The 230,686-nt window shown below is 53.8% G+C and carries 214 protein-coding genes, 4 tRNA genes, 2 pseudogenes and 1 riboswitch (2 of these 221 running past the window's edge); of the genes and pseudogenes, 145 read left to right on the forward strand and 75 right to left on the reverse strand.

Annotated features, from left to right (window positions below):
- A protein-coding gene (locus GSQ62_RS13320; RefSeq protein WP_161889960.1) for a DNA-3-methyladenine glycosylase crosses the window boundary here: on the forward strand, window positions 1-328 show its 3' portion. Its footprint begins 272 nt before the window's first position; the window shows 328 of its 600 coding nt (coding positions 273-600); its start codon lies off the left edge, out of view; the stop codon is at window positions 326-328.
- A gap of 54 nt (window positions 329-382) precedes the next feature.
- Here the strand turns inward: GSQ62_RS13320 and GSQ62_RS13325 are convergent, their stop codons facing one another.
- The 4 genes from GSQ62_RS13325 to GSQ62_RS13340 form a co-directional block, all read right to left on the reverse strand.
- Entirely contained in the window at window positions 383-1,204 is an 822-nt protein-coding gene (locus GSQ62_RS13325) for an alpha/beta fold hydrolase (RefSeq protein WP_237586623.1), read from the reverse strand.
- A 322-nt stretch (window positions 1,205-1,526) separates the two neighbouring features.
- Window positions 1,527-1,940 carry a hypothetical protein gene (locus GSQ62_RS13330; protein WP_202621785.1) on the reverse strand — a complete coding sequence of 138 codons (414 nt, stop codon included), beginning with the start codon at window positions 1,938-1,940 and terminating at the stop codon, window positions 1,527-1,529.
- A 217-nt stretch (window positions 1,941-2,157) separates the two neighbouring features.
- On the reverse strand, window positions 2,158-2,340 hold the full coding sequence (locus tag GSQ62_RS13335; protein WP_161889961.1) for a hypothetical protein: 183 nt from the start codon (window positions 2,338-2,340) through the stop codon (window positions 2,158-2,160).
- A 128-nt stretch (window positions 2,341-2,468) separates the two neighbouring features.
- On the reverse strand, window positions 2,469-3,656 hold the full coding sequence (locus GSQ62_RS13340; protein ID WP_161889962.1) for a THUMP-like domain-containing protein: 1,188 nt from the start codon (window positions 3,654-3,656) through the stop codon (window positions 2,469-2,471).
- Window positions 3,657-3,824: 168 nt separating this feature from the next.
- Between GSQ62_RS13340 and GSQ62_RS13345 the strand changes: the two genes are divergently transcribed.
- Window positions 3,825-4,511, forward strand: coding sequence for a DUF4397 domain-containing protein (locus GSQ62_RS13345; RefSeq protein ID WP_161889963.1), 687 nt, complete (start codon window positions 3,825-3,827; stop codon window positions 4,509-4,511).
- Window positions 4,512-4,636: 125 nt separating this feature from the next.
- Window positions 4,637-5,944: an adenosylhomocysteinase gene (gene ahcY, locus GSQ62_RS13350; protein WP_161889964.1), complete on the forward strand. Its 1,308-nt coding sequence runs from the start codon at window positions 4,637-4,639 to the stop codon at window positions 5,942-5,944.
- A gap of 283 nt (window positions 5,945-6,227) precedes the next feature.
- On the opposite strand, the gene GSQ62_RS13355 is transcribed toward ahcY, so the two are convergent.
- The 5 genes from GSQ62_RS13355 to GSQ62_RS13375 form a co-directional block, all read right to left on the reverse strand.
- The gene (locus GSQ62_RS13355) at window positions 6,228-6,974 is read right to left on the reverse strand and encodes a LytR/AlgR family response regulator transcription factor (RefSeq protein WP_161889965.1); all 747 of its coding nucleotides are present in this window, start codon (window positions 6,972-6,974) and stop codon (window positions 6,228-6,230) included.
- 29 nt (window positions 6,975-7,003) lie between these two features.
- The gene (locus tag GSQ62_RS13360) at window positions 7,004-9,979 is read right to left on the reverse strand and encodes a ligand-binding sensor domain-containing protein (RefSeq protein WP_161889966.1); all 2,976 of its coding nucleotides are present in this window, start codon (window positions 9,977-9,979) and stop codon (window positions 7,004-7,006) included.
- Window positions 9,980-10,107: 128 nt separating this feature from the next.
- Window positions 10,108-11,211 carry a glycosyltransferase family 4 protein gene (locus GSQ62_RS13365; protein WP_161889967.1) on the reverse strand — a complete coding sequence of 368 codons (1,104 nt, stop codon included), beginning with the start codon at window positions 11,209-11,211 and terminating at the stop codon, window positions 10,108-10,110.
- Window positions 11,208-11,975, reverse strand: coding sequence for a glycosyltransferase family 2 protein (locus GSQ62_RS13370; RefSeq protein ID WP_161889968.1), 768 nt, complete (start codon window positions 11,973-11,975; stop codon window positions 11,208-11,210). The genes GSQ62_RS13365 and GSQ62_RS13370 overlap by 4 nt, the downstream gene beginning before the upstream one ends.
- A 219-nt stretch (window positions 11,976-12,194) precedes the next feature.
- Window positions 12,195-13,481, reverse strand: coding sequence for a citrate synthase (locus GSQ62_RS13375; RefSeq protein ID WP_161889969.1), 1,287 nt, complete (start codon window positions 13,479-13,481; stop codon window positions 12,195-12,197).
- A 474-nt stretch (window positions 13,482-13,955) separates the two neighbouring features.
- On the opposite strand from GSQ62_RS13375, the gene GSQ62_RS13380 reads away from it, so the two are divergent.
- The 5 genes from GSQ62_RS13380 (at window position 13,956) to GSQ62_RS13400 (ending at window position 16,961) form a co-directional block, all read left to right on the forward strand.
- On the forward strand, window positions 13,956-14,549 hold the full coding sequence (locus GSQ62_RS13380) for a sigma-70 family RNA polymerase sigma factor (protein ID WP_161889970.1): 594 nt from the start codon (window positions 13,956-13,958) through the stop codon (window positions 14,547-14,549).
- A gap of 24 nt (window positions 14,550-14,573) precedes the next feature.
- Complete coding sequence (locus GSQ62_RS13385; RefSeq protein WP_161889971.1) at window positions 14,574-14,855, forward strand: anti-sigma factor family protein; 282 nt, start codon at window positions 14,574-14,576, stop codon at window positions 14,853-14,855.
- Between the two features lie 7 nt (window positions 14,856-14,862).
- A complete protein-coding gene (gene gmk, locus GSQ62_RS13390; protein ID WP_161889972.1) occupies window positions 14,863-15,447 on the forward strand; it encodes a guanylate kinase in 585 nt (194 codons plus the stop codon).
- A complete protein-coding gene (gene nadD / locus GSQ62_RS13395; protein ID WP_161889973.1) occupies window positions 15,444-16,016 on the forward strand; it encodes a nicotinate (nicotinamide) nucleotide adenylyltransferase in 573 nt (190 codons plus the stop codon). The genes gmk and nadD overlap by 4 nt, the downstream gene beginning before the upstream one ends.
- A gap of 165 nt (window positions 16,017-16,181) precedes the next feature.
- Window positions 16,182-16,961 (forward strand): hypothetical protein, encoded by a 780-nt coding sequence (locus tag GSQ62_RS13400; protein WP_202621786.1) that lies wholly within the window; start codon window positions 16,182-16,184, stop codon window positions 16,959-16,961.
- A gap of 113 nt (window positions 16,962-17,074) precedes the next feature.
- Here GSQ62_RS13400 and frr read toward each other — a convergent pair whose 3' ends face one another.
- From frr to GSQ62_RS13415, 3 genes are all read right to left on the reverse strand, one after another.
- On the reverse strand, window positions 17,075-17,638 hold the full coding sequence (gene frr, locus GSQ62_RS13405; protein WP_161889974.1) for a ribosome recycling factor: 564 nt from the start codon (window positions 17,636-17,638) through the stop codon (window positions 17,075-17,077).
- Window positions 17,639-17,691: 53 nt separating this feature from the next.
- On the reverse strand, window positions 17,692-18,477 hold the full coding sequence (pyrH, locus tag GSQ62_RS13410) for a UMP kinase (protein WP_161889975.1): 786 nt from the start codon (window positions 18,475-18,477) through the stop codon (window positions 17,692-17,694).
- Window positions 18,478-18,565: 88 nt separating this feature from the next.
- Window positions 18,566-19,063 carry an acetyl-CoA carboxylase biotin carboxyl carrier protein subunit gene (locus GSQ62_RS13415; RefSeq protein ID WP_161889976.1) on the reverse strand — a complete coding sequence of 166 codons (498 nt, stop codon included), beginning with the start codon at window positions 19,061-19,063 and terminating at the stop codon, window positions 18,566-18,568.
- 85 nt (window positions 19,064-19,148) lie between these two features.
- Here GSQ62_RS13415 and GSQ62_RS13420 point away from each other — a divergent pair, with 85 nt between their 5' ends.
- The 52 genes from GSQ62_RS13420 (at window position 19,149) to dnaK (ending at window position 58,717) form a co-directional block, all read left to right on the forward strand.
- Entirely contained in the window at window positions 19,149-21,695 is a 2,547-nt protein-coding gene (locus GSQ62_RS13420; RefSeq protein ID WP_161889977.1) for a M1 family aminopeptidase, read from the forward strand.
- Between the two features lie 148 nt (window positions 21,696-21,843).
- Window positions 21,844-21,926, forward strand: a tRNA-Tyr gene (locus tag GSQ62_RS13425).
- A gap of 99 nt (window positions 21,927-22,025) precedes the next feature.
- Window positions 22,026-22,098: transfer RNA gene (locus GSQ62_RS13430), tRNA-Gly, on the forward strand.
- 114 nt (window positions 22,099-22,212) lie between these two features.
- Window positions 22,213-22,284 (forward strand) — tRNA-Thr (locus GSQ62_RS13435).
- Window positions 22,285-22,356: 72 nt separating this feature from the next.
- Entirely contained in the window at window positions 22,357-23,544 is a 1,188-nt protein-coding gene (gene tuf / locus GSQ62_RS13440) for an elongation factor Tu (protein ID WP_161889978.1), read from the forward strand.
- Between the two features lie 111 nt (window positions 23,545-23,655).
- A tRNA-Trp gene (locus GSQ62_RS13445) sits at window positions 23,656-23,728 on the forward strand.
- A 30-nt stretch (window positions 23,729-23,758) separates the two neighbouring features.
- Window positions 23,759-23,950 (forward strand): preprotein translocase subunit SecE, encoded by a 192-nt coding sequence (gene secE, locus GSQ62_RS13450; RefSeq protein WP_161889979.1) that lies wholly within the window; start codon window positions 23,759-23,761, stop codon window positions 23,948-23,950.
- Window positions 23,951-23,959: 9 nt separating this feature from the next.
- Complete coding sequence (nusG, locus tag GSQ62_RS13455) at window positions 23,960-24,517, forward strand: transcription termination/antitermination protein NusG (protein WP_161889980.1); 558 nt, start codon at window positions 23,960-23,962, stop codon at window positions 24,515-24,517.
- Between the two features lie 12 nt (window positions 24,518-24,529).
- Window positions 24,530-24,973 (forward strand): 50S ribosomal protein L11, encoded by a 444-nt coding sequence (gene rplK / locus GSQ62_RS13460; RefSeq protein WP_161889981.1) that lies wholly within the window; start codon window positions 24,530-24,532, stop codon window positions 24,971-24,973.
- Window positions 24,974-24,988: 15 nt separating this feature from the next.
- Complete coding sequence (gene rplA, locus GSQ62_RS13465) at window positions 24,989-25,681, forward strand: 50S ribosomal protein L1 (protein WP_161889982.1); 693 nt, start codon at window positions 24,989-24,991, stop codon at window positions 25,679-25,681.
- Window positions 25,682-25,685: 4 nt separating this feature from the next.
- Window positions 25,686-26,210 carry a 50S ribosomal protein L10 gene (gene rplJ, locus GSQ62_RS13470; RefSeq protein ID WP_161889983.1) on the forward strand — a complete coding sequence of 175 codons (525 nt, stop codon included), beginning with the start codon at window positions 25,686-25,688 and terminating at the stop codon, window positions 26,208-26,210.
- A 43-nt stretch (window positions 26,211-26,253) separates the two neighbouring features.
- Window positions 26,254-26,631 carry a 50S ribosomal protein L7/L12 gene (gene rplL / locus GSQ62_RS13475; protein ID WP_161889984.1) on the forward strand — a complete coding sequence of 126 codons (378 nt, stop codon included), beginning with the start codon at window positions 26,254-26,256 and terminating at the stop codon, window positions 26,629-26,631.
- A 159-nt stretch (window positions 26,632-26,790) separates the two neighbouring features.
- Window positions 26,791-30,663 carry a DNA-directed RNA polymerase subunit beta gene (rpoB, locus tag GSQ62_RS13480; RefSeq protein ID WP_161889985.1) on the forward strand — a complete coding sequence of 1,291 codons (3,873 nt, stop codon included), beginning with the start codon at window positions 26,791-26,793 and terminating at the stop codon, window positions 30,661-30,663.
- A 109-nt stretch (window positions 30,664-30,772) separates the two neighbouring features.
- Window positions 30,773-35,086 carry a DNA-directed RNA polymerase subunit beta' gene (gene rpoC / locus GSQ62_RS13485; protein ID WP_161889986.1) on the forward strand — a complete coding sequence of 1,438 codons (4,314 nt, stop codon included), beginning with the start codon at window positions 30,773-30,775 and terminating at the stop codon, window positions 35,084-35,086.
- Between the two features lie 8 nt (window positions 35,087-35,094).
- Complete coding sequence (locus GSQ62_RS13490; RefSeq protein ID WP_161889987.1) at window positions 35,095-35,412, forward strand: DUF3467 domain-containing protein; 318 nt, start codon at window positions 35,095-35,097, stop codon at window positions 35,410-35,412.
- A 104-nt stretch (window positions 35,413-35,516) separates the two neighbouring features.
- Window positions 35,517-35,933, forward strand: a complete 417-nt coding sequence (rpsL, locus tag GSQ62_RS13495) for a 30S ribosomal protein S12 (protein ID WP_161889988.1) — start codon at window positions 35,517-35,519, stop codon at window positions 35,931-35,933.
- A gap of 19 nt (window positions 35,934-35,952) precedes the next feature.
- Window positions 35,953-36,420 (forward strand): 30S ribosomal protein S7, encoded by a 468-nt coding sequence (gene rpsG / locus GSQ62_RS13500; RefSeq protein WP_161889989.1) that lies wholly within the window; start codon window positions 35,953-35,955, stop codon window positions 36,418-36,420.
- Window positions 36,421-36,422: 2 nt separating this feature from the next.
- Window positions 36,423-38,525: an elongation factor G gene (gene fusA / locus GSQ62_RS13505; RefSeq protein ID WP_161889990.1), complete on the forward strand. Its 2,103-nt coding sequence runs from the start codon at window positions 36,423-36,425 to the stop codon at window positions 38,523-38,525.
- Between the two features lie 10 nt (window positions 38,526-38,535).
- Window positions 38,536-38,841, forward strand: coding sequence for a 30S ribosomal protein S10 (gene rpsJ / locus GSQ62_RS13510; RefSeq protein WP_007654312.1), 306 nt, complete (start codon window positions 38,536-38,538; stop codon window positions 38,839-38,841).
- Between the two features lie 183 nt (window positions 38,842-39,024).
- Window positions 39,025-39,642 carry a 50S ribosomal protein L3 gene (gene rplC, locus GSQ62_RS13515; RefSeq protein ID WP_161889991.1) on the forward strand — a complete coding sequence of 206 codons (618 nt, stop codon included), beginning with the start codon at window positions 39,025-39,027 and terminating at the stop codon, window positions 39,640-39,642.
- 2 nt (window positions 39,643-39,644) lie between these two features.
- A complete protein-coding gene (gene rplD, locus GSQ62_RS13520) occupies window positions 39,645-40,274 on the forward strand; it encodes a 50S ribosomal protein L4 (protein ID WP_161889992.1) in 630 nt (209 codons plus the stop codon).
- Window positions 40,274-40,561, forward strand: coding sequence for a 50S ribosomal protein L23 (gene rplW, locus GSQ62_RS13525; RefSeq protein WP_161889993.1), 288 nt, complete (start codon window positions 40,274-40,276; stop codon window positions 40,559-40,561). Before rplD ends, rplW begins: the two co-directional genes overlap by 1 nt.
- 10 nt (window positions 40,562-40,571) lie before the next feature.
- A complete protein-coding gene (rplB, locus tag GSQ62_RS13530) occupies window positions 40,572-41,399 on the forward strand; it encodes a 50S ribosomal protein L2 (protein WP_161889994.1) in 828 nt (275 codons plus the stop codon).
- On the forward strand, window positions 41,400-41,678 hold the full coding sequence (gene rpsS / locus GSQ62_RS13535; RefSeq protein WP_161889995.1) for a 30S ribosomal protein S19: 279 nt from the start codon (window positions 41,400-41,402) through the stop codon (window positions 41,676-41,678).
- 2 nt (window positions 41,679-41,680) lie between these two features.
- Window positions 41,681-42,073, forward strand: coding sequence for a 50S ribosomal protein L22 (rplV, locus tag GSQ62_RS13540; RefSeq protein ID WP_161889996.1), 393 nt, complete (start codon window positions 41,681-41,683; stop codon window positions 42,071-42,073).
- Window positions 42,074-42,076: 3 nt separating this feature from the next.
- Window positions 42,077-42,877 carry a 30S ribosomal protein S3 gene (gene rpsC, locus GSQ62_RS13545; RefSeq protein WP_161889997.1) on the forward strand — a complete coding sequence of 267 codons (801 nt, stop codon included), beginning with the start codon at window positions 42,077-42,079 and terminating at the stop codon, window positions 42,875-42,877.
- Between the two features lie 31 nt (window positions 42,878-42,908).
- Window positions 42,909-43,331 carry a 50S ribosomal protein L16 gene (gene rplP / locus GSQ62_RS13550; RefSeq protein ID WP_161889998.1) on the forward strand — a complete coding sequence of 141 codons (423 nt, stop codon included), beginning with the start codon at window positions 42,909-42,911 and terminating at the stop codon, window positions 43,329-43,331.
- 3 nt (window positions 43,332-43,334) lie between these two features.
- Window positions 43,335-43,535, forward strand: a complete 201-nt coding sequence (gene rpmC / locus GSQ62_RS13555) for a 50S ribosomal protein L29 (protein ID WP_161889999.1) — start codon at window positions 43,335-43,337, stop codon at window positions 43,533-43,535.
- 14 nt (window positions 43,536-43,549) lie between these two features.
- A complete protein-coding gene (rpsQ, locus tag GSQ62_RS13560; RefSeq protein ID WP_161890000.1) occupies window positions 43,550-43,807 on the forward strand; it encodes a 30S ribosomal protein S17 in 258 nt (85 codons plus the stop codon).
- 1 nt (window position 43,808) lies between these two features.
- Window positions 43,809-44,177, forward strand: a complete 369-nt coding sequence (gene rplN, locus GSQ62_RS13565; protein ID WP_161890001.1) for a 50S ribosomal protein L14 — start codon at window positions 43,809-43,811, stop codon at window positions 44,175-44,177.
- Between the two features lie 18 nt (window positions 44,178-44,195).
- Entirely contained in the window at window positions 44,196-44,516 is a 321-nt protein-coding gene (rplX, locus tag GSQ62_RS13570) for a 50S ribosomal protein L24 (protein WP_161890002.1), read from the forward strand.
- Between the two features lies 1 nt (window position 44,517).
- Window positions 44,518-45,072: a 50S ribosomal protein L5 gene (gene rplE / locus GSQ62_RS13575; protein WP_161890003.1), complete on the forward strand. Its 555-nt coding sequence runs from the start codon at window positions 44,518-44,520 to the stop codon at window positions 45,070-45,072.
- A gap of 4 nt (window positions 45,073-45,076) precedes the next feature.
- Entirely contained in the window at window positions 45,077-45,346 is a 270-nt protein-coding gene (rpsN, locus tag GSQ62_RS13580; RefSeq protein ID WP_161890004.1) for a 30S ribosomal protein S14, read from the forward strand.
- Window positions 45,347-45,437: 91 nt separating this feature from the next.
- Window positions 45,438-45,836 carry a 30S ribosomal protein S8 gene (gene rpsH, locus GSQ62_RS13585; protein ID WP_161890005.1) on the forward strand — a complete coding sequence of 133 codons (399 nt, stop codon included), beginning with the start codon at window positions 45,438-45,440 and terminating at the stop codon, window positions 45,834-45,836.
- 15 nt (window positions 45,837-45,851) lie between these two features.
- Window positions 45,852-46,406, forward strand: coding sequence for a 50S ribosomal protein L6 (gene rplF / locus GSQ62_RS13590; protein ID WP_161890006.1), 555 nt, complete (start codon window positions 45,852-45,854; stop codon window positions 46,404-46,406).
- Window positions 46,407-46,414: 8 nt separating this feature from the next.
- On the forward strand, window positions 46,415-46,762 hold the full coding sequence (gene rplR, locus GSQ62_RS13595; RefSeq protein ID WP_161890007.1) for a 50S ribosomal protein L18: 348 nt from the start codon (window positions 46,415-46,417) through the stop codon (window positions 46,760-46,762).
- Between the two features lie 6 nt (window positions 46,763-46,768).
- Window positions 46,769-47,287 carry a 30S ribosomal protein S5 gene (rpsE, locus tag GSQ62_RS13600; protein WP_161890008.1) on the forward strand — a complete coding sequence of 173 codons (519 nt, stop codon included), beginning with the start codon at window positions 46,769-46,771 and terminating at the stop codon, window positions 47,285-47,287.
- Between the two features lie 5 nt (window positions 47,288-47,292).
- Complete coding sequence (gene rpmD, locus GSQ62_RS13605) at window positions 47,293-47,475, forward strand: 50S ribosomal protein L30 (RefSeq protein ID WP_161890009.1); 183 nt, start codon at window positions 47,293-47,295, stop codon at window positions 47,473-47,475.
- Window positions 47,475-47,921 carry a 50S ribosomal protein L15 gene (gene rplO / locus GSQ62_RS13610; protein ID WP_161890010.1) on the forward strand — a complete coding sequence of 149 codons (447 nt, stop codon included), beginning with the start codon at window positions 47,475-47,477 and terminating at the stop codon, window positions 47,919-47,921. Before rpmD ends, rplO begins: the two co-directional genes overlap by 1 nt.
- A gap of 9 nt (window positions 47,922-47,930) precedes the next feature.
- Window positions 47,931-49,250 (forward strand): preprotein translocase subunit SecY, encoded by a 1,320-nt coding sequence (secY, locus tag GSQ62_RS13615; protein WP_161890011.1) that lies wholly within the window; start codon window positions 47,931-47,933, stop codon window positions 49,248-49,250.
- A 3-nt stretch (window positions 49,251-49,253) separates the two neighbouring features.
- On the forward strand, window positions 49,254-50,027 hold the full coding sequence (gene map / locus GSQ62_RS13620; RefSeq protein WP_161890012.1) for a type I methionyl aminopeptidase: 774 nt from the start codon (window positions 49,254-49,256) through the stop codon (window positions 50,025-50,027).
- A complete protein-coding gene (infA, locus tag GSQ62_RS13625) occupies window positions 50,028-50,246 on the forward strand; it encodes a translation initiation factor IF-1 (protein WP_018476861.1) in 219 nt (72 codons plus the stop codon).
- A 5-nt stretch (window positions 50,247-50,251) separates the two neighbouring features.
- Window positions 50,252-50,368 (forward strand): 50S ribosomal protein L36, encoded by a 117-nt coding sequence (rpmJ, locus tag GSQ62_RS13630; protein ID WP_045688470.1) that lies wholly within the window; start codon window positions 50,252-50,254, stop codon window positions 50,366-50,368.
- Window positions 50,369-50,379: 11 nt separating this feature from the next.
- Complete coding sequence (rpsM, locus tag GSQ62_RS13635) at window positions 50,380-50,757, forward strand: 30S ribosomal protein S13 (RefSeq protein WP_161890013.1); 378 nt, start codon at window positions 50,380-50,382, stop codon at window positions 50,755-50,757.
- A gap of 9 nt (window positions 50,758-50,766) precedes the next feature.
- Entirely contained in the window at window positions 50,767-51,159 is a 393-nt protein-coding gene (rpsK, locus tag GSQ62_RS13640) for a 30S ribosomal protein S11 (protein ID WP_161890014.1), read from the forward strand.
- Window positions 51,160-51,179: 20 nt separating this feature from the next.
- Complete coding sequence (gene rpsD / locus GSQ62_RS13645; RefSeq protein WP_161890015.1) at window positions 51,180-51,785, forward strand: 30S ribosomal protein S4; 606 nt, start codon at window positions 51,180-51,182, stop codon at window positions 51,783-51,785.
- 37 nt (window positions 51,786-51,822) lie between these two features.
- Window positions 51,823-52,812, forward strand: coding sequence for a DNA-directed RNA polymerase subunit alpha (locus tag GSQ62_RS13650; protein WP_161890016.1), 990 nt, complete (start codon window positions 51,823-51,825; stop codon window positions 52,810-52,812).
- A 71-nt stretch (window positions 52,813-52,883) separates the two neighbouring features.
- Window positions 52,884-53,504 (forward strand): 50S ribosomal protein L17, encoded by a 621-nt coding sequence (gene rplQ / locus GSQ62_RS13655; RefSeq protein ID WP_161890017.1) that lies wholly within the window; start codon window positions 52,884-52,886, stop codon window positions 53,502-53,504.
- A 75-nt stretch (window positions 53,505-53,579) separates the two neighbouring features.
- Window positions 53,580-54,692, forward strand: a complete 1,113-nt coding sequence (carA, locus tag GSQ62_RS13660) for a glutamine-hydrolyzing carbamoyl-phosphate synthase small subunit (RefSeq protein ID WP_161890018.1) — start codon at window positions 53,580-53,582, stop codon at window positions 54,690-54,692.
- A gap of 20 nt (window positions 54,693-54,712) precedes the next feature.
- Window positions 54,713-55,990, forward strand: a complete 1,278-nt coding sequence (gene eno / locus GSQ62_RS13665) for a phosphopyruvate hydratase (RefSeq protein ID WP_161890019.1) — start codon at window positions 54,713-54,715, stop codon at window positions 55,988-55,990.
- Between the two features lie 91 nt (window positions 55,991-56,081).
- Complete coding sequence (locus GSQ62_RS13670; RefSeq protein ID WP_161890020.1) at window positions 56,082-56,381, forward strand: FtsB family cell division protein; 300 nt, start codon at window positions 56,082-56,084, stop codon at window positions 56,379-56,381.
- A 470-nt stretch (window positions 56,382-56,851) separates the two neighbouring features.
- Window positions 56,852-58,717, forward strand: a complete 1,866-nt coding sequence (gene dnaK, locus GSQ62_RS13675; RefSeq protein WP_161890021.1) for a molecular chaperone DnaK — start codon at window positions 56,852-56,854, stop codon at window positions 58,715-58,717.
- A gap of 739 nt (window positions 58,718-59,456) precedes the next feature.
- Here the strand turns inward: dnaK and GSQ62_RS13680 are convergent.
- The 5 genes from GSQ62_RS13680 to GSQ62_RS13700 all read right to left on the reverse strand — a co-directional run bounded on the left by GSQ62_RS13680 (window position 59,457) and on the right by GSQ62_RS13700 (window position 63,540).
- Window positions 59,457-60,524, reverse strand: a complete 1,068-nt coding sequence (locus GSQ62_RS13680) for an Ldh family oxidoreductase (RefSeq protein WP_161890022.1) — start codon at window positions 60,522-60,524, stop codon at window positions 59,457-59,459.
- Window positions 60,525-60,909: 385 nt separating this feature from the next.
- Window positions 60,910-61,857, reverse strand: a complete 948-nt coding sequence (locus GSQ62_RS13685) for a Ppx/GppA phosphatase family protein (protein WP_161890023.1) — start codon at window positions 61,855-61,857, stop codon at window positions 60,910-60,912.
- 62 nt (window positions 61,858-61,919) lie between these two features.
- On the reverse strand, window positions 61,920-62,252 hold the full coding sequence (locus GSQ62_RS13690; protein ID WP_161890024.1) for a HepT-like ribonuclease domain-containing protein: 333 nt from the start codon (window positions 62,250-62,252) through the stop codon (window positions 61,920-61,922).
- On the reverse strand, window positions 62,242-62,544 hold the full coding sequence (locus GSQ62_RS13695; protein ID WP_161890025.1) for a nucleotidyltransferase family protein: 303 nt from the start codon (window positions 62,542-62,544) through the stop codon (window positions 62,242-62,244). Before GSQ62_RS13695 ends, GSQ62_RS13690 begins: the two co-directional genes overlap by 11 nt.
- Window positions 62,545-62,649: 105 nt before the next feature.
- Window positions 62,650-63,540, reverse strand: coding sequence for a class I SAM-dependent methyltransferase (locus GSQ62_RS13700; protein ID WP_161890026.1), 891 nt, complete (start codon window positions 63,538-63,540; stop codon window positions 62,650-62,652).
- Window positions 63,541-63,646: 106 nt separating this feature from the next.
- Between GSQ62_RS13700 and dapF the strand changes: the two genes are divergently transcribed.
- From dapF to GSQ62_RS13790, 18 genes are all read left to right on the forward strand, one after another.
- Entirely contained in the window at window positions 63,647-64,438 is a 792-nt protein-coding gene (gene dapF / locus GSQ62_RS13705; RefSeq protein ID WP_161890027.1) for a diaminopimelate epimerase, read from the forward strand.
- A gap of 59 nt (window positions 64,439-64,497) precedes the next feature.
- A complete protein-coding gene (locus GSQ62_RS13710) occupies window positions 64,498-64,977 on the forward strand; it encodes a GNAT family N-acetyltransferase (RefSeq protein WP_237586624.1) in 480 nt (159 codons plus the stop codon).
- A gap of 60 nt (window positions 64,978-65,037) precedes the next feature.
- Entirely contained in the window at window positions 65,038-65,754 is a 717-nt protein-coding gene (locus GSQ62_RS13715) for a VIT1/CCC1 transporter family protein (RefSeq protein ID WP_161890029.1), read from the forward strand.
- A 367-nt stretch (window positions 65,755-66,121) separates the two neighbouring features.
- The gene (gene secA, locus GSQ62_RS13720; RefSeq protein ID WP_161890030.1) at window positions 66,122-69,502 is read left to right on the forward strand and encodes a preprotein translocase subunit SecA; all 3,381 of its coding nucleotides are present in this window, start codon (window positions 66,122-66,124) and stop codon (window positions 69,500-69,502) included.
- Window positions 69,503-69,616: 114 nt separating this feature from the next.
- Window positions 69,617-70,288 (forward strand): deoxyribose-phosphate aldolase, encoded by a 672-nt coding sequence (gene deoC, locus GSQ62_RS13725; protein WP_161890031.1) that lies wholly within the window; start codon window positions 69,617-69,619, stop codon window positions 70,286-70,288.
- Window positions 70,272-70,787: a sporulation protein gene (locus GSQ62_RS13730; protein ID WP_161890032.1), complete on the forward strand. Its 516-nt coding sequence runs from the start codon at window positions 70,272-70,274 to the stop codon at window positions 70,785-70,787. The genes deoC and GSQ62_RS13730 overlap by 17 nt, the downstream gene beginning before the upstream one ends.
- 273 nt (window positions 70,788-71,060) lie before the next feature.
- Window positions 71,061-72,254, forward strand: coding sequence for a M20 metallopeptidase family protein (locus GSQ62_RS13735; RefSeq protein WP_161890033.1), 1,194 nt, complete (start codon window positions 71,061-71,063; stop codon window positions 72,252-72,254).
- A 10-nt stretch (window positions 72,255-72,264) separates the two neighbouring features.
- The gene (locus tag GSQ62_RS13740; protein WP_161890034.1) at window positions 72,265-72,882 is read left to right on the forward strand and encodes a hypothetical protein; all 618 of its coding nucleotides are present in this window, start codon (window positions 72,265-72,267) and stop codon (window positions 72,880-72,882) included.
- The gene (locus GSQ62_RS13745; protein WP_161890035.1) at window positions 72,879-73,673 is read left to right on the forward strand and encodes a DUF2490 domain-containing protein; all 795 of its coding nucleotides are present in this window, start codon (window positions 72,879-72,881) and stop codon (window positions 73,671-73,673) included. The genes GSQ62_RS13740 and GSQ62_RS13745 overlap by 4 nt, the downstream gene beginning before the upstream one ends.
- Window positions 73,674-73,909: 236 nt before the next feature.
- A complete protein-coding gene (locus GSQ62_RS13750; RefSeq protein ID WP_237586625.1) occupies window positions 73,910-74,344 on the forward strand; it encodes an Hsp20/alpha crystallin family protein in 435 nt (144 codons plus the stop codon).
- 162 nt (window positions 74,345-74,506) lie between these two features.
- On the forward strand, window positions 74,507-76,003 hold the full coding sequence (locus GSQ62_RS13755; RefSeq protein ID WP_161890037.1) for a Do family serine endopeptidase: 1,497 nt from the start codon (window positions 74,507-74,509) through the stop codon (window positions 76,001-76,003).
- A 412-nt stretch (window positions 76,004-76,415) separates the two neighbouring features.
- Window positions 76,416-77,993: an L-piperidine-6-carboxylate dehydrogenase gene (amaB, locus tag GSQ62_RS13760; RefSeq protein ID WP_237586626.1), complete on the forward strand. Its 1,578-nt coding sequence runs from the start codon at window positions 76,416-76,418 to the stop codon at window positions 77,991-77,993.
- A 692-nt stretch (window positions 77,994-78,685) separates the two neighbouring features.
- Complete coding sequence (locus GSQ62_RS13765) at window positions 78,686-79,243, forward strand: RNA polymerase sigma factor (RefSeq protein ID WP_161890038.1); 558 nt, start codon at window positions 78,686-78,688, stop codon at window positions 79,241-79,243.
- A gap of 31 nt (window positions 79,244-79,274) precedes the next feature.
- The gene (locus GSQ62_RS13770; RefSeq protein ID WP_161890039.1) at window positions 79,275-79,901 is read left to right on the forward strand and encodes a hypothetical protein; all 627 of its coding nucleotides are present in this window, start codon (window positions 79,275-79,277) and stop codon (window positions 79,899-79,901) included.
- The gene (locus tag GSQ62_RS13775; RefSeq protein ID WP_161890040.1) at window positions 79,894-80,982 is read left to right on the forward strand and encodes a hypothetical protein; all 1,089 of its coding nucleotides are present in this window, start codon (window positions 79,894-79,896) and stop codon (window positions 80,980-80,982) included. Before GSQ62_RS13770 ends, GSQ62_RS13775 begins: the two co-directional genes overlap by 8 nt.
- Window positions 80,983-81,090: 108 nt before the next feature.
- Complete coding sequence (locus tag GSQ62_RS13780; protein ID WP_161890041.1) at window positions 81,091-81,531, forward strand: RidA family protein; 441 nt, start codon at window positions 81,091-81,093, stop codon at window positions 81,529-81,531.
- 23 nt (window positions 81,532-81,554) lie between these two features.
- Window positions 81,555-83,372, forward strand: a complete 1,818-nt coding sequence (locus GSQ62_RS13785; protein ID WP_161890042.1) for a MutS-related protein — start codon at window positions 81,555-81,557, stop codon at window positions 83,370-83,372.
- A 60-nt stretch (window positions 83,373-83,432) separates the two neighbouring features.
- Complete coding sequence (locus GSQ62_RS13790) at window positions 83,433-83,675, forward strand: hypothetical protein (protein WP_161890043.1); 243 nt, start codon at window positions 83,433-83,435, stop codon at window positions 83,673-83,675.
- A 65-nt stretch (window positions 83,676-83,740) separates the two neighbouring features.
- Here GSQ62_RS13790 and tsf read toward each other — a convergent pair whose 3' ends face one another.
- The 6 genes from tsf to GSQ62_RS13820 all read right to left on the reverse strand — a co-directional run bounded on the left by tsf (window position 83,741) and on the right by GSQ62_RS13820 (window position 88,822).
- Window positions 83,741-84,574 (reverse strand): translation elongation factor Ts, encoded by an 834-nt coding sequence (tsf, locus tag GSQ62_RS13795; protein WP_161890044.1) that lies wholly within the window; start codon window positions 84,572-84,574, stop codon window positions 83,741-83,743.
- A gap of 215 nt (window positions 84,575-84,789) precedes the next feature.
- On the reverse strand, window positions 84,790-85,557 hold the full coding sequence (rpsB, locus tag GSQ62_RS13800; protein ID WP_161890045.1) for a 30S ribosomal protein S2: 768 nt from the start codon (window positions 85,555-85,557) through the stop codon (window positions 84,790-84,792).
- Between the two features lie 21 nt (window positions 85,558-85,578).
- On the reverse strand, window positions 85,579-85,965 hold the full coding sequence (rpsI, locus tag GSQ62_RS13805) for a 30S ribosomal protein S9 (RefSeq protein ID WP_161890046.1): 387 nt from the start codon (window positions 85,963-85,965) through the stop codon (window positions 85,579-85,581).
- Between the two features lie 4 nt (window positions 85,966-85,969).
- Complete coding sequence (gene rplM, locus GSQ62_RS13810) at window positions 85,970-86,419, reverse strand: 50S ribosomal protein L13 (protein WP_161890047.1); 450 nt, start codon at window positions 86,417-86,419, stop codon at window positions 85,970-85,972.
- Between the two features lie 224 nt (window positions 86,420-86,643).
- Complete coding sequence (locus tag GSQ62_RS13815; protein WP_161890048.1) at window positions 86,644-88,455, reverse strand: M56 family metallopeptidase; 1,812 nt, start codon at window positions 88,453-88,455, stop codon at window positions 86,644-86,646.
- A 1-nt stretch (window position 88,456) separates the two neighbouring features.
- The gene (locus tag GSQ62_RS13820; RefSeq protein ID WP_161890049.1) at window positions 88,457-88,822 is read right to left on the reverse strand and encodes a BlaI/MecI/CopY family transcriptional regulator; all 366 of its coding nucleotides are present in this window, start codon (window positions 88,820-88,822) and stop codon (window positions 88,457-88,459) included.
- Window positions 88,823-88,976: 154 nt separating this feature from the next.
- Here GSQ62_RS13820 and GSQ62_RS13825 point away from each other — a divergent pair, with 154 nt between their 5' ends.
- Window positions 88,977-89,960, forward strand: a complete 984-nt coding sequence (locus GSQ62_RS13825; protein ID WP_161890050.1) for an NAD(P)H-quinone oxidoreductase — start codon at window positions 88,977-88,979, stop codon at window positions 89,958-89,960.
- A 68-nt stretch (window positions 89,961-90,028) separates the two neighbouring features.
- On the opposite strand, the gene GSQ62_RS13830 is transcribed toward GSQ62_RS13825, so the two are convergent.
- The 5 genes from GSQ62_RS13830 to recA all read right to left on the reverse strand — a co-directional run bounded on the left by GSQ62_RS13830 (window position 90,029) and on the right by recA (window position 95,210).
- The gene (locus GSQ62_RS13830; protein ID WP_161890051.1) at window positions 90,029-90,745 is read right to left on the reverse strand and encodes an RluA family pseudouridine synthase; all 717 of its coding nucleotides are present in this window, start codon (window positions 90,743-90,745) and stop codon (window positions 90,029-90,031) included.
- Window positions 90,746-91,130: 385 nt separating this feature from the next.
- Window positions 91,131-92,168, reverse strand: a complete 1,038-nt coding sequence (locus GSQ62_RS13835; protein ID WP_161890052.1) for a sensor histidine kinase — start codon at window positions 92,166-92,168, stop codon at window positions 91,131-91,133.
- 3 nt (window positions 92,169-92,171) lie between these two features.
- A complete protein-coding gene (locus GSQ62_RS13840) occupies window positions 92,172-92,861 on the reverse strand; it encodes a response regulator transcription factor (RefSeq protein ID WP_161890053.1) in 690 nt (229 codons plus the stop codon).
- A 298-nt stretch (window positions 92,862-93,159) separates the two neighbouring features.
- Entirely contained in the window at window positions 93,160-93,972 is an 813-nt protein-coding gene (locus tag GSQ62_RS13845; protein WP_161890054.1) for a DUF3108 domain-containing protein, read from the reverse strand.
- 185 nt (window positions 93,973-94,157) lie between these two features.
- On the reverse strand, window positions 94,158-95,210 hold the full coding sequence (recA, locus tag GSQ62_RS13850; protein ID WP_161890055.1) for a recombinase RecA: 1,053 nt from the start codon (window positions 95,208-95,210) through the stop codon (window positions 94,158-94,160).
- A gap of 253 nt (window positions 95,211-95,463) precedes the next feature.
- Here recA and GSQ62_RS13855 point away from each other — a divergent pair, with 253 nt between their 5' ends.
- Entirely contained in the window at window positions 95,464-96,522 is a 1,059-nt protein-coding gene (locus GSQ62_RS13855; RefSeq protein WP_237586627.1) for a hypothetical protein, read from the forward strand.
- Window positions 96,523-96,575: 53 nt separating this feature from the next.
- On the opposite strand, the gene GSQ62_RS13860 is transcribed toward GSQ62_RS13855, so the two are convergent.
- Window positions 96,576-97,205 carry a GNAT family N-acetyltransferase gene (locus tag GSQ62_RS13860; protein ID WP_161890057.1) on the reverse strand — a complete coding sequence of 210 codons (630 nt, stop codon included), beginning with the start codon at window positions 97,203-97,205 and terminating at the stop codon, window positions 96,576-96,578.
- A 199-nt stretch (window positions 97,206-97,404) separates the two neighbouring features.
- Here GSQ62_RS13860 and GSQ62_RS13865 point away from each other — a divergent pair.
- Window positions 97,405-98,267 (forward strand): annotated as a pseudogene (locus tag GSQ62_RS13865) (SDR family NAD(P)-dependent oxidoreductase).
- A gap of 82 nt (window positions 98,268-98,349) precedes the next feature.
- On the opposite strand, the gene GSQ62_RS13870 reads toward GSQ62_RS13865, so the two are convergent.
- The 9 genes from GSQ62_RS13870 to GSQ62_RS13910 all read right to left on the reverse strand — a co-directional run bounded on the left by GSQ62_RS13870 (window position 98,350) and on the right by GSQ62_RS13910 (window position 109,286).
- A complete protein-coding gene (locus GSQ62_RS13870; protein WP_161890058.1) occupies window positions 98,350-98,778 on the reverse strand; it encodes a hypothetical protein in 429 nt (142 codons plus the stop codon).
- A gap of 243 nt (window positions 98,779-99,021) precedes the next feature.
- A complete protein-coding gene (locus GSQ62_RS13875; protein WP_161890059.1) occupies window positions 99,022-99,987 on the reverse strand; it encodes an AAA family ATPase in 966 nt (321 codons plus the stop codon).
- 9 nt (window positions 99,988-99,996) lie between these two features.
- Window positions 99,997-101,364, reverse strand: coding sequence for a peptidylprolyl isomerase (locus GSQ62_RS13880; protein ID WP_237586628.1), 1,368 nt, complete (start codon window positions 101,362-101,364; stop codon window positions 99,997-99,999).
- 110 nt (window positions 101,365-101,474) lie between these two features.
- Window positions 101,475-103,790: a peptidylprolyl isomerase gene (locus tag GSQ62_RS13885; protein ID WP_161890060.1), complete on the reverse strand. Its 2,316-nt coding sequence runs from the start codon at window positions 103,788-103,790 to the stop codon at window positions 101,475-101,477.
- A 162-nt stretch (window positions 103,791-103,952) separates the two neighbouring features.
- Window positions 103,953-104,366, reverse strand: coding sequence for an ATP-binding protein (locus GSQ62_RS13890; protein ID WP_161890061.1), 414 nt, complete (start codon window positions 104,364-104,366; stop codon window positions 103,953-103,955).
- Entirely contained in the window at window positions 104,359-104,697 is a 339-nt protein-coding gene (locus GSQ62_RS13895) for an STAS domain-containing protein (protein WP_161890062.1), read from the reverse strand. Before GSQ62_RS13895 ends, GSQ62_RS13890 begins: the two co-directional genes overlap by 8 nt.
- Before the next feature lie 20 nt (window positions 104,698-104,717).
- A complete protein-coding gene (locus GSQ62_RS13900) occupies window positions 104,718-106,781 on the reverse strand; it encodes a GAF domain-containing SpoIIE family protein phosphatase (RefSeq protein WP_237586629.1) in 2,064 nt (687 codons plus the stop codon).
- A 393-nt stretch (window positions 106,782-107,174) separates the two neighbouring features.
- A complete protein-coding gene (gene guaB, locus GSQ62_RS13905) occupies window positions 107,175-108,644 on the reverse strand; it encodes an IMP dehydrogenase (RefSeq protein ID WP_161890064.1) in 1,470 nt (489 codons plus the stop codon).
- Between the two features lie 324 nt (window positions 108,645-108,968).
- Complete coding sequence (locus GSQ62_RS13910; protein WP_161890065.1) at window positions 108,969-109,286, reverse strand: rhodanese-like domain-containing protein; 318 nt, start codon at window positions 109,284-109,286, stop codon at window positions 108,969-108,971.
- A 123-nt stretch (window positions 109,287-109,409) separates the two neighbouring features.
- On the opposite strand from GSQ62_RS13910, the gene pnuC reads away from it, so the two are divergent.
- The 4 genes from pnuC to GSQ62_RS13930 all read left to right on the forward strand — a co-directional run bounded on the left by pnuC (window position 109,410) and on the right by GSQ62_RS13930 (window position 111,940).
- Window positions 109,410-110,036, forward strand: coding sequence for a nicotinamide riboside transporter PnuC (pnuC, locus tag GSQ62_RS13915; RefSeq protein ID WP_161890066.1), 627 nt, complete (start codon window positions 109,410-109,412; stop codon window positions 110,034-110,036).
- Window positions 110,037-110,157: 121 nt separating this feature from the next.
- Window positions 110,158-110,334 (forward strand): hypothetical protein, encoded by a 177-nt coding sequence (locus GSQ62_RS13920; RefSeq protein ID WP_161890067.1) that lies wholly within the window; start codon window positions 110,158-110,160, stop codon window positions 110,332-110,334.
- A gap of 163 nt (window positions 110,335-110,497) precedes the next feature.
- Window positions 110,498-111,061, forward strand: a complete 564-nt coding sequence (locus tag GSQ62_RS13925; RefSeq protein ID WP_317164379.1) for an ATP-binding protein — start codon at window positions 110,498-110,500, stop codon at window positions 111,059-111,061.
- 3 nt (window positions 111,062-111,064) lie between these two features.
- Complete coding sequence (locus GSQ62_RS13930) at window positions 111,065-111,940, forward strand: aldose 1-epimerase family protein (protein WP_161890068.1); 876 nt, start codon at window positions 111,065-111,067, stop codon at window positions 111,938-111,940.
- A 79-nt stretch (window positions 111,941-112,019) separates the two neighbouring features.
- On the opposite strand, the gene GSQ62_RS13935 is transcribed toward GSQ62_RS13930, so the two are convergent.
- A complete protein-coding gene (locus tag GSQ62_RS13935) occupies window positions 112,020-112,268 on the reverse strand; it encodes a hypothetical protein (protein ID WP_161890069.1) in 249 nt (82 codons plus the stop codon).
- Window positions 112,269-112,497: 229 nt separating this feature from the next.
- Window positions 112,498-112,594: riboswitch (TPP riboswitch) on the forward strand.
- A 59-nt stretch (window positions 112,595-112,653) separates the two neighbouring features.
- Between GSQ62_RS13935 and GSQ62_RS13940 the strand changes: the two genes are divergently transcribed.
- Window positions 112,654-115,125, forward strand: coding sequence for a TonB-dependent receptor (locus tag GSQ62_RS13940; protein WP_161890070.1), 2,472 nt, complete (start codon window positions 112,654-112,656; stop codon window positions 115,123-115,125).
- A gap of 143 nt (window positions 115,126-115,268) precedes the next feature.
- Complete coding sequence (locus tag GSQ62_RS13945; RefSeq protein WP_161890071.1) at window positions 115,269-116,447, forward strand: acyl-CoA dehydrogenase family protein; 1,179 nt, start codon at window positions 115,269-115,271, stop codon at window positions 116,445-116,447.
- A gap of 145 nt (window positions 116,448-116,592) precedes the next feature.
- On the opposite strand, the gene GSQ62_RS13950 is transcribed toward GSQ62_RS13945, so the two are convergent.
- Window positions 116,593-117,096, reverse strand: a complete 504-nt coding sequence (locus GSQ62_RS13950; protein ID WP_161890072.1) for a phospholipase D-like domain-containing protein — start codon at window positions 117,094-117,096, stop codon at window positions 116,593-116,595.
- A 208-nt stretch (window positions 117,097-117,304) separates the two neighbouring features.
- Here GSQ62_RS13950 and ruvB point away from each other — a divergent pair, with 208 nt between their 5' ends.
- Together ruvB and queG are read left to right on the forward strand one after the other, a co-directional pair.
- The gene (gene ruvB, locus GSQ62_RS13955; RefSeq protein ID WP_161890073.1) at window positions 117,305-118,351 is read left to right on the forward strand and encodes a Holliday junction branch migration DNA helicase RuvB; all 1,047 of its coding nucleotides are present in this window, start codon (window positions 117,305-117,307) and stop codon (window positions 118,349-118,351) included.
- Window positions 118,352-118,578: 227 nt separating this feature from the next.
- Window positions 118,579-119,465: pseudogene (queG, locus tag GSQ62_RS13960) on the forward strand (tRNA epoxyqueuosine(34) reductase QueG).
- Here queG and GSQ62_RS13965 read toward each other — a convergent pair.
- Together GSQ62_RS13965 and GSQ62_RS13970 are read right to left on the reverse strand one after the other, a co-directional pair.
- Window positions 119,466-119,660 carry a hypothetical protein gene (locus tag GSQ62_RS13965; RefSeq protein ID WP_161890074.1) on the reverse strand — a complete coding sequence of 65 codons (195 nt, stop codon included), beginning with the start codon at window positions 119,658-119,660 and terminating at the stop codon, window positions 119,466-119,468. It lies immediately after the preceding pseudogene.
- A gap of 223 nt (window positions 119,661-119,883) precedes the next feature.
- Window positions 119,884-121,062, reverse strand: a complete 1,179-nt coding sequence (locus GSQ62_RS13970) for a hypothetical protein (protein WP_161890075.1) — start codon at window positions 121,060-121,062, stop codon at window positions 119,884-119,886.
- Window positions 121,063-121,128: 66 nt separating this feature from the next.
- Between GSQ62_RS13970 and GSQ62_RS13975 the strand changes: the two genes are divergently transcribed.
- Window positions 121,129-121,764 (forward strand): DUF4230 domain-containing protein, encoded by a 636-nt coding sequence (locus GSQ62_RS13975; protein WP_161890076.1) that lies wholly within the window; start codon window positions 121,129-121,131, stop codon window positions 121,762-121,764.
- A gap of 113 nt (window positions 121,765-121,877) precedes the next feature.
- Here GSQ62_RS13975 and GSQ62_RS13980 read toward each other — a convergent pair whose 3' ends face one another.
- Window positions 121,878-122,363, reverse strand: a complete 486-nt coding sequence (locus GSQ62_RS13980; RefSeq protein ID WP_161890077.1) for a regulatory protein RecX — start codon at window positions 122,361-122,363, stop codon at window positions 121,878-121,880.
- 246 nt (window positions 122,364-122,609) lie between these two features.
- Here GSQ62_RS13980 and GSQ62_RS13985 point away from each other — a divergent pair, with 246 nt between their 5' ends.
- From GSQ62_RS13985 to GSQ62_RS14020, 8 genes are all read left to right on the forward strand, one after another.
- Window positions 122,610-123,482, forward strand: a complete 873-nt coding sequence (locus GSQ62_RS13985; protein WP_237586630.1) for a DMT family transporter — start codon at window positions 122,610-122,612, stop codon at window positions 123,480-123,482.
- 207 nt (window positions 123,483-123,689) lie between these two features.
- On the forward strand, window positions 123,690-124,766 hold the full coding sequence (locus GSQ62_RS13990; protein WP_161890078.1) for a calcium:proton antiporter: 1,077 nt from the start codon (window positions 123,690-123,692) through the stop codon (window positions 124,764-124,766).
- A 305-nt stretch (window positions 124,767-125,071) separates the two neighbouring features.
- The gene (locus GSQ62_RS13995; protein WP_161890079.1) at window positions 125,072-125,455 is read left to right on the forward strand and encodes a hypothetical protein; all 384 of its coding nucleotides are present in this window, start codon (window positions 125,072-125,074) and stop codon (window positions 125,453-125,455) included.
- A 2-nt stretch (window positions 125,456-125,457) separates the two neighbouring features.
- Window positions 125,458-125,934, forward strand: coding sequence for a hypothetical protein (locus GSQ62_RS14000; protein ID WP_161890080.1), 477 nt, complete (start codon window positions 125,458-125,460; stop codon window positions 125,932-125,934).
- Window positions 125,900-126,316 (forward strand): type II toxin-antitoxin system ParD family antitoxin, encoded by a 417-nt coding sequence (locus GSQ62_RS20875; RefSeq protein ID WP_237586631.1) that lies wholly within the window; start codon window positions 125,900-125,902, stop codon window positions 126,314-126,316. Before GSQ62_RS14000 ends, GSQ62_RS20875 begins: the two co-directional genes overlap by 35 nt.
- Window positions 126,309-126,608 carry a type II toxin-antitoxin system RelE/ParE family toxin gene (locus tag GSQ62_RS14010; protein ID WP_161890081.1) on the forward strand — a complete coding sequence of 100 codons (300 nt, stop codon included), beginning with the start codon at window positions 126,309-126,311 and terminating at the stop codon, window positions 126,606-126,608. The genes GSQ62_RS20875 and GSQ62_RS14010 overlap by 8 nt, the downstream gene beginning before the upstream one ends.
- Before the next feature lie 171 nt (window positions 126,609-126,779).
- Window positions 126,780-129,365, forward strand: coding sequence for a DUF5686 and carboxypeptidase regulatory-like domain-containing protein (locus GSQ62_RS14015; protein ID WP_161890082.1), 2,586 nt, complete (start codon window positions 126,780-126,782; stop codon window positions 129,363-129,365).
- Window positions 129,366-129,586: 221 nt separating this feature from the next.
- A complete protein-coding gene (locus tag GSQ62_RS14020; protein ID WP_161890083.1) occupies window positions 129,587-129,901 on the forward strand; it encodes a hypothetical protein in 315 nt (104 codons plus the stop codon).
- A gap of 54 nt (window positions 129,902-129,955) precedes the next feature.
- Here the strand turns inward: GSQ62_RS14020 and GSQ62_RS14025 are convergent, their stop codons facing one another.
- On the reverse strand, window positions 129,956-130,906 hold the full coding sequence (locus tag GSQ62_RS14025; protein ID WP_161890084.1) for an EamA family transporter: 951 nt from the start codon (window positions 130,904-130,906) through the stop codon (window positions 129,956-129,958).
- A gap of 233 nt (window positions 130,907-131,139) precedes the next feature.
- On the opposite strand from GSQ62_RS14025, the gene GSQ62_RS14030 reads away from it, so the two are divergent.
- The 8 genes from GSQ62_RS14030 to GSQ62_RS14065 all read left to right on the forward strand — a co-directional run bounded on the left by GSQ62_RS14030 (window position 131,140) and on the right by GSQ62_RS14065 (window position 143,918).
- Window positions 131,140-133,596 (forward strand): bifunctional UDP-N-acetylmuramoyl-tripeptide:D-alanyl-D-alanine ligase/alanine racemase, encoded by a 2,457-nt coding sequence (locus GSQ62_RS14030; RefSeq protein ID WP_161890085.1) that lies wholly within the window; start codon window positions 131,140-131,142, stop codon window positions 133,594-133,596.
- A 263-nt stretch (window positions 133,597-133,859) separates the two neighbouring features.
- Window positions 133,860-134,111 (forward strand): FeoA family protein, encoded by a 252-nt coding sequence (locus GSQ62_RS14035; protein WP_161890086.1) that lies wholly within the window; start codon window positions 133,860-133,862, stop codon window positions 134,109-134,111.
- A gap of 7 nt (window positions 134,112-134,118) precedes the next feature.
- On the forward strand, window positions 134,119-136,278 hold the full coding sequence (feoB, locus tag GSQ62_RS14040; RefSeq protein WP_161890087.1) for a ferrous iron transport protein B: 2,160 nt from the start codon (window positions 134,119-134,121) through the stop codon (window positions 136,276-136,278).
- An 898-nt stretch (window positions 136,279-137,176) separates the two neighbouring features.
- Entirely contained in the window at window positions 137,177-140,389 is a 3,213-nt protein-coding gene (locus tag GSQ62_RS14045; RefSeq protein WP_161890088.1) for a SusC/RagA family TonB-linked outer membrane protein, read from the forward strand.
- A 28-nt stretch (window positions 140,390-140,417) separates the two neighbouring features.
- The gene (locus GSQ62_RS14050; protein WP_161890089.1) at window positions 140,418-141,872 is read left to right on the forward strand and encodes a SusD/RagB family nutrient-binding outer membrane lipoprotein; all 1,455 of its coding nucleotides are present in this window, start codon (window positions 140,418-140,420) and stop codon (window positions 141,870-141,872) included.
- A 25-nt stretch (window positions 141,873-141,897) separates the two neighbouring features.
- Window positions 141,898-142,539 (forward strand): immunoglobulin-like domain-containing protein, encoded by a 642-nt coding sequence (locus GSQ62_RS14055; RefSeq protein WP_161890090.1) that lies wholly within the window; start codon window positions 141,898-141,900, stop codon window positions 142,537-142,539.
- A 25-nt stretch (window positions 142,540-142,564) separates the two neighbouring features.
- On the forward strand, window positions 142,565-143,092 hold the full coding sequence (locus tag GSQ62_RS14060) for a lipid-binding protein (protein WP_161890091.1): 528 nt from the start codon (window positions 142,565-142,567) through the stop codon (window positions 143,090-143,092).
- Window positions 143,093-143,180: 88 nt separating this feature from the next.
- Window positions 143,181-143,918: a hypothetical protein gene (locus tag GSQ62_RS14065; RefSeq protein ID WP_161890092.1), complete on the forward strand. Its 738-nt coding sequence runs from the start codon at window positions 143,181-143,183 to the stop codon at window positions 143,916-143,918.
- 83 nt (window positions 143,919-144,001) lie between these two features.
- Here the strand turns inward: GSQ62_RS14065 and GSQ62_RS14070 are convergent, their stop codons facing one another.
- The 5 genes from GSQ62_RS14070 to GSQ62_RS14090 form a co-directional block, all read right to left on the reverse strand.
- Window positions 144,002-144,718 (reverse strand): SAM-dependent methyltransferase, encoded by a 717-nt coding sequence (locus GSQ62_RS14070; RefSeq protein ID WP_161890093.1) that lies wholly within the window; start codon window positions 144,716-144,718, stop codon window positions 144,002-144,004.
- 287 nt (window positions 144,719-145,005) lie between these two features.
- Window positions 145,006-145,776 carry an alpha/beta fold hydrolase gene (locus tag GSQ62_RS14075; RefSeq protein WP_161890094.1) on the reverse strand — a complete coding sequence of 257 codons (771 nt, stop codon included), beginning with the start codon at window positions 145,774-145,776 and terminating at the stop codon, window positions 145,006-145,008.
- A gap of 107 nt (window positions 145,777-145,883) precedes the next feature.
- A complete protein-coding gene (selD, locus tag GSQ62_RS14080; RefSeq protein ID WP_161890095.1) occupies window positions 145,884-146,936 on the reverse strand; it encodes a selenide, water dikinase SelD in 1,053 nt (350 codons plus the stop codon).
- Window positions 146,937-146,939: 3 nt separating this feature from the next.
- The gene (gene mnmH / locus GSQ62_RS14085; protein WP_161890096.1) at window positions 146,940-147,968 is read right to left on the reverse strand and encodes a tRNA 2-selenouridine(34) synthase MnmH; all 1,029 of its coding nucleotides are present in this window, start codon (window positions 147,966-147,968) and stop codon (window positions 146,940-146,942) included.
- Between the two features lie 3 nt (window positions 147,969-147,971).
- The gene (locus tag GSQ62_RS14090; protein ID WP_161890097.1) at window positions 147,972-148,685 is read right to left on the reverse strand and encodes a pyridoxine 5'-phosphate synthase; all 714 of its coding nucleotides are present in this window, start codon (window positions 148,683-148,685) and stop codon (window positions 147,972-147,974) included.
- A 176-nt stretch (window positions 148,686-148,861) separates the two neighbouring features.
- On the opposite strand from GSQ62_RS14090, the gene GSQ62_RS14095 reads away from it, so the two are divergent.
- The 14 genes from GSQ62_RS14095 to GSQ62_RS14160 all read left to right on the forward strand — a co-directional run bounded on the left by GSQ62_RS14095 (window position 148,862) and on the right by GSQ62_RS14160 (window position 162,217).
- Complete coding sequence (locus GSQ62_RS14095) at window positions 148,862-149,323, forward strand: GatB/YqeY domain-containing protein (RefSeq protein WP_161890098.1); 462 nt, start codon at window positions 148,862-148,864, stop codon at window positions 149,321-149,323.
- A 174-nt stretch (window positions 149,324-149,497) separates the two neighbouring features.
- Window positions 149,498-150,016, forward strand: coding sequence for a CvpA family protein (locus tag GSQ62_RS14100; protein WP_161890099.1), 519 nt, complete (start codon window positions 149,498-149,500; stop codon window positions 150,014-150,016).
- 168 nt (window positions 150,017-150,184) lie between these two features.
- Window positions 150,185-150,754 (forward strand): anthranilate synthase component II, encoded by a 570-nt coding sequence (locus GSQ62_RS14105; RefSeq protein ID WP_161890100.1) that lies wholly within the window; start codon window positions 150,185-150,187, stop codon window positions 150,752-150,754.
- A 50-nt stretch (window positions 150,755-150,804) separates the two neighbouring features.
- Entirely contained in the window at window positions 150,805-151,581 is a 777-nt protein-coding gene (locus GSQ62_RS14110) for an alpha/beta fold hydrolase (RefSeq protein WP_161890101.1), read from the forward strand.
- Window positions 151,578-152,243 (forward strand): CBS domain-containing protein, encoded by a 666-nt coding sequence (locus GSQ62_RS14115; RefSeq protein WP_161890102.1) that lies wholly within the window; start codon window positions 151,578-151,580, stop codon window positions 152,241-152,243. The genes GSQ62_RS14110 and GSQ62_RS14115 overlap by 4 nt, the downstream gene beginning before the upstream one ends.
- A gap of 42 nt (window positions 152,244-152,285) precedes the next feature.
- Window positions 152,286-153,644 (forward strand): POTRA domain-containing protein, encoded by a 1,359-nt coding sequence (locus GSQ62_RS14120; RefSeq protein ID WP_237586632.1) that lies wholly within the window; start codon window positions 152,286-152,288, stop codon window positions 153,642-153,644.
- A gap of 10 nt (window positions 153,645-153,654) precedes the next feature.
- Complete coding sequence (locus tag GSQ62_RS14125; RefSeq protein ID WP_161890104.1) at window positions 153,655-154,542, forward strand: NAD kinase; 888 nt, start codon at window positions 153,655-153,657, stop codon at window positions 154,540-154,542.
- A 115-nt stretch (window positions 154,543-154,657) separates the two neighbouring features.
- The gene (locus tag GSQ62_RS14130; RefSeq protein ID WP_161890105.1) at window positions 154,658-155,644 is read left to right on the forward strand and encodes a DUF6089 family protein; all 987 of its coding nucleotides are present in this window, start codon (window positions 154,658-154,660) and stop codon (window positions 155,642-155,644) included.
- 49 nt (window positions 155,645-155,693) lie between these two features.
- Complete coding sequence (porG, locus tag GSQ62_RS14135; RefSeq protein WP_161890106.1) at window positions 155,694-156,485, forward strand: type IX secretion system protein PorG; 792 nt, start codon at window positions 155,694-155,696, stop codon at window positions 156,483-156,485.
- 59 nt (window positions 156,486-156,544) lie between these two features.
- The gene (locus GSQ62_RS14140; protein WP_161890107.1) at window positions 156,545-157,288 is read left to right on the forward strand and encodes an isoprenyl transferase; all 744 of its coding nucleotides are present in this window, start codon (window positions 156,545-156,547) and stop codon (window positions 157,286-157,288) included.
- Window positions 157,289-157,299: 11 nt separating this feature from the next.
- On the forward strand, window positions 157,300-159,789 hold the full coding sequence (bamA, locus tag GSQ62_RS14145; RefSeq protein WP_161890108.1) for an outer membrane protein assembly factor BamA: 2,490 nt from the start codon (window positions 157,300-157,302) through the stop codon (window positions 159,787-159,789).
- 15 nt (window positions 159,790-159,804) lie between these two features.
- Window positions 159,805-160,464, forward strand: coding sequence for an OmpH family outer membrane protein (locus GSQ62_RS14150; protein WP_161890109.1), 660 nt, complete (start codon window positions 159,805-159,807; stop codon window positions 160,462-160,464).
- Between the two features lie 28 nt (window positions 160,465-160,492).
- Window positions 160,493-161,098, forward strand: coding sequence for an OmpH family outer membrane protein (locus GSQ62_RS14155; protein WP_237586633.1), 606 nt, complete (start codon window positions 160,493-160,495; stop codon window positions 161,096-161,098).
- Between the two features lie 84 nt (window positions 161,099-161,182).
- Complete coding sequence (locus GSQ62_RS14160; RefSeq protein ID WP_237586634.1) at window positions 161,183-162,217, forward strand: RluA family pseudouridine synthase; 1,035 nt, start codon at window positions 161,183-161,185, stop codon at window positions 162,215-162,217.
- Window positions 162,218-162,569: 352 nt separating this feature from the next.
- Here GSQ62_RS14160 and GSQ62_RS14165 read toward each other — a convergent pair whose 3' ends face one another.
- The 10 genes from GSQ62_RS14165 to mazG all read right to left on the reverse strand — a co-directional run bounded on the left by GSQ62_RS14165 (window position 162,570) and on the right by mazG (window position 170,819).
- Window positions 162,570-164,213 carry a tetratricopeptide repeat protein gene (locus GSQ62_RS14165; RefSeq protein WP_161890110.1) on the reverse strand — a complete coding sequence of 548 codons (1,644 nt, stop codon included), beginning with the start codon at window positions 164,211-164,213 and terminating at the stop codon, window positions 162,570-162,572.
- A 54-nt stretch (window positions 164,214-164,267) separates the two neighbouring features.
- A complete protein-coding gene (locus tag GSQ62_RS14170) occupies window positions 164,268-165,206 on the reverse strand; it encodes a PstS family phosphate ABC transporter substrate-binding protein (protein ID WP_161890111.1) in 939 nt (312 codons plus the stop codon).
- Window positions 165,196-165,459, reverse strand: a complete 264-nt coding sequence (locus GSQ62_RS14175) for a hypothetical protein (RefSeq protein ID WP_161890112.1) — start codon at window positions 165,457-165,459, stop codon at window positions 165,196-165,198. The genes GSQ62_RS14170 and GSQ62_RS14175 overlap by 11 nt, the downstream gene beginning before the upstream one ends.
- Window positions 165,460-165,582: 123 nt before the next feature.
- Entirely contained in the window at window positions 165,583-166,209 is a 627-nt protein-coding gene (locus GSQ62_RS14180) for an energy transducer TonB (RefSeq protein WP_161890113.1), read from the reverse strand.
- A 3-nt stretch (window positions 166,210-166,212) separates the two neighbouring features.
- Complete coding sequence (locus GSQ62_RS14185) at window positions 166,213-166,419, reverse strand: hypothetical protein (RefSeq protein WP_161890114.1); 207 nt, start codon at window positions 166,417-166,419, stop codon at window positions 166,213-166,215.
- A 193-nt stretch (window positions 166,420-166,612) separates the two neighbouring features.
- Window positions 166,613-167,266: an energy transducer TonB gene (locus GSQ62_RS14190; protein ID WP_317164380.1), complete on the reverse strand. Its 654-nt coding sequence runs from the start codon at window positions 167,264-167,266 to the stop codon at window positions 166,613-166,615.
- 177 nt (window positions 167,267-167,443) lie between these two features.
- Window positions 167,444-167,968, reverse strand: a complete 525-nt coding sequence (locus GSQ62_RS14195; protein WP_161890116.1) for an ExbD/TolR family protein — start codon at window positions 167,966-167,968, stop codon at window positions 167,444-167,446.
- Between the two features lie 22 nt (window positions 167,969-167,990).
- Complete coding sequence (locus tag GSQ62_RS14200; protein ID WP_161890117.1) at window positions 167,991-168,593, reverse strand: ExbD/TolR family protein; 603 nt, start codon at window positions 168,591-168,593, stop codon at window positions 167,991-167,993.
- A gap of 21 nt (window positions 168,594-168,614) precedes the next feature.
- A complete protein-coding gene (locus GSQ62_RS14205; protein ID WP_161890118.1) occupies window positions 168,615-169,481 on the reverse strand; it encodes a MotA/TolQ/ExbB proton channel family protein in 867 nt (288 codons plus the stop codon).
- Window positions 169,482-170,009: 528 nt separating this feature from the next.
- Window positions 170,010-170,819: a nucleoside triphosphate pyrophosphohydrolase gene (gene mazG / locus GSQ62_RS14210; protein WP_161890119.1), complete on the reverse strand. Its 810-nt coding sequence runs from the start codon at window positions 170,817-170,819 to the stop codon at window positions 170,010-170,012.
- A gap of 182 nt (window positions 170,820-171,001) precedes the next feature.
- Here mazG and GSQ62_RS14215 point away from each other — a divergent pair, with 182 nt between their 5' ends.
- The 7 genes from GSQ62_RS14215 (at window position 171,002) to GSQ62_RS14245 (ending at window position 181,154) form a co-directional block, all read left to right on the forward strand.
- Window positions 171,002-171,259, forward strand: a complete 258-nt coding sequence (locus GSQ62_RS14215; protein ID WP_161890120.1) for a hypothetical protein — start codon at window positions 171,002-171,004, stop codon at window positions 171,257-171,259.
- 204 nt (window positions 171,260-171,463) lie between these two features.
- Window positions 171,464-172,864 (forward strand): phosphoglucosamine mutase, encoded by a 1,401-nt coding sequence (gene glmM, locus GSQ62_RS14220; RefSeq protein WP_161890121.1) that lies wholly within the window; start codon window positions 171,464-171,466, stop codon window positions 172,862-172,864.
- A 156-nt stretch (window positions 172,865-173,020) separates the two neighbouring features.
- The gene (locus GSQ62_RS14225) at window positions 173,021-174,160 is read left to right on the forward strand and encodes a cysteine desulfurase family protein (protein WP_161890122.1); all 1,140 of its coding nucleotides are present in this window, start codon (window positions 173,021-173,023) and stop codon (window positions 174,158-174,160) included.
- Between the two features lie 508 nt (window positions 174,161-174,668).
- Window positions 174,669-175,868, forward strand: a complete 1,200-nt coding sequence (locus GSQ62_RS14230) for an FG-GAP-like repeat-containing protein (RefSeq protein WP_161890123.1) — start codon at window positions 174,669-174,671, stop codon at window positions 175,866-175,868.
- An 89-nt stretch (window positions 175,869-175,957) separates the two neighbouring features.
- A complete protein-coding gene (locus tag GSQ62_RS14235) occupies window positions 175,958-176,614 on the forward strand; it encodes a 3-keto-disaccharide hydrolase (protein ID WP_161890124.1) in 657 nt (218 codons plus the stop codon).
- Between the two features lie 248 nt (window positions 176,615-176,862).
- Window positions 176,863-179,745 carry a PVC-type heme-binding CxxCH protein gene (locus GSQ62_RS14240; protein ID WP_161890125.1) on the forward strand — a complete coding sequence of 961 codons (2,883 nt, stop codon included), beginning with the start codon at window positions 176,863-176,865 and terminating at the stop codon, window positions 179,743-179,745.
- Window positions 179,746-180,086: 341 nt separating this feature from the next.
- Complete coding sequence (locus GSQ62_RS14245; RefSeq protein ID WP_161890126.1) at window positions 180,087-181,154, forward strand: LacI family DNA-binding transcriptional regulator; 1,068 nt, start codon at window positions 180,087-180,089, stop codon at window positions 181,152-181,154.
- 93 nt (window positions 181,155-181,247) lie between these two features.
- Here the strand turns inward: GSQ62_RS14245 and GSQ62_RS14250 are convergent, their stop codons facing one another.
- The 3 genes from GSQ62_RS14250 to GSQ62_RS14260 form a co-directional block, all read right to left on the reverse strand.
- On the reverse strand, window positions 181,248-182,687 hold the full coding sequence (locus tag GSQ62_RS14250; RefSeq protein WP_161890127.1) for a Gfo/Idh/MocA family protein: 1,440 nt from the start codon (window positions 182,685-182,687) through the stop codon (window positions 181,248-181,250).
- 105 nt (window positions 182,688-182,792) lie between these two features.
- Window positions 182,793-183,437, reverse strand: a complete 645-nt coding sequence (locus GSQ62_RS14255) for a carbohydrate-binding family 9-like protein (protein ID WP_161890128.1) — start codon at window positions 183,435-183,437, stop codon at window positions 182,793-182,795.
- 19 nt (window positions 183,438-183,456) lie between these two features.
- On the reverse strand, window positions 183,457-184,380 hold the full coding sequence (locus GSQ62_RS14260; protein WP_161890129.1) for a nucleotidyltransferase family protein: 924 nt from the start codon (window positions 184,378-184,380) through the stop codon (window positions 183,457-183,459).
- A gap of 843 nt (window positions 184,381-185,223) precedes the next feature.
- Here GSQ62_RS14260 and GSQ62_RS14265 point away from each other — a divergent pair.
- The 7 genes from GSQ62_RS14265 (at window position 185,224) to GSQ62_RS14300 (ending at window position 197,581) form a co-directional block, all read left to right on the forward strand.
- Window positions 185,224-186,390 (forward strand): sialidase family protein, encoded by a 1,167-nt coding sequence (locus GSQ62_RS14265; protein ID WP_237586635.1) that lies wholly within the window; start codon window positions 185,224-185,226, stop codon window positions 186,388-186,390.
- A 464-nt stretch (window positions 186,391-186,854) separates the two neighbouring features.
- Entirely contained in the window at window positions 186,855-189,422 is a 2,568-nt protein-coding gene (locus GSQ62_RS14275; protein WP_202621787.1) for a family 20 glycosylhydrolase, read from the forward strand.
- 506 nt (window positions 189,423-189,928) lie between these two features.
- Entirely contained in the window at window positions 189,929-191,458 is a 1,530-nt protein-coding gene (locus GSQ62_RS14280) for a sulfatase family protein (protein ID WP_161890130.1), read from the forward strand.
- Between the two features lie 17 nt (window positions 191,459-191,475).
- Entirely contained in the window at window positions 191,476-193,008 is a 1,533-nt protein-coding gene (locus GSQ62_RS14285) for a sulfatase family protein (protein WP_161890131.1), read from the forward strand.
- 21 nt (window positions 193,009-193,029) lie between these two features.
- Window positions 193,030-194,433: an arylsulfatase gene (locus tag GSQ62_RS14290; RefSeq protein ID WP_161890132.1), complete on the forward strand. Its 1,404-nt coding sequence runs from the start codon at window positions 193,030-193,032 to the stop codon at window positions 194,431-194,433.
- A 234-nt stretch (window positions 194,434-194,667) separates the two neighbouring features.
- Window positions 194,668-196,272, forward strand: coding sequence for a vitamin K epoxide reductase family protein (locus GSQ62_RS14295; protein WP_237586636.1), 1,605 nt, complete (start codon window positions 194,668-194,670; stop codon window positions 196,270-196,272).
- On the forward strand, window positions 196,256-197,581 hold the full coding sequence (locus GSQ62_RS14300) for an amylo-alpha-1,6-glucosidase (protein WP_161890133.1): 1,326 nt from the start codon (window positions 196,256-196,258) through the stop codon (window positions 197,579-197,581). Before GSQ62_RS14295 ends, GSQ62_RS14300 begins: the two co-directional genes overlap by 17 nt.
- 308 nt (window positions 197,582-197,889) lie before the next feature.
- Here the strand turns inward: GSQ62_RS14300 and GSQ62_RS14305 are convergent, their stop codons facing one another.
- Window positions 197,890-198,939 carry a hypothetical protein gene (locus tag GSQ62_RS14305; RefSeq protein ID WP_237586637.1) on the reverse strand — a complete coding sequence of 350 codons (1,050 nt, stop codon included), beginning with the start codon at window positions 198,937-198,939 and terminating at the stop codon, window positions 197,890-197,892.
- A gap of 577 nt (window positions 198,940-199,516) precedes the next feature.
- Here GSQ62_RS14305 and GSQ62_RS14310 point away from each other — a divergent pair.
- The 3 genes from GSQ62_RS14310 to GSQ62_RS14320 all read left to right on the forward strand — a co-directional run bounded on the left by GSQ62_RS14310 (window position 199,517) and on the right by GSQ62_RS14320 (window position 201,904).
- Window positions 199,517-200,461 (forward strand): manganese catalase family protein, encoded by a 945-nt coding sequence (locus GSQ62_RS14310; protein ID WP_161890134.1) that lies wholly within the window; start codon window positions 199,517-199,519, stop codon window positions 200,459-200,461.
- A gap of 19 nt (window positions 200,462-200,480) precedes the next feature.
- The gene (locus GSQ62_RS14315; protein WP_161890135.1) at window positions 200,481-201,314 is read left to right on the forward strand and encodes a DsbA family oxidoreductase; all 834 of its coding nucleotides are present in this window, start codon (window positions 200,481-200,483) and stop codon (window positions 201,312-201,314) included.
- A 275-nt stretch (window positions 201,315-201,589) separates the two neighbouring features.
- Window positions 201,590-201,904: a hypothetical protein gene (locus GSQ62_RS14320; RefSeq protein WP_161890136.1), complete on the forward strand. Its 315-nt coding sequence runs from the start codon at window positions 201,590-201,592 to the stop codon at window positions 201,902-201,904.
- A gap of 123 nt (window positions 201,905-202,027) precedes the next feature.
- Here the strand turns inward: GSQ62_RS14320 and GSQ62_RS14325 are convergent, their stop codons facing one another.
- From GSQ62_RS14325 to GSQ62_RS14370, 10 genes are all read right to left on the reverse strand, one after another.
- Complete coding sequence (locus GSQ62_RS14325) at window positions 202,028-204,130, reverse strand: copper-translocating P-type ATPase (protein WP_161890137.1); 2,103 nt, start codon at window positions 204,128-204,130, stop codon at window positions 202,028-202,030.
- A gap of 530 nt (window positions 204,131-204,660) precedes the next feature.
- Window positions 204,661-205,812 carry a Gfo/Idh/MocA family protein gene (locus tag GSQ62_RS14330; protein WP_161890138.1) on the reverse strand — a complete coding sequence of 384 codons (1,152 nt, stop codon included), beginning with the start codon at window positions 205,810-205,812 and terminating at the stop codon, window positions 204,661-204,663.
- Between the two features lie 508 nt (window positions 205,813-206,320).
- Window positions 206,321-206,953: a TlpA family protein disulfide reductase gene (locus GSQ62_RS14335; RefSeq protein WP_161890139.1), complete on the reverse strand. Its 633-nt coding sequence runs from the start codon at window positions 206,951-206,953 to the stop codon at window positions 206,321-206,323.
- A 55-nt stretch (window positions 206,954-207,008) separates the two neighbouring features.
- Complete coding sequence (locus tag GSQ62_RS14340) at window positions 207,009-207,893, reverse strand: DoxX family membrane protein (RefSeq protein ID WP_161890140.1); 885 nt, start codon at window positions 207,891-207,893, stop codon at window positions 207,009-207,011.
- Window positions 207,894-208,043: 150 nt separating this feature from the next.
- Complete coding sequence (locus tag GSQ62_RS14345; protein WP_161890141.1) at window positions 208,044-208,412, reverse strand: hypothetical protein; 369 nt, start codon at window positions 208,410-208,412, stop codon at window positions 208,044-208,046.
- Between the two features lie 339 nt (window positions 208,413-208,751).
- Window positions 208,752-209,588: a sulfite exporter TauE/SafE family protein gene (locus GSQ62_RS14350; RefSeq protein ID WP_161890142.1), complete on the reverse strand. Its 837-nt coding sequence runs from the start codon at window positions 209,586-209,588 to the stop codon at window positions 208,752-208,754.
- 268 nt (window positions 209,589-209,856) lie between these two features.
- Window positions 209,857-210,504 carry a Crp/Fnr family transcriptional regulator gene (locus GSQ62_RS14355; RefSeq protein WP_161890143.1) on the reverse strand — a complete coding sequence of 216 codons (648 nt, stop codon included), beginning with the start codon at window positions 210,502-210,504 and terminating at the stop codon, window positions 209,857-209,859.
- 154 nt (window positions 210,505-210,658) lie between these two features.
- A complete protein-coding gene (locus GSQ62_RS14360; protein WP_161890144.1) occupies window positions 210,659-211,996 on the reverse strand; it encodes an MBL fold metallo-hydrolase in 1,338 nt (445 codons plus the stop codon).
- A gap of 379 nt (window positions 211,997-212,375) precedes the next feature.
- Window positions 212,376-213,173 (reverse strand): hypothetical protein, encoded by a 798-nt coding sequence (locus GSQ62_RS14365; protein ID WP_161890145.1) that lies wholly within the window; start codon window positions 213,171-213,173, stop codon window positions 212,376-212,378.
- A gap of 334 nt (window positions 213,174-213,507) precedes the next feature.
- The gene (locus tag GSQ62_RS14370; protein ID WP_161890146.1) at window positions 213,508-215,016 is read right to left on the reverse strand and encodes a Do family serine endopeptidase; all 1,509 of its coding nucleotides are present in this window, start codon (window positions 215,014-215,016) and stop codon (window positions 213,508-213,510) included.
- A gap of 997 nt (window positions 215,017-216,013) precedes the next feature.
- Here GSQ62_RS14370 and GSQ62_RS14375 point away from each other — a divergent pair.
- From GSQ62_RS14375 to GSQ62_RS14395, 5 genes are all read left to right on the forward strand, one after another.
- Window positions 216,014-219,175, forward strand: coding sequence for a SusC/RagA family TonB-linked outer membrane protein (locus GSQ62_RS14375; protein WP_161890147.1), 3,162 nt, complete (start codon window positions 216,014-216,016; stop codon window positions 219,173-219,175).
- Between the two features lie 8 nt (window positions 219,176-219,183).
- Window positions 219,184-220,854: a RagB/SusD family nutrient uptake outer membrane protein gene (locus tag GSQ62_RS14380; protein WP_161890148.1), complete on the forward strand. Its 1,671-nt coding sequence runs from the start codon at window positions 219,184-219,186 to the stop codon at window positions 220,852-220,854.
- A 117-nt stretch (window positions 220,855-220,971) separates the two neighbouring features.
- Complete coding sequence (locus GSQ62_RS14385) at window positions 220,972-222,453, forward strand: outer membrane protein assembly factor BamB family protein (RefSeq protein WP_161890149.1); 1,482 nt, start codon at window positions 220,972-220,974, stop codon at window positions 222,451-222,453.
- Between the two features lie 97 nt (window positions 222,454-222,550).
- The gene (locus tag GSQ62_RS14390) at window positions 222,551-223,393 is read left to right on the forward strand and encodes an endonuclease/exonuclease/phosphatase family protein (protein WP_237586638.1); all 843 of its coding nucleotides are present in this window, start codon (window positions 222,551-222,553) and stop codon (window positions 223,391-223,393) included.
- 389 nt (window positions 223,394-223,782) lie between these two features.
- The gene (locus GSQ62_RS14395; protein WP_161890150.1) at window positions 223,783-224,487 is read left to right on the forward strand and encodes an endonuclease/exonuclease/phosphatase family protein; all 705 of its coding nucleotides are present in this window, start codon (window positions 223,783-223,785) and stop codon (window positions 224,485-224,487) included.
- Between the two features lie 158 nt (window positions 224,488-224,645).
- Here the strand turns inward: GSQ62_RS14395 and GSQ62_RS14400 are convergent, their stop codons facing one another.
- A complete protein-coding gene (locus tag GSQ62_RS14400) occupies window positions 224,646-226,946 on the reverse strand; it encodes a nitric-oxide reductase large subunit (protein ID WP_161890151.1) in 2,301 nt (766 codons plus the stop codon).
- A 31-nt stretch (window positions 226,947-226,977) separates the two neighbouring features.
- The gene (locus GSQ62_RS14405; protein ID WP_161890152.1) at window positions 226,978-227,223 is read right to left on the reverse strand and encodes a hypothetical protein; all 246 of its coding nucleotides are present in this window, start codon (window positions 227,221-227,223) and stop codon (window positions 226,978-226,980) included.
- A 374-nt stretch (window positions 227,224-227,597) separates the two neighbouring features.
- On the opposite strand from GSQ62_RS14405, the gene GSQ62_RS14410 reads away from it, so the two are divergent.
- From GSQ62_RS14410 to GSQ62_RS14420, 3 genes are all read left to right on the forward strand, one after another.
- Window positions 227,598-228,122, forward strand: a complete 525-nt coding sequence (locus tag GSQ62_RS14410) for a c-type cytochrome (RefSeq protein ID WP_237586639.1) — start codon at window positions 227,598-227,600, stop codon at window positions 228,120-228,122.
- Between the two features lie 26 nt (window positions 228,123-228,148).
- Entirely contained in the window at window positions 228,149-230,188 is a 2,040-nt protein-coding gene (nosZ, locus tag GSQ62_RS14415) for a Sec-dependent nitrous-oxide reductase (RefSeq protein WP_161890153.1), read from the forward strand.
- A gap of 82 nt (window positions 230,189-230,270) precedes the next feature.
- Window positions 230,271-230,686, forward strand: partial view of a hypothetical protein gene (locus GSQ62_RS14420; protein WP_161890154.1) — the 5' portion only. The gene runs 199 nt beyond the window's last position; the window shows 416 of its 615 coding nt (coding positions 1-416); its start codon is at window positions 230,271-230,273; its stop codon lies off the right edge, out of view.

Raw genomic sequence — 230,686 nt, forward strand, 5'->3', positions numbered from 1 at the left:
GCAGGACAAAGCCGACGCGGTGCTGGTGCGGGCCATTGCTCCTGAGGAGGGCCTGCAGGAAATGCTGCTGCGCCGCAACATGCCCGCCGTAAAGCCGAACCTGACCGCCGGACCAGGCGTGCTGAGCATCGCCCTGGGCATCAACAAAAAGCTATATGGCGCCGACCTCACCGGCGACACCATCTGGCTGGAAGACAAGGGCACTTCTATTGCACCGGAGCATATCGCCGCCGGCCCGCGCATCGGCATCGACTATGCCGGGGAGGATGCCCGCCTGCCCTGGCGCTTTTGGCTGAAGGGGAATAAATGGGTGAGCAAAAAGCGGTGAAGTTGGCGTAATGTCAGCTTCCCGCCATTACGCCAAACCGAAGTAGGGCAATGCTTATTTGTCTTTCACTGTTTCGTAAATTCTAACAATTTCTTTGTTAAACCTTTCTGGTTCTTCAAATACAGGGCTATGTCCTGATTTCTCAAATTTTATAAATTCTTTTTTAGGTGCTTGCAGCATATTATAATACCTTTCTACAAGTTGCCAGGGTGTATTGTAGTCATAAGCGCCAGAGATAAAAAATACAGGCACTTTTACTTCTGGAATCTGGTTAAAGAAATCGATATTGTTGAAATCAGGGTCGTATATAATGTTTCCAGCAGAAAACCCGGAGGATTTTCCATATTTAATCAAGTCCAGAAATGAATATTCTCTTGAAAACCAAATAGAAAGAATCCAGTCTGTGTAATTAGTTTTTCCATATCGTTCGCCTCCCAATTTCAAAAGCCATTCTTTTTGTTTAACCAACCCCCAGAATCCGTTTTTATACATTTTAGTGTAATCTCCTGATTGAGGCGCTCCAATTTCTTCTAATTCTTTTACAGCTTTTAAGTTATTCACTTCCCTGGCTCTCTTTAAAGTATATTGGTAAGAAATAAGTTCTCCTTCGAATGAGGCCAGTTCTTGTCCTATGCCTACGTATGCAATAAAGTTTTCAGGATTTCTTTGTATAGCATATAAACCAAGCCGTGAACCCCAGGAGTGTCCCACCAAAAATATTTTGTCCGCTTGAAACCTCTTTTTAAGATAATCCACAAGCGTATCTACGTCCTGAATGTATTTCGCAACTTTAATTTCCTCTTTCGGTGTCTTACTGCTATATGACTTCCCAGCATTCCGCTGATCCCAGTACACAACGGTGAAATGGTCTTCCAATTCACTGTTAAATTTCCGCAGCAATGCCGTAGCTGATGCTCCCGGCCCTCCGTGCAAAAAAGCAAGACAGGATTGCTTTTGTCTTTGCCTCTGATAAGCACATACTGCTTTGTGTTATTGATGTCTAAATATTGAATTTCTGAAATCCCATTGCTTGTCCTGATCTTCTTGGTCGAGGTACAAGAAGCAAAACTTAAAGCAACGAGAACTATAACTATATATCTCATATTGCTGACTTTTATTAAAGCATCGCAAACGGCTCGGCTAAAAAGCGTTGCTGTCCCCTCGGACAGTTATGATTTTTAGCTCTTGTTATACGCTTTCATTTTATTCTACTGTCTAAGAAGTCGTACTTCCCATTAATGAATGCATTCAAAACATCAATCACATCTTCTTTTGTCTGACCAGTCACATCAGTGAGATATTCAGGGTTATCACTCTCTATCAATCCAAAGAATTTCTTTACCCTTTTAGGCCTTTTATAAAACACATAGAATTCTTCAAGACTTGAAGTTCCGACAGCACTAATAGTTATGCCATGCTTTGTAGTCTTATCTTCAAACTCCAATGAAGGAGAATAATGAATATCTGATTCCTTGGCTTTCCCCATTCTGGATATGATTTCGTCCCAAGGCATTTGCTCAAATCTGTTGATTATTTCTTTACTTTCTACATCGCCTAATTCTATAACATCAGGTTTGAAAGGGTCACAAAAACTGTGTCTAAAGATTTTCATTTCTATAATTTTGATTGCGTATAACTTGTGGATATATGGGGTTATTCCGTTTAGCCGTCCGATATAGCAGGATAAACGTAACTGAACTACCGAATATACTATATATAAGTGACAATATAGCAGCTGGCAGCACCTGCCTTGCGGAGGCTGGAAAATAGGGCAAAAAAAAAGCCACAACGTTGGCTGCTGTGGCTGTTCTTAAATATAGTGGCAAATGCTACTTCTTTTTCTGCTGGGTCTGCGCATCCTCCTCGTTGTCGGTGCGGGCCTGCGGTGTCTTGTCTTTGGGCATCGGGGTGTTGGTCACATCGCGCGCCAGGCTGTTGCCTGTGTCAGATTTGCTGCCCTTGCTCTTGTCTGTCAGTTCCGACTTCTTCTGGTTCTCTTTATCTGTGCTCATAGCTTCGTATATAGGTTAAACGTAATTTTGATGTAAGGCCTGTATCGTGGCAGCTTCAAAGCAGACACGGATACCTGCGTTCTATACTACGGATGCCTGCCGCGCTTGTTCAGGAACACGGTGCGGGCTTAGGCTTTCCGGCAGATGAGTACGATGGGCTTCTGGTGCCTGTCGGTGGTGAAGAAGAGATACATATGGCCGCCCTCCCGGACACCGGTCTTCCGCCGTATCTCAGCCACCGACTCCGGAAAATTGCGCACCGTGATGTTGGCCTGCCTGTCCGGCAGCAGGCGCAGCAGTTCCTTTTTATTGTAGCGGCTCACGGCAAGGCACTCGAAACTTCGCCCCGGAAAGTCGGGAACCAGCGTGGCAGAGGTATATAAATGGCTGTTTGGGTGCAGCTTTTGCAGGTGCAGGTGCTGCCCCAGGAAGCGGTAAGCGCCCGCCTTCAGGATGGCCGCGTTCGGCTCATATATATATAGCTGCGGGTCGGCGTACGAAACAGCAGCAGCCTCTTCTGCCGCCTTCGTAAAAGTCAGTTCCTGCGTTTTGCCGTGGGGCAGGAGGTTGACGGCGGTGCGCGGGGCTTGTACCGGCTGGGGGGCATTCGGCTGCAGCAGGTAAAGCACCTCCTTCACCTCGTGCTGCACGGCCACCACCCACACCTTTGCCACGCACTGCAGTTGCTCCAGGGCCAGGTCGATGTCCAGCATGGGCGAGGTTTTCAGCAGCACCGCGTCGGCTTTTGCGAACAGCAGCGGGAGCAGTTGCAGCACATCCGGTTCGCAGTCCTGCAGCAGGTGCAGTTTCTGGTTGCCGCCGCCGCGCCGCGCCGGGTCTATATAAATCACGTCCGCTTTTCCTGTAAAGCTTTCCAGAAACGCCTCGGCCGTGGTAGCGATGCTCCGGATGTTGTGCGCCTGCAGCAGCCCGAAATTGTATTGGGCTATCTCCTGCAAAGTTGGGTGCTGCTCTATATGGATAACGGCTGCAAAACTGCGGGCAAAGTAAAAGCTGTCCACCCCAAAGCCGCCCGTCAGGTCAATCAGAAGTTTTCCCGAAACAAGCGTGGCCTTGTAGGCCGCGGCCGCTTCCGAAGAGCTCTGCTCCACCGACACGGCCGCCGGGAACACTGCCTCGGGGTGCTGCGCCCACGTGGGCAGTTTCTGGGCGGCTTTCTGGCGGGCCTGTATCTGCTGCACCAGCTCCGGCAAGGGCAGGTGCGGGTAGCGCTTGGCCTGCAGCATCAGGGTGGCTGCCTCCTCGTGCCGATGCTCCAGTATAAATGCTCTCTCCTGTGTGGTAAAGGTGCGCATGCGTGTTCCGGCTGCCGGTTATATAGAGCCTTAAAGGTAGGGGTTTTGGAGGGTGATGCATATATGAAAAAAATTGTTTAATATTTTATTATAAACCTTAAACAAATAATTATCCGCTGGGTTGATACTGTATTCTAAACCAATTTTAAAAATTAAAAATTTACTGCTATGAGAAAATGGATGAAACTGATGTTGCTGGTGGCGCTGCCCGCCACGGTGCTGGTAAGCTGCGACGAGGATGAGGAAGAGATGGTGCTGGAGAATGCCGACGTGATGGTGGTACATGCCTCGCCCGACGCCCCCGGCGTGGACCTGCTCGTAAACAACACCAAAGTAAACAACGCCCCGCTCGTGTACCCCACCAACACCGGCTACCTGGATGTGCCCTCCGGCACGCAGAACATCAAAGTGAATGCGGCGGGCACAAGCACCACCGTGATTGAAGCCAACCTGGACCTGGAGCCGGACGGGGACTATACTGTTTTCGCCATCAACACCCTCTCCGATATAGAGGCCTTGGTGCTGGAAGACGATCTTTCTGACCCGGCCGACGGCATGGCGCACGTGCGTTTTGTACACCTTTCGCCGGATGCGCCGGCAGTGGATGTAGCCGTGCAGGGCGGGCCCGTGCTGTTCAGCAACAGCAGCTTTAAGGACGCCTCAGACTTTATGCCCGTGGCCGCCGGTACTTACACCCTGGAAGTGCGCCCGGCGGGTTCTACCGATGTCGTGCTTACCATACCGGATGTGAGCCTGGCAGACGATGCCATCTATACGGTGTTTGCAAAAGGCTTCCTCATGCCGCCGGCAGGCAACATGAACACACTCGGAGCCGAAATTATCCGCAACGACTGATTTATATATATAAATCAACTGTAAGCTGCAGTGTGTGCAATCTTGTGACACACTGCAGCTTACTTATTTGAAGTGAGCAACATATTGTTTAATTTTGTGTTTTCAATTGGAGAAAACAATAACATATGATTGATACAGAACTGAAGTACAAGGTAAAAGACATTTCGCTGGCTGCCTGGGGCCGCAAGGAAATAAGACTGGCCGAGGCCGAAATGCCGGGTTTGATGGCTATCCGCGAGGAGTTCGGCCCAAGCAAGCCGCTGGCGGGCGCACGCATCGCCGGCTGTCTGCACATGACCATCCAAACCGCCGTGCTGATCGAGACGCTGGTGGAACTGGGCGCCGAGGTGACCTGGTCGTCGTGCAACATCTTCTCTACCCAGGACCATGCCGCCGCTGCCATCGCCGCCGCCGGTATATCGGTATATGCCTGGAAGGGGATGAACGCCGAGGAGTTTGACTGGTGTATTGAGCAGACGCTGTTCTTCGGGGACGAGCGCAAGCCGCTGAACATGATCCTGGACGACGGGGGTGACCTGACCAACATGGTGCTGGACAACTACCCGGAGCTGGCTGCGGGCATCAAAGGCCTTTCTGAGGAAACCACCACAGGGGTACACAGGCTATATGAGCGCATGAAGAACGGTACGCTGCCCATGCCTGCCATCAACGTAAACGACTCTGTCACCAAATCCAAGTTCGACAACAAGTACGGCTGTAAAGAGTCACTGGTGGATGCGATCCGTCGTGCCACGGACGTGATGATGGCCGGTAAGGTAGCTGTTGTGGCGGGTTATGGCGACGTTGGCAAGGGTTCTGCCGCTTCGCTGCGCGGTGCCGGTGCCCGTGTGATCGTAACGGAGATCGACCCGATTTGCGCGCTGCAGGCCGCCATGGACGGCTTTGCGGTGAAACGCATGGCGGATGCCGTGAAAGAGGCCGACATTGTGGTGACAGCCACCGGCAACAAAGACATTATCCGGGAGCAGGAATTCCGCTCGCTGAAGGACAAGGCCATTGTGTGCAACATCGGCCACTTCGACAATGAGATTGATATGGCCTGGCTGAACAAAAACTACGGCCATACCAAAGATGAGATCAAGCCGCAGGTAGACCTGTACAACATCGAAGGCAAAGACGTGATTGTGCTGGCGGAAGGCCGCCTGGTGAACCTGGGTTGCGCGACTGGCCACCCGTCTTTTGTGATGTCTAACTCCTTCTCGAACCAAACCCTGGCCCAACTGGAGCTTTGGACAAATGCCGATGCCTACGAAAACAAGGTATATACGCTGCCCAAGCACCTCGACGAGAAAGTGGCCCGCCTGCACCTGTCTAAAATCGGTGTGGAGCTGGACGAGCTTCGTCCGGACCAGGCAAGCTATATAGGCGTGGAAGTAGAAGGCCCTTACAAGCCGGAATACTACCGCTACTAAGCTTTTCGGCATATATAGCACATATAAATTTGCCATATATAAAGAAGAAGGCCGCTGCAGTTACTGCAGCGGCCTTCTTTATATATGGCTTTTGTATATGAGTGAGTCAGTTATATATGATTTCCTTTTCCGGGATATATAAAAACTGTGTAGGATTCTGCGCGGAAACACAGCCTCCTGGCGTGGCAGTAACACAGGCAGGCCTCGGCGCAAAGGCCGGGTGCCTTCAATAGCTCAGATGGCTTGCTGCTGTGTGGCAGCGAAGTTTACAGCAGGTGAATTGTCATATTATGTTGAAGCGCGACATGAGTGTTTTCTTGTAGGACTTGCCGATGGGGATATCGCCTTTGGCGAACACTACGGAGTTTTCCTCCAGCGCCTCAATCTTATCGAGGTTGGCGATGTAGGAGCGGTGTACCCGCACAAAGTTCTGGGGCGGCAGCTTCTGCTCCATATCCTTCAGGGTAGACGAGACAAGGTATTTCTGCTCGGCCGTCACGATAAAGGAATAGTTGTCGTACGCCTCCACCCACAGAATGTCGCTGTAGTGTACCTTGATGATCCGGTGCTTCACCTTCACAAAGATATAGTCGGTGGCCACCTCCTGTTCTTTCGGGTACTGCGTCCCGTTGCCGTTGCCGGTTTGCTCCCTGTGGTTGTTGTCGTGCTTATACAGCGCAATCTCAATGGCGGAGCGCAGGCTCTTTTCGTCAAAAGGCTTCACCAGAAAGGCGTCGGGCTCCGTTTTCTTGGCCCTGTCTATCGTGGCGCGGTCGGCGTAGGCGGTCAGGTATATAAAGGGGATCTGGAATTCCTCTTTGATACGCGATCCGATGTCCACGCCATCCGTGTCGCCCTGCAGGTTAATGTCCAGGAGCACCAGGTCCGGCCGCATTTCCCGGATCATGTCGATGGTGTCCTCACCGGTGTCGATTGCGCACGTCTCGTAACCTAACTCTTCGAGGGTCGCAGCAATATCCTCCGCAATGATGACCTCATCTTCCGAGATAAGAATTTTAGGTTTTGTCATAGCATTAGGTACTTACGTGAAATTTAGGATTATGGTGCCAAAACAAAATGTAATATTGATTTAGTGCCATTGTCGGTTATGAATTTTATGTCTCCCTGTAACTTTCTGCTCAACGATTTCACAAGCTTAAGGCCGAACGACCGGCTGTTGCCCGGATCAAAGTCCGGGGGCATTCCGCGTCCATTGTCGCTTACCGTCAGGGTGTACTGCACCTCATCATGCTTCCGGAGCTCGATGCGCAGCACCCCCGGCTTTCCATCCGGGAAGCCGTACTTCAGCGCGTTAGAGACGAGTTCGTTTACAATTAACCCCAACGTAATGGCCGGGTCAATGTTTACCTTTAGCTGCGGCATGTCTATTTCCAGGGCGATGCGCCTGTTGCTTACCCCATAGGCGGCGTAGAGGCTCTCACAGATTTCCTCGAAATACTCCTCCAGGTTGATGGAATCCTGCTCGGCGAGCTGGTAGAGGCGCTCGTGCAGAATGGACATAGACCGCACCCGGCTGCGGAGAGCCTGCATCACGTCTGCCGCCTGCGGGTCCTGCACATGGCGGGCCTGCAGGTTCAGCATGCTGATCACGATCTGCAGGTTGTTCTTCACGCGGTGGTGTATCTCCTGCAGCAGCATCTCCTTCTCGCGGTTCTTGCGCTCCAGCAGGCGCGTGCGGTGGCTCACCCGCATCTCCAGCAGCGAGTTCATCTTCACGAGGCTCCGCTCGCGCAGGCGGACTACACTCAGCACCGAGCCGGCTGCCACCAGCAGCAGCACCCCCACAAACCACTCGCGCCGCCAGATGGGGGGCACGATGGAAAAAGTGTAGGTAACCGGCTCGGTTGCCCAGAAGCCGTCGTTGTTGCGGGCCAGCAGCTCGAAGGTGTAGGTGCCGGGCGAGAGGTTGGCGTAGGTGGTGAAAGACTGCTCCACCGGCGGCGACCACTGACCGTCAAACCCCATCAGCCGGTACCTGTACCGCACCTGCTCCGGCCCCGAGAGGCAGATGGCATGGAAGTCGAATGAAAGGTAGTTCTGGGTGTAGGGCAGCCGCAGGTTTTGGGGAAGCCCCGTAACGCTGTCGGTGGCGTAGCCGAGGGCCTGCCAGTCGGTGGGCTTGGAGTACAGCATCACATCCGTGAGCATGACTTTCGGGTAGATGGCGTTGCGGCGGTCCAGCGAGGGGATATACTGGGTGAGGCCTTTGGTGGTACCAAACCACATGGTGCCGTCCGGCGACTGGGTCATCGCGTTGTCGCACACTTCCAGGCCCCTGAACCCGTTCTGGCTGGCATAGGTCCTGTAGTTCAGCCTTCCGTTCCGTCGCAGTTGCGGCAGCCGGAGCTTCAGCACGTTGCGGCTGGTGGCCACCCACAGGTTGTCTTGCCCGTCCACGAACAGCGTGTTGATGGCCACGGTCGGCAGGCCGTCCTCCGCCGTGAAAAGCCGCGCGCCATTGCTTGCCAGCATCAGAATGCCCTGGTTGAAGCCTGAGAAGTAGAGGTTCCCCATCTTGTCTTCCGTGATAGAGCGCACCTCCGAAAAGTCCAACTGACCCAGCTCAGGCGGCGATACAAGTTTCCGGTCCTCCACGCGGTATATAGCATCCTCGGTGCCCGCCCATATATTGCCCCGGCTGTCGCGGAAAACGCAGTTTACTTTGGCGGCGGCTCCGGTGGGGGAGGCGACAGGCACAAAAACGCTGTTCTGGAAATAAGCAAGCCCGGCTGCCGTGGCCACCCACAGGGTGCTTGCCGTGTCGGCGGCGGCCTGGAACACCTCAGGCGACGGAAGCCCGTGTGCGGTGGAGTAATGCAGCGTGGTGTCCTGCCGCATCAGCCATATGCCGTTGCTGCTGCAGATCCATCTTTCCCTCCTGTTCCTGGGGTATATGCCGTAGAGCGTGGTGCCATCGGGCCACGGGGTGCCGGTGCGCCAGACGGGGCGGTTCCGGCGCATGCTCGCGAACTTGCCTTCGTCGGTGCCCATCCACATGGTGCCGCTGCTGTCGCAGGCAAGGGCAGTGATGCGTGGCTCGCTCATGCTCCCGAAATCGAAGTAATGCACAAACCAGGGCGACTTGTACTGCTGCAGCCCGTAGCCGTTCGTGCCGATCCATATATTGCCTTCAGTATCGGCGGTGAGTGAGCTGATGCGGGGGGTGCGGAGGCCGTTGAGGCGGGTGAGGTGTGTGTACTTCTCGCCGTCGTATTTGAGCAGCCCGTTGCGGAGCAGGCCAATCCAGACGTTGCCGTGGCGGTCGTGTGCAAAGCTGCTGACGGTGGGGGCCGAGACAACCCGGGGCAGGGGAGGTGCCGTGATGCTGCCGTCCTGCATTTTTGCGGGGCCCTTGTCTGTCCCGATCCAGAGGGTGCCGCCCGGCGCGACGGAAAGGGCGGTGATGCCATTGCCCGGCAGCGCGCTGTTATACACCGTGTAGCGGCTTACCTGGCCCCCGTCCACTTTATATAGGCCTTTCTCCCGGGTGCCTGCCCACAGTGTGCCGCCGGGGGCGTGGCAGATGGCGGTGTAGGCACCTTTCGGGAGGGCTTCATATAACCGGAATTTTCCCTTTGACTGGTAGTAGGCGCCCTGGCTGGTAGCCAGCCAGATGCGGCCGAGCGAATCTTCTGAGATGGCATGTATCTGGCTGGCCGGCAGCCCTTCCGCCGTGCCCATCTGCCGGAACCCTGATCCGTCATATACGGCCACTCCGGCGCTTGCCGTGCCTATCCACAGGCGTTGCTGGCTGTCCTGGAAGAGGGTGGAGATGTTATGGCTGGGCAGGCCGTCCCGCTCGGTATAGTTGTGGAAATCGATGCCGTCGAAGCGGCTGAGGCCCCCGCGGGTGCCCAGCCACAGAAACCCCTGGCCATCCTGCAGGATAGCGGTAATCTGCGACTGCGGCAGGCCCTGCTCCAGCGTCCAGCTACGGAAATTATACTGCTGCGCCTGCGCAGGACAGGAAGCAGCGAGCAGACAAAGCAGCAAAAGAAGGCGTACGCAGTACATCAGGGACTCATTTGTTTTACCCCCGTTGCGGCCGCAGCAGATAAATGCGCCATATCACGAGGTGTCAGGGTATTTAATGCTTACGAAAGCCAAAGCGAAAAGTGAACGCCAGAAATAGTTATAAAGTTTTAGCGAATGCCTAAAACTTCTTTGTAAACAGCAAACGTTCTTATGGCAGTCTGCTCCTGCGTGAACGTTAGCGCCAGTTGGTAAGCCTGCTCCACCAGGCGCTCGCGCAGCGGTGCATCGCGCAGCACCTGCTGCACATGGGTTGCCAGTGCCTTTGCATCTCTGAGCGGGGCCAGCATGCCGGTCTGCCCGTGCCGCACTATCTCCGGGACCCCCCCGGCGCTGGTGGCCACCACCGGCACCTTGTTGGCGAAGGCGTCCAGGACAGTGCTGCCGATGCCTTCTTTTACCGTCGTGAACAAGAAAACATCCAGCTCGGCCAGCACCTCTTTCGCGTTGGTGAGAAAGCCCGTGAACACTACATCATCCTGAAGCCCTAAATGTACAGCATGTTTTTTTATCTCTGCCTCCAGAGGGCCGCTGCCGATGGCGAAATACTTTGCATTCACCCCACTTTCCTTCAGAATCCTCGCTGTCTCCAGAAAGGTAAAGTAATCTTTGTGTTTGTCGAGCGCCGATACGTTGCCGATGAGTTTCAGGTACTGGGGCACCTGGTAGGCGCTGCGGAGGAAATTCCGGTTCTGGCTGACGTTCGCAGTGGCGCCCTTCAGGTCGATGCCGCTATATACGGTTACGCACTTGCTGCCGTCCTGTATGCTAGCCGCCATTTGCCTGCGCACGCTGTCCGATACGCAAATAATGCGTTTGATACCGCTGTAGTTGTATTTGAAGGTGGAGAAGGGGTTGCGGCCGATGCTGAACTCCACGCGGCGGCTCAGCACCAGGCTGGCCCGCGCGCCCAGCATATGGGCCAGCACGCCCAGCGTGTGGGCCAGGCTGGAGTGCATGTGTACCAACTGAATTTGGTGCCGGTTTATATATGCTTTCAACCTGCGAGCATCGCTAAGGAGCCGCAGCTTTGAAAAGGAGAGCGCCAGGTACGGGAGGCGGTGCTGCTGGCAGTGGGCCTCGAAGGCGGAGCCGCGCGGGCAGGCCACGTAGCTCTCTGCCTGGTGCCGCTGCAACTCCGCCACCAGGTAAGCCACCTGCTGCTCGCCGCCGCGCCACGTTTTCTCCGATACCAGGTGCAGTACGCGCATCATTGTTCCGCTTGTTGATTTTCCTCCTGCAGCCGCCACATCTTCAGGTAGCGCATAAACACGCTGCTGGCTGCCAGGTAAGCGATGATAAACCCGACGCGCCCGTCCAAAACCCCCAGCTTCAGGAAGTACTGCTTCAGAAAGCGGACCATTGGCTTCACGGCCAGGTGAAAAAACGTCACTTTGCCTGTCCGCTTCGCCTTGTCCTGCGCCGAAAGCCAGCTGTACTGGTTCCACTTGTCGAGGAAGTGCGGCAGGCTGCGGTAGGTGTAGTGCAGCATCTGGTGGCGGAGCTTGCCGATGTTGCCACCGGGCACCACCAGTTCTTCGTGTACCTGCTTATCGGAGTAGCGGCACTGGCTTTTGTCGAAGAGGCGCACCACCGCGTCGTTTTGCCAGCCGCTGTACCGCACCTCCCGACCCATGAAAAAGTTTTTGCGCCGGATTTTGTAGGCGGGGCTCACCGGCGAGGCTTTCAACAGCTGTGTCAGTTCCTGCTGCAGGCCGGCGGGAATGCGCTCGTCTGCGTCCAACATCAGCACCCAAGGCTGCGTGGCCTGCTCCATGGCCCAGTTGCGCTGCCGCGAGTAGTTGTCGAAAGGGCGCTGCAGAATCCTGACAGGGTACCGGCGCGCTATAGGCAGGGTGTTGTCGGTGCTGTAGGAGTCTACCAGCAGCACCTCATCCGCCCACAGCAGCGACTCAATGGCGCCTGCAATAAACTGCTCTTCGTCCTTGCATATAATAATGGCGCTTACACCCGGCATTGGAGAGGAGGTATATAGAAAGGAGTTTTAGATTAATTTGAAAACATGCCTGCCGTATAAATCATATATAAAGAGGGGCGGCAACGGAATATAAAACGGAAGTATATATGGGTAGGCTGTAGATGGCTGCTGAAAGGCAGAGCCCTATATAAAAGAAGGTGCTTCCACATCTTCCTGAAAGCACCTTCTTTTATATAGGTTCATATATGGCCGCTGAATTTATCGCTTCTCCATCGGAACGTAATCGCGCTCCGTCTCTCCTATATATACCTGGCGCGGGCGGCCAATCGGTTCCTTGTTCTCGCGCATCTCTTTCCATTGGGCTATCCAGCCCGGCAGGCGGCCCAGGGCAAACATCACCGTGAACATATTGGTCGGGATGCCGATGGCGCGGTAGATGATGCCGGAGTAGAAGTCCACGTTCGGGTACAGTTTGCGCTCCACGAAGTATGGGTCGTTCAGGGCGGCTGCCTCCAACTCCTTGGCGATGTCGAGGATCTGATCCTGTACGCCGAGGGCGTTCAGCACCTCATCCGCTGATTTCTTGATGATTTTGGCGCGCGGGTCGAAGTTCTTGTAAACCCGGTGCCCGAAGCCCATCAGACGGAACGGGTCGTTTTTGTCTTTTGCCTTCTCGATAAACTTCTTCGAGTCGCCGCCGTCTGCTTTGATGGCTTCCAGCATCTCGATCACGGCCTGGTTGGCACCGCCGTGCAGCGGGCCCCAGAGCGCGCTGATACCGGCAGAAACCGAGGAATAGAGGCTGGCATGGGCAGAGCCCACCAGGCGCACGGTGGAGGTAGAGCAGTTCTGCTCGTGGTCGGCGTGCAGGATAAGCAGCTTGTTCAGGGCGTCTACCACCACCGGGTCAACCTCATAGTCCTCCGTTGGGTAGGCAAACATCATGTGCAGGAAGTTAGAGCAGTAGTCCAGCTTGTTTTTGGGGTATATCACCGGGTGCCCGATAGAGTTTTTGTAAGACCAGGCGGCGATGGTTGATATCTTCGCCATCAGGCGGATGATGGAGAGGTCCATCTCCTCGGGCGATTGGTTCGACTTAAGCGACTCGGGGTAAAAGGCAGTAAGAGAGCTGACCAACGCAGAGAGGATGCCCATCGGGTGCGCCGTGTAGGGGAAGCCGTCCAGGATCTTGCGCATGTCCTCGTTCACCAGGGTATGGCGCTTGATCCTGTCGCTGAAATCGTTGAGTTCCGTTGCCGTGGGCAGCGCACCGTAGATGAGCAGGTAAGCCACCTCAATAAAGCTCGACTTCTCGGCCAGTTGCTCTATGGGGTATCCTCTGTAGCGCAGCACGCCTTGCTCACCGTCCAGAAATGTGATGGCGCTGGTGGTGGCTCCGGTGTTTTTATAGCCTGCGTCCAGGGTGATATAACCAGACTGCGCGCGCAAAGATGAAATGTCAATGGATTTCTCATCCTCGGCACCCACTACTACTGGCATTTTATAGGAGTTGCCCTCTAAAATAATTTCAGCATTTTCTGACATGTTTATTTTTTTTAATGTCCTGTGTTGTGTCTCTTACCAGAAGCGAAATTATGGAAAAATGTTCTAAAATGAAATCAGGCATATCCATTATATCTGGCGGGGGCAACGACAGTGGGAACCTGTCGGGCTGCATATTACGTAAACGGCGGCAGGCGAAAAAGTTTGTTCCGACAAATATTTTTGCCTGCGGGTCATGTTTCCCTGCCCGCCGCGGCCGCCCAGCGGGCGCTGTGCGGGGGTAAAGAGGCAACTAAGGGCAGGGCAAGGCGTTATAAAAGTAAGCACTGTCCGAACCGGATATATAAGGTGCCCCACGCAGCGCCTTTGGCCGGATCAGCAGGTCCCAGGGGCCACCGGGCAGCTAAGCGCCCGCACTGCAACCCTGCGGCGGTAAGCGGGGTATGTAATTAAAATTTATATATTTGCGTATACTACGCGACAGCGGATTTATATTTAAGTACAAATTCCACGCAGATGAGCGAGCAAACGGGTAAACAACTGAGTAAGGAGGAGAAGGACGCGCGGTTTGAGGCCGAACTGCTGCCTGTGCTCGACCCCCTGTACAACTTTGCCTACCGGCTCACCTTAGACGAAGACGACGCCAACGATCTGGTGCAGGAGACCTATCTGAAGGCCTACCGGTTTTTCGACTATTTCGAGCAAGGAACTAATGCAAAAGCATGGCTGTTCCGAATCCTGAAGAACTCCTTCATTAACGAGTTCCGGAAGAAGAGCAAGCAGCCCGCCAAAGTTGACTACAGCGAGGTGGAGGGCTACTACAACTCGGAAGACGTGGAGGGCGAGAGCGGTGTGGCCACCACCACCGACATGCGCACCGAAAGCGTGCAAGACCTGATCGGCGACGAGGTGGCGAGCGCGCTGAACGCCCTGCCCGTGGATTTCAGAACAGTGATCATCCTTTGCGACCTGGAGGGCTTCACCTACGAGGAAATGGCCAAGATACTGGACATCCCCATCGGGACTGTCCGCTCACGATTGCACCGCGCCCGGAACTCTTTGAAGGAAAAATTGGAGAAATACGCCAAGACCATGGGTTATAATAGTTAGAGCATTTAAAGAGTTTGAGTGAAGATGGAATCGAAATTTACAGAAGTTTACCAGAACGCACCGGCCGAGGGCAAAGAGACGGAGTGTGAGAAAGTGTCTTTGCTGCTGGACCTCATGATTGACGGGGAGGCCTCCCCCGAAGATCAGCAGTATTTTAACCGCCACATCGAAGAGTGCGTCCCCTGCTTCGAAACCCATCAGAAGCAAAAACTCCTCAAAGGCCTCGTGAGCGGCCACCTCAAGCGCGTGATCGTGCCGAACAGCCTGGCGCACCTCATCAAAGCGAAAATCCAAGAAACACTATAGCCCCCGAATGCAAGGCAAGATCATCATCTTCTCGGCGCCGTCCGGTGCCGGCAAAACCACTATTGTAAGGCACCTGCTCCGCACCAACCCGCAACTGAGCTTCTCCATATCGGCCTGCACCCGCGACAAGCGCGGGCGCACAGAGGAAAACGGCAAGGACTACTACTTCATCACGCCCGAGGAATTTAAGAAGCGCATTGCCAACGATGAGTTTGTGGAGTGGGAGGAGGTGTACGAAGGCGCCTTTTACGGCACGCTGAAGTCGGAGATAGAGCGCATCTGGGAAAGCGGCAAGCACGTGATCCTGGATGTGGACGTGAAGGGCGGGCTGAGCATCAAGCATTTCTACAAAGAGCGCGCGCTGGCCGTTTTCGTGAAGCCGCCCTCTATTGACGAGCTGGCCAAGCGCCTGACCGCCCGCAACACCGACTCGGCCTCCAGCATCAGCAGCCGGGTTTTCAAGGCCAAGTTCGAGCTGGGCTTCGAGGACCAGTTCGACAAGGTGATTGTGAACGACGACCTGGACAGGGCCTGCGCCGAGGCCGAGAAACTGGTGCAGGAGTTCCTGAAGTCAGAGCCTGCGATTGTATGAAGGTAGGGCTGCTGTTCGGCTCCTTCAACCCCATCCACATCGGGCACCTGATCGTGGCGAACTTCATGGCCACCAACACCGATCTGGACGCGGTGTGGCTGGTGGTGTCGCCGCAGAATCCGTTTAAGCCCAGCAACACGCTGCTGCATGAGTTCGACCGGCTGCACATGGTGTCGCTGGCGATAGGCGATAACCCCAGGCTCAGGGTATCGAACATTGAGTTCAGCATGCCCCGCCCCAGCTATACCATCGACACGCTCACCTACCTGCAGGAGAGGTACCCAAGCTACGAGTTCGTGCTGATTATGGGCGAGGACAACCTGCCGCTGTTCCCGAAGTGGAAGAACGCAGACCGCATCCTGGAGTACCACCGGGTATATGTGTACCCCCGGTCCGGCTCCATCACCACCGAGCTGCCCGTAATGCCGAACATGCGCTTTGTGAAAGCCCCTGTGCTGGATATCTCCGCCACCTTCATCCGCAAGTGCATCAAAGAGGAGAAGAGTATCCAGTATATAGTGCCGGACGCGGTTGCGGAGTATATAAAGGTTCACAAGCTGTACCAGTAGCGGGAAGCTCCGGAGAAAAGCCTACACAAAACATATATAAAAGAGGCAGTTGCAAGGGCAGCTGCCTCTTTTATATATGGGGGAGCTATATAGGCTGGCGCTATGAAAAAATAATTAGGTTGGTTGCTGTTTTATATAGAAATTGAGGTATCTAATCCTGATTTTATGAGACACTTATACGCTTTTCTGAAGTCTGCCGTTATAGCCGCCTCGCTGCTGCTGCTCTTCCAGATGTGCCAGCCTGGCGGGGAGGAGAACCCGCCCATGGAGGGCTTTAACCTGGCTGGCTCTGATCCGAAGGCCATCCAACTAGCCGACTCGGTGATGGCGGCGCAGGGCGGGCGCGAAAACTGGAATGACACCCGCTATATCACCTGGAACTTCTTCGGTAACCGGAAACTGCTCTGGGACAAGGCCACCGGCAACGTGCGGGTAGATTATCTGAAGGATGACAGAAAAGTGCTGGTAAATATAAACACCGGCGAAGGCAAAGTTTTCATGGACGGCGCTGAACTGACGCAGCCCGACTCGGTGGCGAAATACCTGCAGCAGGGCAAGGAAGCCTGGATAAACGACTCCTACTGGCTGGTGATGCCTTTCAAGCTGAAGGACTCCGGTGTTACCCTCAAATACCTCGGCGAGGACACCACACAGGCGGGCCAGCCGGCCGACGTGCTGCAGCTTACCTTTGAGGGAGTGGGCGTGACGCCCCAAAACAAGTATAAGGTGTGGGTAGACAAGGAGACGAAGCTGGTGTCGCAGTGGGCGCACTTCAGAAACGCCAGCGACCCGGAGCCCGCTTTCGTGATGCCGTGGCAGGATTACCAGACCTATGGCAGCATCAAGCTCTCCGGCGACCGCGGGCAGTCCAAAATAACAGATATAAAAGTGCTGGAGGAAGTGCCGGAAGCCGCTTTCACCTCTTTTGAGCCCGTTGCTTTATAGGAAGGAAGATTACAAACAATACTGTAACACATACCATGTAGCCATATATAAAGAGGAGGCCCTGCGGATTGAGTTCCGCAGGGCCTCCTCTTTATATATATATAAGCCTGGCCTTAGATGGTCATAATCTCCGCTTCCTTCTTCGACAGCAGCTCGTCTACTTTTACAATATAAGAGTCGGTCAGTTTCTGCACCTTTGCCTCGGCGTCGCGCACGTCGTCTTCCGCAGCGCCTTCTTTCTGCAGCTTGCGCAGGGCGTCGTTCACGTCCTTCCGGATGTTGCGGATGCTGATTTTGCCGTTCTCGGTTTCGGTCTTTACCTGCTTCACCAGGTCGCGGCGGCGCTCTTCTGTCAGGGCCGGGATGTTCAGCCGGATGGCGTCCGCCTCCTGCTGCGGGTTCAGGCCCAGGTCGCTGTTCTTGATGGCTTTGTTAATCTCGCCGAGCATGTTCTTCTCCCAGGGTTTTATCAGCAGGGTGCGCGCATCGGGTGTGGCCACGTTGGCCACCTGCGAGAGCGGCGTCGGGGCGCCATAGTAATCAACGCGCAGATGCTCGACCATGGCAGGAGAGGCCTTGCCTGCGCGAATCTTCGTTAACTCAGCGCCGGTGTGCTGCACAGCCTTTTCCATCGACTCCTGCGCCTCGCTGAGGTAAAACTGGATTTCTTCCGTCATATCTAATTAACTTTAGGTAGTTCTGAAATATCTTGGGGCAAAAATACAAAAAATTACTTTTTGTCGGGATGCTGCTTCGCCTCCGTTTCCTGCAGCTTGCTTATGCTGGCCTCCATCACCTCGGCAATGTCATTCATGGTTACCAGCGTGCCTACTTCCTCCCCATCCACCAGGCGTTTCAGGTTGCCGCCCGTGTTCATGTCGAACACGATAATCGGCAGGTTGTTTTCCTTGCAGAGCGTAAAAGCCGTCATGTCCATCACGTTCAGGCCCTTCTCGAAAACGTCCTTAAACGAGATGTTCTTGTATAAGACCGCATCCGGGTCTTTTTCGGGGTCGGCCGAGTATATGCCGTCCACGCGCGTGCCTTTCAGCACCACGTCCGCCTCAATCTCGATGGCCCGCAGGGCGGCCGCAGAGTCTGTCGTGAAGTAGGGGTTGCCGGTGCCCGCCCCGAAAATAACCACGCGGCCCTTCTCGAGGTGGCGCACCGCGCGGCGGCGTATATAGGGCTCGCACACCTGCTGTATGTTAATGCCGGACAGCAGGCGGGTGTACACGCCCAGCTTCTCAAGCGCGCTTTGCAGCGCCATGCTGTTGATTACCGTGGCCAGCATGCCCATATAGTCGCCCTGCACCCTGTCCAGGCCCACCTGCTCGGCCTGCACCCCTCTGAAGATGTTGCCGCCGCCGATGACCACAGCCACTTCCACTCCAAGCCTGGAAACTTCCTTTATCTCCTGCGCATACTGCAGCAGCCTGTTCGAGTCAATCCCGTACTGTTGGTCGCCCATGAGCGCCTCGCCACTGAGCTTTAGCAAAATTCGTTTGTACTTCACGGTATATATCTGTAATGGTTATAATTTTTCGCTGACACAACAAAGCGACCGCCGTGGCAGCCGCTCGCTCGCTTTGGCCCAGGGCCCTTTAAAACAGGAGAAGCACCTGGTTCTTCTCCACGTTCTGTTTTTCCTGCACCTTTACCTCCCGCACCACGCCGCCGCCCGGCGACTTGAGGATGTTCTCCATCTTCATCGCCTCCAGTATCATGATCGGGTCGCCTTTTTTCACTTCCTGCCCCGGCCTCACCTTTATCTCCAGTATCAGCCCCGGCATGGGTGCCTTTACGTCGTTCACTTTGTGGGCGTTGGCGTTGCTCATCCCCAGTTTGTCGAGCAGCAGGTCGAAGCGATCCTTCACGCGCACGGTCTGCTGCCTGCCGTTTATCTTGAAGGTAAATGTCTTCTCTTCGTAGTTCGCCTGCACCACTTCCGCCGTATAGGAGCGGGCGTCTTTTATGATGTGATAGGTGCGGGGGCCGACAGGGGAGATGTCCCAGTGGAAAGGATTTTCGTTAACGAGTATTTCACCTTTCTGAATATCAACCTGCCATGTTTTGTCGTTAGCGGTTTTTACCTGGAGCATCTTTATCTGCGTGGTTTTGACCTTAAAGTTAGTTGATTTCTCAGAGTAATTTTAGAACTTCACCTCAAAATTAAAACATTCTACCATGAATCATAGGTTTTTGAGCATTGCAGGCCTGGCTGCCGCCATGGCTTTTACAGGCGGCTGCAGTGCCAGCAAAGTTGCCCCGGAAACAAGCACAGAACCGGCTGCCGCTATGGTGCCCGCTGCCGCGCCCGCCGACTCCGTGCCCGTGTGGGCTCCTGAGAAATACGCCTTTAACCCTTCCCGCACCAAAAAACACGACCTGCTGCACACTACGCTGCGCGTCAGCTTCGACTGGCAGAAGCAGTACCTGAACGGCACCGCCGAACTCCGCCTGAAGCCTTACTTTTACCCACAGGACACGCTGGTGCTGGATGCCAAGGGCATGGACATACACAGCGTGAGCCTGCTGAAAGGCTCCGACGGCACACCCCTCAAGTACAGCTACGACGGCCAGAAACTCAGCATCAACCTGAACAAGGAATATACCCGCTCCGAGGAGTACGTGGTGGAGATAAATTATACCGCCAAACCCAACGAACTGCCCGCTGGCGGCAGCGAGGCCATCACCTCTGACAAGGGCCTGTATTTCATAAACCCACTGGGGGAGGAGCCCCGGAAGCCGACGCAGATATGGACGCAGGGCGAAACAGAGGCCAGTTCCGCCTGGTTCCCGACCATTGACGCGCCAAACGAGCGCATGACGCAGGATATATATATAACCGTAGATCCGGAGTACGTCACACTCTCTAACGGCGAGTTTATGTACTCCCGCCAGAACGCCGACGGCACCAAAACCGACTATTGGAAGCAGGCGCTGCCGCACGCCCCTTACCTGGCCATGATGGCGATTGGGGATTTTGCCATAGTGGAGGATGAATGGCGCGGCAAGCCGGTGGATTATTATGTGGAGCCCGCTTTCAAGGGCACGGCACAGAAAATATTCGGCAACACGCCCGAGATGATGGAGTTCTTCTCCACCAAACTCGGGGTGGCATATCCCTGGGTGAAGTACGCGCAGGTGGTGGTGCGCGACTTTGTGTCCGGGGCGATGGAGAACACGACGGCCTCGGTGTTTATGGAAGACCTGCAACTGAACGAGCGCGAACTGCTGGACAAGAACTGGGACGGCATTATCGCCCACGAGCTGTTTCACCAGTGGTTTGGCGATTACGTGACCCTGGAGTCGTGGGCGAACCTGCCATTGAATGAAGCCTTTGCAAATTACTCGGAATACCTGTGGGCCGAGCACAAGTACGGGGCCGACGAGGCCGCCTACCTGCAGATGGACGAGATGGGGCAGTACCTGGACGAGGCGGAGACCAAGCGCGTGCCGCTCATCCGCTACCATTACAACAACCGTGAGGATATGTTCGACAGCCACTCCTACGCCAAGGGAGGCCGCATCCTGCACATGCTGCGCAACCTGGTGGGCGACGAAGCGTGGTGGGCTTCCCTGAATTTATATCTCACCCGCAACAAGTTCTCAGACGTGGAAGTGGCGGAACTGCGCATGGCCTTCGAGGACGTGACGGGCATGGACCTGATGTGGTTCTTCGACCAGTGGTTTATGAACGCCGGTCACCCGGAGCTTAAGGTAGAGGACAGTTATCAGAACGGCCAGTTGACGCTGCGCGTGGCGCAGACGCAGGACACAGCCTACGCGCCGGTATACAGGCTGCCGCTGGAGATTGCGGTATGGGCCGGAGGAAAGAAAACCATATATCCCATCACCATAGACGAGGCGGAAGAGACGTTCACATTTAAGGTGCCTACGGAGCCGCAACTGGTGCTGTTCGACGCGGAGCAGCAACTGCTGGGTGTGGTAGACCATCAGAGAACGGAACAGGAGCTGGTTTTCCAGTTTCAGAATGTGGACCAACTGGCGCCGAAACTGGAGGCCCTGGCCACCCTGGACGATAAATTGCAGGACCCGGCTGTGCTGCAGATGTACCAGGCGGCGCTGAAGGATGATTACTGGCGTGTCAGGAGCGCCGCCGTCAACAGCCTGAGCAAACTGAAGGAAGGACAGATAGCTGCCGTGGAGCCCGTAATCCGCCAGATGGGGCAGCAGGATGAAAGAGGCGCCGTGCGGGCAGACGCCATTCTGGCACTCGCAAACTGGGGCGGGGAGAAGTACAGGCCTCTGTTTGAACAGGCCATGCGCGACAGTTCTTACCAAACCGCCGCTGCTGGCATACTGGCCTACGCCGGTACCGGGGCCGCCGACACCAAGCAAAAGCTCGCGCAGTTTGAGAAGGAGACAAACGAGGAGGTGGTGCTGGCGCTGGCCACCTACTATGCCGTGCAGGGCGGCCCGGAGAAATACGACTGGTTTATGCGCCAGATTGAGGAGGCCAGCGGCGGCCAGTTATATTACCTGCTGCAGAGTTTCGGGGCTTACCTGGCCAGCAACAGCCAGACGAACACACCCGAGGCCATTGCGCTGCTCGGAGACCTTGCCCGCAACAACAGCCAGTATTATATACGGGCCGCAGCGTATCAGGCACTTATGGTGATGTCGGAGAAGCCGGAGGTGAAAACCCTGTTGCAGGAAATCCGACAGAATGAGAAGGACGAGCGCCTGCTGCAGCTATATGGCGGGTAAAGTCCCGAAAATATTTCGCATTTTTCTTCAGGAATATTTGACTGTAAAGAAAAAGGACTTAATTTTGCATCTCTTTAGAACAAGCGGGGCTCCAGGGCCAGGCTGATATAAGGAAGGTTTTACTGATTTATTTTAGATTGGTAAAAATGGGGAGATTCCAGAGCGGCCAAATGGAACGGACTGTAACTCCGTTAGCGTAAGCTTTCGCAGGTTCGAATCCTGCTCTCCCCACGGATTAATTTTGAATGATTGAACAACAGAATGACTGAATAATATTCTTGTTTTTCTATTCACTCATTCACACATTCAGTTATTCAGAATTATTAATAAGCGGGAGTAGCTCAGTTGGTAGAGCGATAGCCTTCCAAGCTATAGGCCGCGAGTTCGACCCTCGTCTCCCGCTCAGTTAAGTGAAAGATTGCGACTTGTTATTTTACGGATTAACTGGAGAAGGAAATTCATGCAGATGAGCTTCCTTTTTACTGTAAATGGGGTTGTAACCTATATGAACTTAGAAGCCGACGTAGCTCAGGGGTAGAGTGCTTCCTTGGTAAGGAAGAGGTCGTGGGTTCAATTCCCATCGTTGGCTCAAAGTCCGTTACGTGTAATTAAAAAGCGCGACATAAACTTAAACGTTTTAACCTTAATTTAATATCATACAATGGCTAAAGAAACATTTGACCGTTCCAAACCGCACGTAAATATCGGTACTATTGGTCACGTTGACCACGGCAAAACTACTCTGACTGCTGCTATCACGACTGTGCTGGCTAAAAAAGGTCTTGCTAAGCTTCGTGACTTCTCTTCAATTGACAACGCTCCTGAAGAAAAGGAAAGAGGTATTACTATCAATACATCACACGTAGAATACGCCACAGAAAACCGTCACTACGCACACGTTGACTGCCCGGGTCACGCTGACTATGTGAAGAACATGGTGACGGGTGCTGCCCAGATGGACGGCGCTATCCTGGTGGTTGCCGCTACGGATGGCCCGATGCCACAAACACGCGAGCACATCCTGCTTGCCCGTCAGGTAGGTGTTCCGCAGCTGGTGGTGTTCATGAACAAAGTGGACATGGTGGATGACCCTGAGCTTCTTGAGCTTGTGGAGATGGAAATCCGCGAACTGCTTTCTTTCTATGAGTTCGATGGCGACAACATTCCGGTAATCCAGGGTTCTGCCCTCGGTGGCCTGAACGGCGACGAGAAGTGGGTGAAGACAATCGAGGAGCTGATGGCTGCCGTTGACTCCTGGATTCCGCTTCCTGAGCGTCTGGTTGACCTTCCGTTCCTGATGCCCGTAGAGGACGTGTTCTCTATCACGGGTCGTGGTACTGTGGCTACAGGCCGTATCGAGCGTGGTGTAATCAACTCTGGTGAGCCGGTTGACATCCTGGGTATGGGCGCTGAGAACCTGAAGTCTACTGTGACGGGTGTGGAAATGTTCCGCAAAATCCTGGACAGAGGCGAGGCTGGTGACAACGTAGGTCTGCTGCTGCGTGGTATTGAGAAAACTGATATCCGCCGTGGTATGGTTATCTGCAAGCCAGGTTCAGTGAAACCGCACCAGGAGTTCAAGGCTGAGGTTTACGTGCTTTCGAAAGAAGAAGGTGGCCGTCACACGCCATTCTTCAACAAGTACCGTCCGCAGTTCTACCTGCGAACAACAGACGTTACCGGTGAGATTCACCTGCCAGAAGGCGTAGAGATGGTGATGCCAGGTGATAACATCACCATCACCGTGAAGCTGATCAACAAAGTGGCCATGGAGAAAGGTCTGCGCTTCGCTATCCGTGAGGGTGGTAGAACGGTAGGTGCCGGCCAGGTAACTGAAATCCTTGACTAATAATCTATGAATCAAACCCATCCTCGGAAACTTTTTCGGGAATGGGTTTGATATCATCATTAATTTGAATAAATTTGCACTCCATTTGAAAAAAGTGGCGTGCATTTTTTTACGGGTGTAGCTCAATTGGTAGAGTAGTGGTCTCCAAAACCATTGGCTGGGAGTTCGAGTCTCTCCACCCGTGCAATTTTTTCACCCTCAGTAAAGCGAAGCGATGAGCAAAGTAACAACCTATATAAACGAGACAGTTGTGGAGATGCGAGACAAAGTCTCCTGGCCCACCTATTCGGAACTGCAGCGCAGCTCTGTGCTGGTTCTTATAGGGTCTTTGATATTCGCGCTCGTGGTTGGTGCCATGGACTTTGTTTTTGACACGGGCCTGACGTGGTTTTACAACCAGTTTTAGATTAGATATATGGCTGATTTAAAATGGTATGTAGTGCGCGCAGTGAGTGGCCAGGAGAAAAAAGCCAAGGCTTACCTGGAGAATGAGATTATGCGGCAGGGCCTTGAGGAGTACGTGCCGCAGGTGCTGATCCCTGCTGAGAAGGTATATGAGATGCGCGGCGGCAAGAAACGAATCAGGGAGCGCAGCTTCTTTCCGGGCTATGTGCTGATTCATGCTGATTTGTCGCATGGCGAGGCTGAGCACATCATCATTAGCACGCCGGGCGTCATCGGTTTCCTGGGGGCGAATGATGGTTCGGCAACAAAGAAAGCCGTTCCGTTGCGTCAGTCGGAGGTGAACAGGATACTGGGCACCGTAGACGAGGCAGAGGAGCAGGCAGAGGTGCTGGATACGCCGTTTGTAGTCGGCGAGACAATCAAAGTGATGGACGGGCCGTTCAGCGGCTTTTCCGGAACAGTGGAAGAAGTGTTTGAAGAGCGCAAGAAGCTCAACGTGATGGTGAAGATCTTTGGCAGAAACACGCCGGTAGAACTGAACTACATGCAGGTAGAGAAAGAATCGTAGTAAAATTATATAATGGCAAAGGAAATAAAAGGTTACCTGAAACTTCAGGTAAAGGGAGGTGCCGCGAACCCATCGCCACCGATTGGACCTGCACTTGGTTCTAAAGGACTTAACATCATGGAGTTTTGCAAGCAGTTTAACGCAAGAACCCAGGATAAGCCCGGACAGGTGTTACCAGTGTTAATCACAATCTATGCAGACAAGTCTTTTGACTTCGTTATCAAGACGCCACCTGCTCCGGTATTGTTGTTAGATGCTGCTAAACTGAAGGGCGGTTCAAAAGAGCCGAACAGAAACAAAGTAGGATCTGTAACATGGGACCAGATCAGGGAAATTGCAGAGACAAAAATGCCCGACCTGAACGCTTTCAGAGTGGAGGCCGCTATGAAACAGGTAGCCGGCACCGCGAGAAGCATGGGCATCACAGTTTCCGGCAACGCTCCATGGAACGAATAATAAGTTAAAGGACAAATGGCGAAGATTTCAAAAAAGAGGAAAGCTGCTTTAGAAAAAGCTGACCTGACGAAAGAGTATTCTTTAACGGATGCCGCTTCAGTAGTAAAAGACATCACCTACACCAAATTTGACGCATCGGTTGACATAGACGTGCGCCTGGGCGTTGACCCGCGCAAAGCTGACCAGATGGTGCGTGGCATCGTGACGCTGCCACACGGTACCGGCAAGGATGTAAAGGTGCTTGCCCTCGTTACGCCTGACAAAGAGCAGGAAGCCAAGGACGCTGGCGCAGACTTCGTAGGCCTGGACGATTATATACAGAAAATCGAGAAGGGCTGGACAGACGTGGACGTGATCATCACCATGCCTGCCGTAATGGCCAAAGTAGGCCGTTTGGGTAGAATCCTGGGGCCACGCAACCTGATGCCGAACCCGAAGTCAGGGACGGTGACACAGGATATAGCCAAAGCTGTAAAAGAAGTAAAGGCCGGTAAAATCGACTTCAAAGTTGACAAATTCGGCATCATCCATACCAGCGTAGGCAAGTCTTCTTTCTCTGCCGACCAGCTGGCCGCGAACGCAGCCGAGGTAATCCAGACGCTGAACCGCCTGAAGCCCGCTTCCGCAAAGGGTACCTACATCAGGAGCATTACCATGTCAAGCACGATGAGCCCGGGCGTAATCGTTGACAAGAACGCAACAATCTAATAACATGACCAGGGAAGAAAAAGATATAATCGTAAATGAGCTGAGCGAGAAGTTCGCCAATACGAACTACTTCTATATAACAGATGCCTCTACCATGAGCGTAGCCAGCATCAACCAGTTCAGGAGAATGTGCTTTGACCGCGGTCTTGAGTACAAAGTATATAAAAACACGCTCATCCAGAAAGCGCTTGAGACGCTTGAGGCTGACACCACTGCACTTGAAGGTGTTTTGAAAGGCGCTTCTGGTATCCTGTTCTCTGCGGAGTCAGGCAATGCCCCTGCAAAACTCATCAAAGATTTCAGAAAGAAAGGCAATACGCTGCCACTTCTGAAAGGTGCATACATCGATGCAGGTCTTTTCATTGGCGAGAGCCAATTGGACGCACTGTCTAACATCAAGTCTAAGAATGAACTCATCGGTGATATTATCAGTTTACTCCAGTCTCCTGCGAAGAACGTGGTTTCTGCGCTTCAGAGCAGCGGTGGCAAACTGGCCGGTATCCTGAAGACATTATCGGAAAAAGAATAATTTAAAAACGTAATCAATAAGTAACTTTTAATTTCAATAAAAAATGGCAGATTTGAAAGCATTCGCTGAGCAGTTAGTAAACTTAACTGTTAAGGAAGTTAGTGAACTAGCTACTATTCTGAAGGACGAGTACGGTATCGAGCCAGCTGCTGCAGCCCCAATGATGGTAGCAGGTGGTGGCGCCGAAGCAGGAGCCGCTGTAGAAGAAAAAACTTCTTTTGATGTAGTCCTGAAGGCAGCAGGTGCCTCTAAGTTAGCAGTTGTGAAACTGGTAAAAGAGTTAACCGGTCTTGGTCTGAAAGAGGCGAAAGAATTGGTTGATGGCGCTCCTAAGCCCCTGAAAGAAGGTGTGACGAAGGACGAGGCAGACTCACTGAAGAAATCTTTGGAAGAAGCTGGTGCTGAAGTGGAGGTTAAATAATCCCACCATATCAACATACCGATAACAGGTAGACCTGGCTTTTCGTCAGGTCTTTTCCTGTTTGTACACGGATTCAAGCCTGCTTGAATCCTTTTTTGCCCACAGTTGTTTTGGACTCTGTGTGTATAATAATTGATTACTAACTAAAATTCCAAGGCTTTGGCTAACAATAGAACGACAGAGCGAATCAACTTCGCCTCTATTAATCCGGTCATTGACTATCCTGACTTCTTAGATGTTCAGCTTCAGTCATTTCAGGACTTCTTTCAGTTGGAGACACCAGCGGAGAATAGGGCACAGGAAGGTTTGTTTAAAGTATTTGCCGAGAACTTCCCTATATCGGATTCACGCGAGAACTTCGTGCTGGAGTTTATCGACTACCATATAGACCCTCCAAAGTACTCTGTGGATGAGAGCATCGACAGGGGCTTGACATACTCCGTACCGCTGAAAGCAAAGCTCCGCCTGATCTGTAACGACGAGGACAACGAAGACTTTGAGACAATTGAGCAGGAAGTGTTTCTGGGCAACATCCCGTACATGACTGAGAAAGGTTCTTTTGTGATCAATGGGGCTGAGCGTGTTATCGTATCGCAACTGCACAGGTCGCCGGGGGTGTTCTTTGCGCAAAGCAAGCATACCAATGGCACCAAGCTGTATTCTGCCCGCATTATTCCGTTCAAAGGCTCCTGGGTAGAGTTTGCGACAGACGTGAACAACGTCATGTACGCGTACATCGACCGCAAGAAGAAGTTCCCGGTTACGACGCTGCTGCGCGCCATCGGCTACGGTACAGACAAGGACATCCTTGATTTGTTCGGTTTGTCGGAGGAAGTGTCCGCGGACAAGAAAACGCTGAAAAACACGATCGGAAGAAAGCTGGCCGCGCGCGTGCTGCGCACCTGGACAGAAGACTTCGTGGATGAGGACACTGGCGAGGTGGTTTCTATCGACCGTAACGAAGTGATCCTGGAGCGCGACTCTGATATTACGGCGGAAGACATCGACGTGATTGTTGACTCAGGTGTGAAATCCATCATTCTGCACCGCGAGAACGTGAACATCGCGGACTACGCCATCATATATAACACGCTCCAGAAGGACAACTCCAACTCTGAGCAGGAGGCAGTAGAGCAGATTTACCGTCAACTGCGAAACACGGAGGCACCGGACGTAGAAACCGCCCGCGACATTATCCAGAAGCTGTTCTTCTCTGACAAGCGCTACGACCTGGGCGAAGTTGGCCGTTACAGAATCAACAAGAAGCTGGGCCTCGACACGAATTGGGAAGCGAAAGTGCTCACAAACGAGGACATTGTCCTGATTGTGAAGTACCTGATCGGCCTGATCAACTCTAAAGCCGTGGTGGATGATATTGACCACCTGAGCAACCGCCGTGTGAGAACAGTGGGCGAACAGTTATATGCCCAGTTTGGAGTGGGACTGGCCCGTATGGCCCGTACCATTAAAGAGCGTATGAACGTGCGCGACAACGAAGACTTCAAACCGGTTGACCTGATCAACGCGCGGACGCTGTCTTCCGTGATCAACTCGTTCTTCGGGACTAACCAGCTGTCGCAGTTCATGGACCAGACCAACCCGCTGGCCGAAGTGACGCACAAGCGCCGTGTGTCGGCCCTGGGGCCAGGCGGTCTGTCACGGGAGCGGGCCGGTTTCGAGGTGCGTGACGTGCATTATACCCACTACGGCCGTCTATGTACCATCGAAACACCGGAAGGACCAAACATCGGTCTGATCTCCTCGCTGTGCGTACACGCCCGCGTGAACCATATGGGCTTTATCGAAACGCCTTACCGCAAGGTGATAGAAGGTAAAGTGGTTGTGGACGGATCGGTAGAGTACCTGACAGCCGAAGAAGAGGATACCCACCACATCGCGCAGGCAAACGCCCTGATCGATGAGAAAGGAAACTTCGTGAACGAGCGTGTGAAAGGCCGTTTCGAGGGAGACTTCCCGGTGGAGGAGCCGGGCGCTTATACCTATATGGACGTTGCCCCGAACCAGATTGTATCAGTGGCGGCTTCTATGATTCCGTTCCTGGAGCATGATGACGCCAACCGTGCCCTGATGGGCTCGAACATGCAGCGCCAGGCCGTGCCGCTTCTGAAGCCGCAGGCTCCGATAGTAGGAACAGGTTTGGAAAGAAGGGCAGCGATTGACTCCAGAGCACTGGTGATAGCCGAAGGCGAAGGTGTGATTGATTTTGTGGACGCCACTAAAATCGTGGTGAAATACGATCTGAGCGAAGATGAGAAACTGGTTTCCTTCGACGCTGAGTATGTGGACTACAAGCTGATAAAGTTCAGGAGAACGAACCAGGATACCTGCATCAACCTGACCCCAATCGTGAAGAAAGGGCAGCGGGTAACCAAAGGGCAGCCGCTGTGCGAGGGATATGCCACCAACGACGGGGAACTGGCGCTTGGCCGCAACCTGCAGGTGGCGTTCATGCCGTGGCAGGGATATAACTTTGAGGATGCCATCGTCATCTCCGAAAAAGTGGTGCGCGACGATGTGTTCACCTCCATCCACATCGAGGAGTTTGAACTGGAAGTGCGCGAGACGAAGCGGGGCGAGGAAGAACTGACTTCAGAGATACCGAACGTGAGCGAGGAGGCGGTGCGCAACCTGGACGAGAACGGTATCATCCGCATTGGAGCCGAGGTGAAGGAAGGGGACATTCTGATTGGAAAAATCACGCCGAAGGGCGAGACGGATCCGACGCCGGAGGAGAAACTGCTCCGCGCCATCTTCGGAGACAAAGCCGGTGATGTGAAGGACGCCTCGCTTAAGGCGCCGCCCTCACTCAATGGTGTGGTGATTGAGACAAAACTGTTCTCACGCCCTAAGAAGGACAAGAACCTGCGGGCCAAGTCTAAGAAAGAGGTAGAGGAACTGAAGGTAAAATACAGCAGGGAACTGATCAGCATCAAGAACGTGATGGCTGACAAGCTTGTCGCTTTACTGGAAGGCAAAACCTCTCAAGGGGTGAAGCACAAGTTCGGGGATGAAATCCTGACAAAAGGCTCGAAATTCACGAGAAAGAACATCGTGGAAGCGCTGTTCCCGGAGAAGAACCCCTACAAGGACGAAAGCAACTACGCCGTTCCGGAAGAGGTGAACATGTTCAAGGACCTGATCCTGGAGAACTGGACCGCTGACGAGAAAACGAACAGCATGCTGGTAGAGCTTGTGAAGAACTACAACAAGCGCCGCAACATCGTGTCGGCACACTTCAAGCGAGAGCGCTTCACGCTGGAGGTTGGAGACGAGCTGCCGGCAGGCATCGTGCAGCTTGCCAAGGTATATATAGCCAAGAAGCGCAAGCTGAAAGTGGGTGACAAGATGGCGGGTCGCCACGGTAACAAAGGGGTGGTAGCCAGAATCGTTCGCGAGGAGGACATGCCGTTCCTGGAAGACGGAACACCAATGGACATCGTGCTGAACCCGCTGGGCGTCCCTTCGAGGATGAACATCGGCCAGATATATGAGACAGTGCTCGGGTGGGCCGGTCTGAAGCTGGGCAGAACCTATGCCACGCCAATCTTCGACGGTGCCACGGAGGAGCAGGTTTCTGCCGAGCTGGCTGAGGCAGGGCTTCCGCATTTCGGACGCTCTTACCTGTTCGACGGTTTATCCGGCGACCGCTTCGACCAGCCGGTGACAGTAGGCGTCATCTATATGCTGAAACTGGGTCACCTGGTGGATGATAAGATGCACGCACGCTCCATCGGCCCATACTCGCTCATCACGCAGCAGCCACTGGGCGGTAAAGCACAGTTCGGTGGTCAGCGTTTCGGTGAGATGGAGGTGTGGGCGCTGGAGGCCTTCGGAGCCTCGAACGTACTGCAGGAAATATTGACAGTGAAATCAGATGACGTGATCGGCCGCGCGAAAGCCTACGAGGCAATCGTGAAAGGGGACGTGTTGCCGAAGCCAAATATCCCGGAGTCATTCAACGTACTGATTCACGAGCTGAGAGGTCTGGCGCTGGAAATCACGCTGGAGTAATAAAGTGAAAGTTAGGCGCTTCGGTATATATACTGGAGCGCTTAACACACTTTATATACAGGTGTAGCTGTAGAGCAAATTCATTGTACTGACATTATTATAATATAATATGGCATTTGCGAAAAATAAAAAGCTTTCTCAGGACTTCTCAAAAGTAACGATCAGCCTGGCTTCCCCGGAATCCATCCTGGAGCGTTCCAACGGAGAGGTGACAAAGCCTGAGACCATTAACTATAGAACTTACAAGCCTGAGATGGGTGGTTTATTCTGCGAAAGGATATTCGGGCCTGTGAAGGATTGGGAATGCCACTGCGGGAAATACAAGAGAATCAGATACAAAGGTATCATCTGCGACCGTTGCGGCGTGGAGGTGACCGAGAAGAAAGTGCGCCGCGAGCGCATGGGCCATATCGAACTGGTGGTTCCGGTGGCGCATATCTGGTACTTCAAGTCACTCCCTAACAAAATTGGATATCTGCTGGGCCTGCCGACCAAAAAGCTCGACCAGATTATATACTACGAACGGTATGCGGTTATTCAGCCGGGTATTCTGGCAGAAGACGGTGTGAACACGCTTGACTTTCTGACCGAGGATGAGTACTTGGATATGATTGACAAGCTCCCGCGCGAAAACCAAATGTTGGACAACAACGATCCAAACAAGTTCATCGCGAAGATGGGTGCTGAAGCATTGCAAATGCTATTGGAGCGTACGAACCTGGATGACCTGTCATACGAGCTTCGTCATGCCGCCGCTCACGAGACGTCTCAGCAGCGTAAAGCTGAGGCGTTAAAGCGTCTTCGTGTAGTAGAAGCATTCCGTGATGCTGCAACCAGAATCGAAAACAGACCAGAGTGGATGATCATCCGCATGGTGCCTGTTATTCCACCAGAGCTTCGTCCGCTTGTTCCGTTAGATGGTGGCCGTTTCGCTACATCTGACTTGAACGACCTTTACAGACGTGTTATCATCCGTAACAACCGTCTGAAGCGTCTGATAGAGATCAAAGCGCCTGAAGTAATCCTTCGTAACGAGAAGCGTATGCTACAGGAAGCGGTGGACTCTCTGTTCGACAACTCACGTAAAGTGAACGCTGTTCGTGCAGAAGGTAACCGTGCGCTGAAGTCGCTTTCTGATATGCTGAAAGGTAAGCAGGGACGTTTCCGTCAGAACTTGCTTGGTAAGCGTGTTGACTACTCTGGCCGTTCGGTAATTGTGGTTGGTCCTGAACTGAAGCTGCACGAGTGCGGTCTGCCTAAAAACATGGCAGCGGAGCTCTTCAAGCCGTTCATCATCCGCAAGCTGATCGAAAGAGGTATCGTGAAGACTGTAAAGTCAGCTAAGAAAATAGTAGACCGTAAGGACCCTGTTGTTTGGGATATCCTGGAAAACGTGCTGAAAGGCCACCCGGTACTCCTTAACCGTGCTCCTACGCTACACAGATTAGGTATACAGGCATTCCAGCCGAAACTGATCGAAGGTAAGGCGATCCAGCTGCACCCACTGGTGTGTACGGCCTTTAACGCCGACTTTGACGGTGACCAGATGGCGGTACACGTCCCGCTCGGGCCTGCCGCTGTACTGGAAGCCTCCATGCTGATGCTGGCATCGCACAACATCCTGAACCCTGCCAACGGAGCGCCTATTGCGGTGCCGTCGCAGGACATGGTTCTCGGATTATATTATGTGTCGAAAGGCAAGCGCAGCACAGAAACTGAAACCATCGTGGGTGAAGGAATGAGCTTCTACTCTCCGGAGGAAGTCATCATCGCCATCAACGAAGGCCGCCTCTCGAAGCAGGCATATATAAAAGTAAGGACAAAGATCCGAAACGAGCAGGGCGAACTGGTTACGAAGTTGATTGAAACCGTAGCCGGCCGCGTGATATTCAACCAGTTCGTGCCGGAGGAAGTAGGCTATATAGATGAACTGCTGACGAAGAAGAAACTGCAGCAGATCATCTCCCGCGTGTTCAAGGAGACAGGTATGGCGCGTGCCGCGCAGTTCCTGGACGACATCAAAACGCTCGGGTTCCAGTCGGCCTACAAAGGTGGTCTTTCCATGGGTCTGGGTGATATCCAGATACCAAAAGAGAAGGATATTCTGGTAGCGCAGGCCAAGAAGGATGTGGATGCGGTATGGCAGAACTACTCGATGGGTCTGATCACAGACAACGAGCGTTACAACCAGGTAATTGATATATGGACACGTATCAACAACCAGATAACGGAAACGCTGATGCGCCGCCTGGAGAACGATGACCAAGGCTTTAACTCTATCTTCATGATGATGCACTCCGGCGCCCGTGGCTCCAGAGAGCAGATCCGTCAGTTGGGTGGTATGCGCGGTCTGATGGCGAAGCCTCAGAAATCCCTGCAAGGCTCTGTGGGTGAGATTATCGAGAACCCAATCCTTTCCAACTTCAAGGAAGGTCTAGATGTAATCGAGTACTTCATCTCGACGCACGGTGCGCGAAAAGGCCTTGCGGACACAGCACTTAAAACGGCTGACGCCGGTTACCTGACACGTCGCCTGGTGGATGTGTCGCAGGACGTGATTGTGAACGAGGAAGACTGCGGCACGCTGCGAGGTCTGGAGGTAAGTGCGCTGAAAGACAACGAGGATATCGTGGAGTCGCTGTCTGAGCGAATTCTGGGTCGCGTGACCGTACACGATGTATATGACCCGATTTCGAATGAGTTGATTGCTGAGTCCGGCTCTGAAATCACAGAAGAGGTGGCGCGAGCCATCGAGGAGACGGCTATCGAATTTGTAGAGATCCGCTCCGTGCTGACCTGCGAATCGAAGCGTGGTATCTGCGCCAAGTGCTACGGCCGTAACCTGGCAACAGGCTTTATGGTGCAGAAGGGCGAGGCAGTGGGTGTAATTGCCGCACAGTCTATCGGCGAGCCGGGAACACAGCTGACACTCCGTACATTCCACGTGGGTGGTACAGCGTCTAACATTGCGGTGGATGCCACCATTCTGGCGAAGTTCGGCGGTAAAATCGAATTCGAGGACGTACGCTCGCTGGACACAGTGAACAACGAAGGCGAACCGGTGAAGGTAGTGATGGGTCGTTCAGGCGAGGTAAAAGTTGTGGACCCAAACACGGGCAAGCTGCTTATCAGCAACCACGTCCCTTATGGCTCCTTCCTGCACGTGAACGACGGGCAGACGGTAGAGAAAGGCGATCAGATATGTAACTGGGATCCATATAATGCCGTGATTCTCTCTGAATTTGACGGGGAGATTGCCTATGAAGCCATCATCGAGGGTATCACATACCGCGAGGAGTCGGATGAGCAGACAGGTTACCGCGAGAAGGTGATCATCGATACAAAAGACAAGACACAGAACCCCGCCATCTTGGTAAACCCGAAGAATGGCGAGCCGAAAGGCTATAACATTCCGGTGGGAGCACACTTGACCGTAGAGAACGGCGAGAAAATCAAAGCCGGACAGATTCTGGTGAAGATTCCTCGAGCGATAGGCAAGACGCGTGACATCACAGGTGGTCTGCCGCGTGTGACGGAACTGTTCGAAGCCCGTAACCCTTCTAACCCGGCCGTGGTATCGGAGATTGATGGCGTGGTGACCTACGGAAGCGTGAAGCGCGGTAACCGTGAAATCTACATCGAGTCGAAAGACGGCGTGAAGAAGAAGTACATGGTGCCGCTTTCCAAGCACATCCTCGTGCAGGACAACGACTTCGTGCGCGCTGGTATGCCGTTATCGGATGGTGCCATCACACCGTCAGACATCCTAAATATCCAGGGTCCGGGAGCCGTGCAGGAATACCTGGTGAATGAGATTCAGGAAGTATACCGTCTGCAGGGCGTGAAGATCAACGACAAGCACATTGAGGTGGTTGTACGCCAGATGATGCAGAAGGTGATTGTCGTGGATGCCGGTGACACAAGCTTCCTGGAGAACCAGGTGGTAGACAAAATCACCTTCATGGAGGAAAACGACCGCATCATTGACATGAAAGTGGTGGAGGAAGCCGGAGACTCGGCAAGCCTGAAGCCAGGTCAGATCGTTACCGCCAGAAGGCTGCGTGACGAGAACTCAAGCCTGAAGCGCCGCGACCTGAAACTGGTAACCGTGCGCGATGCACAGCCATCCGTGTCAAGGCCTACGCTGCAGGGTATCACACAGGCATCCCTGGGTACGCAAAGCTTCATCTCTGCGGCATCCTTCCAGGAAACGACGAAGGTGCTGAGCGAGGCGGCTATCAAAGGAAAAGCCGATGAGCTGCTTGGCCTGAAAGAGAACGTGATCGTGGGGCACCTGATTCCGGCTGGTACAGGACTGAGAGAATATCAGAAACTGATAGTGGGAAGCCAGGAAGAGTATGATGCATTGGTAAGCTCCAAGAAAGCGACAACCAAAAGGCAGCAGGAGTTACAAAACAAATAAATTCGAATATGGCGGATGATCAGCAAAAGCAAAATCAGATAAGCATAGAGTTGTCGGAAGAAGTGGCAGAAGGCGAGTATGCCAACCTGGCTATGATTGCGCACTCCAGCAGCGAATTTGTGATTGATTTTATAAGACTGATGCCAGGTTTGCCAAAAGCGAAAGTCAAATCAAGAGTCGTTATCACGCCGGAGCACGCCAAGAGATTATTGGCTGCTCTGGCCGATAACGTCAAAAAGTTTGAAGACAGCTTCGGTGAGATCAAGCACGCACAGGAGGCGCCGTCATTTCCGATGAACTTCGGAGGAACGGTGGGGGAAGCCTAATGCACTAAGAATTAATGAATTAATATTTTGAAATTGCAAGTGTATTTATATACCTTTGCAGTCCGAATTTTTGAGTAGAAAAATCTATAATTAACAGATTGTAAATGCCTACTATACAGCAATTAGTAAGAAAGGGAAGAGAGAAACTGACATATAACTCTAAGTCTCCTGCCCTAGATTCATGCCCACAGCGTCGTGGCGTATGTACAAGAGTATATACCACAACGCCTAAGAAGCCAAACTCTGCCATGCGTAAGGTTGCCAGGGTACGATTAACAAACGGCAAGGAAGTCAACGCCTATATACCAGGTGAAGGCCACAACCTGCAGGAGCACTCTATTGTGCTGATCAGAGGAGGCAGGGTGAAGGACCTTCCGGGGGTGCGTTACCACATCGTGCGCGGCGCCCTCGACACCGCAGGTGTTAGCGGCCGTCTTCAGTCACGCTCCAAGTACGGTGCCAAGCGACCCAAGCCAGGGCAGGCTGCAGCCGCCGCAGGTAAAGGTGGTAAGAAAAAGTAATATATAGCCTTTTAATACAATGAGAAAAGCAAAGCCGAAAAGTAGAATACTCCTTCCTGATCCTAAATATAAAGAGACATTGGTGACGCGTTTCGTTAACTACATGATGGAAGACGGAAAGAAAAGCGTAGCCTATGGAATCTTCTATGATGCTGTAGAAATAGTAGAATCAAGAACAAAAGAAAACGGCCTGGAGATGTGGAAGAAAGCGTTGAACAACGTGATGCCAAGCGTCGAGGTAAAAAGCCGTAGGGTAGGGGGTGCTACATTCCAAGTGCCGACTGAGGTCCGTCCGGACCGCAGAGTATCTCTGGGTATCAAGTGGATGATATCCTACGCTCGCAAAAGAGGCGAGAAAACAATGAAAGACAGGTTAGCAGGAGAGATTGTAGCTGCTGCTAAAGGTGAAGGTGCTGCTGTGAAGAAGAAAGACGATACACACAGAATGGCAGAGGCGAACAAAGCATTCTCACACTTTAGATTCTAAGGATGGCAAGAGACCTAAAATACACAAGAAATATTGGGATTGCCGCGCATATTGATGCAGGTAAGACAACAACAACAGAGCGCATACTTTACTACACAGGAAAATCTCACAAATTAGGGGAAGTACACGAAGGTGCCGCTACAACCGACTGGATGGAGCAGGAGCAGGAGCGCGGTATCACCATTACTTCTGCCGCTGTTACAGTAAACTGGAATTACAGAGGACAGCCGTATCACATCAACATCATCGACACCCCGGGCCATGTTGACTTCACGGTGGAAGTGAACCGTTCGCTGCGGGTACTGGATGGCCTGGTGTTCCTGTTCAGTGCAGTAGACGGGGTGGAGCCACAGTCAGAAACCAACTGGCGCCTTGCCGACAACTATAAAGTGGCACGCATCGGTTTTGTGAACAAGATGGACCGTTCTGGCGCTGACTTCCTGGCGGTGTGCAGGCAGGTAAAAGAAATGCTGGGCAGCAACGCCGTAGCGCTTCAGTTACCGATTGGCTCTGAGGATAACTTTAGAGGAGTGGTGGATCTGGTGAACAACCGGGGCATCATCTGGAATGAGGATGACAAAGGGATGACCTTTACAGAAGTTCCTATTCCGGACGACATGGTGGAAGAAGCCGCTGAGTACAGGGAGAAGCTGCTGGAAGCAGTTGCCGAGTACGATGAAACCCTGATGGAGAAATACTTCGAAGATCCAAATTCGATCTCTGAAGATGAAATACTGACTGCCCTTCGTGCTGCAACGATAGATATGGCCATTGTTCCGATGCTGTGCGGTTCTTCCTTCAAGAACAAGGGTGTTCAGACGATGCTGGATTATGTGATGGCGCTGATACCTTCTCCTCTTGACAGAGAGTATATCAAAGGAATAAACCCTGATACGGAGCAGGAAGTTTTACGCAAGCCAAGCGTAACAGAACCTTTTGCGGGTCTTGCATTCAAAATTGCGACTGACCCTTACGTTGGCCGCTTATGCTTTGTAAGGGCATACTCAGGCGTCCTGGAGTCCGGGTCATATGTATACAATACAAGGTCAAACAACAAAGAGCGTATATCCCGCATTTTCCAGATGCACGCCAATAAGCAGAACCAGATTGACAAATTGGAGGCTGGAGACATTGGTGCGGTAGTAGGCTTCAAGGACATCAAGACGGGAGACACACTTTGCGATCAGAACAACAAGATCGTGTTTGAATCTATGGATTTCCCTGAGCCGGTAATTGGTTATGCCATTGAGCCAAAAACGCAGGCAGACTCTGACAAGATGGGTATGGCGATTGCCAAGCTGATCGAGGAAGATCCTACGCTGAAAGTGCATACTGATGAGGAAACAGGGCAAACTATTCTGAGAGGAATGGGCGAATTGCACCTTGAGATCATCATCGACCGAATGAAGCGCGAGTTCAAAGTAGAGCTGAACCAGGGTGCGCCTCAGGTAGCTTACAAGGAGACGATCACAAAGACAGTGGAGCACCGGGAAGTGTTCAAGAAGCAGTCTGGTGGCCGTGGTAAGTTTGCCGACATTGTATTTAATATGGGGCCCCGCGAGGACGGCAAGCCAGGACTTGAGTTTGAGAATGCCATTGTAGGGGGTGTGATACCGAAAGAATTCATCCCAGCGGTTCAGAAAGGCTTCGAAGAAGCGATGAAGAACGGTATTCTTGCAGGATTCCCTATTGATTCCATGAAAGTGCGCCTGTTCCATGGTTCCTTCCATGATGTAGACTCTGATGCCCTTTCTTTTGAATTGGCAGCCCGTCAGGGATTCAAGGAGGCCGGCAAGCAATGCGCGCCGAAGCTGCTTGAGCCTATTATGTCAGTAGACGTGGTAACGCCGGATGAGTATACGGGCCCGGTAACTGGTGACCTGAACAGAAGAAGAGGCCTGATGAAGGGAATGGACACAAAAGGCACTGCTAGTGTGGTAAGGGCCGATGTGCCGCTCTCTGAGCTGTTCGGATATGTGACCGACCTTCGTACGATTACTTCTGGTAGAGCTACAGCTTCACTTACTTTCTCTCATTACGAGCAGGTACCTCAGAACTTAGCAGATGCCATCATTGCCAAATTAAAAGGAACTGCAGCTAAATAGTAGTAAAATAATGAATCAGAAAATAAGAATTAAGCTTAAGTCATACGACCACAACCTGGTCGATAAGTCTTCTGAGAAGATTGTGAAAGCTGTGAAAGCTACTGGTGCTATCGTAAGCGGACCAATTCCTCTTCCAACAGAAAAAGATAAATTCACTGTACTGCGCTCACCACACGTGAACAAGAAATCGCGCGAGCAGTTTCAGCTTTGCACCTATAAGCGGCTGGTAGATATTTACTCTACCAGCTCCAAGACGGTGGATGCGCTGATGAAACTTGAGTTGCCAAGCGGGGTAGATGTAGAAATAAAGGTTTGATAAACCTGAGCGCCATAAAAAAAGAGAACCGGGGAACTGGTTCTCTTTTTTTATAAGTGCATGATACAGAAATAATTTAGAGTAATGCTATTGAAACAAAAATATATTTTATAACTTTGCACTCCCTTAGAAAACTGAGGGCATACCATATATATTATTTCCATCTTTAAAAAAACAAGTTGAATGCCTGGAATTATCGGTAAAAAAATCGGAATGACAAGCCTCTTCACAGCAGATGGTAAATACACACCCGTAACGGTTATTCAAGCCGGCCCATGTGTAGTTACTCAGGTGAAGACAGTCGAGACTGATGGCTATGAAGCTGTACAGCTTGGCTTTGGCGAAAAGAAGCTGAAGAGAGTAACAATGGCAGAAGCCGGACATTACAAGAAAGCCAATACAGCTCCTAAGAAAAAAGTGGCAGAGTTTAACACGGAGGGTATTTCTGTAAATCTGGGAGACACCATAGATGTGAACCTGTTTATAGAAGGTGAGTTCGTGGATGTGGTCGGAACTTCCAAAGGCAAGGGATTCCAGGGCGTTGTGAAGCGCCACAACTTTGCCGGAGTTGGCGGTCAGACCCACGGTCAGCATAACAGGGCAAGGCACCCGGGTTCTATCGGTGCCTGTTCATGGCCATCCAGAGTGTTCAAGGGGATGCGCATGGCTGGCAGAATGGGCGGTAACCGCGTGAAGATTGAAAACTTGACGGTGTTGCGCGTTGTAGCGGACAAAAACCTTTTGGTAGTTAGTGGCTCTGTACCAGGTGCCAAGAATTCTTACGTGTTAATTGAGAAATAAAAATGGAGCTTTCTGTATTAAATATAAAAGGTGAGGATACAGGCAGAAAGGTAACGCTTTCTGATGCTGTGTTTGGTTTAGAGCCAAATGAGCATGCCATGTATCTTGACGTGAAACAGTACCTGGCGAACCAGCGGCAGGGAACGCATAAGTCAAAAGAGCGCAACGAGGTAGCAGGTTCTACAAAAAAGATTAAAAAGCAAAAAGGTACGGGCGGTGCACGTGCCGGATCGCTGAAGTCGCCGCTGTTTGTGGGCGGTGGGCGCGTTTTTGGACCCAAGCCAAGAAACTACAGCTTCAAGCTTAACAAGAAACTGAAGCGGGTGGCCCGTCTTTCTGCCCTGTCGCTGTTAGCACGCGACAACAAAGTGGCGCTGGTGGAGTCCTTCTCTCTGGACGCACCGAAAACAAGCGAGTTTAAAGGCATCCTGAGCAACCTGCAGGTGGCTGGCAAAACACTGATACTGCTGCCTGCAGCCGATAAGAACATTGTGCTGTCTGGGCGCAACCTGCCGAAGGTGAAAATCTCTACCGCAAGCGATGTGAACACATATGACCTGCTGAACACAGAGAAACTGTTGCTGGTGGAAGAGTCAGTTAATGTATTAGAAACCCTCTTTAGCGCGAAATAATGAACGTTCTGAAAAGACCAATAATCACTGAAAAATTTGCCGCTCTGAACGAGGTGGGCAAATATGCTTTTGAGGTAAACAAGAACGCCAATAAAGTAGAGATCAAGAAGCAGATTGAGAAACAGTATGGCGTAACAGTGGAGAAAGTAGCCACCATGCGCTCTATCGGCAAATTGAAGACGAAATATACGAAATCAGGCGCTGTCTCAGGCCGTACTTCTCTCATCAAGAAAGCAATTGTTACCCTGAAAGAGGGTGATGTCATAGACTTTTACAGCGGTATATAATTAAGTTAAGATGGCTTTAAAAAAGTTAAGACCAACAACACCAGGTCAAAGATTCAGAGTAGCCCCCGCCTTTGACGAGGTAACGGCCTCTACTCCGGAGAAATCTTTGTTGGCACCTATCAAAAAATCTGGTGGACGCAACGACTCAGGTAAAATGACCATGCGCTATACAGGCGGTGGCCATAAGAAGAAATACCGGGTCATCGATTTTAAGCGTACTAAGTTCGGCATACCGGCTACCGTAAAGACGATCGAATACGATCCGAACAGGACAGCCCGCATCGCCCTGCTGCACTACGTGGACGGTGAGAAGGCATATATCATTGCACCAGCCGGATTGCAAGTAGGCACTGTGGTTACTTCAGGCCCGGGCATTGCCCCCGAAGTAGGGAATTGCCTTCCTTTATCGGATATTCCTCTTGGTACTATCATTCACAACATCGAGTTGCAGCCAGGCGCAGGTGCTATACTTGCCCGCAGCGCCGGTTCTTATGCCCAGCTAGTGGCCCGCGAAGGCCGCTATGCAACGATCAAGCTTCCTTCAGGGGAGTTGAGAATGGTGTTAGTGAACTGTTCAGCAACAGTTGGTACTGTTTCTAATGCCGACCATATGAATGTGCAACTCGGAAAAGCCGGGCGCAACAGATGGTTGGGCAAGCGTCCACGCGTACGTGGTGTAGCCATGAACCCTGTCGATCACCCAATGGGTGGTGGTGAAGGTAAATCCTCCGGCGGTCACCCACGCTCACGCAAAGGCCTGTATGCAAAAGGCATGAAGACCAGAAACAAGAATAAGTATTCTGAACAGCTTATAGTTAACAGAGGAAAGAAAAAATAAATGGCTAGATCATTAAAAAAAGGGCCTTACATTGACTTTAGGCTCGAGAAGAAAGTGAATGTAATGAATGACGCTGGCAAAAAGTCTGTTATCAAGACTTGGTCGCGCCGATCTATGATATCTCCTGATTTCGTGGGCCACACATTCGCAGTACATAATGGTAATAAATTTATTCCGGTATATGTGACGGAGAACATGGTAGGGCACAAGCTCGGCGAGTTTGCGCCAACCAGAAACTTCAGAGGTCACGTTGCTAAAAAAGATAAAGGCAAGCGATAACCATGGAAGCAGTAGCAAAACTAAATAACGTGCCTACTTCTCCTCGTAAAATGAGGTTAGTAGCTGGCTTGATCCGTGGCAAGAGCGTATCAAGGGCCCTGAACTTACTGAAGTTCGAAGCAAATTCCGGATCTGAGAGACTTGAGAAGCTTCTTTTGTCAGCTTTGTCTAACTGGCAGCTGAAAAACGAGGATACCCGCATCGAAGAGGCGAATCTATATATCAAAGAGATCTTTGTAAACGAGGGCAAGATGCTGAAGCGCCTGCGCCCGGCTCCTCAAGGCCGCGGACACCGCATCAGGAAGCGATCAAACCATGTAACGGTTATCATCGACAGCCTGACAGAAGAGCAAATTGAACAGCAATCAAAGAAATCTAAAAAAGCCAGCAAGTAAGATATGGGACAGAAAGTAAATCCAATCGGTTTTCGACTCGGCATTATCAAAGGTTGGGATTCTAACTGGTATGGCGGCAAGGATTTCGCTGAGAAGCTGATCGAGGACGAGAAAATCAGAAAATATATATTAGCGCGAATTCCTAAAGGCGGCATCTCTAAAATCATTATTGAAAGAACGCTGAAGCGCATCACCATCACCGTGAACACTGCCCGTCCGGGTGTTGTAATCGGGAAAGGCGGCCAGGAGGTAGACAAGATTAAGGAGGAGCTTAAGAAGCTGACGAACAAAGATATTCAGATCAACATCTTTGAGATCAAGCGCCCTGAGCTGGATGCAAAACTGGTAGGCGAGTCAATCGCCCAGCAGTTGCAGGCCCGTATTTCTTTCCGCCGTGCCATGAAGCAGGCCATTGCGTCTGCCCTGCGGGTTGGTGCCGAAGGCATCAAAGTACAGGTGTCAGGCCGCTTGGGCGGTGCTGAAATGGCCAGAACCGAGCATTACAAGGAGGGTAGGACTCCGCTGCACACGCTACGAGCCGACATCGATTATGCCCTGTCTGAAGCGCAGACGGTATATGGCAAGCTCGGCATCAAGGTGTGGATCTTCAGAGGAGAGGTATATGGCAAGCGCGACTTGACGCCGAACGCAGGCTTAGAGAGCGGCAAAGGCGGAGGACCAGGCGCACCGCAAGGTGGTGGAGGTGACAGAGGCGACCGACGTGGCAACCCCCGCAACAAGAAAGCGGATGGTGCGCCAGGTGGCGACAAGCGTGGTGGCAATCGCAACAAGCGGCGTCAGTAATTGATTGTTAACATTATTACGATTTTAGAAAATGTTACAGCCTAAAAGGACTAAATATAGAAAAATGCAAAAAGGCCGCGTGAAGGGTCTGGCTCACCGAGGCAGCACCATTTCATTTGGTTCATTTGCAATAAAATCGCTGGAAGCCACATGGATTACCAGCCGCCAGATTGAGGCAGCGCGTATCGCCATGACAAGGGCTATGAAGCGTGAAGGACAAGTGTGGATCCGCATCTTCCCTGACAAGCCCATCACCAAGAAGCCTGCTGAGGTGCGTATGGGTAAGGGTAAGGGTTCTCCGGAGTATTGGGTGGCCGTAGTGAAGCCCGGTACCATCATGTTTGAATCGGATGGCATCACGTTAGAAGTCGCGAAGGAATCGCTAAGGCTGGCCGCCCAGAAGCTGCCGGTGAAATCAAAATTTGTAGTACGTAGGGATTACGTTGAGAAATAGAAAATGAAAAATTCAGACATTAAGGCTTTGTCTTCAGAAGAACTGAAAGAGAGGCTAAACACTGAGCGCTCCAACATGCAAAACCTACGTTTTGCACATGCCATATCTCCGTTGGAGAACCCCATGAAAATCCGTGAGACCAAGCGTACCATCGCCCGTCTGAACACGGAAATCCGCAGTCGTGAAATCCAAGCTAACTCTTAATACCTATTTAGATCATGGAAGAGAGAAATCTAAGAAAAGAAAGAAGTGGGAGAGTTGTTAGCAATAAGATGAACAAGTCGATCACGGTATTGGTGGAAAGTAAAATGAAGCACCCTATCTACGGGAAGTTTCTGAACAAGTCCAACAAGTTTATGGCTCACGACGAGAACAACGACTGCAACATCGGGGACTTGGTGCGCATTCAGGAAACGCGTCCGCTTAGCAAGAATAAGAACTGGCGTTTAGTAGAAATAATAGAAAGAGCGAAATAAGATGATACAGCAGGAATCAAGACTAAGTGTAGCTGATAACAGCGGTGCCAAAGAAGTGCTTTGCATCCGTGTGTTGGGTGGTACTGGTAAGAAATACGCTTCTATCGGAGACAAGATAGTAGTGACTGTGAAATCAGCCCTTTCTTCCGGTAACATAAAAAAAGGAACTGTTTCTAAAGCAGTTATTGTAAGAACAAAGAAAGAGGTAAGAAGAAAAGACGGGTCCTATATCCGTTTCGACGACAATGCCGCCGTTCTTCTGAATGCAAACAATGAGCCTCGCGGCACCCGTATCTTCGGGCCGGTAGCCCGTGAGCTTCGTGAAAAGCAATTCATGAAAATTGTTTCGCTGGCACCTGAAGTTCTATAACATATAATTCAGATTAAAATGAATAAGAAAAAACTTCATGTAAAGACTGGCGATACGGTTAAAGTAATTGCCGGAGATGATCGCGGCAAAACAGGCCGCATCATCGCTGTAGACATCAGCAAGCAGAGAGTAACTATAGAAGGGTTAAACTTAGTAACCAAGCATGCCAAGCCCAGCGCCAAAAACCCGCAAGGCGGCATCAGCCAGATAGAAGCTCCGGTACACGCCAGCAATGTAGCTTTGGTAGACGCTAAAGGCGAAACATTCAAAGCTGGAAGAAGAAAGAACAGCGAAGGTAAATCAGAGCGTTACTCTAAAAAGACAGGAGAGGTTATCTAAGATGGCAACTACAAGATTTAAAGAAAAATACGATAAAGAGGTAGTGCCTGCCTTGAAAGAGAAGTTCCAGTACAAGAACATCATGCAGGTGCCCAAGCTTACAAAGATTTCCATCAACAAAGGCATCGGCGCCGCCGTTTCCGACAAAAAGCTGGTGGATATAGGGGTAGAGGAACTTACAACCATCACCGGGCAGAAGGCGGTTTCAACCATCGCTAAGAAATCCGTTTCTAACTTCAAACTGCGAGAGGGCATGCCTATCGGTGCGCGCGTAACGCTGCGGGGAGAGAAGATGTACGAGTTCCTGGACCGCCTGGTGACTGTAGCGCTGCCACGCGTGCGTGACTTCAGGGGAATCAACGCGAAAGGCTTTGACGGCCGCGGCAACTATACCCTCGGTATAAAGGAGCAGATCATCTTCCCTGAAATTAGCATCGACAAGATAAAGGCTATCTCTGGAATGGACATCACTTTCGTGACAACTGCACAGACAGACGAGGAAAGCTACGAACTGCTGAAAGCTTTTGGAATGCCTTTCGTAACCGATAAGAAATAAGAAAATGGCAAAAGAATCAGTAAAAGCGAGAGAGCTTAAAAGACAGAAGATGGTAGCAAGATACGCTACCAAAAGAGCCGCATTGAAAGCAAGCGGAGACTATGAGGCCTTAGATAAATTGCCACGTAATGCTTCCCCGGTACGTCTGCACAACCGTTGCAAACTGTCCGGGCGCCCAAGGGGATATATGAGGAAATTCGGGATATCCCGCGTTGTTTTCAGAGACCTTGCATCTGCTGGTAAAATTCCTGGTGTTACAAAATCGAGCTGGTAATTTTTTTCTTACGCTGTAAGAAAAGAGAAAAGATATTCGTATCTTTGCCCCTCGCTTAGCTAAAAGCATTCATTATTATATAGTTTCCATAATGAACACAGATCCAATAGCAGATTATTTAACTAGAGTGCGTAACGCTATCAAGGCGAACCATAGAATAGTTGAGATACCATCTAGCAATATAAAGAAAGAGATCACCAAAGTATTGTACGACAAAGGGTACATCCAGAGTTATAAATTCGATGACGCTGCGGTGCAAGGTACAATCAAGATAGCGCTGAAATATAACCCCAACACAAAGCAGTCTGCTATTGTGAAACTGGACAGGATTAGTAAGCCAGGGCTACGCAAATACGTTGGAAGTGATAACCTGCCCCGCGTCCTGAACGGCCTGGGTGTTGCCATTTTATCTACTTCTAAAGGCGTAATGACCGAGAAAGAAGCCAAGTCGCTGAACATCGGCGGTGAGGTATTATGTTATGTTTATTAATTAGGAGGATAGACAATGTCACGTATAGGAAAATTGCCAATCAGCCTGCCTAACGCTATTGAAGTAACTGTGGCTGCAAACAATGTGGTTACCGTGAAAGGGCCGAAAGGATCGCTTTCTACTCCTGTAGATAAGGATATGATTGTGAAGCAGCATGATAACCAGCTTGTTGTGGAGCGCCCTACCGAACAGAAGCGCCACAAAGCCATGCATGGCTTGTACCGTTCCCTCATCAACAACATGGTGATAGGTGTGAGCCAGGGTTTCAAAGAGCAGCTTGAGTTGGTGGGTGTGGGTTATAAAGCAACCATGCAGGGGAACATTCTGGAGCTTTCGCTCGGTTACTCGCACAATATCTATTTAGCTATCCCAGCTGAAGTATCGGCCACGGCTGTAACTGAAAAAGGTAAGTCTCCGGTTATCACGCTTGAGTCTAACGACAAGCAGCTGTTGGGCCAGGTGGCTGCTAAAATCAGGTCACTGCGCAAGGTAGAGCCATATAAAGGCAAGGGTATCCGCTTCGTAGGTGAAGTAATCAGAAGAAAAGCTGGTAAGACAGCGTCTAAATAATCATCATCATGTCTACTAACAAGATCTCAAGAAGACTAAGAATAAAGAGAAGTATCAGGAACAAAATTTCTGGTACTGCCGAAAGGCCAAGATTGTCTGTGTTCCGCAGTAACAAAGCGATATATGCACAGCTGATTGACGATACTACTGGTGTGACACTAGCGGCAGCTTCTTCGGTAAAGCTTGATGATGCAAAGGCAAATGTAGAGACTGCCGGCAGAGTTGGGAAAGAGATTGCTGAAAAAGCGCTTTCTAAAGGTATCTCGCAGGTGATTTTCGACCGCTCTGGTTACCTGTACCACGGTAAAGTTAAATCATTGGCAGAAGGCGCTCGTGAAGGTGGCCTTAAATTCTAAAGAATTATGTTGAAGAATAATATACGAAGCGTAAAGGCGAGCGAAATAGAGCTGAAAGAGCGAGTTGTTGCCATAAACCGTGTTGCCAAAGTAGTGAAAGGCGGTAGAAGATTTTCTTTTGCGGCCATTGTAGTGGTGGGCGATGGAAACGGCGTGGTAGGTTACGGCCTTGGAAAAGCCAACGAGGTTACGGACGCCATCGCCAAAGGCATTGATGACGCTAAGAAGAACCTTGTGAAGGTGCCTACATACCATACCACAGTGCCACACGCTATGGAAGGCAAATATTCCGGCGGTTATGTGCTGATAAAGCCAGCTGCTGCCGGTACAGGCGTAATTGCAGGTGGCGCCATGCGTGCCGTGCTGGAGAGTGCCGGTGTAAAAGACGTGCTTTGCAAGTCAAAAGGCTCTTCGAACCCGCACAACGTGGTAAAGGCTACTTTTGATGCACTTTCTAAGATGCGTGATCCTTTGGCCGTTGCGCAGCAACGCGGAGTTAATTTACAGAAGGTATTCAACGGATAATTGAGATGGCTAAAGTAACAATCACACAGGTCAAAAGTATCATCGACCGTCCTAAAGACCAGAAAGCTACCATGAAGGCGCTTGGATTAGGTAAAATAAGCAGGTCAGTATCAGTAGAGCTTACTCCGCAGATTGCTGGCATGGTGAAAAAAGTTCATAGTTTAGTAGAAGTTAAAGACTTTCAATAATGTACTTAAATTCTTTAAAACCTGCAGAGGGTGCTGTTAAAAACAGTAAAAGAATAGGTCGGGGCACTGGGTCAGGTAGAGGTGGAACTTCTACACGCGGCCATAAAGGAGCCAAGTCACGTTCAGGTTATTCACAGAAATCAGGCTTCGAAGGCGGGCAGATGCCGCTTCAGAGACGCGTACCTAAGTATGGCTTCAAAAACATCAACCGTGTTGAGTATAAAGCCATCAACTTGGATGTATTGCAATCTTTAGTTGAGGCAGGCAGCGAAACGGTGCTAAACTTTGAATTCTTCAAAGCGCACGGTTTGGTTCAGAAGAACGACAAAGTTAAAATATTAGGCAGAGGGGAGTTGAACAAAGCTGTGGAAGTACATGCCCATGCATTCTCTGGAACTGCAACATCATCCATAGAAAAAGCTGGCGGTAAAACAGTAGCGCTCTAATCGATCGGTATGAAGAAGTTTATAACAACTATTAAGAACATTTTTGCTATTGAAGATCTGCGGGTGAGAATCCTGAACACGCTTTTCTTCATAGCAATATTCCGACTTGGTTCTTTTGTTGTTTTACCTGGTGTTGACCCGAACCAACTACAGGCTAACACGAGTGGCTTGTTTGGTTTGTTAGACACTTTCCTAGGTGGGGCATTCAGCAATGCCTCCATCTTTGCATTAGGTATCATGCCTTACATATCGGCTTCGATTGTATTGCAGCTTCTTACAATCGCCGTTCCCTACTTCCAGAAAATGCAGAAGGAGGGTGAGTCCGGGAGAAAGAAAATCAACCAAATCACCCGAGTGCTTACTATTGTTATTACGCTGGCACAAGCAGTGGGCTTTGTGGCTACCATCAACGCCGAAGCCATTGTCATCAGCCAAACGCTCTTCACCATCACCTCTATGATTGTGCTCACCTCGGGCACCATCTTCTGTATGTGGCTGGGTGAGCGAATCACCGACAAAGGTATTGGAAACGGTATATCGATGCTGATTATGATCGGTATTATCTCCCGGCTCCCAAGCGCCCTCATTTTTGAGGCTACCTCCAAGCAGCTAAACGGTGCCCTGTTGTTCTTGTTCGAGCTTTTTGTGCTGTTCTTTGTGGTAATGTCAGTTGTCATGCTGACGCAGGCCATCAGAAGAATTCCTGTACAATATGCCAAGCAGGTGGGCGGCAGCTCGCTATACAGTGGCCAGCGCCAGTTTATACCGCTCAAGGTGAACGCTGCCGGTGTGATGCCGATTATCTTTGCACAGTCGCTGATGTTCCTGCCTTCTATGATTGCCTCTATATGGGCAGACTCCAGTGACACCGCAAACTATATAGGCTCCACCTTCTCAGACTTCACATCGTGGCAGTATAATCTCGTGTTCTTTATTCTGATTCTGGTGTTCACTTATTTCTACACAGCCATCAGCGTGAACCCGAACCAGATTGCCGATGATTTGAAGCGAAGCGGCGGTTTCGTGCCGGGAGTTAAACCGGGGCTTGCCACTTCCGAATATATCGATACCATCCTGACAAAAATCACCCTTCCAGGTGCTATATACCTTGCCCTCGTTGCCATTTTCCCCTCCATCGCGGTGGTGCTGGGAGTAACAACTGAGTTTTCACAGTTCTTTGGTGGGACCTCGCTTATAATCATGGTTGGCGTCGTACTTGATACGCTTCAGCAAGTGGAGAGTTATCTGCTGATGCGGCATTACGATGGCATGATGAAGTCAGGAAAGCTGCGAGGCAGAACTGAGAACATTGCAATGGCATCTTCTTAATCGATGATTATATATAAAACGGAAGAAGAAATTGAGCTTATTCGCCAGAGTGCTTTGATATTAAGCAAAGCACATGGCGAAATTGCTCGTCTAATAAAGGAAGGTGTTTCTACGATTACATTAGACAAGCGTGCCGAAGAATTCATCCGCGACAGCGGCGGCCAGCCTTCCTTCAAAAACTACAACGGTTTCCCCTTTAGCCTATGTATATCAGTAAACGCTACTGTTGTACATGGCTTTCCGAGTGCCTACATACTGAACGATGGAGACATTATTTCTGTTGATGCAGGTGTTTACTACAAGGGATTTCACAGCGACTGTGCCTATACACATGGCGTTGGGAATGTTTCGGAAGAGGTAAAAGACCTCTTGAAAGTGACAAAAGAGTCACTTTACAAAGGCATAGAGAAAGCAACGGTTGGTTCCCGTATGGGCGACGTGAGCTATACCATTCAGGAGCATGCCGAGAAGCATGGATATGGTGTTGTGAGAGAGCTTGTGGGGCATGGTATTGGCCGCAACCTGCACGAGTCTCCGGAAGTTCCGAACTATGGGCGGCGCGGGCAAGGCGTGAAACTCCAGAACGGGCTGGTGATCGCGATCGAGCCCATGATTAATTTGGGCACGCGGCACATTGTGCAGGAAGAAGACGGCTGGACGATCAGGACGAAAGACAACAAACCATCCGCCCATTTCGAGCACTCTGTAGTGGTGCGAAAAGACAGGGCGGAGATTTTAACAACATTTGATTATATAGAACAAGCAAACAAATCATAAATGGCAAAACAGTCGTCCATAGAACAAGACGGGACTATCATTGAGGCTTTGTCTAACGCCATGTTTAGAGTTGAGCTTGAAAACGGTCATCAGGTGGTTGCTCATATATCCGGTAAGATGAGGATGAATTACATCAAAATCCTTCCGGGGGACAGAGTAAAGTTAGAGATGTCGCCTTATGACCTGACGAAAGGCAGAATTGTTTACAGATATAAATAAATAAAATGAAAGTTAAAGCATCAGTTAAAAAGAGAAGCGTTGACTGTAAGATAATCCGCCGCAAGGGGAAGCTTTACGTCATCAACAAGAAGAATCCAAGATATAAACAAAGACAAGGGTAATCAAAATTAGTATGGCAAGAATAGCAGGAGTAGATATTCCGGATAACAAAAGAGGCGAAATCGCATTGACCTATATCTTCGGTATCGGTCGCAACCTTTCGCAAAAAATCCTTAACAAAGCCGGGGTGGATCTTGACAAGAAGGTAAAAGACTGGACAGAAGACGAAGCCGGTGAGATCAGAAATATTATTGCAGCTGACATCAAGACGGAAGGTGTACTGAGGTCGGAGGTGCAGTTGCACATCAAGCGTCTTATGGACATTGGAAGCTACCGCGGGTTGAGACACCGTAAGGGTTTGCCTGTGCGCGGACAGCGCACCAAAAACAACTCACGCACCAGGAAAGGGAAGCGTAAGACTGTTGCAAATAAGAAGAAAGCTTCTAAATAATAATTGATCATGGCTCAGAAAAGAAAAGATAAGGCTAAGAAGCGTGTTGTAGTTGTAGAATCAACTGGCCAGGTACACATCAAAGCTTCTTTCAATAATATCATTATATCAGTAACCAACAACGTAGGTCAGGTTATATCTTGGGCTTCTGCTGGTAAAATGGGCTTCAAAGGCTCTAAAAAGAACACTCCGTACGCAGCTCAGATGGCTGCCGGCGACTGCGCCAAGGTTGCCTATGATTTGGGCATGCGCAAAGCTGAGGTTTTTGTCAAGGGCCCGGGTGCAGGTAGAGAGTCTGCCATCCGCACGGTACAGAACACCGGAATCGAAGTAACCTCTATCAAGGATGTTACGCCGCTGCCGCACAACGGATGTCGTCCTCCAAAACGCAGAAGAGTTTAAATTTAAATTTAGTTTAAGAAATGGCAAGATATACTGGTCCTAAAAGCAAAATCTCACGACGTTTCAACGAAGAGATTTTTGGCCCAAGCAAAGCACTCAAAAAGAAAGCTTACCCTCCGGGGATGCACGGCCGCGGCCGTCGCAAGAAGCAGTCAGAATATTCTCTGCAGCTTACGGAGAAGCAAAAGGCGAAGTTTATATATGGTGTTTTAGAGAAACAATTCGCTAACCTTTTCGCGAAAGCGCACAGAAAAGGCGGCATCACAGGTGAAGTGCTTCTGGCTTTACTTGAGTCAAGGTTAGATAATACTGTTTACCGTTTGGGTATCGCCCCAACCAGGAGAGCAGCGCGCCAGCTTGTCTTGCACAAGCACGTTTTAGTGAACGGCGACATCGTTAACATCCCCTCTTTCAGCCTGAAGGTGGGAGACGTGGTAGCAGTAAGAGAGAAATCAAAGTCTCTTGAGGCCATCACTTCTTCGCTTACCGTGCGCAATGCGCGCCAGTTCAGCTGGTTAGAGTGGAATGCTTCTGAGATGTCGGGCAAGTTTATCGCTACTCCTGAGAGAGACCAGATCCCTGAAAAAATCCAGGAGCAGCTGATCGTCGAGCTTTACTCTAAGTAAGCAGCATAATCAATTTCTAACCTTTAACACTGCAAGTATGTCAATATTAGCATTTCAAATGCCGGAGAAAGTTGTGATGGAAAAAGCCGACGACTTTCATGGGCTATTTGAATTCAAGCCGCTTGAAAAAGGTTACGGGGTAACCATCGGGAATGCGCTGCGCAGGATTCTCCTTTCTTCTTTGGAGGGATATGCTATCACGAGCATTCGCATAGGTGGAGTATTGCATGAGTTCTCGTCTGTTGAAGGAGTGGTTGAGGATGTGTCTGATGTGATTCTTAACCTGAAGATGGTCCGCTTCAAAAAAATAAGCGAAGTACTGGACGAGAAAATCACTATTAACCTTAGCGGCCAGGATACATTCAAGGCTGGCGATATAAACAAGTTCACGTCAAGCTATGAGGTGCTGAACCCTGAGCTGGTTATCTGCCACCTCGACAGCAGCATCAACTTCGAAGTAGAGCTGACAATTCAGAAAGGCCGCGGTTACGTGCCCGCTGAAGAGAACAAGCCAGCCGAGCAGGTGTTCGGGCAGATTTCAATCGACGCCATCTATACCCCCATCAAAAACGTGAAGTTTAGTGTGGAGAACACTCGTGTGGAGCAGAAAACTGACTACGAGAAACTTGTTCTTGACATCCAGACGGACGGCTCCATTCATCCAGAGGACGCCCTGAAAGGCGCTGCCAACATCCTGATACAGCACTTCATGCTGTTCTCCGACAGCACCATGACCTTCGAGACGGCCAAGCCGGAAGAAGAGGAGGCGGTGGACGAGGAACTGCTGCACATGCGCAAGGTTCTGAAGACTTCGCTGCAGGATATGGATTTGTCTGTTCGTGCGTACAACTGCCTCAAGGCTGCCGACATCAAAACGTTGGGCGACCTGGTGCAGTTGGACATCTCGGATATGATGAAGTTCAGGAACTTCGGTAAGAAGTCGCTGACAGAGCTGGAGAACCTGGTTCAGGAGAAAGGTTTGGTTTTCGGTATGGACCTTTCTAAGTATAAATTAGAAGAAGATTAATTTCATCTACGGCATAATTCCCGATCCCTGCTGAGGTTGATCGACGGTATGCACGTGCACAATTCAATATAATGAGACACGGTAAAAAAGTAAATCACTTAGGAAGAACCGCTTCGCACCGCAAGGCAATGCTGTCTAACATGGCATCGTCCTTAATCCTGCACAAGCGCCTTTCTACTACAGTAGCCAAGGCCAAGGCACTACGCAAGTATGTGGAGCCTCTGCTGACAAAATCAAAGAACGACACTACGCACTCCAGAAGAACCTGTTTTGCCTACCTGCAAAACAAAGAGTCGGTGAAGGAACTGTTCGACGAAGTATCAACCAAAGTAGCAAACAGGCCAGGCGGATATACCCGCATCCTGAAGACCGGCTACAGACTGGGTGATAATGCCGAGATGTGTGTGATCGAGTTGGTTGACTACAACGAGGACATGCTGAAAACAGAGGGTTCTGCTTCTACAGGCGCCAAGCGCACACGCCGCCGCGGTGGCAAGAAGAGCACTGCTGAGGCTGCACCCGTAACCGATGCGAAAGCGAAAGCAACCGCTGCTCCGGCTAAAACCGATGCTCCTGCTGCAACTGCCGCCGCTGAAGAAACTGCTCCGGCACAAGAGGAAGCTGCACCTGAGGCAAACGACACTCCGGCTGAGTCTACTGATTCTGATGATGAGAAAAATGATGCGAAATAAGCATTTTTCGTAAATATTTCTGAGGGACACGGCGTAAGTCGTGTCCCTTTTTTATTTTTGCAACAAAACAGTTATATGAAAAAGCAAACTTCAACAGAAGCGATACTTCTTTTAGAAGATGGCACCGTTTACAAAGGCAAGAGCCTGGGGCGCATCGGCACATCGGGTGGCGAGTTGTGCTTCAATACCGGTATGACCGGCTATCAGGAAATTTTTACCGACCCGTCCTACTACGGGCAGATGGTGGTGACCACGGTTTCGCATGTGGGCAACTATGGCGTGCAGCACCAGGAGGTAGAGTCGGACAGGATACAGATCAGCGGCCTGGTGTGCAAGGACTTCTCGCATCACTTTTCACGGAAAACAGCGGAGGGGTCGCTGCAGGATTACTTCGAGAAAGCAGGCGTGGTGGGCATCTGCGAGATAGACACGCGGGCGCTGGTGCGCCATATACGCGACAAGGGCGCCATGAACGCCATAGTCTCCTCCGAAACAACAGACATAGCAGAGTTGCGTAAAAAGTTAGCGGAGGTGCCGCATATGGCCGGGCTCGAACTGGCCTCGAAGGTGAGCACGCCGCTCATATATGAGCACAAGCCTGATGAAGTGAAGTTCAGAGTGGCGGTGCTGGACCTGGGCGTGAAGCAAAACAGCCTGAAGAACCTGGTGGCGCGCGGCTGCGAGGTGAAAGTGTTCCCGTACAATACACCCTTTGAGGAGATGGAGCAGTGGAACCCGGACGGCTATTTTGTATCGAACGGACCCGGCGACCCGGCCGCGACCACGGTGGCGGTGAACAGCGTGAGGCAGATGCTTCAGAAGGAGCGCCCGCTTTTCGGGATATGCATGGGCCACCAGATGCTGGCGCAGGCCAACGGCATCGGCACCTATAAAATGCACAACGGGCACCGCGGGCTGAACCACCCTGTCAAGAACCTGCGTACCGGACGTTCCGAAATCACGAGCCAGAACCACGGCTTTGTGGTGGACGCCGAACAGCTCCGCAATCACCCGGAAGTGGAGATAACCCATATCAACCTGAACGATAACACCATCGAGGGCATCCGCATGAAATCGAAGCCTGCCTTTTCGGTGCAGTATCACCCGGAGTCATCGCCGGGGCCGCACGACTCGGAGTACCTGTTCGATGACTTCATCGCGCTCTTAGAACAAAGTAAAACCAAGTAAAACTATTTTAAAAACGAACCATGAGCTTAATCACAGACATTAAAGCCAGACAAATCTTCGACTCAAGAGGAAATCCTACTGTAGAGGTAGATGTAATGACGGAATATGGTGCGCTTGGCCGCGCCGCCGTGCCTTCCGGGGCATCCACGGGCGTGCATGAGGCGGTAGAGCTGCGCGACAACGATAAGAGCAAATACATGGGCAAGGGCGTGCTGCAGGCCGTGCAGAACGTGAACGAGAAAATCGCCGAGGAGCTTGTGGGCTTCCAGGTATATGACCAGAACCTGCTCGACAAGATCATGATCGAGCTGGACGGCTCAGACAACAAAGGCAACCTGGGCGCCAATGCTATCCTGGGTGTGTCGCTGGCCATTGCCCGCGCCGCTGCGCAGGAGCTGAACATGCCGCTTTACCGCTACGTGGGTGGGGTAAATGCCAACACGCTGCCCGTGCCGATGATGAACATTCTGAACGGCGGCAGCCACGCCGACAACGCCATCGACTTTCAGGAGTTCATGATTATGCCTGTAGGGGCGGAGTCTTTCTCTGAGGCGCTGCGCATGGGCTCTGAGGTGTTCCATCACCTGAAGAACGTGCTCAAGAAAAAAGGCCTTTCCACCAACGTGGGCGATGAAGGCGGCTTCGCCCCGAACATTGCGTCTAACGTGGAGGCCATCGAGGTGGTGCTGCAGGCGATAGAGACAGCCGGCTACAAGCCAGGCGACGACATGATGATCGCCATGGATGCCGCCAGCTCTGAGTTCTATGACGCTGCCTCCGGGAAATACCACTTCAAGAAGTCTACCGGCGACAAGCTGACTTCTTCTGAGATGGTGAGCTACTGGAGCGAGTGGGTGAACAAGTATCCGATTCTCTCCATTGAGGACGGTATGGCTGAGGATGACTGGAAAGGCTGGAAAGAGCTGACAGAAAGAATCGGCAGCAAAACGCAGCTGGTAGGAGACGACTTGTTCGTGACCAACGTTGAACGCCTGCAGCAGGGCATCGATCAGGGCGTGGCGAACTCCATCCTGATTAAGGTGAACCAGATTGGCACGCTGACAGAGACGATTGACGCCATTAACCTGGGCCGCCGCCACGGCTATAAGAGCGTGATGAGCCACCGTTCCGGCGAGACAGAGGACAACACCATCGCTGACCTTGCCGTTGCGCTTAACACAGGCCAGATCAAGACGGGTTCTGCTTCCCGCTCTGACCGTATGGCCAAATACAACCAGCTGCTCCGCATAGAGGAGGAACTGGGTGAGGTGGCTTACTTCCCGGGCAGGAAGTTCTAAGAATCGCAAAACATAAAATAATTATGCATAAGGCTGTGGGTTATATGACTCACAGCCTTATTTTTGTATAGAGACCTTTAGCCTGACTCCTATGTACAAACGCATCCCCAAAATTTTCCGCAATTTCTATTTCATCACCTCTTTTCTGTTCCTGATCTGGATGCTGTTTTTCGACTCCAACGACTTCATCACGCAGTACCAGATGAACAAGACCCTGCGTGACCTGGAGGAGGAGAAGGAGCATTACCTGGTGAAGATGGAGGAAGTGCAGAAAGACCGGAAAGAGCTGATGAGCGACCCGGAGCTGCTGGAGAAGTTCGCCCGCGAGAAGTACCTGATGAAGCGCCCCACCGAGGACGTGTTCATTATTGTGGAGAAAGAGGAGGACTGAGGAATTACGAATTATGAGTTCCGAATTACGAGTGAGAGGTATATAGGGGCAACGCGATTGGACCGGTGTGACTTCTCTTGTCATTTCAAACACTCCTGAGGCATGGGCCGAAGAGAGCCAGGGTAGCTGAGAGAAAGCTGGACAAAATGTCAAATAGGCTCCTCCACGATAGATCTCTTTAAATCACGCCTGAAGCAGATCGAATCGGCTATATCCTTCAGCTGACGGCATGGCTATATATGGGCAGCCTAGTCTGAGGCTTTTTACCGCGGCTATATATATAGCTTGCCTGGGAGTCTTCCTCTCGCTGATTTTATATATGGTATGGCTTAAGGCCCCGGCTATATAGCCAGCCAAGGCTACTGCCAGCTTCCCCATATTCCCCCTAAACAAATCCCTCCCCAAATTATTTGTAAATTGCGCCATGCGCCACCGCTATATAGCAGTGGACTCACGTAATAAAAGATACTATGGCAAAAGTTGCAATAAACCTTTCTACCGGCGCACTTCAGCAAGCCGAGGTAATAGTAGGCATAGACTTAGGAACGACCAACAGCCTGGTGGCCTATATCCATCCTGAAGACAGGAAACCCATCGCCATCAACGACCAGGGCCGTGGCACCATCGTGCCGTCAGTGGTACATTTTACGGAGAATGGCGAGACGATTGTAGGCACAGAGGCAAAAGAGTACCTCATCACCGATCCGGCCAACACCATCTATTCCATCAAGCGCCTGCTGGGCAAATCATATAAAGACTTGGGCGGGCACAAAGACTATTTCGGATATAAGATTATAGACGACGACAGCGAGGGGCTGGTGAAAATACGGGTGCAGGACAGGTTTTACTCTCCCATTGAGCTCTCGGCGGATATATTGAAAGAGCTGCGCGATCGGGCCGAGCACTCCCTGAAAACGCCCGTGAACCGGGCCGTGATTACCGTGCCCGCTTACTTCAACGACTCCCAGCGCCAGGCCACGCGCGATGCCGGGAAACTGGCGGGGCTGGAGGTGCTGCGCATCGTGAATGAGCCCACCGCCGCGGCGCTGGCCTACGGCATCGGCATTGACCCGAACGAAGAGAAAACGGTGGCGGTATATGATTTGGGCGGCGGCACCTTCGATATCTCCATCCTCAGCATCCACCAGGGCATATTCGAGGTGCTGTCGACCAACGGCGACACCTACCTGGGCGGCGACGACTTCGACCGCGCCATTATCAACTACTGGATAAGCGAGAACCAACTACTGGCCGACACGGTGAACCAGGACAAGAACCTGTCGCAGGAACTGCGCCTGAGGGCGGAGGAGGCAAAAGTTGCGCTGAGTTCGCAGGAAGTATTTACCGGCACGGTGAACGGCACCATCGACTGCCATATAGAGCGCCACACGTTTGAGACACTCATCGCCCCGATTGTGGCCCGGACCATCGAGAGTTGCCGCCAGGCGATGACTGATGCCAAACTGACACCGGAGCAGATTGACGCCGTGATTATGGTGGGAGGCTCCACGCGGGTGCCGATGGTATATGAAGCCGTCTCAGAGTTTTTCGGGAAGCCGGCCAACAACTCGCTGAACCCGGACGAGGTGGTCGCGCTGGGCGCCGCCATCCAGGCTGATATCCTGGCCGGTAACCGCAAGGATATCCTGCTGCTGGACGTGACGCCGCTCACGCTGGGCATCGAAACGATGGGTGGCCTCATGGACCCGATCATTCCGCGCAACTCCAAGATACCCACCAAAGCAGGCCGCCAGTACACCACCTCGGTGGACGGGCAGGTGAACATAAAGATTTCCGTGTTCCAGGGCGAGCGCGACCTGGTGAAGGAGAACCGCAAACTGGCCGAGTTTGATTTGAAGGGCATACCCGCCATGCCAGCCGGTTTCCCGAAGGTAGACGTGAACTTCGTCCTGAATGCGGACGGGATATTGAAAGTGGAGGCGATAGAGTTGCGCTCCGGCACACGCCAGGAAGTGGAGGTGAAGCCGCAGTATGGTCTGACGGACGAGCAGGTGGAGCAGATGCTCATGGACTCTATCACACACGCCAAAGACGATGTGACGGCGCGGATGCAGATTGAGGCCCGCAGCACCGCCGAGCAGATGCTGTACCAGGTAGAGCGCTTCGTGGAGAAGAACGGGGAGCACCTGACAGAGGAGGAGATAGCCCTGACCCGCAAAAACCTGCAACACCTGAAAGACGTGCTTGCATCGGGCGGCGACAAAGACGCCATCTATGGCGCCGTGGATGTGCTGGAGGCACAGACAAGCCCCTTTGCGGAGCGCGTGATGCAGATTTCCATCAAGCAGGCTATGTCTGGTAAGAGGATAGAGTAGGAGCGTCTGCTTTTATATATGGCTTATATATGAAAAGCGCTGGCAGGTAAACTGCCAGCGCTTTTGCTTTTAGTGCGGGTGCTAAGTTTACAGAGTTCAAACATGCCTGCCCCTCCTTGTCCTTTCGAGAGCCCCTACCCCAGGCTCAACTTGCAGGGGAAAGTATTTAACGTGAACTCGGGAATTAATTGAATGTAATATTCTGCTATTGAAATGATCATAATAAAACACTCACTGACTCAGAGTGAAACCGTTTCCAGTTTTCACCTGAGGCACCTTGTAGATGTTGCGGTGCCGCACGCAGTAAGGCAGCCTGAGCAGAGCGAATAGAGGGCCCCTACCCCCGGCAGCTTCAGCTACACAGTGCTGAAGGAGATTAGTTTACCCCGAAGCATTTCGGGGAGGCCTCTCGGCCTGAGAGCACCAAAACCAGCTATAGAACTTAAAGTAAGTTAAGCCCAGAGGGATGAACAGCGGCTACAAGCTTAGGCAGAATAATTCCCGAGTTCACATTATTTAGCTCATGCCGCCAGTTTTAGCGAAGCGCAAATGTGGTTGTCCATGTTCACCTATATCTACTTTCGCAAGTTATAAACTTGCTGCCATATACAACCGCCAGTTCCGCTTCGCTAAAACTGGCGGTATATAGGCTTCATGTATAGCCGCTGCTTCAATTGGAATGGCTGCATGTATCTCCATACAAGATGAGACCCCAGGAGGGGAGTGTACCATATATAGGCTACAGCTTTATGCCGAACCGCTTGCCCAGTTGCTCCAGGTCGCGCTCAACCGGTGGCAGCAGCGGGATGCCTTTCTTCAGGCGCTTCTCTGTCGTTTCCCGCTCCGGGTCGCCCGGAATCAGCACGGCCTTTTCGCCTTTCTTCACCTTCGCCTTCCGGAAAGCCTGGATCCAGTTGTCCATATGCGCCTTGAACTCGTCGGCTGGCCGGAAAGCATCGATACGCATCGCCCCTAGGAAATGGCCGATGCCTTCGCCTGGCAGGTTGTCTGCCACCGGCAGGAAGCTGACAAACGGAGGTACCCACGGGCCATAGTTCGCGCCGGAGAGCACCGCCGAGAAGATATCGACAATGGCGGCCAGGGCATAGCCTTTGTGGCTACCGTGGGTTCTGTCGCTGCCCAGCGGCAGCAACGCGCCACCGTCCTTTAGTTCGTTGGCATTGGTCGAGCGCTCCCCGTCTTTTGTCTGTATCCAGCCCACAGGCGCTTTTTTCTCCTTGCGCTGCAGAATCTCCAGCTTGCCGTTGGCCGCTGAGGCCGTGGCAAAATCGGCTACAAATGCCGGCTGGTCTTTGGTGGGGATGGCCACTGCGATGGGGTTGGTGCCCAGCATGCGGTCGGTGGAGAAGGTGGGCGCCACCAGCGGCGAGGCGTTGGTCATGGCAATGCCAATCATATCAGAAGACAGGGCCTCCATGGCGTGGTAGCCCGCTATGCCGAAGTGGTTCGAGTTTTTGACCGATACCCAGCCGGTGCCCACCTTGGCTGCCTTCTCAATGGCGATGTCCATCGCCTTGGGGGCAATCACCAGGCCCAGGCCGCTGTCGCCGTCCACGGTGGCGGTGCTGGGGGTTTCGTGCACAATGCGCATGTTCGGCTTCGGGTTGATGCGCCCGGCCTCCCACAGCCGTACATAGCCGGTCAGCCGGGCCACGCCGTGCGAGTCCACGCCGCGCAGGTCGGCCTCTAAAAGTACTTCGGCGGCCAGTTTGGCGTCTTCGGGCGGGCAGCCCATATGCAGAAAAACCGCTTGTGTAAAATCGAACAGTTGTCTGTAGGTATGCATAAAGAATCAGATACTGATAAGGGCGGCAAATTAACAAAATATCAAGCCAAAGCCTGAACTTATATAGCGCCTTGTGGGAGAGAGGCGCAGCATATATAAAACTGGAGGATAGGAGTGGTTTGATCCGGTAGTGGTATATAACAAATGAAATTTCTACATGACGTTTATGCTTCAAGTCTGCGACTTAGAGCTTGAGTTTACAACTGGGTAGTTCGTTCTGGATAGTTTTGCCAGTTAAAAACTGGCCTCATTTGTACTCCAAGTTGTAAACTTGAAGTATGGATAAACTTTTTTAAATTTTATGCAGAACGCCCCTCCTTGGACAAGGAGGGGCAGGGGTGATTGGACCCGGCAAGGCTTTATATAGCTGAAGGAAACCAGTCCTTTATAACAATCCCTCCTCCTGCAGCATCTTTTGCAGCACGCCTTCCTTCAGCGCGTAAGCCGACACCCGGATTTCCTGCAGGTGGTACTGCTCCAGCACAAAGTCTACGGCAATGCTGGCCAGCACAATCATATCGACGCGCATCTCCAGCATACCCGGTATGGCCAGGCGCTCTTTGTGGTTCTTGTGCAGCAGGTCGTGGTGTATCTGGTAGAAATCATACAGGGAAACAACCGAAGCGGGAGGCAGGTTTTGCTGGCGGCTGGTGTCGCCTTTGCGGAGGGCGTCGATGTCGCAGAGCGTGTCGAAGGTGCCGGAGGAGCCTATTAGAACGGTCGGTTTATATATAGCCACCGCTTCGGTGAGCGGCTGCAGTTTGTCCTGCAGGAAAGCCTTCTCGGCTGCCACGCTTTCCGGGGCAATCGGGTCCTGCCCGAAGAACTTGTCCATCAGGCGCTGCGCCCCCACTTCAAAACTGCGCTTCCAGAAAATTTCCTGTTTGTTGCAGAGGATGAACTCCACACTGCCGCCGCCAATGTCCATCACCAGCGCTGTTTTCTCGTCCAGCACGCCCGCGGCCCGCACGCCGTAATATATAAACTCAGCTTCCCTGTCGCCGTCAATCACCTCCACCCGGATGTCGGTTTGCTTATATATGTCTTTGATGAAGTCTTCGCCGTTGACAGCGTTGCGCACCATGCTGGTGGCCATGGCCCGCACCACCTGCACGTCATGCGCATCTATCTGCTTCCTGAAGTCCTTTAGCGTGTTGAGCGCCCGTTCATAGGCCTCGGGGGCAATGGCACCCCGGCTGATGCCGCCCTGGCCCAGCCGCACGGGTGCAGTAACTCTGACAAGTTCCTGTAGCTTTCCGCTTTCATCCACCTCCGTAATGAGCAGGTGAAACGTGTTGGTGCCCATGTCGATGAGCGCGAAGCGTTTGGTCATGGTTTAGTTTTTTGATTGTTGGGTATACAGAGCAGAGCGAATTTCAAGGCAGGAAGAACTTACTACAGTAGCAAGTCGTCTACTTCCTCTTCAAGTTTGGGTAACTCTATTGTGACTATCGTCCAGATGATAGCTTCTGAAATGGTATCGTAACCATGAATGATTCTGTTTCGGGTATCTACAATCCGGCGGGAGTTGATGATATGGATATCAGAACGGGCTTTTAATATTCTGCTGAGTGCTTCTCCTATTATTTCCAGATTCCGCTCCACGGCTTTTCTCGTCTTCAGATCCTTCTGAAACGCAGAGAAGCTCTTTTCTTCTGGCAGGAAGCCATAGATTTCCACAATAGACCTTTTGATATCGGCCAACCATAATCTGATATCAGCCTCCATATACAAGCACTTTTGTTCGGTCTATTTCTTGTTTGAGGAATGGGTTGCGGATGGCATTTTGTTCTAACAGGTCAATTTCCCTTTGCAGGATTTGCTCCAGTTGGAATTTCAACTCAAAATAATGGTCTGTATATTCAAGCGGGTCCGGTGCGTCAATATCTACAACCAAATCAATGTCGCTGTCCGCCTTGAACCTATTGCCCGTAACAGAGCCAAAGGCAAAAAGGCTTTTGACGCTGTGTTGGCCGCAGAGTTTTTTTATTTGTTCGATATGGTCGCTGATTACTTTCATGGTAATCCCAATCTACGAATTTTCAAGGTTTATATATGCGCCGCGCTTCCTATTGCTGTTGTATGTGAATTTAAAAAGCTTCCATTGGTAAAATGTTGTTATAATTTACTTAGCCGAACTAAACCGAAAAAACGTCCCCAATGGCAGCCTCCTGTTGCCGCTGTCGTGGAGATACAACTCGCCCAGTTCCTCATTTTGCACCTGTTTTCCGAAGGTGTCGCGCATCAGGTTGTCCAGTATCATGGCGGAGAAGCCGATGGAGTAGAGGTTGATGAGCAGGAAGTAATCGGTTTTGTCCAGCAGTTCGCGACACAGCTTCACCATCTCGTTCAGCTCGTTTTCCAGTTGCCACTTTTCGCCGTTCGGGCCGCGGCCGTAGGAGGGCGGGTCCAGGATTATGCCGTTGTAGGTGTTGCCGCGCTTCACCTCGCGGCGCGCAAACTTCATGGCGTCCTCCACCACCCAGCGCACATTGTCGAGGTTGCTGGCCTCCATGTTGTCGCGGGCCCAGAAGTTTACCTGCTTCACCGAGTCGAGGTGCGTGGTGTCGGCCCCGGCGGCTTTGGCGGCCAGCGAGGCGGCACCCGTGTAGGCAAACAGGTTCAGCACCTTCGGTTGCGGCGTCTTCAGTTTGCGGGTGGTGTCATATATGAACCGCCAGTTGCTGTCCTGCTCCGGGAACAGCCCCACGTGCTTGAACGACGACAGGCCGAGCCGGAAACGCAGCCTCAGGTCGTTGTAAATATAGTCAATGTACCACTGCTCGGGCATTCCTTTCTTCAGCTGCCACTGGCCCTTTTCGGTGCTGTTTTTGTCGCGCGTAAACACGGCCTGCGCCATGCGCTGCCACTCCCGCTCCGGCAGGTGCTTGTCCCAAATGGCCTGAGGCTCAGGGCGCGCCACATAATAGGGTCCGAAACGCTCCAGTTTCTCGAAATTCCCGGAATCTACCAATTCATAGTCGGCCCAGTTTTCTGTTGTAAGAAAGGAATACATATCTTTGTGGTTTATTTCTGATTGTGTGTCGGTTGGCGGCAAAAGTACGACTATCCGACGAGCCTAAAAAACGGCACCTAACCGCTGATTTATTTGTTACACCGATATGGCATTAACCTTTTATAAGTACCAGGGCACGGGCAATGACTTCGTGATGGTCGATAATCGCAAACATACTTTCCCCACAGACGACGAGGCGCTGGTGAAGCAGCTCTGCGACAGGCGCACCGGCGTGGGCGCAGACGGTCTTATCCTGTTGCAGGACCACCCCGACTATGACTTCGAGATGGTCTATTACAACGCCGACGGCCGGGTAGGCTCGATGTGCGGCAACGGCGCGCGCTGCACCGTTCGCTTTGCGCGGCAGTTGGGGGTGATAGAGGACGTAGCCTGCTTCCTGGCCGCCGACGGCGAACACCAGGCCAGTGTGGAGCGTGACCTCATCCAGCTGAAGATGCACGACGTGAAGGCTGTGGAGCAGATAGGGGAGGACTACTTCCTGAACACTGGCTCGCCGCATTATGTGCGCTTCGTGGAGAATGTGCAGGACCTGGATGTGTATAAAGAAGGCCGCGCCATCCGCTACAACGAACGCTTTGCCGCCGTGGGCACGAACGTGAATTTTGTGGAGCGCATCTCGGACGATGAGATTTTTGTGCGCACCTACGAGCGCGGCGTGGAGGCCGAAACACTTTCCTGCGGCACAGGCGTGACCGCCGCCGCGCTGGTGGCGGGTTTGCAGGGCCTCCAAAGCCCGGTGAAGGTGAAGACCCTGGGCGGGGAGTTGGAAGTGGCCTTTCAGCAAACCGAAAGAGGTTTTATCTATATCTTCCTCATCGGGCCAGCCAAGCAGGTTTTCTCAGGCTCCGTGGCCTTGCCGCAAGCGCAACAGATATAATCAACCCTAAACTCCAGGCCTGCGTGTTTCTGAGTTCCGAAAATACCTATCTGAGAGCTTTGGAGCCAACGGACCTGGAGTTTCTGTATGCCCTCGAAAACGACACCTCCGTCTGGCACATCGGCAACACGCTCACGCCCTACTCCCGGGCCACGCTGGAGACTTACCTCGAAAACGCCACCCTCGATATATACACCGTCAAGCAGCTGCGCCTGGTTATATGCAACCGGGCGGATGAGGCCGTCGGCGCCATCGACCTTTTCGACCTCGACCCGCTGCACCAGCGGGCTGGCGTGGGGGTGGTGGTAACGGCTGCGCACCGGGGCCACGGACACGCCGGAGATGCGCTCCAACTGCTGCTCGGCTACTGCCAGGACACCCTGCAACTACACCAGGTGTACTGCACCGTCACGGCCACCAACCTCGCCAGCATCAACCTCTTCCAGAAAGCGGAGTTCGAGAAGGTGGGCATCCGGAGAGAGTGGCTGAAGACGCCCGATGGGTGGCAGGATGTGGTGGAGTTTCAGCGGGTGTTTTGATTGCTGGTCGTTGAATGGTTAAACTCTTGAGTAAGCCTCACATGCCAAAATAAACCCACCATGCAAGAATCCGATTTGCACGCGCAGAATAAAATCCTGTTTTTCAACAAGGACTATATCGCCGAATTTGTATATGGCGCAATAGACGGCACCATCACTACATTTGCGGTGGTGGCGGGGGCAGAGGGCGCCAGCCTGAGCACCTCGGTCGTCGTCATACTGGGGCTGGCAAACCTGATAGCCGACGGATTCTCCATGTCGGTAGGCAATTTCTTTTCCACCAAAGCCGAGCGGGACTCTTTTGAGAACCACAAGGCGGTGGAGTACTGGGAAGTGGAAAACATGCGCGAGCGTGAGGTGGAGGAAATCAGGGAGATATACGCCGCAAAAGGATTTAAGGGGGAGCTGCTGGAAAAAGTGGTGGAGGTCATCACCGCCGACAAGGATGTGTGGGTGGACACTATGATGAAGGAAGAACTGGAAATGACCAAAGACGACAAGACCCCCTTCAAAACTGCAGGCGTTACGTTTCTGAGTTTTCTCATTATCGGTTCCATCCCCTTGCTGACTTACCTTTTTGGGGAAGTGGAGGAGGGCTCGCTGTTTCTGTACTCAAGCATTCTGACCGGTATCGCCCTCGCCATCATAGGCGTGCTGAAGAGCAGGGTAACAGAGCAGAACATGGTCAGGGGGGTTGCAGAGACTGTTTTCCTGGGAGGGGTTGCCGCGCTGCTGGCCTATTTTGTCGGAGACATCCTCGAAAAAATCTTGCTGTAACGGACACTGCGCCGTTCATATATAGCGGCAGGGTATATATCCGAAATGTGTGTAGATGTATATATAAAAGATGCGTTCCGCGTTTTCGGCAGGCTGAATTTATCCCCGTGTGCTACGCCAGAAAACTATCCTGCCTCCTGATCGAACTTCTGCCACTCTGCCACTTGTTAAAGATTATGGCACGGCCGTCTGCGCGGCAGGCAAAGAAACAGGAAGGTTTATATACCCTGTCGGTAAATTTGGCAGATGCCCTATATGGCTGTTATTCTGGTACTGTTTTAGTGCAGTTCATCAGAAATGTCGGAAAAACAGCTTACTTTTGACGATATTGTGAACCAGGGATTTTTTCTAAAACAGATACATACAGATGTTTGATTTTTTCGGTAAAACCGTTGCGAAACTATTCGGAACCAAATCCGACAGAGATATAAAAGAGGTAATACCCTACGTATCCAAGATAAATGAAGAATACAGGAAGCTCCGCGACCTCTCAGACGATGCCCTTCGGCAGAAAACGGCGGAGATAAAGCGTACCCTGGATGAGCGCCTGAAGCCCACCGACGACAAGATTGCCGCCCTGCACCAGCGCATCGCCGACGAGCCGGAGCTGAACATCGTGCAGAAGGAAAGCATCTTCTCTGAGATTGATGAGTTGGAGAAGGAGCGCAACAAGGAACTCGAAGCCGTGCTGATGGAGGTGCTGCCCGCCGGTTTTGCCGTTGTGAAGGAAACCGCCCGCCGCTGGAAAGAGAACGGCCAGATGGTGGTGACGGCCACAGAACACGACCGCGCGCTGGCCGCCCGCAAGCCGAACGTGCAGTTAGACGGCGACAAGGCCATCTGGGCAAACAAATGGATGGCTGCCGGCAACGAGATTACCTGGGACATGCTGCACTACGACGTGCAGCTGATAGGTGGCGTGGTACTGCACCAGGGCAAAATTGCCGAAATGGCGACAGGGGAGGGTAAAACGCTGGTGGCCACGCTGCCAGCCTACCTCAATGCCCTGGCCAAGCGCGGCGTGCATGTGGTAACCGTAAACGATTACCTGGCCAAGCGTGACTCGGAGTGGATGGCCCCCCTGTTTGAGTTCCACGGCCTGACGATTGACTGCATCGACAAGCACCAGCCCAACTCCGAGGCGCGCCGCAACGCCTATCGCGCCGATATCACCTACGGCACCAACAACGAGTTCGGCTTCGACTACCTCCGCGACAACATGAGCCGGGAGCCGCAGGATTTGGTGCAGCGCAAGCACCATTACGCCATGGTCGATGAGGTGGACTCTGTTTTGATTGACGATGCCCGTACGCCGCTGATTATATCCGGCCCGGTGCCGCGCGGCGACGAGCACGAGTTCTACCAGCTGAAGCCGCGCATCGCGATGCTGGTGGAGGCGCAGCGCAAGGTAGTGTCCGGTTTCCTGACAGAGGCCAAGCGCCTGATAAAAGAGGGCAACACGCAGGAGGGCGGTCTGTCGCTGTTCCGTGCCTACCGGGGCCTGCCCAAGAGCAAACCGCTGATCAAGTTCCTGAGCGAGACCGGTAACCGCGCCATCATGCAGAAAACGGAGAACCACTTCCTGCAGGACAACTCCCGCCAGATGCCGGAGGCAGATGAGCCGCTTTACTTCACCATCGACGAGAAGCACAACCAGATTGAACTGACAGAAAAAGGAATTGACCTGATCACGGGTCAGGGCGAGGACCCCAATTTCTACATCATGCCAGACATCGGGATGGAGATCGCCAACATCGAGAACGACAAGTCGCTATCGCATGAGGAGCAACTGCACGCCAAGGAGAAACTGATTACCGATTTCCAGGAGAAGTCAAAGCGTATCCACACCATCAACCAATTGCTGAAGGCCTATACTCTGTTCGAGAAAGACACGGAGTATATCGTGACGCCGGACAACAAGGTGAAGATTGTGGATGAGCAGACGGGCCGTGTCATGGAGGGCCGCCGCTATTCTGATGGCCTGCACCAGGCCATTGAGGCGAAGGAGAACGTGAAGGTGGAGGATGCCACGCAGACCTATGCCACCGTTACGCTGCAGAACTACTTCCGCATGTACCACAAGCTGTCTGGTATGACGGGTACGGCCGAAACGGAGGCTGGCGAGTTCTGGGACATATATAAGCTGGACGTGGTGGTTATCCCGACAAACAAGCCCATCCAACGGAAAGACGAGCACGACAAGGTATATAAAACCGTGCGTGAGAAGTACAACGCCGTGGCCGACGAGATTGTGGAGCTGACCGAGAAAGGCCGTCCGGTGCTGGTGGGTACCACGTCGGTGGAAATCTCGGAGCTCCTGAGCCGCATGCTCACGCTGCGCAAGATCAGGCACCAGGTGCTGAACGCCAAGATGCACCAGAAAGAGGCGGAGATTGTGGCTGAGGCCGGGAAGCCAAGCACTGTAACCATCGCCACCAACATGGCCGGCCGCGGTACTGACATCAAGCTGGCCCCGGAGTCGAAAGCCGCCGGAGGTCTGGCCATTGTGGGCACAGAGCGCCACGAGTCACGCCGCGTAGACCGCCAGTTACGGGGCCGTGCCGGCCGCCAGGGAGACCCGGGTTCTTCGCAATTCTTCGTGTCGCTGGAGGATAACCTGATGCGCCTGTTCGGCTCTGACCGCATTGCCCGCCTCATGGACCGCATGGGCCTGGAGGAAGGCGAGGTGATTCAGCACTCCATGATCACCAACTCCATTGAGCGTGCGCAGAAGAAAGTGGAGGAAAACAACTTCGGGCAGCGCAAGCGCCTGCTGGAGTACGACGACGTGATGAACGCCCAGCGCGAGGTGGTGTACAAGCGCCGCCGCAACGCCCTGTACGGCGAGCGTCTGGAGCTGGATATCTGGAACATGATCTACGATATCAGCGAGGACGTGGTGGTGAGCTACAAGAACATCAACGACTACGAGAACTTCCAGCTGCATGTGCTGCGCGTGTTTGGCATCGAGGCAGCCATTACAGAAGAGGAGTTCAGGAGCACACAAACCAGCCAACTCGCCGAGCGCCTGTACAACCAGGCCCTGCAGCACTATATAGACAAGAACAAGAAAACCGGGGAACAGGCGTACCCTATCATCTCGGATATACACCAGAACCGCGGGCCGATGATCGAGAACGTGGCCGTGCCGTTTACCGACGGCAAGCGCCAACTGGCGGCTGTGGCGAACCTCACGAAGGCGTATGAGTCGCATGGGGCAGAGCTGATACGCGCCATGGAGAAAATCATCACGCTGGGCACCATCGACCAGGCCTGGACCGAGCACCTGCGCGAGATGGACAACCTGAAGCAGAGCGTGCAGAATGCGGTGTATGAGCAGAAAGACCCGCTGTTGATCTATAAGTTCGAGTCGTTCGAGCTGTTTAAGCGTATGATTGGCAAGGTGAACGAGCAGACCATCCAGTTCCTGTTCCATGCCTATATACCGGTGCAGGCGCCGCGGCCGCAGATGCAGCAGCCCGCAAGGCCGCCGCTGGCGCCGAAGCCGCCCGTGCTGAAAGAGCAGAAGCAGGAGGTGCATTCCTCGCTGGAGGATCAGTCAGGCCGCACCTCGGCACCAGCGCCGGAGCCGGAGAAAATCATGCCGGCCCACTCGCACAAGGTGGCCGGCCGCAACGACCGCGTGAACGTGCAGTATATGGACGGGCGCGTGCTGAAGGACGTCAAATACAAGACAGTGGAGGACGACCTGATGCACAACCGCTGCGTGCTGCTGGAAGAAAAGTAGAATGTATATATGGCAGGCACTGCGCCCGCTATATATCAGAAGATTCAAATAACCTGTAGAGGATGTAACCTGGGGGAGACCTCATCTTACGTCCTTTACTTTTACCAGAATAACATGCTTGCAGAAGAGCTTGCTGCCTATATAGACCACACGCAACTTCGGCCCGAGGCCACGGCGGCGCAGGTGGCGCAGCTTTGCGACGAGGCCCGGCATTATGGCTTCGCGGCGGTGTGCGTGCCCCCCTGCTATGTGCAGTTGGCCAAGGAGCGCCTGGGACCTGGGGCCGTGGTGAAAGTGGCCACGGTGGTCGGCTTTCCGCTGGGCTACCAGCATGCCAAAGTGAAGCTCCTGGAAACGCACCAGGCCATTGCCGACGGCGCGGATGAGGTGGACGTGGTGATGAACATCTCCGCCTTCAAGTCCGGGAAATACGAGGAGGTGGGGAACGAACTGGGTGACCTGGCCAAGTTCTGCCATATGCACGGGGCAGCCTTGAAGGTAATCATCGAAACGGCCCTGCTGACGCCGGAGGAAATCGCGAAAGCGTGTGAGCTATGTGTGGCTGCAGAGTCAGACTACGTGAAAACCTCCACCGGCTTTGCCGCACGCGGTGCCTCGCTGGAGGATATAAAACTGATGCGCCGCGCACTCCCCGCCCATATGAAGATCAAGGCATCCGGCGGCATCAAAACCACCGCCGATGCCGAAGCGTTAATCAAGGCTGGCGCCGACAGGTTAGGCTGCTCTGCCAGTGTAAAAATCATATCCCATGAACAGACTCCTTAGCATCTGCCTCTCCCTGGCCCTGGTATTCGGGTCGGCCTGCGCCTCCATATCGGCCAGGTCCGGCGGAGGTGCAGCTAAAAAAGCAACCGCCGGAAAGGAACTAACGGAAGACCTGAGCGCGTACCGCCCGAAGTACCCGGCGGCGGATGCCCCGGATCCCGCCGCCAGCGTAACGCCAACGCACCATGTAAACGAGAAGGTGGCCGTGCTGATGGACACGGTGGCCAGCGTGAACAAGAACATCAAGTACGCCAAGGGGTACCGGATACTGGCCTACAACGGCTCCGAGCGCCAGACAGTCATGGACCTGCGTAAATCCATCATCGCGCGCCTGCCCGATGAGAAAGACTACCTGACCTACCAGCAGCCCAACTTCCGGCTGAAGGTGGGAGACTTTTTCAGCCGCATAGAGGCGCAGCAGGTGCTCAACCAGATTTCAGACCTCATCCCGAATGCGCAGATTGTGCAGGATCAGATAAACATCAACAAGACCTACTAAGAGCCGGGCCATATATAAGCGGGGAATGTATATATAGCCGCCGTCAGAGCATAGGACATCCTAAGCTATATATAATCAGGGCGTGTTTTACTGCCCGGCTCAGAAGCATAAACAGCAAAAGGTTTTAAAAGACGCTGCAGGCTTAATTTGGCCGCAGCGTCTTTTATTTTTTAGTACCTTTCCTTATGTTTCATACATCTACCCTGTAGCAGTTTCAAATCAGTTTGTTAAACTGCGGGAGGAAAGCATATTGCAACATTAAAAAACCTGAAATTGCGAACTGCAGATAAAGTAAAAGAACTTGCCAGCCTGTATGCACCCGACGCCGTGCAGGTGCGCCGCCATATACACGCCAACCCCGAGCTTTCGTTTGAGGAGCACAACACAGCTGCCTACGTAAGGCAGGTGCTGGAGGGATATGGCCTGAGGCCTGTGCCCATGGCTGAAACGGGCCTGGTGGCGCTGATAGAGGGCAAAGACCCCGGAAAGAAAACCATCGCCCTGCGCGCTGATCTGGATGCCTTACCTATCAGGGAGGCGAATGAGGTGGCATATAAGTCAAGAAACGAGGGGGTGATGCACGCCTGCGGGCATGACGTACACACGGCCTCGCTGCTGGGCGCGGCCCGCATCCTGCAGGAACTGCGGGAAGAGTTTGCGGGAACCGTCAAGCTGATTTTCCAGCCGGGGGAGGAGAAGTTTCCCGGCGGCGCCTCTATTATGATCAGAGAGGGCGTGCTGCAAAACCCGGCCCCGGAGCAAATCATAGGGCAGCACGTGTTTCCGATGCTGCCGGCGGGCAAGGTGGGTTTCCGCCCGGGGATGTATATGGCCAGCGCCGATGAGATCTATATCACCGTGAAAGGCAAGGGAGGCCACGCGGCCATGCCCGAGCAGAACGTAGACACCGTTTTGATTGCCTCCCACCTGATTGTGGCGCTGCAGCAGATCGTGAGCCGCCACGCCAGCCCCAAAGTGCCGTCGGTGCTGTCGTTCGGCAAGGTGGAGGCCAGGGGAGCCACAAACGTAATCCCTGACGAGGTAAAAATAGAGGGTACCTTCCGGACCATGAACGAGGCGTGGAGGGCAGAAGCACACAAACGCATCCGGAAACTGGCAGAGGGCCTTTGCGAAAGCATGGGCGGCAGCTGCGAAATCGACATCAAGAACGGCTACCCCTTCCTCCTGAACGACCCCGACCTGACGGAGCGCGCACGCGCCGCCGCCGAAGCCTATCTGGGCGCAGAAAACGTGGTGGACCTGGACCTGTGGATGGGAGCCGAGGACTTTGCCTACTACTCGCAGCAGGTGCCCGCCTGTTTTTACCGCCTGGGCACCCGCAACGAGGCGCGTGGCATTACATCCTCTGTCCACACGCCCACATTCGATATAGACGAGGCCGCGCTGGAGACAGGGATGGGGCTGATGGCCTACGTGGCCTTGCAGGAGTTAGGGGCTGCTATATAGTTTCGGATAAATGGAGGCCGCCGGAAACCTGACATACCAGCTGCCCACGGGGTTGCTGGGCCGGAAACGGGCCTTGCGCCTCAGCCCTGCTTACCTGGAGTACGAGAACAAAGACAAGGATACCGGGCGTTATACCAGGGTCAGCAAAGAGGACATACTGGATATAAAGCACAGCATGAGCTGGATTATATGGTACCGGTTCTACGTCGGCTGCGACTTCCGGATAGACATACGGACTAGGGAAAGCGGCATCCTGAAAATCAGGTTCGTGAGCTACTTCAGGCAGAACGGTGCCTACCAGAAGGCATATGAGCGCATCACCGACTATATGTGGGAGCACTACTTCAGCGACATAGAGGAGGCCTATATGCAGGAATTCGCCGCGAAGCAGGACCTGAGGCTCTGCGGCGTGTGGCTGACGGACGAGGGCGCATACTTCGCGCACGACGGGCAACTGACGGAATGGCCGGATGTGGCGGTGAAGGAGTACGAAGAATACTTTGCGCTCTACAACCGGCAGGACCCCGGTCAGAACAAAAGAATAGAGTTTGATGAGTGGGAGAGCCATATCCTCTTCAGCGTGATAAGCCTGCTTACGCAGGAGAACAAACCAACCGGAACCGAATGAAAAAATGCTGCCTCCTGCTGTTGCTGGCGCTGCCCTTTCTCACACAGGCCCAGAGCAAAGTATACAGCCCAACCGCTATATGGCCTGAACTGCAGTTAAGCTACGGCCTGGGCGAAGACGGGCTGCTGTTTTTCCGGAACCAGTACCGCCTCAACACCGACGGGCGCTACAACGACCTGCAGGAAAGCGGGCTGCTCAGCGGCTTCGAGCGCGTGGAACTGACGCTTGGCTACGAACACACCCTGTCGGAGCACTGGCGGGGCGGGGCCATGTTCCGGTACGCCGCAGAGGACTATCCTACCGCCTCCTTCTACAGCCTTTTCCTGCGCCATAACGGCAACATCCGCAGCCTGTTCTTTAACAAGCAGGTGCTGGCCGAGTACGTGAGCCAGCAGGACCAGGAGGGGCAGGCGCGTTTCCGCCTGGCCGCCGAACTGGGCAGGCGCCTCCCGCTCCGGAACAGGTTCATCACGCCCAGTTTGGAATACGAAGCCCTGCTGCTGGCAGACTTCAGCGAAGCGGAAGATGCGGGCAGCGCGCAACGCACAGTGGACCGCACCCGCCTCCGCCTGAACCTGACCTGTGAGGTGACGGAAAAACTGCGCCTCACCCCGTACTTTATGCGCCAGTCAGACTACTATTACGTGCTGGTGCCGCCGGTATACAATGAGCAGGAGCAACTGGTGGAGGAAGGGTATACCACCAAACGCAACCGCGTGTCGCCGGTGGTGGGGCTGGAGGTAAAATACACCTTCAACAGAAGCCCGGGCACTGCCAGTATTACTTATTAGGAGCAGGTAACTGCAAAACAGTCAGCTATATAGTTGTTGTTGTTATATATAAAGTGACAATTTTTCATAGAATACCTTCATGTTGCGGCTGGTACAGTTTTTACTATACTGAAGATGTACATCAGTTAACAAAAATTAAAAGGAGGTATAAAATGGCACTAACAAGGTATAATGGCATGCAGGACAGTATGCCGAGTTCGTTTAGTTCTATGTTAGACCGGTTTTTTAACGAGTCTTTGAACACAAGGAGTCTCTCAGACTTTACCCCGCACGTGGATGCGAGCGAAACAGACCAAGGCTTTGAGTTGCAGTTGGCCCTGCCGGGCGTGAAGGCTGAGGATATACACATTGACTTTCAGGAAGGTAAACTGACGATCTCTGGCGAACGCAAACTGGAGCGCAAGGAGGACGGCCGTCGCTACCATATGATGGAGACGCAGTACGGTACTTTCAGCAGATCGTTCTACCTGCCCGACAAAGTGGAGCCGGACAAAATTTCGGCGCACTTCGAGGATGGTGTGCTGCGCGTAAACGTGCCGAAGGACGCACGCAAAACCATGAAGCGCCAGATCAATGTCACATCCACCTCCGGGGGCGGCAAAGGAAAAGAGAAGGAGAAAGCAGTAGAGCAGAAAGCCACCGCAAACACAGAAAACAGCAAAGCCAAGTAAGCAGCAGCAAAGAGGAGGCCCACAAATTTGGCCTCCTCTTTGCTATTAAATGATATAGGTTGGATGCTTATCTCCTTTACGCATACTAACGTATACTGAAGTAGCGTTACCCTATTGTATATAAGATAATAGATATATACCCAAAAGCCTAATCAATAGTACATGAAGACGAAGCAGTTTATTCTTGGTGTTGCGCTCTCGGCCGTTGTGGGCGGCGGAGTGGCGGTGGGCAGTTACAAGCTGTTGGAGGATGAAAATGTGGTTTCTACCGAACAGCAGCAGTACCCCAGCGTGCGCTACACCAGCGAGATGCGCAGCAGCAACACCATCGTGCCGGAAGGCCTTAACTTTATAAAGGCAGCCAAAGTGTCGACCCCGGCTGTGGTACACGTCATGACGGAGTACAGCGGCGCCGGCGGCAACGACCGTTACAGCGGCCCGATGGACCCCTTCCTGCGCGAGTTCTTCGGCGACGGCGGCTTTGGGGAGCGCGTGCCGCGCGGCCCGCAGCAGGGCTCCGGCTCCGGCGTGATCATCGCCTCCAACGGCTACATCGTTACCAACAACCACGTCATCGACAAGGCTGATAAGATAGAGGTAGTGCTGGAAGACAAGCGCCGCCTGACGGCCACGCTCGTGGGCACGGACCCCAGCACAGACATCGCCCTGCTAAAAGTGGACGCCGATAAACTTCCCACCGTTCGCTACGGCAACTCCGACGACCTGCAGGTAGGCGAGTGGGTACTGGCGGTGGGCAACCCCATGAACCTTACCTCCACGGTGACAGCCGGTATCGTGAGCGCCAAAGGCCGGAACATCAACATCCTGCGCACCAGCGCCAACGACATGAGCATCGAGTCTTTCATACAGACGGATGCCGCCGTGAACCCCGGCAACTCAGGCGGCGCTTTGGTGAACCTGAACGGTGACCTGGTAGGCATCAACACGGCCATCGCCTCCCAGACGGGCTCTTTCGCGGGCTACTCTTTTGCCGTGCCCTCCTCTATCGTGAGCAAGGTGGTGGACGACCTGCTGAAGTACGGGGAAGTGCAGCGGGCATTGCTTGGGGCAAGAATCAGCGAGATAAGCGCCGAACTGGCCAAAGAAAAGGACATCAAGACCCTTAGCGGCGTGTACATTATCGATGTAACGGAAAACAGCGGCGCCAAAGAAGCCGGACTGCAGGGTGGGGATGTGATTACGGCGATCAACGATGTAAGCGTAGAAAAATCATCCCGATTGCTGGAGCAGATAGCCCGCTACCGACCCGGCGATAAGGTAAAAGTGACCTATATGCGTGACGGTAAGCAGAAGACGGCAAACGTGACGCTGAAGAACCTGAACAACAGCACAGAGCTTGTGAAAAGCAGCAAGGCAGAGCCCGTGACATTCGACGGTGCAACTTTTGAGCCGGTGAGCAGACAGGAAATGGCCAAGCTCGGTATAAGCGGCGGTGCCAAAATCACAGGCGTGCGCGACAGCGAGTTCCGTGAAACTGGCATGAAAGACGGCTTCATCATCACCAAGATTGACAAGTACCCGGTGGAGAAACCGGCCGATGTAGAGAAGCTTCTGAAGAACTTCGACAGCGGCGTGGTATACATCGCGGGGGTTTACCCGGACGGCCTGAAGGCGTACTACCCCATCGGAAAAGAATAAACAGCCATATATGGCTGGCGCCTACAGAAAGCTTCTGCAACCTTGCAGAAGCTTTTTTGTTTTTAGATTTATATAATACCAAATTGCCTAAAGCTCCTTCTATAAATAAGCTATGCATATATGTTGGCACGGAGTGAATGAGTTTCCAGTCTTTGGGTTGAGCGCCTTGGAGATGTTCCGGTGCTGAGCTTGCTCAGCAGCCCAAGCAGCGCGAGGGCAGGCTCAGCTACACGGCGCGATGCCCGAAGACGAGGCCTCTGGCCTGGAGAGCAAATACAGAAGAGACACAACAGTAGGTTTGAGGCCACTGGATGAACTAACAACTACGGCAGCTTAGACAGTACCTCTATAAAACACTGCATGCGAGTTGGTATAAGACCCCACTTTTAAGCTACTAAAAAGACATAAGCATATGAAACAGACCATAGATACGCTTCCGATGAACAAGGAGATAAGCGATGTGCTGCAGCAGCTCGGCATAAAAGAGCACAACCCCGCCTACAGCACCGGCCAAAGCTGGGGCGGGGAGGAGGGCCGCACTGCCCGCAGCATTCATTCACCGGCCGATGGCATGCTGATCGCCACGGTGCATATGGCCACGCCCGAGGACTACCACCAGGTGGTGCAGGCGGCGCAGGAGGCCTTCAAGGCATGGCGCAGCGTGCCAGCCCCCAGGCGCGGCGACATTGTGCGGCAGATAGGCGACAAGCTCCGGCAGCACAAGGAGGCGCTGGGTAAACTGGTGAGTTATGAGATGGGCAAGATTCTGCAGGAGGGCCTGGGCGAGGTGCAGGAGATGATAGACATCTGCGACTTTGCCGTAGGGCTGTCGCGGCAACTGCACGGCTTCACGATGCACTCAGAGCGCCCGCAGCACCGCATGTACGAGCAGTACCACCCGCTCGGCATTGTAGGCGTTATCTCCGCGTTCAACTTTCCGGTGGCCGTCTGGAGCTGGAACGCGATGCTGGCGGCCGTGTGCGGCGACGTGGTCATCTGGAAACCTTCCGAGAAAACGCCGCTCGCAGCCATCGCCTGCCAGCACCTTCTCCGCGATGTGCTGGCGGAGAATGGTTTGCCGGAAGGCGTTTTTAACCTCGTCGTAGGAGATGCGGAGATCGGAGCGCTCATGAGCCACGACGACCGCGTGCCGCTCATATCTGCCACCGGCTCCACGCGCATGGGCAGGAAAGTGGGGGAGGCCGTGGGCGCCCGCCTCGGCAAGTCGCTGCTGGAGCTTGGCGGCAACAATGCGATCATCATGACCGAAAACGCCGACATTGACATGGCCATTGCCGCCATTGTGTTCGGTGCCGTGGGCACCTGCGGCCAGCGCTGCACCTCCACCCGCCGCCTGATTGTACATGAAGCCATATATGAGCAGGTAAAGGAACGCCTCCTGAAGATATACCCCAACCTCCCCATCGGTCACCCGCTCGACAGCACCACGCTGGTAGGGCCGCTGATTGACACGGACGCGGTAACGGCCTTTAAAGAGGCGCTGGCAAAGGTGCAGCAGGAAGGCGGCCATCTGCTGACAGGTGGAGACGTGCTGAGCGGCGCAACCTACGAAACCGGCACCTACGTAACGCCTGCCATCGTGGAAGCGGAGAATCATTATGAAATGGTGCAGGAAGAAACCTTTGCCCCGATTTTGTACCTGATGAAGTACAGTGGCGAGGTAGAAAGCGCGATTGAGATTCAGAACGGGGTGCGGCAAGGCTTGTCGTCGGCTATTTTCTCCACCAGCCTGCTGGAGACGGAGGCGTTTTTGGGGCACTGGGGCTCCGATTGCGGCATCGCCAACGTGAACATCGGCACGTCAGGGGCTGAGATCGGCGGGGCCTTCGGAGGCGAGAAAGACACAGGCGGCGGGCGCGAGTCCGGCTCCGATGCCTGGAAAGTATATATGCGCCGCCAGACCAACACCATCAACTACGGCCGCGACCTGCCCCTGGCGCAGGGCATTCAGTTCAAGGTCATGGATTAACAAAAAGACCTCACAGCGCCTAACAGACCTGTGACTGTCTGATTGGTTATAGACACTGTGAGGCCTGTGGGCGCTGCTTTAATTTATGGGAGCCTGTTCTATATATAGAGCAGGCTCTTTTAGTTTGGCTTGTACCGGCGCAGCTGGTTATCCACAAATGTGCATAGCCTGTATGTGGATATGTGGAAAGCGCCAGTCCTTTTTTGAATCCCAGGGGCTGGCGGAGCAGCGATAAGCAGTCGTATTTATATATAAATACAAGGACAGAATAAGTTTACGCTATGTTGTCATCCTGAAAGGATCTTGTGGGCAAGCCGCATACGCTCAACCTCCGGGGTAGGGGCCTCTTCTTCTGCCAAATTTCCCCGAATCAGGTTCGGAATTCAGAACTTTCAGAATGACAGCCCGCTGTTATATTTCAATCTAATATTGTGCTCATGCTTAAAATGGATATATGAAGTCATAAAGGCATGCTGCCGAAGCAAATGCGTGTGTTTTGTGTTATACACATCATGCTGTGGAAACAGAAGCTACTGCCGCCAACGAAAAATAGCTTAAAAATATTTTGCGAACGCATGCAACCTTGCCTTTTCCCGGATGTCTTTATAGTGTAAGTAAGGGAAGAGGATGAAAGCAGGATAAAAAGCCGTGTAAGCGCAGCGGATAATTTGCAGCCGCTAAAATAGAACACTTTGGAGACACTCGGTTATCAGGACGTAAATCACCACGTGATTGACCGCTGCAAAAGCGGCGACAACAGAGCCCAGTATGAGCTGTACAAGCTTTACTCCAAGGCCATGTTCAACGTGTGCATGCGCATCACCAACGATTATGCCGAGGCGCAGGACGTGCTGCAGGACGCATTTGTGAGCGCCTTCAAGAACCTGCATGCCTACAAAGCCGAGGCTTCGTTCGGGAGCTGGCTCAAAAAGATTGTCGTCAACGCCTCCATCAACGCCATCCGCAAGCGGCGCTCCGAACTGGTGCCCCTGGACGAGCGTGTAGTAAGCGAAATAGCTGACGAGGCGCACGAAGACGAGACGGAGTGGCAGGTGGAGAAGGTGCGCCGCGCGATACAGCAGCTGCCGGACGGTTACCGGGTGGTGCTGAGCCTGTACCTGCTGGAGGGCTATGACCATGCCGAGATTGGGGAGGTGCTGGGCATTACGGAGTCTACCTCCAAATCGCAGTACAGCCGGGCCCGCAAAAAGCTATTGGAGATTATGAGAGAGCCGCAGTTCGCGGTCTGATATATAAAAGGATATAGGAATAAGATTTACCATGGAGGATAAACTGAAAAAGTTTGCGGAGGAGCATCGGGACGAGTTCGATGTGTTTGAGCCCCGGCCGGAGCTGTGGCAGCACATCTGCGCGGATCTGACGGAGAAGCGGAAGGAGGCGAAAGTCATCAGCATCAGGTTTGGCGAGAGTGCCAGCTTCAGCGCCAACCTGCTGTTCATGCGGGTGGCGGCGGCCATTGTGCTGCTGGGCTGTGGCCTCACGTTGTTCCTGATGAAACAGAATGCCCCACAAAGCGGCAACATGCTGGCCATGACGCAGCCTGCGGCTACCAGCATCGCGCCGGAACTGGCAGAGGTGGAAGCTTATTACGTGAGCCAGATCAGGGAAAAGAAGAGCCAACTGAGCGAATACGACCTGAAGGTGCTGGGCCTGGACGGGCAGCAGGAAATTGATGCAGAACTCGCCCGCCTCGACAGCAGCTACATCCAACTGAAAAAGCAACTTTATACCAACCCGAACACCGATGAGATAATGAGTGCCATGATCCAGAACCTGCAGCTACGGATCCGGGTGCTGAACCGCCAACTGGAAGTACTTCAGAAGTTAAACCAATCTAACACAGAACCTGACTTAGAACCTACAAAATATGATACCACGAATGTATAACTCTCTACGCCGCCTGCTTCTGCTCACCATAGCATCCACTACGGTACTGGCCCCTGCCATGGCGCAGGCGCCGCGCCCCGCGGCCTCACCCGCCCCCGTTGCAGCACCCCGGCCTGCCATGCTGGCGATGCTGCCACCCCAAACAGGCGCGCCTAACCAGGAACAGGAGGCAGCACATGAAGACGATGCCACTGCCTATGATGCGGAAAAGCGCAGGACCATCGATAAGACCTTCAAGGTGAGCCGGGCAGATATGCTCAACATCGAGAACAAGTTCGGCAAGGTGCACATCAATACCTGGGACAAAAATGAGATACAGGTGAAGGTGAACATCATTGCCCGCGCAAGTACGGATGGAAAGGCCCAGGAGATTCTCGACAAGATAAAAGTGGCCCAGGTCCGCGAGGGGAACACGATATCCTTCCGGACCAGCATCGAGCCGATGCGCGTCTCGGGGCACAACAACAAAGGCTTCGAGGTGAACTATACCATCAGCATGCCCGAGGAAAACCCGCTGACGGTGAAGAACACTTTCGGGGATGTATATATAGCCGCATTAAGTGGCAAGGCGAACATCAACGTAAAACACGGCTCGTTCAGATGCGACAGGCTTAGTAACACCAGAAACGTCGTGAAGCTGGCTTATGCCTCGGGCTCCTGCAATTTTATAAACGGCGGGAGCATGGACATCGCCTATGCTGATATGAATGTGGGGGAAGCGAACAACCTGCACGGGACTTCCAGCTACAGTGAGTTTAAATTAGGCAGCCTCGGCGAGATAATGGAGATGGAAGTGAAGTACGGCTCCTTCAAGGTGGACAACATCAGCCGGAATATTCAGAAGATAGCCCTTGACAGTGGTTTCACGCCCATTAGCCTGGGCTTTGCTCCAACCACCGCCTTTAACTTTGATGTGAGCGTGCAGTTCGCTGATTTCAATTACGACAAGTCGCTGGTCAACATTACCTCGCTGGAGAGAGACCACACCTCCGCCGAGTACAAAGGTGAGTTTGGGGGCGCCTCCCCCAAAGGGCTGGTGAGCATCAACTCCAAATATGGGGAAGTAAAGTTCACGAAATAGGCTTACAAATAGTTTGTTTGAAGAGAACAAAGGAGCTGGCAGTTTGCCGGCTCCTTTGCTTTTCGCATATAGCGGGGGGATAATCCGTATTATCGTTTATCTTTGGATATGGCGAAAGCATCCCAGCCCCTCCATTCTTCCAAAGCCCCGGAACCAGTCGGGCCGTACCCGCATGCGCGGCGCGTGGGCAGCTTGCTGTTCCTGTCGGGCGTGGGGCCGCGGGAGCGGGGCCGGAAAGAGATACCGGGGGTGGAACTGGACGAGGCAGGCAACATCCTGGCTTACGACATCGCGGCGCAGTGCCATGCCGTGTTCCGGAATGTGCGCTATATACTGGAGGAGGCTGGCTCCAACTGGGAAAACTTAGTGGATGTTACCGTGTTCCTGACGAACATGAAGGACGACTTCGGTATATATAACCAGATTTACGCCGCGTATTTCAAAGACAACCAGCCCTGCCGCACCACGGTGGAGGTAAACAGCCTGCCTACGCCCATTGCCATCGAGCTCAAGTGCATTGCCACTATAGGTGTGCCGGAGCAGGGGTAGCGGCATTCAAAACAAAAGATTCTGTGAGCGAAAAAAGAGAAGATTTATATGTAAGCCGCGCCAGGGCCTTTGCCGAAAAGGAAAAGCGCGCCGCCTCCAAATCAGGGTTGGTGTCGTGGCTGCGGGTAGGTGTGTTCCTGGGCGGCGTGGCAACGGCCTGGTACTTTTTCAGCCAGGGCAACCAGCTGGCTGGCGGGGTGGCTGTGCTGCTGTGCTATACGCTGTTCGTGGTGGTGCTGCGCTGGCACAGCCGCCTCGATTTCAAGTACCGGCAACTGCTGTTGCTCCGGCGCGTGAACGAGCAGGAGGTGGAGCGACTGCAAGGCAGGCTAAGCAAGTTTGACGGCGGCGATGCCTATATAGATAGCCACCATCCCTACACCTCAGACCTCGACATCTTCGGACATAACTCCCTCTTTCAGCTGATGAACCGCTCCGTCACCAGCATCGGCAAGGCGCGGCTGGCGGGGTGGCTCCAGGTGGCCGCTGCCCCGGCAGAGGTGCTGCAACGGCAGGAGGCGGTGGCAGAACTGGCCCAACCGCAGCAACTGGACTGGCTGCAGGCCTCGCTGGCCCTCCCGATGCACTACAAGCACGACCAGGAACCGGCCAGTGGCTTCCTTGCCTGGCTCTCCGGTGCCTCCTTTTACAGGCAGCACCCATGGGTGAAGGTGCTGCTGCTGGTGCTTCCCGTTTTGACGGTGGCGGCTATTGTGGCCTGGCTATATGGCTACAGCGGCTGGATAGCGGTGGCTTTCCTGCTGGTGCAGTACGGCGTGGCGCATCGCTTCCGGCTGGAGCGGGACGAGTACTATGAAAATAGCATCGGCATCTATGAAGCCATGCGCAGCTACACCCGCCAGTTGCGGCATATAGAAAAGCACACGTTTACAGCGCCCAGGCTACAGCAACTGCGGCAGGGGCTGCAGCAGGCAGGCACCACGGCCTCGGCCAGCCTGCACCAGCTGGCCAACATCATCGACTTTTTCTCCTACCGCCTCAGCACTTTGATGGCCTTTTTCCTGAATGCCATTCTAATGTGGGATTTCATCTGGATGTACCGGCTGGAGCAGTGGAAGCACAGGTACCTGAAGCAGCTCGAAACGTCGCTGGAGGGGCTGGCGGAAATCGAGGCGCTGGCCAGCATCGCTGCTTTTCAGCACGCGCATCCCGGCTACGCCGTTCCGCAGTTGAGCCAGCAGCCATTCGAACTAAGGGCCACTGCGCTGGCGCACCCGCTCATCTTTTCCGTGAGGCCCGTCGCCAACGATTTTGAGACGGCAGGCGCGGGCCGCACCATGGTGATAACGGGTTCCAACATGTCGGGAAAAACCACCTTTCTGCGCACCGTAGGCATCAATATGGTGATGGCTTTGATGGGCGCGCCGGTTTGCGCCCAGCGTTTCCGGGTGGCCCCGGCGCAGGTATATACCGCCATGCGCACCGCCGACAACCTCGCCGAGAACACGTCCTCTTTCTATGCCGAACTGAAGCGCCTGCGCATGCTCCTGGAGCTGACCGAGCAGGGGGAGCCCGTCTTTTACCTGCTCGACGAAATCCTGAAAGGCACCAACTCCCGCGACCGCCATATTGGGGCCATGTCGCTTATCCGGCAGTTGCACCATCGCAACGCCTCCGGCCTCATCTCCACACACGATCTGGAGTTGGGTGCCATGGAGGAGGAGTTACCACAGAGCGTGCAGAACTACAGCTTCAACAGCGACATTATCGGGGATGAAATCATATTTGATTATAAACTGACCAAGGGCATTTGCCGCAGCTTTAACGCCAGCAAACTGATGCAACTCATGGGCATCGACATTAAGGAGGAGGCGCTGTAAATTGCACCATTACCCAGGGTGGGGCGACACACGAAACACTAAAAACGAAACACGACATATATGAGAACAGTAGCAGACATACCAAACCCGGATATGAAGGTCACGCTGATGGCCTGGAATGGGAAATACCTGATTAAACTGGAAAAGGCCGACTTTGAGCAGACCTACAAAATCAGCGAGATGGATGTGATGGGCGACCAGGGGGCCAAGGATCTGCTGGACGAGAAGTTCCTGGAGGCCGCTCTGAACCGTTTCTCGGATATGCGCGATGCGTTTGTATCGACGGTGAGGCGGAATGGGTGAGAATGCGTAAGCAAAAAAGCCCGCTTTTCAGCGGGCTTTTTATATATGAGCAAAGTTATATATGATTAACCAATAGCTACGCGCTTAAACTCGCTTACGGTCATGCCTTTGCTTGTCTTGTCAAGCAGTTGGGCGATGGAAAGCGAAGAATCTTTTACGAACTCCTGGTTCAGCAGGGTGTTCTCTTTGTAGAACTTGTTCAGCTTGCCTTGTGCGATTTTCTCCAGCATGGCCTCTGGCTTGCCTTCGGCACGGGCCTGCTCTTTGCCAATCTCGATCTCACGCTCAATGGTGGCGGCATCCACGCCGTCTTTGTCCAGGGCAATTGGCTTCATGGCGGCAATCTGCATGGCCACATCCTTACCAACTTCTTCTACATCATTGCCGCCTGTGTTTTTCAGGCCTACCAGCACACCCAACTTGCCATTGGAGTGGTTGTAAGCAACTACTTTCTCGGCAGAAACAGTCTCGTAAGCTACCACATCAATCTTCTCACCGATTTTTCCCATCAGGTCGGTGATGTGGTCCTGCAGCGGACGGCCATCGGCCTGAGGGGTAGCCAGCAGGTCTTCTTTAGAAGCAGCTTTGGAGGAAACAGCAGCCTGCAGAACAGCCTGGGCGAGGTTACGGAAATCTTCCACTTTCGAAACGGGCTCTGTTTCGCAGGCTACCGCTACCACGGTGCCGTTAGAGCCGTCAGCGCTCACCTGCGTCAGCACGATGCCTTCAGAAGTTACGTTGTCGGCGCGCTTGCTTGCTATTTTCTGCCCCTGCTTGCGCAGGATGTCTTTCGCTGCCTCAAAGTCGCCGTTTGCTTCCGTCAGCGCCTTCTTGCAATCCATCATACCTGCACCAGTTTCCTGGCGTAGTCTGTTAACGTCTTGTGCTGTAATAGCCATTTTTTTATAATTAAGAATTACGAATTAAAAATTAGAAATTTTATATGGGGGATAGGAGAAGCAAACAAAATGTGAACGGCTCAGAACGAGTATCAATCGAGTCTTATGTCCAACGTCTAAAGTCTAACGTCTCTCAAAAAGCCCTAAAACAAACTGAACATTGAAGCAGTTGTAGCCCAATGTTCAGTTTGGTATAATCTATATAAACCTCAGGCTTATTGCTCGTCGGCTTCCTGCTTCGCTTTGATGCCTTCTTCCTCAGAACGCTTGCGCTCCGTTTCCTCTTTGTCCACCTTGCGCTCAGACAAGCCCTCTTCGATTGCCTTGCCTACCAGCGATACAATCAGGGCTACTGACTTAGACGCATCGTCGTTTGCAGGAATCGGGAAGTCTACCAGATCCGGGTTTGAGTTTGTGTCGCAGATGGCGAATACCGGCAGGTTCAGTTTCTGAGCCTCTTTCACGGCAATGTGCTCGCGCTTCACGTCCACCACAAACAGGGCAGCGGGCAGTCTCGAAAGGTCAGCGATACCACCCAGCACGCGGTCAAGTTTCTCACGCTCGCGCGACAGCATCAGCTTCTCGCGCTTTGCAAGGGCCTTCGACTGCTCCGGGTCTTTCATCATCTTGTCGATGGTCGACATCTTCTTCAGCGACTTGCGCACGGTGGCGAAGTTGGTGAGCATGCCACCCAGCCAACGGTCGGTCACGTAGGGCATCTTCAGGCGCTTGGCCTCTTCTGCCACAATTTCCTGCGCCTGCTTTTTGGTAGCCACGAACAAAATCTTACGGCCAGACTTCGCGATGTTGCGGATAGCGGCGGTAGCCTCTTCAAGCGCAACCAGCGTCTTGTTCAGGTCGATGATATGGATTCCGTTTTTCTCCATGAAGATGTACGGAGCCATCTTCGGGTCCCACTTGCGGGTAAGGTGGCCAAAATGAACACCAGCCTCAAGTAATTCTTTATAATTAGTACTTGCCATGTTGTTGATACACCTTTAATATTAACGTTTACTGAACTGGAACGAACGACGCGCTTTGCGCTTACCGAACTTCTTGCGCTCCACCATGCGAGGGTCGCGTGTGATGAAACCTTCCTTGCGGAGAGCTGATTTAGTCTCGGCGTTCTCAACTACCAGTGCTTTAGAGATAGCAAGTCTAAGTGCTTCAGCCTGGCCGCTTACACCACCACCTTTTAAGTTGGCTTTTACGTCGTATTTGCCAACAGAGTCCAAGGTTTTGAACGGCTGATTCACAATAGTTTGAAGTACTTCGCTCGGGAAGTAATTCTTGATATCTCTACCGTTAATAGTGATATTCCCTTGCCCGGCCGTCATGTGGATACGAGCCACCGAGGTTTTTCTTCTACCAGATGTATTGATAACTTCCATTAAATTAAATATTGAGGGTTAGTTCTTTTGGTTGCTGCGCGGCATAAGGGTGCTCGCTTCCAGCAAATACGTGCAGATTGCGGAACAGCTCGCTGCCCAATCTGTTTTTTGGCAACATGCCGCGCACGGCGCGCTCTACTAACAGCGTAGACGATTTCGCCTTCAGCTCGCGTGGAGAAGTCCGCTTCTGACCGCCCGGGTAGCCGGTGTGTGTCAGGTAGTACTTCTGGTCCCACTTGCGACCCGTGAAGCGCGTGTCATCGGCGTTGATGATGATCACGTTGTCTCCGCAGTCTACATGAGGCGTGTACGAGGGCTTGTGCTTGCCCTTCAGGATCTTGGCAACTTCCGATGCCACGCGACCCAGGCTTCCTTGCCCGGCATCCACAATCACCCAGCCCTTGTTGGCCGACTGCTTGTTGAGGTACTGGGTTTTGTAACTTAAATGGTCCATTCTTGGTGGTTGTAAGCGATTTATTTATTTAATTTATCTGTTCTTCAGTCTCTGAAAAATGGACACAAAGATAGAAGTTAATATTTGTATATGCAACAGCCTGCAAGAAATATGCTGTGTAACAAGTAAATAGTAAGCATTGCAGGGGATATATAGGTTTAGGGGTAAAAAGCATTGGGGCGAATGGACCAACTGGTCCATTCGCCCCAATGCTTTTATATAGGTTAGTTGTCCTCCGGCTTTACGGGCGGCGGGGGAGGTGGCAGCGTGGGCAGTTTGCCGTATTTGCTTTCGGCTGTCGCCACATTATTCCTGTCGTACAGGTTATACACTTCTGCTGCCCCGGATTCTAGGTATATATGGATGAAACGCATCTTATTCTCACTTTTATCTCTAAGTGTCCAGCCTATTTGTTTCACATCAGGGTTCCGTTTCAGGAAGGCTTTGTAGTCTGCTGTCTGATTGGCTTCGTCTGGAATATATGGCGTCTCCTCCTTTTGGAATTGCTTTATTATTGGCGGCGAGTATTTTTTGGCTTGTTTCATGGGTGGAGGAGGAGGTGGTAGAACAGGCAGTTTTCCGTATTTGGCTTCTACGGATGGTAAATGGAGTTTCCCATTATAATTGTATTCCTCCATAATGCCCGACTTTAAGTAAATGATGAATGTTTGAAGGTTAAACTCATTATTACCGGAAAGCTTCCAGCCTACTTGTTTAATAGTAGGATTACGTTTTAAGAAAGCCTTGTAGCCCTCTGGTAAATTGTTTTTGTAATAACTGTCTTCTTCTTGTATAAAAATAAATGTCCCCTCCCCGTCTTGTAGTGCTGAGGGTATAGATTTGGAGGAACTTATAGTGTTGACTATTGATGATGTTATAGGTGCTTTGGGCAGTTGACCATATTTTTTTTCTGCAACATTTACCTCATCTCTGTTATTCAAGTGGTAATTTTCAACAACTCCGCTACGTTCAATAACTATTCGCGCAATAGATTTATCATCTCCGTCTAAAGTCTTAGGCACCCAGTATAGCGCAATAATATCAGGATTACGTTTTAGAAAAGCTTTATAGTCATTTGGCAGGTTTTGAGCGTCATTCTTCTGCACCGAAATTACACCCTGCTCTTCTACTTCCATATATATGGAATCGTTCTGAGCTAACTCTTCTGCACTTTGTGCATTTCCTCTGAAAGCGAGGAGTAGAACGGCAACCAGTGGCAACGCTATCAGCAGCCTGAACTGGTTTGCCTTATTTGTTGGGATTTTGTTCATCATAGTGATTCTTCGTTTTAGTGGCGGGAAATTGAATTGATTGGCAAGCTGCGGCTCTGGGGCACCCACTACTTTCAGGAGCAGGTATTGGTAGGCTTTTCTGTCCACGCCAGCGCAAATCACCTTTTGGTCGGCAATAAACTCCAGGTTCTCCTTTACCGCTTTTTTCATGAGCCACGCACCAGGGTTGAACCAGTATAACACCGTGTTCAACTCTGCCAGCAGCACATCCAGCGTGTGCCAGCCTTTTACGTGCACCTGCTCATGCCGCAGTATCGACTCCAACTCCGCCGCTGTGAACTGCGCCGGGTTCAGGTAGATGGCCTGCCAGAAAGAGAAAGCCTGTGTGATGTGAGTGACCTGCCTGAAATGGATGCCCATATAGCTTGCACGCTCGGAGGCAGCACGGATTTTATAAAGGGATATAAACTGAAGCAGCAACCGGATTGCCATCGCCCCTGTGCCAAGCCAGAACAGGAACACAGGAATCTGCCAATAATCAAATGCCAGAGTTGTTTCTTGTGTGGCGGGCGCCGTCACCCAAACCGGCACTGTGTTTATATAGGCGCTTGCCAGGTCCTGGTGCCGGCTCATTAGCCCGGACACATCCATGAAAGGATAGGCCGTTGAGAACGCAACGCCGAATAACAGAAAGTGCCGGTTGAGGGTGTAGAAGGTGAGCCGCCGCAGCACGAAGTGGTAGGCCAGGTAAAAAAGCACCAGCGCCACATTTACTTTCAGGAGATATAGAATCAGCGCTGGCATGTCATTCCGGGTTTTTGTTTTCGATCATATCTATAATCTCTTTCAACTCTTCGGCGCTAATCTGCTTTTCCCTGGCAAAAAAGGCTACCAACTCTTTGTAGGAGTTTTTGAAATAATCATCCACAAAGCCTTTCATAAACCTCTTCTTGTAGTCCTCTGCCTTCAGGAGCGGTGTGTAGCGGTAGGTGTTTCCCTGCTTTTCGCTTGCCACATATTCTTTCTTCTCCAGGTTCTTCACGGTGGAGGCGAGTGTGGTATAAGGCGGTTTAGGCTCCGGCAGTTGCTCCAGAAAATATTTGATATAGCCGCCATCCAATGCCCATATCGCCTGCATGGCCTCTTCTTCTTGCTGCGTCAGCTTTTCCATATATCTACGAATATTTCGTATAATTACGAAATATTCGTAATAAAGTCTGCTGTGGCTGGATTTTTATTTTGTGGAAGCGGAGTGCAGCCTTATTGCTTTGACATCCTTATGGTACCGCGCTGCGTCTTAAGCATATATAAACTTGGGCAGAGATATGAAAGCCATACTTGTAAAACAACCCGGCGGGCCGGAACAACTATATATAGGAACACACGATAAGCCGCTTCCAAACCCGGACGAGTTGCTGGTGCGGGTGCAGGCCACCGCGCTCAACCGTGCCGATACTTTGCAGCGGCAGGGGAAGTATCCGCCACCGAAAGGGGCAAGTCCGTTGCTGGGGCTGGAGGTCGCCGGCGAGGTGGTGGAGGCGGGTATCAACTGCTCAAGGTTTAAGAAAGGGGATAAAGTGTTTGGCCTGCTGCCCGGCGGCGGATATGCCGAATATGCCATCCTCCACGAAGCCATGGCGCTGCCGGTGCCGGACAACCTGACCATGGAAGAAGCCGCCGCCATACCCGAGGTGTTCCTGACGGCCTACCAGGCGCTGGTGTGGCTGGGGAGGCTGCAGGCTGGGGAGCGGGTGCTGGTGCATGCGGGCGCAAGCGGCGTGGGCACGGCGGCCATCCAACTGGCGCGGGCCTTACAGGCCGAGGTGCTGGTAACGGCCTCGGAAAAGAAACTGCAGGCATGCCTGGACCTGGGCGCTCACAAAGCCATCAACTACAAGGAAGCGCCTTTTGAGGAGGCCGTGCTGGCCCATACCAACAGCGAGGGCGTGGACCTAATCGTGGATTTCATAGCCGGGCCGTATTTTCAGTCAAACATCGAGTGCCTGCGCCTGGACGGGCGGCTGGTGCTGCTGGCCTCTCTGGGCGGCGGCAAAGTAGATTCTTTTGATTTGCGCAAGCTGCTGGCGAAACGTCTGCACGTCATGGGCTCCACGCTGCGCTCCCGCCCCCACGGCTACCAGGCAAAGCTCACAGAGGAGATGTGGACTTTCGCCGGGCCGTTATTCAAGAGCGGCCAAATCAAGCCTGTTATCGATTCTGTTTTTGACTGGCAGGACGTGGCGGCCGCGCACCGCTATATGGAGCAGAACCAGAACATCGGCAAAATTGTGCTGCGGATAAATTCGTAGGGACGCAACATTTTGCGTCTCTTGCTCTTGCAGTAATTAAGACGCAATATCTTGCGTCTCTACCATATTCAGTGTGCCCGTAGTTGTTTTACCAGTACGGCAAAGTCTTTCGGATATGGGGCCTCCACTTTCACGGGCTCGCCGTTCAGCAGCAAAAAGCCGAGGTTAAACGAGTGCAGCGCGAAGCGTTTGATGAGCGGGAGCTCCTCTGTGTCCTGCTTCAGGTGGTAAGCTTTCTTGCGCTTCAGGCTGCTGAGGTACAGTTTCTCGCCCCCATATAGCTCATCATTCACAATGGGAGCCTTCAGGTAAGCGAGGTGTATCCGTATCTGGTGCAGGCGACCCGTCACGGGCAGGCATTCCACCAAAGTGTGGCGGCTATAGTTCTCCAGGGTATTAAAGTAAGTTTCGGCGGACTTGCCCTGCGGCGACAGCTTGGCCACGCCTTTTGCGCTCGTGGCGATAGCCCGGTTCACCAGTTGCTCCTCGAATTTGTGGTTGCCCCACACCACGGCATGGTACACTTTATATACCTCCCGCGCCTCGAACTGCATGGCCAGGTGCCGGTACGCGTCCGCATTCTTCGCGAAAGCCAGGCAGCCGGAGGTGTCTTTGTCCAGGCGGTGGCAGGCCTGCAGTTCCGGGTTGTGCTGGCGGGCGAGTTTGAGCAGGTTGGTGGTGTTGGGGGTGCGGTCCTCCAGCGTCGACAGGAAGGGCGGCTTGTTCACAACGATGTAATCCTCGTTCTCAAATATAATCAGGTCCTCAAAAACCGGGTACTTCATGTGCTGCTATGCTTCGTTCGGGCACAGGCAACCGGGCTGCTGTGCATCCTGCAAAGGTACGTAATTTTGGTTGCTGATTGTCAGTTGGGGGATGTTGGTTGTTGATTGCTGGTTGTCAGTTGTAATTGCTAAATGGCTGCATTGTTAAATTGTTATATGGTTGAAGCCTCAGCTATATATGATATGGTAGTGACCAAGAAGTAATGCTATGCCCTCGTCCCGACAGTTGCCGAGACGAGGGCAGCCTCCGCTGTAACTTTAAATCAATATTACTTCTTTAACACTACCTATGATATATCCCGGTTAAACTGGGTATATAGTTTCTGAAGCGAAAGGAGCTGTATATAGCTCTGCTTACCAACAACCATCAACCAACAATCAGCAATCAATCCTTCGCCTTTTGCAGCTTGAAGCGGATGGTGGTGCCTTTGCCTATCTCGCTTTTCACGGAGATTAAGGAGCGGTGGGCCTCCACAATGTGCTTGCAGATGGAGAGCCCGAGGCCGGTGCTGGTGGTGTCGCGGGCGCGGCTTTTGTCCACGCGGTAGAAGCGCTCGAAGATGCGGTTGATGTGCTCCGGGGCAATGCCCCTGCCGTCGTCCTTCACAGTGATGGTGTACTTCTTACGGCCTTCGTTAAAACCCACCCAGATGTTGCCGCCTTTGCGGCCGTACTTGATGGCGTTGTCGAGGAGGTTGGTGAATACCTGGCGGATGCGGTTGGGGTCGGCGAAGAGCAGGATTTGCCCGTTAGGCGTGCAATCCAGGTGAAACGTGATTTCGTGCTGCGCGGCTTTCTGCTCCAGTTGTTCAAACACTTCCCGCACCAGCGGCACCGCATCAAAGTTGCGCTTCTGCATTTTCACCACGCCCTTCTCAAACTGCGAGATGCTGATCAGGTCCTGCACGAGCATGTCCAGGCTGTCCAGGCTCTTAGCTGCTTTCTGCAGGAACTTGTCGCGCACACCGGGGTCGTCCATGGCCCCGTCCAGCAGGGTGTGGATGAAGCCCTGGGCCGCGAAAATCGGCGTCTTCAGCTCGTGCGAGACATCGGCCAGGAACTCGCTGCGCATGGCCTGCATCTGCTTCAGCTCGTCAATCTCCTGCTGTTTCCGCTCGGCAATCAGGTATATGTCCTCCTTTATCTTCCGGAGCGGGTCTGCGGTAAACGTGGATTTGCTCTCTACTTTCTTAAAATCCTGCCGCCTGAGCTTGTCCAGGCTCGAGTACACGTTCTTCACCTCCCGGAAAACCAGCGCCTCGTACGAGAAGTGCATCAGTATGAAGCAGCAGACGAACACCAGCACCAGCGCCACCAGCAGGCCCTGCGACGAAAAGTAACTGGCTAAAGCAAGAAAGGCGGTGAGCACAAAAGCTACCGCCAGGGAGGTGAAAATTGCAAGCGTACGCGAGTTGAAATTCATGCACTAGTCATTGTTGAACTTGTAGCCGACGCCCTTGATGGTTTTGATGTTTTCCTCCCCGATTTTCTCCCGCACTTTCCGCACATGCACATCCACGGTCCGGGCAATCACATACACATCAGTGCCCCACACGTTGTTGAGGAGCTCTTCGCGGCTGAACACCTTATTGGGCGTGGCCGCCAGAAACGACAGCAGCTCGAACTCTTTTTTAGGGAGCGTGATTTTGGTGTCGCCCTTGTACACCGTGAAGCTGGTGCGGTCTATGCGCAGGTCGCCTACTTCTATTACTTTGTTTTCCTCCTCCTGTTGCGCGTCGCGGCGGGCAAAGGCGGCCAGCCGGCTCAGCAGCGCCCGGGGTTTGATGGGTTTGGTGATGAAGTCGTCGGCGCCGGCCTCGAAGGCGGCCACTTCGGAGAACTCTTCGGAGCGGGCGGTCAGGAAGATGATGTGCGTGTTGCGGAACTCCTCCAGCTCGCGCAACTGGCGGCAGGCGGCGATGCCGTCCAGCACGGGCATCATCACGTCCATCAGGATAATGTCAGGCTTCACGGCCTTCGCGACTTCGAGGGCTATGCTGCCGTTTCCGGCCTCCGATACCTCGTACCCTTCGCGTGTCAGGTTGTACTGTAGCATCTCCACGATGTCCGGGTCATCGTCCACTACCAATATCTTGTAATTTGTTGCGGTTTGCACGATACAATAACATTAGCGTTTATTAACCTGGAGCCAGGCAGCCTGCAGAAAAAATGCTTTTCCAAAATGCCGGGCAGCTTTGTGGCTTTTCCTGGTTCCTGATGTAAAGGTATCACTCCTCCCCGCAATAAAACATCTGTTAATTAAATCATAATATTTTGTTAACACGGACACCCGGGGCTTCTCACGCAGCTTATATATAATTTCCGGTTTGGCCATATAGCTATATATAACCCCCGCGTTCTGACGCTGCCATATGGCGCGCAACTAAAAAGAGCCGACTGCATGCCGGCTCTTTTTAGTTGCGCGCTATCAGCGCCGTTTTGTGTTTCAGGTTTTTGTACTCATAGAGGTTGACGCTTACGGTGCCCACGAACATTTCGGCCTGTATCAGCACGGGTATTTTGTTCTTGTCGTCGGAGAGGTACAGGGTGATAGCGTCCTTGCCGTCAAAAAGCTTGTTGGCGGGCATCCGGGGCACCAGCTTGATGGCGCGTATATCCCCGGCCTTGGTGCTCACCACCTCGCGGCCCTTGTAAGTCACCTGCATGTCGAAGGCCTCCTCGTCGAAAAAGCCCTGCACGTGTATCTTGTCGCCCACGCGCATCTTGTCGTAGTCGAAGGTGCGGAGGTAGTAGAAGCCGCTCACGATGTCCTGGGCGTTGTCCGGAATCTTGTAATTCCCTGTTTCTTTTGCCTTGTGCTTTTTCTTCTTCTCTACGAACGCGGTGTTTTGGTAATGGTTAAAGTCCACGGTCTCCCGCTTGCGGTAGTTGCCCTCCTCTATGTTACGGAACGAGCGTTGCGGCACGATGGCAGCCGTGTCTATATAGGATTGCCAGGTGTCGCGTATCCGGATGAAGAGGTCGAAAGAGCTGTTGGTTTTGCCGGTAACGGTGGCGCGGTAGCAGGGTCTGTCATTGACATGGTGCAGGGTGGGAGCTATGTCAATCACGGCCTCGGCTGCCGTTATGGGGCCATAATGCACCTTATACTTCAGTAATTCACCCGAAGAAAAACTTTCGTTGGGGATGGTGCGCATCCGGTCTTTCGCGGCAAAGCCAAACAGTATCAGGGTAAGTAGCAGGAGCCCAGGGAAAAACTTTTTCATAAGTGCCTTCAGTTTCGGATTAGCCTTTGTCTATCCGTATTTCATTCAAGTTTTGTACCAACTGTGCCTCGTTGGCTTAAGTTAAACATACTTTAGCTGCCGATCAATTCAAAACTACATAAAAAAAGGCGCTGTATAGATACAACGCCCTTCTCAGGATACTATTTCAGGTCAGGAAATAATGTTCATTCGGCTTCTGCGGCGGCGGCAGAGTCGTCCAGCGCGGCGGCCACTTTCTCAGGCTCGCCCTTTACAATGGCCCTGATCTTTTCTTCGATCTCTTCCATCAGTTCCGGGTTGTCGAGCAGGATCTGCTTCACGCCGTCGCGGCCCTGGCCCAGCCTGTTGCCGTCGTAAGAGAACCAAGAGCCGGACTTCTGCACGATGTTCAGGTCCACGCCCAGGTCCAGTATCTCGCCTACTTTGGAGATGCCCTCGCCGTACATGATGTCGAACTCCACCACTTTAAACGGAGGCGCTACCTTGTTCTTCACCACTTTCACGCGGGTGCGGTTACCGGTAATGTTGTCGGCGCTCTCCTTGATCTGGCCGATGCGGCGGATATCGAGGCGCACGGAGGCGTAGAACTTCAGAGCGTTACCGCCTGTGGTTGTCTCCGGGTTGCCGAACATCACCCCGATCTTCTCGCGCAGCTGGTTGATGAAGATACAGGTACAGCCGGTTTTGTTGATGGTGCCCGTGAGCTTGCGCAGCGCCTGCGACATGAGGCGGGCCTGCAGACCCATCTTGCTGTCGCCCATGTCGCCTTCCAGTTCACCTTTCGGCACCAGGGCGGCCACAGAGTCAATCACGATGATATCGATGGCACCTGAGCGGATGAGGTGGTCTGCTATCTCCAGGGCCTGCTCGCCGTTGTCAGGCTGGGAGATCAGGAGGTTGTCTATGTCAATGCCGAGTTTCTGGGCATAGGTCTTGTCGAAGGCATGCTCCGCGTCGATGAACGCCGCCAGGCCGCCTTTCTTCTGTGCCTCGGCAATGCAGTGCATGGTAAGCGTGGTTTTACCGGAAGACTCCGGCCCATATATCTCCACGACGCGGCCACGTGGCAAGCCGCCGATACCCAAAGCGATATCAAGCCCAAGCGAGCCGGTAGATATGGCAGGTATGTCTTCCACCTTGTTGTCGCTCAACCGCATCACGGTTCCCTTGCCGTAGGTCTTGTCGAGCTTGTCCATGGTCAGCTGTAGCGCTTTAAGTTTTTCGTTGCTTACACTCATGTGGTTTTCTTATTTAGCTTTATATTGAAGGTGAAATTACTACTTTCGGAGCCAACTTGCAAAAAAGCTGACAGGAATTTTGCTAATTATTTTAGCTGGTTAACGCCGCTTGTTTACAACAACCATCCATAGCTTTTTGTGCCATACTTTCTGCTTTTTTATGGGTATTGCCAGACTTTTATTTCTATGTTTTCTGTTGATATATAGCTTCTTTGCGCAAGCCCAGCTAAATAACGCTGCGCTGCGCCAGAAGGTGCCTGTAGAAGCCGGAAATGCTAATGAAATTAGAGTTGGTATATATGCTTTTGGCTTCTCCAAGAACAACGAATACTTCAATAAGATTGCCGACGGCTACACCCTATTCGGCTATCACCTCAACCCGAAACTTATCTATTACCCGGCCCCGTTTGTGCGCCTGGAGGCGGGCGTTTTGCTGTGGAAGGACTTCGGCAGCAGCGGCTACCGGGATATAGCACCCACCTTTACCGCCAAAATTCAGAGGGAGAACTGGGCGCTGCTGTTCGGGACGCTGGAGGGAAACCTGAACCACGGCTATATAGAGCCGCTGTACGATTTCGAGCGCGTGATCACGAACCGGCTGGAAAATGGCCTGCAATACCGACTCCACACGCACGCGGTGGCGCTCGATGCCTGGCTCGACTGGAACCACATGCTGTACAGGGGGGAGGATGACCAGGAGAGGATAAACGGTGGGGCCGCGCTGAACTTCTTGCTGCTGGAGCGGCAGGGCCGGAAGAACTTGGATGACTCGCTGCGGCTGTCTCTGCCCGTGCAGTTCACGGCCCAGCACAAGGGCGGCCAGATAGACGCCTCCGACCTGCCGCTCACCACGCTGGCAAATGCGGCCATCGGCTTTGAACTGGAAAAGGCATATAACCGGAAAGTCCTGCGCCGGCTCTATACCAGTAATTATATAGTGGGCTTCAGGGACTTCTCGAATGATTACCAGCTGCCTTACCGGCAGGGGCAGGGTATATATTTGAATATTGGCGCCGATACGAAGTACCAGGATGTGCTGCTGAGCTACTGGCAGGGCGACGGCTATATATCTGATTTGGGAGGGAGGCTCTACCAGTCGGCGTCCAGCACCTACAAGTACCCGGATTACCTGCAGGAGGAGCGGCGGCTCCTGATCCTGCGCCTGATGAAGGACATTGAGATTCTCGCAAACCTCCGCCTGACGCTGCGCCTGGAGCCCGTTCTGGACCTCGACCACCCGAAGCTGGAGTTCTCCAACGCCTTCTACCTTACCTTCGACACGGAGTTTTTTGTGGCCAGGCCACGGAAGTAGCGGCAGGCTATATGTAAATTACGCTGCGCCACATTATACCCGTTCATATATGGCTACACCATAGCCTCAGAATCAGCTTTGGTCTGCTGCTGCGTCCGCTCAAAATCCTGGCGCGTGATGCCGTAGTAGCTCAGGTCCAGCAGCTCGTCTGAGTCTGCGCCGCGGTAGTCGTTGCGGAACACGCCCTCTTTCAGGAAGCCGCTGTCTTCAGATAGCTTTCCGTAGGTTTGGTTCGCGTTGGTGCAGCGCATATATACCTTGTTCATCTTCAGCGACCCGAAGGCGAACCGGAGCGCTGCTTGCAGGGCTTCTTTGGCTAAGTCCCGGCTGGCGGGCCACTCGGTGAAATAGAGCGCCACTTCAGCCTTTGGGATGGTTCGGTCCAGGTTCTTCAGGGCGATGCTGCCTATATAGGTGTTGCCCGTTTTCTGCCACACCCCGAAGTCGAAGGTGCGGCGGTTGTCCCACTCGGTGCGCAGCTGGCGCACCTGCACCCGCGCGTCCTCCAGGGCCCGCACCCGTGCCAGCCGGTCCGCAAACGCAGGGTTCAGGTAATTGGTGTTCTCCTTCAGCAGGCGCATAAAATCGCTCTCGTCGCCTTCCTGGTAGGGCCTGAGCGTGAGGTGCTCTGTGTCCAGTTGTTCCTCAAGGGCGCTTGATGAAGTGTTGTATAGAAAGTTCATAAGCTGCTTGTTTTAAGGGTTGAGGTGTAGTTTATATATAAGCTATGTGTACCTGTGGTGGGTGCTGTAGTCTAGCATACGTGAACGAACCGGAAATGTATTTGGGCCCGCAACAGCGGTGCGTATTAACTGCGGGGGGCTTTTGCCGTTAGTACAAGTTACCTGAGCACCAAAATAACCTATTAAAACCGAAAACAACATGGGAAACAGACTTGAAGGAAAAGTAGCCATCGTGACGGGCGGAGGATCCGGTATCGGCGAGGCCATCGCAAAGAAATTCGCCCAGGAGGGGGCCAGCGTGGTGGTGGCCGGACTGCCGGAAGACCCGGTGGAAGACGTGGCAAAAAGCATACAAGAGGGGGAGGCACGGCCATCGCCTTCGCCGGAGACCTGTCGGTGCTGGCAGTTGCAAACAGTTGCGTGGAACTGGCGGTGAAGCAGTACGGAAAGCTGGATGTCCTGATAAACAATGCCGGCACGTTCCCGGAAACGAACATGCTGCCCGACTTTTCGGAGGAGGCATTCGATTACCTGCTGAAGAACAACATCAAAACCACGTTCGCCATGAGCAAGGCGGCGCTGCCGGAACTGCAGAAAACAAAGGGTAACGTCGTGACGGCCGGTTCCGAGTCCGGTATACTCGGCATCGCCCAAAATGCACCGTATGGGGGCACCAAGGGCTTTAACCACGCCTTTGCAAAAGGGCTGGCGGCAGAGCAGGCGCAGACTGGCGTGCGCTCTAACATCGTGGCGCCCGGCCCCATCGACACCGGCTGGACGCACAAGGAAACCGGCCCGATGGACAGCAAAATGGAGCAGATGGTGACGCAGGGCACGCTGATGGGGCGCAGGGGCACGCCGGAGGAAGTGGCCAACGTATACCTGTTCCTGGCCTCAGACGAGTCTTCTTATGTGACAGGGGCCGTTTACCCAGTGGATGGCGGCACGCTCATCGCCAAAGGCCCCGCCGGAGACCAGGCCGCCTCCAGCATGAAGAAACAGCCGGAAAGCGACCTCAACCTCGAACACTCAAAGGACAGCCACACCTCCATGCGGAAGTAAAGTGACCTGTTACGAAACAGCCGCTGCCCTTATCCAAAGGCAGCGGCTGTAATCCATATATGGCAACTGGGGCCGTGCAGATTTAGGCGTTGAGGTATGGGTAGTTGAAGTGTTTCGGGCTGTGCAGCTGTTGCTGGGCCGCCATCACTTCCAGCGTGTGGGCTGTCTCCTTGAAGTACTCCAGCCGGCGATATAGCATCTCTTTCTGCAGCACCACGCCTGTGGCGGTTCTCATGTAGGCTTTCTTGTCTTCCAGCACATGGTGCACCACGTCGTTTACCTGCGCCTCGTTTTGCAGGTACCACTGTTGGAAATCCTCCACGCGCTTCGCCCCCGGCGTGTCCGAGCTGAAATCCAGCCCGTGCAGGCGCAGCACATCGGCCAGCAGGTTTACCTCCAGCGGAATAGAGGTGTTGTAAGGCATCGTGCCCGTTTGCAGGCCGCTGTTGAGAATGCCGACCACAGTGGCCAGGTTTTCTTTAAAATGAAGGAATAAAGCAGCCGCTTCCATATATAAAAAGGGGTAGGGTGATATATAGATTCCGGTGCAAAAGTACACCGATTTAGGTTACAAGCAATGTACCGTGGGGAAAGGCTGGATTGCTGATTGCTGGTTGTTGATTGATTAAGCAGTGATGTGTAGAATACTTTTCCACTTCTGAAATTGTATGTCCCGGATATATAAATCATATATAACCGAAGCCCTACATATAGAAGTTCAAGCGTATAACCCTATAACCATTTAGCAACCAGCCTAAAGCAACTCCTGTATGATGCGCTCCACGGTAACGCCCTCGGCCTCGGCTTTGAAGTTGCGCACGATGCGGTGGCGGAGAATCGGAAATGCCACAGCCTGCACGTCCTCGATGTCGGGGCTGTACTTGCCGTTGAGCAGCGCGTTGCACTTAGCGCCCACAATCAGGTGCTGCGAAGCCCGCGGGCCCGCGCCCCACTCCAGGTACTGGTTTGCCTGCGGCGAGGCCATCGGCATGTTGGGACGCGTCTGGTGTACCAGTTTCACGGCATACTCCACCACGTTGTCTACCACCGGTACGCGGCGCACCAGTTGCTGAAACGCGATGATATCATCGGCATGCAGAATCCTGTTAAGGCTGTTGACAACGGCCCCCGTCGTGTTCTTCACAATCTGCAGCTCCGACTCGTAGCTTGGGTAGTCCAGGGTGATGTTGAACATGAAGCGGTCGAGCTGCGCCTCGGGCAGGGGATAGGTGCCCTCCTGCTCGATGGGGTTCTGGGTGGCCAGCACGAAGAAAGGCTTTGGCAGATCATACCGGCGGCCGGCCACCGTTACCGCGTGCTCCTGCATGGCCTCCAGCAGCGCCGCCTGTGTCTTGGGCGGCGTGCGGTTTATCTCGTCGGCCAGCACGATGTTGGCAAACACAGGGCCGGTTATAAACTTGAAGTTGCGGTCTTTGTCCAGGGTTTCGGCCCCAACAATGTCAGACGGCATCAGGTCGGGCGTGAACTGCACCCGGTTAAAGCTCATGTCCAGCGAAGAGGCAATGGTATGGATCAGGAGCGTTTTGGCAAGCCCCGGAACACCCACCAGCAGGCAGTGCCCCTGACAAAAAACAGCCGTAAGCACTAATCTGACTACTTCCTCCTGCCCCACAATCACTTTCGAGATTTCGGAAGTGAGTTCCCTGTATACCTGGTGGAGCGCGTCGGCTGCTTCTTTGTCGGAGGTGAACTGCTTCATATAGGATGGTTATTGCATGAGTTGCTGGAGCCCGCCGCAATCCTGGTACTCCGGGTCAATTTCGATGAACACGGTCTTAATGTTCTTGCGGAACCACTCGTCCACGGCTTTGGTGCGCTTCTCGGCCAGGGCGGCATTCGAAATCCGCTGGTAATCGTCCTCCAGGTTAGCTAGGTGCGGCTTCGATTTTCCTTTCAGGTATATAATCCGCACGGCCTCCTTGCCGTCCTCTGTCGTGTACGGAATCGGTTTGGTTATCTCGCCCACCTCCATGGTGTCAATCACGAAGAAAATGGCCGGGTCTACCTGGTCCATGGAGATATAGGTACTGCCTGTAGAGCCGTTCTTCAACATGCCGCCGCTGTCCTTGGTGGCTTTGTCGTCTGAAAAATCTTTGGCGGCCTGTGCAAACGTGATGCTGTCGTTCACAATCAGGGTGCGGATGCTGTCCAGTTCCTCCACCGCCTCCTGCACATCTACGGTGGCCGTGGCAGGCTTGATGAGGATATGGCGGGTGTTGAACTCCTGCCCCTTGCGCTCGATCAGCTGAATCAGGTGGAACCCGAACTGCGACTCTACCACGTTGGAAATGCCGCCTGGCTCCAGGCGCAGGGCAGCCGCCTCATACTCAGGCACCAGTTCTTTCTTCTTGAAGAAACCCAGTTCCCCACCGTTTTGCGCCGAGCCCGGGTCCTGCGAAAACTCCCTCGCCAACGTAGCGAAATCCTCACCGGCCAGTATACGCTTGCGCAGTTCTTCCAGTTGCTCACGGGCCGCCTGCTTCTGGCTCTTGCTGATGGTGGCGTACTTCACTATCTGGCCAAGCTCCACCTCGCTCGAAAAGTAGGGAAGGCTGTCGGTGGGGATGCCGTTGAAGTACTTTCTGATTTCCTTCGGGGTCACGGTTACCTTGCCTGTGATCTCCTGCTGCATGCGCTCCATCACCATCTGCTCGCGCACGGTGCGGCGCAGGTCATCCTTCAGTTGGTTAATGCTTTTGTTGTAGTACTGCTCCAGGCGCTCCACGCCGCCCACCTGGCTGGCGAGGTACTGGATGCGGCGGTCCAGTTGGTCGGCCACCAGCGCCTCCTCCACCACCACAGAGTCGATTTCAGCGCGGGCCAGCAGCAGCTTGTCCTGCAGCAGCGACCGGAATATCTCGCACTTCAGTTCTTCGTCGGGCTGCTGCTTCGACTGCTGCAGGTACTGCAGGTAGCCGAACTCCACGTCGGAGCGCAGCACCACGTGGTTGTCTACCTTCGCGATGATGCCATCCACGGTGCGTTGCACGGGGCCCTGGGCAAACGCAGTGGAAGAGAAAGCCAGCAGGCATATGGCCGCGAGGGCTGTTTTGGCAAAATTTGATATGTTTTTCAAAATGGTAACAATTGATATGGATGCTTGCGCTAAAGTCAAACGCTCAATTTACTGCTTTATTCTGACTTAAGCCGTATGGGGTGCCGCAAAAAAGGGACCAGAAGGGTGGCTTACTGCCGCACCATCTTGTCTACCTCCTCCTGCTGCACGCTTACCGGGTACTTCTCGCGCAGTTCGTCTACCCACTGCTGCTCCAGGTAGTTCTGATAATCGGAGATAACGATGCCGCGCACTTCATCCAGCTCCTTGTAGGCTGGCTCCAGCACTTCCTCTATAATGATGAGGTACTCCCGGCCGTTCTGCTGCATGCTGTAGGTGCCTTTCTCCCACATCACGGCGTCTACCACCTTGTTTTCCCCTTTCGGGAATTTCTTTTTCGTAATCTGCACGCCCAGCGGGTTTTTGCTCTGGGCATTCAGCTGGTCGGCGAGGGCGCTGAGCTCGGTGGTATATAGCTTGAACGACACGCGGCGGTTGCGGCGGCGGCCGGTTTGTGTATTGTCGGGGCCTGCCTGCTCTTTTTTGCCCAGGCTGTTGGTGCTGAGCCTTTCGGCCGGAACGCCCTGCTCCACCAAATAGGCGGAAGCCCTGCTGGCGCGCTCGGCTGCCAGCTCTTTCTTGGCGGCGGCTTCGCGGGCGTCGGCATGGCCGTTTATATCCAGTGTCAGGCTCTTGTTCCCCTTCAGCATATCGGCCAGCTCGTTCAGCTTGGCGGTGCCTTCCGGTGTCAGGGTGGCCTTGTTCTGCTCAAACAGGATATCTGTCAGTTGGGCAAAGTTTACCGGATAGCGGCGCTTGCTCAGCTGCTCTTGCGCCTGCTGCAACAGTGCCTCGTTTGCGGCGCTGATGACGGTGGCCTGTACGCGCGGCCCCCACCTGTACTTCTCCCTGTTCTGCTCAAAGTAGTTCTTCAGGCCAACGGAGTCTTCTATCGCCTTCGCCCACACGTTGTCGTCCATCATCTGGAACAGCAGGATGCCGTCGTGGTACTCCTGCACCAGCATCCGGAAGTCGGGGTGTTTCTTCTCCAGGTTGGCCTTTTCGTATTCCATCAGGCTTTTGTCCACGTACGCGTCGTAGAGCAGGTTCATGGCGTGGGCGGCGGAACCGCCGGTGCGCGGCTGCTGCGCCTCCAGGGCGTATTTCCAGAAACTGCCCACCGTATAGGGCTTGCCCTGTATGGTAAAGAGCGTCTGCTCCTGCGTCTTATCCGCCCCATCATATGCCCACTTGCCCTGCAGCAAGTCGTTGGTGGCTTTGGCGATGGCCGCGGCCTTTGCCTCGGCATTCTCCGTAAACTGATTCTCCGCCTTGATGCGCTTCAGGAAAGCGGCCTTGTTCAGTTCGGAGCGGGAGTCTTTGGCTATTCTGTTGCGCAGGTTCTGCTCCATGTCCTCGAAGGGTGGCAGACCGCGTTTCTCAATCAGTTTGATGATGTGCCAGCCATAAGGCGTGAGCACCGGCGGTGCCACATCGCCGGGTTTTTGCAGGCCAAAAGCGGCCTCCTCGAAAGACGGAATCATGCGCCCGGTGCCAAACCAGGGCAGTTCCCCGCCATTGCCGGCCGAGTTGGCGTCCTCAGAAAACTCCGCGGCCAGTCTGTCCCAATCCTCGTTGCGCTGCACGCGCTTATATATGGCGTCCACGCGCTGTTTTGCTGCCAGCGAGTCGGCTTTGGGGATGCCGGGGGTGGCCCGCACCATGATGTGCGCCACGCGCACCTCGCCCTGTGCCTGGCGCTTGTCGTTCACCTTCACCAGGTGGTAGCCAAAGCGCGTGCGCACCGGCATGGATATACCGCCTACCGGGGTTTCGTAAGCCGCGTCCTCAAAGGGGTAAACCATCTGCAGGGCTGTGAAATAACCGAGGTCTCCCTTGTTTTCGGCCGCAGACGGGTCCTGTGAGTTTTCCTGGGCCAGTTTGCCAAAGTCCTCGCCCGCCAGGGCGCGTTTGCGCAGTTCCTGAGCGCGGTTGTAGGCTGCCAGCGTGTCCTCGGGGGCGGCGTCAGGGGCCAGGCTGATGAGGATATGCGAGGCATTCACCTCCTGCTTCATGCGCTCGTATGCCTCCTGCACCAGCTTCTCCGTCACGCTTTTCTCCGTCAGGTAGGGCTGGGCCAGCTGTTCCTTGTAGCCTTCCAGTTCACGTTTAAAAGCGGTGGTGGTGTCCAGGCCCATGCGCTCCGCCTCCATCACCTTCAGCTTGAAGTTGGTGTACAGGTTCAGGTAATCGGTGATGCTCTGGCGGGTGTAGGCGTCTTCGTTGCCGCCGTTGTTCTTCTCGTACACATAACGGAACTCGGAGGTGGAAACGGGCTGGGTGCCGAGTGTGGCGATGGCGGGTTCCTGGCTGTCGTTCTTCTTGGTTGCGGTGCAGCCGGCAATCAGCAGGGCCGCTGCCGCAACAAGTAGGGGATTGCTGCGCATAGGTTAATTTAAGACAAATTCTTTCTGTGGCTGACCGGGATCAGACGGTGCAATTTTAGTCAATTTTTCTGACAGATAAGTCAAAAAGCATAACCATAAACCAAATGCAGATGGTTTCGTTCCCGATAACGGCTAATGCGCTGGTAAAGTGTGCGGTTGGCTTTATTTGATCTTCTTGTAGAGCAGGCAGGTGTTGTGGGTTCCGTTGCTGCTGAACTCCACTTTGTCCATGATGCGGTTGACGAGGGCGATGCCCACGCCGCCCTTCTTGCCGAGCCGGATGTTCTCCTGGATATCCGGCTCCTTGTAGTTGGCGCGCTCAAACGCCAGGCCCTCGTCCGATATCTCAAACTTGAGCGTGTCTTCCTTCACCCGCAGGATACGGATGACGATGTGCTTGTTCGGGTCCTCGTGGTTGGCGTGGATAATGAGGTTGGCGCATATCTCGTCCACGGCCAGCACAATTTGGTTGAGCTGTATTTCGGTAAGGGAAAGGGCGCGCAGGTACTCCGTGACAAAGTCGCGTATTAACTTCAGGTTCTTCTTCGTACAGTTTACCCGAATGGAGTTATTCATTGGCGATACTCCTTGCTTCCTCGTAATCCGACACAATGGTCATCAGCAGGTCGAGGCCGAGGATCTCGAACACATTGCGCACCTTGTCCTGCATGTTATAGAATATCAGCTTGATGTGGGCGTCCTCGAAGCGCTGCAGGTGCGAGATAAACACCCCGAGGCCGGCAGAGGAGATGTAATGGAGGTTCTTGCAGTCGACCAGTATCCTGCTGTACTCCATTATTTCGGGGTCGGATAGTTCTTCGTCCAGCATCACGGAAGAGCTGGCGTCCAGTTCACCATCAAGCGTCAGAATGATGGTGTTTTCCTTAATTTCGTGTGTTATTTTCATCGGCATACTTTACGGGTTTATCATTTGTTAGGTTCAACGGGCTTAAACTTTATCACCAGCAGCGTCTGGTCGTCGTAAAGGTTGTCGGGGCCTGTAAAGTCCTGTAAATCATTGATGATAGCGTATTTTATATCCTCGGCCTCCAGGTGGTACGTCTGCTCCAGCATGTACTTCAGCCGGTCTTCGCCGTACTCTTCGTTTTTGGCGTTGCGGGCCTCCACTATCCCATCGGTATAGATCACCATCACGTCGCTCGGGTTGTAGTCGTAGTACATCTCCCGGATATGGTTGGCATAGCTCTTGTCGCGGATAATGCCCAGCCCCAGGCCATCTGTCTGGAAGTAGAACACATCGTCCATCATGGCGTTGTAATACAGCGTGTGGCAGTGCCCGGCCCTTGCGAACATGAAGCCTTTCATGCTGTAGTCTATGATGTAGAGCGCCGAAGTGATAAAGGAGGTGCGCTCCAGGCAGCGGCTCAGGGCGCTGTTGGCCTGCTTCATAAACTCGCTCGGCGGCATGTCCTGCTGCATCAGGCCGTGGAAAATCCCCTTCATCTGGGCCATGTGGAACGCGGCCGAGATGCCCTTGCCCGACACGTCGCCGATGATGATGGCGATGCGCGACTCGCTCAGCTGCAGGAAGTCATAGAAATCGCCGCCCACCTCCTTGGCGGCCACCGCGTGCGTACTTATCTCAAACCAACTGTCGACCGGAAAGTTTTTCGGAATCAGGCTTTCCTGCACCTGCGTGGCAATCTTCAGCTCTTCCTTGTAGCGCTCGGTCTGCAGCGACTCCGCCACCAGCCGCAGGTTCTCGATGGTGAGGATGGTCTGGCTGGTGAAGGTGCGCAGTACGTTCACGGTCTCACGGTCAAAGCCCTGCTCGATGTCCTTCAGCAGGTAGAGCACCCCGGCCAGGTGCTTCTTCGACTTGATGGGCAGGATGATCAGCGACTTCCAGGGCAGCATCAGGTCGCGGAAACCGGGGTTGCGGTTCAGGTTGTTGTTTATATAGTCGATGTTGTGGATGTTGTAGGCCAGCAGCAAATGCCGGATGCGCTTGATCTGGTCGCTGTTGACGTTGAGCAGTTGCGTGACCTGCGGCTCGCCGTTGCGGACAAGCTCGAACCAGGCGGCGCTGGCGTCGGAGGCTTTGATGGTGCTCTCGAACAGCATGTCATAAACCTGCGCCTCGCTCTGCCCCTGCTGGATGGACTGGCTCAGGCGCTGGAAGTTGAGCAGGTCCTCGCTCTTCTGCTCAAACACGCTGGAGGTGGGCAAGCTGAACAGCGACACCAGAAAGGCCGCCAGGGTGTAAAAGCCGACAAACATCATGGCCAGCAGCAGAAACCCCACCTGGGTGTAGTCTATCACCAGGTCGTGGCTGGTGGACATGCCCCGGAAGAAGCGCACAAAGATATAGCAGCTCAGCAGGATGGCGCCCAGCAGCACCAGCGACCGGCTCTTGTTGTTGAAGGTAAGGTATGCCACCCACTTCAGGTTGGTACACAGGAAGAGGATATAGAACCCCATCAGCGACAGCAGCGGCAGGAAGATGAAGCTGGTGTAGTGGAAGTTGAAGAGGGTGAGCAGCAACGTAGCGCCCAAGAGAAGCTCAAACCAGTCCCAGGCTATCTGCAGGAACCTGTTCTTGTGGTAGAGCAGCAACTGCCGCCATATATAAAAGGCCTTGGCCAGGAAAATGACCAGCAGGCCGAAGTTGATCTGGTACACCAGGTGCAGCAGCAGCACTGACTCTGTGTCGGCGTAATTGGTCATCACCCGGTAGCCCAGGAAAAGGGCCACGCTCAGGTAGGCCGCCACAGCCGCCTTCGAGAACAGGTTCCAGAGGTAGCCGATAAAGTCGATGCCCTTCAGCGCCTCTGCGCTCATGCGCTGGAAGAGAAACACAGCCACGATAAAAACGATGATGAGCAGGTTACTGACAAAGGGCAGCGCTATTTTGGCCGTGCCCTGCTCACGCATGCTCTCCGCCGACAGTAAGACGTTTGCTAACAGCAGAGCCCAGCTGACGACAGCGGAAATAACCAGCAAAGATTTCGCATTCGTCTTGTAAAGCATAAAACGGGTGTCCCCTGTCTTGTTTCCCTGCAACAGGATGTGGTTATTCTTTGATGTAATATTGGTGAAAGGTAATGAATTTTTCTGCTCTTTGGACAAAGTGTAGAATTGAGTTAGGGAAACCAACTTGCATAACGTAAAACGGAAGAAGGAGGTTAGCCTTCACCAACCGGCTTCTTCCGCTACATGGCATTGGCTCCAAAGAGGTGCGGGGCGCAGGGATCGGGGCAAAAGACGCTGCGCCCGAATGCCGTTCCGGCATCCTGATTCTCCGACCCTGAAACAGAGCCCGCCGTGTCTTTCGTCTGCGCGAACGATCCCGTACGGTTTATATATGGCTGCACCTGGCTGCCATATATAAACCTGGGTTCTCCACTTTTGAGGATGAGCTGCTTAGCGGCTGTAGTTGGGGGCCTCGCGCACCACCTGCACGTCGTGCGGATGGCTCTCGCGGAGGCCGGCACCCGTTATCTTCACCATCCTGGCTTCCTGCAGCTTCGCAATGTTCGGGGTGCCGCAGTAGCCCATGCCAGCGCGTATGCCCCCCACCAGCTGGTATATCACCTCCTGCACCAGGCCCTTGTAGGGCACGCGGCCTACGATGCCCTCGGGCACCAGTTTCTTCACGTTTGTCTCGCCGCTCTGGAAGTAACGGTCTTTCGAGCCTTCCTCCATCGCCTCCACGGAGCCCATGCCGCGGTAGGTCTTAAACTTGCGTCCCTCGTACAGGATCATCTCGCCGGGGGCCTCCTCGGTGCCCGCCAGCAGCGAACCGATCATCACGGTGCTGGCCCCGCCCGCCAGCGCCTTCACAATGTCGCCCGAGAACTTGATGCCGCCGTCTGCAATCACAGGCACGCCTGTTCCCGCCAGGCCCCGCACGGCCTCCATCACCGCCGACAACTGCGGCACGCCGATACCGGCAATCACGCGGGTGGTGCAGATAGAGCCGGGGCCCACGCCCACTTTCACGGCATCAGCGCCTGCGTCGGCCAGGGCCCTGGCGCCGTCGGCCGTGGCAATGTTGCCCGCGATCAGGTCCAGGTCCGGGAACGTGTCTTTTATTCTGCGGACGGCTTCCAGCACGCCTCTGGAGTGGCCGTGGGCCGTGTCAACGCTTATCACGTCCACGCCAGCCTCCACCAGCGCCCGCACGCGGTCCAGCACATCGGCCGTCACGCCCACGGCGGCCCCTACGCGCAGGCGGCCAAAAGTGTCTTTGCAGGCAAAGGGGCGGTCTTTCTTCTTCAGAATGTCTTTGTAGGTGATCAGGCCCACCAACTTGCCTTCCTCGTCCACCACCGGCAGTTTCTCTATCTTGTACTCCTGCAGAATATCCTCGGCCTTGGCCATATCGGTGCCCTTGGCCGCCGTAACCAGGTTTTGGGTGGTCATCACCGAGGACACGCCCTGTGTCAGGTCCTTCTCGAAGCGCAGGTCGCGGTTGGTGATGATGCCCGTGAGTTTGCCGGCATCGTTCACAATCGGGATGCCGCCGATTTTGTTGTCGGTCATGATCTGCACCGCATCGCCCAGGGTGGCCTTCTCGTTCAGCGTGATCGGGTCCAGGATCATGCCGCTTTCCGACCGCTTCACCTTGCGCACCTGCTGCGCCTGCTTCTTGATCGACATGTTTTTGTGGATGAAGCCGATACCGCCTTCCTGCGCCATCGCTATCGCCAGGTCGGCCTCGGTCACGGTGTCCATGGCTGCCGAAACAAGCGGTATGTTGATGCGGATGTTGCGCGTGAGTTGCGAGGAAGTGTCGGTCTGGTGGGGGAGAACCTCGGAGTAGGCCGGGAGTAGAAGCACGTCATCGTAGGTGAGCGCCTCGAATAAAATCTTAGACTGATCGGAGATCATGGCAAATAAATTAGGGGTTGTTATTTGCCGCGTAAAACTACGGAATTTCTTTGGATTACGCTGCACGCCATGCATATATATTTTCAGGGGCCGCCCCGCAGCAGTCTATATATAGCTGGTTGTTGATTGATAATTGCTATTTGTTAATTGTTAAAAGGTTATATGGCCGAATGAGGTAGCAGTCGCGTGCATGCAGGCCTGCAATTGTGCGGCTTCTGCACCTCTGGGAGGTCCATGCGCCGCAAGTTTATATATAAATCAGAGTCATCTGTGCCGCTCACTCAACCAATTAACAACAAACAACAAACAATCATCAACCAGCAATCAGTAGGTTGGCATGGTGGGGTCTACCTGCGTGGCCCAGGCGTGTATGCCGCCCTTAAGGTTGAGGAGGTTGTCGTAGCCGAGGCGCTGCGTGAGGTAGTGGATGGCCTGGGCGCTGCGGAAGCCGTGGTGGCAGATCATCACCACCGGAATGTCGCGGCGGATGCGGCTCGCCTGCTTCGGCAACTCGCCCAGCGGAACAAGCTCGCCGCCGAGGTTGCACAGCTCAAACTCGGCCGGCTCGCGCACGTCCACCAGTTGCAGGTTGGTGCTGCGCGACAAGCGCTCCTTCAGTTCCTGTGCCGTAATCTCGTCCATATTCTATATGCTCCTTGGGGGCTATAATATGTAGCGCGGCGCTTCCCGGTTTGTTGTGCGCGGGCCGCAAATTTAAGCAGCCGTTTGTTTACATCCCACGCCTGGCGCTTGTAACTTGCGGCGATGGATATCCTGCAGAATATAACCGAGGCATGGCAGGCCATGCAGCTAATCGAAGTGATAGGCGTGCTGACCGGCATTGTGAACGTGTGGCTGGCGGCCCGGCAGCATATATGGACGTGGCCGGTGGGGCTGGTGAGCGTGGCCATGTACGTGCTGGTGTTTTACGATGCCCGCCTCTACGCCGATATGGGCCTCAACGTCTTCTATTTCGTGACGAGCCTGTACGGCTGGTATATATGGCTGTACGGCGGCAAGAACCACACCGGGCGCAGGGTGGGGCGTGTGCGCCGGAAGGAGATGGCGGCGCTGTTGGGGCTGGGGGTGGTCTTTACCCTGGCGCTGGGCTACTTCCTGGACAATTACACCAACGCTGACCTCTCTTACGCCGATGCCGGCACCACGGCCATCAGCCTGATCGGGTACTGGATGATGGCCAAAAAGCTGCTGGAGAACTGGATTGTGTGGGTGGTGGTGGATGTGTTTTATGTGGGCATCTACTTCTACAAAGAGCTCTACCTCACCAGTTTCCTGTATGTGGTGTTTCTGCTGCTCTGCGTGAAAGGCTACCGCGACTGGCGCAAGGATTTACGGGTGCCGCAGCAGCCAGCCGTGCAGGCTGGCGCATAATGCTACTATTTCGTCTTTTTGTTAAAATCCGCAGGCGGCCGCATCTCGTACATGTTATCAGACACTGTTTCTGCGATTCCGCATTAGGGCGTAGATTATTTTACCACTAACCCTGCAGCATATGAGACAACGAAAACTGGAGTTACCTGAAGAGTTGAAGTTTGAGAACCGTTTGAAATGGGGGTACGAGTCGCCGGACGAAAGCCCGAAGCAGGTTCACCTGAACCAGTATGGCGAGAAGCAGCCGAAGGTAGTGGAGGTATATAACTTTTATGACTACAGCTTCTCGAGTAACTGAATAGTCAAACAGCGTTTAAGCAAAGGAGGAAGGTGTGGAAACACCTTCCTCCTTTGCTTATATATAATCTGATGCTTGTCCCTGCCGGGCGTCATTATATAGAGAGGCCGTGGCGCGACTTCCCCATATATAATCACGGTTCCGGTGCCTTTCAACAGAGTATATGATCCATTTTGCCGACCTTTGCCTCTATATGCTGAAAGTCGCGATTACAGGGCCGGAGTCTACGGGCAAATCCACGCTGTCGGAGCAGCTGGCCCTGCACTACAGTACGGTGTGGGTGCCGGAATACGCCCGTACCTATGTGGGCAACCTGGGGCGGCCCTATACCTTGGCGGATATAGAGGCCATTGCCCGGGGGCAACTGGCGCTGGAGCGGGAGGTGCAGCAGCAGGCGAAGGGCATCCTGTTCTCGGACACCGACTTGCTGGTGCTGAAGATATGGAGCGAGCACGCCTTCGGCCAATGCCCCGCCTGGATTACGGAGAAACTAAAGCGGCAGAACTACAACCTTTGCCTGCTGATGGGCGTTGATTTGCCCTGGGAGCCGGACCCGCAGCGCGAGCACCCGCACCTGCGCCAGTTTTTCTACGACTGGTACAAACGCGAGCTGCAGGCGCTGGGTGTGCCTTTTGTAGAAGTATATGGCCAGCAGCAGGAGCGCCTGCAACGGGCCCGCCGCCACATAGATACCTTGCTCCGCCAACACCAACTTCTGAAAAAATAAACTATGCAATACTTCTTAGAGAACGACCTATATAGAGTGGGGGTAGAGGGCCTGGGGGCCGAGCTGCAGCACTTCGTGAAGAAAGACGAAAACCTGGAGCTGATCTGGGTGGCCGACCCCGCCGTGTGGGCGGCCCATGCGCCTAACCTCTTCCCGATTGTGGGCGAGCTGCCAAACCAGCAGTATACCCACAACGGCAAAACCTACCACATGCAGCGCCACGGCTTTGCCCGCCGCAGCGAGTTCAAGCTGGTGGAGGAGCACCACGACAAGCTGGTGTTCGAGCTCACCTCCAGCGAGGAGACACTGGCGCAGTACCCCTTCAAGTTCAGGTTGCTGGTTGCGTACAAGTTAGAGCAGAGCACGCTTTCGGTTACCTATCAGGTCACCAACGCCGATAACGAGAAAATGTACTTTTCGGTAGGCGGGCATCCCGGCTTCAACGTGCCGCTGTACCCGAACGAACGGTATGAGGATTATTATATAGAGTTTGAGAAAGACGAAACAGTAAGCCGCCACCTGCTGAACGACGCGGGCCTGCTGAACGGTGGCACCGAGCGCCTGCTGGAGCAAAGCAACACCCTGCCCCTCGACCGCAGCTACTTCGACAAGGACGCCATTGTGCTGAAGCGCCTGAACTCGGAGAGGGTGACGCTGGCGAGCCGCGCCAACCCGCGCCGGATCGAAATGGATTTCAGGGGCTTCCCGTATTTCGGGATATGGGCGAAGCCAGGGCTGGCGCCTTATATATGCCTGGAGCCCTGGTGCGGCATAGCCAGCAGGGAGGGAGACTCCGGCGAGTTGCAGGACAAGGAGGGGATGAACGAGCTGCGCCCCGGCCAGATTTTTGAGCGCACGTTTACTGTTACCGTGCGCTAAAAGCGAAGGGTATATATAGCCGCGGCCCCCACTGAATCTTCATGTTCAGTGGGGGCCGCGGCTTTTATAGAAATTGCACTTAATGCAACGAGGGCTCCGGGAACTTCGGAGCTTTTATGTTTCTGAAGTCGTATTTCGGCTCAAAATCATTCAGGGGCAGTGAAATGCCCGGTGGCAGGTCCAAATCCGGCAAATCGTCGCCAAGCGGCTCTCCTCCGTCATCGTCGTTGTCAGTGGAGGGTGGGCGGTTAAATCTCTTGCGCGGAGCGAATGCATAGTAGGCCAGTATAGACAAGAGGGCTACGGTGTATAAGATGCTGATCATCATCGCGGTATGGCATTAATGTATTCCTGGTATATGGTGTTTGTGCTGTGGCAGAAAGTTCGCTCCCAGCGGGCGGACGGTTTGCTGCCCCGGTAGTCTTTACAACGTACTTTTGCCTAAACTGGTTATCCGTGAAAGACAAAATTTAAGCAGGTGTGCAGCGCCCGGTTCTAAAAGCTTTTCGGCGGGCGCGCAACCGACTTTGCTTTAGAACGGAAAGCCCGCTATCTTTGTGGCAGTTTAGGGGTGCCTTAATAAAACGGGCTGAGATCATACCCATTGAACCTGATCCGGGTAATGCCGGCGAAGGGAAAACACGGTAAACGAAATTTAACAGGATGCTAACCCCTGGCAGGCCTGTATGTTTCACCAGTTCATTTCAAGTACAATGCGTAATTTTTTGATTGCAGTGGCAGCCATGCTGTTGCCGTTGCAGCTGCTTGCCCAGTACCAGCTGGGCGGCCGCGTAACCAGTGCAGCCAGGGGCGAGGCCCTGGCCGGAGCCAACGTGGTGCTGGAGAACTCAGGCACAGGCGTGGCTGCAGGGGCCAACGGCACTTTCTCCTTCCCAAACTTGCCAGCGGGCAACTACACCCTGAAAGTGAGCTACCTCGGCTTTGAGCAGCAGCGGGTCGCAGTGGCCCTGCGGCGGGACACGGAGGTAGCCATAGCGCTGCAGCCGCAGGCCCTCCGGACGAGCGAAGTAGTAGTGCAGGCCACCCGCGCCGATGAGCACACCGGCACCACGTTCACCAACGTAGGCCAGGAGGAGATAGAAGCGCGGAATTTCGGGCAGGACCTGCCTTACCTGCTGGAGCAGGTGCCCTCGGTGGTAGTGACCTCTGACGCCGGTGCTGGCGTGGGTTACACTGGCATCCGTATCCGGGGCTCCGACATCACCCGCATCAACGTGACGGTGAACGGTATTCCGGTGAATGATGCCGAGAGCCACGGCGTGTTCTTCGTAAACATGCCGGACTTCGCCTCCTCGGTGCAGGACATACAAGTGCAGCGCGGCGTCGGAACCTCTACCAACGGGGCCGGTGCGTTCGGGGCCAGCCTCAACATCCAGACGGAGCAGGTGCGCCGCGAGGCCTATGCTGAGACAGACCACACCTACGGCTCCTTCGACACCTGGCGCAACAACGTGCGCTTCGGCACGGGCCTCATCAACGGCAAATTCGCCTTCGACGGCCGCCTGTCGCGTATCACGTCGGATGGCTATATAGACCGCGCCTCCTCCGACCTGAAATCCTTCTACTTCTCGGGGGGCTACTACGGCGACAAAACCTCCGTGAAGTTCATTACTTTTTCCGGCAAAGAGCAAACTTACCAGGCCTGGTACGGCACGCCCGAGGCGCTGGTATATGGCAACGCCGCCGATCTGCAGGCCTATATAAACCGCAACTATATAACCGGGGCTGACTCCGCCAACCTTGCAAACGCTGGCCGCAGCTACAATTACTACACCTACGACAACGAAACCGATAACTATCAGCAGGACCACTACCAGTTGCACCTGGCACATGACTTTATGCCGGGCCTGAGCTTTTCCGGGGCATTGCATTATACCTACGGGCGGGGCTACTACGAGCAGTTTCGTGCTGACGATGACCTGGCGGATTATGGCTTGGCCGATATAATGATCGGTGGCGATACCGTCTCCTCCACCGATCTTGTGCGCCGCCGCTGGCTCGACAACGATTTTTACGGCACAACCTATGCCCTGCAGTACAATCCTGACAGTCGCCTGAACGCCACTTTGGGCGGAGCCTGGAACAGATATGACGGGCGCCACTTCGGGGAAATCATCTGGGCACGTTACGCCTCCACCTCCAACATCCGCGACCGGTATTACGAGAACGACTCGGAGAAAACCGATTTCAACATCTTCGCAAAAGTAAATTACGGCCTCACGGACAAGCTGTATGTGTTTGGCGACCTGCAATTGCGCACGGTCAGGTACTCCTTCCTAGGGTATGACAATGACGGCGAGAACATCACACAGGAAGCGGATTATACTTTCTGGAATCCGAAAGCGGGCATGACGTACAGCCTGCAGCCGGGGCACCAGTTCTATGCCTCTTACGCGATCGGTAACCGGGAGCCCGTGCGCGACGATTTCACCGAGTCCTCACCCAGCAGCAGACCCAAGCACGAAACGCTGCGCAACGTGGAGGCAGGCTACCGTGGCCATATGGGCTTAACTGAACTGGCCGGGCAGTCGCTCTCGGCGGACGTGGAGCTGAACTACTTCTATATGGACTACAAAAATCAGCTGGTGCTGACGGGGCAGATCAACGACGTGGGCGCCTACACCCGCACCAACATCGACGACAGCTTCCGGCAGGGCGTGGAGCTGGCCGGGACTTTGCGTTTGGGAGAAGCCGCCACGCTGAGCAGCAACCTTGCCTATAGCCGGAGCAGAATCAACGGCTTCAGTGAGTATATAGATGACTATGAAACGGGCGATCAGGTGCAAAATAATTACAACGAAACCACCATTGCCTTCTCCCCGGATTGGGTAAGCACCAGCCAGCTGGAGGTGCAGGTGCTGCAGGGGCTGCGGGCAGCTTTTATATATAAAACCGTAAGCAAGCAGTACCTTGACAACACCGAGAACGACAACCGGATTATACCCGCCTACCAGGTGGGCGACCTGCGCTTCCGCTACAACATCGGCTTCAAAAACCTGCTGAAAGAGGTGGAACTGGGGCTGCTGATCAACAACGTGTTCAACGAGAGGTACGCGGCCAACGGCTATACCTACAGCTATATATATGGCGAGCAGGTAACGGAGAATTTCTACTACCCCCAGGCCACCCGCAATTACCTGCTGTCGGTGGGGCTGAAGTTTTAAGTTTGCTGAGTTTGTATATAGAAAAAGCCTTGCCGTCTGGCGGGGCTTTTTTTTATGGATTGGCGGCTAATTTGTTAACTTGCTTATACAGACTGTTGCAGTGCTGGACAACAAGCAACGACAAACAATTAACAACAAACCCCATGGCTTACGAATATGCAGGAGCACCTGATTATTTCAACGTCGACGAGTTGCTGACAGACGAGCACAAGCTTATCCGGCAGACGATGCGCGACTTTGTGAAGCGTGAGATCTCACCCTATATAGAGCAGTGGGCGCAGGAGGCGCATTTCCCCTCCGAGATCGTGAAGAAGTTCGGCGAGGTGGGCGCTTTCGGCCCGGCCATCCCCACGGAGTATGGCGGCGGAGGCCTCGATTACATCAGCTATGGCATCATCATGCAGGAGATTGAGCGCGGTGACTCGGGCATGCGCTCCACGGCCTCGGTGCAGGGCTCGCTGGTGATGTACCCCATCTATAAATACGGCTCTGAGGAGCAGCGGAAGAAGTTTCTGCCCAAGCTGGCGAGCGGCGAGTGGCTGGGATGCTTCGGCCTGACAGAGCCTGACTATGGCTCCAACCCCGGCGGCATGGTCACCAACATCAAGGATATGGGCGATCATTACCTGCTGAACGGGGCCAAGATGTGGATTTCGAACTCGCCGGAGTGCCAGGTGGCCGTGGTGTGGGCCAAAAATGAGGAAGGCCGCATCAAGGGCCTGATCGTGGAGCGCGGCATGGAGGGATTCTCCACCCCGGAGATCCACAACAAGTGGAGCCTGCGCGCCAGCACTACCGGTGAGTTGGTGTTTGATAACGTGAAAGTGCCGAAAGAGAACCTGCTGCCGAATATCGACGGCCTGAAAGGTCCGCTCGGCTGCCTCGACTCTGCCCGCTACGGTATTTCCTGGGGTGCCGTTGGTGCGGCCATCGACTGCTATGAATCTGCCCGGAAATACAGCCTGGAGCGCATCCAGTTTGATAAGCCAATCGGCGCTTTCCAGCTCACGCAAAAGAAACTGGCCGAAATGCTGACCGAGATCACCAAAGCGCAGCTGCTGGCCTGGCGACTGGGCGCGCTGATGAACGAAGGCAAAGCCACCACTCAGCAAATCTCAATGGCAAAGCGCAACAACGTGGATATGGCCCTGCACATCGCCCGCGAGGCGCGTCAGATACACGGCGGCATGGGCATCACGGGCGAGTACCCGATCATGCGCCATATGATGAACCTCGAATCCGTGATCACCTACGAAGGCACGCACGACATCCACCTGCTCATCACCGGTGCGGACATCACCGGTATTCAGGCGTTTAAATAGTCGTTGGTTCGTTTTTCGGGAGGGGATATATAGGCACGATACTGCCTTGACAGTTCAGTGAAGATTAGCCCCGCGGCAGACCTATCGGTGTGCGCTGCTCCCGCGAACGCCTGGAACGGGAAGAATGTCCGGAGCGCGAAGCCTTTCACCATGAATCTTCAAACGCGTTCCTGCTTTTGCCACCGGGGTTGTAACGCATCATGTCTTCCCACAACCGGCCAAATTCCCTGCTGTAGTCCTGCACAATGCCGGGGTTGTCCGTGATCAGGATGTTCTCGTGGTTATATAGGGCGGCGCTGCGGGTCCAGTTGTAACTGCCGGTCAGCACGCTTGTGCCGTCGAAAATAGCGAACTTGTGGTGCATGTGGCTGTTTGTTTTGTCTATCCGCACCTCCAGTCCCCTGGCAGCCAATTCCCTTATGTCTGAGCCTGTGTCGTGGAGCTTTTTGTTGTCGGTGATGATCCTGATGCGGACACCCCGGCGGTGGGCGTGCACGATAGCATCCGAAATACGGTCGTCGCTGATGGTGAATACACAGATGTTGATAGATTGGCTTGCCTCCTCTATGCTGGCGACAATAGCGTTGAGGCAATCGTCGCCGGGGCTGAAGAAGGCGTGGCTGGTGATATCTCTATGGGGTGATGGCATGGCTTCGGTGGTTACAGGTGAAGGTACTGGAGAGGGGAGAGTTTATATAGAAAATCCGTGGATTGCTAATTATGTTAGATTTATTAACTTTATATATAAAATAGTTAGCAAAAAGCAGTAAATTCGTAGGCTGATAGGGAGCAAATAAGCAGCCGCAACTGTTACCATTCAGTACAGCAGAAGCTGCAGAAAATCAGAAGAACAGAAGATGAGAGAAGATTATCTCACTGGCGAGAAAGACAACCTGACGCCAGCCGAACGTGATATAGACAAAGCGCTCCGCCCGCTCAGCTTCGCCGATTTCACAGGCCAGGCGAAGGTGGTGGAGAACCTTAAGGTGTTTGTGCTGGCGGCAAGGCGCCGCGGCGAGGCGCTGGATCACGTGCTGCTGCACGGCCCTCCGGGCCTGGGTAAAACCACGCTCTCGCACATCATCGCGGCAGAACTGAACTCGGGCATCAAGATGACTTCGGGTCCGGTGCTCGACAAGCCGAGCGACCTGGCGGGCTTGCTGACGAACCTGGAGGCGAACGACGTGCTGTTCATCGACGAGATCCACCGCCTGAACCCGATTGTGGAGGAGTACCTGTACTCGGCCATGGAGGATTACAAGATCGATATCATGCTGGACTCCGGCCCGAACGCGCGCTCCGTGCAAATCAGCCTGAACCCGTTCACGCTGATCGGAGCCACCACGCGCTCCGGCCTGCTGACGGCACCGCTGCGTGCCCGCTTCAGCATCAACAGCCGCCTGGAGTATTATGACTCTGAACTGCTGACCTCCATCGTGAAGCGGTCCTCCATGCTGTTGGGGGCGCCTATCCACGACGACGCTGCCTTTGAGATTGCCCGCCGCAGCCGGGGCACGCCGCGTATCGCCAACAACCTGCTGCGCCGCACCCGCGATTTCGCACAGGTAAAAGGCGACGGCACCATCTCGGTAGACATCGCAAAGTTCGCCCTGCACGCGCTGGACGTGGACCACAACGGCCTTGACGATATGGACAAGCGCATCCTGCTTTGCATCATCGACAAGTACAAGGGCGGCCCGGTGGGTATTTCCACCATCGCGACGGCCTGCGGAGAAGAGGCCGAGACAATAGAAGAGGTATATGAGCCGTTCCTGATACAGGAAGGCTATATAAAGCGCACCGCCCGCGGCCGCGAGGCCACGGAAGCCGCGTACAGGCACCTGGGCAAAATCCCGCCGCAGCATGTGGCGGCCACAGGGGGGCTGTTCGACCAGGAAAGTTAGAGCTGTTTGTGATTACGTTTATATATAAAAGAGCAGGCCCCAGGCCTGCTCTTTTTGTTGCTGCTCCCGCGAGCGTCTGGGACTGGTATATACCACTCATATACCATTCCGGATTTATTTTAGCGTAATTTTGGTGAGGCAATGAAACGCAGCATATTTTATCATTCATTTTGAACAAAGCAACCTACACCCATCTGATCAAGCAGAAAGCACAAGAACTGGGCTTCATGTACTGCGGTGTTTCCAACGCAGAGTTTCTGGAGGAGGAAGCGCCCCGGCTGGAGCGCTGGCTGAACCAGCGCATGCACGGACAGATGCACTACATGGAGAACCACTTCGACAAGCGCCTGGACCCGCGCCTGCTGGTGGAGGGGGCCAAATCGGTGGTGTCGCTGCTGCTGAATTATTTTCCGGAGAAGGGGGGCAACAGCCGGAGGAGGGCACCTACAGAATTTCGAAATACGCCTACGGCACCGACTACCATTTTGTCATCAAAGACAAGCTGAAAGAGCTGCTGCTATATATAAATGAGGAAATAGGAAAGGTGGGCGGCCGCTGCTTCGTAGACTCAGCCCCGGTGCTGGACAAAGCCTGGGCCAAGAGAAGCGGCCTGGGCTGGGTGGGCAAAAACAGCAACCTGATCACGCCGCAGGTCGGCAGTTTCTATTTCATCGCCGAGCTCATCATCGATCTGGAACTGGAGCCCGACGGCCCTATCAAGGATTATTGCGGCTCCTGCACGCGCTGCCTCGACGCCTGCCCCACCGGCGCGATCACCGAGCCTTACGTGGTGGACGGCAGCAAGTGCATCTCATACTTCACGATTGAGCTGAAAGACCAGCTGCCGCAGGAGATGGAGGGGAAGTTCGGGAACTGGGTGTTTGGCTGCGATATATGCCAGGACGTGTGCCCCTGGAACCGCTTCAGCAAGCCTCACCACGAGCCTGCCTTTGCGCCACACCCGCACCTGAAGGAGATGAAGGCAAGTGACTGGCAGGAGCTGACGCAGGAGGTGTTCTCGCAATTGTTCAGGAAGTCGGCTGTGAAGCGCACCGGCTATAACGGCTTGCTGCGCAACATCCGTTTTGTGGAGCAGCAAACAGAAGATAAGTAATTATTGGGCTTGCGATCTGGTGAAGACCCTGTTCAGGATGAGCAGGTACATCCCGGAGAACTGATCGTAGCACCACTGCTTGAGTTGCTGTAACTCTTCTGCTGCCAAAACTTTGAAGGCTTTTCGCAATTCCTTCTCAAACAGCATTTTATCAAAACTTACTTTTAATAAAATTGTCTTAATATACTCTAGCATCTTCTTGCGATACACGTTGATAGTTAAAAGTTTGTCTTTTATACGCAGCAAATTTATTGAAGTAAGTAGTCACTTACAAATTTATGTAAGGTATTTTAGATAATATGTAGTAACTTCTTGTTATGAAACACTTTAGAGTTCAAACATTGGGGCAAGACGTGGGAGGCTATAAGGGGAGTTATATATTAACTGCTTGTCTTATAATGCTGGGTGTAGGAAGAAGCTAATCCCCCGGCTTTGATCGCCACGTTTCCAGTTGCCAGCTTACTCCTGCGGCGCCAAAGGCAAACACCACAAACACCACGCTCATCAGGAATCGCCCGGTTTCGTTTTCGCTCGTGATAGTGGTGATAAAGGCCTGCTGCAGCACCAGCAGCACACCGAACATCCGAACCGGAAGCGCTGTATGATTCCGCAGCAAAGCTTTGGCCCCAAAAAAGTACATCGGGTAGAGGAGCAGTATAATCAGCGCATTGTGGAAGAAGGAGAAGAAAGGCTTCACATTTCCCCAGAACAGCAGGAAGCGCAAGGCAGACATCCTGAAAAAATAGGAGGTATTGTCGCGGACGAACACATATAGCTTCGTGAGCGGAGAGGCGTTAGCGGGAGGCATGATGATCGGTTTGTCGGAATGGACCAGCAGGCCCTTGTATAGGTAAATCACCTCGCCCTTTTCGTAGGTTTCCACCACCGTGAAAGACTGCAGCAGGTACTGGTCCACAACCAGAATGGCCGCAAGCGGCACTGTTATGACGGCCAGCACGAGCAACCGGCGGGCCCGCCTGGTCGGGGCCCCTATATAAACAACCGTGATCACGTACGCCATATAGGCCACCACCGCTATGAAGCCGTTTGGCCTGACCAGCGCCACATACAGCAGCACCGGGAGCGCCCACAGCGATTGCCTTAGAGAACCTGCCTTCACGACAATATAAAACCCAAACATCAGCAGGCTTATATACAACGACTCTGTCATCAGAAAGGCGTGGAAAAGCTGCAGGTCGTACCATATAATCAGCAGAAAGGTAGCCAGGGCAGGAGCGAGCGCATTGCCCGCCAGTAGTTTGGTGGTACGGTAAAAGTAGATAGTGGCGATGCCCGAGAGCAAGGTCTGCACAACAATGACCCCTTTCAGGCCGAGCCCCAGCTTAAACAGCAAGGCGAGAAACAGAGGGTAGCCCAGGTACTTGATATAATAGTTGTTGGCGAAGTGAAACTCACCGGCGATGGAGTGGGCATAAGTCAGGTACTCCCGGGAGTCGTCGGTGGTGCGGACGCCGTACTTGAAGAACAGCACCGTGTGCAGCACCGCCCAGAGCAGCGCCAGTGCCACCTGTATGCGGCTTTCGGTTGTGGTGCTTAGCTGAACTCTGGGCAGCAGCGCTTGTAACTTATTGGGCATGGTTTGTGTTGAAACTGCGTAAAAGTAAGATAATTTAAACGCGCATCTAAAACCTTATAACGCCGCATGTCCCTGTTCCGCCTCCTGTTCAGATTGCTTCCCTGGGTGCTCATCGTCATCGCTGGTGTTTTTTTCTGGCGCATCTTCGGGAGCTTTTTCAACAAGCCCGAGGAGAAGAAGGAGCCGGAGGTGGTGGTTAATTTCAACACGGTATTAACTTCGGTGGAGGATTTGGGGCGCATGGAGCTGGTGCGCTACAATTTTAAGGATGTGGTGGAGTACGAGAAGTCCGTCTCCCGCTTTATTCCGAATTCCAAGCTGGTGCTCATCGTGTCGGGCGAGGCGGTGGGCTGCGTGGACTTTTCCAAAATAACGCAGGCCGATATCCAGTTTCAGGGCGATACGCTGGTGCAGGTGGCCCTGCCCGCCCCCGAAATCTGCTATTACAAAGTGGACCACAGCAAATCCAAGGTTTTCAGCAAAGAGAACACGTACTTTCAGGATGCGGAACTGGTGGAGGAGGGGTATAAATACGCCGAGCAGAACGTGAAGAAGGCGGCCCTGAACTCCGGTATCCTGCGCCAGACCACCATGAACGCCGAGAAAATCCTGAAGCCCATGCTGGAGGAAATAACCGGCCGCCGCGTCGTGCTGGTGCCCCAGCGCAAGATTGGAAATCCGCAGCTCCCGCCGAAGCGGTAGTTGATTGCTGGTTGTTGGTTGTTGAATGGCTCAATGGTTGATTGAGATGAGCTATATATAAACCGCACCGCCCGCAACTCTCTAACTCTTTAACCTTATAGCTTTCTAACTCTCTAACTACCTTCCAGCCCTTTCAGCGCGTCCTGCACCAGATCGTTTTCATAGCCTTTGCTCACCAGGAAGTACGTCAGCTTCTGGCGGCGCAGGAAGGGGTTCTTCTCTTTTTCGGTGGCGTTCTTTTTCTCCAGCAGGCCCAGCAGGTTTTGCTCATATACCTCCGGGTCAATTTCCTTCATGCCCTGCTTGATGCAGTAGTCGGAGATGCCTTTGCTTTTCAGGCCCTGCGTTATCTTGCGGCGGCCCCACTTTTTCAGGCCGTACTTGCCGCGCACGTAGCTCTGCGCATAGCGTTCCTCGTCAATCAGCTTCTCCTGGCTCAGGCGCACAATCAGCTCTTCCACATCGTCCGGCTCCAGGCCATAGGTATATAGCTTGTCACGCACTTCCTGCTGCGTGCGCTCCTGGTAAGCGCAGTAGGCCGCCGCCTTCACCAAGGCTTCTTTGGGTGTATAATGCTTCTGCTTCTTTTCTCGGTCCAAATCTGAAGTGATTGATGCCTCTAATATAAACAATACGCGCCGGAGCTTGAAAGTTAGAGACTTAGAAAGTTAAATAGTTAGAGAGTTGAGAGGGAGGTGCGGTTTATATATAGCTCATCTCAATCAACCATTCAGCCATTCAACTATCAAACAACTCAGCAACCAGCAATCAGTAATTAAAAACCAGCAACCAACACAATCAACCAAAAATCCTGACCTTTGCAGCTTTGAAGAGAAAACAGGCCAATGCTTTCGAAGGGAGTACAATACATGCTGCTGTCTACGCTGTTCTTTTCGCTGATGAACGTCTGCGTGAAGCTGGTGTCGCACCTGCCGGCGGCGGAGGTGATCATGTTCCGGTCCGTTATCTCGCTTATCATCAGCTACGCCTACCTGCGCCGCGCGAGCGTGAGCGTGTGGGGCACCCATCATATATGGCTGGTGGCGCGGGGAGTGGCGGGGGCCACAGCGCTGCTCCTTTTCTTTAACACGCTCCAGCACATCCCGCTGGCCACGGCGGCCATGGTGCAGTATATGGCTCCCATCTTCACGGCTGTCCTGGGCATCTTTATCGTGAAGGAGCGGGTGCGGCCCTGGCAGTGGGTGTTTTTCGGGCTGTCGTTTGGCGGCGTGCTGGTGATTGAGGGCGTGGAGACAAGCGTGGACCCGTTTTACCTGTGGCTGGGCGTGCTGAGCGCCGTTTTCTCCGGCATCGCCTACACCATCGTCCGGAAGCTCAACACGAAAGAGCACCCGCTGGTTATCATCTTCTACTTCCCGCTGGTGACGCTGCCGGTGGTGGGTATATATAGCCTGTTCAATTGGGTGCAGCCCGAGGGCTGGGACTGGACACTGCTGTTGCTGGTGGGCCTGCTCACGCAACTGGGGCAGTACTACATGACAATGTCGTACCAGACGGAGGAAATCTCCAAAGTGGCCAACCTTAACTACATCGGGATTATATATGCGCTGCTGCTGGGCTACTTCCTTTTCGGGGAGCTGTTCAATGTGTGGTCGTATATGGGCATGGCGTTGGTGCTGCTGGGCGTGGCGCTGAATGTGCGCTACAAAAACCGACTGGCAAAACGGGAGGCGCTGGCGCAAAAAGTACTGCGGTAAAATTGTTCGCGAAGCCAGGTTAAGAGAACAAGTAACCGGGCATTTGTTATATTGCTTCTGGCGCATGGTATATGCGTTGTCCCGGCTGCGGCTGTCTGCCGAAGCTGGCAATAAATCGTATGCCTGTGTGTGCTGTTTGCAGGGCGGGCGCGATGTTCACGCAGCATTAGCTGAAAAATTATTTTTGACGTTTCACAAATAGATAAAATGAGAGCATTACTTCAGTGGACGACTATCATCCCGCTACTGGCCTGGCTGCTGTTTTTTTCCGGGCTTATATATGACAGCACCCTCTTCCAGCTGGTAGCGAGCGTACTGCTTATTTTCAGTGTGATGTCGGCGGTACACCACTCCGAAATAATCGCGGAGCGGGTGGGCGAACCTTACGGTACCATCATCCTGGCCATCGCGATAACGGTTATCGAGGTCTCCATCATCATATCCCTGATGATGTCAGAAGGGCAGGGAGCTGCCTCGCTGGCCAGAGACACCGTATATGCGGCCACCATGCTTATTCTGAACGGCATCGTCGGGCTTTGCCTGTTAATCGGCAGCATCAAGCATTACGAGCAGGATTTCTCCAAGCCTTCTGTCACCATTGCGCTGGTTTCGCTTATATCTATTATTGTTTTCACGCTGGTGTTCCCCACCTTCACAGAGAGCGTGGCGGGTTCCTATTATTCCAACCCCCAGCTTGTTTTCGCTTCTATTGCCTGCCTGGTTATATACTCCTGCTTCTTATTCGCGCAAACCCGGAAGTACCGGCAATACTTTCTGACGGTTGGCAAAGACGAAAACGAGGAAAAAGCAGTTCCCATCGTCATCACCAACAGGATGTTTTTCACGAGCCTGGTGTTCCTTCTTGTTTGCCTGGGGATTGTGGTGCTGTTGGCCAAAACGCTCTCGCCCACCATCGAAAGCATTATTACCAGCTACAGCCTTCCAAAGACCTTGGTGGGTATTGTCATCGCAGCCATTATTCTACTGCCCGAGGGCATTGCCGCCATCAACGCTGCCAGAAACAACCGGCTGCAGACCAGTTTAAATCTGTCGCTCGGCTCGGCCCTGGCAAGTATAGGCCTGACCATCCCGAGTGTGGCCATCGTCTGCATCCTCTATGATTTCAAAATCATTCTGGGTCTGGACATCAAATCTATCATCCTGTTAGGGCTGTCCGTGTTTACAGTGATGCTGTCGTTGAACAGCGGCAAGACAAATGTGGTGTACGGCGTGGTGCTGCTCGTGAACCTGTTTGCCTTTATATTCCTGATGATATACCCTTGATGAAGAAAACAACGCCATGCAGGAGCGGTATATAGGCAACGCAGGTTTTGTTTATATATAAGCGAGGTGCTGATACGCGCTACAAAACCGGCTGGCGAAGCGGGAGGCGCTGGCGCAGGAAGTTGTTGCGATAAAGTAGTTTGGAAAGCAGAATTATATGGATAAGTGGCTGCCGCTTTATATATTGCTTATATTATATAGTATATGCGTTAGCCCATTTACGATTATCTACCTGTATTTAGATGGCTAAACGTAATAACTTCATATATCCACTAGTTGTGTGTAATTTATAACAATAAAAAATAATGGCAAGAAATGTAATTATAAGAAAAAGGTCAGGCGGTATACTGTTCTTTGAGATTTTTGCTTTATCAATTTTCCTAAGTGTGCTTATTGTTCAAACTTATAAAATCAATTGGGCTTGGGGTGTAGTTGCTTTTATCGTTTTAACTTATGCCATTGTAGAGCTATTTTTCAGAGTAAAAGTATTTAGATATATCTTCTCCGTCTTGTTTTCTATGGTTTGGGGAGCAATTGTTTTCTCATTTACAAAAGGAATGGACGAAGCATCAGGACAAACATCTGGTCTAATAATGGGCTCAATTGGATTCTTGTTTGGCCTTTGGGCGCACCGTGACGAGTTTAGATTTAACAAAGACGCCAAAGTGGTTAATGTTGAGAGAAGATAAGAATGAACAATATCGCCTTTAATTACAGATTAATTGAAGAAACTTTCGACATAGCTGAAAAAGCCATTCTTGACAAGTCAAATATTGTTCAAATCATCTATAACGACTTTGACTGTACAACTTTTGATAGCAATAATAAAGCGACTTTGGACAGTTTAGCAGGTAACGCTATTATTTACTGTATTTGGTCAGGGAAAACACCAGCCGACTTTTCACCTAAATATATCGGTCATGCTGGAAAATTAATATCAAGACAGAGAATAAGGAATCACCTATCTAAAAAGCATTTAGCGACAGGCGCTCAACTTGACAGAATAAAATTAGAATTAGAGAATAAAAACAGTATTGGTCTGTCTTACTTAATAATTGAGCCAGATTACATGAGGAAACCTCTTGAAGATTGGCTCATAAGCAAGCATTCAGGCTTACTTGAATGGAATCAGGTTGGAAAAAGAAAAACTACACACAACAACGTGTAAACGTCAGCTTCGGCCGACGGCCTCGCCGTCGTTTATACAAGACGTTAAACGTAACTCTAATCCAGCAAGTCATATAGATGAGTTTGAAGAGTTACCAATATTTGGTAACTTCGATATGAAATTTAAAGCTATGGGACGTAACACATCGGTATCATTGGGAAATTACTTTGAAGATTTTGTTGAAAACAGAATCTTGGAAGGACGTTACAAAAATGCGAGCGAAGTTATTCGAGCCGGGCTTCGACTTTTGGAGGAAGAAGAAAACAAAGTTCAGGCATTGAAGAATGCAGTTCAGGAAGGGATTGAGAGCGGAATTGCGAAAGACTTCGATGCAAAAAGCCATTTAGAGATGTTAAAGGCCAGGAAAAGAAAAAATGGCTAAATACACTCTGACCAATAAAGCTGTCGAAGACCTTTCGGAAATTTGGAATTACACTTATGAAGCATGGTCCGAGAAGCAAGCGGATAAATATTATGAACTAATCATTGCTGCTTGTCAGGAAATAGCTGAGAACCCCACAAGTGGCAAAAATTATGATGAAATTTCAAAAGAAATCTTAGGGTTTGGAGTCGGCAAGCACATCATCTTTTATAGAACACCAGTTTTAAAAGATATTGAAGTAATCAGAATACTCCATGGGAGAATGGATTTAAGGAATAGGCTTGATAAATGAAAAACAACTGAAGCAAACTCCCAAGCCATATATAAAACACTCCACCTCAAACATTTCCAGCTGAATTCTGCGTTCTAAAACTATATCTCGTATTTTGAGAGATAGATGGAAACAGCACGACACAGAAGAAAATCCTTGCTCCGCCTCCCGTTGCTTTACACCCTGCCGCATATGCGCTACGCCTTTCTGTTTTTGCTGTTGTTCCTGCCGGTGCTTTCCATGGCAGGCGTGGTGCGCGGCCGCATCACCGACGAGAACGGGAAAGGCCTGCCCTTCGCCAGCATCTATATAAAGGAAACGGCCAGCGGCACCGCTTCCAACGAGGAGGGGCTGTATCAACTGCAGCTCCGCCCCGGCACTTACACCCTTGAGTTCAAATATGTCGGCTACCGCGCCAGGTTCGAGACCGTGACGGTGGGCGAGGGCACGCAGGAACTGAACATACAATTGCAGCCCGAGGTGCTGAACCTGCAGGAGGTAGTAGTGCGCGCCGCCGACGAAGACCCGGCCTACCGCATCATGCGCAACGCCATCCGGCTGCGCAAATACCACCTGAACGAAGTGAACGCCTGGCGCGCCCGCGTCTATATGAAGGGCGTGTACCGCCTGGACAAAGTGCCCTCCAAGATACTGGGCATCAAAATGGTGGATGTGGACACGGGCATCGTATACCTGTCGGAGTCGGTGTCGGAGCTGAGTTTTAAGAAGCCCGATAAGGTGAACGAGCGCATGATATCGAGCAAGGTGAGCGGTCAGAAGAAAGGCTTCAGTTTTAACCAGGCCTCCGAGATGAACGTCAGCTTTTACGATAACCTGCTGCAGGTGGAGGGGCTGAGCGAACGCGGCTTTGTGTCGCCGCTGGCCAACAATGCGCTTTTCTATTACCGCTTCGAGTATATGGGCGCTTTTCAGGAAGACGGGCGCACCATCAACAAGATAAAAGTCATCCCCCGCCGCAAAAACGACCCGGTTTTCTCGGGCCATATCTACATCGTAGACGGCACCTGGCGCATCCACAGCACCGACCTGCGGCTGACGAAAGACGCGGGCATCGACTTCGTGGACTGGATACGGGTGCGGCAAGTATATGCGTCGGTGGCGGAGCACGTCTGGATGCCGGTGTCGCAGCGCTTCAGCTTTGAGGCGGCGGGGCTCGGTTTCAAGGGCGGCGGCTATGCCATGGCCGTGTACTCCAGCTACAAAGTGCAGCCCGCTTACGCCCGGCCGCCGCAACTGCAGGAAGTGGAGCCGGAGCCAGAAGAGCAAGCAGCCGGGTCAAGGCCGGCTCCTCAAAAGGGAAAAATCAAAGTGATTGCCCCGGAGGAGATAGCGCCGGAAGCGCAGCAGCCGATACATGATGAGAAGCTGTTCAGCAGGGAAATTCTGGTGGTGGAGGAAGAAGCCAACGAGCGCGACTCGGCATACTGGGCGGCGGTGAGGCCGGTGCCGCTGACGCAGGAGGAGGTGACAGACTACCATAAAAAAGACAGTCTGGAAGTCATCAAGAAATCCCAGCCCTACCAGGACTCGCTGGACGGGGTGCGCAACGTGCCCTCTTTCGGCAATTTCCTGGTGCGCGGCTATACTTACTCCAACACCTACAAAGGCAGGTTCTTCGGCATCAACCCCGCCATAGGCGTTACGGGCGAACCAAGCATGCTGCAATATAATACGGTGGAGGGCGCTGTGGCTGACCTGCGGATGCAGTATACCCGGCGCTTCGAAGACCGCACCCGCTACGAGATTGCCCCGGCTGTGCGCTACGGTTTCGCAAACGAGAAGCTGAACGCCAAACTGCGCCTCACATACAACTACGACCCCATCGGCAACAGCACCATATCTCTGGAAGGAGGCCGGTACGTGGAGCAGATCAGCAGCGCAGAGCCTATCTCGCCGTTCGTGAACACCCTCTATACGCTGGCGGCGGAGCGCAACTATATGAAGCTGTACCAGCGCGATTTCGGACGCATCAGTTACCGCGGCGAACCTTTAAACGGCGTGTTCCTGAACGGCTGGCTCGATTACGCGCACCGCATGCCGCTACAAAACACAGCCGACTACACCCTCCGCGACCGCAGCGGGAGCGAGAGCCGCTTTACCTCCAACGTACCGCAAAATGCGGAGCTGCCAGATGCTTCCTTTTCGGCCCACGAGGCGCTGACGCTGAGCCTGAGCGTGAGTGTGCAGCCAGGGCAGGAGTATATCTCGCGCCCGGATAATAAAATCAACCTCGGCTCCAAATACCCCACCTTCTCGCTCGGTTACCGCACGGGTATTAAAGCGATGGGCAGCGATGTGCAGTTTCACACCGCCGCGCTCCGCATCAGCGATGAGATGGGCTTTGGCCTGCTTGGGCGCAGCAAATACAGCGTTACGGGCGGCACGTTCTGGGGCAAGAAGGCCATGTACCTGATGGATTACAAGCACTTCAACGGCAACCGCACCCTGTTCGCTGGTATATATGAAGGCTTCCAGTTGCTGGACTACTACCGCTACAGCACCAACAACCGCTACCTGGAGGCCCACTACGAGCACCACTTCAACGGCTTCCTGTTCAACAAAATACCGCTGTTCCGAAAGCTCAAGTGGCAGGAGGTGGGGAGCCTGAATTACCTGCACACGCAGGAGTCGCGCCATTACCTGGAACTGAGCGTGGGAATTGAGCACATCTTCAAAATCATCCGGGTTGATTTCGTGACCTCGTTTCAGGAGGGCAACAAGGCCAGAACCGGCATTACCGTCGGCGTCGGGTTTTGATGGTCTAATTGGTAGTTAATGGTTGTTAGATGGTTTGATGGCTAAATGGTTAAGTTGTTTAATGGTTGATTGAAACAGGCCATATATAAACGGCATCGCCCTCTCAACCCTTTAACTCTTTAACTTTATAACTCTCCAACTTTCCAACTCCCTGCCTCCCTATATAACTTATTTAGCCTGCAAGCCGTTAAAAATAGCTTAAGAACTAACGGAAAACAGACATGAAAATAGCATCAAAAATATACAAAACAGGGGCGGCAGTCGCTTTTGCGGCTGTTTTGGGCTTTGGCTGTAACGGCGAGCGTCCCGCTGCCAACCCCACCGACGACACCAGCACCTCAGAGGCCATCGTGGATATGACAGACGCCGAGCACCTGAACGAGCCGCGCCCGGCCGCCATCGGCGACACCGCCGTGACAGGGGAGCAGGCCGACCAGTTCGGGGACATGCCCTCTAACGTAGACTCAGCCGCCCGCGAGATGCAAGAGCTGGACAAGGAGAAGGAAAGAAAACAAAACCCGGGCCAGCAGCAGTAGAATATACCATATATAAGAGAAGCCCCGCCAGCGAACAAACTGGCGGGGCTCTTTTTATTTACCGACTGCCGTGGTGCCCACAGGCGGAATCACGAGCCCGTTGCCCCGCTTTTTGCGGCCCCCGGTGTTCAGGTTATAGATCACCACGGAAATAAAGATGAGGAGGTACGCCAGCAACTTGGTGGGTGTGGTTTCCTCATCGAAGTAAAAGAACGCCACCAGAAAATTGATGATGGGGTTGATGTACATCAGGATGCCGATGGTGCCGGAGGTCAGCTCTTTCAGGGCGAAGAGGTTGAGGAAGAGCGGCAGCACCGTAAACCCTGCGCTCAGCAAAGCAATGTTCATGAAAAAGTGTGTGCCCAGCGCCACAGTGCTGTCTCCTTTGAGGTAGGAGTAAAAGGGCGCCAGAAGCACAAAAGACAGCAACAGCTGCAGCGTGAGCAACACGATTTTGTCGTAGCCCCGCAGGATGCGCTGCGTAATCAGGTAAAAGGCATAGCTCAGCCCGATGAGCAGGCTGAACAGCAGGCTTGACAGTTCTCCCGTGCCCACCAGCACGCAGCTCAGGGCGCTTAGCCCGATTGCCAGCCACTGGTTCGCCCGCAGTTCCTCCTTCAGCAGCAGGAAGCCCAGCACCGCCGTCAGGATGGGGCAGAGCAGGTAAGAAAACGAGCCCGTCTGGATGTCGATATGGTTGATGACATATATAAACACTAGCCAGTTGATGGTGAGCAGCACGCCCCCTAAAAAGGTATATAGCATAAACTGTCGCCTGTCTTGTGGCGGCGCGTTCTTCACCTGCGCCACTGTTTCCTGCAGTTGCCCGCGCCGGAAAACCAAAGAGATTACCAGCAGCATCGCCACCGACAGCATCACCCGGAAGTACAGGATCTGCCCGCTGGGGTACGCAGCCAGCGCCTTGAGCGGAAAAGGGATAAAACCCCATATCACGAAGGCCGCGATGGCCGCCGCGTAAAATGGTTTCCTGTTTGTTGCTTCCATAGCGGGATATATAAAAAGAGTGCAAAGGTACGCATTTGCCGGTTGTTAAATGGCTGATTGTTGGTTGCTGATTGTTTGCTGTTGAATGGTTTGATGGTTAAATTGTTTAATAGTTGATGGCAGGCCATATATAAACGGCACGCCCACTAAACTTCCTGACCCTCAAACTTCCCTAGCTTTTTAACTTTCCAACTCCTTCGGCTATCTTTGGCGCGGGCCTCTTCAACCTATATATGCTTACGTTTCAGCAACTCCCTTCTATCGTGCAGGGCCGCGAGGTACAGGCCGTGCAGCCACTGCCCATCGTCCACCTGCTCACCGACAGCCGGAAACTTTCGCAGCCGGCAGGCACCCTGTTTTTTGCCATCCGGGGCCGGTACAACGACGGCCACAGATACCTGGCACAGCTATATATGCAGGGTGTGCGCCAGTTTGTGGTGGAGCAGGGCGAGCCGGAGGAGTTGAGGCAGCTATACCCGGAAGCAAACCTGCTGCTCGTGGAGAACGCATTGGAGGCGCTGCAGAAGCTGGCGGCCTGGCACAGGGGGCAGTTTCATATACCCGTAGTCGGCATTACGGGCAGCAACGGCAAAACCATCGTGAAGGAGTGGCTGGCGCAACTGCTCAGTCCGGACGAGATGGTGGTGAAAAGCCCGCGCAGCTACAATTCGCAGTTGGGTGTGCCGCTGAGCGTGTGGCAGCTGGACCAGCACCATACCTTCGGCATTTTTGAGGCGGGCATTTCGCAGCCTGGCGAGATGGAGAAGCTGCAACAAATCATCCGGCCTACGCTGGGCATCTTCACCAACATCGGCAGCGCCCACGACGAAGGCTTTGGCTCGCACCAACAGAAAGTGGCCGAGAAGCTGAAACTGTTTAAAGAGGTGGACCTGCTCTTTTACTGCGCCGACCATACCCTGATAGACGAGGCGGTACAGGCGCAGGGCATCACCTCCTTCACCTGGTCGCGCAGCCAGCCTGCAGATGTCTACATAACGGCTGCCACCACGGTCGGCCACAAAACCATTATCGAGTATATATATAAAGCTGAAAAGCAGCGGCTGGCCATTCCGTTCACCGACGAGGCCTCGGTAGAGAACGCGCTCCACTGCCTGGCGGTGCTGCTGTACCGCCGCCTGCCGCTCTCCGAGATACAGGACCGGCTGGACCGCCTGCACCCCGTGGCCATGCGCCTCGAAATGAAGGAGGCCATCAACGGCTGCTACCTCATCGACGACACCTACAACAACGACCTGGCCGGGCTGGCCATCGCCCTGGATTTGCTCGTGAACCAGCCGCAGCGGGGCAGGCGCACCGTTATCCTCTCGGACTTGCTGGAGTCGGGGCTGCCGGAGGAGAAGCTATACAGGCAGGTGGCGGAGTTGGTGCAGGCGCGGGGCGTGGAGCGGCTCATTGCCATTGGGGAGAAAATCAGCAGGTACAGCAGCCTGTTCCGCGTTCCGGCGGAGTTTTATATGTCCACCGCCGATTTTCTGGCGCAGTTTAACCCTGCCCGCTTTCGGGACGAGCTGATGCTGGTGAAGGGCGCGCGCGTGTTCGGGTTCGAGAAGATTGTGCAGGCCTTTCAGCAGAAAGTACACGGCACGGTGCTGGAAGTGAACCTGGATGCGCTGGTACACAACCTCAACTACTACCGCTCCAAGCTCGCCCCCGGCACCAGGCTGATGGTGATGGTGAAAGCCTTCGCCTACGGCAGCGGCAGTTTCGAGGTGGCCAACCTGCTGCAGTTTCACCGCGCCGATTACCTTGCCGTAGCCTATGTGGACGAGGGCGTGGCGCTGCGCGAGCAGGGCATTACGCTGCCCATCATGGTGATGAACCCCTCTCCCGACAGTTTCGCGAAGCTGCGGCAGTACAGCCTGGAGCCGGAGATATATGCCCTGGAGCAACTGCAGGCCTATATAGCTTCGCTGTCAGCTTCGGCTATATATAAAATACACCTGAAACTGGACACTGGCATGCACCGGCTGGGTTTTACGGAGGATGATTTTGATGCCCTTTTCGACTTGCTGCAGCAGCATCCCCAGGTGCAGGTGGTGAGCGCCTTCAGCCACCTGGCCGGGGCCGACGAGGCGGTGCACAACGATTTCTCGCAGCAGCAGATCAGCACTTTCAGGAAGATGGCCGCGGTGGTAGAAGGGCGATTGGGCTATCGAGTAATCAAGCATATCCTGAATTCGGCGGGCATTGTGCGCTTCCCGCAGCACCAGCTGGATATGGTGCGCCTGGGCATCGGCATATATGGCGTGGAGGCCACCGGCGACGAGCAGGAGGCGCTGCGGCCGGTCAGCACGCTTAAGACCACCGTGTCGCAGGTGAAGCACATACGGCAGGGCGAGACGGTGGGCTACAGCCGCAAAGGCGTGGCCGACGCCGACAAGACCATCGCCACCATCGCCATCGGCTACGCCGACGGCTACGACCGCCGCTTCAGCAACGGCACCGGGCAGGTGCTCATCCACGGGCAGCGCTGCCCCATTATTGGCAACGTGTGCATGGACATGTGCATGGTGGACGTGACAGGCCTGGAGGTGAAAGCCGGCGACGAAGTGATTCTGTTCGGGCCGCAGCTGACGTTGGTGGAGCTGGCCAAAAGCATCGGCACCATTCCGTACGAGCTGCTCACCAACGTCAGCAGCCGGGTGAAGCGGGTTTTTTACTCGGAGTAATTGCGGATTTGAAGATTTGGAAATTGGAGGATTTGGAAATTATTTTATTCACTTTTTAACCATTTAACCATTCTCTGCACTCCTAAATCTTCCATTATTTCCATTTCCACACCGTCAAATTTCCAAATCCTCAAATCCGGTAAATAGCTCATTTCCACATCTCCACCTCTTCAGATTTCCAAATCTGTAATTCTTTTGCTTTAGTACAAAACACCTTGTAACTTGCAGTTGTTTATAACAAGTCTAAATAAGCAGAAGGAAACGTGCGAAAAAAAGCAGAACAGAAGCCGGGGCAGAAAAGTGTGCGCGACCTGAAAATAGGGGAGCAGGGCGTGATTTGCTGCCTCAACGACCCCGAGATGGGCCTGAAGCTGCTTGAGATGGGATGCATTCCGGGTACGTCGGTAAAGTTGAACAGCCGTGCGCCCCTGGGCGACCCCATCACGATTATCGTCAACGACTATACCCTGTCCCTGCGCCTGGACGAAGCCGAGACCATATTGCTCAAGCAGTAACCTAATTATGACTGTCGTAACTACCCAGCCAGATTTACCGCCGCGTGTCGAAGCGCCCCCCGTGCAGCCGCTTGTGGCCAGGGTCGCCCTCATCGGCAACCCGAACTCCGGCAAAACCTCGCTGTTTAACCAACTGACGGGCCTCAACCAGAAGGTCGGCAACTTTCCGGGTGTTACGGTAGACAAAAAGACAGGCTACAGCCAGCTCACGCCAAAACTGAAGGTGCAGATGATAGACCTGCCGGGTACCTACAGCCTGTACCCCAAGTCTCTGGACGAGCGCATCATCATCGACCTGCTCTACGACCCGAAGTCGGCCCACTACCCCGACCTGATCATCGTCACCGCCGATGCGTCTAACCTGAAGCGCAACCTGCTGCTGTTCACACAACTGGCCGATTTGCAGATACCGGCGGTGCTCGCCCTGAACATGGTGGACGTGGCCGAGCAGGAGGGTGTGAAGATAGACATCCCGGCCCTGCACAGGGAACTGGGCGTGCCCGTTATCCCGATGAATGCCCGGAAGGGCAAGGGCGTGGCGGCGCTGAAAATCCTGATGACGCAGCAGCCGGAGCCCACAAAGGTGAAATTCTACGAGGCGCCAGCCGAACTGCAGCCGCTGCTGCAGAAGGTAAAGGCAAGGTTCGGGCTGAAAAATGATTACCTGGCGCTGCAGTACGCGCACCATCACAAAAGCCTGAAATTTCTGAAAGAGGAGGACGTGGCGTGGCTCGACGAGCAGCTGCAGCAAAACGGCTTCCACTCCATCACCCTGCAGTCCAACGAGACGGTTGCCCGCTATACCCGCATCAACGAGATGCTGCTGGATGTGGTGCGCGTGGAGAAGACCGCCAAAGGGGAGAAGTTCAGCAACCGCCTCGACCAGATCCTGACGCACAAGATTTTCGGTTACCTGATTTTCTTCACCATCCTGTTCCTCATCTTCCAGGCCATTTTTGCCTGGGCGAGCTACCCCATGGATCTCATCGATCAGGGCATCGCCAGCCTGAACAGCCTGATCCAGGATAACTTTGAGGGACCGCTGGTGAACCTGCTGACCGAGGGCGTGATTGCCGGCCTGGGTGGCGTGCTGATCTTCGTGCCGCAGATCGCTATCCTGTTTGCCTTTATCGCCATCCTGGAGGAGACGGGCTATATGGCCCGCGTCACGTTCATGATGGACAAGATCATGCGCAAGTTCGGACTGAACGGCAAGAGCGTGGTGCCCCTGATGTCGGGTGTGGCCTGCGCCGTGCCCGCCGTGATGTCGGCCCGGACGATCGAGAACTGGAAAGACCGCATGATCACCATCTTTGTGACGCCGCTGATGAGCTGCTCTGCCCGCATTCCGGTATATACCGTGCTGATTGCGCTGGTGGTGCCGGAGAAATACTACCTCGGTTTCCTGAACCTGCAGGGCCTGGTGCTGATGGGCTTATATATCATCGGTTTCCTGGCGGCCATTTTCTCCGCGCTGCTGCTCAAAACCATCCTGAAAGCCCGCGAGCGCAGCTACTTCATCATGGAGTTTCCGGTATATAAGATGCCGCGCTGGAAGAACGTGGGCCTCACGATAGTAGAGAAATCCAAGGCCTTCGTTTTTGAAGCCGGTAAGGTGATTGTGGCCGTGTCCATTATCCTGTGGGTGATGGCCTCGTACGGTCCCGGCGACAACATGGAGCAGGCCCGTGCGCTGGCGCTTACCGAGGCGCAGGCCCGGAACCTGACGGAGGTGCAGACCGAGAACCTGATCGCCTCGCATCAACTGGAGTCTTCCTACGCCGGTGTGGTCGGCCACGTGATAGAGCCCGTCATCCGGCCGCTGGGCTACGACTGGAAAATCGGGATTGCCCTGCTTACCTCTTTTGCGGCCCGCGAGGTGTTTGTCGGCACTATCTCTACTATATATAGTGTAGGCGAGGAAGAGAACGTGAGCACCATCAAAGAAAAGCTGATGGCGGAGAAGGATGCCAACGGCGATCCGTTCTTCACGCCCGCCCGCGGTTTCTCCCTCATGATCTTCTACCTGTACGCGATGCAGTGTGTGAGTACGCTGGCCATTGTGCGCCGCGAGACCAAAAGCTGGACGTGGCCCCTGGCGCAGCTGTTATATATGAGCGGCCTGGCCTATGTCATGGCCTTCATTACGTATCAGGCGCTGAGTTAATTTTGCAGCCCTGTAAGCAGCCTCCGGCTATATATAGTTATATAGTCCGAATGCCGTGTGTACCGTCCTGCTGCAGGAGTTATATGCCGGAGCAGGCGCTGCGACACTATCGTGATTGTCTCGTATAACATCATATATATAGACTCAAGAGGAAAGCGAGCGCCGCAGGAGCCTCTGTTTTGTCCCTGCTAAAATTTTTTTTGAGCTTTCTGATGTTGGGCTGCACATTTTCCGGCTATACCGGATGGGTTATCCGCAGTTGGTGGGCTACTGTGAGAGTGGCAATAAAATGCTTGGTTTGTTAAGGAAATATTCAGGTATCGATACAAAAATTATTTTAATGATTACAGCGAAAAAGAATCGTGGGATATAGATAAATTAAATATCTGCTTTTTAAAATGTTAAGCTTGCTAAAGTTGGCGGTGAGTAAAACAAAAGGTATGCATGTATACATTAAATATTTGTAAATACGAACTTATTTAAATAAACTTGGTGTAAATCTCTGCTTGAGGAACCACGGCATATGGATAAAGCTTTACTCTTAAAACCTACTCATCAAATTCCGCGCAATCTTTTTTCAGTCATAAAACGCCCCTTTTCCTGAAGGCGGCGGGATGACTGGTTGCGCGGCTGCATGCAAGTCTTTGCCATGGCATGCGCCCCTGCCTCGTCTCTCGGCTAATGCGCTGCAAGGCCTGATGCTTCACAGCTTGGCTTACTGCCAGTTCAGCATGCTTGCCTAGCCAGACACTGACACACGGATTCGGCGATAACTATATCACCCTGATATCAACAGATTCATACCGTTTACACTCCGCCTGGGCCTGCCGAAGGTCTGTTTCACTTGCTATATTATATGTTAAATTTTTATCAAACACTTACTTAAACAAACAACACAATGAAGAAAGCTCTAATGTTATGTTTTTTTCTGGTCTCCGTCCTGCTGCAACAGGCGATGGCCCAGAGCAGAACAGTAACAGGTACAGTAACTGACCAGTCTACTGGGCAGCCACTGCCCGGTGTTGCTGTAATCGTTAAAGGAACCACCGTAGGTACCACCACCGGTATAGAAGGTAACTATACCATCAATGTGCCGGAAGGTAACAATACCCTGGAGTTCCGGTTTATTGGGTATACCAATGTGGAGCGTGCCATAGGCAATGCCAGCACAATTGATGTGGCCTTGTCGACTGACACAGAACAACTCTCAGAGGTTGTAATAACGGCTCTTGGTGTCGAGCGGGAAGAACGCTCACTTGGTTATGCTGCCAGCACAGTTCAGAACGAAGAAATAACAAAAGGCCGCTCTACCAGTCCAATGAATGCCCTGCAGGGGAAAGTTGCCGGGGTAAACATCTCTGCCGCTTCAGGCGCTCCTGGTGCGTCTACCAAGGTAGTGCTTCGTGGATATTCTTCTATCGGGGGAAACAACAACCCGCTTTATGTGGTAGATGGCGTTCCGGTAAACAACAGTGCCGGTAACTTTGCCGAAACCACTATTCCAGGTGATGTGAACAGAACACAGGATTTTGGTAACCGCGCCAATGACATCAACCCAGACGACATCGCTTCTATTACAATACTGAAAGGTGCGTCAGCCACCTCTTTGTATGGCTCACGGGCAGCGAACGGTGTGATTTTGATTACAACTAAGAAAGGCAGAATAGGGGAGAAGCCGCAGGTTAGCGTAACAAGTTCTGTTACTGCCTCAAGGCCATTGTTTCTTCCACAATTGCAGAACATGTTCGGCCAGGGCTGGAGCGGTACATTCAATTCGCAGGAAAATGGTAGTTGGGGGCCAAGGCTGGATGGCAAAGACAGACTCTGGGGGAACGTTGTAGATAACTCTCAGCAGTTAAAGCCGTTTGCTGCTCAAGAAGACAACCTGAAAGACTTCTTTGAGACAGGTACTGCTTTCCTGAATACAGTGGCGGTTAGTGGCGGCACTGAGAAATCCACTTATTACGTGTCATATAGTAATGCCAACGAAGACGGTATCATTCCAACGGATGCAGACTCGTACAACCGAAATACTCTCTCCGTAAGGGGTTCAACTAAGGGAGAACGCCTCTCAGCTTCGTCCAGTTTAAACTTTGTTAGAAAGGATGCGTCGGTGGTAACCACAGGCCAAGGCGGCGGCGGTACTACTATGTTCCAGGAAATCATACAAATACCCCGCGATATGAGCATTGTGGATTTTGAAGATCTGGACTTTCCGTTTAACACAAATGACAATTACTTTACGCTGTATGCGCAAAACCCTTACTGGCCGTTGAAGCGCAACGGCAATGACTTTGAGGAAAATCGTCTTTATGGTAACGTAACCTTAGATTATGAACTGACACCGTGGTTGACTGCTTCTTTCAGAGGGGGTGGTGATGTTGCAAACGGCGTGCTGAAAGACTGGATTGCACCCTACACATTAACACCAGGAAGCCCAAATGCAACGTCCTCTCCTTCTGAGGGATATGTTGCCGAAATTACTAGATATGCCAGTGAGTTGAACGGAGACTTCATCCTTTCTACGAATAATGACCTGACCGAAGACATCCACCTGAACAGTTTAGTAGGTGCTAACGTGAACGAACGTAGGTTCAAAAACATCACAGCATCTGTCACAAACCTAAGCCTGCCTGATTTCTTCGATCTGTCTAATACAACCAACCCAGTTGAGGCGAATACAACTGTTTCGGAGAGGAGATTGCTAGGCGTATATGCCCAGACCGAGTTCTCGTACAGAGATTACCTGTACCTGACACTGAGTGCTCGTAACGACTGGTCCTCTACATTACCGGAAGACAATAATTCCTTCTTCTATCCTGGTGTGAATGCCAGCTTTGTATTCACGGATATGATAGAGACGCTCCCTTCAGCTATCACCTTCGGAAAGGTAAGAGCCGCCTGGGGGCAAACCGGTAACGATGCGGACCCATACAGCATCAGACCAGTTTTTATTCCAGGAACCACTTCGCTTGGTTTTGGTGATATTAATTTCCCGATAGGTGGTATCAGTGGCTTTGAGGTTTCTAACCAGATAGGTAACAACGAATTACAGCCTGAGATCACAACAGAATATGAATTTGGCGTTAACTTCGGGTTGTTAGACAACCGCCTCAATTTTGACCTTGCCTACTACAACAGAACTACAACAGACCAGATTTTAGCCGTACCGGTAGATCCCTCCACTGGATACACCACCCAGGTGCTGAACTTTGGTGAAGTGCAGAATAAGGGAATTGAGCTACTGGTGAATGCTACTCCGGTGCAGACAAATGATTTTACCTGGGACTTGCGTTACACTTTCTCCAACAACCGCAACGAAGTGTTGGAACTGAGAGAAGGGCTCGAAGAGGTATTGCTAACTGATATTTACGGTATTGATTTTGTTGCTGAAGTAGGAGAGCCACTTGGTGTGTTCAAGGGGCCAGACTACCTGAGAGACGCTGCTGGCAACATCATCGTGAATGAAAGCACTGGCTTCCCGCTAGAAGGCGACCGAATAACCTACGGAAATGCTCAGGCAGATTACCTAATGGGTCTGTACAACACAGCGAGCTATAAAGGGCTGTCCTTATCCTTAGGTTTCGACTATAGAACAGGAGGCCTGTTCTATTCTTACACGCAGCGCTTAACACAGTTCGTGGGTAACTCAACCAATACACTTTACAACGAGCGTGCGCCGTTTATTGTCCCTAACTCTGTGGTAACAGTAGACGCCGATGGAGACGGTGTTCCGGATGAAGATGACCAAGGAAACCTGATTACAACAGAAAATACTACGCCAATAGATGCCGCAAGTGTAGTTGATTACTGGAATGACAACAGCAACCCTCCTATTGAGCGAGAGCACTTGAGAGACAGGGGATTCCTAAAGTTAAGAGAGTTAACTCTAGGTTATACCCTACCTACTTCTCTTCTAGAAAAAACCCCTTTCTCAGCAGCAAACATAAGCCTGATAGGCCGCAATCTGTTTGTTTGGACAGAGGGTAACAATAACATCATAGACCCTGAGTCTACTACTTTTGGCAATGACCTCTTGAGTGAATTCGGTGAGTTTGCTGCCGGACCAACTACAAGAAGCTATGGCGTAAGTGTTAGATTAACTTTCTAGGGACTTAACCAGTTAAATTTACAGAAGAATGAAAAAAATAATAAGAACAATAGGAATTGCCCTTTCGCTGCTGATAACCTCAACAGCATGCGATAAAGATGAATTTCTAGATGTAAATACAGACCCTAACAACCCAGCGAGCGCTCCTATTGAGCTTGTTTTCCCTGCCGCCGTTATTTCCACAGCGGGTACGGTAGGTGGGCAGTATGCCATCCTGGGAGGTATCTGGGCGCAGTATTATACACAGAACAACGGGTCAAACCAGTACAAGGAGATTGATCAGTACAACATTACACCTTCAACTTCAGCCTTCAGCAATAGATATACAGAGCTGTATTCTGGCGCTTTGAATGATTACGACTATGTGATTGAGCAGGCAAGGGAAGCTGAAAATTGGAACGCCTATTTGATGGCCACTGCGATGCAGGCTTACACCTTCCAAGTGTTAACGGACTTGTATGACGATATTGCGTTTGATGAGGCGCTTCGGGGAGACGAGGGCATCGCAAATCCGATGTTTAGATCAGGAGAGGCTGTATACGATTCGTTGATTGTGCGAATCAACGATGCCTTAGCCAAGGAAATAACAGCACAGGCTGTCCCTAGCCTGGCGCAGGCCGACATTGTGTTTGGCGGGGAGATGACTGACTGGGTTCGTTTTGCAAATACGCTGAAGCTCAAAATTTACCTTCGCCAGATTTATGCCCGACCTGATGTGGCGGAAGCCGGATTGAGATCATTGTATGAGGGTGGTGCCGAGTTTTTGGCCGAGCCTGCAGCTGTTGACATTTTCGAGGACCGTACCTCAGCCAGAAATCCGTTGTATGAGATGGACCAAAGCACAGCCCTGAACACAAACCAGAACCTAAAGGCCAGCGAGACTTTGTTTAACTACCTAGTGGACGACGAAGGCTTCCGGGACTCTGTGCGACTGAAGGCGCTTTACCGGCCTGCTGCTAAAGGTGGGTACAAGCCAATGGAGCAAGGCACCTTTGACCTTCCAACAACTTCCTTAGACCCACTAACTACATCCAGGGCGTTGATTGAGCCTACTGCACCAGTTTACTTTATATCTGAGGCCGAAAGTTACTTCCTGCAGGCCGAAGCCGCGCTCCGTGGCTTTGGTTCAGCAAGTGCAGAGGAACTATACAATCAAGGCGTGGAGGAAGCTTATGACCAGCTTGGACTGGAAAGGCCTGAGGGTGCTTATGAATTCCCGGTAGGCGGAAGCTTTGAGGAGAAACTGGAGGCAATCATCGTTCAGAAATGGGTGGCGCTTGCTGGCACTTACCAAGGCCTGGAGGCCTATTTTGAGATACTCCGCACTGGTTACCCAGACTTTCTGAACTATCCGGCAGGGGGCGTGACAGGAGGGGTGTTCCCAACAAGATTGCCTATACCTAATATCGTTACACAGCGGAACCCCAATGCGCCGCAGAAAGCAGAGCCCATCACCTCACCTGTGTGGTGGGACGTCAACTAGGTGGAACCATTTGAACATTTAGATCATGAAAAAACTAAAAATAATATACGCCTTTGTAGTGCTGTCAGCCTTCTTCTTTGCAGGTTGTGATAAAGAAGACACGGAAGGCTTATCGAGAATAACTTATTTCCCAACCTTCGAGATGGCAGGTGATGAATTTATGTCGCTTGTACAAGGAGAAACCTATACAGAACCAGGCGTAACTGCAACTGAAGAAGGGACGGAGATAGAAGTTACGACTACCGGAACAGTAGACACAAGCACTCCGGGCGTTTACGAAATAGTGTACAGTGCAACGAACAAAGACGGATTCTCGGGAACCGTAACGCGTACAGTTGCTGTGCTGCCAGAGGCGGAGCAGGAGGGGGTAGACATATCCGGCAAGTATGCAAATACCGGATCATTTGCCTATGTAGCTGATGTCGTTAAACTGGCTCCTGGTTTCTATAGGTCAAGCAACATATGGGGAGGTGGTAGTGCTGCTATTATTCCTGCTTATATTGTTACAACGGATGGTACAAACCTAGTACTACCCACATCTGCTTTAAGTGGCTATGGGCGGGTAGAAGGAACTGGTACTCTGAATGACGCTGGCTTGATGGAACTATCCGTGAGCCTACTAGACCAAGGCCTTGCTAACTCAGCAAGAAAGTGGCAGAAACAATAACTATTTTAACAAATAGATTTAAAAGATGAAAAAGACATATTTATATTTTCTTGCCATCCTGCTTTCCGTTGGCTTCTTGAGCTCATGCGAAAGAGATGCACCAGAAATTGAGTACACTTCAACGTTCCCAGTATCAGGGGAGTGGTGGGTAACTTATAAAGTAGAAACCTCTCCAGGTGTATTTGTGGATGCCGGTGGCGGATATTCAACGCTCCTGACATATAATACTTCGGATAACAGCGGAGACTCCATCTGGATTGATGATCAGGGACATTTCTGGACCTATAAAGTAAAGGCCCCGGTAAATATGCAGAACCTTACCTTTGGGGTTGAAGAGGCACCAAATGCCGCCTATGAGAGTATGGTGACCATAGCCGACGGGAAGGTGCTTCTGAATGCAGCAGAATCTAAAACAGGTGTGCAGACAGACAGCATTTACTTTAAAGTTTCCTTCAGTGATGAAGAGGATGAGGATGAAAATGTAACTCCTTACAATACTATCTACCATGTTTCCGGACATCGAAGAACTGGTTTCTTAGAAGATGATTTTTAACAACAATAAAAAAGGGAGCTTCAAGCTCCCTTTTTTATTGTTAAACTGCTAAATTATATGGCGTTGAAAGGTATTAAATGGCGTTGTTATGGAAATGCGGAATAAAAAATTAATGGCAGTCTGTGCATTGCTCTTGGTTGCATTGAGTGCATCAGCACAAAAGGGCGCGCCAAGGGTGGCAACCCCTCCATTGGACCAGATGACAAACCAGGTAACCGGAGTCGTCAGGAATGATAATATCACGGAGATGGCAGATAAATCAGCTGTAGTAGAGGGGAGCGTTTATCTGAATGATGAATGGAGGCAGGGGAGCCTGTATACATCAGCGGGGCAGGTGCTTGAGAACATCCCCATCAAATATGACATCAGGCATGATGTCATGGAAGTAAAGACGGAGGATGGGGTAAAGGTGCTAAGCGGCATGTACATTAAAAGATTTGAGTGGGTAGATAAAGAGAATCAGGAAAAGGCATTGTTCCTGAATTGCAAGGATTTTGGGCTGAACGAAAGAATATATGCAGGCTTTTTCAGAGTGGTGGTTCCGGGTGCAAAGGTACAGTTGCTGTCTCACACCGAGTTGCAGGTTCAGGAAGCGAACTACACTCCTATTTTAGATGTAGGGGATAAAAAAGCTGAAATCCTTAAAAAAGAGAAGTTTTATATATCAGACGGGAAGCAGGTGCTGGAGCTAAAAGACAAGAATGCCTTCAAAATCTTCGGACCTGAAGAGGGGGAAATGAAGCAGTATGCAAAAAAGAGCAGGCTTAAGATAAGCAAGAGGAACGATGCTGCCTTACTGCTCGCACACTATAATACAAAACATTAGCATCCTCGGTTATGAGAACTGCTTTTGAGGAAATCTCAAAAGGGCAACATCGGGAAGCTAAGGTGTTAGATAGGCATCAGCCTTTACCTATATATCAAAAACACCGCAGGCTGCTTGTGTATGTCCGGCAACTGGTTTTTCCAGTCAGCGATGGTTTTGGTCTGGATGAGTTCGTGTTCGGGGGAGGTGATGTTGGCGGCGATGCAGAGGCGGGTGCCGCCGCTGAGCGTCTGCACCAGGTCTTCGAGCAGCTTGTTGTTGCGGTAGGGCGTCTCCATGAAAATCTGCGTCTGGTCGCGCTGCTGCATTTCCTTCTCCAGGTGGCGGAGCGCCTGCAGGCGAGGTCCTTTCTCGATAGGCAGATAACCATGAAAGGCAAACCGCTGCCCGTTGAAGCCGCTGCCCATCAGGCTCAGCAGAATGGCCGACGGACCGGCGAACGGCACTACTTTTATATGCCTCTGGTGCGCATATTTTACCACCTCCGCGCCGGGGTCCGCCACACCCGGGCAACCCGCCTCCGATATAATGCCCGCGTCTTTCCCTTCCTCCAGCAATGGCTTCAGCGAGGCCTGCACCTGGGCTGGCGTGGCATCCTTATCCACCTGCACAAATGTCAGTTGCTCGATGACAAGCTCCGGGCATATGGTTTTGACGTAGCGGCGGGCGGTGCGCAGGTTCTCCACGATAAAATAGGACAGGTGCTTCACCGCATCTACCACCTGCGGGGATATAACCTTGTCGGCGGTGCCGTCTGCCAGCACAGTGGGGATGAGGTAAAGGATGCCGGGTTTTTTCACGTTGCAGGATTAGGGATATATAACACCGAAAAAGCCAGGCTGCCACGGCATTAAGCGGCTCTGGCAGCGTCATTAGTCAGAATCAGGATTTACAGGATTTTAGGATGAACAGGATATATGTTATAAAATTTCAAGATACCCGCGTTGAGGCTGATGCTAATTTAAGCATGTTTAAATTTTGCTTCTGGAAGCGCGCAGGCAGATTATAGCAGTACGCTTTTGCGGCTTACAGTATAAAACTCAAAAAAGCTTAATCCATTAATCCTGAAAATCCTGATTCTGACTTATTAATCTGTGCTCAGGAAGGTTGTCACCAGGTCATATACCTCGTCCGGGGCTTGCGCATGCACCCAGTGGCCTGCCTCGGGCACAGTCTCAATCTCTACCATCGTAAAGAGGCGCTCAATGTCACCGTATATATCCTCCTGCTTAATATAGCCCGACCTGCCGCCTTTGATGAAAAGCGTGCTCTTCTTGAAAGGGACGTCGGAGGTTACGGCCGCACTTAGATTTTCGTAGTTTTTGTCGATGGCGTCGATGTTCATGCGCCAGGCAAAGGACTTGTCCTCTTTGCGGTACAGGTTTTTCATCAGGAACTGGCGCACGTACTCTTCCTTTATATGTTCGGCCAACTGGGCGTCTATGTCGCTCCGGCTCGTTACCCCCTCCAGTTTCACCGATTGCAGGGCCTCAATAATCTCGTCGTGGTGGGGCGGGTAGGCTTTGGGTGCAATGTCCACTACAATAAGCTTGGTGATGCGGGTAGGGTAGTTGAGCGCGTACTTCATAGCTACTTTCCCGCCCATCGAGTGGCCCATGATAGCCGGTGTCGGGATTTGCAGTGTGTCCACCAGTTCCAGCACGTCGGCTGCCATCAAATCATAGTCCTGCTCATCGGCGTGCGGTGAGCGGCCATGGTTGCGCAGGTCCACCAGGAAAACGTTGTAATGCTCCGCGAGGCGGTTGGCCAGCGTCTGCCAGTTATCCAGCGTGCCGAACATGCCGTGCAGTATCAGCAGCGGCTGCCCGTGGCCTATTTCCTTATAATGTAGTTTCATTTGTCAGGTATCAATTATCATTTAACAATTATCAGCTCACGGATATATGGCTAAGATTGATGGATACGCAAATCTCCAAATTTCCACATCCTCAAATCTCCAAATCTTCAAACCACCCGTATCAGCTTCTCCTCCTTACCCCGCTCTCTCAACACTCCGAAAGGCTGCAGGTGCAGGCCATGCTGCTCGAAAAGGGCGAGCACCTCGCTCCGCCCGGCGGGGTCAACGGCCACCAGCAGGCCGCCGCTGGTTTGCGGGTCGCAGAGCAGGTGTTTCTGGTCTGGGGTGAGGTCGGCTATTTTGTGGCCGTAGCTGTCGAAGTTGCGGTGCGTGCCGCCCGGTATGGCTTTCTGGGCCATATATGCCAGCGCCTCCGGCAGCACCGGCACTTTCTCAAAGTATATATCCGCTGTCAGGTTGCTGCCCTCGCACATTTCGGATAAGTGGCCCAGCAAACCGAAGCCGGTTACGTCTGTCATGGCTTTTACCTGTGGCAGCCGCCCCAGGTCAGCCCCGATTCTGTTCAGCTGCATCATCTGCTGCGGCGCCAGCTGCGCATGCTCCGGCTTCAGGATGCCTTTTTTCTGTGCGGTGGTCAGCATGCCCACACCCAAAGGCTTGGTGAGGTAGAGTTCGCAGCCGGCGGTGGCGGTGTCGTTCTGCTTCAGGTTGGGGATGTCTACCATGCCGGTCACGGCCAACCCAAAAATCGGTTCCGGGCTGTCGATGCTGTGGCCGCCCGCCAGCGGGATGCCCGCTTCGTGGCAAATGCTGCGGCTGCCCTCAATCACGCGTTTCGCCACCTCGGGAGCCAGCTTATCAATCGGCCAGCCCAGCACGGCAATCGCCATCATCGGGGTGCCGCCCATGGCGTATACATCCGAAATGGCGTTGGCAGAGGCGATGCGGCCGAAGTCGTAGGCGTCGTCCACGATGGGCATGAAAAAGTCGGTGGTGCTGATGGCGGCGCGGCCGTGGCCGATGTCATATACCGCGGCGTCGTCGCGGGAGCTGTTGCCGACCAGCAGGTTCTTGTTTTCGGGGTAAGTGATGTCCGTGTGGAGGATGGCGTCGAGCACTTTGGGTGCGATTTTGCAGCCGCAGCCAGCGCCGTGGCTGTACTGGGTAAGGCGTATGGGTTGTTCTGATGTTTCGTTCATGGGTCATATTAAATTTTGCTGCCGGGCAAACTGCAGTACCCGCTGTGCGTTTTCCGCCGGGTCCAGGCCGTTTAGCGGCAGTGGCAGCACCTGCTGCTTTTTGGCCAGTTCGTAAGTGTAGGCCTTGTCGTAATAGGTGAGGGCTACCTCCACCATTTTCTCCATATCCCCGGCTGCGATGGCTTCCAGTGCCTCCGTCGTTGCCAGACCGCCGAGGCGCTTCTTTATTCTCAGGATAGCGCTTTCCAGCAGGGCTTTGTCGGTACGGCAGTACTCTTCGGCCAGTTTCTGTACGCGCAGCTGCTTTGGCAGCTCCAGCACAATGGTAGGCGATGCCTGCATCCGGTCATACAGGGGCTTGGGCATGACGATGCGGCCAATGGTGATGCTCTCATCCTCCAGCCACAGCGGCGCGCTTTCCTCTAACCTCAACAGCTCCATGCCCAGCAGGTTTTCGAAATGCTCGGTGCTGGGCTGCGGCGGCATCCCGATGCTCCCGAACGCGGAGCCTTTGTGATTGGCGATTCCCTCTAAATCCACGGTTTGCTGGCCGAGCTGCCGCAGGTGGGGGAGCAAATCTGTCTTGCCGCTGCCGGTGAGGCCGCCAATCACGAGCAAGGGCCAGGGCTTCCGGAACTGCTCCTGCATCAGATGGCGGTAGGCTTTGTAGCCGCCCTGCAGCAGGTGTACGGTATAGCCGGAGAAGCTGAGCAGCCACGCCATGGCCCCGCTGCGCATGCCGCCGCGCCAGCAATGCACCAGCAACTCCTTGTCCTGCGCCAGTCTGCCCGCCTCCTTCACAAACCCGGACATCTTCGGGCCGAACAAATCCAGGCCAATTAACACCGCCGGGTCGTGGCCCTGCTGTTTGTAGGCGGTGCCGATGACGGCCCGCTGGTTATCATCAAAAATAGGGAAAGAATGCGCCTGCGGGATATGGCCCACCTCGTACTCTTTGGGCGCGCGCACGTCCAGCACCGGCAAAGTTGCCGCCTTCTGTATAAACTCCTCGATAGCTATCGTATTCACCATCGGCTATTTGAGCTGGCGCAGGTAGAGTTGTATCGTGTTCTCCAGCCCCAGGTACAAGGCATCACAAATCAGGGCGTGGCCGATGCTTACCTCATCCAGCCCCGGCAGGTTGTTTTTCAGGTACTTCAGGTTGTCGAGGTCCAGGTCGTGACCGGCGTTGATACCCAGGCCAAGCTCCTGCGCCTTTTGTGCGGCTTTTATATAGGGCGCGATAGCTTTTTGAGGACTGCTGTGATAGTTCTTCGCATAAGCCTCGGTATATAGCTCAATCCGGTCTGTCTCCACCAGCGCGGCGCCCTCCACCATGCCCTCATCGGGGTCCACGAAAATTGAGACGCGCGTGCCGTGCTCCTTCAGCTCCAGGATGGTCTGGGCCAGAAAGTCTTTGTGCCGGATGGTGTCCCAGCCGGCATTGGAGGTGATGGCGTCCGGCGCGTCCGGCACCAGCGTCACCTGCTCCGGCTTCACGTCCTTCACCAGCTTTATAAAATCCGGGGTGGGGTTGCCCTCGATGTTAAACTCGGTGGTGACGATTTCCTTCAGGTCATATACATCGCGGTAGCGGATATGGCGCTCGTCGGGCCGCGGGTGTACCGTGATGCCCTGCGCCCCGAACCGCTCGCAGTCTTTGGCGGCCTGCACCACATTTGGCCTGTCGCCGCCGCGGGCGTTCCGTAGCGTGGCTATTTTGTTTATATTTACACTCAGTTTGGTCATGGCTATATATAATTTGCGTGGCGAGGACGAAATCCTGCCTTTATATATGAATGACTAAAATTACATGAATTTTGTTTAAGATGCTTGTCCGTTGCTTCGGGCGCGGCAGCGTATATAAGATGGCCTGTGGCTTAAAGTGCAGGCCATCACCTCATATAACTCATCAATATAAAACTATGACCTTAAAAGAACGCATCGACGCTGACATTAAACAAGCCATGCTGGCAAAAGAAAAAGGCCGCCTGCAGGCACTCAGGAGCATAAAGTCGCAGATACTGCTGGCCGAAACCGAGAAAGGCGGCATGGAGGGCATCTCCACGGACACAGAGATGAAGCTGCTGACCAAGGCCGCCAAGCAGCGCCGCGACTCCGCCGCACTGTACGCCGGGCAGGGCCGCACCGACCTGGAGGAAGTGGAACTGGCCGAGCTGGCCGTGATAGAGGAGTACCTGCCGAAGCAACTGGACGAGGGCGACCTGCGCGCGCGCCTGCTGGAGATTATCCAGCGTGTGGGTGCCACCGGCCCCTCCGACATAGGCAAAGTGATGGGCGTGGCCTCTAAAGAACTCGCTGGCCAGGCCGACGGAAGAGCTATTTCCACCACGGCAGGCCTCCTGCTCAACAACACCGATTTTTAAAACATGCCCCGCAGGCCGTTGCTCCGGAAACGGCAATGGCCTGTGGGCCCCATAACCCCGCTAAGATTCAGCGAAAAGGATTGCAAGTAAAAGCAAGACTTTCCATATTTGCTCCTGCCACGCAGGCTGCAAATCCTGCGTCATGTGCCTCGCCCTTTTTGTCTTGTGTAGTAAATGAGTACGTTTGATTTCTTCCTGGCAATCCCGATTGCCTATGGCGCTTTTCAGGGCTTCCGGAAAGGCCTGCTGCTGGAACTGGTGTCGTTGGTGGCGCTGGTGCTGGCTATTTTAGGCGGCCTGAAGCTGCTGGACACGGCCCTGCCGATGATGGAGGGCGTGGTGGGCGATGCGCACGGGCTGCTGCCTTACGTTACGTTTCTGATCGTGTTCGTGGCCATCATTCTGCTGATTCACCTCGGCGGGCTGCTGCTGAAAAAAGTTATCGACTTTACGCCATTCGGGTTCTTTGATAATTTCCTGGGAGCCGTGCTGGGTGCCCTGAAGTGGTGCGTGGCGCTGAGCCTGCTGCTGTATGTGTCGGATATGGCCGGTATCAGCGTGTCGGCGGAGACAGCCACCGCCTCAGTGGTGTACCCGGTGGTGCTCAAAACGACGCCCTACGCCCTCGACATCCTGAGCTACGTGCTCCCGTTCGTCAAAGCCCTCATCACCTCCCTGAAGCATCAATTTTAAAGTTAGAGAGTGCGGGAGTTAGAAAGTTAAAGAGTTAGGAAATTGTAGGCGGTAGCTATATATGGTATACATAGTGTCGGGCATATAGGGGACAATTTCAGTAAAGCTGAGAACTACCTAACTTTGGCAGCTTCCTCATACTTACACTCCAACTTTCTAACTTTTCCCATGCTGCTCCTGCTCGACAACTTCGACTCTTTCACCTACAATCTGGTGGATTACTTCGGGCAACTGGGGGTGGAGGCGCAGGTGGTGCGGAACAATGTGCCGCTGCAGGAGATACAGCTGTTGCCTGTAGAGGCCATTGTGCTCTCGCCGGGGCCCGGCACGCCGCAGGCGGCGGGCTCTTTGCCGGACGTTATCCGCCATTACCATACGCGGGTGCCGATGCTGGGCATATGCCTGGGGCACCAGGCGCTGGGCGAGTTCTTCGGGGCCACCCTGAAAAAAGGCATCCGGCCGATGCATGGGAAGATATCCGAGATTATATGCGAGCCGGACCCAATCTTCCGAGGGTTGCCACAAAAAATGCCGGTGGTGCGTTACCACTCGTTGGTGCTGCGCCACACGCCGGAAACTATTCTGCCGCTGGCGCACACGCAGGAAGGCGAGCTGATGGCGTTCCGGCACAAGGCGCTGCCGCTGTATGCGCTGCAGTTCCATCCGGAGGCCGCCCTGACGACATACGGTTTGCACTTGCTCCAAAATTGGCTTACTATTGCTAATATTGCACCGTAAATTGACCGTATACCTCAAGAATACGTTTCTTAAGATAAGTTTGACGCTACATGGATTTACAAATCAGGCAAGATCGGGATTTCCAGTACATAGACGAAGGGGCAGGTGAAGTGCTGCTGCTGCTGCACGGGCTGTTCGGGGCGCTGAGCAACTGGAACGGGGTGGTAGAGCACTTTTCGAAAGACTACCGCGTGGTTATACCGCTCATGCCCATATATGAGATGGCGCTGCACAAGGCCGGGGTGCCGGGGCTGGTGTCGTTTGTGGAGGACTTTGTGAAATTGAAAAAGCTGAAAGACCTGACCCTGCTGGGCAACTCGCTGGGGGGGCACGTGGCGCTGGTATATGCCCTGAAGAACGCGGACATGGTGCAGCGCCTGGTGCTCACGGGCAGCTCCGGCCTGTTCGAGGACTCGATGGGCGGCTCGTTTCCGAAGCGCGGCAACTACCAGTATGTGGAGGAGCGCGTCGGGTATACCTTCTATGACCCCAGAACGGCCACCAAGGAGCTGGTGGACGAGGTTTTCTCCATCACCAACAGCAATGCCAAATGCCTGCGGATCATCGCCATCGCCAAATCGGCGCAGCGCCACAACATGGCCAAGGACATCACAAACATAAAGGTGCCGACGTTGTTGATATGGGGACTGAACGATACCATCACGCCGCCGCTTGTGGCTCACGAGTTTAACAGGCTTATACAGAATTCTGAGTTATATTTCATCGATAAGTGCGGGCATGCGCCCATGATGGAACATCCGGAGAAGTTTAACAGTATTTTAGAGAGGTTTTTAGCCAAGACACCCATAACCGCGCCAGCTACATGATTGCAGAAGAACTCATCAACCAAATGATTCCGCCGCTGAAGCTCTACGACACCGTGGAAAAGGCGCTGCGCTGGATGGATGAGTTCCGCGTAAACGAGCTTCCCGTGGTAAGCAACCGCCGGTATATGGGGCTGGCCACCGAGCAGCACCTGATAGAGCTGACCGACCGCAGCCAGGCTTTGAGAGATCTGGAACTGGAGCACCAGGACGTACATGTGATGCAGCGCCAGCACTTTTACGAGGTGATGGAGGCGGCCATCAAAAACAAGATACAGGTGGTGCCTGTGCTGGACGAGGAGCAGGAGTATATGGGCATCATCACCATCAACGACACCATCGCGGCCTTCGGACAGATGTCGGCGCTGCAGGGGCAGGGCAGCATTTTGGTGTTATCGATGCCCGAGCGGGACTACTCGCTGAGCCAGATAAGCCGCCTGATTGAGGAGGAAAACGTGAAAATCCTGAGCGCCTACGTGTCGCCGGATGAGATGGACCCCTATAAAATCAAGCTCACGCTGAAGCTAAACACTACGGACCCCTCCCGTATTATCTCCACCTTAGAGCGTTTTGAGTACCGCATCACCGCCCAGTTTAACGACGGCAACGGCAGCGAGGTGGGCCGCGACCGGCTGGACATGCTCCTGAAGTACCTTGATATATAAGCCTGCGCGGTGATGCAACTGCGGAGTCTTCTTGTCTTTCTTTTGTTCACGATTACTGCCAGCATACAGGCACGGCCCTGCGAGCAACCCCAGGTAGTGATTGCCGGTATCTCCTTTACGGGCAACGAAATCACAAAAGAGCAGGTGATGCGGCAGGATTTCACGTTTGCCGTCGGCGACACCGTGAACGCTGAGGAACTGGAGCCGCTGCTGGAGGAAAACCGCAGCCGCCTGTTTAACCTGCGGCTCTTTCACCACGTAACGTATGCTTACACCTGCTCCGGCGGTTTGGTGCAGGTGCGGTACGAGGTGCAGGAGCGCTTTTATATATACCCCGTCCTGATTTTTGATTTTGCCGACCGCAACTTTAACGCCTGGCTGGAGAAAAGGGACTGGAGCCGCATAGACTATGGACTGAGCCTGGTGCGCCGCAACTTCCGGGGGCGCAACGAGGAGGTGCGGGTGCGGGTGCAGCAGGGCTTCAACAAGCGGCTGGAGTTTTCGTACCGGATTCCCTATATAAGCCGGGCGCAGAACTTGGGCGCTGAGATAGGGATAGCCGACTACCGCAGCCGCACTGTCAATTACACGAACCTGGACAACAGGCAGTACTTTCATGAGCAGGAGGAAGGGCGAATTATCCGGCGCACCGCTTTTTCTGCGGGCCTCATACACCGGCAGAGCGTGCAGCGGCAGGAGGGCTTCCGGCTGTCGTACCACCACGAGCGCGTCTCCGACACAGTTACGATCCTGAACTCCGCCTATTATAACACAGCCTTGCATGAGCGCCGCTTCGTGCGGACGGAAGTACACAAAGCCATTAATCTACGGGATTATTTTGCGTATCCGCTTTCGGGGAGTTATTTTGAGATTGGGGCCGCGCATACCTTCTTTCTGCAGCAGACAGGCACAGGCTTTACCACGCTGCGGGCCAAGTACGTAAACTACCAAAGGCTGTCGGAAAAGTATTCCTATATGATAGGCGGGGAGGCGCAACTGCGGCTGGCGCGGGAGCATGCTTTCGCCGACAACCTCGCGCTTGGTTTCCGGTCCCTGGTGCGGGGCTACGAGCTGTATGTGGTGGGCGGCCAGCATTACGGGCTCTTTAAGCAGGGGCTAACGCGGCGGGTACTGGACATTGAGGGTATAAAACTGAAATTTATCCGGAACCCAAAGTTTAATAGCATACCTTTGTCGGTGTACCTCAACGCTTTCACGGATGCGGGGTACGTGGTTGACAACGAATTCGGGAAGAATAATCCGCTGACGAACAGGCTGCTGGCGGGAGGGGGGCTGGGGCTGCATGCCGTCACGTTTTACGACATCGTGCTTCGCTTGGAGTACACGCTCAACAAAGAAGGCGACAGGGGTTTCTACTTTAGCAGCAGTTTTCCTTTTTAAGACAAGCACTATGAGAATAGCCATACTCGGGAAACCTTTCAGCGATACTATCGCACCGTTCGTCCAGATGCTCTTTGATGAGTTGCAGCGGCGCAGGGCGGAGCTTTTCCTGGTAGAGCAGTTTCAGTTGTTTCTCAAAAACACCATCAACCTGCCCACGGGCATCCAGACCTTTGGCCGGGGCGACAGGCTGCAGGATGTGGACGTGGTGCTGAGCATCGGCGGCGATGGCACCCTGCTCGACACGGTAACCTATGTGGGGAAACTGCAGATTCCCATACTCGGCATAAACACCGGAAGGCTCGGTTTCCTGGCCACCATTCCCTATGAAAGTATTCTGGTGGCCATCGATGCCTTGTACAAGGGCCATTACGCGCTGGACGACCGGGCTCTGATACGCGTAGACTCCGATCAGGAGGTCTTTGGGGACATTAACTTCGGATTAAATGAGTTTAGCGTATTAAAGCGTGACACCTCGGCCATGATAGTGGTACACACGTATATAGACGGGGAATACCTGAACTCCTACTGGGCTGATGGACTGGTGGTGGCAACGCCGACAGGGTCTACCGGTTACTCGCTTAGCTGCGGAGGGCCTCTGGTGCTGCCTCAGACCAATAACTTCGTTATTTCACCCGTATGCCCGCATAACCTGAACGTCAGACCCATGATTGTGTCAGATAGGAGCGTGATCTCTTTTGAGGTGGAGGGCCGCAGCAGTGGCTACCTCGCCTCCCTTGATTCGCGCTCTACCGCCGTGGACATGCATGTGCAGCTGGCCGTGCGCCGGGAGAATTTCGCGGCCCGCCTCGTGAAGCTCCATCACGTGAATTTTCTGTCTACCCTGCGCAGCAAGCTCAATTGGGGCCTCGACAAGCGGAACGACGTTTTGAAATAATATTAAATATTTGCAATATCATTTCCGGAATTCGCTTTTATCGCTATTTTTGTCTTAACTTAAGTTGGGGAGGCTGTTGCCCATTAAAGCGCCATATATCAGATATATTTTCGTTATGAAAAGATTGTGTACCCTTGCCCTGTTGCTCCTCTTTACCATAACGCTTGCTGCTACTGTTGCCGACGCGCAACGCTTTACGCAGCGTAAGCGGTATGGCTCATTGGGGCTTTCTCTTGGCGCCTCCAACTACTTCGGCGACATTGTGCCGGAACCTGACTTCACGAGTTTCCGTTTCAAGTCTACCCGGCCCAACGTTGGCGTCAGCTACACGCACCGCTACTTTCCGCGCGTGTCGGGGAGAGTGGCATTAAACTGGATGCGCATCATGGGAGACGACAGGCTGAGCGCCTCCGTAGATGAAGGAGAGAACGCCGGGCGCTTCAAGAGAAACCTTTCGTTCCGGAACGACATAAAAGAGCTGAGCGCTGTCGCCATTGTGGATCTCTTCGAGAACCGCAACAACTACCGCCGCCGCCCTGACTTCGTGCCTTACGGCTTTTTGGGTGTGGCTGTGCTGCATCATAACCCAAAGGCGTATTATGAGAACGGCTCCCGGCAGGGCGCAACACCAAATGATATTCCGACCGGGTGGTATGAGTTGCAACCCTTAGGCACCGAAGGGCAGTATGCAGACGGCGACTATCCGGAGCCGTATAAGCGCGTGCAGATATCTGTGCCGTTTGGCCTGGGCGTTCGTTACAAGATTGACAGGTTCTGGGACTTGAACATAGAGATTGGCTGGAGAAAAACATTCACAGATTATTTAGATGACGCCAGTGCTGGCTTTGCCCGTAAATCTGATATTCTGAGCGGGAGCGGAGAGAACCCGACAGCGGCGGCTATTCTCTCGGACAGGAGTGCCGAAACAGGATTCGCTACTACACCGGACCCCAGTGGCAGCCCATATGATGTTGTGCCATACTATGGCTCTCCCATCAACCCGAAAAGAGGCAACAATTCAGACGATGACTGGTATATAACCACAGGTATAACCCTAAACTATATTTTGACGCCGCGCGTTAGAACTCCGAAGTTCAGATAATAGAACGGGGGAGTGCTGCGTTGTTCAGTTGAACTCCGTTTGAATCTACATGGCATTAATTAAATTCAGAGATTCACTCCTTATTTGTCTTGCTATACAAATAGGGAGTGTTTTTTTTAGCTGCAATCTGTTCGCACAGCGTCTTGAGCCTATCTCCACGTCAGAAATTGGCATCGGCATAGGAGGCGCGAATTACAAGGGCGAAATCTCTCCCAACTACCGGTTTCTGAACAACCAGCCGGCGCTTACCGTGTTCTACCGGCGCAATATGTCCGATGCTATCTCACTCCGTGGCGGCCTGATGGGCAGCCACCGCATTTTCGAGAACAACACCTTCAGCGATTCGGTTTACGAGGATGAGCGCCCCTTTCATGCTTTCAGGGAGGGCGAAACCTATCTCAGCATGTTAGAGGTGTCGGCGGTGATGGAATACAACTTCCTCGATTTTTACGACATGCGGCAAAAGCCCAGGCTATCGCCCTCTGTTTTTATTGGCGTGGCGGGTGTGGCATATAACGTGAAACTGGAGCTACATAAGCGCCTACTGCCCGGCGCAAACGGAGACCGCATCAAACCGTTCGAGACTAAGTTGGCAGTGGTGGTGCCTTTTGGCGTGGGGGTGAAGTACGCCCTGAGCAGGCACTGGAACCTCGGTGCAGAATTCGGCGCCCGCAAAATGATCACCGACAAACTCGATAACCTGTCGGGGGAAGATCCGGTGTACCTGGCAAACCCGCATGACAATGACTGGTATTTCTACAACGGTATCAGCATTTCTTACACCTTCTACCGCATCAACTGCCCTCCGGTTTACAAGAAAACGCCCGGCCTTTTAGATTAAGTTGCAATGTTTCACAAATTTGTGATGCTTTTTGTAACTTGCGGGGAAATTGTGTTTTAATGAATCTTCGGGAGAACGTAAACTTAGGCAATTTGCCAAGGCATATAGCCGTTATCATGGACGGTAACGGGCGTTGGGCGAAGCAACGGGGCGGGCTCCGGATATTTGGCCATCAGAACGCTGTGAAGGCGGTGCGCGACACCGTGGAGGCAGCGGCGGAACTCGGTGTCGAATACCTGACCCTGTACGCTTTCTCCACAGAGAACTGGTCGCGGCCAATGGAGGAGGTGTCGGCCCTGATGACACTGCTGGTGTCCACCATCCGCAAAGAAACCGCCACCCTCAACAAGAACAACATTCGGCTGCAGACCATCGGCGACACAGCCAGCTTGCCAAAGGCTTGCCAGCGGGAGTTGCTGGAGGCCATGGACCTTACCAAACAGAACTCCCGCATGACGCTCGTGCTGGCGTTGAGCTACAGTGGCCGCTGGGATATAACGCAGGCGATGCGCCAGGTGGCCCTGCAGGTAGAGCAGGGAAACTTGCAGGCCGATGATATAAGCGAGGCGACAATAGCGGCGCACCTGTCCACGGCAGGCATTCCGGACCCAGAGTTGCTCATCCGCACCAGCGGCGAACAGCGCATCAGCAACTTTCTGTTGTGGCAGCTAGCTTATACTGAGCTTTACATTACGGAGTTGCTGTGGCCCGATTTCAGGAAAGAGCAGCTCTACGAGGCAATCATCTCCTTCCAGCGCCGCGAGAGGCGCTTTGGCAAGACAAGCGAACAAATAATTAAGTGATAAAAACACTAATGACAAGATGTATCTGGGTGCTCGTGCTGCTGCTTCTGACGGCAGGCGCGGCCTCTTCTCAAGTGCTGAACAATCCTGCTCAGAATTCTCCGATAGATTATGCCCAGCCAAAGCAGTACCGCATTGGCGGCATTGCCGTCAGCGGCGCGAAGTTTCTGGAGCCTGTGGCGCTTATCTCCGTTATAGGCCTCAAAGAGGGGGACGAAATTACAGTGCCCGGTGAGGACATCAGCCGTGCCATCCAGAAGCTGTGGCAACAGGGCATCCTGGGTGATGTGGAGGTGCTTGCCCGCACGGAGGGAGACCTGATTTTCCTTACTTTCGAGCTGAAGGAGCGCCCCCGCCTGGCCGATTACCGGTTTTCGGGCATCAACAAGACGCAGGCCGATGCCCTGCGCGAGAAGGTGCCGCTGCAGCGCGGCCGCATCGTGACCGATGCTGTCCTCAACAGCACGCGCAACGTTATCCGTGATTATTACCTCGAGAAAAGCTTCCTGAACGCCAAGATAAACATTACGCAGCGCCCGGACTCCACGCTTCCGAACAGCGTGATGCTGAACATTAACGTGGACAAAGGCGACAAGGTAAAGATTGCTGATATTGAGTTTGTCGGTAACGAGGCATTCCCGGATAAGAAACTCCGGAAACAACTCAAGAAAACCAAGGAGAAGAAGTGGTATAAGATTTTCACCTCCTCTAAATACAACCAGACGCAGTACGAGACGGACAAGCAAAGCCTGCTCGACTTTTATAACTCAGAAGGCTACCGCGACGCCACCATTGTGTCCGACTCCGTTTACCGCATCAGCGACGACAGGCTCGGCATCCGCATTGTGCTGGACGAGGGCAAGCGCTACTATTTCCGCAACATCACCTGGGAGGGCAACTACCTGTACGAGGACGAGTACCTGGCCAGGGTGCTGGGCATAGAGAAGGGGGACGTATATAACCAGCAGGAACTGGAGAAGCGCATTACCTACAACCCGACAGGCGGCATAGACGTGTCTGCTTTGTACCAGAACGACGGCTACCTGTTCTCAGATATCAATCCGGTAGAGGTGCGGGTAGAGGGCGACTCGATAGACCTGGAGATGCGTGTGACGGAAGGGCCGCAGGCAACCATCAACAAAATCACCATCACGGGCAACGACAAAACCAGCGACCATGTGATTCTTCGGGAGATACGCACGCTGCCCGGCCAGAAATACAGCCGCGACGACCTGATCAGAACCAGGAACGAATTGGCTGCGCTGGGTTATTTTGACCCGGAAACGATTGGCCTTAACCCGATCCCAAACCCAGAAGAAGGTACGGTGGATATAAATTACAGCGTGGTGGAGCGCCCGAACGACCAGATCAGTCTGTCTGGCGGTTGGGGCGGTATATTGGGACCTGTGGGCACGGTGGGCCTGACGCTGAACAACTTCTCTACCCGCAAGGCGCTTGACCTGGACGAGTGGCGGCCGGTGCCGACAGGCGACGGGCAGCGCCTGGCCCTGAACATACAGGCCAACGGCAGGCTGTACCAGTCATACTCGCTTTCGTTCACGGAGCCGTGGCTGGGTGGCCGCAAGCCAAACTCCCTGACCGTTAGCTTATTCAAAACCATCCGAAGGTTCTCGCTTAGGGAGGATGACGAGAATGCAGCCAGTCTAAATGTAGACGGAGCATCTGTGAGCCTGGGCAGGAGGCTGAACTGGCCGGACAACTTCTTCTATATGAATCACTCACTGTCCTACAACCGCTATAACGTAAATGAGTACCCGATTGCCCCAGGCTATGAGGACGGAATATCGAACAGTATCTCCTTCACTAACACGCTGGGCCGCTCCAGTGTAGATAACCCAACTTTCCCGAGAAGAGGATCTTCTTTTACACTGAGCCTGAACCTGACGCCGCCTTACTCCCTGCTGTCAGACCGCAAAGACAAGTTTGAGTACATTGAATTTAACAAATGGATGTTCGATGCCTCGTACTTCATAAATCTGGCAGGGAATTTGGTGTTGAACACCCGGGCGCATTTCGGCTTCCTGGGAACCTACAGCAACGAAAGCTCTGTTGGCCCATTTGAACGCTTTAAATTGGGAGGCACCGGCTTAGGAGGCGGCAATTTCTTTGTCGGCACGGAGTATATAGGCCTGCGCGGTTACGAGGAAGGCGACGTGGTGAACTCTACCGAAACCTATTTAGGCCAGGCGGGCGGTATTGCCTACAACAAATTTGTGCTGGAGGCCCGGCAGCTGATTTCGCCTAACCCGGCTGCCATGATATATGGTCTGGCCTTCCTGGAGGCAGGTAACAACTTTGGTTCTCTTGATCAATACAACCCGTTCAAACTGTACCGCTCTGCGGGTGTCGGGGCCAGGATTTTCATGTCTGCGTTTGGTCTGCTTGGGTTTGACTATGCCTGGAGGCTGGACACTTTGCCTGGCGGGCTGGACGACAAGCGCGGCATGTTCCACTTCGTGATCGGGCAGCAGATACGTTAACGGGAAGGAATTTGTATGAGGAAGTTTTTGTTCATCTTTGTAGCAGCCTTTTTAGTGGCATCTGTTTCGCATGCTCAGAAGATTGGCTATATTGACTCAAATTTTATCCTGAGCAAGATGCCAGCCTACAACCAGGTGCAGCAGGAGATGGATAAATACGCCACGGCCTGGCAAAAGGAGATCGAGCTGCTGCAGCAGGAATCGGACAAACTGAAGCAGGACTACAGGGCCGAGGAGGTGCTGCTGACAGAGCAGATGAAGAAGAAGCGGCAGGCCGAGATAACCAAAAAGGACGCTGAGCTGCGCGATTACCAGCAGAAGGTGTTTGGCTACGAAGGCATGATGTTTAAGCGCCGGCAAGAGCTGATGCGCCCCATCCAGGACGAAGTTTTCGAAGCCATAGAGAAAGTGTCCAAAGAGAAAGGCGTCCAGATGATGTTCGACAAGTCCGGTGACCTGGTGCTTATCTATACCAACCCGGTACACGATTACACGGAATATGTGCTGGAGGCGCTGGGGCTTGCTTCGGAGCGCCAGAACCAACAGGGGCAAACGCCAGCCGACAGTGCAGTGGATGATCCGGGGAACCTGCCGGATGTGGGAGCAGAAGAAGAGCAGCAGAATCAGCCTGTGCCGCAGCCTGCAAGCGGAAACGAGAAGAAGTCTAACAACTAAAACTAACATATTATTAATCAACCAACCGATGATGAACAAGATTAAAACCTTAGTAGTAGCGTTCTTACTGATCAGCTTTGCGTCCTTCGCACAGAGCAACGACCAGCCGCTGAAGATTGGTTATACTAACGTGGAGTACATCCTGCTGCAAATGCCCGAGAGCAAGCAGATTGAGTCTGAGCTGAAGACGCACAGCACACAGCTCGAGAACCAGCTGAAGGCAAAGTACGCGGAGTACGAGACCAAACTGCAGGCTTATGAAAAAGGAGCTGCCACTATGGATAAGGTAGTGCGCGACGACAAGGAGAAAGAGTTGATGAACATGAACAGCTCTATCCAGGAGTTCCAGCGCAGCGCCCAGACATCGCTGCAGCAGAAAGAGAAGTCGCTGGTGGACCCGGTAATCGCTAAAATCGACAAGGCCATCAAGGAGGTGCGCGTAGAGAACGGCTATACCTACATCATCAGCAACCAGGCGCTGCTTGCCGGCCCTGAGGATGGCGACATCTCTCCGCTGGTGCTGAAGAAACTGGGAGTAGACCCTGCAAAAGCACAGGCGACTCCTGAGCCAGCCGCCTCAAAGCCAGCCGCTACAACTACTCCTGCCAAGTCTAACACCAAGAAGAAGAACTAATAACAGCTTCTTTCATATATCTCAAGGGAAAGCCGGTGTGTATACTTCGGCTTTCTTTTTTGTACCCATATATAGCTCTCTGCTTTGGCGTATTATATAGACACGGAAGAAAACACAGAAGATTCCGACGAATTGTATGAGCACCACCGCATTGTGGTGGATAAGGGACAGGCGCTGCTGCGCCTGGATAAGTTTTTGATGGACCGGCTGCCAAACGTGACGCGCAACAAGCTGCAATGCGCCATCCGATCGGAGTCGGTGCAGGTGAACCAGAAGCCTGTGAAGGTGAGCTATAAGGTGAAGCCCCAGGACGTAATTACGATAACGTTGGCAGAACCGCCGCGCGACACGGACGTGGTGCCGCAAGACATCCCGCTGGACATCATATATGAGGATGAGGAACTGCTGCTGGTGAACAAGGAGGCGGGCATGGTGGTACACCCAGCTTACAACAATTGGACCGGCACGCTGGTGAACGCGCTCACTTACTATCTCCGGAACCTGCCTACCAGCCGCAATGGGGAGGGCAGGCCGGGCCTGGTACACCGCATCGACAAAGACACGTCGGGGCTGCTGGTCATCGCCAAGACGGACTATAGCATGGCTTACCTGGCGAAGCAGTTTTTTGACCACACCATTGAGCGCACCTACTATGCCTTGGTATGGGGTGTGCCGAAGCAGGAGGAGGGCACCATCGTGGGCCATATAGGGCGCAGCGTGAAAGACAGGAAAGTGATGGCTGTTTACTCTGATGGATCATATGGCAAGTATGCCGTTACGCATTACAGGGTGCTGCGCAGGTTTAAGTACGTGTCGCTGGTGCAGTGCAACCTGGAGACGGGCCGGACGCACCAGATACGTGCGCATATGAAGCACATCGGGCACCCGCTGTTCTCGGACGCTACGTACGGCGGCGACAAAATTCTGAGTGGTTCCCCGACTGGCACTTACAAAGCCTTTGTCGAGAATGCCCTTAAACTGATGCCAAGGCAGGCACTCCATGCCAAGTCGCTTGGATTCAAACACCCCGCCACCAGACAGCATATTCAGTTTGACTCGGAGTTGCCGGAGGACTTTGCCGCTGTACTGGCGAAATGGGAGCTATATGAAGGGCAGTAGCCTTTTATGGTGGAGCAATAGCGTATTCTGTTCTTTCTGCTGTGTATAAATAGACAGGAAGAGCATCTATAAGATTAGCCCTCGTGGGCATACTGCCTCGAAGAGGCCTATATGGCGAAGGTTGTCTTCTGATTTTTGAGATTGGTTTTGTGCCTCAGCATAACTTTGACTGGCAAACACTTCAATTTTCCCAAAATCAGTTTTATATATCATAGGGTAAAGAATCTTTCCCTCAGCAGCAGCCCGAAGCATTTGTGGGCCACTAGTTGTTCGCCTGGCCAAGCGAAGAGGATTAAGAACGAAAAAGCCTGCCCCATGAAGGGCAGGCTTTTTTTATGGTGTTCACAGCTGTTTATTTCTTCTTCGCTGTTTTGTTGATCTCATTCAGAGCTGCGGTGGCCTGAGGATTAGCAGGGTCAAGGTTCTTCACTTCCTGCCAGTACTTCACGGCATTGTCCCTTTCTCCTTTCAGGTAGTAGTAGTAGCCGAGGTAAGAGTTAGCCTCAATCAGGTCCTGCTTATACTTTTCCTTATCCTCACCCACTACCTTAATGAACTCCTCGTAGTGTGGCTTAGCCAGTCCCTCTGTGGTTTCAGGGTCCTGGTTTGCCTGAGCGCGTGCTCTCCAGAGATAGCCATATGGGTAAGTCGGGTTTGCCTCGGTTACATTGGCGTATGTCTCGTCAGCCTTTTTGAAGAACTCATTGGCTGCCTGAGCGTCGCCTGCCGCCGCTTTCTCCTCACCGGCCATCATATAGATGTTACCCATATAGTAGTAGTCAGCGTTGGTTGGCTCCACATTCTCACGCTTGCGCTCATACACCGCAATGGCCTTGTCGTACTGCTGGTCCTGTGCGTATGCGTTGGCCAGTTCAGCATATAGCTCCACATTTTCCGGGTGCATCTGCAAGGCCTTCTCCAGGTTCTCGATGGCTTTGGCTGGCTGATTGTTCTTCATCAGTATGCGGCCATAGTATTCGTAGTCCTCAGCAATCAGCTTGCTTGGGTCTACTTTCTGCATATATGACTCCATAGCCTGCATCGCCTTGTCCGGCTGGCCTAACTCCAGGTAGGAGTAAGCCCTCAGACGGTTCATCACCGTGTTGTCGGGCTCTTTCTGCAGCACTTCCTCTGCCACTTGCAGGGTCTTGTCGTAGTTCTTGGTCAGGAACAGGAAGGATGCGTACTTCGCCTTGGTTTCAGGGGTGTCTTCCGCCATATCCACAAACTTCTGGAACGTAGACAATGCCTTGTCATACTGGCCGGCAAAGTAATAGAGTTCGCCAAGGTCGCTGTAGGCAGGGGCGAAGTTAGGGTCAATCTCTATCGCTTTGTTGAAAGCCTGCTCTGCTTCGTTGTAGTTACGCGAGCTGGTATATAGCTGGCCTCTCTTGTAGTAGGCAAGCGGGTTCTGGTCGTTTAGCTGGATGGCCCTGTCGTAGCTCGACATGGCCTCGCCGCCTTTCTTCAGCTTCAGGTAAGCATCGCCCAGAATGATGTTGGCCAGGGCGTTTTTGTTATCCCGCTCCAGCGACTGCTTCAGGTAATCAACTCCTTTGTTTATCTGTGCCTCTGTGGCGTTAGGTGCGCTCACATAAGCCTCGCCTATCATAGCAAGCACAAACGGGTCTTTTTTACCCCTGCCGTTCAGGGCCTCGCTAAAGTTCTGCTCTGCTTTGGCGTTGTCGCCCTGCATCAGGGCAAGTTTTCCGAGCCCGACATAGTTGATATAGGAGCGCTTATTCTGAGCTATCCCCTGGTTAAAGTAGTAAGCGGCTGAGTCGGGTTTGTCCGTGCGCAGGTAAATATCGCCTAAAGCGAAGTAAGCGTTGTCAGCGTCCTTGCTGCCAAGCTGCCCCTTGTAGATGGATTTAGCTTCCTCGTAACGCTCCAGGTCTACTGCTCTTCTGCCAGCGTCTCCTCCTGTTTGAGCGAAAGCTGCTGTGGCAGGGAAGGCAGCCGCCATAAGGGCAATATACTTCCATTTATTTGTCATCAGTATTTACGTTTAGTTGTTTAAATTTAGTTTCTAAGCGCCCTGCGCCTGCTCTTAATTACCCAAGCCGATAACCCGCACCGGCATTGTGGCAGGCACCAGGCCTGACTTCAGGAAGATGCGCTGTCCCTGATCTCCTCCAATAAAGGAGGCAAATCCTGTGCCAAGTCCCGCGCGGCCCTCTGTGCTGATAACATACAGGAAGCGGCGCAGCGGGTAAACACCCTGGGCGATATAGGCCTGATACGGTTGGTAAAAGCTTTCTGTCGTTTGCGGGTTTGATTCCTGGCTGATGCCTAGCACGTTTATCTTGTTCAGGAAGCTTATGGCCGTGGAATCATCAAGGTCGCTGATCCAGTTAACACCAATTACGCCCATTGCGTTCTCATTCTCAGCTACATAGTCTATAAGTGCCTTGTGCGAGTTGGCTGCAAATGTGTTTTCAGGAAGCTTCTGGTTTGCTGTCAGAGAATCTCGTACGTAACGCGCGGTGCTTGAGTTGTTGTTATCGAACACTATTGTGATATCTCCCAGGCCAGAGTTTTCGTCCAGCCCTTTCCAACTGGTGATTTCCCCGTTGAAGATGCCCCGCACCTCCTCCATTGTCAGCAGCGTGTCCGGGTTATTGGGGTTCGTGATGAGCGCCACCGCATCTATGGCTATTTTTGTGGTGCGCGGGATGAGCTTCTTCTGTTTGAACGATGCCTCCTCAGCGGGAGTCAGTTCGCGCGACAGGATAATCACCCGGGTGCTGTCGTTCAGGAAATCTTTCAGCACCTCGCCTTCTGATTTATAATCAGCCTCTATATCGGCTCTGTCATATATGGATTCAAACGTGTCCACCATCGACGCCATAATAGGCTGGAACGATTCGTCGATGCTGATGTTTGTGCTGCCCGAGGTAGGGGTGCTCAGTGGCGTTTCCGTATTATTGCAGGCAATTATCCCCATGAGTCCTGCGGCCAGGGCTATCCTGCTGAGTTTATTCTTCATAGTTGTTACTCTCCTCTCTGTTGCGTTTGTTTCGCTGGTAGGCTCTTATAAACCGTACCACGCCATATAATACCAGAACTCCTCCAATGGCATAACGCATCTCACTGCTGATGCTGAGCCGGAGCTTGTCCGCCGCAAACATAATAAAAATACCCAGCGCCACATATACCAGGGTCATGGTCAGCGTGAAGATACGCGCGACTTTTCGGAAAAGGCTAAGTGAATCAGGTTCTTCTCTCTTTGGTCTGAGCATTATTAGATGGCTACGGGAGTTTCTATTCATTAACTCTTAAAAATAAGCCAATTGAATATAAAAAGAAAGCAGAAGCTAACAAAACTGGTTTGCCGCCCCTGCCTTCGCATCTGCTTCTATGGTTTACTTCAGGCTAAACCTGATGGGTATGGTATAGCGCACCGGTACCGCCCTGCCGTTCTGCCTGCCGGGCTGCCATGCAGGCATGTTGTTGATGACACGCAAAGCCTCTTCGTCTGTGCCATATCCCAGGCCTTTTACTACCTGAGCTTTGGTGATGGCCCCATCTGGTGCTACTACGAAGGTAACAACTACGGTTCCCTCTATACCTGCCCGCTGTGCCGCCTGTGGGTAGCGCATATTTTGGCCCAGGTATCTGAACAGGGCGTCGTCGCCGCCGGTAAACTCGGGCATCACCTCTGCATGGATGAACTCGGTGGGTGCTGCCGGATCACCGGTCCCAGTACCCAATCCTGGAGCAGGGGCTTCGTCTGGCCCAACTGAGGGGAATTCGGGTATTTCTCCGTCTAATGCGTTCCGGCCTATATGCACCTTGCTCAGTTCGCTCTGGTCCGGCATTGTCTTAGTTGCTGCTTTGGTGTTTTCCTTCACCACTTTCGGCTTTACGAACTCCTCTGTCTTTTCCTGCTTCACTGGCTCTACTGCGGGGGCTGCTTCCGCTTTCACCTCATCCGGTAATTTAGGGAGGTTCGGAATTTCAATCACAATAGGGCCTGTGATGTCCAGCACCGGCTATACATATTTCTTCTGCTCTGCAAAAAAGACACTCTTTACTAATGGGCCGACGAGCGCTCCAGAAAAAAGAGCTGTTGCTAAAATGGCGGCAAGCGTCATATGCCTGCTGTAGTTCCTTCGCAACGCATAGGCGCCATACGCCTGATTGCGGCCTTTAAAAACAATGTTGTTAAAGGTGTTGCTTAAGTAATAGCTCTTTTCCATGGGCTGTCGGTTTAAGTTTTACATTTGCTTTTAGGTCTTTTAATATATGATAATAAGATTATATTTATTAGTTCTGATAACATACGTTTTCTATATATAAAAGGTATGCATGCTGAGTATTTTAATAGGAAACAAAAAATCCCGGCCAACACATGACCGGGATTTTCTGTTGTATTATGCCTTCTTCAGGCCATTATTTGATCGTATAGCGCACCGGAAGCGTGTAGCGTACAGGTACGGCCCTGCCATTCTGCTTTCCTGGCGTCCATTTTGGCATGGACTTCACAACGCGCACAGCTTCCTCGTCGGTTCCGCCTCCCAGGCTTTTTATCACCTGAATTTCAGAAATCTCGCCTGTCTTGCTCACTACGAAAGACAGCACCACGATACCTTCGATGCCGGCACGCTGCGCGGCGGCAGGGTAGCGGATGTTCTTGCCCAGGTACTTCATCATTTCTGACTCGCCACCAGGGAAAGTTGGCATTTGCTCCACATAGGTGTAAGGCTTCTCCTCCACCACTTCTGCTACCACATCGCTTGTTCCGTCGATGTCTCCGAGATCAGGTGGCGCGTTTTTGTCCCCTTCTACGGTTTCAATACCTGCGTCAATCTCCTCAAGCACCTCCACATCCGGAATCTCTTCCTCTTCCACAACTTCGTTGTCACGCTTTACTACCGGTGGCGTGTACTTTACGGTAGCACGCACGGGTGGCGGTGGTGGCGGAAGATCTGGTGGCGGCGGCGGCGGCGGTGGCGGTGTCGCCTCGTCCAGTGGCGGTGGTGGTGCCAGTTCTACTTCTGTTATAACGCGCTCAGTCACTGCTGCCTCTTCCTCGCCTCCGATCATCTTCGATATCAGTGGGATACTGATGAACAAAAAGAATAAAATGGTGGCGATGATAGCGGCTTTCGTGATATGGCTATTATACAGCTTGCGAAGTACGTAGGCACCGTACGCCTTGTTTCGTCCTTCAAAGACGATATCGTCAAGCGATGCTTTCGTTGCTAAGTTACTGTCCATATCCTATTGTCCTAATTGTTGTTGCTCTAATAATTTTTCGTCTGCTTCGCCAAAATCCACGAGGGCATACTTCTTGGTGTCTGTAATCTTTATCTCGTCCAGGATGTCTACCATGTTCTTGTAACGGGAGGTTTCCATAGGCTTGATCATAACAGTCATCATATCATTGCTTTTGACCTCAGGCGACAACAGCACCTTTCTGATACCATTAGCCGAATAATCCGTCTCTACTACCTCCGGGTTGTCAGCGGCGAGCCCGAAGTAATAATACAGGTTATCGTCCTCCCCCAGCAGAATGGTCATGGCATTACTTGCTTTCAACTCAATCTGCTCAGTTTCATCTTTAGGATCCACGGGCATGTTGATTTCCATGGTCTGCGGCTTGTTGAACGTCGTGGTAAGCATGAAGAACGTGATCAGAAGGGCGGCAAGGTCTACCAGTGGTGTCATGTCTACTTTGGTAGACGACTTTTTGGCGCGTTTTTTACCGCCTTTACCGGAGTCGCCTTTTTCTTGTATTTCTGCCATTGTCTTTTCTCCTATCTGTTAATTAGCTGCCCGGCATTGCTTCCATGTCGGTCACCAGGTTAAACCTGTTTACTTTCTTGTCCTGCAGGATGTCGATCACGCGCTGAACCGTTGCAAAATTGGCATCATTGTCTCCTTTGATGGCAATAACAACCTTCGGGTTTGTGAGACGTGTCTGGAGCACCCAATCACCAAGCTCATTCTGAGTTGAGTCGATGGGAATACCAGGCTGTCGCACTTCATCACGGGCACTGGACTGCATGGCCAGGAACGACTTTAGCTGACTTACCGGCATGCCGAAGTTGTTCAACAGGGAGAATGTTCTTTTTTCCTCTGCTGTAAAACCGACCCCGTACTTGCCCGCTATCTTCTCGAGTAATGCTTCCTTTGTATGCTGCCCGTCCACTCCGAAAAACACTCGGTCTTCTTTGTCAACCGTAATTGTAATTACGTTTGTATCAGGGAGTTTGATTACTGACACTGAGGAAGGTGTGTCTACCACAACGGCCTCCTCCTGTCTGGCTGTCGCAGTCAGCATAAAGAAAGTCACCAGCAAGAAGAATAAGTCCACCATTGGCGTCATGTCCAACGAGGGTTTCGTCCTTTTTACTTTAACTTTAGGCATTTTCTTTTGTTATACGGTGAACTATACAGTTTGTGTCTTTACAGGGGCGGCGTCGTGCTGGGCCGCGAAAGTAGAGATGATGCTGAAACCTGCCTCATCAATACCGTAGGTAAGCTCATCAATCTTGCTTGTGAAGTAGTTGTAAGCGACGATGGCAATGGCAGAGCCTGTGATACCGAGGGCTGTGTTAATCAAGGCCTCAGAGATACCGTTTGCCAGACCTACCGCATCCGGGGCACCGCCCTGGGCAAGAGCCGCAAACGCTTTAATCATACCAAGCACCGTACCAATCAGACCAACCAGTGTGGAGATGGAGGCGATAGTGGAGATAATTACGAGGTTTTTCTCCAGCATTGGAAGTTCCAGCGAGGTTGACTCCTCAATCTCTTTCTGAATAGCGGCAACTTTCTCGGCTTTTAGCAGCTCGGGCTCGTTCTGCATCTCCTTGTATTTCAGCAGGCCGGCTTTTACCACGTTCGCAACAGATCCTTTCTGAGCATCGCAGGCAGCGATGGCGCCGTTTATATCGCGCTGGTTCAGTCTGGAAGAAATGTTTCTTACGAAAGAAGCGATGCTCTTGCTTCCTTTTGCTTTGCTGATGGTAAGGGCACGCTCAATAGAGAAAATAAACACCATCAGGTTAAGGGCCAAAAGGATAGGCACTACCCAACCGCCTTTGTAAACAATGCCAAGGTAATTGCCTGGTAGAGGGTGGCTGGCCGGGTCGTTGCCCTCAAAGTTGGCAGGGTTTCCCAATACAAACATATAAATAAGCACACTCACTATGATAGCAAGCGGAATAACAATGGATGCAAATACGCCGCCCATCGGGCTGGCCTTTTTCTCGACATTAGGATTCTTGCTCGCTACTGCAGTCTTTTTTTCCATTTTTTTAAAAGTTTAAAGTTTAGCTGTTTGTGTTGTAATAAATAGTTTAGTAAATGTAAAATGTTAATCTAACACGTCTAAATATTTGTAGAAATTGCAATTTCTGCTTTTTCTCAAATATTCAAACTATTCTGGCGGTTTAATTTCAGAAAATTACCGGGTGTTGCCTGTTTAGCACCCTAATTTAAGTTTTTTTGAATGAAAATTCCTAATGTTCCTTTCGCTTCTTCCTAAAAATAACTCCTGCTGGTGCGTGCAATCAAAGTATAAACATCAGTTTGCGCCGGAGCGGGTGGCCCTCATCGGGGCTCTGAAAGTAAGTAATTACTTCTTTAATTCCGCACAGAGCCCGTGGTGTAATACCTAAGTCGCTGATAAGCAGTGGGGTGTTATTTCTGGGAACACAGCTTTGCCGTAAAATGGTTGCATGTGCCGCGATTTTGATGGATAATTTCGCTGAAAGCTTAACCTATTCCAGACAAAAGTTAGCTTAAACATAGTGAATAAATCTGACAAGCCACTCTTTGGCTACTGTTTTTTCGCCCTGTTCCAGTAATCGTCCATTTCTGCCAGGGTCATGTCCTGTAAATTCATGCCGTCCCGGGCTGCCTCTGTCTCCATAAACCGGAAGCGGCCGATGAATTTCAGGTTGGTGCGCTCCAGCGCCTCTTCAGGATTTATACCGGCAAACCGCGCAAAGTTTATGAGCGAAAACAGCAGATCCCCGAACTCGGCAGTTGCTTTTTGCTGATCAACAGCGGAGGTGTCGGCCACATTGTACTCCGCCTCAAACTCACCCAGTTCTTCCTGCACCTTCTGCCATACCTGCGATTTGTCGTCCCAGTCGAAGCCGGCCCCGCGCGCTTTCTCCTGAATGCGCATGGCCTTCACCAGCGCAGGCAATGAGGAGGGTACGCCGCCAAGCACAGATTTGTTCCCTTCTTTTAGCTTAAGTTTTTCCCAATTTCGCTTTACCTCCTCCTCGGTGTCGGCTTTCGTGTCGCCGTATATATGCGGATGTCTGAAAATGAGCTTCTCACACTGCGCGTTCAACACATCGGCCAGATCAAAGGCTTTTTGCTCGGAGGCAATTTTTGCGTAGAAAACCAGGTGCAGCATCACATCACCCAACTCCTTCTTTATCTCTGGCATGTCCGCCTTGAGTATGGCGTCGGAGAGTTCGTAGGTTTCCTCAATGGTGAGGTGGCGCAGGCTTTCAATGGTTTGCTTCCGGTCCCAGGGGCATTTCTCGCGCAGGTCGTCCATCACATCCAGCAGGCGGTTAAAGGCCTGCAACTGCCTGCCCCGGGGGCTGTCTTCGAAAATAAAGCTGTTCATAACTTCAAATATAAGAAATAATATGAACAGCCGTGCAAGGCCTGGGGCCTTAATTGAGGGCCCAAACCCTGCACATGCGGCCCACTTGGCGCTTTGTCCGTAGTGAAGGTAAGAGGGGGCGCTGCATCCGGGAGGTGCTTCTCACCCCTCCAGACATTAGTATAACTAAGCCAAGCAAAGCGATGAAAAAGAAAGAACTGAAGAAACTACTCACCGCAACTCCGGCGGTCCAGAAACAGGTGGCGTTTGCGCGCGTGGCCACGGCGCTGGCGGTCGTAAGCGTAGGGGCCATGGCCGTCGGGGCGCTGGCCATTGGCCGGCTGGCCATCCAAAGGATGGCGCTGCAGTCGGGCTATATCGGCAAGCTGCATATAGGCGAGCTGGAGGTGGACAGACTCAAGGTGAATCGGGAGGTGCAGGATAACATGCCGATCGTATAGGTGCTGGATGCCGCTTTCTGTGTGCAATCCGTGTGTAAGCTGCCCCGGGAGGCTGCGGGTAAACTGCCTGCGGAAGCAGGTATGCGCCAGCCTGCCGTGCGGGAGGTGAATGATCGCCTTCCTGCAAAAGGGCGGATTTAAGGATTAAAAATTCTGAAAGTATAACTTAGATTGCTACTTTTGCCTGATCAAAATTCGGAACGAGTGGCTTTAATAAAATCAATTTCAGGAATACGCGGAACAATAGGCGGGCGGGCCGGCGAAGGGCTGACCCCGGTTGACGTCGTAAAATTCGCTGCTGCCTTCGGTACGTGGGTGCAACAGACCACCGGCATCAACACCATTGTGGTAGGCCGCGACGCCCGCCTTTCCGGCGACATGGTGAACAAGCTGGTTTGTGCCACGCTGCAGGGCCTCGGCATTAATGTTATTGATGTGGGGCTTTCGACCACGCCCACCGTGGAGATGGTAGTACCCGCCAAGAAGGCAGGGGGCGGCATCATCCTTACCGCCAGCCATAATCCCAAGCAGTGGAACGCGCTGAAACTGCTGAACAGGAACGGCGAGTTTATATCGGACGAGGAAGGCAAGCTGGTGCTGGAGATAGCGGAGCAGGAAAGCTTTGAGTTTGCGCAGGTAAACGACCTGGGCAAGTACAGCCAGAGCGACATGGCCCTGAAGAAGCATATAAAAGCCATTCTGGATCTGCCCCTGGTGGATGTGGAGGCCATCAGGGCGAAGAACTTCAGCGTAGCCGTGGATGCCGTGAACTCAAGCGGGGGCATTGCCGTGCCGATGCTGCTGGAGGCGCTGGGCGTGAAAAAAATAGAGAAGCTGTTTTGCGAGCCGGACGGCAACTTTGCCCACAACCCCGAGCCGCTGCCCGAGAACCTGCGCGAAATATCGAGGATAATCGAAAAGGGAAAATTTGACCTGGGCATTGTGGTGGACCCGGATGTGGACCGCCTCGCCCTCGTGAACGAAGACGGCAGCATGTTTGGCGAGGAGTATACCCTGGTGGCCGTCGCCGACTATGTGCTGAAGCACCAGAAAGGCAACACCGTATCTAACTTGTCCTCCACCAGGGCGCTGCGCGACGTGACGGAGAAAGCCGGAGGCGAGTACCATGCCGCGGCGGTGGGCGAGGTAAACGTGGTGAACATGATGAAGGCGCAGCAGGCCGTGATCGGCGGAGAGGGCAACGGCGGCGTCATATATCCGGAACTGCACTACGGCCGCGACGCGCTGGTGGGGATTGCGCTGTTCCTGACGCACCTGGCCAAATCAGATATGAGCATGACGCGCCTGCGCGCCTCCTACCCGAACTACTATATATCCAAGAACAAGATTGAGCTGACGCCGGAGGTGGACGTAGACGATGTGCTGGTGCAGATGCAGGAGCGCTACGCCAAGCAACCGATTAACACCATCGACGGCGTGAAGATCGAGTTCGGGAAGGAGTGGGTACACCTGCGCAAATCCAACACCGAAGCCATCATCCGGATATATGCGGAGTCAGACAGCAACGCGACGGCAGAGCACCTGGCAAACAAAATCATCGGCGACATCAAAGAGATTATCTCCGAGAAGGCACAGGGGCTTTGAGTTGCCGCCTCCCATATAGCATGTGTTGTTGCATAAATAAACAACAACCGTTTGTGTTGCGCCACCGGGGCTGGAATGAATCCGCCTGGCTGGCGCAACTTTTTTTTATGCCGCAACGGTTGTTTAAGTAGGTCAGAAAACACAGAACGAGATACAATGCGAGTTTATTTAGATAATGCCGCCACCACCCCGCTGGACAAAGAGGTGTTTGATGCCATGGCGCCCTATATGCTGGAGCACTTCGGCAATCCTTCTTCCATCCACTCGCACGGGCGCGAGGCAAGGGCGGCGATAGAGAAGGCGCGCAGGACGGTGGCGACGCTGCTGAACACGTCTCCGGCAGAGATTTTTTTCACCTCGGGAGGCACGGAGGCCGACAATACCGCCATTATCAGCACCTGTCGCACACTGGGTATAAAGCACGCCATCACCTCAGAACTCGAGCACCACGCCGTGCTGCACTCGATGGAACTGCTGGAGAAGGAGGGGGTGCAGGTGAGCTACCTGCGCCACGACGCGCACGGCAACCTCGACCTGGCGCACCTTGAGGAACTGCTGGCGGGCCAGCCGCAGACGCTGGTGTCCGTCATGCACGCCAATAATGAAATCGGCAACCTGAATGATGTGGAGGCAATCGGGCGCATCTGCAAGGCGCACAAGGCCATTTTCCATTCCGACACGGTGCAGACGATGGGCCATTACACGCACGACCTGCAGGTGCTGGGCGCGAATTTTATTGTCGGCTCTGCGCATAAGTTTCATGGGCCGAAAGGAGTGGGTTTCCTGTACTGCGATGCAGGCGTAAAGATAAGCCCCTACATACAAGGCGGGGCGCAGGAGCGCAACATGCGCGGCGGAACCGAGAACGTGTGCGGCATCATCGGGCTGGCAAAGGCCCTGGAGATCGCGTACGGCGATATGGAGGAGCACACTCGCTATATACAGGGGCTGAAAGACAGGATGATATATAAACTGAAGGCGCAGCTGGAGGATATAAGCTTCAACGGCCTGTCGGAGTTCGGGGATAAAAGTTTATATACCGTGCTGAACGTGAGCCTGCCTGCTTCTGACATCAACGAGATGCTGCTCTTCAGCCTGGATATAAACAAAATCTCTGTTTCCGGCGGAAGCGCTTGCAGCAGCGGGGCCAACACGGGCTCGCATGTGCTGCGCGCGCTGGGCTGTGATCCGGCACGGGGCTCCGTGCGGTTCTCTTTTAGTAAGTACAATACGCCGGAGGAGATTGATTATGCCGCCGAGGCGCTGGCGAAGCTCTACAAAAATGTGCCCGCCTGATATATAGCTTCTCATGTAAGCGCTCCGCCGCCATGCAGAAGGAAGGCATATAGGAACGAAGCGAAGAGGGCCCGGTTATATACAGCGCAGCGTAAAAAGCGGCGGCAGAAAAGCACATGCCCAAAGGAGCGACCGGTTGAATCTATATGGCCCTGCTGTCACGAAGAAAAGCAGTCCGCCTGCAATGCTCCCCTCATGGGCGCGTTGCAGGCGGACTGCTTTATATCCCTTCAGGTATAAATGATCCCGGAGGCATGGCTTGACAGGCTGTATGCCAGCGGCCTATGAACTCTGAAAATATCTGCTAACTTTATATCTGCTGTTAAAATTTAATGTCCGTCATGTTCAAGCCCATCAGTCTTAGCGCCTTTGAATCATTGCTTTAGAGGAGCGGGTCGGTTTGCTCTTGAGGGATGCGGCATTTTAAATGGAACTGTAAGATAATTTCTATATGATGAAAAACCCGAGTCAGTCCTATATAAACGGCACTTCCTGTATATTGAGTTGTATGAAAGCAAAGACCTTTACCTGTGCATGGGCCTTGCTGGCCTCCTGCCTGCTGACACAGTGCAAAGCCCCCACCCAAACCGCTGGCAGCGCTGCCATACCAGGCGAAAAAATCTCATTCTCGAAGCAGGTGCTGACCGATGAGTTCATTGCCGAAGGGGTGGCTGTCGGGGATGTGAACAACGACGGTAAAACGGATGTGCTGGCGGGCGCCTACTGGTTTGAAGCACCTGACTGGGAAAAGCATGAGCTGACGACACCCCAGAAATTTGAGTACGACAAAGGCTACAGCAATGCTTTTGTGAGCCACACGATGGATGTGAACCTCGATGGCTGGCTGGATTTCGTGCGGGTCGGGTTTCCGGGGCAGGAAGTGCTGTGGTTCGAGAACCCGAAGCAGGAGCAGGGCCACTGGAAGCAACACCTCATCCATGAAACCCTGGGCAATGAGTCGGCCGGCTTTTTTGACGTGGACGGCGACGGGAAGATGGACATCCTCGGGGGAGACTCCCCCACCGGGCAGATGGTCTGGTTCAAAGCCCCCGTTTCTGCCGATAACCTGGAGTGGCAGCGCTTTGCTATCAGCGAGGAGAAGAGCCCCGGCACAGAGCCATTCTCGCACGGGCTTGGCATGGGCGACATGAACAAAGACGGCCGCCTGGACGTGATCATCACCGAAGGATGGTGGGAGGCGCCAGCCGATCCGCGTGAGTCAGGTTGGGTGTTTCATAAGGCGGCCCTGGGCGAACCGGCGGCCCAGATGTATGTCCATGACTTCGACGGAGACGGGGACCAGGATGTGGTGTCTTCATCGGCGCATCAGCTCGGAATCTGGTGGCATGAGCAAGTGACGGACGGGCAGGGAAGCCCGAACTGGAAAACACACCTGATCGCAGACAAATTCACACAAACGCATGGGCTGGATCTGACGGATATGAATTCGGACGGGCAACCGGACCTGGTGACTGGCAAGCGCTATTTCGCCCATATGGGCAAGGACCCGGGCGAGTACGAGTCTGCGGTGCTATACTGGTATGAGTTTAAACCAGGCGCGACGCCGGCCTGGGTGCCGCACCTGGTAGACGACGACTCCGGAGTGGGGGTTGAGGTGGACGTACTGGACATCAGCGGAGACGGCATGAAGGATATTGTGGTCGCCAACAAGAAAGGTGTCTTTGTCTTCGAGCAGAAGGCGCACTGACAGCCTATACCGGCGCTTTGTAATTCCGGCAGTCTTAGCGCCTTCGGGGCAGTAACTGCTGAGACTATTCATTTAAATCGTTACACTATATGAAAGCTATTCTTCTCCTGTTTATACTGTATAGCTCCTGTGCCCCCTGCTCCACAGCACAGTCCGGGACAAAGCAGATCCGGCTTTTCGACGGAAAGACCTTCAGGGGTTGGGAGGGAGACACGGTCCATACCTGGCGCATTCAGGATGGCGCCTTGGTGGGTGGGTCTCTGACGGAAACGGTCCCCCACAATGAATTCATCAGCACCACCGGCAACTATGACAACTACGTGCTGAAACTTAAATTCAAACTCACCGGCAACGAGGGCTTTGTAAACGGCGGCGTGCAGTTTCACAGCCAGCGCATAGCCGACCCGCCTTATGAGATGAGGGGGTACCAGGCAGACATTGGAGACGGCTTCTGGGCCAGTCTGTATGATGAATCCCGCCGGAACAAACTGCTGGCAGTTGCAGACACCGCACTCGTGAAGCGACTGCTCCGGCCCAACGAATGGAATGACTATGAAATCCATACCCAGGGGCGCAGAATCCGAATATTGCTGAACGGCGAAGAGACCGTGGATTACACCGAAGAAGACACCACCATTCCACAGTCCGGCCGCGTTGCCTTCCAGATCCATGGCGGCGGCAAGGCGAAAGTATTTTACAAGGATATAACGCTGGAAGAACTGCCGGAAAAGGAAGAAAGGAAATAACATAGGCTGGTTCGCTGTGGGAACTACTGCTATAATTTTTCATTTTAGCTTGTGCCTTAAACCTAACATTCCTCTCCCCTGTGAGCAGGGGTGGGCTTGAATATATAGGGCACCTTTTACGCAGGCCTGCCTATATAAAGAGCCGGTACCTGATTAGATTGTTTATCGAATACCGTTTACTTATTAAAAGCTGGCGATCCAGGCGCTAGCTTCGCTTGATAGATTTATCAACCTGAAATTTTAGATATATGGTGGCCCTGACCCGATTGTTTTTTTTAATACTGCTCGCGGTAATCTTGCGTCCCGGCGCATATGGCGCAACCCCAGGCCCTGGCACTTCCGGGCCTGAGCGGAAGGCTGTGCAATACGATCGGGAGTATACCCTGAAAGCCACGATGCTCGGCTACTTCGACACCGACGGAAAACGCAACCCCACACTTCAGGCCCGGAAGGGGGAGACAGTGCGCATCCTGATCGTGAATGGCGAACTCATGACGCACGACATCGTCCTTGAAAAGCTGGGCGTCAAGAGCGAGGTGCTGGTAGAGAAGGGAGATACGGCAAGCATCGTTTTCAAAGCGGTGGAGGACGATATATACTTCTGCTCCATTCCCGGCCACAGGGCCGCCGGTATGGAAGGCAAGTTCGATGTGGTGGAAGGCCCCATCAAAGAAGCGGTGACCATTGCCGGGGAAGTGCCTAAGAAAGGCGGAAAGGCATTGAATCTGAATTTTGAAAAAGGCACGCTCCAGGACTGGAAAGCAACCGGGGACGCTTTTGAAAACCCGGTCATATCCGGCGACCCCTCTCCGGTGCATGACAAGGATATGAACATCGGCTTCGGCGGGAAGTATTTCGTAAGCAGCGGCGGCACCAAAAACTATAAAGGAACCGGCACGCTGACCTCAGTGCCTTTCAGAGTGACGCATCCGTTCGCTTCTTTTAAAGTTTCAGGCGGAGCCTTAAAAGACACCCGCGTGGAACTGGTGCGGGCAGGCAACGATGAGGTTTTCTTTGAGATATCCGGATCGGGGCGCGCCACGCTGCAGCCCGTTGTGGTTGATCTTACCCCGCTGCTGAACAAGGAAATCTATATCCGCCTTATCGACAACGAGACAGGCATCTCGCAGATACCCTATATAGGGGATGATAAATGGGCCCACATCAATTTTGATGAATTCCTCTTTTACCCTTCCCGGCCGAACTTCCCCAACGAGCTCAAGCCAAGCGACATCATCATCCTGCCCCCCCTCGACCCGGTTATCCATTCAGGGCTTTCAGGGGCGGAGGCAGCGAAAAGCATGACCATGCAGGATGGGTTCACTGTGACGCTGGCCGCTGCGGAGCCGGATATAGTGCGTCCCATCAGTTTCACAATCGACCCCCGCGGGAGGCTCTGGGTTGCCGAGGCCCACACCTATCCTGTTCGGGCACCCGAAGGACAGGGCAAGGACCGCATCCTCATATTTGAAGACACGAACGGCGACGGCACGCTGGACAAGCGGAAGGTCTTTATGGAGGGACTGAACCTGATCAGCGCCATCGAAGTGGGCATGGGCGGCGTCTGGCTCGGCTCGGCACCGCACCTGTTATATATCCCTTTAGACGAGAAGAACGACAAACCGGCAGGCCCTCCGCAGATACTCCTGGACGGTTGGGGCCTGGACGACACACACGAAGTGCTGAACAGCTTCCGCTGGGGGCCCGACGGCTGGCTATATGGCACGCAGGGCGTCTTCACCCAATCGAACGTGGGCAAGCCCGGCGCACCGGATTCGGAGCGGACAAGACTGAACGCGGGCGTGTGGCGCTACCATCCGACCACAAAAGAATTTGAGTTGTTTTCGGAAGGAACCAGCAACCCCTGGGGCGTTGACTTCAATGACTATGGCCATTCGTTCATCACCGTGTGCGTGATTCCCCATATGTTCCATGCCATCCAGGGGGCACGGTACCAGCGCCAGGCCGGGGAGCACTTCAACCCCTACACCTATGACGACATCAAGCAGATAGGCGACCATGTGCATTGGGTGGGAGACAGGGGGCCACACGCCGGAAACTTCCGGTCTGATGCGAAGGGAGGCGGTCACGCGCATGCGGGGGCCATGGTATACCTCGGGAGTGAGAAATGGCCTGAACAGTACCGCAACAACATTTTCATGAACAACATCCACGGCAGCCGGGTGAACGTGGATTTACTCGACCGGAACGGCTCCGGCTATATAGCCAGCCACGGGGACGATTTCCTGCTGACGAACGATACCTGGTCGCAGTGGCTGAACCTGCGCTATGACCCGAGCGGCTCCGTTTTCGCCATCGACTGGTACGACAAGAACCAGTGCCACAGCCCGAACCCGGATGTACACAACAAGACGATGGGGCGTATATTCAAAATCAGCCACGAGACGGATGAATGGGTGCAGGTAGACCTCACGAAAGCATCTGACATGGACCTGGTGAATTACCAGCTCCATAAAAACGAGTGGTATGTGCGAACCGCGCGGCTCCTGCTGCAGGAACGCGGGCCGAACAAGAGGGTACACAGAGCCCTGAAAAAGATACTGAACGAAAACCCTGACGTAACCCGGAAACTGCGCGCGCTCTGGGCGCTGCATGTCACGAAAGGGCTCAAGGAGAAGGACCTGCTCCAACTGCTGGATCACGAAAACGAGTATATGAGAAGCTGGGCCATCCAGTTGATGGCAGAGGACAAAGAACTTTCGGATGCCGCACTGGCGCGTTTCGCGGATATGGCAAAAACAGACAACGCTGCGCTCGTGAGGCTGTACCTTGCTTCGGCCATCCAGCGGGTTGCGCCGGAGAAACGATGGGAGACCCTTGAAGCGCTGGTACAAAGGGCCGAAGACAAAGACGACCACAACATGCCGCTGATGCTTTGGTATGCTTTTGAGCCAGTGGTGCCAACAGACGTGAACCGGGCGGTGGACCTGGCGCTGAAAGCAAAGGTGCCGCATGTGCTGCCCTATACCATACAGCGCGTCGGCGCAATCGGCTCCCCGGAATCCGAGAAAGCTTTGCAGGGCCTGCAGCAGCGCCTGCAGAAAATGGGGCAATCGCATGAGAACCATGAGCTGCAGGCACTGATTAAGGAGCAACTCGCCCGGAAATAAGCCATATACTCCTTTTGCGCAGGATTTGCTTTGGCCCGGCGGCTGCACGCTGAGGTAATTGCCAGGAAAGCCCCTGAATTTTTCAGGGGCTTTTCTATGCCCCGATGCGTTGCTCGCAGCCATATATAGAAGGGCAGCGGCAGTGAGTGAAAATCTGCTACCCCGGCAGCAAGCCTGTCCGGTGGCCGGTACAACGCTCCCGGCTAATTTTTTAAACTGAATAAAATGGCCTCTGAAATATAAATGTTAATTTAACACATCATAAGAAGGGATAGAGGTTCTCTGCGCCTTTACGTATTATTCCGATATATAACTGCTTCATACACTAGCATCAGTTAAAAGTGAGCAAACCCACCGCCAGAATAAAGGACATCGCCGAGAAGGCAAACGTATCGACCGGAACCGTGGACCGCGTGCTGCATGACCGGGGAAGAGTGGCCGACGACGTGCGCCAGCGGGTGCTGAAGATAGCCCGCGAACTGGACTATAAGCCAAACCTCCTGGCCCGCGCTCTGGTCAGCAACAAGACCTACCTCATCGCCGCCCTCATGCCCGACCCCACCGTTGCCATCTACTGGCAGGCGCCCCTGGACGGCATCAGCAAGGCCGAGGAGGAGTTGGGGCAATATGGCCTGCACGTGACGCAGTTTATCTTTGACCCCTACGATGCCGAATCCTTCTCCAGGGCAGCGGACAAGGTAGCCGCCAGCACCTTCGACGGCCTGCTGATCGCACCCATCTTTTACCGGCAGTCGCTGGCTTACTTCAACAAATGGAAGCGGCAGGGCATCCCTTTTGTGCTCATCAACACGCACATCCCCGATTACGAGCCGCTGATGTATATCGGGCAGGACTCTTACCAGAGCGGGCTGTTGGCGGGCAAACTATTGCATTACGGCTGCAGGGGGAAAGCCACTTTTGTGGTTGCCCACATTGAGGAGGATGTGCAGAACTCGTCCCACCTGATTCATAAGGAGCAGGGCTTTAAAGATTATTTCTCGCAGCACAACCTGCCGGAGACGCACCGTGTGCTGCCGGTGGACCTGCAAGGCACTGCCCGGTACACCATTGCGCAGCAACTGGATAAGCTGTTCGAAGAGGCGGCTAATGTAAAGGGGGTGTTTGTAACTACCTCCAGGGTAAATGTCATTGCGGAGTACCTGCAGCAGAAAAGGATGGAGCACATCAGCCTGGTGGGCTATGACCTGCTGGGCAGGAACGTTCATTACCTGGAAACCGGCGTCATAGATTTCCTGATCAACCAGAACCCGAAGGGGCAGGGGTACTGGGGCATACACGGCCTCGCGGATCACCTGATTTTCCGGAAGAAGAACAGCCCGATCAAATATTTGCCGCTGGACATCATCACAAAAGAAAACCTGCAGTACTACACCGGGGCTGACAGCTGATCTCGGCTACTGTTTGTGTTTATATACAGGCGAAGCGGCCCTGCTGTATTGTATACAGCAGGGCCGCTTCGCCTATATATGTATAATGGCCTGCTATTGCACGATCACGTTGGTGGTGCCGCCTCCGGCCAGCGAGAGGCTGACAGGGGCGTTGGTTTGCCAGGCGCCGGCCGTGAAGTCGGGCACGTCGATGGAGTTGGAGCGGTTGGCCACCGACCACTCGCTCAGCAGGCCCACGGCTGTCCAGGAGGCCGCATCGTACACGTCCTGGTCAAGCGGCAGGCCGTTGCGCAGGCAGTCAATCAGGCGCCAGTCCATCATGAAGTCCATGCCGCCGTGGCCGCCGATCTTTTTGGCCATCTCACCTATTTTCTGCACAATCTCCGGCGTGTACTGCTCCTCCAGGGCCTTCACCTCCTGCTCCGAAAGCCAGCCTTCGTGGCCTTTCGATAGCTTCTGCTCGGGCCACTTGCGGGCCATGCCCTTCGTGCCGCTCACCAGGTGGATGCGGGAGTAGGGGCGGGGGGAGGTGACATCGTGCTGGATCATCATCGTCCTGCCTTTCTTGGTGCGGATGGAGGTGGTGTTCATGTTGCCCCGGTAGGTGTCCTGCTCGAACTTGTCGTAAAACGGATCGGACGCTGCCCGCTTCTTCGCCTCCTCAAACATCTGGAAGTCATCGCTCTGCACCGCCGTCAGATAGTCCATCACGTCGCCGCGGTTGATGTTCATGATCTGGCAGATGGGGCCGAGGCCGTGGGTGGGGTACAGGTTGCCGTTGCGGGTCAGGTTCTCCTTCAGGCGCCACATGTCCTGGTAGCCTTCCTTGGAGAAGTTCAGGTCCACCAACTGGTGGATATAAGCGCCCTCGCCGTGGATGATCTCCCCGAAATAGCCCTGGCGGGCCATGTTCAGCGTCAAGATCTCGAAGAAGTCGTAGCAGCAGTTCTCCAGCATCATGCAGTGCTTGCGGGTGCGCTCCGAGGTCTCCACCAACTGCCAGCACTCTTCCATGGTCACGGCCGCGGGCACCTCCGTGGCGGCGTGCTTGTCGTGCTCCATGGCGTACACGGCGATGGGGGTGTGCAGGTGCCAGGGCGTGGTGATATAGATAAGGTCGATGTCTGTCCGGAGGCACATCTCTTTCCAGGAGTCCTCGCGGCCCGAGTACAGCGTGGGGTTATGGGCGGTGCCCGCCTCCTGCAGCTTTTTCTTCATGGCTTCCGCCCGCTCCGGTATCAGGTCGCAGAGCGCCATGATCTCCACGCCCTCGATGCGGCTCATGCGGTTTACGGCACCCGGCCCCCGCATGCCCAGGCCCACAAACCCGATGCGGACCTTGTCGAGTTTGGGCGCGCGGTAGCCGCTCATGTTGAAGCGCTGCGTGTGCTTGCGCTTCGCCTGCTGCTCGATGGCGGCCAGGTTTGACTGCTGCTGCTCCGCTGTGGCGCAGCCTCCCAGCAGGCCGGAGCCGGCTATGCCCAGGCCCGCCAGGCCCGAAAGCTTCAAAAATTCTCTGCGGTTGTTGTTCATGGTTTGCGCTGTTAACGTTATATATGCCGTGACTGTATCAGATCATCATACCGGAGGAATCCGCCCCTTAAAAACGCGGGCCTTGCCTGGTCCGGGCACTCTTTACTACAGAAACCTCAACTCTCCGAAAAATGCAGGCAAGTGGAAATCGGGCTGTGGCGCCTGAATGCGGTTCCACGCCAGGAAGTGCGGCTCCGGCAGGTCATCGCCGCACTTGTAGAAGTTTGCCCTGGCCATGGTACCCTGGAAGTCCTGGAGCCGGTGCTCGGTAAAAACTTCTGCGGGTATGGCCAGCGTAAGCTGCCAGGCCGCGCGTTTGGTACCGGCATCAACTTCCCCCATGGTGCCCCAGCGCCTGATTTGCGAAACTGCTTGCTCCGGCAACAGCCTGCGGTCGTGCCGGTCCGGGCCGAAGCCCGCCAGACAGGTGCCCAGGCGGTTGAACTCCAGGTTGTAATAGGCCTGCGCTCCGTCGAAAGCCACGAAAAACTCTACGCAGCTGTCTTTATATACCGGGTCGTTGGTGTTCAGGTACGTGGCCCGCACCGTGCGCTCCTGCACATAGTACTTGAGAAAGATACAATCCCCGTTATAACCGATCGCAAAACCAACCGTTGGCTTCTCCTGCGCGTCCGGCCACGGTTCCTCGGCCATTTCGTGCCTGGGAAGCGCGTCCAGCGCCTCCGCAACGAGCCGAAGCGGGCTGTCTTTGTGCAGACGGGGCAACAAGGGGGCGTCTATCTTCTTCATATCCATGCCAGCAGGAATATTACTGTGGAGAAAGTGCCTGCCAAAGATCTTCCGGGTATACGCCTGCGCGCACCTGTCGGAGGATACATTGCACGGCGGCGGCCTTATCTTCGGGGTAGGTGACCCCAAACCACTTCTCCGGCGTCTGCAGCACCTTTACGCGGGCCGTTCCGGACTTCACGAGCCCGTCCACGACGGCCGGCAGGTAAAACTCGGCCTTCAGGTTTGTGCCGTTCCCGGCAAGAAACTCCCGGAGCCCCTGCCCGAAGTGGGGGAACACGGAGGGTTTAAACGCCATCAGGTTCATCGACACGGTTTCACTCCCGCTCAGAAAGCCCGCCACGGCCCCCGGCTCCTGGTGTACGATGCCGCCCTCCGCGTGCAGGATGTGCGTCAGTTCCGTCACCGATTTCAGGTAGCCCTCCCTGTCTACTTCGCACAGCCCCCTGGAAACGGCGCCGTGCTCCGAAAGTGTGTTCTCCAGCCGGAAGCCGACAAGTCCGTGCTCGTTGTCGTCCGTGCTGTTGCGGAGGAAGTCGGCTACCAGTTCAAATGATTTGTACCCGTAAAAGTCGTCGCCGTTGATGACCGCGAAAGGTTCTTGTATGCTCGAGGCCGCCACCCACACCGCGTGCCCGGTGCCCCAGGGCTTCGTCCTGCCCTCCGGAACCTCGAAGCCGGCGGGCAGCATGTCCAGTTCCTGCGCTACATAGTCGATGGGCAGGGAGTCCGGGAACCTGCGCCGCATGGCCGCCCTGAACTCCTCCTCAATTGCCTTCCGGACAACGAACACCACCCTGCCGAAGCCCGCCCTGAGCGCATCATGCACAGAGTAATCGATGATCGTCTCGCCGTTCGGGCCGAAACCGTCCACCTGCTTCAGGCTGCCGTAGCGCGTCGCCATGCCGGCGGCTAGTACAAGTAATGTGGGTTTGCTGTGCATGAAAGGCTGGTGAAGAACAATGCCTGCTACGGTTCTCTGGGTACAGCTATAAAGCGCATGCCGGAAGAGGCACGGCCAGATAGCCCTGCTTTGAAGGCGGCCCTCATGATAACCCGGATCAGGACACCCTGATTAATGTTTGATAAAAATAAAAATTAGAAACAGAAAAACAAAGAATCTGCTGTAATGTTTACGTACACACCGCCCATTCATATACCTGCTACCGTAAACGGAGGTAGGCGCATTATCTGGTTTGGAGGTGCTGCCGGGCGAAACATTTCTAAGCTTTACCGGAAACCGTCTACCCAAAGAATCCATATATAACAGGCTGCTTCCGCGTAGCAAGTAAAAGGTGCTGTTGCAGCGTGGGATTACTATATAAAATCAACCGCGGTATGATTAGATCTGGGCTCAGATCTGCTGCCCATCCCTCCGGCTTCACTACCATTAAGCCATATAGACTATAGCCAGGTTTGGTGCGCTCAGGCTGAAGCGGCCTCTTTCTTCTTTGATCCGGCTTTCTGAGAGTTATATATCAATGCGGTTGGCTGGCTACCAATCACTTGATTATGGATTAATCCTCAGGTTCACGTTATATTTGGAATAAGTTAGAAACTGTGTTAAAACGCATTTAAGAGCTATTTGAGGAATAGAGATTATAGCCATAAAGATCGTTTTCACCGCATTTAACCATTTTTACAAAATTAAATTCTTCAGTTTTAATAGGTTTCAAAACAGTCTAAAGGATATGTTGCCAAGGTCTCAATACCTGATGCTTGCGGCCTTTTACCTGAAACACGATTACTTATAGATAAATCAGGCATGACCCATAACTTTGTCACCATGATGATTCGAGCAGTTCTGGCTTTTTCTTTTTTTCTTTCCGCGCTGTTTACGCAGGCGCAGCAGCAGGATGTCCCTGTTTTTGTTTCCGGGGAAGGGGGGCACAAGTCCTATCGCATCCCCGCCATCATTGCCCTCCCCGGCGGCGACCTGCTGGCCTTTGCGGAGGGGAGGGTACACGGCGCGGCCGACTTCGGGGACGTGAACATCGTGATGAAGCGCAGCTCGGACAAAGGCAAAACCTGGTCGGAACTGCAGACCGTGGTGGATTATGACACCCTCCAGGCGGGCAACGCCGCCCCTGTGGTGGATTTGACAGACCCCGCATATCCGAAGGGAAGGGTTTTCCTTTTCTATAACACGGGCAATGCCCACGAGCATGAGGTGCGCAGCGGCAAGGGGCTTCGCGAAGTGTGGTATATCACCTCCGCCGACAACGGCAAGACCTGGTCGGAGCCGGAGAACATCACAGCGCAGGTACACCGCCCGAATATGCCCGCTGCCAATCCGGCGTACGCGTTCAAAGAAGACTGGCGCGCCTACGCCAACACCCCCGGCCACGCCACGCAGTTCGCCGACGGGAAGTACAAGGGCAGGATATATATAGCCGCCAACCACTCAGAGGGCGAGCCGAAGCAATCGGCAGAAGACTATTTCGCCCACGGCTTTTACACCGACGACCACGGAAAAACATTTAAAATCAGCGAAACGGTGCCGGAATCCGGTGGCAACGAGGCGATGGCCACCGAACTGACAGACGGTAAATTGATGATGAACATCCGCAACCAGCAGGGCGATGTGCGCGCCCGCATCGTGGCTGTCAGCAGCGACGGAGGCGCCACCTGGGACACCACCTACTTCGACCAGCAACTGCCCGACCCGGTGAACCAGGGAAGCATCCTTACCGTCGGGGAGAAGAAAGGCATGGCCATCGTCGCTTTCAGCAACGCCGCCGACACCCAGCGCCGCGACAACCTGACCCTGCGCATCAGCTACGACGAGGGCAAAACGTGGCCGGAGCAGCACGTCATCGCCAAAAGCCAAAACGGGGCGAAAGACTACGCCGCCTACTCCGATATCGTGAAATTAGGAAAGAAGAAGGTAGGGGTGCTGTATGAGAAAGACGGTTACCAGCAGATCGTGTTCCAGGTGGTGAAGTGGAGGTAGCGGTGAAAAACTGGTGCGGCCTTTTTGTCTGCGGCCTAAAGTACAGCGCTATATATAACATGAACCCGGGAAATATATTTAGTGCGAATTGCTGATATTAAAGCTTCTGCATAACAATGTTCGGCACGTTCACTGGCTCAATGCGAAAGTGTTTCCAGTTTTCACAGGAGGCGCCGGGGGTAGGGGCCCTCTATTTGTAGATGTTGCGGTGCCGAACGCAGCGAGGCAGCCCGCAGCGGAGCGAGGGCAGCTTCAGCTACACAGTGCCGAGGGGGAAAACGAGGCCACTCGGCCTGAGAGCACTACACTTAGCTATAGAACTTGAATTTGTATAGCCGGAGGGATGGACAGCAGTTCAGGTCTTAGGCAGAACAATTCCCGAGTCCACGTTAAATTATATATATGATTACAGCTGATATATAGCTGGCTCTTGCACTGGCTATATAGGATTGACCTTGCCTGATATGAAAAGACTCACGCTTTTACTTTTGTTCCTAGTCAGTACCGCTACCGCGCAGGTAAAGCCTGTGCAACTGGCGGACAGTTTGTTCTCCACCTATTACCACCAGCGGGCAACCCTGTTTAAAAGCCTGCCATATACCCAGGGAGATATTATTTTCCTGGGCAACAGCATCAGCGACGGCGGCGAGTGGAGCGAACTGTTTGCCGACGGCAGAATGAAGAACCGGGGCATCAGCGGCGATAATTCTGCCGGGGTGCTGCATCGCCTTGAAGAGGTGGCACTGCGCAAGCCAGCAAAGGTCTTCCTGCTGATAGGCACCAACGACCTGGCCCGGAATATATCGGCGGACAGCCTGCTGAAAAACATGTTCTGGATAGCTGATTACCTGAAGGAGAAGACACTGGCCACCCAGCTATATGTCCAGAGCATCCTGCCGGTGAACGAGCGCTTTAATAAGTTTGGCGGCCACACCAGCAAAGGAGATCTCATCAGGAAAGTAAACGCGCAGCTTCAGGCAGGCGCCTCCAAACATGGCTATATATCCCTCGACCTTCATACGCCTTTCTCAGACAACACCGGCAGACTCAACGCCCGGTACACCAACGACGGCCTGCACCTGAACGGCGACGGTTACGCTTTCTGGAAGCACCTGATCTATGACGAGGTGTATGACCTGCAGCAAAAGCCCTCCATTATACCCGCGCCCCAGCAACTGCAGTGGAAGGAAGACGCATTCCCCCTTTACCAGAGTAAGTCCATCGTTGTGCGTGATACCGCTCTGAAAAAAGAGGCAGCGCGGTTACAGGCCATGCTCGCGGAAAAGGGGCTGCGGGTAGATATAAAAGACAGGGCCGTCCCAAACGAACCATATATAGCCTTGGCGCTGGAAAAAACGGAAGCGCCCCGCCTTGCAGAAGAGGCCTACACATTGTTGGTGAACAAAGACAGGGCGACGATCAAAGCCAACACGGCGCACGGTATCTTCAATGGCATACAGACGCTCGGCCAGCTTATGCGCGATGCGGCCTATATACCCGGTTGTGAGGTGCGCGACTGGCCAGCATTCAGTTGGAGGGGCTATATGGTGGACGTGGGCAGGAACTACCAGTCGATGGAGATGCTGAAGGAGCAGATTGACGTGATGGCCCGGTATAAACTCAACATCTTCCACTTCCACCCGACCGAGGACATTGCCTGGCGACTGGAGGTGCCCCGCTACCCGCAACTGACCGCCCCGGAGCATATGTTGCGCAACAAAGGGGCCTACTACACCGTGGCCGAGATACAGGAACTGATCAAATACTGCAAAGACCGCCACATCACCTTTGTGCCCGAGATTGACATGCCGGGCCACAGTGCCGCCTTCACCCGGGCCATGGGCGTGGACATGCAAAGCGAGGAGGGGCTGGCGATACTAAAGGACATCCTGAATGATTTCTGCGACACCTACGACGTGCCTTATGTGCATATAGGAGGCGATGAGGTGGAGATCACGAACAGGGACTTCCTACCCCAGGTCACGGAGTGGCTGCACGAGAGGGGCAAGCAGACCATCGGCTGGGAGCCGGGCGGCAACCTGGACAAAGCCACCATTCGCCAGCTGTGGATGCAGGACGGCGCCACCAACCCCGACAATACCTATATCGACTCCCGCCACCTTTACCTCAACCACGTGGACCCGCTGGAGGCAGTTACTACCATTTTCAACCGCCAGATCGGCGACAGGGAGGCAGGGGACAGCACGGTACTGGGCGGCACCCTCTGCGTGTGGCACGACCGGAACGTGCTGAAGCAGGAGGACGTACTGCAGATGAACCCGGTTTATCCGGGGATGCTGACCTTTGCTGAGCGCAGTTGGAAAGGCGGCGGCCATCCCGGCTGGATCACCAACGTCCAGGCCGATCAGACAGAGCGGCTGCAGGAGTTCCGGGAATTCGAGAACCGGCTGCTGGATCATCAGGAATTATATTTTGAGGGCAAGCCCTTCCCATATGCCGCGCAGGCAGATATAAAGTGGAAGCTGTACGGGCCTTACAAGAATAAAGGAGAACTCTCTACTTCGTTTGCCCCGGAGAAGAAATCCTTCAAAGGTAAAAAGCCCGCCGCTGAGGCAGTGGGAGGCACCGTGGTGCTGCGCCACTTCTGGCACCCGCTGGTAACAGGTGTATTGGAGAAAGCGGAGGAGAACAACACCTGGTATGCCACCACCCGGTTCTGGAGCGATGTGGATACCACAGGCCACTTCTGGATCGGCTTCCAGAACCTTTCCCGCTCCCAGAACTCCGACACGCCCGCAAAGGGAGCCTGGGACAACAAGGGCAGCGCCATATACCTGAACGGCAAGGCCATCGCGCCACCCGCATGGAAGCGGGCAGGGCAGCAGGGTAACTCCGAAATACCGCTTCTTGATGAAGGGTATGAGTACCGTGCGCCCATAGCTGTTCCCGTAAAAAGAGGCTGGAACACCGTGCTGGTGAAGCTGCCGGTGGGAAGCTTCAAGGGAAGGGACTGGCACAACCCCGTGAAGTGGATGTTCACATTTGTGCCGGTAAGTATTTCGGATTTGTAAAGCAGGACGTTTACTGCCTCATGGGATGACTGCTTTTCCAGCGGTCAGGGCCTGAAGGAGGGAAGTGTCAAGGGCATGACTGCCCAATAGCTCGCCACAACCCTGGAGAGAGCCGCCGGAAGCCCTGACATCGGCGCAGCGGTAGCCGCGACAGATGTTTTTTAGAATCTATTTGCGTGTTCGTTAACACATTTGTTGGTTTTTCCTTGCTTCACTTGATGATTGCGCTTACATTTAGTTGTGGCGCGAGGCTATATATAAAAGAGTTATATATACCAAGTAGGTGCCCCTGCCTCAACTGGTGATGATCCCTGTCCTCTCTTTTACAGGATTTGCTATGAGGAGATGCGGGTAGACGGCAGCACACGGAAGCCCTGGAAGAGGTGAACCGTTGCAGCGAACCTGAAGGGCAGCCTAGCAGAAGGTGCTTCCGCAGTTGGGCAGCTGCGGATTAGGACAGGGGCGCCGGAAATATCATCGGCTGCAAAACAAGCCATAGCACGCTTATGCGACATCGGACATATATAAACACAAGCTTTTTTCTGTTGCTGGTCGCTCTCTTGGTGGCGCCGCTGGCGCATGCGCAGCAGCCGAATGTTATCCTGATTTACGCGGACGACCTGGGGTACGGTGACCTGAGCTGCTATGGCGCCACAAAAATCTCGACACCCCATATTGATAGACTGGCCGCGCAGGGCATCCGTTTCACCAACGGCCACTCCACCTCCGCCACCTGCACGCCTTCCCGCTATGCCCTGATGACGGGCGAGTATCCCTGGCGGAGGCCGGGAACCAGCATTCTGCCGGGCAACGCCGCCCTGATCGTGCCCACCGATAAGGCCACCTTGCCGGGCGTGTTCAAAAAAGCTGGCTATAGGACGGCTATCGTCGGCAAGTGGCATTTGGGCCTGGGCGATGCCATAGAAAAGAACTGGAACAGCGGCATCACACCCGGTCCCAATGAGGTGGGCTTCGACTACTCCTTTATCTTTCCCGCCACAGCCGACAGGGTGCCCACCGTGTTCATGGAGAACCACCGCGTGGTGGGGCTCGATCCGGCAGACCCGATACAGGTAAACTACGCGGCGAAAGTCGGCAGCGACCCAACAGGCAGCGAGAACCCGGAGCTATTGAAGATGAAGGCCTCGCCGAACCACGGGCATGACAACACCATCGTCAACGGTATTGGCCGCATTGGCTATATGAGCGGGGGGAAGAAAGCGAGATGGACTGATGAGGAAGTGCCGCTCACGTTTCTGCAAAAAGCAAAGGACTTCATCGGCGAAAATGAGAAAAAGCCCTTCTTCCTGTTCTACTCCCTCACCGAGCCGCACGTGCCGCGTATGCCAGCCACTGTTTTCAAAGGGAAGAGTGACCTGGGCTACCGGGGCGATGTGATCCTGCAGTTGGATTGGGCGGTGGGCGAGATTCTGAAAGAACTCGAGCACCTGGGCATTTCGAAAAACACCCTCATTGTCTTTACCAGCGATAACGGCCCGGTGCTGGACGATGGCTACGAGGACGGGGCTGTTACGCAACAAAACGGACATATGCCTGCCGTCCCGCTCCGCGGCGGAAAGTACAGCGCTTTTGAGGGAGGCACCCGGGTACCCTGGATCGTGAGCTGGCCGGGCAGCATAAAACCAGGCAAGTCTGATGCGCTGGTTTCACAGGTCGATTTACTGGCGTCCTTCGCCGCCCTGCTACGCCAGCCGCTGGCAGAGACGGACGCACCTGACAGCCATGACCTGATGAAGGCGTTGCTGGGGAAAACGGACAGGGGCAGAGACGTTCTGGTGCAGCAGGGCGGCGCGCTGGCTGTTGTGAAAGACAACTGGAAGTATATAGAGCCAAATAAGGGCCCCTCCTATAACAAACTGACGGGGATTGAGTTGGGAAATGCCGCGGAGCCGCAGCTATATGACCTGAGCAAGGACATCGGGGAGCAGCGCAACCTGGCAGCCCGTCATCCGGACAAGGTACAGGAACTCGCCCGCTTACTCAAAGAGATAAAAGAAGCGGGCAGGAGCAGGTAGCAAGCAACAAACCCTATATGAAGAAGCATTTATTTTTACTGATGGCGGGGCTGGTGCTGAGCCTTGCGGCACACGCGCAGCAAAAAGGCAGGCAGCCCAACATCCTGATCATCGTCTCCGACGACCACGCCTACCAGGCCATCAGCGCCTACGGGGGCGACAAGTTGATGGAGACGCCCAACATCGACCGCATCGCCGGGGAAGGGGCCCTCTTCAACAAAGCCTACGTCACGAACTCTATCTGCGGGCCGAGCCGGGCCGTTATCCTGACGGGGAAGTACAGCCACAAGAACGGCTTCAGGGACAACGAGAACTCCAGCTTCGACGGCAGCCAGAACACCTTCGTGAAAGAGCTGCGCAAAGGGGGGTACCAGACCGCCTGGGTGGGCAAGTGGCACCTGGAGACCGACCCGCAGGGCTTCGACTACTGGCAGATACTCCCCGGCCAGGGGCACTACTATAACCCCGACTTCCTGATGATGGACGGCAGCCGGAAAAGGATAGAAGGCTATGTGGCCAATGTAACGGCCGACGTGGCCGAGGAGTGGCTGGAGAGGCGGGACAAGGAAAAGCCTTTTTGCCTGGTGATCGGCCACAAGGCCACCCACCGCACCTGGATTCCGGACACTGCCGACATGGGCATGTTCGACGAGGTGACCTTCCCAATTCCTGAAACTTTTCACGACGGTTATGAAAACCGGGAGGCGGCCAGGGTGCAGGAGATGTCCGTTGCCCGGGACCTCATCATGGGCTACGACCTGAAGATGTTCCCGGACTATGACAGCATCAGGGACGGCAACATCACCCGCATGAACGCCGCCCAGCGAGCGAAGTTCAAGGCCTATTACAAGCCCATCTACGAAGACCTGCAGGCCCGGAACCTGACAGGGAAGGAACTGGGGGAGTGGAAATTCCAGCGCTACATGCGCGACTACCTGGCCACGGCCGCCTCCATGGACCGCAGCATCGGCCGCACCCTGGACTATCTGGACAGAAACAGACTCACCGGCAACACCATCGTCATCTACGTGTCGGACCAGGGCTTTTTCCTGGGCGAGCACGGCTGGTTCGACAAGCGCTTCATGTACGAGGAGTCGTTCCGCACGCCGATGATGATGCGCTACCCTGGTGTGGTGAAGCCCGGCACGGTGTCGGATGACTTTGTGATGAACCTCGACATCGCCCCAACCATGCTGGATGCGGCCGGTGTCGCCATCCCTCCCGACATGCAGGGGGAGTCGATGCTGCCCCTGCTGACCGAAAGAAATGCGAAAGGCCGCGACGCCATGTATTACCATTACTATGAGAACGGCGAGCATGCCGTGTCGCCTCACTTCGGCATCAAGACCAAACGCTACAAGCTGATCCGCTTTTACAAACGGGTGGAGTCGTGGGAGCTCTACGATCTGCAGAAAGACCCGCGCGAGCTGGACAACCTGTACGGGAAGAAGGGCTACGAGAAGCTCACCGCCAACCTGAAGAAACAGCTCGACGGGCTGATAAGCCGGTATGAGGACGGGGACGCCAGGCAGATACTGCTGCATCAGTAGAAAACTTTAGCTTAGCAGACTATGAAAAGACTCAGCATTCTCTTTTGTATGGCGCTGTTCGCGCTGTCAGCCTTTGCGCAGAAACGGCCGAACGTTATCTTCATCCTCGCGGACGACATGGGGTATGGCGACCTGGGCTGCTACGGGCAGGAACTGATACAGACTCCGAACATAGACAAGCTCGCCGCCAGCGGCATGCGCTTCACCCAGTTCTACGCGGGCACGTCTGTCTGCGCCCCCTCCCGGGCCTCGCTGCTGACCGGGCTGCACACGGGGCACACGCCGGTGCGGGGCAACTTTGAGATACAGCCGGAAGGGCAGTTCCCGATACCCGACTCCACTTACACGATGGCAGAGATGTTCCGGAAGGCGGGCTATGCCACCGGCCTGTTTGGGAAGTGGGGGCTCGGGCACCCGGGCTCGGAGGGCGCTCCCGAGCACCAGGGCTTCGACCGGTTTTATGGCTACAACTGCCAGCGGCAGTCGCACAACTTCTTCCCGGACCACCTGTGGGACAACAAGCAGCGGGTCGGGCTGGCGAACACGCCGACGGACCAGCGGCAGTACGCGCCCGACCTTATCCAGGAAAGGGCCCTGGCCTTTCTTACCGGCAACAGCAAAGCGCCCTTCTTCCTGTACCTGGCCTACACCCTGCCGCACGCCGGGCTGCAGCTGCCGGCGGGAGATAGTGTGTTTGAAGCATATAAGCGGAAGTTCGGTGAGAAGCCGGTCGCTGTTCCTGAAAAATGGGATGGAAAAGGTTACCAGCCGCAGGCTTACCCGCGCGCCGCCTACGCCGCCATGGTCACCAAGCTGGATAGCTATGTGGGCGAGGTCATGCAGGAGGTGAAAAGGCTGGGCATCGAAGAAAGCACGCTCATCGTCTTCACCAGCGACAACGGGCCGCACCGCGAGGGCGGGAACGTGCCGGAGTTCTTCAACAGCAGCGGCGGCCTTAGGGGCATCAAGCGCGACCTGTACGAGGGGGGCATCCGGGTGCCGATGATCGCCGCCTGGCCTTCCGTTATCAAAAAAGGGACGGAATCAGACTACGCCGGGGCCTTCTGGGACTTTTTCCCCACCTTCGCCGCCTTGGCGGGCCAGCCCGCCCCCGCCGGCACAGACGGGATTTCCATCCTCCCTGCGCTTACATCCAGAGGAAAGCAGAAGCAGCACGCGTTCCTGTACTGGGAGTTCCACGAGGACGGTGGCAGGCAGGCCGTGCGGATGGGGGATTGGAAAGGCGTGCGGCTCGGCGTGAAGAAAGACAGGAACGCCCCCGTCCAGCTGTACGACCTCGCCACCGACCCCCGGGAGATAAAAGACATCAGCGCCGCCCACCCGGATGTTGTGAAGCAGATAGCAGCCATCATGGCGCGCGAACATATAGCAAACAAAGATTTCCCGCTGGTGGCGGAGAAATAAGGCAAACCACTACAGCCTGTTTCTGCCGCTTCAGCATACAGCCAGCCGCCCAATCGCATCCCGGCCATATATGGAGCAGGGGGCTGATGGCGAAAGAATATGCTTTGCTCATCACCAGTGTAACAGAGCCCCCGCTTGCACGCCGCGTTTTCCCAATGTCTGCTGTTAACATCTTTCGTCCTACTGCTTCGTAAAGAGAAGAATCATGTATTTACTCTGAAACGTGATCTATATATGGCAGACAGCAGTGAAGAGAAACATCAGGACGATAAAGGGATGCAAGGCGGCATGGGCATGCGCGGTGTAACCAGGCCTATGGCCGAGCAGGAGGTACGGCAGCACAATAAGCAAATGCACGGGGAGGGGCAGCACCAGCGGGGCGAATATCACCAGGAGGAGCATCAGCAAGAGAAGGGCAACGGCCACAGCATGGTGATGTCGGATGATATGCGGGAGAAGATGCTGCACATGCACCACATGCAGACCCTGTGGGTGTACTGGATGATTATCCTCCTCGGTGCCTGGGTGCTCATCTCGCCGCTCACGTTTGATTACAGCATCGGCACGGTGGAGCCGTCGGGCGGCAGGAGCGTGTGGCTCACCCTAGACCAGCGCATCGCCTTCATGAAGTGGAGCGACATCATCAGCGGCGCCCTGCTGATCTTCTTCGGGTGGCGCGGGCTCACGCCGAACCGCCCCGTCAGCCTCTGGGTCTGTTGCTTTGTCGGCATATGGCTCACCATGGCACCGCTTGTTTTCTGGTCGCCAACGGCGGTGGCTTACCTCAACGACACCCTGGTGGGGGCGCTCATCATTGCCCTGGCCATTCTGATACCGGGTATGCCCAACATGATCATGTACATGAAAATGGGCCCCGAAACACCGCCAGGCTGGAGCTATAATCCCTCGAGTTGGCCGCAGCGCTGGATCATGATGGTGCTTGGCTTCCTGGGCTGGATCGTGTCGCGCTACCTTGCCGCCTTCCAGCTCGGCTACATCGACAGTGTCTGGGACCCGTTCTTCGGGCAGCAGAGCGAGCAGGTGCTCAACTCTGCCATGTCGCACTCGCTGCCCATCTCCGACGCGGGCCTGGGCGCCATCGCCTATACTCTTGAGTTCCTGATGGGCTGGATGGGGGCTCCCTCGCGCTGGCGCACCATGCCGTGGATGGTCGCCATCTTCGGTATTCTGGTCATCCCGCTGGGATGCGTCCATATCTTCCTGGTCATCAGTCAGCCGGTGATGGTGGGTGCCTGGTGTACGTTCTGCCTGCTGGCCGCAGCCATCATGATCCCCATGATACCGCTGGAGGTCGATGAGGTGATTGCGATGGGGCAATTCATGAAGAAGAAGGTGAAAGAGGGCGAAGGCTTCTGGAAAGTGTTCTGGAAGGGCGGCACCATTGAGAGCGATGCCAAAGACGAAGCGCCGGAGCTGATGCAGTTCCCGCAGGAGCCGGGGGCGGTGTACGCGTCTTCTATATGGGGGGTTAGCTTCCCCCGGACGCTGACCGTGGCGGCACTGCTGGGGGCGGCGCTGGTGTTTGCCCCAGGCCTTTTCGGTGTGGGGATACAGGAAACAGTGGCCAACGTCTTTCACCTGACCGGTTCGCTGATTGTAGTCACCTCCGTTTTTTGCATGGGTGAGCCGCTTCGCAGGGGCCGCTACTTTAATGTGCTGTTGGGGCTGATTGTGGCGGTGGCGCCCTGGTTCCTGAGCAGCAGTCCGGCAGGTTTAAGTGCAGCCGGCGTGGCATTGGGGCTGGCCGTGGCGGCGCTGGCGCTACCGCTGGGCCCTGTGAAGCAACATTATGCCGGGTGGGATGAGTACATCAGGTAAAAAAGTGCTGCATGAGGAGCGGGTGCTTTCGGACGAGGAGATAAAAGCGGGGGCGCGGGAGGTGCTGTACAAGAACATGATCAGTGGCCGGAGGAATGACTTCAACTACCACTACACCAAGCCTTCCCCGGGTACGTACCCTTTCCAGTACTTCTGGGACACTTGCTTCCACATTTTTACGCTGACCGCGCTGGGCGAGGTGGACATGGCTAAAAAACACATGCACAGCCTTTTTGAGATGCAGCGCCCCGACGGCTTTGTAGGCCACATGAACTACTGGAAGAGGTTGTGGCCCGCCCGCATCACCGACCTGCTGCAGCTCAGGCCCCACGATGTGCTGCGGCTCTACAGGCCCCACATGTCGGCCCTGTTGCAGCCGCCCATTGCCGCGCAGGCCGCGCTCCGGATTTACCAGCACAGCCAGGACCTCTCTTTTGTAAAGCAGCTGTTGCCGAAACTGAAAAAGTACTACGGGTGGCTCGCCAGGAACCGCGATTTTGAAGGGGAGGGGCTGCTTTCCATCATCACACCGTTTGAATCGGGCATGGACTGGAAAGCGAGTTACGACCCTTTGCTGAAGTACGATAGAGGCAAGGCCGGGCCGCTGCTGTTCTGGAAGGTGCTGCAAGTAGACGCGCACAATTTCCTGAAGGGCTATGATCTGCCAGCAATCTACAAAAGCAACAGGTTTATCGTGAAGGATGCTGCCTTCAACACCATTTATGTGCAGAACCTGCAGGCCATGGCAGCCTTGTGCAACGTGGCAGGGGAGGAGGATGGGCTGCACTTTTTGGAACAGGCAAGGCAGACCGAAAAAAGTATAGTTCGCTATATGTATGATGAGGAGGACGCCGCTTTCTACGACCTCCACGGCCACCAGTTTGAGAAGCTGAGAGTGCGCACGGGCACCATCTTTTTTCCGGTGGTGCTTAAGAGTGTGCCGGACGAGGTGTGCCGGCGCGTACTGGGGAGGCACCTGTTGCACCAGGACGGCTTCCATGTGCCTTTCCCGGTTCCGTCGCTTGCTGTCGATGAGCCTGCTTTCAACCCCGACGGCTCGCTTTATATCTGGCGTGGGCCCACCTGGGTGGTGTTCAACTGGTTTATGCAGGGCTACCTGCTGGAGAAAGGGTACCGGCAGCAGGCAGAGGAATTGCTGCTGAGCGTGAAGCGGCTGATTACCAAAAGCGGCTTCCGGGAGTATTATAACCCTTTCACCGGTGAGGGCCACGGAGCGAGGGATTTTACTTGGTCAGGACTGGTGGTGGATATGATCAACAGGCTGCAGGAAGGGACACAGCGTATGTAAAGGCAGAGAGGTATGCTGTTAAAGGTGTGATATCCATACCCCTTCTGCGGCTGCCCATCATATATGAGGCCGTGGTTCTAATGTTTGACAACAAAATGAATACAGGTGTTTCATCACGCGAGAGAGCTGCGGGTTAATGCGCACATGTCCAGCTCGGGGTGATCTATAAAACCATAACGGGCAGTCAAAAAGCCGCAACAGAGCCCTCTGGTTCATGCTGTACTTTCTTTTCGGGCTCATATCCCAGGTGCAGTGGCCGTTGTAACGCAGCTAACGGGCAGCAGCCTGACTTCCGCAGCCTGCTCTCCTTATATAACCTTGTGCTGCACGGTTCCGGCGTCTTCCCAAAGGCAGAGGGTTTTGCCATTCCCCAGGCTGTAAACTTTCGGCCAGCTGCCTGCGCCTAACGCTGAGGTAGTGTTCGTGTTTAAGTTATGAAGCTTTATCTGCCCGTCCTGCTGCCATATCACACGGGCACTGCCACCCGACTGCGTCAGAGAGCAGCTTCTGCCCACGCCTATTTTCTGCTCCGGCTGGCTTTCCTGGCTATAAAATATCTCCCCCTTCCGCTGCCACGCTGAGTTCACGAGGCCGCTTTCCCCGATCGCCAGTCCGCCGCCGTCCATCGGGCAGCCTTCCAGTTTCCAGGTGCCCTGCCCGAACCTGCGCGGAGCCGTGAAGGTTTCCCCGTTGTCTGTGGAAGACGTGTAATAGATGTCTCTGGCGCCGTTCAGCCAGTTCCGGAAGGAGATGGTGAGTTTATTGCCGCTGTGGGCAATGTTGGGCTTGCAGCATTCGCAGACTGTGCCGTCAGGGGAGGCATACACCAGTTTATTGGCTGCCCAGGAGGCCTGGTCAGCGGCAAGAGAGGAAAAGTAAATTTTGTTTTTCCTGTTCCCCCTCGTGTCCAGCCACACTGCATAAAATATGTTGTCCTTATCAGCGGTGAGCGCCATGAGGCCCTCCGGCGCCGAACCCGCGACATCATTGGCGTTGGCGATTTCCTTCCATTTGTTATTGCTGTGGCTTAGCATATACGCATGGATGTTGCCTGCCTTGTCCATGGCCGTGACAAGGCTGTAGTTTCGGGAGGAGGCAATCTGCGGTCCCCTCGACATGCCCAGGTGCATCTCCGGCAGGGTGGCCACCTTCACCGGCTCCGAAAAGCTTTGTCCGCTATCGGCAGAGGACATGGTATAGATGGTGTCATCTTTCCCGAACACGACGCGGATGGTGCCCTTGGTGTCAATCGCTGCGTTGGGCTGCTGGCCGCTCACCGCGCCGCCAGCCGTTGCTGCCGCAGCACAGAGAAAAACTGCCCCGAAAAAGAGCAGGAAGGTTTTAAGAAGTAGCTTCATATAGCTTTGTGTACAGGTGTAGTTTATGTGTAACGGCCTATAAACCGGAAACGGTGTCTGTGCCGGGGACATTCAATATAACGTTTTTTCATGTAACTGACGATATGCAAAAAGCAGTTTAAGAAGTCTCCGGGTATATAGCACGAGCGAGGATGCACATGTCTACTATCCCGCGGCCTCCGGCTGCCCATATAATGCAGGCTGCCCTTCTGGAAGCCCACCCATTTCAGCCCGCAGCTTAGCTACTGCCAAGGCTATATATGCAATTTATATATGAACGCAACCTATATATGAACATGCTGCCTATATAGGTACGGGCGGGAGGCCCTGTGACAGCAGACATGAGCGGGGACGCCCGCGCCATATATAACGGTATTGCCCTGAATAATATGGGTATGCCTTCAAGGGAGACAATATACCTGGTGCGGCCAGGCAGTGGATGTGCTGCATGTGCAGCAGGAAAGAGACCAAAGCGGCAAAAAGATGCATCACTAAACTGGGATATTCATAATCCTTCTGCGGCTGTCACTCGTTTATGAAACTTTATATCCATGTTCCACCACAAAAATGAAAACAAATGTTCCATCACGTAAAAGAGTTACAGTTTAATGCGCGCGTCTCGAAGCCGGACCCCAAGTTTGCCAGCCTGCTGCTGGAGCAGTTCGGCGGCGCGAACGGGGAACTGAAGGCGGCCATGCAGTATTTTGTGCAGGCTTTCCCGGCCCGCCAGCCCTATCCCGACAAGTACGACATGCTCATGGACATCGCTACCGAGGAGTTCAGCCACCTGGAGATTGTCGGGGCCACCATCCAGATGCTGCTCGGCAACCTGAACGGGGAGCTGAAGAAGGCGGCAGACGAGTCCGAAATCATGCAACTGCTCAAAGGCAAAGCCGAGAAAGAGTCCTTCATACACGAGGCCATGGTCAACCCACAGTTCTTCGGGCTGAGCGGCGGCAGCCCCACGCTCACCAACAGCCAGGGCGTGCCGTGGAACGGCTCCTATGTAGACGCGAACGGCGACATGGCAGTGGACCTTCGCTCCAACATCGCGGCGGAGGGCCGGGCCAAGATTGTGTACGAGTACCTGATGCAGTTCACCGACGACGCTTATGTGAAGGAGACGCTCAAGTTCCTGATGACGCGCGAGATAGCGCACGCCCAGATGTTCGAGGCCGCCCTGGCCACCATCAAGCCAAACTTCCCGCCGGGAGTGCTGCAGGGCGACCCGCGCTACAGCAACACGTATTTCAACATGTCGAACGGCATGGAGGTGCGCGGCCCCTGGAACAATGGCGCAAGCCCTGAACTGGGCGAGGAGTGGCAGTACGTGCAGGACCCGCTGAGCCACGTAATCCAGACAAACGGCCTGCTGGACCAGCAGCCAGTGGGAGCAAGCATGACGATGGACCAGGCGGAGCAGAAGAGCAAGGCGCTCGGGGAGGAGCGGAGCGGCCATATATCTGAGAATGTACCAAAAGGGGAAAACCAGTGGAGCACGTATCCGCAGCAGAACCTTTAGCCCCCTGCTGCTCCTATATATGGCAGAAGATAAATTAACAGAGGGTAAATCGCTTAAAACAGAGGAGGGGTCGGTGGAGATTCAGTTCTACACCGACCCCCTTTGCTGCTGGAGCTGGGCCTTTGAGCCACAGTGGCGGCGGCTGCGCTACGAGTACAGCGGCAGGATAAAGTGGCGCTACCGCATGGCGGGCCTCATCCCCAACTGGGGCAGCTACAGCGACCCCCTGAACGGCGTGACAAAGCCCATCCAGATGGGGCCTATATGGCTGGAGGCAAAACACCTGTCGGGCATGCCCATCGAGGACAAGGTGTGGTTCAGCAACCCGCCTGCCTCCTCCTATCCCGCCTGCATAGCCGTGAAATGCGCAGGCCTGCAGTCTGCGGGTGCGGCCGAGATATACCTGCGCCGCGTGCGCGAAGCCATCATGCTGCATGGCAGGGACATCTCTAAAACGGAAGTGCTGCTGGAAGTGGCGAAGGCGCTCTCGGAGGAAAGCCCTGATTTGCTGCACTATACCATGTTCGAGCAGCAACTGCACGGCGAGGCGGCCCGGAAAGCCTTTGAGGAGGACCTGATGCAGGTGCGCTATCACCGCATTACCCGCTATCCCGCCCTCACTATCAGCAAGCCCGGGCAGGAAGGCCTGCTCATTGTAGGGTACCGGCCTTACGAGGCGCTGGTGAGTACGCTGCAGAAGGTGGCGCCGGAACTGGAGCCCGTCCGGCAAGTGCAGGATGTGGCGGAGTACCGGCGGTTCTGGGGCGGTGCCACAGACAGAGAAGTAGCGGAGGCACTACGCGCAGGAGGCCAGGGGCAAGCTGCATCTGCTTTAAGCAAGCCTCCGAAGTAATACCAGTACCGGGCGGACTTAGGAAACTTACCTTTTTAAATCCACCCTAAATTCCACCGGCTAGGGTGCCCACTATATATGGCTTTTGTCTTAAATACGCGCGTGTGAATCTTGAACCTTTTTGGTATAGGTGCTCGGACAAAACCTTTTTAACCTGCCCATTAGAGCATTATATATCACAAACTTTTGAGAATAAGCAAGATGTAATACAGGAAAGTCTTAAGTCTTGATACCTGATACTTGTGTCCTTTTACTTATCTATATATAAAGCAGCCATGGAAAACGTGAAGCTGAATGAATCAAACTCTTCCTTCCATGTTTCGGGGAGCGAGGCCATGAGAAGCCTGAGAATAGAGCAGGTCTGGGTTCGCCAATGGCCCGAGCGGGCGGACGAATTCAAGCTTATTGTTCTGGATGAGAAAGACGTCCCTATATACCGCCAGATCCTGCATGCGCAGGAAGCACCGGAAACAGCGGGCACCGACACGATAGCAGTAGGCAAGGAGTTTGCGTTTTACGACCATCTCTCCGTAGTGCTCACCACCGAGCCCGGGGGAGTGCCCTTCAGTGCTGAAATTATATTTAAATGAAGCGCACTTTATGTCCGGTTCACGGGGTACGGCAATACCGGCAGCTCATAATATATTCAGTAAATAACCGCTTATACCCCGCTTGACGGCCACAATTTTTTATAACCACTTTTCCCCATTCCGTTATTTGAGCTGCCTGCGCAGCAGTTGCGCGTTGACGGCCACGATCACGGTGCTCAGGCTCATCAAAGCGGCACCCACGGCGGGGGAGACCATGATGCCCTGCTGGTAAAGCACACCAGCAGCCAGCGGGAGCGCGATGACGTTGTAGGCGGTGGCCCAGACCAGGTTCTGGATCATCTTGCGGTAGGTGGCCTTGCCGAAGAGGATGAGGGAGGCGATATCCTGCGGGTTGCTGTTGACCAGGATGATGTCGGCTGTCTCGGCGGCCACGTCCGTGCCGGAGCCCACGGCGATACCCACATCGGCCTGGGCCAGGGCAGGGGCGTCGTTCACGCCGTCGCCCGTCATGGCCACAAACTCCCCTTTGGCCTGCAGTTCTTTCACCTTTTCCTGTTTTTGGTGGGGCAGCACGTTGGCCAGGTAGCCGTCCATGCCCAGTTGGTCGCTCACGCTCTTGGCCACGCGCTCGTTGTCGCCGGTGAGCAGCAGGTTTTTGATGCCGTTCTCCTTCAGCACCCGTATCGCTCCGGCCGACTCTTCCCGTATCTGGTCGCGCATGGTGATGTAGCCGACCGGCTGGCTGTCCACGAGCACGTATACCACTGTTTCAACGCCCTCTTCGGCCTCGCTGGCGGGCACGGCAATGTCATACTCCTTTATATAGTTCGGCCCTACCACTTTCACATCTTTTCCTTCCACCACACCTTCCAGCCCTTTGCCCGGCAGGTAGTTGAAGCCTTGAGAAGGAGGGACCGCTATACCTTCAGATTTAACCTTGCGCAGTATACCCTGTGCGATAAAGTGCTCCGAGTTCTGCTCCACGCCAGCCGCCAGGCGCAGCATTTCCCGCTCATCCATAGTGTTTCCGAACGCTACGACAGAGGCAATTTCGTGGGAGCCCTGGGTAAGGGTGCCGGTTTTGTCGAAGATGATGGTGGTGATCTTGCGGGAGTTCTCGAAGGCGGTGCGGTTGCGGATGAGCAGGCCGTTATTGGCAGACACGGCCGTGGAGATGGCCACCACCAGCGGCACCGCCAGCCCCAGCGCATGCGGACAGGAGATCACCATCACCGTCACCATGCGCTCCAGGGCGAAATCAAGCGCCGCCCCGGCCAGCAGCCAGGCAGCCAGCGTGCCGAAGCCGGCCGTGAGGGCGAGATAAGTCAGCCACTTGGCAGCCTTGTCGGCCAGGCGCTGCGTTTCGGACTTGGTCTTCTGCGCCTCCTGCACCAGCGTGATCACCTTGTTGAGGTAGCTCTCTTTGCCGGTATACTCTACCCGCACCCGCAGCACACCGTTTCCGTTGATGGAGCCGCCGATTACTTTGTCGCCGCTGTTCTTCTTGACTGGTTTGCTCTCGCCGGTGAGCATGCTCTCGTTCAGGTGGCTCTCGCCGTCCTCCACCACGCCGTCGGCGGGCACCTTCTCGCCCGGCTTTACCAGTATCAGGTCACCTTTCTGCAGGTCCTCTATCCTTGCTTTCACCGTCTCCCCATCCCGGATCAGCATGGCCTCAGCGGGCATCATGCCCACCAGCAGCTCCAGCGCCTTGGAGGCACCCAGCACCGAGCGCATCTCGATCCAGTGCCCCAGCAGCATAATCACGATCAGCGTGGCCAACTCCCAGAAGAAGTCCATGCCCTCCAGCCCGAACGTCACGGCTGTGCTATATAAATAAGCCACCGTGATGGCCACCCCGATGAGCGTCATCATGCCGGGCGTTCCTTTCTTAACTTCTTCCCAAAGCCCCGCCAGGAAGGGCCAGCCGCCGTAGAAATAGATGACGGAGGAGAGCACGAAGGCGATGTACAGGCTGTAAGGCACCTCCAGCTTGAAGCCCAGGATGTGCTGCACCATCGGGCTCAGGATAATGACAGGGACAGAGAGCGCCAGCGACACCCAGAACCGCTTTTTGAAGTCCTCGATCATCATGCGGTGGTGGTCGTGGCTGTGCTCCCCGTGCGGCGGGTGGCCGGTCGTGTCCCGGTGCATGGCCTGCCCGTGGCCGTGCAGCGTCTTTTCTTCCAGCCGCTCTTCTGTCTTTCCGGCTTCGTTCGCTGCCCGCTCTCTGGCGCTGTGGTGGTGTTGGTGGTCGTGATTCATGGGAGCAAAACTATATATCTGAATACTGCGTGGAAGACAGGTGTATAACGGTAGACTCATGCAGGAAATTCTTCCCGCTGCCACTGCTCCAGGATAGGGCCCGCCTGCTACGAAAGTAAAGATAGCCACTCGCACCTCCGGCAGCATTATAGGATTTGGGCGAATAGTTACATGTTTCGTGCCTGCAGAAGGCGAGTTAGTTCGATGCAGGGTGGCTGTCCAGGAAAGTGAAACCGTAAACAGACCTGTGGGGTTTGGGAGGCTTGGGTATATAGGATGGTTAAAGCCTGTGCGGTTGAAAGCGCAGCCTTTAACTAAAAAGGCTAAAGAGGCGGCGGGGGATCTGTCAGATGTCCAACCGGCCTCTTCAGCCTTCTTTTCCGCTCACGTATGCCTGGTCGGAGGCGCCTACGGGTCTCCGGGTGCAAAGCGGGCAGTTTTGTTTATAGGCCGGGGCCCGTGGCAGCGGGGGATATATAGCCAACAATAAGCCTGCTTGCCGCCGGAGCCCTGGTCTGCAGCCACCGTTTTTAGATAGTGAAGTCCGTCCACTTCTGGTCGGACTCGTTGGAGGCTACCGCGCTCTCCACGAAGGCCATCCCTCGCAGGCCTTCTTCCACAGATGGGAACTCAGCAGTGGTGTTCTCCTGGCCGTCCATTCTGGCCGACACGGCCTGCACGAAGTTTCTGTAGATGTTGCCGAACGCCTCGAGGTAGCCCTCGGGGTGGCCGCCCGGGGTGCGGGTGTTGTTCTTGGCCAGCGTGCCCAGGTAAGGCTGTCCTGCGCGGTACACTTCGGTAGGTTTGCCCTGCCATTTCAGTAGTAAAGTGTTCGGCTCCTGCTGGTGCCACTCCAGGCCGCCCTCTTCGCCGTCTATTTTTATCAGGAGGTTGTTTTCCTCCCCGGCGGCCACCTGCGAGGCCGTCAGAACGCCTCTGGCGCCGTTATCGAACTTGAGCAGCACCGCGCCGTCGTCATCCGACAGCCTTCCCTCCACAATAATGTCGAGGTCAGCGCAGAGCTGCGTCACCTGCAGCCCGGTAATGTACTCGGCCAGGTTGAAGGCGTGCGTGCCGATATCGCCCATCACGGAACTCTTGCCGCCCTTTTTGGGGTCGGTTCTCCAGGCGGCGCCCGCGTTGCCCTCCCGCTCCGTCATCTTGCTCAGCCAGCCCTGGCGGTACTCCACCGCTACTTTTCTTACCTTCCCGAGCGCGCCGGACGCGATGATTTCCTTTGCCTGCTTCACCATCGGGTAGCCGGTGTAGGTGTGGGTGAGGCAGAGGATAAGGCCGGTTTCCTCTACTTTCGCTTTCAGTTGCTTGGCCTCGTCAAGCGTCAGCGTGATAGGTTTTTCGATGACCACATGGAAGCCGTTTTCGAGCGCCAGCATGGCCGGGGCAAAGTGGGCAAAGTTAGGGGTAACGATGGTGATGAAGTCCATCCGCTCCCCCTCGGGCAGCTGGCTTTCTTTCTGTATCATCTCCTCGTAGTTGGTATAGATCCTGTCTTCGGGAAGAAACAGGGAGCGGCCGCTGTCAATGGCTATTTCCTGGTTGATGCTCAGGGCGCCGCACACCAGCTCTACCATCCCGTCCATATTGGCAGCGATGCGGTGAATGGCTCCGATAAAGGCATCTTTGCCCCCGCCGAGCATGCCCATCCTTAATTTTCGGTTCATAGTTGTTTTTAAATTAGAATTGGTTAGGATAAATACTGATTAAAAAAGTAACATGGAGCACTAATTTCAATCCAATTTACAAAAAGATTTGAAAAGGCACCAAAGAGCTGCCAAATTCCCGGAGCAGTGCCTACCCATATGCGGGGCCCAGTGGCAGGCGCGGATGGCGGGCACTGAGGCAGAGGTGTTCATTATAGGCATGAAGCAAAAGTTATATGGCATGAAGTAAAAGGACATCTGGTTCATGTATCAAGACATAAAACTCTTTGCGTTATATATAAAAGGGATGCGGCTGACTGAGAAATTGTCTCTGCCAGCCGCGTCCGCCAATGCCGTCCACTTAAGGACGACTACATAGAATTTTGTCATTTCAAACACGCTTGAGGCGTGAGCCGAAGAGAGCCAGCGTAGCTGAGAGGAATCTATCTGGAATTCTGTTTAGAACTCTCACGTTGTTCGAGATGACAAAGGAAGACTCCTCAAGTTGACGGTATTGCCTCACCTGCCCTTACTTCTTCACCATGCTTTGCAGGAACTCCCGCACTTCCGGGGTGTCGTACTCGGCCATGCCTTCCTGTTTGGCCACAATCTTGCCCTCCGGCGAGATGATGAACGTGGTGGGGATGGCGTTGGAGTAAAACTCCTGCGGAAACTGGCTGGCGGGCATATATACCGGGAAGGTGTAGCCTTTCTTGTCAATGAATTTCCGCACCTTCTCCATACCGCCCTCGTCCACCGACAGCATCACGAAAGCGATTTTGTCGGAGCCCACTTTCTCGTACAGGCTTTGGATATTCGGCATCTCAGCGATGCAGGGCGGGCACCAGGTCGCCCAGATGTTCATAAACACCACCTTGCCTTTCAGGCTCTCGAAGGCTATTGTTTTGCCGTCCAGCCCCGTTAGTTGGAACCCGGCGCCTGCCATGCCCGCTGCTACAGCGGAGGTGACTTCCGGTGCAGCAGGAGGGGCCGCCGACACAGGCTCGGGCACGTCGGCTTTTTTGATGCCGGTGGCCAGCAGCAGCCGCTGCACCTGCCCGATGGCCTCTGTGTGCAGGCCCGTCGCATATAAGATTCCGAAAATAGCGAGCATGACGGCCCAGCCCGGAATGTTCCTGAGTGAAAATTTACGCTTGTTCATGATTTCTATATCTTTAAGTGATAAACTGCTTTTAAGGTAATCTCTGGCTGCCTGCCTACAACTCAACCGTTATATAGCCCTGCCGCTGCAGGTCGAACAGATAGGTGAGGCCGTTCGGGACAACCTCCACGCCGTCCACCAGCGTTTCCGGGTCGATGCTGAACTGCTTCAGCGACAGGCCGCAGACTTTGTAGGTGACGCCCGCTGCGCGGCCTTGTCCGAGTTGCTGCGCCATGTTGCTTCCTTTCACGAAGGCCTCCACGGATTTGCCGCAGGCCATCACCACAAAGCTCCCGCGGTTGTAGGGGCTGTTCGGTGTTATGGTTTCGGCGGTGTTTACGGCTGCTTTCAGGTGGTTGGGCTGGCTGATGAGCACCGCGTACCTCTTCTTGGCAGCCGCTGTGGCAGTGCCTTGCTGTGCCTGCACTGCCGTGGTACGCGCGCCGAGCAGCATGACGAAGGCAGCGGCCAGTACAGCGGCATACCTTCCGGGGCGCGTGCCCCTCATGCTACCCTGCGCTTTCTTTTTCAGCGCTGGTAACTGGTCCAGGCTGTAATATACGGCACCATTCGCCATAAAAAACAGCAGCACGCCCATCAGGGCAATGTTCTTGAACAAAGGCCCCGCACCAGCTGGGTTCGCCACCTGCACCGTCAGGGTAATGGGGATAAGGATGGCTAACAGCACGGCGGCGGCCACCCTGGTCCTGAACCCTGCCAGCAGCATAAAACCGCCCAGAAGCAGCCCGGCTCCTGATAGTATAATCAGTGTTTCGGGCGGCGCAACCCAGGCAGCCATATGTGCGATAGGCACTTTCTCGAGCCGGGCAGTTACACCGGTGGTGTTAAAAAGGTGGTTCAGGCCGGCAGTAATAAAGATGAGGCTGGCCATGCCGCGCATCGCCAGAAACGATAGTTTTTGCAAAGGGGTATTTTCCATACAGGAGATTTTAAATCTTAAAATAAATGAGGTACAGGTTGCCCTTTTCCCTCCACAGGAAGGAATAAGAGGCGGCATATATGGGCAGGAAGGCGATGTGTCTGCCTTTGTCTGCCGGCCATATATGCCTTGTGCTACGCGTGCTTTATTTTAAGAAAACCTTGGCGGGTCGGGGTCAGCCTTCAGGCTGGGAGTCTGGTGGATGCTGTCAGCAGAAGGTGTTGCCAGTTGAGCGATGCCTGTCAGGAAAACGCCATTGGACTTGTTCTCAGCGATTATAGCATAGAACTGCTGGCTGCAGTCTGTGGCGGCAGTGGCTCCGCTCTGCTGTTCGGAGTGTGTCTGGTGCTTCAGGCACTTTTTGGCGCATTTGCGCTTCACGAGCCGCTTGTCTCCGTTATCCGCCGTTCTCAGTTCATGCTGCTTCACACACGCAAAGCCGCTCACGCGCCCGTCTGTTTGCGACAGGGTGAACAGCAGCAGCAGTGTGCTGAAAAACAGGAGCAGATAATGCTTCATTCCTTCAAAGCTAAGAGGCCATATATATAACATCAGCTGGCCGGAGAAATTGTAACCCTCATAACGTGCCCGATAGGGGCAGCCACAATTTATATGTAAAGGTACAACCTACAACTCCGGGTACCAAATCGGCTTTACATTGCTGGCTATAATTCCCCGGCCTTTGGATGATACCCGCTTTGGCCCTGAAAGCCTTTCCGGCCGGGCCTGCGCAGCTTTCAGAGTTGGTCTGAATATATGGAACTTGCCTTTTGTTTCCTTTTCGGTGAATTTAAACGTACCTGCTGCAAAGGTACGGCACTCGCAATACGGCTTCAGTGACCTAGGTCACGCAGGCGGCTAAGCCAGGAAGATTTCTTTGAGGATGATATAAATGCCCATCACGAGCACGAACCAGCCAAAGGAGGTTTTCAGTTTGTCGGCGCGCACTTTGGTGGAGAGGAACGTGCCGATGAAAATGCCCGCAATGGAGATGGCGGAGAAAATGGTCAGGAACAGCCAGTCGATCTCGTAGTTGTAGATGTCGCCAAGGAAGCCAAAGAGCGACTTGACCGCGATGATCAGCAGCGAGGTACCCACCGCCATCTTCATGTCCAGCTTGCTGAAGAGCACCAGCGCCGGGATAATCAGGAAGCCGCCGCCCGCGCCCACCAGGCCTGTCAGGGTTCCCACCACCACACCCTCGGCCAGGATACCGGCGTAGTTGAACCTCGGCTCAGGATGCGAGGCGTCTGGCTGTTTTAGATCCGCTTCTGTGTCGGCGCTCTCCTCTGCCGGGTCTTCTTTCGCCCGGATCATGCTGATGGAGGCAAACACCATCAGGGCGGCAAACAAGAGCATCAGCAGCACGCCCCTGGTCACCAGCAGGTCGCCTACCGTGAAGAGGTTTTCGGGGATGGCCGGTACCAGGTAGCGGCGCGTGAGGTACACCGACACGATGGAGGGCAGCCCGAAAACCGCCGCCGTCTTCAGGCTCACCAGCCCTTTTTTATAAAACTTATAAGAGCCCACCAGACTGGTGAGGCCGACGATGAACAGGGAGTATGCGGTGGAGAGCACCGGGCTGAAGCCGAGCAGATACACCAGCACCGGCACCGTTAAAATAGAGCCCCCGCCCCCAATCAACCCAAGTGAAAGCCCGATGATTAGTGCCGCCGCGTATCCTAAAATTTCCATTTTACCTGTATAATGATTGTCGGATACAAAGGTACGGCCCGCCAGCGCGGCCTACAGTGACTGTTGTCACAGAGGGAGGGGTTGGAGTTAGGAAGTTAAAGAGTTAGAAAGTTTGGGTGTTAGGAAATTAGAGCGTTTGGGAGTTAGAGCGGGAGGTCGTAAGCAGCCGGTAAACCTGTGGCGAGGTGTAGCCATATATAGCCCGCACATTCTATAAATTTAAAACTCCACAATTCCATCACTCCCAAACTCTCTAATTTCCTAACGCCTAAACTTTCTCCAAATCGTGTACCTCGATGTAGCTGCGGTGCAGGGTGATGGCGCCGGTTTGCTCCAGTTTTTTGAGCAGCCGGGAAATCACCTCGCGGGAGCTGTTGAGTTCCTCGGCGATGTGCTGGTGCGACAGCCTGATTTCTTTCCCAATGACTTTTACGTGGCGTTTCAGGTAAAACAGCAGGCGCTCGTCCAGGGCTTTGAAGGCGATGCTGTCCAGGGTCTGCAGCAGTTCCTCGAAGCGCTGGCGATAGGAGGCAATCACGAAACTGTGCCAGCTCTTGTAGCGGGCCAGCCATTGCTCCGACAGGTGCGATGGGATGAGGAGGACTTCGGAGGCATCCACCGCCCTGACCATGATCAGGCTCTGCTCGTTGCGGGCCGAGCACATCATCGACAGCGCGCAGGCGTTGCCTGGTTCGAGGTAATACATCAGGAACTCGTTGCCCTCCTCGTCCTGGCGATACACTTTCAGGAGGCCGCTCAGCAGCAGAATAGTAGAGCGTATATACTGCCCGGTGCGCAGTACTTCGTCGCCTTCCCCCACCCGCCTGATGGTGCTGTGCCGAAGGATTTCATCCTGGAGCGGTTGTTCCAGCTGCGGAAACTGCTTCAATACATCGTCTTTCTGTATGTTTTCCATCTCGTGTGCTCGCAAAGTGGTTTGTTTCGCACCTTGCACGCGCATCATCAATATAAGTCAAATTTATATATAAACCGCTCGAACAGGAGTGGTGCATATGGCAAAAAAAGCCGGTGGCGTACGCCACCGGCTGAGTCAAGCATATAGCTGCTTTTTATTTGAACTTGTTGACCGCCTCGCTCAGGTCCAGCACCGTGGCACCGGGGAGCGCTGCCTCCACAATGCTGCTTCCGGCCGCCGACCGGTAACCGCCTGCGCAATGCACTACCACGGGCTTGTCGGTCGGGATCTCACCGGCGCGCTCGCGCAGTTCCGGCAGCGGGATGTTGATGGAGTTTTCGAAGAAACGGCCGCCTTTTACCTCGGAGGCGTTCCGGATGTCCACGATGGTGTAATCTTCCGGGTGCTGGCCGAATGCCTCCACATCCAGTTGGGGTGACTTGGTGTTTGCCTCGCCGTCCAGTAAGAAAGCGCCTTTTATGAGGAGCTCATATCCTATTTTGGCCGCTTTCGAGATAAGCTCGTGCAACTGCTCCTCGCTCTCCGCCACCAGGTAATAACGCTCTTCCGGGCCCACGATGCTGCCCAGCCAGGTCTCAAACTTGTTCCCGTTCTGGATGTTGATGGCGCCTTTGTGATGCCCTTTCTTGAACGCCTTCTCACCGCGGGCATCCACAATTACCGCTCCCTCCTCCGGGCTGAAGTTCTGCTCCAGCCGTTTCACGCCTTCCAGGCTTGGCTTGTAGGCTGGGGCACCCTGCTTGTTGAGACCTACATCATAGCCAAAGTATTTCGGGATGAACGGCTGATCCTCCGTCAGCACCTTCACGAACTCCTCCTCGCTCATCTGCTGCAGCGCGTAGTTGGTTCGCTTCTCCGCTCCGATGGTGCTGCTGCTGGCCTCGCTCAGGCCTTTGCCGCAGAGCGTGCCTGCACCGTGCGCCGGGTACACCAGCACGTCATCATCCAGTTTCATCAGCTTTTCGCGGGTGCTGTGGTACATCTGCCGCGCGAGTTCTTCGCGTTTGGCCGTGATGCTGCCTGCCTTCTCCCGGAGGTCCGGCCGGCCCACGTCCCCGATAAAGAGCGTGTCGCCTGTGAAAACCGCTTTGTCTTTGCCCTCGTGCTCCAGCACCACGCTGATGCTGTCCGGGGAGTGGCCGGGGGTGTACAGCGACTTCAGCTTGACCTTACCCACCTGCAGTGCAGCGCCCTCGTCGAAGGCCTGGTGCAGATAGTCGGCGCCCACTTTGCTGTGCGCATATATGGTAGCCCCTGTTTGTTGATGAATCTCCAGGTGAGAGCTCACAAAGTCAGCGTGCGGGTGCGTCTCGATCACCCCTACAATTTTTGCGTTGTGGGCTACTGCGTAATCATAGTATGGCTGCGGGTCGCGGGCCGGGTCTATCAGCACCACCTCACCGGCGCACTCGCTCAGAATGGCATATGAATAATGTGCAAGGCCTTTGTCTTCAAACTGTTGTATTTTCATCTCCGTTTGCTTTGTGGTTTAGATTTATCCTCGTTCTATATGGCTTATGTGCTACAAAGGTACAGTTTGCCGCCACACGGCACAGTGACCTTTGTCACACAGCAGAAAATGCCTGAGGTGCCTTTAGGGCAGAAACGGAAGCCATGTTGTTTGGCTTTATATATCCTTTCTGGACCTGTGGGCACACAGTTACATAAGAGGAAGCAGATCTTCCGGGCAGCTAAGGAGGGATTGTGCGTGAAATATTTGGGCCTGCTTAGCTCAAGAGCTAGAGCGAGGAGCAACTATGGGATGGCTAGTAATATACCCTGTTATAGGCCATGCTTTATGTTTTATATATGACTTCTGTCTCTGTCGGGAGCAATATAAGTTATCTATGTTAATCACACAGATAACTTATATTGCGGCTTTCGTGATTGATTTCATTTGTTATCTTGGTGGGATATCCGAATTCGTTAAATTCATAGGTGAGTTCTTCTCCAATCAGAGTCCCATCATCGGAAGTTCGCCTTTTCAACAAATTTTTAGACGGAGAGGCCCCGGCAGGCACAGAACCACGGGCAGTATATAAATTCACCAAATCAACTTCAGTTGGTTTCGCCTCCTTATCCAGATAGTACTCATAGCGCTGTATCCACTTGGTGGAAAAATCAGGCATTTCAAAAACAGACCTTGTCAGGTTTTTCTGCTCATATTCCAAAGCAATAGAAAAGAATAAAGTGCCGTTGCTGCGGAATGTAGTTTCTTTGGAGATTAGCCCGTCTTTGTTGTACTCAACTTTTGTTGTACTCACAAATGCCGGGGGAGTATTGGCATCTGGAGCACTGCCGTAGGTAGATTCTATCCAGCGCCCCTGGGCATCATAATCGACAGTCGTGATATCAACATGGTCGCCACCCTCGCTGCCCGCTATAATCCTCGAGATGCGGTTTTTACTGTCTCGCTCAATGGTGTGATTGCGTTCAGAAGCAATCACTAACGGATGATCAGAAACTACTTTCACAAAATAAGATGCAAGCCTCTTGTTGTTGTCATATTGGTACATTGTGTAACTCCCTCCCTGATCTTCTATTCTCGTAATCAGACACGGGTCCGTTATTTTATCGGGCTCAGGGCTGTCTTCCTCATTACAAGCAAACAGTAGGGCTATTAGCAAGAGCAGGTATACGTTTTTCATAAGGGTTAGGTTTGTTTCAAAGCTAACAATATTATCTTGATTATATATAAATTAATTTATATATTTATTCATGTCTCTTACTCAAAGAAAGCCTTGAACCCCTTGCAACCGTGCAACTTGGCAGATCTGCTTATATGAATCAGAATAATAAGTTATAATGCTGAAAAAGATAGAGCAGAAACCAAGCATTCGATAGGACAATCATGATAAGCATCACTTATGATTAACTTCAATGGTTAAGTACAGTAGCACATTTCAAAATGGAACGTATACCCTATATAAAAGGGCTTCTGCAGCAGTGCAGAAGCCCTTTTATATAGGGGTTTATATAGGATTACTCTTTCCCGATAGGGTAGTAGGCCTTGAGGCCGTCGGGGTAAACACCCTCCAGGTAAACCACACCGCTGTCAATGTTCTTCAGGTGCTTGGCCACGTCTGCAGGCTCGTTTACAGGCTGCCGGTCGATGCGGGTGATGATGAAGCCGTCCTTCATGCCGGTGTCGCGGAACTCACTGTCTTCCACGTCCGAGATTTTGGCGCCCCCGGTGATGCCGAGCTTGTTCATTTCCTGCTTGCTTACCGCCTCAAACCTAGCACCGTCGAAAGTCACGGCCTCGGCGCGGCTGCGCTTGATCAGCTCAGTGCTGTTGTTCATGTTCCGGAGCGTCACTTCGGCGCTTCTCTGCTTGCCGTCGCGCATATAGCTCACCTTCACTTTGTCGCCGGGTCTGTGGCGCGCCACCTGCTCGAGCAGATGAGAAGATTTGTGCGTGGGGGCCCCGTCGATGGCTGTGATCACGTCGCCGGGCTGCAGGCCCGCATCATCGGCTCCGCCACTCTCCGACACGTTTACCAGGTACACCCCGTTCAGCGTCTTAATGTCCTTTTCTTTGGCGAAATCAGCGTCAATGTCGCGTATCTCGGCGCCGAGCAGGGCACGCTGCACCTCTCCGTACTTCTTCAGATCGTCTACCACCTTGCTCACGATAGAGGAAGGCACGGCAAACGAGTAGCCGGAGAAAGAGCCTGTCTGCGAGGCGATGGCCGTGTTGATGCCTATCAGGTCACCGTTCAGGTTCACGAGGGCACCGCCCGAGTTGCCGGGGTTCACGGCGGCATCTGTCTGTATAAAAGACTCAATGCTGTAGCGCTGGTTCGGGTTGTTGGAGCGCAGGATGTCGATGCTGCGCCCCTTGGCGCTCACGATACCGGCCGTAACGGTCGAGGTGAGGTTCATTGGGTTGCCGACGGCCAGCACCCACTCGCCCACCTGCAGGTCGTCGGAGTTGCCGTATCGGATGGTGGGGAGCTTTTCGGCGTCTACCTTCAGTAGGGCGATGTCTGTGGTGGGGTCGGTGCCCACAAGGGTGGCCGACATGCGGCGCTTGTCGTTCAGCACCACCTCTATTTTAGAAGCATTGTCAATTACGTGGTTGTTGGTGATGATGTAGCCGTCGGAGGCGATGATAACGCCGGATCCGGAGCCCATACTTGGTCCCTGCGGGGCCTGTTGCATGCCTCCGAAGCCATCGCCGAAGAACTCGCGCAGAAAAGGGTCCATTTCCATGCCGCCACGGCTCACGGCGCCACCTCCGTCATACTCCGTCATCACGTGTACCACGGCCGGTGTGGCCACCTCCGACGCCTTCAGGAAGTTAAGCCCTTCCGGCACGATGGCGTTGCTGCTGCGCATATTGCTGGTATACTGCACCTGCGGGAACTGTGCCTGCTCCTGCAGGGCGCTTACGGCGTCACTGTCTGCTAATTTATAACCACCCACGGCAATCCCCCCTCCTAGCAAAGCGGAGAGCGTCAGGCCGGCAAAGAATTGTTTTGATTTCATATGCATGCTACTATACTGTTTTAAGGATACTGGAAATAAGGTTTATCTATTTAGTTACAGTTTTTTCAAATACTATACCAAACTTTGATATCCTTGTTGAAAAAATGGAGCCGGCATCTTCAGCATCGCTGCACACCTTTTCCCGGCAGAGGATAAGGTAGAGTGGGGCTGGCTACGGAATGCAGCTACATCAAAACGCTGCATTTCAAGTGATGCCATTGGGGCCTGAATTATGGCAGTGTCGCAACAGATGGTGCCGCAGGTTAACCGATAGTGCTTAGGGAGATGTTCTTTGCCTCCTTTTAAGCAATGCAGCCGATGTATGTCCGAATACCCCGCCCCCATATCCCATCTGCTAAGTTTCCACTACGCTCTCCGGCTATATATGGTATTATATATAGCTGTATGGTAGCTTTCCACATAATGTGACAGGTCTTGGACAACAACGGGCAAGGGGCGGGTTTGCATGCAACACTTCTTCTGCCCAGGCACCGCATAATTGTAGTTGAATTGGTTATTTTATATTTCTTAATTGTTAAATTTCATACAGTCGTGCTGAAAAAGTTATAATTTCATTGCTTTTAATTCAGAAAAACTGTTCCTTTACATACATATATAGGCGGAATGACCGCTGATGCCAACTGCACCACAGGCTGTGGTAAACAATTTAGCCGGTTTTGGGCCTTAAGTAGATACAAAGCCTCATTCACGTTGAAAGGTGGCTGCGACTTCGTGTGCCCACCTGGTACAAATCCGGTATAAGCAGGAATAGATTTGAAGGCTAGGGAAAATACTACATAAGCTGGGTGTGCCAGCGAAGCACCACGCAGCAAAGCTTCTGAGGGGTTGCTGGAAAACCCCACGTTGCTGCCCCTTATCATAGCTGTTGTGGCCGCAGTTACAGCGAGTCTGATTCCGGCTTCTGAACCATATAGCTATACCCTTATCAGCGCAAAGCTTATAGGAGAAACAGAACAACCACTAAACCCATGTTACTATGAACCGAAATTTACAATCGAACCACAGCAGAGGTTCGCGTCGGAGATGCTCGCTGCTATTGTTGGCCATGCTCGGATTTGCCCCGACCGGAGGCTTTGCCGCAGCGCCTGGGACTGTGGCCCCCGACCTTGCTGGTGCTGTTGCTCCAGGTAGCAGCGTAAACCAGGGCAGCCCGGTAACGGGTGTCGTGCGCGATGCGGCCGGACAGCCGCTTCCTGGGGTGTCGGTTTCATTGAAAGGCACCGGCACCGGCACCATCACGGATGTAGACGGCCGCTTTACAATCGATGTGTCTGGTGTTCCGCTGCCCGTGCTTGTGTTTTCCTATATCGGCTTCGAAGGCCAGGAAGTGGTTGTGGGTGAACAGAACACTTTCACTGTTGCGCTGCAGGAAGACGCCCAGCTGATGGATGAGGTGGTGGTAGTGGGATACGGCACGCAGAAAAAAGCAAACCTGACCGGTGCCGTGAGCCAGGTCTCCTCCGAGGTGCTGGAAGATCGCCCGGTTACGAATGTGACTTCCGGCCTGCAGGGCACCATGCCCGGGGTAACGATCACGAATGCCAGCGGTGCGCCGGGCAACAATAGCGGCGACATCCGCATCAGGGGCCTGGGGACCTGGGGCGACGCCCAGCCCCTGGTGGTAATCGATGGTATCATCAGTTCCATATCAAACCTTAACATCCTTAACCCGAATGATATTGCAACGGTTTCTGTGCTGAAAGACGCGGCATCCTCTTCTATATATGGCGTGCGGGGTGCGAACGGGGTAATCGTGGTGACCACCAAGAAAGGCGTTGCCGGCAAACCGGCCATCGCCTATAATGGCTACATCGGTGTGCAAACCCCTACGGCCCTGCCTGAATTTCTGGGATCACCGGAGTACATGCAGCTGCTGAACGAGGCGCAGCAGAATGTGGGGCTGAACCCCACTTACTCGGAGGAGGAGATCGGGATAGCCCGCAACGGCTCTGACCAGAATTATTATGCCAACACAGACTGGATGGATGCCATATACAAGGACTACGCGCCGCAGCAAAGTCACAACCTGAGCGTAAATGGCGGCGCCGAAAACATAAGCTATTATATATCCTACGGTTATTTAAAGGAAGGGGGGCTGGTGACAGGGGACAACTACCAGGCCAACAGGCACAATATCCGGGCAAAGCTCAGCACCACGTTTCTGGATCGGCTGGATGTCTCGGCCAACTTAGGGTACATCGACCGCGGATATACGGGCTCTGCCGAAGGCGTCGGCTCCGGATCAGGCCCCCTTTATGCCGCAACCCAGATAGTGCCCCTGGTGCCGGTCCGCTTCACCACGGGAGGCTGGGGTTATATCGGCGGGCAGCGCAACCCGGTGGCCGTTACCACAGACGGCGGAACGGACGATTTCGCCTCTCAGGAATTTACGGCCAACCTCAACGCATCCATAGAGTTGTTCGACGGCTTCAGGCTGAGGGGGCAGTATGGCCTGATTCGTTCTAATTCCATGAGGGCCATCTTTTCCAAAACCATAAACTATTACAGCCCTGTGGACGGCTCCATCATCTACAGGACCAACTTCCCGAACAGGATCGACAGAAGAGACTACACGAATGTGTTTCAGACAATGCTGGTCGCGGCCGAGTATGAAAAGAACTTCGCTGACAAGCATCACGTGAAAGCTTTGCTGGCTGCTTCGCGCGACGAGGAGGTAGGCGATAACTTTGCTGCCACCAGAACGGATGTGCCTACGCAGGTAGGGGATGGCAACCTTGACCTTGGAACACAAAACCTGCTCAACAGTGCAAGCGCAAACCAATGGGCGCTGCAGTCGCTGTTTGGCAGGATGAACTACGGGTTCGACGACCGTTACCTGCTCGAAGCGAATTTCAGGTACGACGGCTCCTCTAAGTTTGCGCCGGACTTACGCTGGCAGCTGTTCGGCGCCGCTTCGGTAGGCTGGGTTTTCACGGAAGAGAGCTTCCTGGAAGGCATACGGGATGTGGTGGAGTTTGGAAAGCTGCGCTATTCTTACGGCACGCAGGGAAACGACCGGGTAGCGAATTATGCTTTTCTCAATGTTTTGCAGCCGGTGGAAACCATGCCCATCGGATATATAAACACCATCGGGTACAGGCAAGATGGGGTTCCGAACGAGTTTCTGACCTGGGAAACACAGCTTAAGCAAAACCTCGGGCTTGACCTGGTGTTTCTTAGTGGCCGCCTGGGCGTAACAGCCGACTACTTTAAAAATGAGACAAGCGATTTGCTGCTGAGGCTGGCCCTACCCGGTGTATTGGGCGGCGCCCCTCCTTACCAGAACGTCGGCGAGCTGGAAAACAGGGGCTGGGAACTGCAACTCGACTGGAGAGACGACATTGGCGATTTTACCTACGGGGCAAACTTCAACATCTCGGATGTCCGCAACGAGCTGACCGAACTGGCCGGAACAGACTATTTGGGCGATCGGATTAGGAGAGAGGGCGATCCACTGGACGCTTTCTACGGGCTCGTGGCCAACCGCCTGGCCCAGGAGAACGATTTCTCCTATGATCCCGAACAGGGCGAGTTTGTCCCGGATTTCCCCTATATCCACAATGATCCGGTGGCGCAGCCCGGCGACATCATTTACAAGGATTTGAACGGCGACGGCGAGATCACGCTGGACGGCGACAGGCAGGTGCTCGGCAGCCATATACCCCGCTACACCTATGGCTTCCGTGGCGAGGCGGGCTGGAAGGGCATCGACTTCAGCTTCTTCCTGCAGGGGGTGGGCAAAGCGAACGGCTATTTGTTTGGCGCGGCCCGCCACGCCCTGATAAACGAGGGCAGCCTGCCGCAACCCATTCACCTGGACCGCTGGACACCGGAAAACACGGATGCCTCCTATCCCCGCTTAACATATCAGCAAACCTATAACCAGCGCCTGTCTACTTACTGGCTGGAGGACGCCTCTTACCTGCGCCTGAAGAACATCCAGATCGGCTATACCCTGCCTTCCCAACTCACCGAGAAGTTCAGGGTCGACCGGCTGCGTATTTATGCCTCCGCAGACAACCTGCTCACCAAAACAGATTTCTTCTACGCCTACGACCCCGAAACCCCTGTGAGCAACGGCGGCTACTACCCCCAGGTAAAAACCTTTGTGCTTGGTTTAAACATCAACCTTAAGTAAGACAGACCATGAAGAAGATATACATCATAAGCATCCTTTTAAGCGCATTCGTGCTGGGTTCCTGCGAGGATGATTTCCTGGAAAGGGCTCCGATGGATAAAATCACGGACGAAAACTTCTGGCAGACAGAAGAGCAACTGGAACTGGCGGTGGATGCCATGTACGGGTACCTGAAAGCCAAGAACACCGTGGACATGGAGATTATGGGGGATAACACCTTCTGGCCCTCCAACAACAACTTTAAGCTGATAGGGAGCGGCAACTTCAGTTACGACCTGAGCACGATCAACAACGAATGGCGCGGCTTGTACGAAGGCATACGCCAGGCGAATACCTTCCTGGCGAACTATAAGAAGGCAGACGTGCAGAACCCGGAGCACGCGGAAGCGCTTGCTGCGCAGGTTCGCATCATCCGGGCATACCTGTACAGCTACTTAACAGCCTTTTTCGGAGACGTGCCGCTTGTCACCACGCCGCTTAACATAGACGAGCTCTACGGCCCGCGCGACCCCAGGGCCGAGGTGGTGGACTTCATACTGGCCGACCTGGATACGGCCGCCCAGCATTTGCCTGCGGAAATCCCGAGCGGGGACGATGCAGGCAGGCTGGCCAAAGGAGCGGCGCTGGCTTTAAAAGCCAGGGTAGCCCTGTATAACGAACGGTGGGAAGTGGCTGAGGAGGCTGCCAAGGCGGTAATGGACATGGGGGTTTATGAGTTGTTTAACGTAGGCGACCCGAGCTCGAATTACCGCAGGCTGTTTACCTATGAGGGCAAACTGTCGGGTGGCAGGAACCAGGAAACCATTATCTCGCGGCTGCACCTGGAGGGCGTGACAGACCATAACCTGAGCCGTGAGATACAGGTGCCGGATCAGGGCGTCCGCTGGAACCCCACCAAATCATTGGTAGATGATTACCTGATGATTGATGGCCTGCCTATCGGTAAGTCTCCTTTATATAGCGTGGCCACCTACAACGAAGTATTTGAGGACCGGGACCCGCGTATGACACAGACCATTCTGGAGCCCGGCTCTCCCTGGGGCGGCCGCTACGACTCTAGCCCCGAGCACAAAGATGCCGACCCCGGCAACGACCATCCCGACATCTTTGTGGTGCCGAAGTTCTCCTCCGACAAAAGGGGGGCGGCCACCTACACCGGTTACTATTTTACAAAGTATGTGGAGCTGTCTACGGTTGGGCAGGTTAGCAGAGACGTGAATGACATACACCTGCTGCGCTATGCCGAGGTACTGCTAACCTATGCAGAGGCCAAGCTGGAGCAGGGCGAGCTGACGCAGGAGGTAGTGGACATGACCATCAACCTGCTCCGCGAGCGTGTAGGCATGACACCGATGGTGCTCGCTGAACTGACTGCGAATGGCTTGGACATCCGCGAGGAAATTCACCGTGAGCGGCGCATAGAGCTTGCGCTGGAAGGGCAGCGGTACTTCGATATTATCCGCTGGGGGAAAGGGGAACTGCTGGCAGCGGATGTGAAGGGTACAAATGTGAACTGGCTACCTAACAAAGAGGATGCTGCCGGGCTGCGCACCGATGATAAAGGATTTATCATCGTGCTCGACGGCAACCGGTTCGATGACCCGAGAAACTACCTGTGGCCGGTTCCATTGGAGCAGGCGCAACTCAACCCGGAGCTCGGGCAAAACCCGGGATGGTAGCAAACAGGCTTCCCCTGCCCCACGCTGCCATGATTTCATATATGGGCAAACTGGCTTTTGCCGATGATATCAGGTAACCGGAATCTAAAATATTGTAAGACCTAAATACCAGGTATAATGAAAAATGCTAAGATACTATGGGTGGCGCTGTTTTTCAGCGTGTCGTTTGTCGGCTGTAAAGACGATGATGTGGGGGACCTGCTGCCACCCGGCGCCGATTTTAATTATACGCCTGCGGCACCCGTGGCAGAGCAGGAAATACTTTTCTATGCCGACCCAACAGAAGGCTCGGGCGAGATTGTGGAGTGGAACTGGAGCTTTGGGGATGCGGAGGGGTCTACGTCCGACAAGCGGAATCCATACTTTACCTATGCCAGTGAAGGCACTTACGAGGTAACCCTGGTTGTGAAAAACGCTGCAGGAGCATCTTTTGAAGTTACAAAGCCCGTGGAGGTGGCGCCGCCGCCAAAGGACTTTATAGCAGCCATCGTCTGGGAGTTTACCAACAACACGGCCATTACGGGAATCAACGAGGGTACAAGCGCACCCGTTGTCGGTGATGACGGCTCGGTGTTTTATGTGGAGGGCTATGCCGGACCTGACAGCAAGGTGGTGGCGGTTACGGACCAGGGAGAAAGCGCCCAGCTAAAATGGGCTACCGCGCCGGGCAACCGCATTCAGAATGCACCCTCCATGGGCCCCGACGGGAACATATACATCGAAGCCTGGCTGGCGAACGGCATCTTTAAGCTGAATGGAGTTACCGGCGAGATAATGTGGAATGGCAATACGGTAGCGCAGGTATCCAACAACACGGCCGCCATTGACGCTGAAGGTAATATTTACCACGGATCTCGGTCCAATGCGCAGGCAGGGATATTTTCCTGGACCCCTGACGGCGAAAAGCGCTGGGAGATTGTAGGGGTAGGCGCCTTCTATGCGGCACCGGCTATCAGCAAAGACGGCAAGACTGTATACTATCTGAACACCGATACCGGCAAGATATGGGCGGTGAATACAGCGGACGGCACCCTGAAATGGAGCGATCCGGTAGGGGCGAACTCAGGAGGCTACGGACCATCCCTGTCGCTGGATGGCGAGGGCACCATCTACTTTACCACCAACGAACAGGTCGCGGCGGTCACCGATAACGGCGAAAGCGGATCGGTGAAATGGATTGCTGATATACCTGGCGCTGCCAACTCAGGTGTGAGTATAGGGCCAGGCGGAGAACTGTACACGGGCGCCGGTGCCGGGCTGGTATCGCTTAACCCTTCCGATGGATCTGTCAACTGGACATATGGCCTCGCCACAACCGAAAGCATGCCCGCCGTGGATGTGAACGGAAATATATACATCGGCACCACGGACGGAAAACTGGTTGTGGTAAATCCAGAGGGCATGTTGCTCAAAGAGTTTCAACTGGGGGATGGCGTGGTGAATTCTCCTACCATAGCCGATGACGGCACTGTCTACATCGAGGCGGTGGCCGGCAGTGTCATCAAGCTGTATAAAATAGCTGTGGAAGAAAGCGGGCCTGCACTGTCTCCATGGCCTATGAAAGGGCAGAATAAAAAGAATACAGGACAAGTGAAATAGGGCGCTGGTGAACTAGCAGCATCCTTCCCCGTTGCACTTGCCAGCGTTGGGTATATATGAGGCTTTGCCGGAAACATGCGACACTCAAACACGAATCATGACAAAACTATTCTGGGGCATTATGACGGGCATTGCGCTGCTGGCTACCTCCTGCGACAAATCCGCGGCACCTGATCCGGCTCCGGCAGATCAGCCTGCTGATAAAACAGACACGCTGGCCTCGCTGAAGGTGATGTCTTACAATATCCACCATTGCAACCCTCCGTCAAAACCGGACTATATAGATATAAACGCTATCGTGGGTGTGGTAAAGGCTCAAAAGCCGGACCTGCTGGCGCTGCAGGAAGTGGATGTGAACACGTCGCGCTCCGGCGCGCTGAACCAGGCGCAGGAGATAGCGAACAAGCTGCACATGCGCTACTTTTTCGGTAAGGCGATAGATTACCAGGGCGGCGCCTACGGCGTGGCCATCCTGTCCAAGTATCCACTGGCCGAAACAACTGTACACCGGCTTCCGGTAAAAGCCGGTACAGAGGGCGAGCCCCGGGTTATGGCTACCGCAAAAGTAACGCTGCCCGACGGAACGACTATGCGGTTTGGCAGCACCCACCTCGATGCGCAGTCTGACCCGGCAAACAGGCAGTTGCAGGTAAGGGCGATATCGGATATAGCCGCCGGTGAAAGCCTGCCCTTTATTATTGCGGGAGATTTTAACGCGACGCCTGACTCTGATGTTATTAACGCCCTGGACAGCCAGTTTAAAAGGACCTGCCAGGTCTGCGCACCCACTATTCCGGCCTCAAACCCATCCAAAGCTATCGACTTTATCGCCTACAGGCATCCGGCAAACAAATTTGATGTGGCAGGTCATCAGGTGGTAAGCGAGCCATATGCGTCCGACCACAGGCCTGTGGTGGCTGTTATAAAAATCGAAAAATGAACCCGGAAATAGTTGCCTTCTGATGCGAATCCGGAGATTGGCTTTGCGCTTATGCAAGGAACGCAGTTACGGCGGGCCCGAGGAGAATGTTTTGCTTTGGCTGTCTGTGGCCGCTGCGCGTGCTTCAGGGCTGCCATCCAAAGAGTATCGGGTAAACAGCCCAAGCCTGTCAGACCAGCGCACAGCCAAATCATATCGCACAGCCAACGCGGCCTTTCCGGGTACTGCAAACAAAAGACCCAGACATCATCAATAAACCTGTTATTTATATATCCAGCATGAAAAATAGTGATTTTTACCTCGCAGCCTTACTTGGCATAGTCGTATTCCTGGCGTCCTGTTACGGAAAACAGTCCTCTTCTGCAAAGGAGGAGAAGCAACTGCGGGTCATGACTTACAACATCCACCATGCCAACCCGCCGAGCAAGGCGGAGGCCGGGGATATAGACATTGACGCCATCGCAGCCGTCATCCGGAAGGAAAACCCCGACTTGGTTGCCCTGCAGGAGGTGGATGTTAACACGCAGCGCTCAGGCAAAGTCAACCAGGCCAAGGCGATAGCCGAGAAACTGGGGATGGAGGCCTTCTTCGGCCGGGCCATCGACCACCAGGGCGGCTACTACGGCGTAGCCATACTCTCCAAGTACCCACTAACGGAGACGAAGGTGACGCCTTTGCCGGAAGACGCGGCGCCCGCGTCGGAAGACCGCGTGCTGGCCTCTGCAAAAGTCAGGCTGCCCGGCGGCATGGTCATCCGCTTCGGCAGCACGCACCTGGACGTGGTGAACCCCGAAAACCGGGAGCAGCAGGTGCGGGCCATCAACGGAATAGCCGCGGAAGATGCCGTGCCTTTCATCGTGGCGGGAGATTTCAACGCCGTGCCCGGAAGCGGGGCCATCCTTGAGCTGGACAAGACCTTTACCCGCACCTGCACCGCCGACTGCGCGCCGACCATTCCGGTAGACAAACCGGACAGGACGATTGACTTCATCGCCTTCTCGAAAGGCTCGCCCTTCGAGGTGGTGTCGCAGAAAGTGATACCGGAAAGGTATGCCTCAGACCACCTGCCCGTCGTGGCGACCCTGCGCTACTAACAGCGCCCCGGCCTAAGGCTTATATAGGGGATTCCTCCTGCGTGGCCACGCGGTTTAGCTGTTGCTGACGGTACAAAAGGCAAGAGCCGCTGCATCGATGGGAAAAGGTTTTATCCCTGATGCAACGGCTCTTGCCTTCTACGCAACCTGACGATGGTCTACCTGGTGCCCTCTTTTGATTTCACGCTGGGGTAGTCTTCCATGGAAACGTCAGTGTCCTCTTCCAGGGACCAGCCTGTTTTCAGGCCGATGATAAACCAGGCCAGCGCAACCACGCCTCCCGCGAAGATGGTGTCGCCCACCACGCGCAGCCAGCGCAGGATTTCCATGGTGTCGGTTTGCATGAACTCCATGGAACGTGCGTACCACAGGCCGTACTCCACGCTGGCCCAGGTCTGGAGCAACCCGATGGGCAGCACGCTGATGAGCACCATCAGCATCAGCCCCACGTTGATGGACCAGAATGCGAAGCTGATCACGCCATCTTTCCAGCGGCGGCGGGCGGAGAGGCCTTTGAGCACGAACAGCATCAAGCCGATACCCAGCACGCCATATACCCCGAACAGGGCGGTGTGCGCATGCACCGGCGTCGTGTTGAGCCCCTGCATATAGTAGAGCGCAATCGGCGGGTTGATGACGAAACCGAACACACCCGCTCCCACCAGGTTCCAGAAGGCCACGGCGATGAAGCAGTAGATGGGCCACTTATATGCCTTTATCCATTGGGTGGCGCGGCTGATCTGGAGGTTGTGGTAGGCCTCGAAGCCGATGAGCACCAGCGGCACCACTTCCAGGGCGCTGAAGGTGGCACCCAGCGCCATCACCGAGGTGGGCGTGCCGCTGAAGTACAGGTGGTGGAACGTGCCGATGATGCCGCCGAACAGGAAGATGATGGTGGAGAACAGCACGGTGGCCGTCGCCATTTTCGTCTCCAGCAGGCCCATGCGCACAAACAGGAACGCAATCACCACGGTGGCAAACACCTCGAAGAAGCCCTCTACCCACAGGTGCACTACCCACCATCTCCAATATTCAGCTATGGCCAGGTTCGTGTGCTGGCCCCACATCAGGCCGGAGGCGTAGAAGATGGCGATGGCGGCAGAGGATATGAGGAACATGCCCAGCAGGTGGCGGCCCTCCACGTCGTTGCGGAAAGCAGGCATGATGGCGCGCACCATCAGGCCAAGCCACAGGAACAGGCCCACCAGCAGGAAGATTTGCCAGAAGCGGCCCAGGTCCACGTACTCATAGCCCTGGTGGCCGAACCAGAAGTTTTCAGTGTAACCCAGCTTCTGCATCACGCCATACCACTGCCCGGCCAGCGAACCCGCCACGATAATGAGCAGGCATATGAACAGGAAATCAACGCCCAGTTTCTGGAACTTCGGCTCATGGCCCGACACGGCCGGGGCTATATATAAACCGGTGGCCAGCCACGAGGTGGCAATCCAGAAGATGGCGAGCTGCACGTGCCAGGTGCGGGTGATGGAGTAGGGCAGATAATCAGCCAGCGGGAAGCCATACAGGGCCTGCCCCTCTACGCCGTAGTGCGCCGTCACCACGCCCAGGGTTACCTGCACCAGTATCAGGGCCGTCACTATCCAGAAGTACTTCAGCGTCGCCTTCATAGACGGCGTGGCCTTCAGGCCCAGCAGCGGGTCCTGCTTCGGCAGCCTGGAGTGGTCAATCTCATCCTCCTTGTTGGAGGCATAGTAATAGGCCAGCAAACCGACACCCGCAATCAGGATAATGACGCTGAAGCCCGTCCAGATGATGAGGTCGGAGCTGGGCTCGTTGGCCACCAGTTTCTCGGCGGGCCAGTTGTTGGTATAGGTAATCGCGAGGCCGGGGCGCTCGGTCACGCAGGCCCAGGATGTCCAGAAGAAGAAGGCGTTCAGCTTGCGCATGCGCTCCGGGTCCTTCACGGTGTTGTCGGCCATGGCGTAGGCGTCGCGGTAATTTGCCAGCGCCGGGTCGTCGGTAAAGAGGGCGGTGTAATGCGCGCTCACGCCAGCGATGGCCTCGGCGCGCAGGTCGGAGATGGTGAGCACGCCTGTCGCCGGGTCGTAGGTGTTGGCGCGTATCTGCTTCTGCAGGCGGGCCTGCAGCATGGCCTGCAGCTCCTCGTCCAACTCATCGTGCTTCACGCCTTTCTCCTGCATCGCCCAGGTGTCGAGGAAGAACATGGCCTCCTTGTGCAGCCACTCGGCGCTCCAGTCGGGCGCTACGTAGGCGCCGTGGCCCCATATAGACCCCAGTTCCTGCCCGCCGACGGACTGCCACACGTTCTGCCCGTCCTGGATGTCTTCCAGCGTAAAGATGACCTTGCCGGAGGCAGTCACGACTTGTTTCGGAATGGGAGGAGCCTCCCGGTAAATCTCGGAGCCATAGTACCCGAGCACGGCAAAGGAGCCGACGATGACGGCGATAAATCCCAGCCAGAGTTTGCTGTATTTCATGGTGATAAAAAATTAAGTGTTTGTTGCTGATTCAAAGGTTGGGGTTTAGGTAAAAGTGCTTGTACGGGTTTCCTGCTCCAGGCAAAAAGGTCAGGGCGGCCTGTCTCATGGGCATTCTGGTAACAATAGCCCGAGGCGCTCTGGCGGCAGCCGGGCGCAGGACGGTGGGCAATTGCTGCTGTCGCTGCGTCTCTCTTCTGTACTGCTTTTTGAGATAGCGCTTGCCCTCGCAGCGAGCGCCGGACACCTGCCGCTGCTCGCACAGGTGACTAGCCATATAGGTGCGGCTTGACTGGTGTAGTATATGGATGCCCGTCTTGTGCAGGGGCTGAGCTACGGCTGCTACCTTCAGTATATATAAAACGAGCCGATACATCCCTTTACCATCATTCTATGCTCAAAGGTCTACAGCGTCAGAGGGAGAAAAAATGACAAAGGTCATATATAAAAGAGATTAAGGTCTTTTATTAAAATCGCAGGGCGCGATACATTTGTACAGTAATCAAACACCAAAATTGTATCGATAATCAAATGCCAGGGCCATGAAAAAATAGGAGGAAGTCGAGCAACTGCTGTTGAAAGCAATAACAGCCGTGCTCCTGATTCGTACAGAGGGGCGAATCACAGTTAAAGAACCTAAAATCGAAAAACATGAAAAATCAAGCCGAGAAAGTGAAAAAAATGATAATGAAGCCTTTGCAATTTGGAGCAGTGGCCCTGCTTTGTGGTGCAATGTTGGTTGGTTGCTCCTCCGGAGACACTGAAAATACTGCTGCAGACGAGCAGGAAGAGGTAGGGCTGGCCAGCCAGGCCGCTGAGGCACCTGTAGAGGATGATGGCAAAGGCGTGGGCCCGGTTAAAACAGTAGAGGTGGGAGAGGGTATAGACGAGGCGCTTGCCGCCGAGGGCAAGACCATCTTTGAGGGCAAGTGCTCTGCCTGCCACCAGCTGACCGACCAGAAAATAGTAGGGCCTGGCCTGGCCGGCGTTACGGAGCGCCGCAAGCCGGAGTGGATCATGAACATGATCATCAACCCGGAGGTGATGACCAAGGAAGACCCTACTGCCAAGAAACTGCTGGGCGAGCACCTGACCCAGATGACAAACCAGAACATTACGGAAGAAGACGCCCGCGCGCTGCTGGAGTTCCTGCGGCAAAACGACACTAAAGGTTAAATAAAATCCTAAACCCATATATCATTATGGAAACCCTGATCAACAAATTGAAAAAGGCGGCGCCCAGGGCAACGCTCCTGATGGCCCTGGCAGCCGGTTCAACGCTGCAAAGCTGTGGCGACCCCGACACTAAAGGCAACGCGAAGGACGATGCCGTCGCTTCCAACGCCGCCGAGGCCGTGTATGTGGCGCCGGGCGAGCACGATGAGCTGTACTCCTTCCTGTCGGGCGGCTTCAACGGGCAGGTGTCCGTATATGGCCTTCCTTCCGGCAGGCTGCTGAAAATCATCCCGGTTTTCACGCAGTTCGCGGAGAACGGCTACGGCTACAACGAAGAGTCGAAGGCGATGCTGCAGACCTCGCACGGCTTTGTGCCCTGGGATGACCTGCACCACCCCAAGCTGTCCCGCACAGACGGTATGGCTGACGGCCGCTGGCTCTTCGTGAACGGCAACAACACGCCCCGCGTGGCCCGCGTGGACCTGAAGACGTTCGAGACCGTGGAGATCATGGAAATCCCGAACAGCGCCGGTAACCACTGCTCGCCCTACCCGACCAACAACAACGAGTATGTGCTGGCCGGAACGCGCTTCAGCGTGCCCCTCGACATGAAGGGCGGAACGCAGGACGTGAGCCTGAGCGATTACAAAGACAAGTTCAGGGGTTCCATCTCTTTCATCAAGGTAGACCCGGAGCACGGCGATATGGAGCTGGACTTCCAGATACTGGTGCCTGGCTTCGACTATGACCTGGCCAACGGCGGGAAGGGCCCATCCAACGACTGGGTGTTCTTCACTACCTACAACACCGAGAAGTCCGCCACGCTGAAGGAGCTGGGCGCGTCTCAGAACGACCGGGACTACCTGGCGGCGATTAACTGGAAACTGGCAGCCAAGTATGCGGCAGAAGGCAAGGCGAAAGAAATGCCCGCCAACTACTACCACAACAAGATGGACCACGGCTCCCACACCGCCAAGTCTACGGTGAAGAAGACGGTTCGCTACCTGCTGCCCGAAGACTGCCCGGGCATGATGTACCTGCTGCCTGCGCCCAAGTCTCCGCACGGTATCGACGTGGACCCGACCGGCGAGTATATGGTGGTGAACGGTAAGCTGGCTTCTTCGCTGCCGGTGTTCTCCTTCTCCAAAATGCAGAAGGCCATCGAAGACAAGGACTTTGACGGTGAGGTGAACGGTATTCCGGTGCTCAAGTATGAGTCTGTGCTGAAAGGCGAAGTGAAGGAGCCGGGCCTCGGGCCACTGCACACCGAGTTCGATGGCAAGGGCAATGCGTACTCTACCATGTTCGTGTCTTCTGAGGTGGTGAAATGGAGCCTGGAAGACCTGCAGGTAAAAGACAGGATGCCGGTGTACTACTCTCCCGGCCACCTGATGATACCTGGTGGCGACACCAGAGAACCCTACGGCAAGTATATGGTGGTGATGAACAAAATCACAAAAGACCGCTTCCTGCCAACCGGCCCCGAGTTAATGCACTCTGCCCAGCTGATAGACATCAGCGGCGAGAAGATGAAGATGATTCTGGACTTCCCAACGGTGGCAGAGCCGCACTACGCACAGGCGATCAAAGCTGACCTGGTGGCCCCGAACAGCGTGAAATTCTTTAAGCTGGACGAGAACACCCACCCGGAGGCGGTGAAGAACGAGAAAGACGTGAGCATGACCCGCAACGGCAGGACGGTGAAAGTAAACATGACCTCCATCCGGAGCCACTTTACACCTGACAACATCGAGGGTGTGCAGGTGGGCGACACGGTGCTCTTCCACGTGACGAACCTGGAGCAGGACTGGGATGTGCCGCACGGATTCGCGGTGATGGGGGCCAACAACGCCGAGACGCTTATCATGCCGGGCGCCACTCAGACCCTGCGATGGGTGCCGAAGCAGGCCGGTATCTTCCCCTTCTACTGTACTGACTTCTGCTCTGCGCTTCACCAGGAGATGCAGGGATACGTCAGGGTTTCTCCGAGAGGATCAAACGTGCCGATTACGTTCTCTACCGGAGAGAAAAAGCCGGTACCACCAGCCTCAGCCTCTGTCAACTAAGGCTTAGCTGGGCAAAACAATGGAGGTTGCCCGGTGGCAACCTCCGCTGTTTTAACACTTTTTCACCTTAAAATTTAAGAGGATGAAAGCTTACAATAAAATTTTAATGATTGTCGCCGCACTGTCACTTGGCCTGTTGTTTCTCTTCCCGATGTGGAAGATTTACCTCGAGGCCCCCCAGTACCCGGAAGGGCTGGAACTTCATATATGGGTGAACAAACTCGCGGGCAGCTCCGAGAGCGTGCTTCAAAACTTCAATATCCTGAACCACTACATCGGCATGGAACCCATACACGCCGAGTCTTTCAAAGAGCTGAAGGTGATGCCGTATGTTATTGCCTTTTTTATGGTGACGGGCGTTATCATCGCCCTGATAGGCAAAAGACGGCTGGTGCTGTACTGGACTTCGCTGCTGATGGTTGCCGGTGCCGTGGGCATAGCCGACTTTTATATGTGGCTGCACAAGTTCGGAACCAACCTGAACCCGGAAGCGCCCAT

It is taken from the genome of Pontibacter russatus (assembly GCF_009931655.1).
Lineage (GTDB): Bacteria > Bacteroidota > Bacteroidia > Cytophagales > Hymenobacteraceae > Pontibacter > Pontibacter russatus.

Excerpts from the sequence above, each read along its gene's own strand:
- GSQ62_RS13975 (WP_161890076.1), top strand. The coding sequence starts at position 121,129 with ATGTCCCTGTTCCGCCTCCTGTTCAGATTGCTTCCCTGGGTGCTCATC.
- GSQ62_RS13885 (WP_161890060.1), bottom strand. The coding sequence starts at position 103,790 with ATGCGCAGCAATCCCCTACTTGTTGCGGCAGCGGCCCTGCTGATTGCC.
- rpsG (WP_161889989.1), top strand. The coding sequence starts at position 35,953 with ATGAGAAAAGCAAAGCCGAAAAGTAGAATACTCCTTCCTGATCCTAAA.
- gmk (WP_161889972.1), top strand. The coding sequence starts at position 14,863 with ATGCAAGGCAAGATCATCATCTTCTCGGCGCCGTCCGGTGCCGGCAAA.
- GSQ62_RS13950 (WP_161890072.1), bottom strand. The coding sequence starts at position 117,096 with ATGCCATCACCCCATAGAGATATCACCAGCCACGCCTTCTTCAGCCCC.
- GSQ62_RS13930 (WP_161890068.1), top strand. The coding sequence starts at position 111,065 with ATGCAATACTTCTTAGAGAACGACCTATATAGAGTGGGGGTAGAGGGC.
- GSQ62_RS14110 (WP_161890101.1), top strand. The coding sequence starts at position 150,805 with ATGGATTTACAAATCAGGCAAGATCGGGATTTCCAGTACATAGACGAA.
- rpsN (WP_161890004.1), top strand. The coding sequence starts at position 45,077 with ATGGCAAAAGAATCAGTAAAAGCGAGAGAGCTTAAAAGACAGAAGATG.
- GSQ62_RS14250 (WP_161890127.1), bottom strand. The coding sequence starts at position 182,687 with ATGAACAACAACCGCAGAGAATTTTTGAAGCTTTCGGGCCTGGCGGGC.
- rplF (WP_161890006.1), top strand. The coding sequence starts at position 45,852 with ATGTCACGTATAGGAAAATTGCCAATCAGCCTGCCTAACGCTATTGAA.
- GSQ62_RS14225 (WP_161890122.1), top strand. The coding sequence starts at position 173,021 with ATGCGAGTTTATTTAGATAATGCCGCCACCACCCCGCTGGACAAAGAG.
- infA (WP_018476861.1), top strand. The coding sequence starts at position 50,028 with ATGGCAAAACAGTCGTCCATAGAACAAGACGGGACTATCATTGAGGCT.
- GSQ62_RS14345 (WP_161890141.1), bottom strand. The coding sequence starts at position 208,412 with ATGAAGCATTATCTGCTCCTGTTTTTCAGCACACTGCTGCTGCTGTTC.
- GSQ62_RS13890 (WP_161890061.1), bottom strand. The coding sequence starts at position 104,366 with ATGAATAACTCCATTCGGGTAAACTGTACGAAGAAGAACCTGAAGTTA.
- nosZ (WP_161890153.1), top strand. The coding sequence starts at position 228,149 with ATGGAAACCCTGATCAACAAATTGAAAAAGGCGGCGCCCAGGGCAACG.
- GSQ62_RS13770 (WP_161890039.1), top strand. The coding sequence starts at position 79,275 with ATGGAGGATAAACTGAAAAAGTTTGCGGAGGAGCATCGGGACGAGTTC.
- GSQ62_RS13700 (WP_161890026.1), bottom strand. The coding sequence starts at position 63,540 with ATGTATTCCTTTCTTACAACAGAAAACTGGGCCGACTATGAATTGGTA.
- GSQ62_RS13990 (WP_161890078.1), top strand. The coding sequence starts at position 123,690 with ATGAGAGCATTACTTCAGTGGACGACTATCATCCCGCTACTGGCCTGG.
- rplR (WP_161890007.1), top strand. The coding sequence starts at position 46,415 with ATGTCTACTAACAAGATCTCAAGAAGACTAAGAATAAAGAGAAGTATC.
- GSQ62_RS13380 (WP_161889970.1), top strand. The coding sequence starts at position 13,956 with ATGAGCGAGCAAACGGGTAAACAACTGAGTAAGGAGGAGAAGGACGCG.
- ahcY (WP_161889964.1), top strand. The coding sequence starts at position 4,637 with ATGATTGATACAGAACTGAAGTACAAGGTAAAAGACATTTCGCTGGCT.
- GSQ62_RS13355 (WP_161889965.1), bottom strand. The coding sequence starts at position 6,974 with ATGACAAAACCTAAAATTCTTATCTCGGAAGATGAGGTCATCATTGCG.
- GSQ62_RS14240 (WP_161890125.1), top strand. The coding sequence starts at position 176,863 with ATGGTGGCCCTGACCCGATTGTTTTTTTTAATACTGCTCGCGGTAATC.
- rpoC (WP_161889986.1), top strand. The coding sequence starts at position 30,773 with ATGGCATTTGCGAAAAATAAAAAGCTTTCTCAGGACTTCTCAAAAGTA.
- GSQ62_RS13940 (WP_161890070.1), top strand. The coding sequence starts at position 112,654 with ATGCGTAATTTTTTGATTGCAGTGGCAGCCATGCTGTTGCCGTTGCAG.
- GSQ62_RS14155 (WP_237586633.1), top strand. The coding sequence starts at position 160,493 with ATGATGAACAAGATTAAAACCTTAGTAGTAGCGTTCTTACTGATCAGC.
- selD (WP_161890095.1), bottom strand. The coding sequence starts at position 146,936 with ATGAACGAAACATCAGAACAACCCATACGCCTTACCCAGTACAGCCAC.
- GSQ62_RS14230 (WP_161890123.1), top strand. The coding sequence starts at position 174,669 with ATGAAAGCAAAGACCTTTACCTGTGCATGGGCCTTGCTGGCCTCCTGC.
- rplO (WP_161890010.1), top strand. The coding sequence starts at position 47,475 with ATGTACTTAAATTCTTTAAAACCTGCAGAGGGTGCTGTTAAAAACAGT.
- rplC (WP_161889991.1), top strand. The coding sequence starts at position 39,025 with ATGCCTGGAATTATCGGTAAAAAAATCGGAATGACAAGCCTCTTCACA.
- GSQ62_RS13340 (WP_161889962.1), bottom strand. The coding sequence starts at position 3,656 with ATGCGCACCTTTACCACACAGGAGAGAGCATTTATACTGGAGCATCGG.
- GSQ62_RS13995 (WP_161890079.1), top strand. The coding sequence starts at position 125,072 with ATGGCAAGAAATGTAATTATAAGAAAAAGGTCAGGCGGTATACTGTTC.
- GSQ62_RS14395 (WP_161890150.1), top strand. The coding sequence starts at position 223,783 with ATGACTTACAACATCCACCATGCCAACCCGCCGAGCAAGGCGGAGGCC.
- GSQ62_RS13925 (WP_317164379.1), top strand. The coding sequence starts at position 110,498 with ATGATCCATTTTGCCGACCTTTGCCTCTATATGCTGAAAGTCGCGATT.
- rplE (WP_161890003.1), top strand. The coding sequence starts at position 44,518 with ATGGCAACTACAAGATTTAAAGAAAAATACGATAAAGAGGTAGTGCCT.
- rplV (WP_161889996.1), top strand. The coding sequence starts at position 41,681 with ATGGAAGCAGTAGCAAAACTAAATAACGTGCCTACTTCTCCTCGTAAA.
- GSQ62_RS13695 (WP_161890025.1), bottom strand. The coding sequence starts at position 62,544 with ATGAAAGTAATCAGCGACCATATCGAACAAATAAAAAAACTCTGCGGC.
- deoC (WP_161890031.1), top strand. The coding sequence starts at position 69,617 with ATGCTTGCAGAAGAGCTTGCTGCCTATATAGACCACACGCAACTTCGG.
- GSQ62_RS14355 (WP_161890143.1), bottom strand. The coding sequence starts at position 210,504 with ATGGAAAACATACAGAAAGACGATGTATTGAAGCAGTTTCCGCAGCTG.
- GSQ62_RS14075 (WP_161890094.1), bottom strand. The coding sequence starts at position 145,776 with ATGAAACTACATTATAAGGAAATAGGCCACGGGCAGCCGCTGCTGATA.
- GSQ62_RS13385 (WP_161889971.1), top strand. The coding sequence starts at position 14,574 with ATGGAATCGAAATTTACAGAAGTTTACCAGAACGCACCGGCCGAGGGC.
- GSQ62_RS14400 (WP_161890151.1), bottom strand. The coding sequence starts at position 226,946 with ATGAAATACAGCAAACTCTGGCTGGGATTTATCGCCGTCATCGTCGGC.
- GSQ62_RS14275 (WP_202621787.1), top strand. The coding sequence starts at position 186,855 with ATGAAAAGACTCACGCTTTTACTTTTGTTCCTAGTCAGTACCGCTACC.
- GSQ62_RS14165 (WP_161890110.1), bottom strand. The coding sequence starts at position 164,213 with ATGACAAATAAATGGAAGTATATTGCCCTTATGGCGGCTGCCTTCCCT.
- secY (WP_161890011.1), top strand. The coding sequence starts at position 47,931 with ATGAAGAAGTTTATAACAACTATTAAGAACATTTTTGCTATTGAAGAT.
- GSQ62_RS14185 (WP_161890114.1), bottom strand. The coding sequence starts at position 166,419 with ATGGAAAAGAGCTATTACTTAAGCAACACCTTTAACAACATTGTTTTT.
- GSQ62_RS14170 (WP_161890111.1), bottom strand. The coding sequence starts at position 165,206 with ATGAAGAATAAACTCAGCAGGATAGCCCTGGCCGCAGGACTCATGGGG.
- GSQ62_RS14105 (WP_161890100.1), top strand. The coding sequence starts at position 150,185 with ATGCTGCTCCTGCTCGACAACTTCGACTCTTTCACCTACAATCTGGTG.
- secA (WP_161890030.1), top strand. The coding sequence starts at position 66,122 with ATGTTTGATTTTTTCGGTAAAACCGTTGCGAAACTATTCGGAACCAAA.
- rpmJ (WP_045688470.1), top strand. The coding sequence starts at position 50,252 with ATGAAAGTTAAAGCATCAGTTAAAAAGAGAAGCGTTGACTGTAAGATA.
- rplW (WP_161889993.1), top strand. The coding sequence starts at position 40,274 with ATGAACGTTCTGAAAAGACCAATAATCACTGAAAAATTTGCCGCTCTG.
- GSQ62_RS14235 (WP_161890124.1), top strand. The coding sequence starts at position 175,958 with ATGAAAGCTATTCTTCTCCTGTTTATACTGTATAGCTCCTGTGCCCCC.
- GSQ62_RS14140 (WP_161890107.1), top strand. The coding sequence starts at position 156,545 with ATGAATCTTCGGGAGAACGTAAACTTAGGCAATTTGCCAAGGCATATA.
- amaB (WP_237586626.1), top strand. The coding sequence starts at position 76,416 with ATGAAACAGACCATAGATACGCTTCCGATGAACAAGGAGATAAGCGAT.
- GSQ62_RS13845 (WP_161890054.1), bottom strand. The coding sequence starts at position 93,972 with ATGAAAAAGTTTTTCCCTGGGCTCCTGCTACTTACCCTGATACTGTTT.
- rplM (WP_161890047.1), bottom strand. The coding sequence starts at position 86,419 with ATGGACCATTTAAGTTACAAAACCCAGTACCTCAACAAGCAGTCGGCC.
- eno (WP_161890019.1), top strand. The coding sequence starts at position 54,713 with ATGAGCTTAATCACAGACATTAAAGCCAGACAAATCTTCGACTCAAGA.
- GSQ62_RS14190 (WP_317164380.1), bottom strand. The coding sequence starts at position 167,266 with ATGATCGGAGGCGAGGAAGAGGCAGCAGTGACTGAGCGCGTTATAACA.
- GSQ62_RS13870 (WP_161890058.1), bottom strand. The coding sequence starts at position 98,778 with ATGGAAGCGGCTGCTTTATTCCTTCATTTTAAAGAAAACCTGGCCACT.
- GSQ62_RS14000 (WP_161890080.1), top strand. The coding sequence starts at position 125,458 with ATGAACAATATCGCCTTTAATTACAGATTAATTGAAGAAACTTTCGAC.
- frr (WP_161889974.1), bottom strand. The coding sequence starts at position 17,638 with ATGACGGAAGAAATCCAGTTTTACCTCAGCGAGGCGCAGGAGTCGATG.
- GSQ62_RS14025 (WP_161890084.1), bottom strand. The coding sequence starts at position 130,906 with ATGGAAGCAACAAACAGGAAACCATTTTACGCGGCGGCCATCGCGGCC.
- GSQ62_RS14060 (WP_161890091.1), top strand. The coding sequence starts at position 142,565 with ATGAAAAAGACATATTTATATTTTCTTGCCATCCTGCTTTCCGTTGGC.
- GSQ62_RS14265 (WP_237586635.1), top strand. The coding sequence starts at position 185,224 with ATGATGATTCGAGCAGTTCTGGCTTTTTCTTTTTTTCTTTCCGCGCTG.
- GSQ62_RS14290 (WP_161890132.1), top strand. The coding sequence starts at position 193,030 with ATGAAAAGACTCAGCATTCTCTTTTGTATGGCGCTGTTCGCGCTGTCA.
- GSQ62_RS14295 (WP_237586636.1), top strand. The coding sequence starts at position 194,668 with ATGGCAGACAGCAGTGAAGAGAAACATCAGGACGATAAAGGGATGCAA.
- GSQ62_RS13370 (WP_161889968.1), bottom strand. The coding sequence starts at position 11,975 with ATGCCGGGTGTAAGCGCCATTATTATATGCAAGGACGAAGAGCAGTTT.
- GSQ62_RS14195 (WP_161890116.1), bottom strand. The coding sequence starts at position 167,968 with ATGGCAGAAATACAAGAAAAAGGCGACTCCGGTAAAGGCGGTAAAAAA.
- GSQ62_RS13790 (WP_161890043.1), top strand. The coding sequence starts at position 83,433 with ATGAGAACAGTAGCAGACATACCAAACCCGGATATGAAGGTCACGCTG.
- GSQ62_RS13360 (WP_161889966.1), bottom strand. The coding sequence starts at position 9,979 with ATGTACTGCGTACGCCTTCTTTTGCTGCTTTGTCTGCTCGCTGCTTCC.
- GSQ62_RS14200 (WP_161890117.1), bottom strand. The coding sequence starts at position 168,593 with ATGCCTAAAGTTAAAGTAAAAAGGACGAAACCCTCGTTGGACATGACG.
- secE (WP_161889979.1), top strand. The coding sequence starts at position 23,759 with ATGAGCAAAGTAACAACCTATATAAACGAGACAGTTGTGGAGATGCGA.
- GSQ62_RS13945 (WP_161890071.1), top strand. The coding sequence starts at position 115,269 with ATGGCTTACGAATATGCAGGAGCACCTGATTATTTCAACGTCGACGAG.
- GSQ62_RS14010 (WP_161890081.1), top strand. The coding sequence starts at position 126,309 with ATGGCTAAATACACTCTGACCAATAAAGCTGTCGAAGACCTTTCGGAA.
- GSQ62_RS14090 (WP_161890097.1), bottom strand. The coding sequence starts at position 148,685 with ATGACCAAACTGAGTGTAAATATAAACAAAATAGCCACGCTACGGAAC.
- GSQ62_RS13895 (WP_161890062.1), bottom strand. The coding sequence starts at position 104,697 with ATGAAAATAACACACGAAATTAAGGAAAACACCATCATTCTGACGCTT.
- GSQ62_RS13970 (WP_161890075.1), bottom strand. The coding sequence starts at position 121,062 with ATGCCCAATAAGTTACAAGCGCTGCTGCCCAGAGTTCAGCTAAGCACC.
- pnuC (WP_161890066.1), top strand. The coding sequence starts at position 109,410 with ATGGATATCCTGCAGAATATAACCGAGGCATGGCAGGCCATGCAGCTA.
- GSQ62_RS14380 (WP_161890148.1), top strand. The coding sequence starts at position 219,184 with ATGAAGAAGATATACATCATAAGCATCCTTTTAAGCGCATTCGTGCTG.
- rpsD (WP_161890015.1), top strand. The coding sequence starts at position 51,180 with ATGGCAAGATATACTGGTCCTAAAAGCAAAATCTCACGACGTTTCAAC.
- GSQ62_RS13420 (WP_161889977.1), top strand. The coding sequence starts at position 19,149 with ATGAATCATAGGTTTTTGAGCATTGCAGGCCTGGCTGCCGCCATGGCT.
- GSQ62_RS13835 (WP_161890052.1), bottom strand. The coding sequence starts at position 92,168 with ATGAATTTCAACTCGCGTACGCTTGCAATTTTCACCTCCCTGGCGGTA.
- guaB (WP_161890064.1), bottom strand. The coding sequence starts at position 108,644 with ATGATCTCCGATCAGTCTAAGATTTTATTCGAGGCGCTCACCTACGAT.
- rpsI (WP_161890046.1), bottom strand. The coding sequence starts at position 85,965 with ATGGAAGTTATCAATACATCTGGTAGAAGAAAAACCTCGGTGGCTCGT.
- GSQ62_RS14115 (WP_161890102.1), top strand. The coding sequence starts at position 151,578 with ATGATTGCAGAAGAACTCATCAACCAAATGATTCCGCCGCTGAAGCTC.
- GSQ62_RS14015 (WP_161890082.1), top strand. The coding sequence starts at position 126,780 with ATGCGCTACGCCTTTCTGTTTTTGCTGTTGTTCCTGCCGGTGCTTTCC.
- rpsC (WP_161889997.1), top strand. The coding sequence starts at position 42,077 with ATGGGACAGAAAGTAAATCCAATCGGTTTTCGACTCGGCATTATCAAA.
- bamA (WP_161890108.1), top strand. The coding sequence starts at position 157,300 with ATGACAAGATGTATCTGGGTGCTCGTGCTGCTGCTTCTGACGGCAGGC.
- GSQ62_RS13780 (WP_161890041.1), top strand. The coding sequence starts at position 81,091 with ATGGCGAAAGCATCCCAGCCCCTCCATTCTTCCAAAGCCCCGGAACCA.
- rplP (WP_161889998.1), top strand. The coding sequence starts at position 42,909 with ATGTTACAGCCTAAAAGGACTAAATATAGAAAAATGCAAAAAGGCCGC.
- nadD (WP_161889973.1), top strand. The coding sequence starts at position 15,444 with ATGAAGGTAGGGCTGCTGTTCGGCTCCTTCAACCCCATCCACATCGGG.
- GSQ62_RS13755 (WP_161890037.1), top strand. The coding sequence starts at position 74,507 with ATGAAGACGAAGCAGTTTATTCTTGGTGTTGCGCTCTCGGCCGTTGTG.
- rpsB (WP_161890045.1), bottom strand. The coding sequence starts at position 85,557 with ATGGCAAGTACTAATTATAAAGAATTACTTGAGGCTGGTGTTCATTTT.
- GSQ62_RS14150 (WP_161890109.1), top strand. The coding sequence starts at position 159,805 with ATGAGGAAGTTTTTGTTCATCTTTGTAGCAGCCTTTTTAGTGGCATCT.
- GSQ62_RS14095 (WP_161890098.1), top strand. The coding sequence starts at position 148,862 with ATGACCTTAAAAGAACGCATCGACGCTGACATTAAACAAGCCATGCTG.
- GSQ62_RS14050 (WP_161890089.1), top strand. The coding sequence starts at position 140,418 with ATGAAAAAAATAATAAGAACAATAGGAATTGCCCTTTCGCTGCTGATA.
- dnaK (WP_161890021.1), top strand. The coding sequence starts at position 56,852 with ATGGCAAAAGTTGCAATAAACCTTTCTACCGGCGCACTTCAGCAAGCC.
- GSQ62_RS14410 (WP_237586639.1), top strand. The coding sequence starts at position 227,598 with ATGAAAAATCAAGCCGAGAAAGTGAAAAAAATGATAATGAAGCCTTTG.
- rplQ (WP_161890017.1), top strand. The coding sequence starts at position 52,884 with ATGAGACACGGTAAAAAAGTAAATCACTTAGGAAGAACCGCTTCGCAC.
- GSQ62_RS13860 (WP_161890057.1), bottom strand. The coding sequence starts at position 97,205 with ATGAACTTTCTATACAACACTTCATCAAGCGCCCTTGAGGAACAACTG.
- GSQ62_RS14350 (WP_161890142.1), bottom strand. The coding sequence starts at position 209,588 with ATGGAAATTTTAGGATACGCGGCGGCACTAATCATCGGGCTTTCACTT.
- GSQ62_RS14130 (WP_161890105.1), top strand. The coding sequence starts at position 154,658 with ATGAAAAGATTGTGTACCCTTGCCCTGTTGCTCCTCTTTACCATAACG.
- GSQ62_RS13825 (WP_161890050.1), top strand. The coding sequence starts at position 88,977 with ATGAAAGCCATACTTGTAAAACAACCCGGCGGGCCGGAACAACTATAT.
- GSQ62_RS13740 (WP_161890034.1), top strand. The coding sequence starts at position 72,265 with ATGGAGGCCGCCGGAAACCTGACATACCAGCTGCCCACGGGGTTGCTG.
- GSQ62_RS14065 (WP_161890092.1), top strand. The coding sequence starts at position 143,181 with ATGGAAATGCGGAATAAAAAATTAATGGCAGTCTGTGCATTGCTCTTG.
- GSQ62_RS14045 (WP_161890088.1), top strand. The coding sequence starts at position 137,177 with ATGAAGAAAGCTCTAATGTTATGTTTTTTTCTGGTCTCCGTCCTGCTG.
- GSQ62_RS13715 (WP_161890029.1), top strand. The coding sequence starts at position 65,038 with ATGCAAGAATCCGATTTGCACGCGCAGAATAAAATCCTGTTTTTCAAC.
- tsf (WP_161890044.1), bottom strand. The coding sequence starts at position 84,574 with ATGGCTATTACAGCACAAGACGTTAACAGACTACGCCAGGAAACTGGT.
- rpmC (WP_161889999.1), top strand. The coding sequence starts at position 43,335 with ATGAAAAATTCAGACATTAAGGCTTTGTCTTCAGAAGAACTGAAAGAG.
- rpsK (WP_161890014.1), top strand. The coding sequence starts at position 50,767 with ATGGCTCAGAAAAGAAAAGATAAGGCTAAGAAGCGTGTTGTAGTTGTA.
- rplJ (WP_161889983.1), top strand. The coding sequence starts at position 25,686 with ATGACCAGGGAAGAAAAAGATATAATCGTAAATGAGCTGAGCGAGAAG.
- GSQ62_RS13935 (WP_161890069.1), bottom strand. The coding sequence starts at position 112,268 with ATGATGATCAGCATCTTATACACCGTAGCCCTCTTGTCTATACTGGCC.
- rpsJ (WP_007654312.1), top strand. The coding sequence starts at position 38,536 with ATGAATCAGAAAATAAGAATTAAGCTTAAGTCATACGACCACAACCTG.
- mnmH (WP_161890096.1), bottom strand. The coding sequence starts at position 147,968 with ATGGTGAATACGATAGCTATCGAGGAGTTTATACAGAAGGCGGCAACT.
- GSQ62_RS14375 (WP_161890147.1), top strand. The coding sequence starts at position 216,014 with ATGAACCGAAATTTACAATCGAACCACAGCAGAGGTTCGCGTCGGAGA.
- GSQ62_RS14305 (WP_237586637.1), bottom strand. The coding sequence starts at position 198,939 with ATGAAGCTACTTCTTAAAACCTTCCTGCTCTTTTTCGGGGCAGTTTTT.
- GSQ62_RS14390 (WP_237586638.1), top strand. The coding sequence starts at position 222,551 with ATGACAAAACTATTCTGGGGCATTATGACGGGCATTGCGCTGCTGGCT.
- rplL (WP_161889984.1), top strand. The coding sequence starts at position 26,254 with ATGGCAGATTTGAAAGCATTCGCTGAGCAGTTAGTAAACTTAACTGTT.
- GSQ62_RS13875 (WP_161890059.1), bottom strand. The coding sequence starts at position 99,987 with ATGAAGCAGTTCACCTCCGACAAAGAAGCAGCCGACGCGCTCCACCAG.
- GSQ62_RS13985 (WP_237586630.1), top strand. The coding sequence starts at position 122,610 with ATGCTTTCGAAGGGAGTACAATACATGCTGCTGTCTACGCTGTTCTTT.
- GSQ62_RS14405 (WP_161890152.1), bottom strand. The coding sequence starts at position 227,223 with ATGGCTAGTCACCTGTGCGAGCAGCGGCAGGTGTCCGGCGCTCGCTGC.
- GSQ62_RS14055 (WP_161890090.1), top strand. The coding sequence starts at position 141,898 with ATGAAAAAACTAAAAATAATATACGCCTTTGTAGTGCTGTCAGCCTTC.
- GSQ62_RS13910 (WP_161890065.1), bottom strand. The coding sequence starts at position 109,286 with ATGGACGAGATTACGGCACAGGAACTGAAGGAGCGCTTGTCGCGCAGC.
- GSQ62_RS14285 (WP_161890131.1), top strand. The coding sequence starts at position 191,476 with ATGAAGAAGCATTTATTTTTACTGATGGCGGGGCTGGTGCTGAGCCTT.
- GSQ62_RS14310 (WP_161890134.1), top strand. The coding sequence starts at position 199,517 with ATGTTCCATCACGTAAAAGAGTTACAGTTTAATGCGCGCGTCTCGAAG.
- GSQ62_RS13685 (WP_161890023.1), bottom strand. The coding sequence starts at position 61,857 with ATGACCAAACGCTTCGCGCTCATCGACATGGGCACCAACACGTTTCAC.
- GSQ62_RS13815 (WP_161890048.1), bottom strand. The coding sequence starts at position 88,455 with ATGCCAGCGCTGATTCTATATCTCCTGAAAGTAAATGTGGCGCTGGTG.
- rpsH (WP_161890005.1), top strand. The coding sequence starts at position 45,438 with ATGAACACAGATCCAATAGCAGATTATTTAACTAGAGTGCGTAACGCT.
- GSQ62_RS14100 (WP_161890099.1), top strand. The coding sequence starts at position 149,498 with ATGAGTACGTTTGATTTCTTCCTGGCAATCCCGATTGCCTATGGCGCT.
- GSQ62_RS14215 (WP_161890120.1), top strand. The coding sequence starts at position 171,002 with ATGAAAAAGAAAGAACTGAAGAAACTACTCACCGCAACTCCGGCGGTC.
- GSQ62_RS14335 (WP_161890139.1), bottom strand. The coding sequence starts at position 206,953 with ATGAACAAGCGTAAATTTTCACTCAGGAACATTCCGGGCTGGGCCGTC.
- GSQ62_RS13490 (WP_161889987.1), top strand. The coding sequence starts at position 35,095 with ATGGCGGATGATCAGCAAAAGCAAAATCAGATAAGCATAGAGTTGTCG.
- GSQ62_RS14315 (WP_161890135.1), top strand. The coding sequence starts at position 200,481 with ATGGCAGAAGATAAATTAACAGAGGGTAAATCGCTTAAAACAGAGGAG.
- tuf (WP_161889978.1), top strand. The coding sequence starts at position 22,357 with ATGGCTAAAGAAACATTTGACCGTTCCAAACCGCACGTAAATATCGGT.
- GSQ62_RS13680 (WP_161890022.1), bottom strand. The coding sequence starts at position 60,524 with ATGCATACCTACAGACAACTGTTCGATTTTACACAAGCGGTTTTTCTG.
- rpsS (WP_161889995.1), top strand. The coding sequence starts at position 41,400 with ATGGCTAGATCATTAAAAAAAGGGCCTTACATTGACTTTAGGCTCGAG.
- map (WP_161890012.1), top strand. The coding sequence starts at position 49,254 with ATGATTATATATAAAACGGAAGAAGAAATTGAGCTTATTCGCCAGAGT.
- GSQ62_RS13730 (WP_161890032.1), top strand. The coding sequence starts at position 70,272 with ATGAACAGACTCCTTAGCATCTGCCTCTCCCTGGCCCTGGTATTCGGG.
- rplN (WP_161890001.1), top strand. The coding sequence starts at position 43,809 with ATGATACAGCAGGAATCAAGACTAAGTGTAGCTGATAACAGCGGTGCC.
- GSQ62_RS13670 (WP_161890020.1), top strand. The coding sequence starts at position 56,082 with ATGTACAAACGCATCCCCAAAATTTTCCGCAATTTCTATTTCATCACC.
- nusG (WP_161889980.1), top strand. The coding sequence starts at position 23,960 with ATGGCTGATTTAAAATGGTATGTAGTGCGCGCAGTGAGTGGCCAGGAG.
- GSQ62_RS14020 (WP_161890083.1), top strand. The coding sequence starts at position 129,587 with ATGAAAATAGCATCAAAAATATACAAAACAGGGGCGGCAGTCGCTTTT.
- rpsM (WP_161890013.1), top strand. The coding sequence starts at position 50,380 with ATGGCAAGAATAGCAGGAGTAGATATTCCGGATAACAAAAGAGGCGAA.
- GSQ62_RS14325 (WP_161890137.1), bottom strand. The coding sequence starts at position 204,130 with ATGAATCACGACCACCAACACCACCACAGCGCCAGAGAGCGGGCAGCG.
- GSQ62_RS13335 (WP_161889961.1), bottom strand. The coding sequence starts at position 2,340 with ATGAGCACAGATAAAGAGAACCAGAAGAAGTCGGAACTGACAGACAAG.
- carA (WP_161890018.1), top strand. The coding sequence starts at position 53,580 with ATGAAAAAGCAAACTTCAACAGAAGCGATACTTCTTTTAGAAGATGGC.
- GSQ62_RS14030 (WP_161890085.1), top strand. The coding sequence starts at position 131,140 with ATGCTTACGTTTCAGCAACTCCCTTCTATCGTGCAGGGCCGCGAGGTA.
- GSQ62_RS14125 (WP_161890104.1), top strand. The coding sequence starts at position 153,655 with ATGAGAATAGCCATACTCGGGAAACCTTTCAGCGATACTATCGCACCG.
- GSQ62_RS13830 (WP_161890051.1), bottom strand. The coding sequence starts at position 90,745 with ATGAAGTACCCGGTTTTTGAGGACCTGATTATATTTGAGAACGAGGAT.
- GSQ62_RS13365 (WP_161889967.1), bottom strand. The coding sequence starts at position 11,211 with ATGATGCGCGTACTGCACCTGGTATCGGAGAAAACGTGGCGCGGCGGC.
- rpsL (WP_161889988.1), top strand. The coding sequence starts at position 35,517 with ATGCCTACTATACAGCAATTAGTAAGAAAGGGAAGAGAGAAACTGACA.
- GSQ62_RS14300 (WP_161890133.1), top strand. The coding sequence starts at position 196,256 with ATGAGTACATCAGGTAAAAAAGTGCTGCATGAGGAGCGGGTGCTTTCG.
- ruvB (WP_161890073.1), top strand. The coding sequence starts at position 117,305 with ATGAGAGAAGATTATCTCACTGGCGAGAAAGACAACCTGACGCCAGCC.
- dapF (WP_161890027.1), top strand. The coding sequence starts at position 63,647 with ATGGCATTAACCTTTTATAAGTACCAGGGCACGGGCAATGACTTCGTG.
- fusA (WP_161889990.1), top strand. The coding sequence starts at position 36,423 with ATGGCAAGAGACCTAAAATACACAAGAAATATTGGGATTGCCGCGCAT.
- GSQ62_RS14175 (WP_161890112.1), bottom strand. The coding sequence starts at position 165,459 with ATGCTCAGACCAAAGAGAGAAGAACCTGATTCACTTAGCCTTTTCCGA.
- rpmD (WP_161890009.1), top strand. The coding sequence starts at position 47,293 with ATGGCTAAAGTAACAATCACACAGGTCAAAAGTATCATCGACCGTCCT.
- GSQ62_RS14360 (WP_161890144.1), bottom strand. The coding sequence starts at position 211,996 with ATGAAAATACAACAGTTTGAAGACAAAGGCCTTGCACATTATTCATAT.
- GSQ62_RS13415 (WP_161889976.1), bottom strand. The coding sequence starts at position 19,063 with ATGCTCCAGGTAAAAACCGCTAACGACAAAACATGGCAGGTTGATATT.
- GSQ62_RS13650 (WP_161890016.1), top strand. The coding sequence starts at position 51,823 with ATGTCAATATTAGCATTTCAAATGCCGGAGAAAGTTGTGATGGAAAAA.
- GSQ62_RS14205 (WP_161890118.1), bottom strand. The coding sequence starts at position 169,481 with ATGGAAAAAAAGACTGCAGTAGCGAGCAAGAATCCTAATGTCGAGAAA.
- GSQ62_RS13375 (WP_161889969.1), bottom strand. The coding sequence starts at position 13,481 with ATGTCAGAAAATGCTGAAATTATTTTAGAGGGCAACTCCTATAAAATG.
- GSQ62_RS14255 (WP_161890128.1), bottom strand. The coding sequence starts at position 183,437 with ATGAAGAAGATAGACGCCCCCTTGTTGCCCCGTCTGCACAAAGACAGC.
- GSQ62_RS14385 (WP_161890149.1), top strand. The coding sequence starts at position 220,972 with ATGAAAAATGCTAAGATACTATGGGTGGCGCTGTTTTTCAGCGTGTCG.
- GSQ62_RS14370 (WP_161890146.1), bottom strand. The coding sequence starts at position 215,016 with ATGAAATCAAAACAATTCTTTGCCGGCCTGACGCTCTCCGCTTTGCTA.
- GSQ62_RS13920 (WP_161890067.1), top strand. The coding sequence starts at position 110,158 with ATGAGACAACGAAAACTGGAGTTACCTGAAGAGTTGAAGTTTGAGAAC.
- rplD (WP_161889992.1), top strand. The coding sequence starts at position 39,645 with ATGGAGCTTTCTGTATTAAATATAAAAGGTGAGGATACAGGCAGAAAG.
- GSQ62_RS13775 (WP_161890040.1), top strand. The coding sequence starts at position 79,894 with ATGTATAACTCTCTACGCCGCCTGCTTCTGCTCACCATAGCATCCACT.
- GSQ62_RS13330 (WP_202621785.1), bottom strand. The coding sequence starts at position 1,940 with ATGAAAATCTTTAGACACAGTTTTTGTGACCCTTTCAAACCTGATGTT.
- GSQ62_RS14365 (WP_161890145.1), bottom strand. The coding sequence starts at position 213,173 with ATGAAAAACGTATACCTGCTCTTGCTAATAGCCCTACTGTTTGCTTGT.
- GSQ62_RS14320 (WP_161890136.1), top strand. The coding sequence starts at position 201,590 with ATGGAAAACGTGAAGCTGAATGAATCAAACTCTTCCTTCCATGTTTCG.
- rplK (WP_161889981.1), top strand. The coding sequence starts at position 24,530 with ATGGCAAAGGAAATAAAAGGTTACCTGAAACTTCAGGTAAAGGGAGGT.
- GSQ62_RS13900 (WP_237586629.1), bottom strand. The coding sequence starts at position 106,781 with ATGCTTTACAAGACGAATGCGAAATCTTTGCTGGTTATTTCCGCTGTC.
- GSQ62_RS13820 (WP_161890049.1), bottom strand. The coding sequence starts at position 88,822 with ATGGAAAAGCTGACGCAGCAAGAAGAAGAGGCCATGCAGGCGATATGG.
- GSQ62_RS13965 (WP_161890074.1), bottom strand. The coding sequence starts at position 119,660 with ATGCTAGAGTATATTAAGACAATTTTATTAAAAGTAAGTTTTGATAAA.
- mazG (WP_161890119.1), bottom strand. The coding sequence starts at position 170,819 with ATGAACAGCTTTATTTTCGAAGACAGCCCCCGGGGCAGGCAGTTGCAG.
- GSQ62_RS13690 (WP_161890024.1), bottom strand. The coding sequence starts at position 62,252 with ATGGAGGCTGATATCAGATTATGGTTGGCCGATATCAAAAGGTCTATT.
- rpsE (WP_161890008.1), top strand. The coding sequence starts at position 46,769 with ATGTTGAAGAATAATATACGAAGCGTAAAGGCGAGCGAAATAGAGCTG.
- recA (WP_161890055.1), bottom strand. The coding sequence starts at position 95,210 with ATGAGTGTAAGCAACGAAAAACTTAAAGCGCTACAGCTGACCATGGAC.
- GSQ62_RS13345 (WP_161889963.1), top strand. The coding sequence starts at position 3,825 with ATGAGAAAATGGATGAAACTGATGTTGCTGGTGGCGCTGCCCGCCACG.
- rplA (WP_161889982.1), top strand. The coding sequence starts at position 24,989 with ATGGCGAAGATTTCAAAAAAGAGGAAAGCTGCTTTAGAAAAAGCTGAC.
- GSQ62_RS13400 (WP_202621786.1), top strand. The coding sequence starts at position 16,182 with ATGAGACACTTATACGCTTTTCTGAAGTCTGCCGTTATAGCCGCCTCG.
- rplB (WP_161889994.1), top strand. The coding sequence starts at position 40,572 with ATGGCTTTAAAAAAGTTAAGACCAACAACACCAGGTCAAAGATTCAGA.
- feoB (WP_161890087.1), top strand. The coding sequence starts at position 134,119 with ATGACTGTCGTAACTACCCAGCCAGATTTACCGCCGCGTGTCGAAGCG.
- GSQ62_RS14330 (WP_161890138.1), bottom strand. The coding sequence starts at position 205,812 with ATGAACCGAAAATTAAGGATGGGCATGCTCGGCGGGGGCAAAGATGCC.
- GSQ62_RS14260 (WP_161890129.1), bottom strand. The coding sequence starts at position 184,380 with ATGCACAGCAAACCCACATTACTTGTACTAGCCGCCGGCATGGCGACG.
- GSQ62_RS14280 (WP_161890130.1), top strand. The coding sequence starts at position 189,929 with ATGCGACATCGGACATATATAAACACAAGCTTTTTTCTGTTGCTGGTC.
- porG (WP_161890106.1), top strand. The coding sequence starts at position 155,694 with ATGGCATTAATTAAATTCAGAGATTCACTCCTTATTTGTCTTGCTATA.
- GSQ62_RS14340 (WP_161890140.1), bottom strand. The coding sequence starts at position 207,893 with ATGGAAAATACCCCTTTGCAAAAACTATCGTTTCTGGCGATGCGCGGC.
- rplX (WP_161890002.1), top strand. The coding sequence starts at position 44,196 with ATGAATAAGAAAAAACTTCATGTAAAGACTGGCGATACGGTTAAAGTA.
- rpsQ (WP_161890000.1), top strand. The coding sequence starts at position 43,550 with ATGGAAGAGAGAAATCTAAGAAAAGAAAGAAGTGGGAGAGTTGTTAGC.
- GSQ62_RS13745 (WP_161890035.1), top strand. The coding sequence starts at position 72,879 with ATGAAAAAATGCTGCCTCCTGCTGTTGCTGGCGCTGCCCTTTCTCACA.